Annotated in this window: 190 protein-coding genes and 2 pseudogenes (2 of these 192 running past the window's edge); 96 read left to right on the top strand and 96 right to left on the bottom strand. The window is 51.7% G+C overall.

The window, feature by feature from the left end; translation table 11 throughout:
* The 3 genes from ABIC79_RS05095 to ABIC79_RS05085 all read right to left on the bottom strand — a co-directional run.
* On the bottom strand, positions 1-341 hold the start of the coding sequence (locus ABIC79_RS05095; RefSeq protein ID WP_354566602.1) for a glutathione S-transferase family protein. 625 nt of this gene lie to the left of the window's left edge; the window shows 341 of its 966 coding nt (coding positions 1-341); it begins with the start codon at positions 339-341; its stop codon lies beyond the left edge, outside the window.
* Between the two features lie 192 nt (positions 342-533).
* The gene (gene yejM / locus ABIC79_RS05090; protein ID WP_119261394.1) at positions 534-2,315 is read right to left on the bottom strand and encodes an LPS biosynthesis-modulating metalloenzyme YejM; all 1,782 of its coding nucleotides are present in this window, start codon (positions 2,313-2,315) and stop codon (positions 534-536) included.
* 24 nt (positions 2,316-2,339) lie between these two features.
* Complete coding sequence (locus ABIC79_RS05085; RefSeq protein ID WP_013574633.1) at positions 2,340-2,567, bottom strand: YejL family protein; 228 nt, start codon at positions 2,565-2,567, stop codon at positions 2,340-2,342.
* Between the two features lie 322 nt (positions 2,568-2,889).
* Here ABIC79_RS05085 and yejK point away from each other — a divergent pair, with 322 nt between their 5' ends.
* Positions 2,890-3,894: a nucleoid-associated protein YejK gene (gene yejK / locus ABIC79_RS05080; RefSeq protein WP_013574634.1), complete on the top strand. Its 1,005-nt coding sequence runs from the start codon at positions 2,890-2,892 to the stop codon at positions 3,892-3,894.
* 227 nt (positions 3,895-4,121) lie between these two features.
* Here yejK and rplY read toward each other — a convergent pair whose 3' ends face one another.
* Both rplY and radD read right to left on the bottom strand, forming a co-directional pair.
* A complete protein-coding gene (rplY, locus tag ABIC79_RS05075; RefSeq protein WP_013574635.1) occupies positions 4,122-4,412 on the bottom strand; it encodes a 50S ribosomal protein L25 in 291 nt (96 codons plus the stop codon).
* Positions 4,413-4,572: 160 nt separating this feature from the next.
* Positions 4,573-6,336, bottom strand: coding sequence for a DNA repair helicase RadD (gene radD, locus ABIC79_RS05070; RefSeq protein WP_354566601.1), 1,764 nt, complete (start codon positions 6,334-6,336; stop codon positions 4,573-4,575).
* A 332-nt stretch (positions 6,337-6,668) separates the two neighbouring features.
* On the opposite strand from radD, the gene rsuA reads away from it, so the two are divergent.
* Positions 6,669-7,376, top strand: coding sequence for a 16S rRNA pseudouridine(516) synthase RsuA (gene rsuA / locus ABIC79_RS05065; protein ID WP_013574637.1), 708 nt, complete (start codon positions 6,669-6,671; stop codon positions 7,374-7,376).
* Positions 7,377-7,403: 27 nt separating this feature from the next.
* Positions 7,404-8,609: a Bcr/CflA family multidrug efflux MFS transporter gene (locus ABIC79_RS05060; RefSeq protein WP_013574638.1), complete on the top strand. Its 1,206-nt coding sequence runs from the start codon at positions 7,404-7,406 to the stop codon at positions 8,607-8,609.
* Between the two features lie 45 nt (positions 8,610-8,654).
* Here ABIC79_RS05060 and ABIC79_RS05055 read toward each other — a convergent pair whose 3' ends face one another.
* Positions 8,655-10,007, bottom strand: a complete 1,353-nt coding sequence (locus ABIC79_RS05055) for an MFS transporter (protein WP_112151191.1) — start codon at positions 10,005-10,007, stop codon at positions 8,655-8,657.
* Positions 10,008-10,182: 175 nt separating this feature from the next.
* Positions 10,183-11,166 (bottom strand): LacI family DNA-binding transcriptional regulator, encoded by a 984-nt coding sequence (locus ABIC79_RS05050; RefSeq protein ID WP_013574640.1) that lies wholly within the window; start codon positions 11,164-11,166, stop codon positions 10,183-10,185.
* Positions 11,167-11,371: 205 nt separating this feature from the next.
* On the opposite strand from ABIC79_RS05050, the gene idnO reads away from it, so the two are divergent.
* Both idnO and ABIC79_RS05040 read left to right on the top strand, forming a co-directional pair.
* Positions 11,372-12,136 carry a gluconate 5-dehydrogenase gene (gene idnO, locus ABIC79_RS05045; RefSeq protein WP_112151190.1) on the top strand — a complete coding sequence of 255 codons (765 nt, stop codon included), beginning with the start codon at positions 11,372-11,374 and terminating at the stop codon, positions 12,134-12,136.
* 8 nt (positions 12,137-12,144) lie between these two features.
* Positions 12,145-12,888: an SDR family oxidoreductase gene (locus ABIC79_RS05040; RefSeq protein WP_037036157.1), complete on the top strand. Its 744-nt coding sequence runs from the start codon at positions 12,145-12,147 to the stop codon at positions 12,886-12,888.
* A gap of 61 nt (positions 12,889-12,949) precedes the next feature.
* On the opposite strand, the gene ABIC79_RS05035 is transcribed toward ABIC79_RS05040, so the two are convergent.
* The 3 genes from ABIC79_RS05035 to ABIC79_RS05025 are packed head-to-tail and all read right to left on the bottom strand — an operon-like array spanning position 12,950 to position 16,622.
* Complete coding sequence (locus ABIC79_RS05035; protein ID WP_112151189.1) at positions 12,950-14,353, bottom strand: cytochrome c; 1,404 nt, start codon at positions 14,351-14,353, stop codon at positions 12,950-12,952.
* A complete protein-coding gene (locus ABIC79_RS05030; RefSeq protein WP_112151188.1) occupies positions 14,350-16,005 on the bottom strand; it encodes a GMC family oxidoreductase in 1,656 nt (551 codons plus the stop codon). Before ABIC79_RS05030 ends, ABIC79_RS05035 begins: the two co-directional genes overlap by 4 nt.
* Positions 16,005-16,622, bottom strand: coding sequence for a sorbitol dehydrogenase family protein (locus tag ABIC79_RS05025; protein WP_037036152.1), 618 nt, complete (start codon positions 16,620-16,622; stop codon positions 16,005-16,007). Before ABIC79_RS05025 ends, ABIC79_RS05030 begins: the two co-directional genes overlap by 1 nt.
* Positions 16,623-17,297: 675 nt before the next feature.
* On the opposite strand from ABIC79_RS05025, the gene ABIC79_RS05020 reads away from it, so the two are divergent.
* On the top strand, positions 17,298-17,642 hold the full coding sequence (locus ABIC79_RS05020; protein WP_015689537.1) for a YejG family protein: 345 nt from the start codon (positions 17,298-17,300) through the stop codon (positions 17,640-17,642).
* Between the two features lie 43 nt (positions 17,643-17,685).
* Here ABIC79_RS05020 and yejF read toward each other — a convergent pair whose 3' ends face one another.
* The 8 genes from yejF to ABIC79_RS04980 form a co-directional block, all read right to left on the bottom strand.
* Entirely contained in the window at positions 17,686-19,308 is a 1,623-nt protein-coding gene (yejF, locus tag ABIC79_RS05015) for a microcin C ABC transporter ATP-binding protein YejF (RefSeq protein WP_037036151.1), read from the bottom strand.
* A gap of 1 nt (position 19,309) precedes the next feature.
* Entirely contained in the window at positions 19,310-20,353 is a 1,044-nt protein-coding gene (locus ABIC79_RS05010; protein WP_112151187.1) for an ABC transporter permease, read from the bottom strand.
* Positions 20,353-21,447, bottom strand: coding sequence for a microcin C ABC transporter permease YejB (yejB, locus tag ABIC79_RS05005; protein WP_013574649.1), 1,095 nt, complete (start codon positions 21,445-21,447; stop codon positions 20,353-20,355). The genes ABIC79_RS05010 and yejB overlap by 1 nt, the downstream gene beginning before the upstream one ends.
* A gap of 10 nt (positions 21,448-21,457) precedes the next feature.
* Positions 21,458-23,263, bottom strand: coding sequence for an extracellular solute-binding protein (locus ABIC79_RS05000; RefSeq protein WP_013574650.1), 1,806 nt, complete (start codon positions 23,261-23,263; stop codon positions 21,458-21,460).
* 194 nt (positions 23,264-23,457) lie between these two features.
* Entirely contained in the window at positions 23,458-25,041 is a 1,584-nt protein-coding gene (gene pdeN / locus ABIC79_RS04995) for a cyclic di-3',5'-guanosine monophosphate phosphodiesterase PdeN (protein WP_223510120.1), read from the bottom strand.
* Between the two features lie 165 nt (positions 25,042-25,206).
* Positions 25,207-25,782, bottom strand: coding sequence for a bifunctional murein DD-endopeptidase/murein LD-carboxypeptidase (gene mepS, locus ABIC79_RS04990; protein WP_013574652.1), 576 nt, complete (start codon positions 25,780-25,782; stop codon positions 25,207-25,209).
* Between the two features lie 427 nt (positions 25,783-26,209).
* Positions 26,210-26,923, bottom strand: a complete 714-nt coding sequence (locus ABIC79_RS04985; RefSeq protein WP_013574653.1) for a phosphatase PAP2 family protein — start codon at positions 26,921-26,923, stop codon at positions 26,210-26,212.
* Positions 26,924-26,983: 60 nt separating this feature from the next.
* Complete coding sequence (locus ABIC79_RS04980; protein ID WP_121019538.1) at positions 26,984-27,958, bottom strand: CobW family GTP-binding protein; 975 nt, start codon at positions 27,956-27,958, stop codon at positions 26,984-26,986.
* Between the two features lie 214 nt (positions 27,959-28,172).
* Between ABIC79_RS04980 and ABIC79_RS04975 the strand changes: the two genes are divergently transcribed.
* Positions 28,173-28,484: a YmdA family protein gene (locus ABIC79_RS04975; protein WP_112151185.1), complete on the top strand. Its 312-nt coding sequence runs from the start codon at positions 28,173-28,175 to the stop codon at positions 28,482-28,484.
* Positions 28,485-28,732: 248 nt separating this feature from the next.
* Positions 28,733-29,464: an FCD domain-containing protein gene (locus ABIC79_RS04970; RefSeq protein WP_013574656.1), complete on the top strand. Its 732-nt coding sequence runs from the start codon at positions 28,733-28,735 to the stop codon at positions 29,462-29,464.
* Positions 29,465-29,524: 60 nt separating this feature from the next.
* Here ABIC79_RS04970 and ABIC79_RS04965 read toward each other — a convergent pair whose 3' ends face one another.
* Positions 29,525-30,994: a mannitol dehydrogenase family protein gene (locus ABIC79_RS04965; protein WP_112151184.1), complete on the bottom strand. Its 1,470-nt coding sequence runs from the start codon at positions 30,992-30,994 to the stop codon at positions 29,525-29,527.
* Between the two features lie 270 nt (positions 30,995-31,264).
* Positions 31,265-31,837: an elongation factor P-like protein YeiP gene (yeiP, locus tag ABIC79_RS04960; protein WP_013574659.1), complete on the bottom strand. Its 573-nt coding sequence runs from the start codon at positions 31,835-31,837 to the stop codon at positions 31,265-31,267.
* A gap of 244 nt (positions 31,838-32,081) precedes the next feature.
* Here yeiP and ABIC79_RS04955 point away from each other — a divergent pair, with 244 nt between their 5' ends.
* Entirely contained in the window at positions 32,082-32,336 is a 255-nt protein-coding gene (locus ABIC79_RS04955; protein WP_013574660.1) for a YkgJ family cysteine cluster protein, read from the top strand.
* On the opposite strand, the gene ABIC79_RS04950 is transcribed toward ABIC79_RS04955, so the two are convergent.
* Positions 32,333-33,547, bottom strand: a complete 1,215-nt coding sequence (locus ABIC79_RS04950; RefSeq protein ID WP_013574661.1) for a sugar efflux transporter — start codon at positions 33,545-33,547, stop codon at positions 32,333-32,335. The two genes, ABIC79_RS04955 and ABIC79_RS04950, sit on opposite strands and share 4 nt — an antisense overlap.
* 463 nt (positions 33,548-34,010) lie before the next feature.
* Between ABIC79_RS04950 and fruB the strand changes: the two genes are divergently transcribed.
* Genes fruB through fruA form a run of 3 tightly spaced genes read left to right on the top strand, consistent with a single transcriptional unit; the run spans position 34,011 to position 37,789 of the window.
* Complete coding sequence (gene fruB, locus ABIC79_RS04945; RefSeq protein WP_013574662.1) at positions 34,011-35,141, top strand: fused PTS fructose transporter subunit IIA/HPr protein; 1,131 nt, start codon at positions 34,011-34,013, stop codon at positions 35,139-35,141.
* The gene (gene fruK, locus ABIC79_RS04940; RefSeq protein ID WP_013574663.1) at positions 35,138-36,073 is read left to right on the top strand and encodes a 1-phosphofructokinase; all 936 of its coding nucleotides are present in this window, start codon (positions 35,138-35,140) and stop codon (positions 36,071-36,073) included. Before fruB ends, fruK begins: the two co-directional genes overlap by 4 nt.
* 15 nt (positions 36,074-36,088) lie before the next feature.
* Positions 36,089-37,789: a PTS fructose transporter subunit IIBC gene (gene fruA / locus ABIC79_RS04935; protein WP_013574664.1), complete on the top strand. Its 1,701-nt coding sequence runs from the start codon at positions 36,089-36,091 to the stop codon at positions 37,787-37,789.
* Between the two features lie 106 nt (positions 37,790-37,895).
* Here the strand turns inward: fruA and nfo are convergent, their stop codons facing one another.
* Together nfo and ABIC79_RS04925 are read right to left on the bottom strand one after the other, a co-directional pair.
* Positions 37,896-38,762, bottom strand: coding sequence for a deoxyribonuclease IV (gene nfo / locus ABIC79_RS04930; RefSeq protein WP_013574665.1), 867 nt, complete (start codon positions 38,760-38,762; stop codon positions 37,896-37,898).
* A gap of 90 nt (positions 38,763-38,852) precedes the next feature.
* A complete protein-coding gene (locus ABIC79_RS04925) occupies positions 38,853-39,959 on the bottom strand; it encodes a YeiH family protein (protein ID WP_013574666.1) in 1,107 nt (368 codons plus the stop codon).
* A 188-nt stretch (positions 39,960-40,147) separates the two neighbouring features.
* On the opposite strand from ABIC79_RS04925, the gene yieE reads away from it, so the two are divergent.
* The 4 genes from yieE to ABIC79_RS04905 all read left to right on the top strand — a co-directional run bounded on the left by yieE (position 40,148) and on the right by ABIC79_RS04905 (position 44,782).
* Positions 40,148-41,020: a DNA-binding transcriptional regulator YeiE gene (gene yieE / locus ABIC79_RS04920; protein ID WP_354566600.1), complete on the top strand. Its 873-nt coding sequence runs from the start codon at positions 40,148-40,150 to the stop codon at positions 41,018-41,020.
* 131 nt (positions 41,021-41,151) lie between these two features.
* The gene (locus tag ABIC79_RS04915) at positions 41,152-42,627 is read left to right on the top strand and encodes an amino acid permease (RefSeq protein ID WP_013574668.1); all 1,476 of its coding nucleotides are present in this window, start codon (positions 41,152-41,154) and stop codon (positions 42,625-42,627) included.
* 233 nt (positions 42,628-42,860) lie between these two features.
* Positions 42,861-43,943: a FecCD family ABC transporter permease gene (locus ABIC79_RS04910; protein ID WP_013574669.1), complete on the top strand. Its 1,083-nt coding sequence runs from the start codon at positions 42,861-42,863 to the stop codon at positions 43,941-43,943.
* Positions 43,943-44,782 carry an ABC transporter ATP-binding protein gene (locus ABIC79_RS04905; protein ID WP_013574670.1) on the top strand — a complete coding sequence of 280 codons (840 nt, stop codon included), beginning with the start codon at positions 43,943-43,945 and terminating at the stop codon, positions 44,780-44,782. Before ABIC79_RS04910 ends, ABIC79_RS04905 begins: the two co-directional genes overlap by 1 nt.
* A gap of 193 nt (positions 44,783-44,975) precedes the next feature.
* Here ABIC79_RS04905 and ABIC79_RS04900 read toward each other — a convergent pair whose 3' ends face one another.
* Positions 44,976-45,782 carry a 5'-nucleotidase, lipoprotein e(P4) family gene (locus tag ABIC79_RS04900; RefSeq protein ID WP_354566599.1) on the bottom strand — a complete coding sequence of 269 codons (807 nt, stop codon included), beginning with the start codon at positions 45,780-45,782 and terminating at the stop codon, positions 44,976-44,978.
* Positions 45,783-45,985: 203 nt separating this feature from the next.
* Positions 45,986-47,095: a porin OmpC gene (ompC, locus tag ABIC79_RS04895; RefSeq protein WP_013574672.1), complete on the bottom strand. Its 1,110-nt coding sequence runs from the start codon at positions 47,093-47,095 to the stop codon at positions 45,986-45,988.
* Between the two features lie 325 nt (positions 47,096-47,420).
* Between ompC (ABIC79_RS04895) and dinG the strand changes: the two genes are divergently transcribed.
* From dinG to ABIC79_RS04875, 4 genes are all read left to right on the top strand, one after another.
* Entirely contained in the window at positions 47,421-49,595 is a 2,175-nt protein-coding gene (dinG, locus tag ABIC79_RS04890) for an ATP-dependent DNA helicase DinG (RefSeq protein WP_126124702.1), read from the top strand.
* A 45-nt stretch (positions 49,596-49,640) separates the two neighbouring features.
* Positions 49,641-50,603, top strand: a complete 963-nt coding sequence (gene ybiB / locus ABIC79_RS04885; RefSeq protein WP_126124703.1) for a DNA-binding protein YbiB — start codon at positions 49,641-49,643, stop codon at positions 50,601-50,603.
* Between the two features lie 310 nt (positions 50,604-50,913).
* Positions 50,914-51,255, top strand: a complete 342-nt coding sequence (locus ABIC79_RS04880; protein WP_013574675.1) for a zinc ribbon domain-containing protein YjdM — start codon at positions 50,914-50,916, stop codon at positions 51,253-51,255.
* A gap of 112 nt (positions 51,256-51,367) precedes the next feature.
* Positions 51,368-53,230, top strand: a complete 1,863-nt coding sequence (locus ABIC79_RS04875; RefSeq protein ID WP_112197077.1) for a M3 family metallopeptidase — start codon at positions 51,368-51,370, stop codon at positions 53,228-53,230.
* Positions 53,231-53,314: 84 nt separating this feature from the next.
* Here ABIC79_RS04875 and ABIC79_RS04870 read toward each other — a convergent pair whose 3' ends face one another.
* Entirely contained in the window at positions 53,315-53,944 is a 630-nt protein-coding gene (locus ABIC79_RS04870) for a flavin reductase family protein (RefSeq protein ID WP_119261404.1), read from the bottom strand.
* Positions 53,945-54,150: 206 nt separating this feature from the next.
* Between ABIC79_RS04870 and rlmF the strand changes: the two genes are divergently transcribed.
* Positions 54,151-55,119 carry a 23S rRNA (adenine(1618)-N(6))-methyltransferase RlmF gene (gene rlmF, locus ABIC79_RS04865; protein ID WP_119261405.1) on the top strand — a complete coding sequence of 323 codons (969 nt, stop codon included), beginning with the start codon at positions 54,151-54,153 and terminating at the stop codon, positions 55,117-55,119.
* A gap of 342 nt (positions 55,120-55,461) precedes the next feature.
* Positions 55,462-56,772 (top strand): methyl-accepting chemotaxis protein, encoded by a 1,311-nt coding sequence (locus tag ABIC79_RS04860; protein ID WP_354566598.1) that lies wholly within the window; start codon positions 55,462-55,464, stop codon positions 56,770-56,772.
* A gap of 345 nt (positions 56,773-57,117) precedes the next feature.
* Here ABIC79_RS04860 and ABIC79_RS04855 read toward each other — a convergent pair whose 3' ends face one another.
* The 6 genes from ABIC79_RS04855 to ABIC79_RS04830 all read right to left on the bottom strand — a co-directional run bounded on the left by ABIC79_RS04855 (position 57,118) and on the right by ABIC79_RS04830 (position 61,751).
* Positions 57,118-57,447 (bottom strand): hypothetical protein, encoded by a 330-nt coding sequence (locus ABIC79_RS04855; protein WP_119261406.1) that lies wholly within the window; start codon positions 57,445-57,447, stop codon positions 57,118-57,120.
* Position 57,448: 1 nt separating this feature from the next.
* Positions 57,449-58,537, bottom strand: a complete 1,089-nt coding sequence (locus ABIC79_RS04850; protein ID WP_225444881.1) for a DUF8093 domain-containing protein — start codon at positions 58,535-58,537, stop codon at positions 57,449-57,451.
* Positions 58,538-58,852: 315 nt separating this feature from the next.
* A complete protein-coding gene (glnQ, locus tag ABIC79_RS04845; protein ID WP_013574681.1) occupies positions 58,853-59,575 on the bottom strand; it encodes a glutamine ABC transporter ATP-binding protein GlnQ in 723 nt (240 codons plus the stop codon).
* Entirely contained in the window at positions 59,572-60,231 is a 660-nt protein-coding gene (gene glnP / locus ABIC79_RS04840) for a glutamine ABC transporter permease GlnP (protein WP_354566597.1), read from the bottom strand. Before glnP ends, glnQ begins: the two co-directional genes overlap by 4 nt.
* Positions 60,232-60,339: 108 nt before the next feature.
* A complete protein-coding gene (gene glnH / locus ABIC79_RS04835) occupies positions 60,340-61,083 on the bottom strand; it encodes a glutamine ABC transporter substrate-binding protein GlnH (RefSeq protein WP_013574683.1) in 744 nt (247 codons plus the stop codon).
* A gap of 401 nt (positions 61,084-61,484) precedes the next feature.
* Positions 61,485-61,751 (bottom strand): DksA/TraR family C4-type zinc finger protein, encoded by a 267-nt coding sequence (locus tag ABIC79_RS04830; protein WP_112151178.1) that lies wholly within the window; start codon positions 61,749-61,751, stop codon positions 61,485-61,487.
* A gap of 497 nt (positions 61,752-62,248) precedes the next feature.
* On the opposite strand from ABIC79_RS04830, the gene ABIC79_RS04825 reads away from it, so the two are divergent.
* The 5 genes from ABIC79_RS04825 to ABIC79_RS04805 all read left to right on the top strand — a co-directional run bounded on the left by ABIC79_RS04825 (position 62,249) and on the right by ABIC79_RS04805 (position 69,481).
* Entirely contained in the window at positions 62,249-63,337 is a 1,089-nt protein-coding gene (locus ABIC79_RS04825; protein ID WP_373689694.1) for a capsule biosynthesis protein, read from the top strand.
* A gap of 54 nt (positions 63,338-63,391) precedes the next feature.
* Positions 63,392-65,068 (top strand): polysaccharide biosynthesis/export family protein, encoded by a 1,677-nt coding sequence (locus tag ABIC79_RS04820; RefSeq protein WP_013574686.1) that lies wholly within the window; start codon positions 63,392-63,394, stop codon positions 65,066-65,068.
* Positions 65,068-67,107: a capsule polysaccharide biogenesis protein gene (locus ABIC79_RS04815; RefSeq protein ID WP_354566596.1), complete on the top strand. Its 2,040-nt coding sequence runs from the start codon at positions 65,068-65,070 to the stop codon at positions 67,105-67,107. The genes ABIC79_RS04820 and ABIC79_RS04815 overlap by 1 nt, the downstream gene beginning before the upstream one ends.
* Before the next feature lie 47 nt (positions 67,108-67,154).
* Positions 67,155-68,426 (top strand): capsule polysaccharide biogenesis protein, encoded by a 1,272-nt coding sequence (locus ABIC79_RS04810; RefSeq protein WP_354566595.1) that lies wholly within the window; start codon positions 67,155-67,157, stop codon positions 68,424-68,426.
* 164 nt (positions 68,427-68,590) lie between these two features.
* Positions 68,591-69,481, top strand: coding sequence for a right-handed parallel beta-helix repeat-containing protein (locus tag ABIC79_RS04805; RefSeq protein WP_354566663.1), 891 nt, complete (start codon positions 68,591-68,593; stop codon positions 69,479-69,481).
* A gap of 29 nt (positions 69,482-69,510) precedes the next feature.
* Here ABIC79_RS04805 and ABIC79_RS04800 read toward each other — a convergent pair whose 3' ends face one another.
* From ABIC79_RS04800 to rhtA, 11 genes are all read right to left on the bottom strand, one after another.
* Positions 69,511-70,695 carry a DUF6270 domain-containing protein gene (locus tag ABIC79_RS04800; RefSeq protein ID WP_112197082.1) on the bottom strand — a complete coding sequence of 395 codons (1,185 nt, stop codon included), beginning with the start codon at positions 70,693-70,695 and terminating at the stop codon, positions 69,511-69,513.
* Positions 70,696-72,999, bottom strand: a complete 2,304-nt coding sequence (locus ABIC79_RS04795) for a bifunctional glycosyltransferase/CDP-glycerol:glycerophosphate glycerophosphotransferase (protein WP_112197083.1) — start codon at positions 72,997-72,999, stop codon at positions 70,696-70,698.
* 15 nt (positions 73,000-73,014) lie between these two features.
* Positions 73,015-73,884: a phage baseplate protein gene (locus ABIC79_RS04790; protein WP_112197084.1), complete on the bottom strand. Its 870-nt coding sequence runs from the start codon at positions 73,882-73,884 to the stop codon at positions 73,015-73,017.
* A 14-nt stretch (positions 73,885-73,898) separates the two neighbouring features.
* The gene (locus tag ABIC79_RS04785; RefSeq protein ID WP_112197085.1) at positions 73,899-75,005 is read right to left on the bottom strand and encodes a stealth family protein; all 1,107 of its coding nucleotides are present in this window, start codon (positions 75,003-75,005) and stop codon (positions 73,899-73,901) included.
* 107 nt (positions 75,006-75,112) lie between these two features.
* On the bottom strand, positions 75,113-75,778 hold the full coding sequence (locus ABIC79_RS04780) for an ABC transporter ATP-binding protein (protein ID WP_013574694.1): 666 nt from the start codon (positions 75,776-75,778) through the stop codon (positions 75,113-75,115).
* A complete protein-coding gene (locus ABIC79_RS04775) occupies positions 75,775-76,551 on the bottom strand; it encodes an ABC transporter permease (RefSeq protein ID WP_013574695.1) in 777 nt (258 codons plus the stop codon). Before ABIC79_RS04775 ends, ABIC79_RS04780 begins: the two co-directional genes overlap by 4 nt.
* Before the next feature lie 622 nt (positions 76,552-77,173).
* Positions 77,174-77,677: a DNA starvation/stationary phase protection protein Dps gene (dps, locus tag ABIC79_RS04770; protein WP_015689551.1), complete on the bottom strand. Its 504-nt coding sequence runs from the start codon at positions 77,675-77,677 to the stop codon at positions 77,174-77,176.
* A gap of 414 nt (positions 77,678-78,091) precedes the next feature.
* Positions 78,092-78,769 carry an anti-sigma factor gene (locus tag ABIC79_RS04765; protein WP_013574697.1) on the bottom strand — a complete coding sequence of 226 codons (678 nt, stop codon included), beginning with the start codon at positions 78,767-78,769 and terminating at the stop codon, positions 78,092-78,094.
* Complete coding sequence (locus ABIC79_RS04760; protein WP_013574698.1) at positions 78,766-79,347, bottom strand: sigma-70 family RNA polymerase sigma factor; 582 nt, start codon at positions 79,345-79,347, stop codon at positions 78,766-78,768. The genes ABIC79_RS04765 and ABIC79_RS04760 overlap by 4 nt, the downstream gene beginning before the upstream one ends.
* Before the next feature lie 65 nt (positions 79,348-79,412).
* Positions 79,413-79,976 carry a fasciclin domain-containing protein gene (locus ABIC79_RS04755; protein WP_013574699.1) on the bottom strand — a complete coding sequence of 188 codons (564 nt, stop codon included), beginning with the start codon at positions 79,974-79,976 and terminating at the stop codon, positions 79,413-79,415.
* 175 nt (positions 79,977-80,151) lie between these two features.
* On the bottom strand, positions 80,152-81,138 hold the full coding sequence (gene rhtA / locus ABIC79_RS04750) for a threonine/homoserine exporter RhtA (RefSeq protein WP_013574701.1): 987 nt from the start codon (positions 81,136-81,138) through the stop codon (positions 80,152-80,154).
* Positions 81,139-81,537: 399 nt separating this feature from the next.
* Here rhtA and ompX point away from each other — a divergent pair, with 399 nt between their 5' ends.
* Positions 81,538-82,071 (top strand): outer membrane protein OmpX, encoded by a 534-nt coding sequence (gene ompX, locus ABIC79_RS04745; protein WP_013574702.1) that lies wholly within the window; start codon positions 81,538-81,540, stop codon positions 82,069-82,071.
* 81 nt (positions 82,072-82,152) lie between these two features.
* Here the strand turns inward: ompX and ABIC79_RS04740 are convergent, their stop codons facing one another.
* From ABIC79_RS04740 to ABIC79_RS04730, 3 genes are read right to left on the bottom strand one after another with little or no spacing between them, the layout of a single operon-like run.
* Positions 82,153-82,917: a molybdopterin-dependent oxidoreductase gene (locus ABIC79_RS04740; protein WP_013574703.1), complete on the bottom strand. Its 765-nt coding sequence runs from the start codon at positions 82,915-82,917 to the stop codon at positions 82,153-82,155.
* Positions 82,910-83,551, bottom strand: coding sequence for a cytochrome b/b6 domain-containing protein (locus ABIC79_RS04735; RefSeq protein WP_119261412.1), 642 nt, complete (start codon positions 83,549-83,551; stop codon positions 82,910-82,912). The genes ABIC79_RS04740 and ABIC79_RS04735 overlap by 8 nt, the downstream gene beginning before the upstream one ends.
* A gap of 26 nt (positions 83,552-83,577) precedes the next feature.
* Positions 83,578-84,201 carry a hypothetical protein gene (locus ABIC79_RS04730; RefSeq protein WP_013574705.1) on the bottom strand — a complete coding sequence of 208 codons (624 nt, stop codon included), beginning with the start codon at positions 84,199-84,201 and terminating at the stop codon, positions 83,578-83,580.
* Positions 84,202-84,414: 213 nt separating this feature from the next.
* On the opposite strand from ABIC79_RS04730, the gene ABIC79_RS04725 reads away from it, so the two are divergent.
* The 5 genes from ABIC79_RS04725 (at position 84,415) to ABIC79_RS04705 (ending at position 90,598) form a co-directional block, all read left to right on the top strand.
* On the top strand, positions 84,415-85,089 hold the full coding sequence (locus tag ABIC79_RS04725) for a heavy metal response regulator transcription factor (protein WP_013574706.1): 675 nt from the start codon (positions 84,415-84,417) through the stop codon (positions 85,087-85,089).
* Positions 85,082-86,518, top strand: a complete 1,437-nt coding sequence (locus ABIC79_RS04720; protein WP_354566594.1) for a heavy metal sensor histidine kinase — start codon at positions 85,082-85,084, stop codon at positions 86,516-86,518. The genes ABIC79_RS04725 and ABIC79_RS04720 overlap by 8 nt, the downstream gene beginning before the upstream one ends.
* Positions 86,519-86,750: 232 nt before the next feature.
* Positions 86,751-88,427 (top strand): kdo(2)-lipid A phosphoethanolamine 7''-transferase, encoded by a 1,677-nt coding sequence (gene eptB, locus ABIC79_RS04715; protein WP_112198492.1) that lies wholly within the window; start codon positions 86,751-86,753, stop codon positions 88,425-88,427.
* A 141-nt stretch (positions 88,428-88,568) separates the two neighbouring features.
* On the top strand, positions 88,569-89,681 hold the full coding sequence (locus ABIC79_RS04710) for an endonuclease/exonuclease/phosphatase family protein (RefSeq protein WP_241917243.1): 1,113 nt from the start codon (positions 88,569-88,571) through the stop codon (positions 89,679-89,681).
* A 2-nt stretch (positions 89,682-89,683) separates the two neighbouring features.
* The gene (locus ABIC79_RS04705) at positions 89,684-90,598 is read left to right on the top strand and encodes a LysR substrate-binding domain-containing protein (protein ID WP_354566593.1); all 915 of its coding nucleotides are present in this window, start codon (positions 89,684-89,686) and stop codon (positions 90,596-90,598) included.
* 6 nt (positions 90,599-90,604) lie between these two features.
* On the opposite strand, the gene leuD is transcribed toward ABIC79_RS04705, so the two are convergent.
* Both leuD and leuC read right to left on the bottom strand, forming a co-directional pair.
* A complete protein-coding gene (leuD, locus tag ABIC79_RS04700; RefSeq protein WP_112151167.1) occupies positions 90,605-91,213 on the bottom strand; it encodes a 3-isopropylmalate dehydratase small subunit in 609 nt (202 codons plus the stop codon).
* Positions 91,214-91,222: 9 nt separating this feature from the next.
* Positions 91,223-92,629 carry a 3-isopropylmalate dehydratase large subunit gene (leuC, locus tag ABIC79_RS04695; RefSeq protein WP_354566592.1) on the bottom strand — a complete coding sequence of 469 codons (1,407 nt, stop codon included), beginning with the start codon at positions 92,627-92,629 and terminating at the stop codon, positions 91,223-91,225.
* A 170-nt stretch (positions 92,630-92,799) separates the two neighbouring features.
* Between leuC and ABIC79_RS04690 the strand changes: the two genes are divergently transcribed.
* A complete protein-coding gene (locus ABIC79_RS04690; RefSeq protein WP_112151165.1) occupies positions 92,800-93,675 on the top strand; it encodes an alpha/beta fold hydrolase in 876 nt (291 codons plus the stop codon).
* 54 nt (positions 93,676-93,729) lie between these two features.
* Here ABIC79_RS04690 and ABIC79_RS04685 read toward each other — a convergent pair whose 3' ends face one another.
* Entirely contained in the window at positions 93,730-95,784 is a 2,055-nt protein-coding gene (locus tag ABIC79_RS04685; RefSeq protein WP_013574714.1) for a choline transporter, read from the bottom strand.
* Positions 95,785-96,020: 236 nt separating this feature from the next.
* Between ABIC79_RS04685 and betI the strand changes: the two genes are divergently transcribed.
* The 4 genes from betI to ABIC79_RS04665 all read left to right on the top strand — a co-directional run bounded on the left by betI (position 96,021) and on the right by ABIC79_RS04665 (position 100,392).
* Complete coding sequence (gene betI, locus ABIC79_RS04680; RefSeq protein ID WP_013574715.1) at positions 96,021-96,620, top strand: transcriptional regulator BetI; 600 nt, start codon at positions 96,021-96,023, stop codon at positions 96,618-96,620.
* 44 nt (positions 96,621-96,664) lie between these two features.
* The gene (gene betB / locus ABIC79_RS04675; protein WP_013574716.1) at positions 96,665-98,134 is read left to right on the top strand and encodes a betaine-aldehyde dehydrogenase; all 1,470 of its coding nucleotides are present in this window, start codon (positions 96,665-96,667) and stop codon (positions 98,132-98,134) included.
* Positions 98,135-98,157: 23 nt separating this feature from the next.
* Entirely contained in the window at positions 98,158-99,843 is a 1,686-nt protein-coding gene (gene betA / locus ABIC79_RS04670) for a choline dehydrogenase (protein WP_354566591.1), read from the top strand.
* Positions 99,844-99,933: 90 nt separating this feature from the next.
* Entirely contained in the window at positions 99,934-100,392 is a 459-nt protein-coding gene (locus tag ABIC79_RS04665) for a GNAT family N-acetyltransferase (RefSeq protein ID WP_013574718.1), read from the top strand.
* 187 nt (positions 100,393-100,579) lie between these two features.
* On the opposite strand, the gene ABIC79_RS04660 is transcribed toward ABIC79_RS04665, so the two are convergent.
* Positions 100,580-101,512, bottom strand: coding sequence for a LysR family transcriptional regulator (locus tag ABIC79_RS04660; RefSeq protein WP_119261419.1), 933 nt, complete (start codon positions 101,510-101,512; stop codon positions 100,580-100,582).
* Between the two features lie 102 nt (positions 101,513-101,614).
* Between ABIC79_RS04660 and ABIC79_RS04655 the strand changes: the two genes are divergently transcribed.
* Together ABIC79_RS04655 and ABIC79_RS04650 are read left to right on the top strand one after the other, a co-directional pair.
* On the top strand, positions 101,615-102,049 hold the full coding sequence (locus tag ABIC79_RS04655; protein ID WP_013574720.1) for a DMT family transporter: 435 nt from the start codon (positions 101,615-101,617) through the stop codon (positions 102,047-102,049).
* Positions 102,050-102,053: 4 nt separating this feature from the next.
* Complete coding sequence (locus tag ABIC79_RS04650; protein ID WP_354566590.1) at positions 102,054-102,494, top strand: DMT family transporter; 441 nt, start codon at positions 102,054-102,056, stop codon at positions 102,492-102,494.
* A gap of 27 nt (positions 102,495-102,521) precedes the next feature.
* Here the strand turns inward: ABIC79_RS04650 and ABIC79_RS04645 are convergent, their stop codons facing one another.
* Together ABIC79_RS04645 and ABIC79_RS04640 are read right to left on the bottom strand one after the other, a co-directional pair.
* Positions 102,522-102,980 (bottom strand): RES family NAD+ phosphorylase, encoded by a 459-nt coding sequence (locus tag ABIC79_RS04645; protein WP_013574722.1) that lies wholly within the window; start codon positions 102,978-102,980, stop codon positions 102,522-102,524.
* The gene (locus ABIC79_RS04640) at positions 102,977-103,339 is read right to left on the bottom strand and encodes an Xre family toxin-antitoxin system antitoxin (RefSeq protein ID WP_231576083.1); all 363 of its coding nucleotides are present in this window, start codon (positions 103,337-103,339) and stop codon (positions 102,977-102,979) included. The genes ABIC79_RS04645 and ABIC79_RS04640 overlap by 4 nt, the downstream gene beginning before the upstream one ends.
* On the opposite strand from ABIC79_RS04640, the gene ABIC79_RS04635 reads away from it, so the two are divergent.
* From ABIC79_RS04635 to ABIC79_RS04625, 3 genes are all read left to right on the top strand, one after another.
* Positions 103,326-103,481 carry a hypothetical protein gene (locus ABIC79_RS04635; protein ID WP_238321212.1) on the top strand — a complete coding sequence of 52 codons (156 nt, stop codon included), beginning with the start codon at positions 103,326-103,328 and terminating at the stop codon, positions 103,479-103,481. The two genes, ABIC79_RS04640 and ABIC79_RS04635, sit on opposite strands and share 14 nt — an antisense overlap.
* Positions 103,482-103,788: 307 nt before the next feature.
* A complete protein-coding gene (locus tag ABIC79_RS04630) occupies positions 103,789-104,676 on the top strand; it encodes a nucleoside-specific channel-forming protein Tsx (RefSeq protein WP_013574724.1) in 888 nt (295 codons plus the stop codon).
* Positions 104,677-104,862: 186 nt separating this feature from the next.
* Entirely contained in the window at positions 104,863-106,458 is a 1,596-nt protein-coding gene (locus ABIC79_RS04625) for an ABC-F family ATPase (RefSeq protein WP_013574725.1), read from the top strand.
* A 193-nt stretch (positions 106,459-106,651) separates the two neighbouring features.
* Here ABIC79_RS04625 and moeB read toward each other — a convergent pair whose 3' ends face one another.
* Together moeB and moeA are read right to left on the bottom strand one after the other, a co-directional pair.
* Positions 106,652-107,413: a molybdopterin-synthase adenylyltransferase MoeB gene (moeB, locus tag ABIC79_RS04620; protein ID WP_112151162.1), complete on the bottom strand. Its 762-nt coding sequence runs from the start codon at positions 107,411-107,413 to the stop codon at positions 106,652-106,654.
* A 2-nt stretch (positions 107,414-107,415) separates the two neighbouring features.
* Complete coding sequence (moeA, locus tag ABIC79_RS04615) at positions 107,416-108,657, bottom strand: molybdopterin molybdotransferase MoeA (RefSeq protein WP_112151161.1); 1,242 nt, start codon at positions 108,655-108,657, stop codon at positions 107,416-107,418.
* 245 nt (positions 108,658-108,902) lie between these two features.
* Here moeA and ABIC79_RS04610 point away from each other — a divergent pair, with 245 nt between their 5' ends.
* The gene (locus tag ABIC79_RS04610; protein WP_013574728.1) at positions 108,903-109,136 is read left to right on the top strand and encodes a DeoR family transcriptional regulator; all 234 of its coding nucleotides are present in this window, start codon (positions 108,903-108,905) and stop codon (positions 109,134-109,136) included.
* Positions 109,137-109,210: 74 nt separating this feature from the next.
* Here ABIC79_RS04610 and ABIC79_RS04605 read toward each other — a convergent pair whose 3' ends face one another.
* Complete coding sequence (locus ABIC79_RS04605) at positions 109,211-112,030, bottom strand: autotransporter family protein (RefSeq protein ID WP_240966955.1); 2,820 nt, start codon at positions 112,028-112,030, stop codon at positions 109,211-109,213.
* A gap of 402 nt (positions 112,031-112,432) precedes the next feature.
* Entirely contained in the window at positions 112,433-113,632 is a 1,200-nt protein-coding gene (gene tsgA, locus ABIC79_RS04600; protein ID WP_013574731.1) for an MFS transporter TsgA, read from the bottom strand.
* A gap of 277 nt (positions 113,633-113,909) precedes the next feature.
* On the opposite strand from tsgA, the gene ABIC79_RS04595 reads away from it, so the two are divergent.
* The 5 genes from ABIC79_RS04595 to gsiD all read left to right on the top strand — a co-directional run bounded on the left by ABIC79_RS04595 (position 113,910) and on the right by gsiD (position 120,366).
* Positions 113,910-114,914: an isoaspartyl peptidase/L-asparaginase family protein gene (locus tag ABIC79_RS04595; RefSeq protein ID WP_354566589.1), complete on the top strand. Its 1,005-nt coding sequence runs from the start codon at positions 113,910-113,912 to the stop codon at positions 114,912-114,914.
* Entirely contained in the window at positions 114,911-116,779 is a 1,869-nt protein-coding gene (locus tag ABIC79_RS04590; RefSeq protein WP_013574733.1) for a dipeptide ABC transporter ATP-binding protein, read from the top strand. Before ABIC79_RS04595 ends, ABIC79_RS04590 begins: the two co-directional genes overlap by 4 nt.
* Positions 116,780-116,851: 72 nt before the next feature.
* Complete coding sequence (gene gsiB, locus ABIC79_RS04585; protein ID WP_112198003.1) at positions 116,852-118,408, top strand: glutathione ABC transporter substrate-binding protein GsiB; 1,557 nt, start codon at positions 116,852-116,854, stop codon at positions 118,406-118,408.
* 108 nt (positions 118,409-118,516) lie between these two features.
* Positions 118,517-119,437: a glutathione ABC transporter permease GsiC gene (gsiC, locus tag ABIC79_RS04580; RefSeq protein ID WP_015689564.1), complete on the top strand. Its 921-nt coding sequence runs from the start codon at positions 118,517-118,519 to the stop codon at positions 119,435-119,437.
* Between the two features lie 8 nt (positions 119,438-119,445).
* Positions 119,446-120,366, top strand: coding sequence for a glutathione ABC transporter permease GsiD (gene gsiD / locus ABIC79_RS04575; protein ID WP_013574736.1), 921 nt, complete (start codon positions 119,446-119,448; stop codon positions 120,364-120,366).
* 63 nt (positions 120,367-120,429) lie between these two features.
* Here gsiD and fghA read toward each other — a convergent pair whose 3' ends face one another.
* From fghA to ptrR, 3 genes are read right to left on the bottom strand one after another with little or no spacing between them, the layout of a single operon-like run.
* The gene (gene fghA, locus ABIC79_RS04570) at positions 120,430-121,287 is read right to left on the bottom strand and encodes an S-formylglutathione hydrolase (protein WP_013574737.1); all 858 of its coding nucleotides are present in this window, start codon (positions 121,285-121,287) and stop codon (positions 120,430-120,432) included.
* An 11-nt stretch (positions 121,288-121,298) separates the two neighbouring features.
* The gene (locus ABIC79_RS04565; RefSeq protein WP_013574738.1) at positions 121,299-122,423 is read right to left on the bottom strand and encodes an S-(hydroxymethyl)glutathione dehydrogenase/class III alcohol dehydrogenase; all 1,125 of its coding nucleotides are present in this window, start codon (positions 122,421-122,423) and stop codon (positions 121,299-121,301) included.
* Positions 122,424-122,466: 43 nt separating this feature from the next.
* The gene (ptrR, locus tag ABIC79_RS04560; RefSeq protein ID WP_013574739.1) at positions 122,467-123,396 is read right to left on the bottom strand and encodes a putrescine utilization regulator PtrR; all 930 of its coding nucleotides are present in this window, start codon (positions 123,394-123,396) and stop codon (positions 122,467-122,469) included.
* A gap of 198 nt (positions 123,397-123,594) precedes the next feature.
* Between ptrR and ABIC79_RS04555 the strand changes: the two genes are divergently transcribed.
* The 7 genes from ABIC79_RS04555 (at position 123,595) to mglC (ending at position 132,182) form a co-directional block, all read left to right on the top strand.
* Positions 123,595-124,722 (top strand): YbfB/YjiJ family MFS transporter, encoded by a 1,128-nt coding sequence (locus tag ABIC79_RS04555; RefSeq protein WP_112198005.1) that lies wholly within the window; start codon positions 123,595-123,597, stop codon positions 124,720-124,722.
* 125 nt (positions 124,723-124,847) lie between these two features.
* Positions 124,848-125,513, top strand: coding sequence for a GTP cyclohydrolase I FolE (folE, locus tag ABIC79_RS04550; protein WP_013574741.1), 666 nt, complete (start codon positions 124,848-124,850; stop codon positions 125,511-125,513).
* Between the two features lie 175 nt (positions 125,514-125,688).
* Positions 125,689-126,843: a DUF418 domain-containing protein YeiB gene (gene yeiB / locus ABIC79_RS04545; protein WP_015689565.1), complete on the top strand. Its 1,155-nt coding sequence runs from the start codon at positions 125,689-125,691 to the stop codon at positions 126,841-126,843.
* A 270-nt stretch (positions 126,844-127,113) separates the two neighbouring features.
* Positions 127,114-128,145 carry an HTH-type transcriptional regulator GalS gene (gene galS, locus ABIC79_RS04540; RefSeq protein WP_119261423.1) on the top strand — a complete coding sequence of 344 codons (1,032 nt, stop codon included), beginning with the start codon at positions 127,114-127,116 and terminating at the stop codon, positions 128,143-128,145.
* A 250-nt stretch (positions 128,146-128,395) separates the two neighbouring features.
* On the top strand, positions 128,396-129,394 hold the full coding sequence (gene mglB, locus ABIC79_RS04535) for a galactose/glucose ABC transporter substrate-binding protein MglB (RefSeq protein WP_013574745.1): 999 nt from the start codon (positions 128,396-128,398) through the stop codon (positions 129,392-129,394).
* A 226-nt stretch (positions 129,395-129,620) separates the two neighbouring features.
* Entirely contained in the window at positions 129,621-131,153 is a 1,533-nt protein-coding gene (gene mglA, locus ABIC79_RS04530) for a galactose/methyl galactoside ABC transporter ATP-binding protein MglA (protein WP_013574746.1), read from the top strand.
* 18 nt (positions 131,154-131,171) lie between these two features.
* Positions 131,172-132,182, top strand: coding sequence for a galactose/methyl galactoside ABC transporter permease MglC (mglC, locus tag ABIC79_RS04525; protein WP_013574747.1), 1,011 nt, complete (start codon positions 131,172-131,174; stop codon positions 132,180-132,182).
* Positions 132,183-132,321: 139 nt separating this feature from the next.
* On the opposite strand, the gene sanA is transcribed toward mglC, so the two are convergent.
* From sanA to ABIC79_RS04480, 9 genes are all read right to left on the bottom strand, one after another.
* The gene (gene sanA, locus ABIC79_RS04520) at positions 132,322-133,245 is read right to left on the bottom strand and encodes an outer membrane permeability protein SanA (RefSeq protein WP_013574748.1); all 924 of its coding nucleotides are present in this window, start codon (positions 133,243-133,245) and stop codon (positions 132,322-132,324) included.
* Between the two features lie 226 nt (positions 133,246-133,471).
* A complete protein-coding gene (locus tag ABIC79_RS04515; protein WP_013574749.1) occupies positions 133,472-135,169 on the bottom strand; it encodes an NAD-dependent malic enzyme in 1,698 nt (565 codons plus the stop codon).
* Between the two features lie 158 nt (positions 135,170-135,327).
* Positions 135,328-136,212 (bottom strand): cytidine deaminase, encoded by an 885-nt coding sequence (cdd, locus tag ABIC79_RS04510; protein ID WP_015689569.1) that lies wholly within the window; start codon positions 136,210-136,212, stop codon positions 135,328-135,330.
* Between the two features lie 173 nt (positions 136,213-136,385).
* Positions 136,386-137,120, bottom strand: a complete 735-nt coding sequence (locus ABIC79_RS04505) for an arginine ABC transporter substrate-binding protein (protein WP_013574751.1) — start codon at positions 137,118-137,120, stop codon at positions 136,386-136,388.
* Between the two features lie 227 nt (positions 137,121-137,347).
* A complete protein-coding gene (gene artM, locus ABIC79_RS04500) occupies positions 137,348-138,016 on the bottom strand; it encodes an arginine ABC transporter permease ArtM (RefSeq protein WP_013574752.1) in 669 nt (222 codons plus the stop codon).
* The gene (artQ, locus tag ABIC79_RS04495; RefSeq protein ID WP_013574753.1) at positions 138,016-138,732 is read right to left on the bottom strand and encodes an arginine ABC transporter permease ArtQ; all 717 of its coding nucleotides are present in this window, start codon (positions 138,730-138,732) and stop codon (positions 138,016-138,018) included. The genes artM and artQ overlap by 1 nt, the downstream gene beginning before the upstream one ends.
* A gap of 12 nt (positions 138,733-138,744) precedes the next feature.
* Positions 138,745-139,476 carry an arginine ABC transporter substrate-binding protein gene (gene artJ, locus ABIC79_RS04490; protein ID WP_013574754.1) on the bottom strand — a complete coding sequence of 244 codons (732 nt, stop codon included), beginning with the start codon at positions 139,474-139,476 and terminating at the stop codon, positions 138,745-138,747.
* 47 nt (positions 139,477-139,523) lie between these two features.
* Positions 139,524-140,252 carry an arginine ABC transporter ATP-binding protein ArtP gene (gene artP / locus ABIC79_RS04485; RefSeq protein WP_015689572.1) on the bottom strand — a complete coding sequence of 243 codons (729 nt, stop codon included), beginning with the start codon at positions 140,250-140,252 and terminating at the stop codon, positions 139,524-139,526.
* Between the two features lie 210 nt (positions 140,253-140,462).
* Positions 140,463-141,044, bottom strand: coding sequence for a lipoprotein (locus ABIC79_RS04480; RefSeq protein ID WP_013574756.1), 582 nt, complete (start codon positions 141,042-141,044; stop codon positions 140,463-140,465).
* Between the two features lie 187 nt (positions 141,045-141,231).
* Between ABIC79_RS04480 and ABIC79_RS04475 the strand changes: the two genes are divergently transcribed.
* Together ABIC79_RS04475 and ABIC79_RS04470 are read left to right on the top strand one after the other, a co-directional pair.
* On the top strand, positions 141,232-141,558 hold the full coding sequence (locus ABIC79_RS04475) for a heavy metal-binding domain-containing protein (protein ID WP_013574757.1): 327 nt from the start codon (positions 141,232-141,234) through the stop codon (positions 141,556-141,558).
* Positions 141,555-142,403, top strand: a complete 849-nt coding sequence (locus ABIC79_RS04470; protein WP_015689573.1) for an N-acetylmuramoyl-L-alanine amidase — start codon at positions 141,555-141,557, stop codon at positions 142,401-142,403. Before ABIC79_RS04475 ends, ABIC79_RS04470 begins: the two co-directional genes overlap by 4 nt.
* Before the next feature lie 22 nt (positions 142,404-142,425).
* Here the strand turns inward: ABIC79_RS04470 and ABIC79_RS04465 are convergent, their stop codons facing one another.
* The 7 genes from ABIC79_RS04465 to ABIC79_RS04435 all read right to left on the bottom strand — a co-directional run bounded on the left by ABIC79_RS04465 (position 142,426) and on the right by ABIC79_RS04435 (position 152,000).
* Positions 142,426-143,460 (bottom strand): NAD-dependent epimerase/dehydratase family protein, encoded by a 1,035-nt coding sequence (locus tag ABIC79_RS04465; protein WP_013574759.1) that lies wholly within the window; start codon positions 143,458-143,460, stop codon positions 142,426-142,428.
* Positions 143,461-143,616: 156 nt separating this feature from the next.
* On the bottom strand, positions 143,617-145,071 hold the full coding sequence (locus ABIC79_RS04460; protein ID WP_112151154.1) for a DUF2867 domain-containing protein: 1,455 nt from the start codon (positions 145,069-145,071) through the stop codon (positions 143,617-143,619).
* Between the two features lie 82 nt (positions 145,072-145,153).
* On the bottom strand, positions 145,154-146,167 hold the full coding sequence (gene ltaE, locus ABIC79_RS04455) for a low-specificity L-threonine aldolase (RefSeq protein ID WP_013574761.1): 1,014 nt from the start codon (positions 146,165-146,167) through the stop codon (positions 145,154-145,156).
* Positions 146,168-146,244: 77 nt separating this feature from the next.
* Positions 146,245-147,966, bottom strand: a complete 1,722-nt coding sequence (poxB, locus tag ABIC79_RS04450) for a ubiquinone-dependent pyruvate dehydrogenase (protein WP_112198008.1) — start codon at positions 147,964-147,966, stop codon at positions 146,245-146,247.
* Positions 147,967-148,261: 295 nt separating this feature from the next.
* On the bottom strand, positions 148,262-149,275 hold the full coding sequence (gene hcr / locus ABIC79_RS04445) for an NADH oxidoreductase (RefSeq protein WP_223510372.1): 1,014 nt from the start codon (positions 149,273-149,275) through the stop codon (positions 148,262-148,264).
* 6 nt (positions 149,276-149,281) lie between these two features.
* On the bottom strand, positions 149,282-150,934 hold the full coding sequence (gene hcp / locus ABIC79_RS04440; protein ID WP_013574764.1) for a hydroxylamine reductase: 1,653 nt from the start codon (positions 150,932-150,934) through the stop codon (positions 149,282-149,284).
* Positions 150,935-151,100: 166 nt separating this feature from the next.
* The gene (locus ABIC79_RS04435; protein WP_013574765.1) at positions 151,101-152,000 is read right to left on the bottom strand and encodes a LysO family transporter; all 900 of its coding nucleotides are present in this window, start codon (positions 151,998-152,000) and stop codon (positions 151,101-151,103) included.
* A 189-nt stretch (positions 152,001-152,189) separates the two neighbouring features.
* Between ABIC79_RS04435 and ABIC79_RS04430 the strand changes: the two genes are divergently transcribed.
* A complete protein-coding gene (locus ABIC79_RS04430; RefSeq protein WP_037036070.1) occupies positions 152,190-153,923 on the top strand; it encodes an ATP-dependent endonuclease in 1,734 nt (577 codons plus the stop codon).
* Here ABIC79_RS04430 and ABIC79_RS04425 read toward each other — a convergent pair.
* Positions 153,920-154,909, bottom strand: coding sequence for a VirK/YbjX family protein (locus ABIC79_RS04425; RefSeq protein WP_354566588.1), 990 nt, complete (start codon positions 154,907-154,909; stop codon positions 153,920-153,922). The genes ABIC79_RS04430 and ABIC79_RS04425 overlap by 4 nt on opposite strands.
* Before the next feature lie 292 nt (positions 154,910-155,201).
* The gene (gene cspD, locus ABIC79_RS04420; RefSeq protein ID WP_013574768.1) at positions 155,202-155,423 is read right to left on the bottom strand and encodes a cold shock-like protein CspD; all 222 of its coding nucleotides are present in this window, start codon (positions 155,421-155,423) and stop codon (positions 155,202-155,204) included.
* A 393-nt stretch (positions 155,424-155,816) separates the two neighbouring features.
* Here cspD and clpS point away from each other — a divergent pair, with 393 nt between their 5' ends.
* Positions 155,817-156,137 carry an ATP-dependent Clp protease adapter ClpS gene (gene clpS, locus ABIC79_RS04415; RefSeq protein ID WP_013574769.1) on the top strand — a complete coding sequence of 107 codons (321 nt, stop codon included), beginning with the start codon at positions 155,817-155,819 and terminating at the stop codon, positions 156,135-156,137.
* A gap of 27 nt (positions 156,138-156,164) precedes the next feature.
* On the top strand, positions 156,165-158,447 hold the full coding sequence (clpA, locus tag ABIC79_RS04410; protein WP_112151150.1) for an ATP-dependent Clp protease ATP-binding subunit ClpA: 2,283 nt from the start codon (positions 156,165-156,167) through the stop codon (positions 158,445-158,447).
* A 221-nt stretch (positions 158,448-158,668) separates the two neighbouring features.
* Here the strand turns inward: clpA and infA are convergent, their stop codons facing one another.
* The 5 genes from infA to trxB all read right to left on the bottom strand — a co-directional run bounded on the left by infA (position 158,669) and on the right by trxB (position 164,374).
* Positions 158,669-158,887 (bottom strand): translation initiation factor IF-1, encoded by a 219-nt coding sequence (infA, locus tag ABIC79_RS04405; protein WP_002211347.1) that lies wholly within the window; start codon positions 158,885-158,887, stop codon positions 158,669-158,671.
* Between the two features lie 93 nt (positions 158,888-158,980).
* Complete coding sequence (gene aat, locus ABIC79_RS04400; protein ID WP_015689576.1) at positions 158,981-159,715, bottom strand: leucyl/phenylalanyl-tRNA--protein transferase; 735 nt, start codon at positions 159,713-159,715, stop codon at positions 158,981-158,983.
* Between the two features lie 51 nt (positions 159,716-159,766).
* Positions 159,767-161,488 (bottom strand): heme ABC transporter ATP-binding protein/permease CydC, encoded by a 1,722-nt coding sequence (gene cydC / locus ABIC79_RS04395; RefSeq protein ID WP_354566662.1) that lies wholly within the window; start codon positions 161,486-161,488, stop codon positions 159,767-159,769.
* Positions 161,489-161,490: 2 nt separating this feature from the next.
* Positions 161,491-163,257, bottom strand: coding sequence for a heme ABC transporter permease/ATP-binding protein CydD (gene cydD, locus ABIC79_RS04390; RefSeq protein WP_013574773.1), 1,767 nt, complete (start codon positions 163,255-163,257; stop codon positions 161,491-161,493).
* Between the two features lie 148 nt (positions 163,258-163,405).
* Positions 163,406-164,374 (bottom strand): thioredoxin-disulfide reductase, encoded by a 969-nt coding sequence (trxB, locus tag ABIC79_RS04385; RefSeq protein ID WP_015689578.1) that lies wholly within the window; start codon positions 164,372-164,374, stop codon positions 163,406-163,408.
* A 732-nt stretch (positions 164,375-165,106) separates the two neighbouring features.
* Between trxB and lrp the strand changes: the two genes are divergently transcribed.
* The 12 genes from lrp to ABIC79_RS04325 all read left to right on the top strand — a co-directional run bounded on the left by lrp (position 165,107) and on the right by ABIC79_RS04325 (position 181,928).
* Positions 165,107-165,601, top strand: coding sequence for a leucine-responsive transcriptional regulator Lrp (gene lrp / locus ABIC79_RS04380; protein ID WP_354566587.1), 495 nt, complete (start codon positions 165,107-165,109; stop codon positions 165,599-165,601).
* A gap of 120 nt (positions 165,602-165,721) precedes the next feature.
* Positions 165,722-169,168, top strand: a complete 3,447-nt coding sequence (locus ABIC79_RS04375) for a DNA translocase FtsK 4TM domain-containing protein (RefSeq protein WP_354566586.1) — start codon at positions 165,722-165,724, stop codon at positions 169,166-169,168.
* 194 nt (positions 169,169-169,362) lie between these two features.
* The gene (gene lolA / locus ABIC79_RS04370) at positions 169,363-169,974 is read left to right on the top strand and encodes an outer membrane lipoprotein periplasmic chaperone LolA (protein WP_013574777.1); all 612 of its coding nucleotides are present in this window, start codon (positions 169,363-169,365) and stop codon (positions 169,972-169,974) included.
* A 7-nt stretch (positions 169,975-169,981) separates the two neighbouring features.
* Positions 169,982-171,325: a replication-associated recombination protein A gene (locus ABIC79_RS04365; protein ID WP_166860060.1), complete on the top strand. Its 1,344-nt coding sequence runs from the start codon at positions 169,982-169,984 to the stop codon at positions 171,323-171,325.
* Between the two features lie 106 nt (positions 171,326-171,431).
* The gene (serS, locus tag ABIC79_RS04360; protein ID WP_013574779.1) at positions 171,432-172,724 is read left to right on the top strand and encodes a serine--tRNA ligase; all 1,293 of its coding nucleotides are present in this window, start codon (positions 171,432-171,434) and stop codon (positions 172,722-172,724) included.
* A gap of 199 nt (positions 172,725-172,923) precedes the next feature.
* Complete coding sequence (ynfE, locus tag ABIC79_RS04355) at positions 172,924-175,380, top strand: selenate/tellurate reductase subunit YnfE (RefSeq protein WP_166860062.1); 2,457 nt, start codon at positions 172,924-172,926, stop codon at positions 175,378-175,380.
* An 83-nt stretch (positions 175,381-175,463) separates the two neighbouring features.
* Positions 175,464-177,911, top strand: a complete 2,448-nt coding sequence (gene dmsA, locus ABIC79_RS04350) for a dimethylsulfoxide reductase subunit A (RefSeq protein WP_354566585.1) — start codon at positions 175,464-175,466, stop codon at positions 177,909-177,911.
* 11 nt (positions 177,912-177,922) lie between these two features.
* Complete coding sequence (locus tag ABIC79_RS04345) at positions 177,923-178,540, top strand: DMSO/selenate family reductase complex B subunit (protein WP_013574782.1); 618 nt, start codon at positions 177,923-177,925, stop codon at positions 178,538-178,540.
* 1 nt (position 178,541) lies between these two features.
* Positions 178,542-179,399, top strand: a complete 858-nt coding sequence (locus ABIC79_RS04340) for a dimethyl sulfoxide reductase anchor subunit family protein (RefSeq protein WP_013574783.1) — start codon at positions 178,542-178,544, stop codon at positions 179,397-179,399.
* 69 nt (positions 179,400-179,468) lie between these two features.
* On the top strand, positions 179,469-180,077 hold the full coding sequence (gene dmsD, locus ABIC79_RS04335; protein ID WP_037036059.1) for a Tat proofreading chaperone DmsD: 609 nt from the start codon (positions 179,469-179,471) through the stop codon (positions 180,075-180,077).
* Complete coding sequence (gene napF, locus ABIC79_RS04330; RefSeq protein WP_013574785.1) at positions 180,077-180,649, top strand: ferredoxin-type protein NapF; 573 nt, start codon at positions 180,077-180,079, stop codon at positions 180,647-180,649. Before dmsD ends, napF begins: the two co-directional genes overlap by 1 nt.
* Positions 180,650-180,782: 133 nt before the next feature.
* The gene (locus ABIC79_RS04325) at positions 180,783-181,928 is read left to right on the top strand and encodes an MFS transporter (protein ID WP_119261428.1); all 1,146 of its coding nucleotides are present in this window, start codon (positions 180,783-180,785) and stop codon (positions 181,926-181,928) included.
* A 106-nt stretch (positions 181,929-182,034) separates the two neighbouring features.
* On the opposite strand, the gene pflA is transcribed toward ABIC79_RS04325, so the two are convergent.
* The 4 genes from pflA to ycaO all read right to left on the bottom strand — a co-directional run bounded on the left by pflA (position 182,035) and on the right by ycaO (position 188,523).
* Positions 182,035-182,775 carry a pyruvate formate lyase 1-activating protein gene (pflA, locus tag ABIC79_RS04320; RefSeq protein ID WP_015689580.1) on the bottom strand — a complete coding sequence of 247 codons (741 nt, stop codon included), beginning with the start codon at positions 182,773-182,775 and terminating at the stop codon, positions 182,035-182,037.
* A gap of 270 nt (positions 182,776-183,045) precedes the next feature.
* On the bottom strand, positions 183,046-185,328 hold the full coding sequence (pflB, locus tag ABIC79_RS04315) for a formate C-acetyltransferase (RefSeq protein ID WP_134706086.1): 2,283 nt from the start codon (positions 185,326-185,328) through the stop codon (positions 183,046-183,048).
* A gap of 75 nt (positions 185,329-185,403) precedes the next feature.
* Positions 185,404-186,261, bottom strand: coding sequence for a formate transporter FocA (gene focA, locus ABIC79_RS04310; RefSeq protein WP_013574829.1), 858 nt, complete (start codon positions 186,259-186,261; stop codon positions 185,404-185,406).
* Between the two features lie 498 nt (positions 186,262-186,759).
* Complete coding sequence (gene ycaO, locus ABIC79_RS04305; protein WP_112197640.1) at positions 186,760-188,523, bottom strand: 30S ribosomal protein S12 methylthiotransferase accessory factor YcaO; 1,764 nt, start codon at positions 188,521-188,523, stop codon at positions 186,760-186,762.
* Positions 188,524-188,848: 325 nt separating this feature from the next.
* Between ycaO and serC the strand changes: the two genes are divergently transcribed.
* The 14 genes and pseudogenes from serC to ABIC79_RS04235 all read left to right on the top strand — a co-directional run bounded on the left by serC (position 188,849) and on the right by ABIC79_RS04235 (position 204,447).
* A complete protein-coding gene (gene serC, locus ABIC79_RS04300) occupies positions 188,849-189,934 on the top strand; it encodes a 3-phosphoserine/phosphohydroxythreonine transaminase (protein ID WP_037036024.1) in 1,086 nt (361 codons plus the stop codon).
* Positions 189,935-190,038: 104 nt separating this feature from the next.
* Positions 190,039-191,322, top strand: coding sequence for a 3-phosphoshikimate 1-carboxyvinyltransferase (gene aroA / locus ABIC79_RS04295; RefSeq protein ID WP_037036023.1), 1,284 nt, complete (start codon positions 190,039-190,041; stop codon positions 191,320-191,322).
* Positions 191,323-191,518: 196 nt separating this feature from the next.
* The gene (cmk, locus tag ABIC79_RS04290) at positions 191,519-192,217 is read left to right on the top strand and encodes a (d)CMP kinase (RefSeq protein WP_013574833.1); all 699 of its coding nucleotides are present in this window, start codon (positions 191,519-191,521) and stop codon (positions 192,215-192,217) included.
* A gap of 156 nt (positions 192,218-192,373) precedes the next feature.
* Positions 192,374-194,047, top strand: coding sequence for a 30S ribosomal protein S1 (rpsA, locus tag ABIC79_RS04285; protein ID WP_015689619.1), 1,674 nt, complete (start codon positions 192,374-192,376; stop codon positions 194,045-194,047).
* Positions 194,048-194,104: 57 nt separating this feature from the next.
* Positions 194,105-194,392: pseudogene (gene ihfB / locus ABIC79_RS04280) on the top strand (integration host factor subunit beta); the annotation flags it as partial.
* Positions 194,393-194,667: 275 nt separating this feature from the next.
* Positions 194,668-196,914: pseudogene (locus ABIC79_RS04275) on the top strand (DNA internalization-related competence protein ComEC/Rec2).
* 38 nt (positions 196,915-196,952) lie between these two features.
* Entirely contained in the window at positions 196,953-198,701 is a 1,749-nt protein-coding gene (msbA, locus tag ABIC79_RS04270; RefSeq protein ID WP_037036021.1) for a lipid A ABC transporter ATP-binding protein/permease MsbA, read from the top strand.
* Positions 198,698-199,687 (top strand): tetraacyldisaccharide 4'-kinase, encoded by a 990-nt coding sequence (gene lpxK, locus ABIC79_RS04265; RefSeq protein ID WP_112151113.1) that lies wholly within the window; start codon positions 198,698-198,700, stop codon positions 199,685-199,687. Before msbA ends, lpxK begins: the two co-directional genes overlap by 4 nt.
* A gap of 349 nt (positions 199,688-200,036) precedes the next feature.
* A complete protein-coding gene (gene cspE, locus ABIC79_RS04260) occupies positions 200,037-200,246 on the top strand; it encodes a transcription antiterminator/RNA stability regulator CspE (protein WP_013574839.1) in 210 nt (69 codons plus the stop codon).
* Between the two features lie 261 nt (positions 200,247-200,507).
* Positions 200,508-200,720 carry a cold-shock protein gene (locus tag ABIC79_RS04255; protein WP_013574840.1) on the top strand — a complete coding sequence of 71 codons (213 nt, stop codon included), beginning with the start codon at positions 200,508-200,510 and terminating at the stop codon, positions 200,718-200,720.
* Between the two features lie 95 nt (positions 200,721-200,815).
* Positions 200,816-202,039, top strand: a complete 1,224-nt coding sequence (locus ABIC79_RS04250; protein WP_112197631.1) for a winged helix-turn-helix domain-containing protein — start codon at positions 200,816-200,818, stop codon at positions 202,037-202,039.
* Positions 202,040-202,420: 381 nt separating this feature from the next.
* A complete protein-coding gene (locus ABIC79_RS04245) occupies positions 202,421-202,603 on the top strand; it encodes a Trm112 family protein (RefSeq protein ID WP_013574842.1) in 183 nt (60 codons plus the stop codon).
* Entirely contained in the window at positions 202,600-203,358 is a 759-nt protein-coding gene (kdsB, locus tag ABIC79_RS04240; protein ID WP_013574843.1) for a 3-deoxy-manno-octulosonate cytidylyltransferase, read from the top strand. Before ABIC79_RS04245 ends, kdsB begins: the two co-directional genes overlap by 4 nt.
* A gap of 195 nt (positions 203,359-203,553) precedes the next feature.
* Positions 203,554-204,447: a YcbJ family phosphotransferase gene (locus ABIC79_RS04235; RefSeq protein WP_037036018.1), complete on the top strand. Its 894-nt coding sequence runs from the start codon at positions 203,554-203,556 to the stop codon at positions 204,445-204,447.
* A gap of 1 nt (position 204,448) precedes the next feature.
* Here ABIC79_RS04235 and elyC read toward each other — a convergent pair whose 3' ends face one another.
* A complete protein-coding gene (gene elyC / locus ABIC79_RS04230; protein ID WP_013574845.1) occupies positions 204,449-205,228 on the bottom strand; it encodes an envelope biogenesis factor ElyC in 780 nt (259 codons plus the stop codon).
* Between the two features lie 155 nt (positions 205,229-205,383).
* Between elyC and cmoM the strand changes: the two genes are divergently transcribed.
* From cmoM to ABIC79_RS04195, 7 genes are all read left to right on the top strand, one after another.
* Complete coding sequence (gene cmoM, locus ABIC79_RS04225; RefSeq protein WP_013574846.1) at positions 205,384-206,169, top strand: tRNA uridine 5-oxyacetic acid(34) methyltransferase CmoM; 786 nt, start codon at positions 205,384-205,386, stop codon at positions 206,167-206,169.
* On the top strand, positions 206,166-207,488 hold the full coding sequence (gene mukF, locus ABIC79_RS04220) for a chromosome partition protein MukF (RefSeq protein ID WP_013574847.1): 1,323 nt from the start codon (positions 206,166-206,168) through the stop codon (positions 207,486-207,488). The genes cmoM and mukF overlap by 4 nt, the downstream gene beginning before the upstream one ends.
* The gene (gene mukE, locus ABIC79_RS04215) at positions 207,469-208,200 is read left to right on the top strand and encodes a chromosome partition protein MukE (protein ID WP_013574848.1); all 732 of its coding nucleotides are present in this window, start codon (positions 207,469-207,471) and stop codon (positions 208,198-208,200) included. Before mukF ends, mukE begins: the two co-directional genes overlap by 20 nt.
* Positions 208,197-212,645 carry a chromosome partition protein MukB gene (gene mukB / locus ABIC79_RS04210; protein ID WP_354566584.1) on the top strand — a complete coding sequence of 1,483 codons (4,449 nt, stop codon included), beginning with the start codon at positions 208,197-208,199 and terminating at the stop codon, positions 212,643-212,645. Before mukE ends, mukB begins: the two co-directional genes overlap by 4 nt.
* A gap of 361 nt (positions 212,646-213,006) precedes the next feature.
* The gene (gene ldtD, locus ABIC79_RS04205) at positions 213,007-214,857 is read left to right on the top strand and encodes a L,D-transpeptidase (RefSeq protein WP_121019479.1); all 1,851 of its coding nucleotides are present in this window, start codon (positions 213,007-213,009) and stop codon (positions 214,855-214,857) included.
* Positions 214,858-215,036: 179 nt separating this feature from the next.
* Positions 215,037-215,588, top strand: a complete 552-nt coding sequence (gene mepK, locus ABIC79_RS04200; protein WP_013574851.1) for a peptidoglycan L,D-endopeptidase MepK — start codon at positions 215,037-215,039, stop codon at positions 215,586-215,588.
* A 51-nt stretch (positions 215,589-215,639) separates the two neighbouring features.
* Positions 215,640-216,287: an MBL fold metallo-hydrolase gene (locus ABIC79_RS04195; RefSeq protein WP_121019478.1), complete on the top strand. Its 648-nt coding sequence runs from the start codon at positions 215,640-215,642 to the stop codon at positions 216,285-216,287.
* Positions 216,288-216,372: 85 nt separating this feature from the next.
* On the opposite strand, the gene ABIC79_RS04190 is transcribed toward ABIC79_RS04195, so the two are convergent.
* The 4 genes from ABIC79_RS04190 to pncB form a co-directional block, all read right to left on the bottom strand.
* Complete coding sequence (locus ABIC79_RS04190; RefSeq protein WP_013574853.1) at positions 216,373-217,563, bottom strand: amino acid aminotransferase; 1,191 nt, start codon at positions 217,561-217,563, stop codon at positions 216,373-216,375.
* Positions 217,564-217,804: 241 nt separating this feature from the next.
* Positions 217,805-218,917: a porin OmpC gene (gene ompC, locus ABIC79_RS04185; RefSeq protein ID WP_013574854.1), complete on the bottom strand. Its 1,113-nt coding sequence runs from the start codon at positions 218,915-218,917 to the stop codon at positions 217,805-217,807.
* Between the two features lie 299 nt (positions 218,918-219,216).
* Positions 219,217-220,617 (bottom strand): asparagine--tRNA ligase, encoded by a 1,401-nt coding sequence (gene asnS / locus ABIC79_RS04180; protein WP_013574855.1) that lies wholly within the window; start codon positions 220,615-220,617, stop codon positions 219,217-219,219.
* 259 nt (positions 220,618-220,876) lie between these two features.
* Positions 220,877-222,082 (bottom strand): nicotinate phosphoribosyltransferase, encoded by a 1,206-nt coding sequence (gene pncB / locus ABIC79_RS04175; RefSeq protein ID WP_013574856.1) that lies wholly within the window; start codon positions 222,080-222,082, stop codon positions 220,877-220,879.
* A 694-nt stretch (positions 222,083-222,776) separates the two neighbouring features.
* On the opposite strand from pncB, the gene pepN reads away from it, so the two are divergent.
* Positions 222,777-225,392 carry an aminopeptidase N gene (pepN, locus tag ABIC79_RS04170; protein ID WP_166860068.1) on the top strand — a complete coding sequence of 872 codons (2,616 nt, stop codon included), beginning with the start codon at positions 222,777-222,779 and terminating at the stop codon, positions 225,390-225,392.
* A gap of 75 nt (positions 225,393-225,467) precedes the next feature.
* Here pepN and ssuB read toward each other — a convergent pair whose 3' ends face one another.
* From ssuB to ssuE, 5 genes are read right to left on the bottom strand one after another with little or no spacing between them, the layout of a single operon-like run.
* The gene (ssuB, locus tag ABIC79_RS04165) at positions 225,468-226,250 is read right to left on the bottom strand and encodes an aliphatic sulfonates ABC transporter ATP-binding protein (RefSeq protein ID WP_013574858.1); all 783 of its coding nucleotides are present in this window, start codon (positions 226,248-226,250) and stop codon (positions 225,468-225,470) included.
* Positions 226,247-227,038 carry an aliphatic sulfonate ABC transporter permease SsuC gene (gene ssuC, locus ABIC79_RS04160; protein WP_013574859.1) on the bottom strand — a complete coding sequence of 264 codons (792 nt, stop codon included), beginning with the start codon at positions 227,036-227,038 and terminating at the stop codon, positions 226,247-226,249. Before ssuC ends, ssuB begins: the two co-directional genes overlap by 4 nt.
* An 11-nt stretch (positions 227,039-227,049) precedes the next feature.
* Positions 227,050-228,204 carry an FMNH2-dependent alkanesulfonate monooxygenase gene (gene ssuD, locus ABIC79_RS04155; protein WP_013574860.1) on the bottom strand — a complete coding sequence of 385 codons (1,155 nt, stop codon included), beginning with the start codon at positions 228,202-228,204 and terminating at the stop codon, positions 227,050-227,052.
* 59 nt (positions 228,205-228,263) lie between these two features.
* Complete coding sequence (locus ABIC79_RS04150) at positions 228,264-229,238, bottom strand: sulfonate ABC transporter substrate-binding protein (protein ID WP_112151109.1); 975 nt, start codon at positions 229,236-229,238, stop codon at positions 228,264-228,266.
* A gap of 18 nt (positions 229,239-229,256) precedes the next feature.
* Positions 229,257-229,838, bottom strand: coding sequence for an NADPH-dependent FMN reductase (ssuE, locus tag ABIC79_RS04145; RefSeq protein ID WP_013574862.1), 582 nt, complete (start codon positions 229,836-229,838; stop codon positions 229,257-229,259).
* A 315-nt stretch (positions 229,839-230,153) separates the two neighbouring features.
* Here ssuE and pyrD point away from each other — a divergent pair, with 315 nt between their 5' ends.
* Positions 230,154-230,686, top strand: partial view of a quinone-dependent dihydroorotate dehydrogenase gene (gene pyrD, locus ABIC79_RS04140; protein WP_013574863.1) — the 5' portion only. It continues 478 nt past the right edge of the window; 533 of the gene's 1,011 nt are visible here — the first part of the coding sequence; it begins with the start codon at positions 230,154-230,156; its stop codon lies beyond the right edge, outside the window.

Here is a 230,686-nt window from a genome sequence, read left to right as displayed (position 1 = left end):
GTATAGTGTGCATCGCTGGCGGTATAGAGCTGATGGATGTAACGCACCTGCTCAATCTTTTCGCCTGCATCCTGCGGCGTGTCGAACGTCCAGCCATTTTCACCAATCACTGGCTGAGCAACGGATACCTGAATGAATTTTTCCAGCCCTTTCAGATGGCGGAAAATTAACGTGCGCGAGGCCCACGGACACAAATAAGAGACGAAAAGCTGATACCGTCCGGCTTCCGGCTCAAGATGTGTCTGGCGAAAGGCAGTTTCCTCACGATGAAATGCCCCGTTTTTTATTTCTTCTTTCGCGACGTCGCCGCTTACCCATTTTCCGTTGACCAGTCCCGCCACGATGGTTGCACTCCGCTCATTTTTTAGAAAGTTATCAGAATATAGGGTCCACCGTAACGGTTTCAAGCTGCGCTATAAACGACATTATTTTCAAGAAGAAGGTCAAATAATTTGATAGGGGAAAATGGGCGTGGCCCAATAAAAAAGCCAACCGGTCAGGGTTGGCTTTCATTTTTGCGCTAACGGCGAATGTCAGTTTGCCAGGAAGCGTTTTTCATCTGTCAGCACCTGAAGCAGCAAGCCAAGCTCGGGTTTCTGATCTTTAATCCGCTTGCCGTTAATGTCAAAAGCGCGGTAATCCCCGTTATTTTCCAGTTCCAGCGTCTGGTCCGGGGTGGTGATCACCAGCGTACCGTCGTCGCTGGTCGTGACCCAGTTATGACGACGCTTCGCAGCGAACAAATCTTCGCCCTGCGAGTAATCCGCCGGGGCCGTAGTGACGTGCAACAGGCGCTGCATCAGCGTGGTCATCACATCGGCATGATCCGTCAGCTTATCGATATTCTGCGCCGGTGTGCCCGGCCAGTGAATGATCAGCGGAACCTGCAACTGGCGGCGGTTCATCGAGTTACCTGACCCCCAGGTGCCATTCTCGTTGAATTCAATACCGTGTGAGGCGGTAATGACCACCACGGTTTTATCCAGCTCTCCGCGGTCTTTTAACGATTGCAGGATGGCCTTGATTTGATCATCCACGCCCAGTGCACCGTTCTGATAGCGACGAATAAAGGTGTTACCGGTTGGCACACTGGCCCCGTCCTGACGCAATGCACTGCTGATGCCGTTCAGGTTCACGTAGGAGAACCACGGTCCGTTGCCAAGGCCATTCAGCCATTGTTGCCATTGATAAACGGTTTGCTGGTCAGTCTGTTTGACTGGCGGCGGCAAGGTGAAATCGGTCAGTAATGCCTGGCGATACAGCGGGCTGTTAAAACCGTCTGAGGCAAATAAACCAAATTCGTAACCTTGTTGCTCCAGCGATGTCACCAGCGCAGAAGGTTTACGCGCCGCCAGAATCCCCTGCATATAGCTTGGCGAAATCCCGTAGAACAGGCCGAACTGCCCGGTGTCATTACGGTTTCCGGAACTGAAATGCTGATCAAAACGAATGTTATGTTTGGCAAAATCACTCAGTGCTGGCATGTCTTTATCCAGCGTGGCGGTATGGACACCGTCGAGTACCACCATCAGCAAATTATACTTCGACCCGGTTTTCGCGAAGCTGAGGGTATTCAGCGGATATTCCACTGCCAGCGCTTCAGGGTTGCCTTGTTCGATCAGCCGTTTCTGGTATTCACCGGCATTCAGCAAGCCGTGTTTTTCAAGGAATTTGCGTGCCGTCATCGGATACGACAGCGGAAGATTCGCGCGCTGCATAGTGATCGGGCGATAGAAGTTGGCATCCGCCCAGATATACATCAGATGCGAAGCAAAGAAACTGGCAATGAACAGCACGACAATCGGTTTGGCGAAATTACGGCGGTTCAGGCTGCGCAGCTTTTGCCACGCCCAGGTACCAAACAGCATTTCGAGCAGGAATATCACCGGCACAGCAATAAACATCAGCTGCCAGTCGCGGGCCATCTCGCCCTGAACGGGATTGACCACCAGTTCCCACACAACCGGATTAATATGCAGGTGGAAACGGGTAAAGACTTCGGTATCGACCAGGAGCAGGGTCAGCCCGGCAGTAGCCAGAATAGCGGATAAGAACCGCAGCAGGCGTTGTGACATCACCACGAAGGTGAGCGGGAAGATGATCAGTAAATATGCCGAGAAACCGATAAAACTGAAATGCCCAAGCCAGCTGACCAGCGCGTAAATACGCCCCTGCAATGAAGAAGGCCAGTCAGAAACAAACAGGTAGCGGCTGCCGATCCCAAGAATGAGCAGGATATTAAACAGGGCGAACCAGTGGCCCCAGCTGATCATCTGGGATACTTTTTCGCGATAGCGCTGACGATTTGTCACCATGAGAGGGTTTGGGCAAGTTGTGAATTAATGGGCTTTATCTTCTCTTATCGACGCTTGCAACGCTTTCGCAAAGGACTGCGACAAGGCTTTGCGCTGTGCAGGAGCGACGCTGGTATTAATAAGGTTTGTCACCATATTGCCCAGAACCATCAGAGCCAGGTCTGTCGGGGCGCGGTGTTTTTCCAGAACTGTCGCCAGCTCGGAAAGGAGCTGTTCAACGTGTTCGTCACTGTAACGGGATGATTGTGCCATAGAGTATTGTGCTTCTTGATCCGACAAAGTCCAATATCTTAGCGTATCACGCCTCTGTTTTCCGCATTTTTATAACCCCTTCACACTTCGGGTTGCAGATGCGTTGACTGCACTCAGTCACCCGAATCACTTACCGGCGTAAGCTCATCGGGATTTCTTCGTTTGCCGCCTTCCTGCAACACGAATTATTTTGGGTTTTTTCTCGCATCAAACTCTTATTTCTAAGGCATGAGCGGTTGCGGCTTTGACGCTTCGGTGTTTGAATACGCCCCGCAGACAAACCCTTCTTACACGGCTGCAATTCTTACAGGAGAAAATCCCCATGAGTCTGGATCTCGAGCAGATCGCTCTGCACCAGTTGAACAAACGTGATGAGCAAACGCTGGATGTTGTGCTGCGTGATACGCTTCTGACGCCCAATGCTGCCGTTGATGAAATGATGGCAGAACTGCACCGCGTCTACAGTGCAAAAAGCAAAGCGTACGGTCTGTTCAATGAAGACAGCGAGCTGGCAGTCGCATTACGCAGTTGCCGCAAAGGGGACGACGATTTCCTGTCATTCAGCCGCGCTGCCACTGGCCGTCTGCGTGACGAACTGGCGAAATACCCGTTTGCCGAAGGCGGCGTGGTGCTTTTCTGTCATTACCGCTTCCTGGCAGTCGAATATTTACTGGTTGCCGTGCTGAACAGCCGCAGCAGTATGCGCGTCAATGAACAGCTGGATGTCAGCAGCATTCATTATCTCGACATCAATCATGCGGATATTGTGGCGCGTATTGATCTGACGGAATGGGAAACCAATCCGGAATCGACCCGTTACCTCACCTTCCTGAAAGGCCGGGTAGGGCGCAAAGTCTCTGACTTCTTTATGGATTTCCTCGGCGCATCCGAAGGTCTGGATACCAAGGCGCAGAACCGTGGCCTGCTGCAGGCGGTTGATGATTTCTGTACCGAAGCGCAGCTCGATAAAAACGAGCGTCAGAATTACCGTCAGCAGGTTTATACCTACTGCAACGAGCAACTGCAGGCGGGCGAGGAGATCGCGCTGGATGATCTGTCCGAAGAACTGCCGCCGTGGAATGACAAGAAATTTAAAGAATTTACCCAGGAGCAGGGCTATCAGCTGGAAGAAACCTTCCCGGCCGACCGCAGCACCTTGCGTCAGCTGACCAAATTCGCTGGCAGCGGCGGCGGTCTGAGCATCAATTTTGATGCCATGCTGATGGGCGAACGCATTTTCTGGGATCCGGCGACCGATACGCTGACCATTAAAGGCACACCGCCGAATCTGCGGGATCAATTGCAGCGCAAAGCGGGCAATAAATAATCGCACCCTCCCCTGCGAAGGGGAGGGTTGGGGTGGGGTATTAAAGCAAAATCAAGATGTTGAAGTGTGCTTTAGAAAAGGGTATTAGCCCTTAAAACCCCCACCCAACCTCCCCCTTCGCAGGGGGAGGAGCAAATCAGAATAGCGCCCAATAAAAAACGCCGCATAAGCGGCGTTTTTTATTTGTTCTCGCACGGCGTCCCGATGCGCAACAACTCAGTCAGCGATTAAACGCGAACGAAGTCGATGTGAGCCAGTTTTGGCTTGAACGGGTGACGCTGTACAGCCTGAACTTTAACTTTGGTTTCTTTACCGTCGATAACCAGAGTAATTGCTTCAGAGTAGAACTCCGCTTTAACTTCCAGATTCTTGACAGAATCGTGGTCCAGTTTGATAGAAACCGGAGCAGCTGAGCCACCGTAAACGATAGCTGGGAATTTGTTTGCTGTACGCAGGCGGCGGCTCGCACCTTTGCCCTGCTCGTCCTGTGGACGTACTTCTACATTGATAGTGATCATTGTATGTTTCTCGATTAGAACTACTTCTAAAATGTGCCCCGCCACCTGCGACCGAGTGACGAGTTGAGTACTGCGGCTTTCACACAAGGCGAAAGCGGGCGGTATGATACCGGAGTCGGCGCGCAGCAACAATGAATAATTACCGATTTGGTCATCCCTGTTACCCGCGCAGTTCGTTAGCGCGCCGGTAGCGGCCTTCATAATCAAACATTTTTTCCCGCACCTGCCAGAACTGGCCTTTCATGCGCGCCACCACAAAATCCGGATGACGCAATAAAATCTGCTGCGCGACGATATCCGCGGCGGTATTCCATTCCAGCGGTACGCCCGGCGCGCGCTGGTGCGGACGCAGGAAGTTATGCAGAAACGCCATGCGCTGGGCAGGCGTCGTCAGGCGAAAGCGCTCGGAAACGTCAGCACCGTCTTCATCGTAATAAGTAATCTTCAGCCATTCGCCTTTGTCGTCGCGCCCGTTTTGCAGATTCATACCACCACAGCGCAGCACCAGCGCATCTTTCAGGCGCAGCGCGGCTTTCAGCATATCATCGGGATCGACCAGAATTTCCTGACACTGATGACAACGCCGTGCGGCGATATCGTTCTCGGCGCCACAGTGCGGACAGCTTTTAAAGCGAAAGCGGAAATCACATTGCTCGCGGTTGCCTTCATCGTCTTCCAGCACGCCCTGACAGCGACGGCCAAAATGCTCGATGACTGTGCCGTCTTCGGTGGTTTTTCCCCAGAAAATATTGGCGAAACCGCAGGCCGGGCAGAACACCTGCACCGGTTTGTTATCGCCCGCCGGTTTATGGCTGCCGACTTCCGGCGTAAACAGGTCATGCGGGTTTCCGGCGTAATCGAGGATCAGGCAATTCGTTTTGCCCGGTGCGAGCCGCAGCCCGCGTCCGACAATTTGCTGATACAGACTGACGGATTCGGTCGGGCGCAGGATGGCGATAAGATCCACATGCGGTGCGTCAAAGCCGGTGGTCAGCACCGATACATTCACCAGATAGCGTAACTGCTGCGCTTTAAACGCGGTAATCAGCCTGTCCCGTTCCACCGCGTGTGTTTGTGCGCTGATCAGCGCCGCTTCGCCTTTCGGCAGCAGACCGAAAATTTCACCGGCATGTTCCACCGTCGAGGCAAAAATCATCACCCCTTTGCGGTCCTGTGCGAACTCAATAATCTGGCTGATGATGTGCGGCGTGATGCGCTTTTGCTGGCGCAATTCGTCATTCAGATCGGCTTCACTGAACAGACCATTACTGCTGGCCTGCAGGCGGCTGAAATCGTAACTGACTACCGGCATATCGAGCCGTTCCGGCGGTACCAGAAAGCCGTTTTTAATCATGTAACGCAATGGCAGTTCATAGATGCAGTCGCGGAACAGGCTGTTGGCATCGCCGCGCACAATGCCCTGATGGTGATACTGATAAATCCAGCCCTTGCCCAAACGGTAGGGCGTGGCGGTCAGGCCGAGCAGCCGCAGGCGCGGGTTTTGTGCTTTGAGGTGGCCGATGATTTGCTGATACTGACTGTTGTCATCGTCGGAGATACGGTGACATTCATCGACAATCAGCAGGGAAAACTCACCGCTGAACTCCGACAGGTTAGGCGCGACGGACTGCACGCTGCCAAATACCACTTTGCCGCTGCTTTGCTTGAGATTCAGACCGGCTGCGAAGATATCGGCTTCCAGCCCGTAAGAAAGGTATTTGCTGTGGTTTTGCGCCACCAGTTCTTTGACGTGGGCGAGCACCAGCACACGCCCGCGGGCAACGCGCGCCAGTTCGGCAATCACCAGACTTTTTCCCGCGCCGGTCGGCAGCACAATCACAGCCGGTTCGTCGTGCTGGCGAAAATGACGCAGCGTGGCATCCACGGCATCTTGCTGGTAAGGGCGGAGGGTAAAAACAGTCACGCGATGATCACCTGTTCGTTATTGAGTTAACTTACCTGTTTATAAAAACAGTAATGCAGTATGCCAAGAAATCCGGCTGATGGCGATGAGCAAAGAAATCGCCCGCTGTGAATGTTTAGCCTGCTTATTTTCCTTCTTCCTTGCAGGATGCACGGCTATACTAATGCGCTCAATGCGGCAGTATTTCTGCCCCCCCGAAGTAATAATAACTCTTTGCAATTATTACGAACCGAACAACCCTGAACCCTGTCAGTTGCTGTATTGCGACGGCGGGGTCTTGTGTTTTATCAGTAACGCGATCACTCAGATCGCCATGAAGGCAAGTCGATCCAATGCGTCTGGACAAGTTTCTCTCTCAGCAATTAGGCGTAAGCCGCGCGCTGGTTTTGCGCGAACTGCGTAACAAACGTGTCACCGTAGACGGTGAAATCGTCAAAACCGGCTCAATGAAAATCAGCCCTGAACAACGCGTCGAGTTTGATGGCAATGTGCTGGATCAAATCACCGGCCCGCGTTATTTCATGCTCAACAAACCGCAGGGATACGTGTGTTCTACCGATGATCCGGATCACCCGACCGTGCTGTATTTCCTCGAAGAACCCGTTGCCTACAAACTGCATGCCGCGGGGCGTCTGGATATCGACACCACCGGTCTGGTGCTGATGACCGACGACGGTCAGTGGTCACACCGCATCACCTCGCCGCGCCACCACTGCGAAAAAACCTATCTGGTGACGCTCGAACATCCGCTGGCTGATGACACCGCCGCGCAGTTTGAGGCCGGTGTGCAGTTGCATAACGAAGATTCCCTGACCAAACCAGCACAGCTCGAAAAAATCGAAGACTGTCTGGTGCGTCTCACCCTCAGCGAAGGCCGTTACCATCAGGTAAAACGCATGTTTGCCGCCGTCGGTAACCGTGTGGTTGCGTTGCACCGTGAACGTATCGGCGAGATTGTGATGGATGAAGATTTAGAACCGGGTCAGTACCGTCCGTTAACTGAGCAGGAAGTGGCCAGCGTTGGCGTTCCTTCGCGATAGTTTTTTCGATAACTGGAGCAGCTGAAAGTGCAAGAAAAACCGGTCTCCCACGTCGGACTGATTTTCATCCTGGGATTGATATCGATGCTGATGCCTCTGGCCATCGATATGTATCTGCCAAGTATGCCCGTGATCGCACAGGAATATGGCGTTCCGGCGGGCAGCGTGCAAATGACGCTCAGCGCTTACGTGCTGGGTTTTGCAATAGGGCAGCTGTTTTACGGACCGATGGCGGACAGCCTCGGGCGTAAGCCGGTTATCTTCTGGGGCGTGATGATCTTTGCCGTCGCGGCCGGTGCCTGTGCGCTGGCGCAGTCGGTCGAGCAACTGGTCTGGATGCGTTTCCTGCACGGTCTGGCAGCCGCTGCCGCAAGTGTGGTCATCAATGCGCTGATGCGCGATATGTTCACCAAAGATGAATTCTCGCGAATGATGTCTTTCGTGGTGCTGGTGATGACGGTTGCGCCGCTGCTGGCACCGATGCTCGGTGGTTTGCTGATGGCCATATTCAGCTGGCACGCGATTTTCTGGGCAATGGCCATCGCCGCGCTGATTGCCGCGACGCTGGTGGGCGTCTATATCAAAGAGACACTGCCCAAGGAACGACGGCAGAAATTTCATCTGCGTACCAGCGTCGGTAACTTTGCGTCCCTGTTCCGTCACAAACGTGTGCTCAGTTATATGCTGGCGAGTGGTTTCTCATTTGCCGGGATGTTCTCTTTCCTCAGCGCCGGTCCGTTTGTTTACATCGAACTTAATGGCGTTTCGCCGCAGAACTTCGGCTTTTACTTTGCGCTGAACATCGTCGCACTGGTCATTCTGACACTCATCAACAGCCGTAATGTGCGCCGTACGGGCGCGGTGAAAATGTTCCGCTTCGGGTTGTTTGTGCAACTGACGATGGGGATGTGGCTGGTGATTGTGTGTACCTTCGGATTGCCATTCTGGGCGATGGTGATCGGTGTGGCGGGGTATGTCGGTGTGATTGCGATGGTGACGTCTAACGCCATGGCCGTCATTATGGATGACTTCCCGCACATGGCCGGTACAGCCGCTTCACTGGCGGGGACGATTCGTTTCGGAACCGGTGCGGCGATTGGTTCTGTGCTGTCACTGTTTACGGCGAAAAGCGCCTGGCCGATGGTCGGTTCAATGGCGTTTTGCATACTGGCGGCGACGCTTTTGTATCTCTACGCCAGCCGTCCGGTGAAAGTGTCTGCGGAAACGGCATAACTCAGACTGCTCTTTCCCCTCGTAAGAGGGGAAAGAGCTTAAGCATTAAATCACCTCTGCTTTCACTCCCTGAACCCGGCGCGCCGCTTTGGCACGGGCATATTCGTCGGCCATGGCTTTGGCCTTCGCCCCCGGTACCAGCGCCATATCGCACTCTTTTGGCAGCAACGTGGTGACTGCCGCGGCAATCAGTAATGAGGCCACCAGGGCATAAATCGCGGTGCTCTGGCCGTAGAGACTGACCAGCACGCCGACCAGATACGGACCGCAGAAACCGCCCAGATTCCCCAGACCGTTGATCACACCCCGTGCGCTGCCTGCCACTTCCGGCGTGGTGACTTTACCCGGAATGGTCCAGAAGGCGCTGGTGGCGGCTTGCAGGAAGAAACCGGCACCGACCAGGAAACCGTAGGCCGCCATGATGTTATGGCCAAATGCGACAGAGGCCGCCAGACAAGCTGCGAAACCACACAGCGGCAGGGCGATAAACATACGACGCTTACCGGTTTTATCCGACAGCACCGACATCGCCAGGATCCCCAGCATGGTGCCGACGTAAGGGATAATCGCCAGCATACCCACCGAACTCATGTCACCGCCGGTCAGGTTTTTCAGGATGGTCGGCAGCCACAAGGTATAGCCGTAAATCCCGGTCTGATAGAAGAAGTTAATGATGATCAGTTTGACGATAGACTTGTTACGGAACACCTCTTTCAGCGGCGCATTGTTTACCGGCGCCAGGGCTTTCAGGGCTTCGCGTTCGCGGTTCAGTTCCGTCACCAGATAGTCGCGTTCACGCTCTGACAGCCATTTCGCTTCTTCCGGACGGTCGCTGATGGTGAACCACCAGAAAAGCATCACCACGAAAGATAATGCCCCTTCGATGATGAACAACCAGCGCCAGTCGAGCGTATCAAGAATCAAACCGGACAACGGCGCGGTGATCATCCCGCCGAGCGGCGCGAACATCAGCACGTAAGCATTGGCGCGGCCACGTTCTTTATCAGGGAACCAGTTGCTGACCATCGTCAGCACCACCGGCAGCATCCCGCCTTCTGCCACACCCAGCGCAAAGCGCAGGAACAACAGCTGATACTGATTGGTGATAAAGCCGGTCAGGATGGAGATCACCGCCCAGGCAATCAATGAGCAGGCAATGAATTTCCGTCCGCTGCCGTGTACCGCCAGGCTGCCGCCCGGCACCTGCAGGAATAAATAGCCGATAAAGAAGATACCGGCGGCCAGACCGGCCATTGAAGCGGTAATCCCTAACTCCGCGTCCATCCCGCCGGGCATGGCGAAACTAATATTGACCCTGTCCATGAAGGAAATAATGCAAGCGATAAGGATTGGCGTTATTACTCGAAGCCAGCGAGCCTTAGGAATCTTATTATCCATATTCTTTCCTCTGTGTGCCTGTAACCGGTGATGGCTTAATAAAAGCATTTTGAGGAAAGTATTTCGTGACAGGAGTCACGTTGAATTATGTTAAGAAAAGGTGTTACCACTTACGTGATCCTGCACCGGAGTTGGCGTGCAGGACGAAGGGGGAGAAATGGACGGGAAAGGAGGATTAAATGGTGCCGCCGAGGGAAATACGGTAATGCAAATCCACCCTTTCGATCGTCGGCAGGTTCCTGATTTTTTTGAGCAATATCTCTGCCACCACTTTCCCCATCTCAAAGCGCGGGGTGATCACGCTGGCTAATAATGGTGTAGTGGCGAGGCCGATATCCAGTCCGTGGAAACCGGAAATTGCCATATCCTGCGGGACGCGGATCCCTTGTTTGATACATTCTTGTAACACGCCGACGGCAATATCGTCATTGGTACACAAAATAGCGTTGGTCTGCGGATATAACTGACGCGCCATGGCCAGCATGCCCGCACCGATAGATACCGACGACACTTTATTAGGCGTGATATGCACCGGCGTCAGCCCGCGTTCATCCATTGCGCGGCTGTAACCCTGATAACGCTTCTGGTCGCGGGCATCTGACATCGAACCGAAATACACCACATGTTCTTTGCCGCTGGCGAGCAACGTATTCGCCATATCGTAACCGGCCTGCTGGTTATCAAAACCGACGGCAATCCGCCCGTGCGGATCGTCGAGATCCATCACCTGCGCAACAGGAATTTCTGCGGCATTCAGATACTTATCGGCTTTCAGGGTATGCACGGAATCCGTGAGGATCAGTCCGGCAAGCTGATAACCGAGCAGATTAATGATGTGTTCTTCCTCGCGCTCTTTGCTGTAATCGTAATTGACGACCAGCGTCTGAAAGCCCTGCGCGGAAGTGACCGACTCAATGCCCGCCAGTAAGTCGGAGAAAATCTGGTTGTTAAATGACGGCACTAAAATGCCGATACGCGGCGCTTTGGCCGGTCCGCGGGCTTCTTCCAGCGGATATCCCACTTCTTCCATCACCTTCGTGATGCGTTCGCGGGTTTCAGGAGACACCTTTTCCGGCGTGCGCAGAAAACGGCTCACCGTCATCTTCGTGACATCCGCCAGTTGGGCGATGTCCTGTAGTGTCACGCGCTGGTTTCTCATGCGGAGTTTTCCTGATTGGGCCTGCAAATATACCTTGTTATTGAAACAGAAAGCGCCGGAGATTGTTATCAAAATGATGATGATCACACCCGGAGTAACAGGGTTTTTTAACATTCCGTCAGGTGATCTGCATCACAGTTTAGCGCGGGGTAAACCGGTGTAGTGAAGCTAACTTTTTAAATCAGCGTTCAATAAGGCCAACGTCATGACAAATCTCTTCTCACTGGACAATAAAAAGATTCTGATTACCGGCTCGACGCGCGGTCTGGGTTTCCTGCTGGCGAAAGGGCTGGCGCAGCATGGCGCGGAAATTATCGTTAACGGTACACAACAGGAATCCACGCAAAAAGCGGCCGAAGCCCTGCGTGCTGAAGGCTTTATCGCCCATGCCGTCTCATTTGATGTCACCAGCAGTCAGGCGGTGAATCAGGCGATTGATCATATCGAAAGCACCATCGGGCCGATTGATGTGCTGGTGAATAACGCCGGTATTCAGCGCCGCCATAAATTCACCGAGTTTCCGGAAAAAGACTGGGACGACGTGATTGCCGTAAACCAGAAATCTGTGTTCCTGGTATCGCAGGCGGTGGCGCGTTACATGATCCAACGCGAGCGCGGCAAAATCATTAATATCGGTTCGATGCAAAGCGAGCTGGGTCGCGACACCATCACGCCATACGCCGCTTCAAAGGGCGCGGTAAAAATGCTGACCCGTGGCATGTGCGTTGAACTGGCACGCTACAATATTCAGGTGAACGGCATCGCGCCGGGCTATTTCAAAACTGACATGACCCAGGCGCTGGTCGATAACAAAGAGTTCTCCGAATGGCTGTGTAAACGCACGCCGGCTGCACGCTGGGGCAATCCTGAAGAGCTGGTGGGCGGCGCGGTTTATCTGTCCTCTAGGGCCTCAGATTTCGTGAATGGTCATTTACTCTTTATTGATGGCGGCATGCTGGCTGCAGTATAGGAGGCCCAATGAACAAAATCGCATTAATCACTGGCGGGGGCAGCGGTATCGGCCTGAGCGCCGCGAAAGCGCTGGAAGCGATCGGATTTAAAGTGATTCTGGCCGGGCGTAATAAGGCAAAACTCGACCAGGCGGTCGCGTTGTTTACACCGGGGCAGGCGGTGGCACGTCAGCTGGATGTGACCAGCCCGCAATCGGTGGCCGCGCTGTTTCAGGATATTCAGGAAACCTGCGGGAGGCTGGATTTGCTGTTCAATAACGCCGGTAATAACGTGAAGGATGTGCCGATCGAACAACTGCCGGTGGAAGACTGGCTGTCGGTGATCAATACCAATCTCACCGGCGCTTTTTTGTGTACGCAGGCGGCGGTAAAACTGATGAAACAACAAACGCCGCAAGGCGGACGTATCATCAACAACGGTTCGATTTCGGCGCAGTCGCCGCGCCCGAATTCTGCGCCGTACACCGCCAGCAAGCACGCGATTACCGGACTGACCAAATCCACCGCGCTCGATGGTCGCGCGTTCAACATTGCCTGCGGGCAAATCGATGTCGGCAATGCGGCGACGGATATGGGCAATAAAGCGCTGGCAGGCAGAATGCAGGCGGACGGACATATCGCTGAGGAACCGGTGATCCCGGTGGAGCGCGTCGGTGAGGCGGTGGCGTTTATGGCCGGTTTACCGCTCGACACTAACGTGCTGACCATGACCGTAATGGCCAGCGCCATGCCGCTGGTCGGGCGCGGTTAGCTTTCAGATCCGCATATAAAAAACGGCCCAAACAGGGCCGTTTTGCATTTCAGTGTACGGATTACGCTGCTTTGGTTTTGCGTTTCCGGCCAAGCCAGAAAATCAGCACCAGCAGAACAATCACGCCAGCCACCATTGCAGGAGCCATAAACGGTTGCAGTTTCGCCAGTAATGTCACCGGACCGCCTGCGCGTAACACCGCGACATCATGTGCGCTGACCTGAATGGTCGCATTGCCGTAGTTTTTCAGCACGTAGTTGGAGATGTCAGCAATCTGCTGATCATCTAACTGACCGACATACGAGCCCACGCCAAATTTCGGCATCAGTACGTGATGGTCGCCGACCTGTCGATCCACGCCGTAAAGAATGGCGGAAATCAGGTTAGACGCATTACCCATGCCGGTGGCGGTATTGTTGAACAGCGACGGATATGCCTGATTTTCGCTGCCAGAACCGTCCGGCTGGTGGCAACTGGCGCAATAACCGCTGAACAGTGCCGCACCGTTGTCGATGGTTTTGTTCGCATTAAACGGGTGCGCGCCGCGTAAACCTTCTTCCACGTTCACCGGTTTACCGAAGGTGTCCGCCGCCTGCGTATCACGCGGGTCACGCACCGGCGTGCTGTTTTTCAGGTAGAAAGCAATCGCGTTCAGGTCACTGTCAGACATGTATTGCAGACTGTTTTGAACCGCTTCCGCCATACCGCCCGCTGCCTGGTTTTTCCCGGCGGTGCGGCCCGTTTTCAGGTATTCCACCAGCTGAGGTTGCGACCAGTTACCAATACCACTGACCGGATCCGAGCTGATATTCGGGGCATACCACGGGCCGACCATGCCGCCTGCCAGCGGTTTATCGGTCACAGAACCCATCATCAGGTTACGTGGCGTATGACAGGTATCACAGTGACCGGCACCGTTGACCAGATACGCACCGCGGTTCCATTGTTCACTTTTCGACGGATCCGGCTTAAACGGCGTGCTGTCGAGATACATCATGTTCCAGCCCGCCATCGCAATACGCATGTTGAACGGGAACGGCAGGGCAGTTTCAACATTCGGTTGTTCGACCGGCTTCACACCCTCTTTGAAATAGACATACAGCGCATGCATGTCGGCATCGCTCATATGACTATAGGAAGTGTAAGGCATGGCCGGATACAGATTGGCACCGTCAGGGCGAACGCCTTCCCGCACCGCGCGGGTGAACTGTGCTTCGGTGTAATTACCGATACCGAACTGTTTCGACGGTGTGATGTTGGTGGTGTAAATCGTGCCCATCGGTGAATGGATTTCATAGCCACCGGCAAACGTTTTACCGCCTTCCGGGGCAGTATGGCAGGCCTGACAGTCAGCGGCTGTCGCCACTTCTTGCCCCTGACGGATCAGTTCAGCCTGATTGTCCGCAGCGAAGGCGAATCCGCTTAGCGATGCGCTCAGCAGGCAGGCGGTGAGAAGTTTCTTCATGCGGCACCTGCCAGTTTTTTCGCCATATCATCGGCGGCTTTCAGGCCGAGTGCGGCCATAGTCAGCGTACTGTTCACCACGCTGGAGGACGGGATCGCGCCGCCGCCCGGCAACCACAGGTTAGCGTGGTCGTGTGCGCGGCATTCGCCGTTGACTACAGAATCTTTCGGATCACTGCCCATGATGGTGCCGCCCATGATGTGGTTGTTGGCGTTCAGGCTGGTGGTGATATTGAATTCTTCTGCCATGAACAGGGAACCGATGTGCTCAAGCTGCTTGTGAGCCGCTTCCGCGCCTTTGCGCACGTAATCCCCGACATCGTAGTGAATATCCGGGCACGGCAAACCGTGTGGATCTTTACGGGTGGTGCTGAGTGTCAGGCGGTTATTTGGATCCGGCAGCGGTTCCAGGCTGATGGACAAATCCACGCCAAAGATGGAACGGCGGCGGATTTCCTCATCCAGCTCTTTGCCCACCAGCCCCATCTGCAACGCTTTAGAGGTCGCAGGGATCACGCGGCTGATGTTGTTGAGGATCATTTTGTTGGCAGAATAGTCTTTGCGGAAATCGCCATCGCGCGGGCCGACCAGACAACTGCTCTGCGCCGGACCACGGCCGATCCACAGCGGCTCTTTGGCGATAAACGTGCAGTGGAAACCGGAGTGATCCATCATGTTACGACCAACATGATCAGACGAATTGGCGATACCGTTTGGATTTTTTTCGTTCGCGGCCATCAGCAACAGGCGTGGCGTCTCGATGCCGTTACAGGCCAGCGCGAACACTTTACCGGTCGCTTTATGCGATTTCTTCTGATTATCCAGCCAGTGAACGGCGGTCACATTGTTGTTTTCATCCGTGTCAATTTTGTAGACCACCGCTTCAGCCAGTACCACGGCACCTTTGTTCTCAGCGCGTTCGACGTGCGCAATTCCGTTATACATCGCACCAATCGGGCAGATTGGCTGGCAGTTGTTGTTGCCACAACAGGTCGGGCGGCCATTCCACGGACGCGTACTGCGACCCTGCGGAATTGGCACGGAACGGTAACCGTGCGGGTTAACGATTTCAGCAAAACGGGTGTCGCCGTAACCGTAAGGCACCTGTTCCATCGGATAGGGTTTGCTGCGCTCAGAAGGCGACTGCAACTCAGGGTCATTGGGACCGGCTACGCCGATTTCTTCTTCAGCACGGCAGTAATAAGGTTCGAGTTCATCATAGGAAATTGGCCAGTCGCGGCCCACGCCGTACAACGTTTTCATTTTGAAATCGTTGGGAACGTGACGCCAGCAGGATGCTGCCCAGTGCCAGGTGGTGCCGCCGACGGTGCGCAGATAACCTTGTTTGAAGCTGCTGGCGCTCGGCCCGGTCAGATGGACGTAGTTATTTTCCGGGAAGTACAGCGGTGCGGGGGCTTTTTCAGACTGCGGGTAAAGCCCCTGGAAGTCAGAGCCAGCGCGGTTTTCGAAAGGCATGTTGCGCCAGTTTTCAACGGCCTGCGCGCGCTCAATGCGCAAACCTGCTTCCAGCACCAGAACGGAATATCCCTGGCTGACCAGCTGATCGGCAATCATGCCGCCCACGATACCGGAACCGACAACAATCACATCAGCAGACGCATCGCCGTCTGCCGTAAATTCTGGTTTTTTCATCAGGCTTTGCTCACAACATGTGTTTCAGAAGGATTAGTAAAACGATCAGCATTCATGGATTCAGGCATCGCAGCGGCGGGAGGTGCGGCGGTGAAGTACAGCGGACCGTTTCCGCAGTAAGTGGGCACAATCAGGCCGTCACTGACCGGGCGATACATCAGCGCATCTTTGTATGCAATTAAAATGGAATCGGTTCCATGTCCAACCGTGCCAGTATACCAGGCGGTGACGATGCGGGTCACCAGTTCACCCAAACCGTTTTGCTTTGCCACTTCCTGCAAATCCTTCGCTGCCTGACCGGGTTTCACCAGCGCGTGTAGTTTGCTGACCTGCGCAGGGAAGTCGGGTTGTGAGCGATAGAATGCGTTGAAAATCTGTGCGGAAGAGCCTTCGCTGATATTTTTATGTTCAGTGATAGCCTGCGATACCAGGTAGAACTGGCCGAAGATAACCGGATCCTGCGTGGCGGTTTCTTTCTCCGCCTGGCTCAGGAACGGGAAACCGAGCAGGGTAGTTGCCACCATCGCAGACGTCAGGCCTTTGAGGAGTTCACGACGACTGAAACCGGTTCCATTTTCGGGTGTGTTGCTTCCAATGATTGAAGGATCGTTTTCCATCTCTTTCTCTCTGGGAATGGGTTTTTGCCAAAAGGCAGGGAGTTCGCTGTCTGATTCTTATTATAATTTGCGTAATACGAGATTTATCAGCGGGTTAGTTTTGCCGATGTCTGTCCCGATAGGGTATACCACTTATAACGATGCGGATGATAAGCCAGAGAAGAGGGATTTGTGCAAACAAATTGTGCGGATTTATTAACATTAGATCCAGATTTTAACGTATGATGCGCGACGATAAAAAATGTAACCAACAGGTTCATTTCAAAATGAAATTAACCGATACCGCATCATTCTTAACTCCTCTGACTTAACTATCCTGTTGATATTAATCATTTTAGTGCGGAATTAGTCATGTTTACGTAGTTTGATTTGTATATTAAATGTAAAAAATAAGGATCAAAAGGTAGCGGCAATTGATTAAAGTGGTTGTTAATAAAGGCGTAAAAGGTTACAAATAAGCCAAAATGAGATCTGCCTCTCAATATGGTCGGGAGCAGACATAAAGTTAGCAACAGTCTGTCAATTTGTATCCTATTGCGTTAATTCAATGTTAATAATTTGAACGAGGAGTAGGCAAAGAGCAGCCTGTCGGCTATAACTTAAGCAGTGTGGTTGTAGCTATTTTGTAAAAACAGCGTGTAAATAATTTGCATGTATCATTGTCTGGGGAACGACGTGAATAATATCCAACTTTCGGTAGTACATCGTTTGCCGCAAAGTTATCGCTGGTTGTCAGGTTTTGCGGGTATCAAAGTTGAACCGATTCCGCTGCCTGGTAATGATGAAGATAACAATCTGATCGGCCTGAAACTGCTCAGCCATGAGGGCGAATTCGCCTGGCAGGTGATGCATCAGCTCACTGATGCATTAGAAGATATTCAGGTAAAAGCGGCGATTGTTGAAATCGACGGCGAGCCGTGTTTATTCGTTCATCGTGAAGATGAAAGTGCCACGCTCTGCTGCCTGAAAAATATCGGCGCAGCGATCGCGGAATCTGTAACCGCACTTTATCCTTTCTGACACGCCGCAATCCCGAGGCATTCCGGCGTGTTTTGCCTGCGTCTCAGCGCTGGTGGGTGTCGAAAGCCTCTGACGCGGCCAGTAATTCGCGGGTATAAGCCTGCTGCGGTGCAGTAAAAATCTGCTCACACTCTCCCTGTTCGACCACTTCTCCGTTTCGCAACACCATCAGCTGATGGCACAAAGCCCGCACCACGTGTAAATCATGACTGATAAACAGATATGTCAGGCCGTGACGTTGCTGTAACTCACTTAAAATGGTCAGAATCTGCGCCTGAACCGATTTATCCAGCGACGACGTAGGTTCATCCAGGATCAGCATTTCCGGTTGTAAAATTAACGCACGGGCGATCGCGATACGCTGGCGCTGGCCGCCAGAAAACTCCGTCGGGTAGCGGTGGCGGGATTGCGGATCCAACCCCACTTCCTGCATTGCGCGGATCACTGCTTTATCGCGCGCCTGTTCACTGACGTTGCGATGCACCAGCAGACCTTCAGCGATGATTTGCCCGACGGTAAAGCGCGGATTTAACGCAGAGAAAGGATCCTGAAACACCACCTGAATCCGGCTGCGGAACGGCAGCATTTTCTTGCGCGAGAAAGCATGCAGTGGCTGGCCGTCAAACCAGATTTCCCCTTGCGATTTGAGCAAACGCAGCAATGCCAGCCCGGTGGTGCTTTTGCCTGAACCGGACTCGCCCACCACACCGAGACTTTCTCCCCGGCGAAGCTGGAAACTGACCTGGTTCACCGCGTGTTTGATGCCGACCGTGCGACGCAGCAGGCCGCGTTTGACGGGAAAACCGACATCCAGATTTTTCACATCCAGCAGAACAGGCGGTTTACCGGTCAGCGGCTGCGGGCGACCCTGTGGTTCGGCTTGTAACAGCTGGCGGGTATAAGGGTGCTGAGGCTGACTGAAAAGTGCGGTACGTGATTGCTGCTCCACGACGCGCCCGTGTTGCATGACTGCTACGGTGTCTGCCAGACGGCGCACTATGCGCAGGTTATGGGTGATAAACAGCATCGCCATCCCCATTTCCTGCTTGAGCTCGTCGAGCAGCGATAAAATCTGCGCCTGCACGGAGACGTCCAGCGCGGTGGTTGGTTCATCGGCAATCAGCAGCTTTGGCCTGGTTAGCACCGCCATGGCAATCATCACGCGCTGGCGTTCACCGCCGGAAAGCTGGTGCGGAAAATCCCGCAGGCGCGAGGCTGCCTGACGAATACCCACGCGATCCAGACAGCGCAGAATTTCAGTGCGTGCTGCATCACCGTGAAGATTACGGTGCAGCGTCAGCACTTCAGTCAGCTGTTTTTCGATGGTATGCAGCGGATTTAGCGACACCATCGGTTCCTGAAATATCATCGAAATCTGGTTGCCACGGATCTGGCGCAATGTGCTGGCATCTGCGTTCAGTAAGGATTGGCCAGCAAACAGAATGTCGCCTTGCGGATAGACCACGGAAGAGGGCAGCAGACGCAACACTGACAGCGCAGTGACGCTTTTGCCGGAGCCGGATTCACCCACCAGCGCCAGGGTTTCACCGGCACGGATATCGAGCGATACATTGCTGACCACTTCACGTTGCTGTTTTCCCTGACGGAATGCGACGCTGAGATTTTTGATTTGCAGTAACGGGGCGGATAACGCAGCGTCTGTCATTTCAGAGCACCTCATTATGGTGTGCGGACGGATTGAAGGCATCGCGAACGGCTTCACCAATGAAAATCAATAATGACAGCAGCGCGGCCAGCACCACGAAAGCGCTGATCCCCAGCCACGGCGCCTGCAAATTATTCTTCCCTTCCATCAGCAGTGTACCCAGCGATGGCGAGCCCAGCGGCAGGCCGAAACCGAGAAAATCCAGTGACGTCAGTGTGGTGATCGAGCCGCATAGGATAAACGGCAGATAGGTCAGCGTGGCGACCATCGCATTAGGCAGCATATGACGCCACATGATAGCGCGGTCGCTGACGCCCATCGCCTGCGCGGCGCGGATATAATCAAAGTTACGGGTACGCAGGAATTCGGCGCGCACCACGCTGACCAGCATCATCCAGCCGGAAAGTACGGTGATCAACAGCAGCCACCAGAAGTTGGGTTGCACCACGCTGGCCAGAATAATAATCAGGAACAGCGTGGGAATGCTCGACCACACTTCGATAAAGCGCTGCCCGAGCAAATCGATTAATCCGCCGTAATAGCCCTGCGTGGCACCGACAATCATGCCAATCACCGAGGTCATCGCCGTCAGCAGAACGCCGAAGAACAGCGAAATCCGCAACCCGTAAAGGATTTGCGCCAGCACATCATGCCCGTTACTGTCGGTGCCCAGCCAGTTTTGAGAAGAAGGCGGTGAAGGGAAGGGCTGCGCGGTAGAAAAGTTAATGGAGTTATAACTGCTGCGGATCGGTGCCCAAATCGCCCAGCCGTGGTCTTCAATCTGGCGCACAACAAACGGATCCTGATAATCGGTTGGCGTTTCCAGCTCACCACCAAACGTCGTTTCGCTGTAATTGACCAGAAACGGCACATAGAGATGTCCCTGATAACGTGCCAGCAGCGGTTTGTCGTTGGCGAGGACGTTGGATAACAGCACCAGGATCAGCATCACCATGAAAATCCACAGCGACCAGTAACCACGGCGGTTCTGGCAAAAACGCGCCCAGCGCGCCTGACTGACGGAGTTCAGTTTAAAAAGGCTCATTACTGGCGGCCCTCAAAATCGATACGCGGGTCAACCAGCGTGTAAGTGATGTCGCTGACGATATTGAGCAGCAATCCAATCAGCGTGAAAACATACAGCGTGCCGAAAATCACCGGGAAATCGCGCTGTACGATGGCGTCGTAGCCCAGCAATCCCAACCCCTGTAAGGAGAACATCACTTCAATCAGCAACGAGCCGGTGAAAAACATGCTGATAAAAGTGGCAGGGAAACCGGCGATCACCAGCAGCATCGCGTTGCGAAATACATGCCGGTACAAAATCTGTTTTTCGTTCAGCCCTTTGGCGCGCGCGGTCACCACATATTGCTTGCCTACTTCATCCATAAACGAGTTTTTAGTCAGCATGGTCAACGTGGCAAATCCGCCAATCACCGTCGCCAGCACCGGCAATGTGATGTGCCAGAGATAATCGGTCACTTTGCCGTACCACGGCAGGGTATCGAAATTCGGCGACGTCAGGCCGCGCAGCGGGAACCAGTCGAGATAACTGCCGCCGGTGAATAGCACAATCAATAAGATGGCAAACAGGAAAGAGGGAACGGCATAACCGACAATAATGACGGAGCTGCTCCAGGTATCGAATTTCGTGCCGTTACGCACCGCTTTGCGGATCCCGAGCGGGATCGACACCAGGTAGATAATCAGCGTGCTCCACAGGCCGATGGTAACGGAAACCGGGAGCGCGCTTTTCACCAGTCCCATAACGGATGAGCCGCGGAACAGACTGTCGCCAAAATTAAAGCGAACATAGTTGGATAACATCTCGAAATAACGCACATGCAGCGGTTTATCGAAGCCGAAGCGGTGGGTGATTTCGGCAATGACTTCCGGATCCAGGCCCCGTGCGCCGCGATACTGACCTTCACCAAACTGCGCTAAACCCGGCGACGCTTTGCCATTTCCGCTGCCCGCGCTGGCACCCGGTAAACCGCCTGACTGCCCCATTTCAATAGCGGCAATCGCCTGATCAACCGGACCGCCGGGAGCAATCTGCACAATAAAAAAGTTAATGGTGATGATCGCCCACAACGTGGGGATCACCAGAAGCAGTCGTCTTAAAAGATAGGCGGCCACAGTATGCTCCTCAGCGGCGTTGCGCAGGTAAACGGGCTGCGCGGTTAACGTCGTACCACCATGTGTCGAGTTCCATTCCGTTGGATGGGGTGACGGCTGGCATCGAGAATTTATCCCAGTAAGCGTAGCGCTCGTGATGGGTATACCACATTGGGATCATCAGCATATTCCACGTCAGCACACGGTCGAGCGCATGGCCCAGCGACAACAGGGCATCAGGTTTGCCCTGATTGGCGGCGATTTCGTCGGTCAGCTTGTCAATGGCCGGATCGCTGACACCTGATTTGTTATAGGTGGAATCGAGATATTTACTGTTCCAGTAAATCTGCAAATCGCTGCTCGGATACGACGTGGCGGGATAAACCGTCGGCAGCATATCGTAATCACGCTGGCGCATACGGCGCACGAACTGCGAATTATCCACTTCACGGATCGACATCTTAATGCCCAGTCGCTGTAAATTATGCTGGAACGGCAAGACGTACTGTGAATTCCCGCCGCCAGGTAACAGCAGCTCGAAGGTAAACGGCTTACCGGTTTTGCCATTCACCAGCACCTGATTTTTCACTTCCCAGCCCGCTTCTTTCAGTAATGCGGTGGCTTTCAGCAGATTTGCGCGGTCATTACCGGTGCCGTCAGAGCCGGGTGGCTGATACAGCGCGCTAAAGACTTCAGGCGGCACTTGGCCTTTCAGCGGCCCCAGCCACGCCAGTTCTGCGGAGTTCGGATAATCTTTTGCCGCGTAGTCGGTATTCTGGAAGTAACTGTTCACCCGCTGATACGCCCCGAAATACAGCGCCTTGTTCATCCAGTCAAAATCAAAAGCCAAAGTGATGGCTTCGCGCACCTTGCGGTCGGCGAATTGCGGGCGATGGATATTGAATGCCAGCCAGCGGGTATCCTGCGCTGCCTGATTTTCCACATCAGCTTTAACGATAAAGTTTTTGCTGAAATTACCGCCCTGATATTGCGTCGCCCAATTTTTCGGCGAGGTTTCCATGCGGAAATCAAACGCGCCGGACTTAAACGCCTCCAGCGCCACATTGTCGTCGAGGTAATAGTCGTAGCGGATGGTGTCAAAATTATAGCGGCCCCGGTTGACGGGCAAATTGGCCGCCCAGTAATCCGGCACGCGGGAATAGGTGATGTACTGACCGAGTTTGTAATCGCTGATGCGGTAAGGCCCGCTGCCCGGCGGCGGTGTACTCAGCGGTTCATTGAATTTATGCTTTTCCCAGAATGTCTGCGGCAAAATCGGCAAACCGAGCAGGCCGAGCATCATGTCTTTATCCGCTTTCGGCAACACCATGCGTACTGTCAGGCGCGAAATGGCTTTTACTTCCACACCTTTATACACCACGCGAAATTGCGGTACGCCTTCGGTCATGAATTTTCGGAAGCTGAAGGCCACATCACTGGCGGTAATCGGGGTATTGTCGTTGAAACGGGCGCGCGGATTGATATCCACTTCGACCCAACGGTACTGGCTGTCATAACGGGCAGAATCGGCGATCAGCGGATAATAACTGCCAGTCTCATCGCTGGAGGTGGTAAACAGGCTGTCGTAAAGCGAGCCGCTGCGCGCAGCCGGATTACCGCGAGACGCGAAGCGGTTGAAGTTGTCGTAAGTACCAATGGCCGCCAGTGTGATCTGACCGCCTTTCGGGGCGGCAGGATTGACGTAGTCAAAACTGGTGAAGTTTGAGACATACTTGGGCTCGCCTAATATGGCGAACGCGTAACTGTCCTGTATGACTTCAGCTTGTGCGCTGAGACTCAGCAGGCACAGCACACCGGCAAAAACGCGAGAAAACATCCTGAATCTGCACTCCTGTGATGACGACAGCATAATGCGGCATTACCGCGGGCTATTTCGATATTAATCAATTGAAAGCAAAGATTTTGTCACGCACGACTCTTCGGTTTCGTCCCTGATTTTGGCCTTTTTATCACAACCGGATGCAGACGCCTAAAAGAAAAATGGAACAAAAGATGCGGGACTGATGCAGGTCAAATCTGCCAGGTGGCTTCTTTCTCATTGAAATCACGTATAAAGTCCAGCAGCTCAGGAACACCGAGCGATTTGCTGTACAGATATCCCTGTAAATAGGTCACGCCGTGATTGCGCAGATACTCCGCCTGCATCTGGGTTTCGACGCCTTCGGCTACGGTTTTGATCTTCAGTTCTTCCGTGAGTTTAAGGACGGTATCCAGCACCGGGGCGATCAGGGTGTTCTGATCAATCGACATGACAAAGCCGCGGTCAATTTTCAGATAATCCAGCGTGAACTTCTCAAGATAGATCAGCGCGCTATGGCCGGTGCCAAAATCGTCAATGGCTATTTCAATCTTATGGCGGCGCAGCCAGTTAAATTCCCGTAATGCACCTTGTGTATCAATCATTCCACGTTCTGTAATTTCGAATACCACCTGGAAAGCATTCTCAGGTAACGCTTCAATAAAATTCATCACATCGTCATGAAAGCTGATTTTGTTCATGTGGTGAGGAGAAATGTTGATACTGAGTTTGCCCGGACCGGGAAAAGCGTGCTGCAAGGTATGGGCGTCCGCTGCCACCAGAGCCATCATATGTTGAGTCAGGTCGACGATAAGCCCCTGATTTTCAGCATAGCTGATAAAAACATCGGGCGGAATGGGCCCCTCAATGGGGTGCTGCCAGCGCAGCAGGGCTTCAACGCCAGTCACCTTCAGGCTCTTTGAGTCGATAACCGGCTGATATTCAACAAAGAATTCTTTATTTTTCAGCCCGCGCAGAACCTCACGCTCAACGTTATGGCGGTTCAGCAGGCTGTGGTAAATCAGCGCGCAAACCAGCAGGCTAAGCAGCAGGCCGCCTGAGAACGTAAAGAGTATGTTATCGCGGGTCAGGGAAGGAGAGTAGAGACGAATGCTGAAAGGATAATTATCTATTTTGACTTGAGTAAAATGGCTGCGGGGCAAATCACTGATCTTGATCAGACCGGCCTGAGAAGAAATCAGTGCGCTCTTTCCCACCAGCAGTGCAAAACCCCGGTAGCCGGAACCTGGCTGCGCAAAAAGCATATACGGCGACAACGTCAGTTCCAGCGTTGCTATCACGCCATCGTCCGTTGCACCGGGGTTACGCTGCCATATAAGGATCACCGCGCGGTTCGGGACGGCAGGGGTGCCCATCTGCAGTCCGATACTCATGTTGTTATCAAATTCGAGGTCATGCAGGGTACTGTTTACAGGAATGTGCTGATTACCGGAAGCCGAGGAACAAAAAACGATGCCATTACGCACCAGCTGAAAATCACGAACACCCATGCTGAATGCGACGTCACGGCTTAATTCCCCGGCAATGGAATGGCAGGGTTCTGTCGTGAGCAGTCCGATTCTGTGCATCGTGTCGGTTAACTGGCGCAGATAATCAGCAGTAAATTGTGCCGTTCGTTGCGCGATTTCATTTTGTTCGCGGAGATTGTTGGTTTTAATAACGGTGAGGGTAACTGCGATAAATAAAATGAAAAACAGGGCTGAAAAAAGCAGGCTTCTCTTTAAATACAGATGTTTGGGCAATACGGTGTGTGTTAACGCCGTTTTTAAACCCATATGTTTTGCCCTTTTCGCGCAGAGGAAATAAAAGAATAACGTCGTCAAAAAATCAACAGACACTTCATACACTTTATTACAGGCATAAAAAAACGCCATCCAAAGATGACGTTTTTTTATTCGCTTGGCATAGGACAACAAGAACTAAATCATAAGGTAACGGGATCAGCCGTTAGCTAAAACTCGTCTTGCTTCACGATAACGTGCATTCCAGTAGGACTCTTTCAGATTTGAAATCATCACACCGTTGCTGGTGGATGCATGTACAAACTGATCGTTACCTAAATAAATGCCGACGTGACGGCCTGTTGAACCCGCACGGAACAGAACCAGATCACCCGGACGCAGTTTCGTGCGCTGGATTTTCTTGCCTTTCTCTTCCTGTTCATAGGTTGAACGAGGTAAATCCATACCAAATTGTTCGCGGAATGTTACCTGAACGAACGCTGAGCAATCGATACCACGCTTGCTGTCACCGCCCAACCGATAACGAACGCCTTTCCAGCCAGCGTACTGATCCATAATTTTGGATTTAACGTTGACGTTGCGAACCATTGCTTCGAATTCATCCTGAGAGGCTTGCAGTAGAAGGCCATCATTGCCATTTACTGCACGCATATCAGTTTGCGCGTTTTCTGTGTTCGAAGAATGTGTACCACTACATGCAGAAAGAATAATTGCTGCACCAATCGCGGGAATTATCCGCGTGATATATCTCAGAAACGGTTGAGACTTGACCATTATTGTTGTTATCCCTTGCTGTCCTTAACGATGAAATCGTTATTAAAATTGCCAAACGAAGCGAGATTACCTGCCATATATCTGTGGGACAAATACCAGGGGGAGGAAATGTGCGTCGCAGCACGTTTTTTTCCTGAACCGGGGTGTTTTTAACACAATTCTATACAGGCGAATTGGAGATTACCGTAATGAACAGGTGATTGCGAGAGGTATTATGAGATTTTTTATAAGAAATTGTGATGTAAGGTGATGTAAGTAAACATGTTAAAAATGCTGGGTGATCTTTACGCGAATTTGGGTTAAAACCGCATCAATAGCGCGTTCAGGGGACATAATACAGCGCAGAGGCGTTGAGAAACATCCTTTAAAAAGGCCCGGCAAATCATAAAGATCTGCCGGGCCATAAATATTATGTATGCATCCAAAATTATGCGTGTGTCTTAGGATTTTTTTTACCGGGTAATTTTTGATCAAGCCAGTTAATCAGCGTATCGCTGGCTGGTGTCATCAGCCACCAGCTGGCACCGACCAGCACGACGGACATTGAGCCGACCGCGATATCAGTAAACCAGTGTGCACCAATCATCACGCGTGGGAGTGAGAAGATGAGGGTGATGATCAAGGCGACAGCGAATGCTGACTTACTCAGGTAGCGCAGCATAAAGCATGAAAAAATAATCAGCATCATGCCATGGTCGCCGGGGAAGCTGTCGCTGGAAGCATCTTTGGTGGGAATGCCGGTCAGTTCGCTCACGCGGTTTACGCCCGGGAAGCTGAGTGACGGGCTTTTATGGCTGACAGGCAATAAATGTCCGAGCTGGTTGAGCACAACGGCAGTCAGCAGCATCACGACACCAATAATGATGTACCGGCGACGCCCGTCGCTATCCTGCTTCAGGAAATAGCTCAGATACAGGATTCCCATCGCCAGCAATGAAATCAGATCAAAGGCACGATTATTGGTCACGGCGACCAGGTGCAGGAACCACGCATCAGTGGCCAGATGTTGATTAAAAAAGAAGAAAATCGATTTATCAATCGGGAACCAGAAACCATGGTTTGCTGGCAAATAGAAAGATAAAAATAAGGCAACACCCAATACATTGAGTATCAGGATTGCGGGAATATTGCGGCGCCACATAAAGGAAGACCTATTCTTAGCAAAGTAAGGAATAACTTAGTTAGCGTTAACTTAATCTGATCAACTTAAACGAATCTTCAACAAGGAGGATTGTATTGCATTCCACTGCACTTCATTTTGCGTAATAAGCTCAATTCTGCTGTCTAACGGCGCCACCGCTTTTGTTTCAATGTGTAAGTCATTGCCCTGACGGTTAATCAGTAATGTGCCTTCTTTAATGCGTATAACCCCTTTGACGCGATCAACCTGCACCGCGCGCGCCCAGTCGAGAATGCCTGCGGTCTCAAACTGCGTTTCGCCATCAAATATCCACCCGCAACTGGTATAACCGTCTGCCTGATTCAGTGCGCGACGCCAGCGCTGTTTTCCCGGCAGGCTCAGTGCAGCCAGTCCTTGTTTAGCGGCGTGAGCGTGATGATGTTTACCTTGCGGTAACTCAACCAGATTCTGGCGCGGAAAATCAAGTAATGTCAGGTCGATCTCACCTTGCGAAGCCGTCACCAGAAGTCTCTCGTGACCATTCTGCTGATACCATTCGTCCAGCTTCTGCGTGTCCTGCGCCTGCGTCACATCAGACTTATTTGCCACGATAATGTCTGCTGCGGCTAACTGATCGCGAAAGTTTTCATTATCAGTCACCCGCTGATCGCTTAACTGACGCGGATCCAGCAGGCAAAGCGTGGCATTGAGTGTCAGCCAGTTGCTGTAAACGTCAGACGTCAGTAAAGAAAGAATCTGTTTCGGATGCCCCAGCCCGGTGGGTTCTATCAGCAAGCGGTCAGGTTTAGTCTGCTGCAATAACATATTCAGACCGACCTGCATTGGCAATCCGTTCACACAGCACATGCAACCACCGGGGATTTCCTTCAAAACCGCACCACTGCCAGCCAGTAATGCACCATCAATGCCGACTTCGCCGAATTCATTCACCAGCACGGCCCACTTTTCACCTTCAGGCTTCTGAGCCAGAAGGTGGCGCAGCGTGGTGGTTTTTCCGCTTCCCAGAAAGCCGGTGATCAGGTTGGTTTTGGTCATGGTTGCACATCCTTTTTGAAAAATTCCCCGCCAATGTGCAGCGACTCCTTAAGAAAATCCAGCGTTGCGCCGATGTAAGACATGGATTGCTTATTTTTGCCGGCAGGCAAGCAAGATTTATTTTGCCTCCAGACGTGTAAATTCAATTAGATGTATTAATGTTAAATTGTGGTTACGGGAACTTTAAAATTAATAGTTATGATGAGGTGTCACCATGAACAGAATTACCTGTGTACTGTTTTTGGGAGTCATGGCCTCAGGGACGATTCAGTTTGCCAGTGCCGCTGCAACAGGCGGAATTATTCATATTACCGGGTCAATTGTTGACGGAGGATGTCACGTCAGTGCCGCACGTAATGCGGTGATCAGCGACTGTGAACGTGGCGGAAAACAGGTGAGGCAAGTTCATACGCTGAATGCGCAAAATCCTTCTTCTTTCGCCTTGCCTTTGTCTCTCGGGCAGGTCACCACGCGGCATATTAATAATGATCCTCGCCTTGCGGTGATGACGGTGAGTTATAACTAAGTAGCTGTAAATAGTTAGTATCGTTAATATGTTTCGCTCCGGTCATTGAGCGCGGTAATGCAATGTATCGTTATGTGGCCGGACAACTTTATGAACTGGCTGGCCCAATCTTGATCGGGCCGTCAGTTTTCTATTCCTGTCCTTTCCCTTTCTGCTGACATGTTATAATTTTCTCTCTTATTTCAGGCATCAGAACGATTAATCAGATGTCAGACCAATTGAGCTTGTGTCAGTGAAAGGGGCAAAACATGCGACTTTATCAGGAGATAGGCGGTCATTTACGTCGCGATATCCATGCCGGAAAATATGCCCCTGGCGATCGCCTCCCTCCGGAGCGTGACATTGCGGAATCTTATTCCGTCAGCCGAAGTGTAGTGCGTGAAGCGCTGATCATGCTGGAGCTGGAAAAAGTGGTCGAAGTGCGTAAAGGTTCCGGCGTCTATGTATTGCATCAACCGGAAGATAGCCAGCCGGAAAGCGCTGACAGCGGATATGGCCCGTTCGAGTTATTACAGGCGCGGCAATTGCTGGAAAGCGAAGTCGCGGCTTTTGCGGCGATGCAGGCCACTAAGACGGATATTCTGCAAATGCGCGATGCCATTGATGCACAGCGAGAATGCATTGCACGTGGCGTCTCCGATGATGCTGAAGATCAGCGGTTTCATGCCTTGCTGGCGCAGGCTTCCCAGAACAGTGTGCTGGTTAAACTGGTGGATGATCTGTGGCTGATCCGCCAGCGCAGCTCCATGTGGCAGGGGATCCATCAGCATGTCGGCGATAAAAACTACAGTCAGATTTGGTTGCAGGACCATCAGACAATCTTGCAGGCAGTACTTCGCAGGGATCCGAAAGCCGCGAAGCAGGCGATGTGGCAGCATCTGGAAAATGTCAAAGATATGCTGTTACAGGTTTCGGATGCTGATGATCCGTCTTTTGACGGATTCCTTTTTTCCTCAGTCCCCTCAGAACTGAACGACTGATACCGCCGTACAAATAAGAACGGCTGCCGCAGCAGCCGTTCTTAGCTTCAGTTGCCGGGCTTAACCTACGTATTTTGCCACGGTTTTCTTCGCGCCAATTCTTTGCAGATCGGCATACGCGCTCAGTATGGCCGCTACGACTTTCTCTTCATGAGGCAATTGCTCACCGAATACGCCCGTCAGGGCCAGCAGGGCTTTCACCCGCTGTTCGCCATCTTCGGTTGATGCCACAATTTTAGCGACGGTTTCAGCCATCGGATCTTTAATCTCAATGGACTGCCCGGCATCATCAGTACCACCGACATAACGCATCCAGCCTGCCACGCCCAGCGCCAGTAATTCATAGGAACCACCATTTTTAACATGCCAGCGGATGGAATCGAGCATACGTTGTGGCAGTTTCTGGGTGCCGTCCATCGCGATTTGCCAGGTTCGGTGTTTCAGCGCCGGGTTGCTGTAACGTGCAATCAGGCTGTCAGCATACGCACCGAGATCGACACCCTCGACGCTCAGCGTCGGAGCTTGTTCATGCAGCATCAGATGATGGGCAGCGGCCTTATAGTTGGCATCTTCCATGCAATCGTTGATGTGCTGATAACCGGCCAGATAGCCGAGATAGGCGAGGAAAGAGTGGCTGCCGTTCAGCATGCGCAGCTTCATCTGTTCGAAAGGCAAAACGTCGGCAACCATCTGTGCGCCAGCTTTTTCCCAGTCCGGACGGCCCGCCACGAAATGGTCTTCCACGACCCACTGAATGAAGGGTTCACAGGCGATACCGCAAGGATCGGTCACACCTCCGAGGGCTTCGGTGATTTCTTCCAGCGTATTTTCCGTCGCGGCAGGAACAATACGGTCAACCATGGTGCTTGGGAAAGAGACGTTTCCGGCGATCCATTCAGCCAGTTCTGCGGAACGTGCTTTCGCCATGCCCAGTACGGCGTTTTTTACCACCAGACCGTTTTCAGGAATGTTATCGCAGCATAAAACGGTGAAGCCTGGTAAGCCGCGCTCATGACGTAAACGCAGGGCTTCGACTAAAACGCCCGGAGCGGTACCCGGCGCCTGACCGCCCGCCAGATCCTGCTGAATTTTTGGATTTTGCAGATCCAGTTCGCCGGTGCCCGGCTCAATGCAATAACCTTTTTCAGTGATGGTCAGGGAAACAATCGCGATCTGTGGCTCAGTGAGTTTTTCAAGTACTGCTTCCAGCCCGTCAATCCCGCCGTGCACAGATTCATGTGCAGAGCCGATGATAATCGCCTGATTGCCGTCCGCGCCTTTTTCCAGCACGGTAAACAGATGATTTTGCTGACGCAAACTCTGGATCAGCGTTTCATTGCCGAACAGGCTAATTTCGCAAATGCCCCAGTCGCCCCCCTGGAGGTTCAGCACGCGGTTGGTCAGTAGCGCCTGGTGAGCGCGATGGAAGGCACCAAATCCGAGATGAACAATACGGCTTTTTAACACATCGCGATCATAAGCAGGCAATGACACTGCTGCAGGCAGGGACGCTGTGGCAATAGTTTTCATGCAATACTCCAGGCAAGTCAGAAATAAATAATTGGTCAGGCCAAATTGGGGCTATTTACCCGTCAGTTGAATTTTATGCTGGATAAAGCGACGATTTAAGCCGAAATCAGGGCTTAGAGTGTAAAGTCATATGATAGAAAGGGGAATTGGTAAGTCCAGATAGCCACTCATTTTGTGATGCAGATCCACAGTCTGAAGGATTAATCGCAAAATGCAGACAATAAAAAAGGAACGCCGCAGCGTTCCTTTCAGCAGAGAGCGGGGCGCTGATTAATCCGCGCGCCCCATATAACGACGTTCTGCGATATGAATACGGATTTTGTCGCCAGAACTCAGATATTCAGGAACCTGAATGTTCAGACCGGTGCTCATGACCGCAGGTTTGGTGCGGGAACTGGCGGAAGCGCCTTTGATGCCCGGTGCCGTTTCCACGATTTCCAGATCCACCGTCTGCGGCATTTCAAGCGCCAGCAGCTGGCTGTCCAGCGTCAGAACCTGCATGCCCTGCAAACCTTCTTCAGGGATGAACTGCAGTTCGTCTTCAATCTGCGCCTTATTAAAGGTGTAGGGCGTGAAGTCTTCGTCATCCATAAAGATGTATTCGTCACCATCAACGTAAGAGAAGTTCACTTTACGACGGGTCAGGGTAACGGTATCCAGGATATCGTCGCCTTTGAAGCGCTCTTCCACTTTGCCACCAGTACGAACGTCAGCAAAACGCATTTTGTACAAGGTGCTGGCACCACGGGCGCTCGGGCTCTGAACATCAATATCTTTTACCAGCAGCAATTTGCCGTCGTAGTTCACAACGAAGCCGCGTTTAATTTCGTTAGCACGTGCCATATAAATAACCTGTCAGGAGAGAGATAAATAATTTGCGACACGTTACCCGCGCCGCTGATTTCAGGCAAGCAGATAGCGTAAAAAGAGTCGCGAAAATCCGCTTTATGACGCATATTTTGCGCTTCGCCTGCCGGTATGAAAAATGTTCGGGTTATCGTGTTAAAGAGTCGTAAATATTTCGCTGGTGGCGCATTACGCTGCCTGCTATTGTCGCGGCTCAAAATGAGGCCTGAGGAGGCTGTTGATGGACTGTCGTACTGATTGCGGAGCCTGTTGCATAGCGCCTTCAATTTCCAGCCCGATCCCGGGAATGCCAGACGGTAAGCCTGCCAATACGCGCTGTGTTCAGCTGGCTGATAACTTTCTGTGTAAGATTTTCACCTCACCACTGCGTCCGAAAGTTTGCGCCAGCCTGCAGGCCAGCCGCGAAATGTGCTTTACACATCGCGACCAGGCGCTGACTTATCTGATTCAGCTTGAGGCAGATACCGCGCCTTAAACCACCGCTGCGGGCACGTCTTCCGCCGGTTTATCGACGTTTTTCACATTCCAGATACATAACACCGAACCAATCACCATCGCCAGTGCGGCATAAAATACCGCATGGTATGTCCAGAACTGGGCGATCACCCCGGCCAGCGAACCGGCCAGGATCCAGCCCGCCCGCGTTGAATTGGTAAATAACGTGGTGGCCGCGCCTGCCTGACCCGGCATCAGATCCTGGAAATACAGCATGCCGATCCCGGCCAGAATGCCGATGAAAATTGCGTTCAGCAACTGTAAAGCAATCAGCATTGCCGCACCGGTAGTAAACAGAATGCCGCCGTAGAAAATCACCCCCGCCAGCACAGCGAAACGCATCAGGAAGCGTTTCCCCAACTGTTTAGCCAGATATCCGGCGATCAGCATGGTCGGAATTTCCAGACAGGCTGCACTGCCCATCAGTACCCCTGCCAGTTTTTCCGGCAGACCCAGTTCACGCACCACATACAGCGGCATATTGATCAGATAAATGCTGTTTGCTGCCCACATCAGTGAACAGGCGATGAACAGCATCAGCGTATCACGGCGGTTACGGCGTGGTGCTTCCAGCGTGGCGGTGGTCTTGATGTGCGCCTTGGGCATCGAAGGCAGGAACATCCACACCATTACGCCGCACAGCAAGAAAGCCAGCGTGGCAGCGCAGTACATAAAGGTAAAACCAAAGCCCATCGACAGGGCAAAGGCCAGCGGCGGTCCGACGACCCATGCCAGCGAAACCTGTGCGCGCAAAATGGAGCTGAACATCACGGCTTCGCGACCAGTTTTTTCGGAATGCTCCCGTGCTAACGCGAACATCTGCGGGTTAGCTGTGGAACCAAAGCTCGACAGCAAAACGCCGATGAACAGCAGGATAAAGTAATTACGGTTAAAGGCGAAAAGCACACAAGCCAGCGCACCCAGAATGCAGCAATACAAAATCAGCGTTTTGCGGTCACCGCGTTGATCAGACCAGGTCGCCAGCAACTGGCTGACGAAGATGCCAATCACGGCACTGCCGGTAAAGAAGATACCCACCATAAACGGGCTGACGTGAACCTGAGAAGTGAGGAACAGGCTGAGCGTCGGGGTCTGTAACGCGCCTGCAATGCCGGTAAGGAAGGCGATGATCAGAAAAGCAGTTGACGTCATGTCGGGTAAACGGCGGGCTGACGTTGTAGAAATTCGCATTAGCTAAGTGAACCAGAAGTAGAGGAGGGGACGAAATTTGCGCGAATGTTACGACAGTTTAAAAAAAACAAAAACAGGTTTTGATCATCAAAAATGTAAACCACAGTGAATTTGCCATACTGAATAATAAAACCGCACTTTGTGTCAAAAATGACCGGGTGAGGCGTCGCTTCTTCACCGCAATATTGTCCGCAGAGAAGGGGACAGCTTGCGTCAGCATTTTTCGTCAGCCTGACTTCAGCATTTGCGTTAAGTTATCCGTTTCGGAAAGCTCTCAGAAAGGAAACTGTGCGTAACATCAAAAAATCGTTACGCAAAATCAGGGAAAGCTTGATTTAAATACAGGCCGGATTGAGACTTCTTGAAACGTTTCAGCGTTGTCGGTTTTTCTTCTGAAATCTGATGACGCTCCTTTTTTCTCAGTAAAGCTGAAACGATTCAATTTCAGCAGGAGAGGAGAATTATGTTCCAACTGTCACAGCAAGATATTCATCTCGGTGCGGCTGCCAGCGATAAGCAGGACGCTATTCGCCAGGTTGCAGCAGCACTGACTCAGGCCGGTCGCGTCAGCGCAGGTTATGTAGACGGCATGCTGGCGCGTGAGTTGCAAACCTCTACTTACCTTGGCAACGGCATCGCAATCCCGCATGGCACCACAGATACCCGTGATCTGGTGCTTGATACCGGTGTGCAGGTTTTCCAGTTTCCGCAAGGGATTACCTGGGGCGAAGGCCAGACGGCATATGTCGTGATCGGCATCGCAGCTCGTTCTGATGAACACCTCGGTTTGCTGCGTCAGCTGACGCACGTCTTAAGTGACGACAGCGTGGCTGATCGCCTGGCAAAAACAGATTCCGCTGAAGAATTACGCACCCTGCTGATGGGCGAAAAAAATACGGCTGAATTCCTGTTTGATAGCCAGTTGATCGCAGTCGATGTGGCCGCAGAAAACCTGATCACGTTACAGGCGCTGAACGCTGGCCGCCTGAAAGAGATTGGCGCTGTCGATACCGCTTTTGTCAGTGATGTGATCAGCCGTAAACCGCTGAACCTCGGGCAGGGCATCTGGCTGAGCGACAGTACCGAAGGCAACCTGAAAAGTGCTGCAACGGTAAGCCGTGCACAGCAGGCATTTGATCTGGATGGCGAAAAAGTCTCCATGCTGCTGACGATTTCCGTTGCTGACGATCAGCCGCTCGATGTGCTGAACTACCTCAGTGATTTGCTGATTGCCAACAAAGCTGAACGCTTGCTGACGGCAGATTCCGTCGGTGTGCTGGCATTGCTGACCAGCGAAGTCGAAGAACAAGCCAACGTGCTGACCGCTGAATACGTTATCCGTAACGAACACGGCTTGCACGCCCGTCCGGGTACCGCACTGGTGAACGTTATTAAACAGTTCAGCAGCGAAATCACGGTAACGAATCTTGATGGCAGCGGTAAACCTGCCAACGGCCGCAGCCTGATGAAAGTCGTGGCGCTGGGCGTGAAAAAAGGTCACCACCTGCGTTTTACCGCGAGTGGTGAGGATGCAGAGCTGGCATTAAAAACCATCGGTGAAGCGATTGCTGAAGGTCTTGGGGAGGGCGCATGAGCCGTCGGGTCGCCACTATTACCTTAAACCCGGCCTATGATCTGGTCGGATACTGCCCCGAAATCGAACGGGGTGAAGTCAACCTGGTACAAACCACCGGCCTGCACGCGGCAGGTAAAGGGATTAACGTTGCCAAAGTGCTGAAAGATCTCGGCATCGATGTCACCGTTGGCGGTTTCCTCGGTAAAGAAAATCAGGATGGCTTCCAGCTGTTATTCAGCGATCTGGGTATTGCGAACCGCTTCCAGGTGGTTAATGGCCGCACCCGTATCAATGTCAAACTGACTGAAAAAGATGGTGAAGTCAGTGATTTCAATTTCTCCGGCTTCAACGTCACGCCTGCTGACTGGGAACGTTTCGTAACGGATTCCCTGTCATGGCTGGGCCAGTTCGACATGGTTGCCGTCAGCGGCAGTCTGCCAGCGGGTGTTGATCCTGACGCTTTCACCGACTGGATGAAACGTCTGCGCGCACAGTGCCCGTGCATCATCTTCGACAGCAGCCGTGAAGCGCTGGTTGCCGGTCTGAAAGCCGCGCCCTGGCTGGTGAAACCTAACCGCCGTGAACTGGAAATCTGGGCTGGCCGTAAATTGCCGGAACTGAGCGACGTGGTAGAAGCCGCGCATGCCTTACGTGATCAGGGGATCGCCCATGTGGTGATTTCTCTGGGTGCTGAAGGTGCATTGTGGGTTAACGCCTCCGGTGCGTGGATCGCCAAACCGCCAGCCTGTGAAGTCGTCAGCACCGTGGGTGCAGGTGATTCCATGGTCGGTGGTCTGATCTACGGTTTGCTGATGCGTGAATCCAGTGAACATACGCTACGACTGGCCACTGCTGTTGCTGCCCTGGCTGTCAGCCAGAGTAATGTCGGTGTCACCGATCGTCCGCAACTCGCGGCGATGATGGCCCGTGTTGATCTGAAACCCTTTTAATCCGCAGGAGTCAGAATGAAAATGCTGCTGATGATAGACAGTTCGCTGGGACAGGCTCGCAGCCAACTGGCAAAAAATTTGCTCGCTGCTGCTGCGGCGAAAGCAGGCCACTCGTTGACCGAACAGGCCGCTGACGCTGATGTAGTGATTGTGGCCGGTGAAACCGTGCCAAACGAACCTGCGCTGGCTGGCAAAAATATTTATACCGGTAATGTGGCTGATGCAGTCCGTGATCCGGAGGCTTTCCTGCAACGCGCTGTGGCTGAAGCTAAACCTTATGTCGCACCTGTTGCGGCAGCCGTTGCCGCTCCGGCAGCCAGCGGCCCGAAACGTATCGTCGCCATCACTGCCTGCCCGACCGGTGTTGCACACACCTTTATGGCTGCAGAAGCGATTGAAACTGAAGCCAAAAAACGTGGCTGGTGGGTAAAAGTTGAAACCCGCGGTTCTGTAGGTGCAGGCAATGCTATTACACCGGAAGAAGTTGCAGCGGCCGATCTGGTGATTGTCGCGGCTGACATCGAAGTGGATCTGGCGAAGTTTGCCGGTAAGCCGATGTACCGCACGTCTACCGGTCTGGCACTGAAAAAGACCAAACAGGAACTGGACAAAGCGCTGGTTGAAGCTGAGGTGTTTGAGCCGAAATCTCAGGGCGCAGCGACGGGCACCAGGAAGAAAGAAGCGGGCGGCGCAGGCCCATACCGTCACCTGCTGACCGGCGTGTCTTACATGCTGCCAATGGTGGTTGCGGGTGGTCTGTGTATCGCACTGTCATTTGTCTTCGGTATCAAAGCCTTTGAAGTGAAAGGCACGCTGGCGGCGGCATTGATGCAAATCGGTGGCGCTTCTGCCTTCGCGCTGATGGTGCCGGTTCTGGCCGGTTTCATTGCCTTCTCTATCGCTGACCGTCCGGGCCTGACGCCGGGTCTTATCGGCGGCATGCTGGCTGTCAGCACCGGTGCTGGCTTCCTCGGCGGTATCATCGCAGGTTTCCTGGCGGGTTATGTGGCGAAAGCCATCAGCGGCAAGCTGAAATTACCGCAAAGTATGGAAGCGCTGAAACCTATCCTGATTATTCCGCTGGTGGCGAGTCTGATTACCGGTCTGGTGATGATTTACGTGGTCGGTACGCCGGTTGCTAAAATCATGGCGGGTCTGACTGCCTGGCTGCAATCTTTGGGTACAGCCAATGCGGTACTGCTGGGCGCAATTCTCGGTGCGATGATGTGTACCGACATGGGTGGCCCGGTGAACAAAGCTGCTTACGCGTTCGGTGTGGCACTGCTGAGTTCTTCCGTCTACGCACCAATGGCCGCCATCATGGCTGCCGGTATGGTGCCACCTCTGGCGATGGGGCTGGCGACATTGCTGGCGCGTCATAAGTTCGAGCAAAGCGAACGTGAAGGCGGTAAAGCGGCGCTGGTATTGGGCTTGTGCTTTATCTCTGAAGGTGCGATTCCGTTTGCAGCCCGTGACCCGATGCGTGTTCTGCCATGCTGTATCGCAGGTGGTGCACTGACCGGTGCGCTGTCGATGGCATTCCACGCACAACTGATGGCACCACATGGCGGTCTGTTCGTACTGCTGATCCCAGGTGCAATCACGCCGGTTCTCGGTTATCTGGTGGCGATTATCGCCGGTACGGTTCTGGCGGGTGGCGCATACGCGATTCTGAAACGTTCAGATGCTGCGGTAGCCGCGAAAGCTGCTGCATAACAGTAAATCGTTAAAAAACAAAAAGGCGCGACATGTGAATGTCGCGCCTTTTTTATTGCGCCTTCCCTTCGCAGGGGAGGGCGCCGACCGGAATTTACGGTAAAAACTACGCCGCGGCTTCGTCATTCTCGGCAGTCTGCTGCGCTTTCAGCCAGGCGATTTCATCTTTCCAGATATCCGGATTGACAGTTTCGAGGATCATCGGGATGCCGTCGAAACGTGCATCTTTCATGATCCAGCTGAATACGGTATTGCCGATATTGCCTTCGCCAAGGCTGTGGTGGCGGTCAACGCGGCTGTTGAACTCGCTTTTCGCGTCGTTGAGGTGCATACCACGCAGGTATTGAAAACCAACCACCTCTTCAAAGTGCTTAAAGGTTTTCTCGCATTCTTCTGCCGTGCGCAGGTCATAACCTGCAGCAAAGGCATGGCAGGTATCGATACAGACGCCAACGCGGCTTTTGTCTTCCACGCCTTCAATAATTTTGGCCAGATGCTCGAAGCGGAAGCCAAGATTGCTGCCCTGACCGGCGGTGTTTTCGATAACCGCAGTCACGCCTTTGGTTTTATCCAGCGCAATGTTCAGGGATTCAGAAATCAGCGCCAGGCATTTATCTTCTTCGATTTGCATCAGGTGGCTGCCCGGATGGAAATTCAGCAGCGACAGGCCCAGCTGTTCACAACGTTGCAGCTCATCTAGAAACGCCTCGCGGGATTTCTCCAGCGCCTCAGTCACCGGGTGCCCGAGGTTAATCAGGTAGCTGTCGTGCGGCAAAATCTGATTGCTTTGGTAACCGTATTTTTCACAGGCCACTTTGAATTTTTCGATGACGTCTTCCGGCAACGGTGCGGCTTTCCACTGACGCTGATTCTTGGTGAAAAGCGCAAAAGCCGTGGCTTCCAGCTCGTGTGCCCTCAGAACCGCCTGATCGACACCCCCGGCCGCACTCACGTGTGCTCCCACAAACTTCATTTTTGCTCCTCAGTTATTCATCGCGTTTATGGACAAATGATAGCGCCTCCGGGCAGGAGGCGCAGCACTGAAGTGTTAAAAGCAGCAATATCAGCCAAAAAGATGCTGAACCACTTGGTTGATACCGGCACCGCCGACAATCAGCCAGATAAACAGCAACGCCGCCAGCAGCATCGGTTTAAGCCCCGCCTGACGCAGTGCGCTCATGTGGGTGGTCAGCCCGAGCGCCGCCATCGCCATCGCCAGCAGCACGGTATCGAGCGTAATCAGCGCCGGGATCCAGTTGTGTGGCAAAATATTCAGCGAGTTGAATGCTGCCACCAGAATAAACAGCAGGGCAAACCATGGGATAGTTATATTGCGCATGCCCGCATTCTGGCCACCTTGTTGTACCTCTTTACGTGACTTCCAGCCAGAGAGCAGCAGCAGGAATGGTGCCAGCATCATGACGCGGATCATCTTGGCGATCACTGCCGCGTTTTCCGCATCCGGGCTGACACCCTGACCGGCCGCCACGACCTGCGCCACTTCGTGCACCGTTGAACCGGTGTAAATGCCGAACTGAGCAGCGGTAAAACTCAGCCAGTGATACTGCGCATTCAGATGCCATAACCACGGATACAGAAAGATGGCGGCTGTCCCGAAGATAACGACAGTGGCGACTGCAACCGTCACTTTCTCTGCTTTGGCATTCAGCACCGGTTCCGTCGCCATCACCGCCGCTGCGCCACAGATGCTGCTGCCTGCGCCAATCAGCATCGCGGTATCGCGATCCAGTTTAAACACCCGCTGTCCAAGCCAGCAGGCGAGGGCGAAAGTGGAACACAACATCAGCGCGTCGATCACAATACCGGTCGCGCCGACATCGGCGATTTGTGCGAAGGTCAGCCGCAAGCCGTAAAGGATAATCCCCAGACGCAACAGACGTTGTTTCGCCAGCGTCACGCCGTCTTCGCACCAGGGTTTTGCCGCCGGATATACCGTATTGCCGACCACCATGCCGATGACAATCGCCAGCGTCAGCGCGCTCAGGCCGAGATGACTCAGTGCAGGAATATCGCTCAGCCAGAGCGCGAGTGCAGTGATCACACCGGTCAGCGCCAGCCCGGGTAACACGCGGCCAAAGCCCGACAAATGGGGTAAAGGGTGTTTATCCGCCGTCTTTTTATTTTCATTTTTAAGCGCAAGTGTACTCATTGTCCGTTCCTCGTTCAGGAGTGATGAAACAAGGCTACGCCGCGCTTATATAAAAATGAAATAGATTATTACTTTATAACCTAGCTGTAAAACTGGTATAAAACCTTCATTCAAAAGAGGCCTGCAAGGCAAGGGTCTATACTTAAAGCACAGCGTGCTGTCAGGCGCGTGAGAATAGCGGGACATTTATGCACATAACATTGCGACAACTTGAAGTTTTCGCCGAGGTGCTGAAAAGCGGTTCGACCACGCAGGCGTCGGTTGTGCTTTCATTATCACAATCGGCGGTCAGTGCGGCGCTGGCCGATATCGAAGGGCAGCTTGGCGTGCAGTTATTTGACCGTGTCGGGAAGCGGCTGGTAATTAATGAGCATGGGCGTTTACTGTATCCGAAAGCGCTGGCGTTGCTCGAACAGGCGGGCGAAATCGAGCGACTGTTCAATCACGATAACGGTTCGCTGCGCATCGGCGCGAGCAGCACCATCGGCAACTATATGCTGCCGGCGATGATCGCGGATTACCGCCTGGATTTCCCCAATACGCCGCTGGAGCTGAATGTCGGTAATACCAATGATGTTATTAACGCGGTGGCGGATTTTCGTGTCGATCTCGGTCTGATCGAAGGCCCGTGTCAGATGCCGGAACTGATCACTCAGCCCTGGCTGGATGATGAACTGGTGGTGTTTGTCGCGCCGGAAAATCCGCTGGCAGGGCGGGTCGTTTCGCTGGAATCGCTGGCGCGTGAACCCTGGATCCTGCGCGAGCGCGGTTCCGGTACCCGTGAGGTGTTAGATCATCTGCTGTTGCCTCAGTTGCCGGATTTTAACCTGGTGATGGAACTGGGGAATTCCGAGGCCATTAAGCACACTGTAAGGCATGGCATCGGGATCAGTTGCCTCTCGCGGCGGGTGATTTCTGAGCAGCTGAGCAGCGGTTCGCTGGTGGAAATCCGGCTGCCCGTCGCGCCGCTGGTGCGTAAGCTTTACCTGATTCATCACCGGCAAAAACATATCTCCGGCGCATTATCACGTTTTCTAACCTATTGTCGCGAAGCCCAATAACGGTCTTTCACTAATGATCTGCGGCCAGTTATGAAGGTGTCTTATAACAGGTCGTTCCTGCTATTCAGAGCGGCAGGTTTTGCTACAATCCGCGCTTAAATTTGCACATGACGAGCGGATATAGGGAAAAAATGGCTCAACAACCTACAAAAAATACGCAGGTGGCTCCCACACTGCGTCGCGAGCTGAAGGCACGTCACTTAACGATGATCGCCATAGGCGGTTCAATTGGTACGGGGTTATTCGTTGCATCAGGTGCGACAGTTTCCCAGGCAGGCCCGGGTGGGGCACTGCTTTCCTACGCATTAATCGGCATCATGGTTTACTTCCTGATGACCAGCCTCGGTGAGCTGGCGGCGTTCATGCCGGTTTCCGGTTCATTCTCCACTTACGGCTCCCGTTATGTTGAAGAAGGCTTCGGTTTCGCACTGGGCTGGAACTACTGGTACAACTGGGCAGTCACCATCGCGGTTGACCTGGTGGCCTCACAACTGGTGATGAATTACTGGTTCCCGGACACACCGGGCTGGATCTGGAGCGCCTTGTTCCTTGGTCTGATTTTCCTGCTCAACTACATTTCCGTGCGCGGTTTTGGCGAGGCGGAATACTGGTTCTCGCTGATCAAAGTGGTTACCGTCATCATCTTTATCGCCGTTGGCGTCCTGATGATCACCGGCATTATGCGCGGTGCTGAAACGGCGGGCTGGCATAACTGGGCCATCGGGGATGCGCCGTTTGCAGGCGGATTTGCCTCGATGATAGGCGTGGCGATGATTGTCGGTTTCTCCTTCCAGGGCACTGAACTGATCGGGGTGGCGGCGGGCGAATCTGAGAATCCGGGCAAGAATATTCCGCGCGCGGTGCGTCAGGTTTTCTGGCGTATTCTGCTGTTCTATATTCTGGCGATTCTGGTGATCAGCCTGATCATTCCTTATACCGATCCGAACCTGCTGCGTAATGAAGTCGGCGATATCTCGGTAAGTCCGTTCACGCTGGTATTCCGTAATGCGGGTCTGTTATCAGCGGCGGCGGTAATGAATGCTGTGATCCTGACGGCGGTACTGTCAGCCGGTAACTCCGGAATGTACGCCTCAACCCGCATGCTGTTTACCCTGGCGAGCGAAGGCAAAGCGCCGCGCATATTCGCTAAGCTGTCGAAAGGGGGTGTGCCGCGTAACGCGCTGTATGCCACCACTATCGTGGCGGCGTTGTGTTTCCTGAGCTCAATGTTTGGTAATCAGACCGTTTACCTGTGGCTGCTGAACACGTCGGGCATGACCGGTTTCATCGCCTGGCTGGGGATTGCGGTCAGCCATTACCGCTTCCGTCGCGGTTATGTCTTACAGGGCCGTGATCTGAAGAGACTGCCTTATCTGTCAGGTTTCTTCCCGTTCGGCCCGGTTTTCGCCTTTGTGTTGTGTCTGATCATTACGCTGGGCCAGAACTATCAGGCATTCCTGAAAGACACCATTGACTGGGGTGGCGTAGCGGCGACTTACATTGGCTTGCCACTGTTCCTGATCATCTGGTTCGGCTACAAGCTGAGCAAAGGCACTAAAGTGGTGAAATACAGCGAAATGGAATTCCCGGATCACGTCGATAAGTAACAGACCCCGATTTCCATGGCATTGAAAAGCGGAGCTCAGGCTCCGCTTTTTCATGCCTGCGATTCAAGCCAGGAGACCCATTACGTCATGCTTTGTTACGCCCTTGTTTACTTTGAATGTCTGATAGGTTTTGCAAAACACATTGATAATTATTATCATTTATTTCCTTCCTACGGGAACCCCAGAACATGTTCTCCCGCCGTAAGTTTTAACTTAATGAGATTGAAGCGAAAATGAGTGCAACTACCGAACCCACCCTGAGGGTGAACGTCAACGCCGAAGACAGCGTTATGGGGCGATACCAGAATATCGTGCGCCGCCGTCTGTTAGTTATGCTGATCCTGGTACTGGCGATTGTCGTTTCACTGGTGATTGATTTCATTATGGGGCCTTCGGGGTTATCGCTCGGCACATTGTGGAAAACGCTGTTTGACGCCGCAGCGGCGGATCCGGGCACGCGGGTGATTGTCTGGGATATTCGTCTGCCTTACGCGCTGATGGCGGTGGCGGTTGGTATGTCACTGGGCCTTGCCGGTGCTGAAATGCAGACCATCCTCAATAACCCGCTGGCCAGTCCGTTTACGCTGGGCGTGTCTTCTGCTGCGGCGTTTGGTGCGGCGCTGGCGATTGTGCTTGGCATTGGGATTCCCGGCGTGCCGGATCAATGGTTTATCTCCGCCAACGCCTTCATTTTTGCCTTATTTGCCGCACTGATGCTCGACGGTATCACCCGCTGGACGCGCGTTGCCAGCTCCGGTGTGGTGCTGTTTGGTATCGCGCTGGTCTTTACCTTCAACGCACTGGTTTCGCTGATGCAGTTTATCGCCACCGAAGACACCTTACAGGGGCTGGTTTTCTGGACGATGGGCAGCCTGGCGAGGGCGTCGTGGGTTAAACTCGGCGTGATGGTGCTGGCATTCCTGATTTTATTGCCGTGGTCGATGATGAGCGCGTGGAAACTCACCGCGCTGCGTCTGGGTGAAGATCGTGCCGTCAGTTTTGGTATCGACGTGCGTCGCCTGCGCCTCGGTACGTTACTGCGCATCAGTATTCTTTCCGCACTGGCGGTGGCTTTCGTCGGGCCCATCGGTTTTATCGGGCTGGTGGCGCCGCATATCGCCCGCCTGATGTTTGGTGAAGATCACCGTTTTTATCTGCCCGCCAGTGCGCTGATTGGCGCGCTGGTGTTGTCGATGGCGTCGGTAGCCTCTAAAAATCTGGTGCCGGGCGTCATTATTCCTGTCGGTATCGTGACGTCTCTGGTTGGCGTGCCGTTCTTCCTGAGTATTATTCTGCGCCACCGGGGGAACATCTGATGTCTGCGATGTTAGAAACGCGTCCTGAAGATTTACTGAATGCTGCTACGCAGGGCCTGCAAATCCGCGATTTCAACGCCGGATATCCGAAGCGCCGCGTGATCCGCAATCTGAATGTACCGATGTTGCCACGCGGGAAAATTACCGTTCTGCTCGGGCCAAATGGCAGCGGTAAGTCGACGTTGCTGCGTTCTCTCGCCGGGCTTAACCGTGCGGAAGGGCAGCTGATGCTCGACGGACACGATTTAATGCCGATGCCGTTTGCACGACGTGCAGAGCAGGTGGTGTATCTGCCGCAAACTCTGCCTGCGGGCGTACATCTGCATGTGCTGGAATCCATTATCGTGGCGCAGCGCGCGTCCGGCGGCGGTAAAGGCAAGAATGCGGAAGGTACCGATACAGTGATGGCGCTTTTGCGTCAGTTGGGTATCGAACATCTGGCGCTGAGTTATCTCGATCAGCTTTCCGGTGGTCAGAAGCAACTGGTTGGCCTGGCGCAATCGCTGATCCGTCAGCCGTCATTACTCCTGCTGGACGAACCGCTCAGCGCACTCGATCTCAACTACCAGTTCCATGTCATGGATCTGGTGCGCAAGGAAACGCAGAAACGCAATATCGTGACAGTGGTTGTGGTGCATGACATCAATATCGCCCTGCGTCATGGCGACCGCGTGCTGATGCTTAAAGACGGCAATCTGATTGCCGATGGCGAGCCGGAAGACGTGATCACTGCCGACAGTCTGGCGCGGGTCTACGGTGTACGCGGCAGAATTGAGCGCTGCTCGCAGGGGACACCGCAGATATTGATCGATGGGTTAGTGGGGAATCCGGAGATTTAACGCGATGTCCTGACAAAAGGCAGACATTACTCAGGCGTTCACCGTTCCGCTCCCTCCCCTGCGAAGGGGAGGGCTGGGGTGGGGTATTAAAGCAAAAACGTTGGGTGAAGTTTCCGCTCAGGCAATTGATTTACAGTCTAAAACCCCCTCCCAACCTCCCCCTTCGCAGGGGGAGGAGCAAACCGCAACGGGCTTATTTCCCGCTCCACGTCTTCAAATTCTGCTCCCGCGCTGACAGTTTCTGCTCAGGCGTCAGCTTGTTGTAATCCTTCGCCAGACCACTTTCCCAGTCACCGTACAGCGGATTTGGCAGCACGATATATTGTGTACCGAAGTGCTGATGGTTCTGATTCACAAACGCCCGACGCTGCTCGTTGCCCTGATGGTAGGTGGCAGAACCAAAGTCATTCAGGTTGTCGCCGATGTAAATCACCACGTGATAACCCGCGGCTTTGATGGAATCAAAACGTGCCTGCTTGTTGGAGGTATCAGAACTCAGCAGCATGGTTTTTTCATTGGCGCCGGTAAAGCCCAGACGGTTCATATTATCCAGTGTCGCGGCGTATTCGCTGGTTTTGCGATTGGACACGTAGAACATCGTGCCGCCGTGAGTGTTGACATAATTAGCGAATTCAACCGCACCGGGAACGGCTGTTGCCTGGCGGGCTGCTGTCCACTGAGACCAGGTCTTGCTGTCGAATGGCTTGTTCGCTTTGACCTGCCACGCACTGTATGCGCTGTTATCGAGCATGGTTTCATCGAGGTCAACGACAACGGCTTTCTTCTGACCAGCCAGAGGCTGCGCCTGATCGAAAGCCATTTTGGCCGTGTTAAATGCCTGATAAGCCAGCGCCTGATATTCACCGGATTGCTGGAACCAGTTCAGTGCCATGACGGACTGATCGTTCAGCTTCTGCTGGGCATCGGTTTTTTGCTGCGCACAGCCACTGAGGGCCAGCATGATTAAAGCACTGGTGGTGCAAAGCGAAATTTTATTCATTGGTTGTCCCTATGCTTGTTACGAAGGATTCGCATTCATGAAAATCGTTAAAACTTTAGCAGATTCAGCGGGGTGTGAAAGAATAAATGATGAGTTACGCGAGATGTGCCGGAAAATGACAGAAATGAAAAAGGCCGGAGGGTGAGTCCGGCCAAAAAAATCAAAGACAGAGAAATAACAATGAGGGGGTAAAACGCTTAAATTTAGAACTGATAAACCAGGCCAACGGCAGTGATATCGTCGTTGTTCAGAGCCAGTTTATTGTCGTCAGACAGTTGGTTGATTTTATAATCAACATACGCAGACATATTTTTGTTGAAATAATAGGTCGCGGCTACGTCAACGTATTTAACCAGGTCGGCATCACCGATATTCTCAATATCTTTTGCTTTAGTCTGGACATAACCCAGTGAAGGGCGCAGGCCATTTTCAAACTGATATTGTGCAACGGCTTCGAAGGTTTGTGTTTTATTCGCAAAACCGCTGCCAGCCGGTGCGCCTGCAATTCCGCCAGGGACGGTGATTGCCACCATATTACGGGTTTCAGCATACATTGCGGCTAAATAAACGCCATTTGCGTCATATTTCATGCCGCCAGTCCATGCGTCTGCTTTATCACCTTTGCCGTAAGTGGAATTACTCTGAGCAGTTGTGCGGTCAGAAGAAGCATAGGCACCACCCAGGCTCACGCCGCTGTCACCCAGTGCGTAAGTGGTGGAAAGTGCATAACCGTCGCCGTTAGCTGTGCTGCTGCCGCGACCGTCGTTTTCATTTTTGCCCTGGTACTGAACGGCAACGTTCAGACCGTCAACCAGGCCGAAGAAGCCACGGTTACGGTAGGTGGCTACGCCGTTGGTACGGCCAGTCATGAAGCGGTCAGCCTTGGTATAACCGTCGCCGCCGAATTCAGGGAACATATCGGTCCAGGCTTCAACGTCGTACAGCGCACCGTAGTTACGGCCATAGTCGACGGAACCGTATTGACCGAATTTCAGGCCAGCGAAGGCCAGACGGGTTTTGGTGCCGGTGGTGCTTGGCGTTTTGCTGTCAGATTCAGCATGGTTAGCCATGACGTTGTATTCCCACTGGCCGTAGCCGGTGATCAGGTCATTAATTTGTGTCTGGCCTTTAAAACCGAAACGAATATAACTCTGGTCGCCGTCATTGCTGGCAGCGTCAGAGAAGTAATGCAGACCTTTCACTTTACCGTACAGGTCCAGTTTATTGCCGTCTTTATTATAAACTTCCGCTGCGTGTGCGCCTGATGCAATCAATAAACCAGGAATTAAAAGTGCCAGAATATTACGTTTCATGAATTTTTACCCTGCATTTTCTATTAAAAGCTTTTTGGGAAAGCTTTATATGAAGTCTTATGGAAAGACGCTAATCACCATTTTTTGCTGTGCATTCCGTGTGGACTCGGATTTTTCTCAGCGAGAGTTTTTTACCGTATTTTTGTGATCAATTTATGACAGTCAGAAATGAACTTTTTCTTTTTTTACACATCCTCCGTTTTTTCTGCACAATTTTCGTTCACCCGTAAGGAGGAGGAATTGAGATTTCGGGCTGCGCCGGAAGCGGGTCTGTGTGACAATAGCCCCCGACATTCCTGTCTCACTTCCAACAAAAAAGAGATGCATGGCGCTTTCCCCCGCAGTAAAAAATCAGATAAGCCAGTGGTACAAAGCCCTGCAACAGCAAATCCCGGACTTCATTTCCCGCGCTCCGCAACGTCAGATGATTGCAGAGGTGGCGAAAGCGTTCTCGGGGGATTCTGCACGGCATCTGGCCATTGAGGCGCCAACTGGCGTCGGGAAAACGCTGTCCTATCTGATCCCCGGCATTGCCGTCAGCCGCGAGGAAGAAAAACCGCTGATTGTCAGCACCGCCAACGTGGCGTTGCAGGATCAGATTTTTAGTAAAGATCTCCCGCTGCTGAAAAAAATTATTCCGGATCTGAAATTCACCGGCGCATTCGGGCGTGGCCGTTATGTCTGCCCGCGTAATCTGGCGGCGATGAGTAACGAGAATGCGCAGGGCGACCTCGGGTTGTTCCTCGGCGATGAACTGGCGCCTTCCAGCGGCGAAGAACAGAAACTCTGTAAAACGCTGGAAACCGCGTTGTCCCGCTACGAGTGGGACGGATTGCGCGATCATTACCAGAAAACCATCGACGATCCGCTGTGGATAAAAATCAGCACCGACAAAGCCAACTGCCTCAGCCGTAACTGCCACTATTTCCGCGAATGCCCGTATTTTGTGGCGCGCAAAGAGATTGAAAGTGCCGATGTGGTGGTGACTAACCACGCGCTGGTGATGGCTGCGCTGGAATCGGAATCGGTGCTGCCGCCGGCGAAAGATCTGCTGCTGGTGCTTGATGAAGGCCATCATTTGCCGGAAGTGGCGCGTGATGCGCTGGAAGTCGAAGCCGAAATCACTGCGGTGTGGAATAACCTGCAACTGGACAACTTTGTGCGGCAGATTGAGCAATGTCTGGCGCTGTTCACCCCGAAAAATCCGCCGCCGCTGACCCATGCTGAACGCCTGCATAACCACTGTGCCGAAATGCGCGAACTGCTGCTGCTGATCGAGCAAGCGGTCAGCCAGCATCTGCCGCCTGCAGAACCGGAAGCCGAATACCGTTTCGAGCTGGGCGTCTTACCCCCTGAACTGACCGAACAGTGCAGCCGCCTGTTTAAACTCACCGATGGCCTGCGCAGCCTGGCAGAATACATGGTGAATGACCTCAGCGAGAAAACCGGCAAGCACGATATTATCCGTTTACACCGCGCGATTCTGCATATGAGCCGCATGCAGGGGTATCTCGAAACCATGAGCAAACTGTGGCGGCTGGCGGCGCTGGACAAGGCCTCGAATGCCCCGATTGGCAAATGGGTGACGCGTTCGTATTTCGATAACCAGACACATCTGGTGTTTCATTGCGCGGGGATCCGCGTCAGCGAACAGCTGGAAAAAATGCTGTGGCGCAAAGTGCCGCATGTGGTGATCACTTCCGCGACATTGCGCTCGCTGAACAGTTTTTCCCGGCTTCAGGAAATGAGCGGGCTGACGGAAAAAGCCGGTGACCGGTTTGTCAGCCTGGATTCGCCGTTTAATCACGTCGAGCAGGGCAAGCTGGTCATTCCGCAAATGACCCTCGAACCGGTGATGGCCAATGAGGCCGCGCATATTCAGGAAATGGCAGATTTCTTCCGCGCTGAACTGGCGAAAGGGGGGCATACCGGTCAACTGGTATTGTTTGCCAGCAACCGTGCGTTACAGCAGTTTGTGGCGCTGTTACCGGATTTACGCCTGATGTTACTGGTGCAGGGCGATCAGCCGCGCTACCGGCTGGTCGAGGAGCACCGTAAACGCGTCGCTGCGGGCACCACCAGCGTGTTGATTGGCCTGCAATCGTTCGCCGAAGGGCTGGACCTGAAAGGGGAACTGCTGACGCAGGTACATATCCATAAGATCGCTTTCCCCCCTATCGACAGTCCGGTTATTCTGACGGAAGGTGAATGGCTGAAAACGCTGAAACGCTATCCGTTTGAAGTGCAGAGTTTGCCCAGCGCGTCATTCAATCTGATCCAGCAGGTCGGGCGACTGATCCGCAGCCATGAATGTACGGGCGAAATCGTGATTTACGATAAGCGCCTGCTGACAAAAAGTTACGGTGCACGCCTGCTGGCGGCATTGCCGGTATTCCCGATTGAACAGCGCGAAATGCCAGCGCCCGGTTCAGTGAAGCGTCCCGATATTCTCAAGACCGCGAAGAAAGACCCGGTTCGTCGCCGTGCGCGCAGACGATAACTTCTTTCCACTGACACATGATTGCACAGACAAGGTAAGGCTACGATGGATTACACCAAACTCATCAAAGAAGTGGGACGGGGCAAAAATCACGCCCGCGATTTGAACCGTGAGCAGTCGCATGTGTTGTATCGCCACATGCTGGCGGGCGAGGTGCCGGATCTGCAACTCGGTGCGCTGCTGATTGCGTTTCGTATCAAAGGCGAAGCGGAAGAAGAAATGCTCGGTTTTTATCAGGCGATGGACGAGTGCGTGATGCGCCTTCAGGCACCGGCTGATCGTCCGCTGCCGGTCGTGATCCCAACCTATAACGGTGCACGTAAACAGGCGAATCTGACGCCGCTGCTGGCTATCCTGCTCAGCCGTCTCGGCTTGCCGGTGCTGGTGCATGGTGTGGATGAAGATCCTACCCGCATCACCAGTGCTGAGATTTTTCGCGCGCTCGGCATCCGCGCAGCACAAAGCCAGCAGGACGCACAACAGCTTTCAGATGCGGCTGACGCACCGGTATTTGTGCCAATCTCCGTACTTTGCCCGCCAGTCGAAAAACAGCTCGCGTTGCGCTGGCAGATGGGGGTGCGAAACAGCAGCCATACCCTGGCGAAACTTATCACGCCGTTTACCGGTCAGGATTCCCTGCGTTTATCGAGTGTTTCGCACCCTGAATACGTGCAGCGTGTTTCCTCGTTCTTCCGCCAGATTGATGGCCGTGCGCTCCTGACGCAAGGCACTGAAGGGGAAGTGTACGCGAACCCTTCACGCTTTCCGCAGACGCACTTTATCGCCGGTGGCGAACAGCGCGTACTGGCCGAAAAAGAAGAGATTTTCGGTGCGGACGTGCCGGCAAGCAAAGATGTCGCCACTACCGTTGCCTACATTCAGGAATGCCTGAAGGGCGAACGCGCTATTCCGCAGGCGATCATCACGCAACTGGCGTGTTGTCTGGTGGCCGCAGAGGTTTGTGCCGATATGGTTGAGGCCAGAATGATTGTGGATCAGATTTTTTAACCGAACTCGATCCGCTCCCTCCCTGCGAAGGGGAGGGTTGGGGTGGGGTATTAAGGTCAAAATCAGGCGTTTACGTGTGCATAAGCATGGGTTTCGCCTTTAATACCCCCTCCCGGCCTCCCTCTTCGCAGGAGGAGGAGTTAAAAAACTGCCTGTATTCCTCTATAAATCCTGCGTTTAAGTCCGGCTCAGCTCCCCAAAAACTCCGTTACCCTGTTCAAAAGTGTGGTTAACCGCTAAAATAGAGAAACTACGAAATTTATTTCATGATTTTATTCGTTTTTTTATAAAATTTTATGGGGATTTAAATATGGAAACTTTACCAGCTTGCCCGACGTGTCAATCCGAATTCACCTGGCAGGACGGCGAAATGCTTAACTGCCCTGAATGCGGTCATGTCTGGTCGATGAACAGTGATGCTGCGGCAGATGATGATGTACTGAAAGTGGTGGATGCCAACGGCAATCTGCTGGCGGATGGCGATTCTGTCACCGTGATCAAAGACCTGAAAGTGAAAGGCAGTTCTTCGATGCTGAAAATCGGCACCAAAGTGAAAGGCATTCGTTTAGTCGAAGGCGATCACAACATCGATTGCAAAATTGATGGTTTCGGCCAGATGAAACTCAAATCTGAGTTTGTTAAGAAAAACTGATCTCCGCACCTTCCTGCCTGACGTTCAAAAGCGGTTTTGCCATATCGACATAACCGCTTTGCGAACATACACTCAATGCATAATCTCGTTAACTTTCAGCAGAGAAGAATGCATGAAACAGGCTCAGGACTACTTTAACGCCCTCAATCGCGATTACCTCAAAGTTCATCAGGACAAAGAAAATTTGTTCTGGCAACACTATATGGGCACCGGTGATGACACTGTTTCTGCGGCTTTCTCCGCTGCTGAAACGGCGTACAAACGTTTTATCGCCCAACCTTCCCGCCCGCAGGAATTACGTGATGCGATTGCCCGCGTCGAAAAAGAATCCGCCAGCGAGGCGCGTGATGCCTTACTGCACGGTCTGCGTGGCTGGCTGAATTTCTTTGACTGTAACGTGATTGAAGACCCTAAAGCACAGGCGCTGCTGGATGAAATTATTCAGGCGGAATCGGCGCTGTTCGGCAAACGTAAGCAGTACCGCATGACGCACATCAACAGCAAAGGCGAGCGCGTTAATGCCTCCCTTGGCGAGCTGCTGACCAATCAGGCGAATAACGAAAATGAAGTCTACCGCCGGAGTTCGCAAAATGCATTGCGCGAACTGGAGGACTGGCTGCTGCATAACGGATTGCCTGAGCTGATCGGCTTGCGTAACCGTTTTGCGCGTCAGCTCGGTTACCGCAACTACTTCGATTATAAAGTGAATAAAACCGAGCGCATGTCGCCGGAACAGTTATTCGCCATCCTCGATCGTTTCGAAGAGCAAACCCGCGAAAGCAACACCCGCAGCCTCAATGAACTGGTCGCGCGTGAAGGCGACGCCGCACTATTGCCATGGAATATCCGCTTCGCCAGCGCCGGTGACGTCACCCGTCAGCTCGATCCTTACTTCCCGTTCGCTGATTCCCTGCGTCGCTGGATAGACAGCTTCAAGCGCCTGAATATCGGTTTTAATGGTGCAGAAATGCAGCTGGATTTGCTGGTACGCGAAGGCAAGTTTGAAAATGGTTTTATGCACGGGCCGGTGCCGCCGTTCTATGACAACGGCAAATGGGTGCCAGCGGTGATTAACTTCACCAGCCTGGCGAAACCTGATCAGATTGGCAGTGGCGCGAATGGCCTGAATACGCTGTTCCATGAAGGCGGCCATGCGGCGCACTTCGCCAATATCCGCCAGAATGCGCCATGCTTCTCGCAGGAATTCCCGCCGACGTCCATGGCCTATGCGGAAACGCAATCCATGTTTTGCGACAGCCTGCTGGAAGATGCTGACTGGCTGAAACGTTATGCGAAAAATACCGCAGGTGAACCGGTGCCGGATGAACTGATCCGCGCCAGTATTGAAGCCCGTCAGCCGATGCGTTCCTTCAATGAACGTCACATTCTGCTGGTGCCGTATTTCGAGTGGCAGCTTTATCAGTGGCCGGATGAGAAACGCACGCCGGAAGCGATGACCGCGCTGGCGCGTGATGTCGAAACCCATATTCTGGGCGTCACCGGCAGTCCGCGTCCGACGCTCGCTATCCCGCATCTGCTTTCCATGGAATCCGCCTGTTCGTATCAGGGCTATCTGCTGGCGATGATGGCCGTGGAACAGACCCGCGCTTTCTTCCTGAAACGCGATGGTTATCTGACCGACAATCCGGCCATCGGCCCGGATCTGGCGAAGCATTACTGGACGCCGGGTAACAGCGTCAGTCACGACGATACCTTGCGCAGCCTGACCGGCGAGGGGTTCAATCCGGATTATCTGGCGCAGGCCTGTAATCAGACCGTGGATGCGGCGTGGCAGGAAGCGCAGCAGACCATTGAAAAGGCATCAAAACGTGAGCAACCTGAAGCGGATTTCGATCTGAATGTGCATATCCGCGTGGTGGATGGTGCGTTGATCCTCGCTGACAGTGCCGACGGTGATGACGCGATGTGTCAGGATTTTGCGGATTTCGTTGAACAGAACTACGGTAGAAAATAGTTACAGCAAAAAATAAAGATCATGCGTAAAAAAGCCACCGGCAGGGTCAACGTGCGGTGGCTTTTTTTTGTCTTACGCCTCAGGTCAACGGGCGTCGGGGCGTATCAGGTCAAAGCGTAAATCTTCTGAAATACCGTAGTAGGCGGAAGGGCCACCGGCGCGTAATACCGGTTCGGCAAGCGCAGTCTGATAAATGCCGTCAATCAGCAGATGTGGCGCGATATGCACGGCAACCACTTCGCCCAGCACCAGCCAGGTATCGATATCGCTACCGGCGGCCGTTTTAAGCTGAATACACTGCGTCAGTTTGCACTCAAAGTTCACCGGGCTTTCCAGCACGCGATCCGCGGCAACCAGTGTTCCCGGTTGCGGCGTCAGACCGGCGAAATCAAACTCATCCGCGCCATGTTCCAGCGAGGCCGAACTTTCATTCATTTTCACCGCCAGCGGTCGGGTGGTCAGATTCCAGACGAATTCACCGGTTTCGACAATATTCGCCACGCTGTCTTTCCAGCCACTGCTGGCAAAACCAATGATCGGCGGACGGTAATTGAAACAGTTGAAGAAGCTGTACGGCGCCAGGTTGCGTTGTCCGGCGGCATTGCGTGATGAAATCCAGCCAATCGGACGCGGGCCGACAATGGCGTTTAACGGATCATGGGGCAGGCCGTGGCCTTTAGCGGGCTCGTAGTAGTAACGTTCATCAGTGTTCATGATTTTCCTCAGCAAATAATTCATAAAGACTATGATTTGTACATTACCCGAATTAATCAGACGTTGACCGTTTTTATGTGCCCGCCCGAGTCAGCATGCATCCGGCAGGCGGCGGCGCTTTGTGGTATCTTGTGCGCCATTCATAAATATCCAACGCCCCATCGCATATTTCATGCGTCGCGCACACCTTTCGGAGAGTCACTCAGGTGGAAAAAAAGAAAGTCTTCCCTCAGGAAAAAAGCGGTCTTCACCCGCGAAATCGTCATCGCAGCCGCTATGATTTCCCGGCCCTGATTGCCAGCAGCCCGGAACTTGCACCGTTCGTCGTCGAAAATAAATGGGGCGATTTGTCGGTTGATTTCGCCAACGCTCAGGCGGTAAAAGCCCTGAACCGTGCTTTGCTGCGCGATTGCTATCAGATTGAAAACTGGGATATTCCGGCTGATTACCTGTGCCCGCCAATTCCCGGGCGTGCAGATTATATTCACCATCTGGCAGATCTTCTGGCGGGCAGCAACAACGGCAATATCCCGCAAGGCAAAGACATTTCCGTGCTGGATATCGGTGTGGGCGCGAACTGTATTTACCCGATTATTGGTTTACGTGAATACGGCTGGCGCTTCACCGCCAGTGAGATTGATCCGATATCAATGGCGGCGGCTAAAAAAATCGTCGCCACCAATCCGCAACTGACCAATCAGGTGCGTTTCCGTTTACAGGCGAAACCGCAGCGTATTCTCGACACCATTATCCGCCATGATGAGCGATACGACGCGGTGCTGTGTAATCCGCCGTTCCACGCTTCAGCGGCAGATGCGGCATCCGGCAGCCAGCGTAAACGTCAAAACCTGGGTCTGGACAGACGTGCGGGCACCGCAGAGCTTAACTTCGGTGGTCAGCACAACGAATTGTGGTGTGAAGGTGGTGAAGAAGCCTTTGTGGTCCGTATGGCAGAAGAGAGCGCCGGTAAAGCGCAGAACTGTTTCTGGTACACCGTGCTGATTTCCAAAAAAACGACGCTGCCGTTACTGTATGACGCACTTCGTGAAGAGGAAGCGACGGATGTCCGCACTGTCGAAATGGTGCATGGCAACAAGATCAGCCGTTTTGTCGCCTGGACTTTCCTGACGCCTTCGCAGCAAAAAAGTTGGGCAATCAAACGCTGGTCAGTCTGATCACGTTGTGAATTCCTGTATTCCAGCGTGTTTATCTGACGGTGAATATGCTGGAAAAAATACTCCTGCCAGCCCCTTTCTTTTTTGGTGAATTAAATTAAGCTTAATTGACTATAATAAAGTTTGTTAATTATCAGAGTAATGATTTTGCTGGTGAGCTTATTTTTCACTGCGCTATTTAAATTTTCACGCACCTGCCTAAACCCACCCAGGGGTCAGACTAATCTTTCGCATGATGATGAGTAACTTTACTCATCATTTGTGGGAATTAGCACGTGTATTTTTATAAATTAACTGTGATTACACATTAATTCACGTTATCAGCCACAGGGTGTCTGTCCTATGCAATTATTTTCTCATCAGTTTAGTACGATATGGCGTGATAAATTCGCTGCGATCCAGCAGGCGGTTCCGATGATCGCTTTCGCGCCGGAAGGCGTGGTGCTTGAGGTTAACGACCTGTTTCTCAGCAGCATGGGGTACAGCAGAAACGAGGTGATTGGTCAGCCTCACCGGATTTTCTGCACCCCGGAGTTTGTTGCCAGCGATGCGTATCGTCTTCACTGGGAAGGTTTGCGGCAGGGAAAGTCGGTCAGCGGAAATATTAAACGTGTACACAAAAACGGGAATATAATCTGGCTTGAGGCAAATTATGTTCCGGTGAAAAATAAACAAGGCAAAGTGACCGAAATAATTAAAATTGCCAGTGATGTATCTGAAAGAATTAATGAATCCCACGAGCATCAGGGAATTTTACAAGCACTTGACCGTTCAATGGCGCTGATTACCTTTACACCTGAAGGTCATGTGATTTCTGCGAACAATAACTTCCTGAAAGTCATGGGTTATTCTTTGCAGCAAATTAAGGGCCATTCCCACACGATGTTTTGTGTCCCGCAATACTGTGATTCCCACGAGTACCGCAATCACTGGCAGCGTCTGAGAAACGGTGAATTTATCCTTGGCCGTTTTGAGCGCATCACTGGCCACAGTCAGTCTGTCTGGCTGGAGGCGAGCTATAACCCGGTGATCGATGATGACGGCAAAGTGATAAAAATCGTCAAAATCGCGCATGACATTACGGATCAGATGGATCAGCAGCGTCAGCAGGAAAGCATGATGACGCACGTGCATGAACTGTCGCTGACTACTGACAAAACCGCGGCAGAGGGCGTGACCATCGTCCGGCAGGCAGTGGAAGATATGCAGGAAGTCGAAGCGCTGGCGCGGCGGACTTCCGACATCATCGGGCAGCTCGGTCAGACATCTGAACGTATTGGCGAAATGGTTGATACCATCCGCCGTATTTCGTCTCAAACCAACCTGTTAGCCATCAACGCCACCATCGAAGCCGCGCATGCGGGCGAGCAGGGCAGGGGATTTGCAGTGGTGGCGGGTGAGGTTCGCTCACTGGCCGATCAGTCCCGCAAGGCTGCCGTCGAAATTGACCAGCTTACGCAAAGCATCCGTGATGGTGTGATGGCCGCGATTGATGGTATGGGGAATTGCGTCAACCGCGCAGGCGGTGGCGTGGTGCTGAGCCGCAATGCCGGTGATGTGATCAATCAGGTTAACCTCGGTATGCAGGATCTGGTGCGGATGATGGCGGAGTTTTCGGTCGTGGCGAGGGAAAAGGAACAGACCAGGCATTAGTTGCAGGAGGCCGCTGCAACGGGGAGGCTTTCAACCCCTTTGATCGAGAATATTTCGGTTTCTCAATAACGGTTATCACGCGGCCTCTCGCGCCGAAACTGCCCAAAGGAGGGAAGTGCTTTCCCTCCTTTGGATTCCTCCCCGCCTTTACAACAAGTGCTTCGCTCGCAGGCTATGTTTCAGGTACCACCGTGACAGGCTGGAAATCTTGCCGCTGCGCGGTGCCTTCGTTTCGGGATTGCAGCCTATGGTCTGCAACCTCTCACTCAGCAAGCTTTCTGAACCGCCCTCACGATCATAAACATGAGATCTGCTCCTCCCTGCGAAGGGGGAGGAGCATTAAGGTCAAAAGTAGAAGAATACGCCGGTATTGTACTCAATCGCTTTATTTATTTGAGACACCAATACTTCAGCACTGGTACAATCTGATGGAGAAACTTGCCCCAGAATACTCTTAGCCAATCTTAAATCACGAATGCCGACAATTTTCTCATCTTCGAATTCGTCTATGTTAATTTCGATGAACTGGTTCAATCGACTGATAACACCTGTATCGATAAGAGACTGAAATTGTTCATCAGTTATCGTAACTTCGATCAAATCATCCTCAAGAGATACATCAAGATCAAGACGTTGCATGGCATCTTGGCTGGTTGGTACAGAGATACATTTCATGTTATTTACGTCCTGGAATGTTAAAATGAGTGACTTCATTATATTCACTCTGAGTCCTTCCTATCTGCTTACCCCCTTCGAGTATTTTGTTATTTGGAACAATACCGTCAAGATCTAAATAGGTTCTTTTGCCTGGCAGGGAGGGGTTATTGATGCGGAAATAGTCGCCGCTTAAGTCTTCAACGACTTGTACACCAGTCTCAGGGTGAGCGTAAATTCGTTTTCCTGAGTTCGTCGTTGTAACCAAAGGATGATTTCCGGCAAATTTTTTCAATGCTGCATCCAGATCCGCAGTCCGCCAATTTCCCGAAAATTTCTTAGCGCGGACAGCCCCTGCTGCTGATGTGCTCTGTCTTGGAGCTAGTTTTTCTAACTGAGAAATTTCACTGACAGCCCCTAACCCACTGAGCCCGAGCCCGGCAACCACTGACGTGATTGCAATAGCAGAACCCACAGTTGTCTCATTTAATACCTGATCATAACCGGCCTGAACATCACCGCCGAGTTGCTGCGCTGTTTTGGCATAACCTTCAATGTTTCCATTGTAAATACCCCCGGCGGCCAACAAACGGCCTGCCGCTTTGCTGTTGATCTCCCTTGCCACCTGAGCATATTGTTTTGGTTCTGCGCTGGAACTGCCATAAGGGATCCGCTGAGTCGGTGAAGCCTTCACGCCGTTTCGTCTGGCAACGGCGTTGTTATAACCGTCAATAATTTCGCGAAGATACCATTCGTCATACCCGTTCGGGTTTTCACATACCAGATCGCCATTTCCATCTACATAGAAAGGATTATTAAATGAACACCAATCCTCCCAATGATCAATGCCAATCAGCCAGCCTATTCGAAGAGAGTCTTTGACGGTATCGTAAACCTCATCGGCATATCCACTTTGCGCACGTCGCCACGTTTGCGGGCATGAAGACAAACGCTCAGGTAACTCGAAATACCCAAAACGGTTGTAATGACTTTGATCAAGGTCATAATGCTTTTTTACCTGATCCATTGCTCTGTCTGGTGATAAAACGAGGGGGTAATCTTCGGGGGTTAGCTGCCATTCAATATCACTATGTCTATAGAGAGTAAACATGTTCCACCTGCTAATCCTTGCGGGTTGAGTTGATCAAGTTTTAATCATACCTCTTTTCCTGAATTAACCTAAATCTCCCTCATATAAGCCAAATTTAAAAGGTTTACTCATGCATTTAACCCTTAATAGGCTATTTAATATTGTCTGGCGGGGAAGAATTACGTGAACGTCGTCATCCACTACATGACCACGAAATGAGCAGGATAGGGAAGTGAAGTTTTGGGTAATAAAGTGTGGTGACTCCCTCCCCTGCGACTGCCTCTTGATGGAGAGATCTGATAAAGAGGCAGTTCGCAGGGGGAGGAGCAAGTAGCATCAGGAAACGTGTTGCAGGAACTCGCGCAGACGTTCGCTCGGCGGGTTGTTCACCAGATCAGCCGGTTTACCGTCTTCAGCAATACGGCCTTTGTCGATAAAGATTAAGCGTGAAGCCACTTTCTCGGCAAAGCCGACTTCGTGGGTCACGATAACCATTGTCATGCCTTCTTCTGCCAGCTGCTTCATGACGGTCAGCACTTCGTGACGCAGTTCAGGATCCAGCGCCGAGGTTGGCTCATCAAACAGCATCAGTTTTGGCTTAACCGCCAGTGCACGGGCAATCGCCACGCGCTGCTGCTGGCCACCGGAAAGCTCTGACGGATAGTGGTTGGCGCGTTCAGACAGACCCACTTTTGCCAGCAGTTCTTTCGCCAGTTTATTGGCTTCATCTTTCGACGCACCACGAACGCGGATCGGGCCGAAAGCCACGTTTTCCAGCGCTGTCATGTGCGGGAACAGGTAGAACTGCTGGAACACCATACCGGCTTCCTGGCGGATCAGACGTTCATCGACTTTCGGGTCGTTCACTTTCAGGCCATCAACAATCAGCTCACCGGACGTGATTTCTTCCAGCTTGTTGATGCAGCGCAGCAGTGTGGATTTACCGGAGCCGGATGGCCCGATGATAACCACGACTTCACCCTGAGAAATGTTCAGATCGATGTCGTGGAGCACCTGGGTTTTACCAAAGTGTTTTGAGACGTTCTTGAATTCAATCATATAATTTTCAGTTTGCGTTCTAAGCGGCGCAGAACAAAGCTCAGAGCCAGCGTGATGATCAGATAGATAACAGCAACCGCACTCCAGATTTCCATGGCGCGGAAGTTGCCGGCGATGATTTCCTGGCCCTGACGGGTCAGCTCGGCGACACCGATAACGATAAACAGCGAGGTATCTTTGATACTCACAATCCACTGGTTACCCAACGGTGGCAGCATGCGGCGCAATGCCAGCGGCATGATGATGTAACGCAGCGTTGCACGGCGCGACAGACCCAGCGCCAGACCCGCTTCACGGAAACCGTTGTGAATCGACAACACCGCGCCGCGCGTAATTTCAGCAATATAAGCACCGGAGTTGATGATGATCGTCACCACCGCCGCGCTGAACGGGTCGATCCGCAGATCGGGCACCATCATCGGCAGGGCGAAATAAATGAACATTACCTGTACGACGATAGGCGTACCGCGAATGAGCTCGATAAAGACCAGTGCGACGTTGCTGCTAAACCAGCCACCAAACGCGCGGGCAAAACCCGCAATCACACCAATAATCAGACCGCCAACCAGACCGAGGACCGAAATCCACAATGTCATTTTGGCGCCTTCGAGCAGGATAGGCAGAGCGGGCCAAATTACGTTCCAGTCAAACTGCATGGATTATCTCCTGGTAAAACCACAAACTGCGCCTGTGCAGATTTGCATCTGACAGGCGCTTCTTATCAAGTGCTCTTTCTGAAAAGGAACGACTTAAATGAAAAGGACTTATTTAGGTTCGGTATCAAACCATTTTTTGTAGATTGCTGCGTAAGTACCATTCTCTTTGATGGTTTTCAGCGCGGCGTTGGCTTTCTCACGCAGGTCACTGCCTTGCGGGAATGCGATACCGTATTGCTGGCCAGCCAGTGAATCGCCGACCGCTTTGAACTGACCTTTACCGGCCGTTTTGATGAAGTACAGAATGTTTGGCGTGTCGTGCATGACCGCATCAGCACGGCCCGTGCCCAGTTCCATGTAAGCGCTGTCGATGTTCGGGAACTGACGCAGATCTTTGGTCTGCACGTTGGCTTTCATGTAATCAACGGAGCTGGTACCGCTTTTCACTGCAACGGTTTTACCTTTCAGATCAGCAACGCTTTTGATGGCGTCGTTATTGCTCTTAACCATCACCATCAGGCCGCTGTTGTAATAGCCGTCAGAGAAGTCGATGGCTTTTTTACGTTCAGGCGTGATGGTGATACCCGCCAGCGCCAGATCGATGTTGTGTGTTTGCAGGGCAGGAATGATGCCGCCGAAGTCCATTGGTTTCAGTTCATAGGAGACTTTCATCTCTTTAGCGACCGCGTCCCACAGGTCAATGTCGAAGCCGACGTACTTATCGCCTTGTTTGAATTCAAACGGTACAAACGCAGTGTCGGTAGCTACGATCAGTTTTTTATCTGCTGCGTGGGAGCTAACGGCAAAGGCCAGAGTTAACGCGGCCAGGGAAACTTTTAAGAGTGACTTCATCAGTGAATTTCCTTTGTACATATTATGGGAACGACTTTATATTACGGCGCTTTGATGCAATATTCATGCCAAATGACAGGTATATTAAAATTCAATGGCTTATCGCTTTGCTGAACCGATCAGGCAGTGATTAAAAATCAGATTGCACCAGTTTGACGCATTACTGCACGTCGCCATGTTCTCTCATGGTGCACAGCTTCATCATTAACCATATGATGTATTTTAAACAATCATTAATTAACAAACGCGCTGCTCAAATGATAACTTGCTCTAACTTTATTGGTACATGAGCAAAACCTGTGCTCAGTTTTGAAGCAAATGTAAAGAGAAAAACGGGGGTAATAACGGGGGGAATGACTTGCGTTGAACCATAATGGTGCGTCAAGGTATAAGGTAAAGTTCTAGCGCAACTGGCTGTCTTTACTGCCACGACGATTGTAGCCCGCGTGATCTTGCTGCTTTTTATCCAGGGCGGCCTGACAGGTGACGCAATACTGTACGCCCTGAAGGGCTTTCCGGCGCGCCTCCGGAATGGGTTCGCCACACTCCTTACAATAATGCGCACTTTCGCCATGCCCGAGAGACTGACGTGCGCGATCAACGGCATCATTGATCGTTGAATCAATCTGATCCTGCACTGCGCCATCTTGCGCCCATCCGCTTGCCATAGTGACCTCTTTTCCTAAGAGTTATCCGATAGAGTTTGTGTTATTTCGAGCTCTATGTTAAAAAAACCCATGAATTGAATGAATGTATTTCAGACATAAATAGATTGTGTGAATTTGTTGCTTTTCGCATATTCGTGACCTCATGATCTGCCCGCGGAGCCTTGTTCCTGGCAGGTCTTAGCGACTTCTCATTCAGTTCCCCTCGCTGCCTCGCAGCTACGACCGGCCAGACCAGGAAATGGATTTCGTCAGACACATGTGCTTGCTTGGCTAACCATGATAAGTGCCCACTCTTAAGTGTAGTCCTAAACACGATGAAGATTTCGCACCGTGATCCATTGGCTGGGGATATCAACGCAGTTTCACGGTACTTTTAATAAAGCACGATAATAAAAACGTGCAGTTTGTCATGATGATAATAAATGTTTATTGAAAAAATGAAGTCAGCATGGCCCGGGGAACATATCGCCCGGGTTCGTCGGTCTCCGTATTTTAGTATGGCAACGCTGAACCGCAATTTGGGTAAAATTGTCATTGGCCTGCCGATGGCGTTACTGATCATCTATCTGGTGATTTTCAGTCGTCCGCGTTATCTCAGTGAATCCACCGTTGCGATCAAAAGTTCTAACGACATCAGCGGCACCAGCCTGAATGTCGGCTTACTGTTGGGGGCAGGAAACCCGGGCACAGCCCAGGATGCGATGTATTTAAAAGAATACATCAACTCACCTGACATGCTGACCGCGCTGGATAAGCAACTCGATTTCCATTCCGTGTTCGGCAGGAGCGGCTTAGATTTCCTCTATCATTTGCCCAAAGATGCCAGCCGCGAGCAGTTTTTAAATTATTATCGCGATCGTATTGCCGTCACGTATGACGATAAATCTGGCCTGCTGACTATCGGCACACAGGGCTTCACCCCGCAGTTCGCTGAGCAGTTTAACAAAGCCGTTCTCAAAGAATCTGAACGCTTCATCAATGAAATTTCTCATAAGATCGCCCGCGATCAGCAGGCATTTGCTGAAAACGAAATGCTTGAGGCCCGTGCACGTCTCAATGCGAGTAAAGCGCAGTTGCTGGCGTATCAGAACCACAACAATATTCTCGACCCTGAAGCGCAGGCGATTGCCGCCACCACGCTGGTGAACACGCTCGTCGGGCAAAAAATTCAGATGGAAGCGGAGTTACGCAATCTGCTGACTTACCTGCGTGACGATGCGCCACAGGTGATCAGTGCGCAAAATGCGATTACGTCTCTGGGCAAACAGATTGATCAGGAAAAAAGTAAAATTACTGCGCCTGATGGCCGTCAGCTCAATACCATGGCCGTGGATTTCGAAGAGATTAAGTCGAAAGTGCAGTTTGATACTGAACTCTACAAACTCACCCTGACATCCATTGAAAAGACGCGTGTTGAAGCTGCCCGCAAACTGAAAGTGCTGTCGGTGATCAGTTCGCCTCAGTTACCGCAAGAAACCACCTTCCCGAATGTCCCTTATATGATCGCCAGCTGGTTGCTGGTGTGCTGTCTGCTGTTCGGAACGATTAAATTACTGCTGGCCGTTATCGATGACCATAAAGACTGATGTGGTCTGTATCGCTTTCCCTTTTTGCCTGAAGAATCGCCTACAGAGTTTGTTATGAAATTATTGAAGTCCGTTGTTATCTTGCTGGCCTTCCAGCTGACCCAGGCCAATGCCGTGGGGATCAATGCCGATCCGAATATGACCGGCGCGGCACCGTTGCCGACATTTTTAACCGGCCAGACGCAACAGACGAGTCCGGATACCGGCTTTGATGATTCCCCACCGCCTCCGGTTCCGGCAGTGATGAGCCGCATGTTCGGTGCGCAGTTATTTACCGGCGGTGCGGCTGCCGATAACGCGGCCAGTATCGGTTTCAACCCGAATTACATTGTCGGCCTCGGCGATCAGGTACAAATCCGTTTGTGGGGCGCGTTCAATTTTGACGGCGCGCTGACCGTTGACCCGAAAGGTAATATCTTCCTGCCAAACGTCGGCCCGCTGAAAGTCGCAGGCGTCTCGAACAGCCAGCTGAACAGCGTGATCACCACCAAGGTAAAACAGGTTTATCAGGCCAACGTCAACGTGTATGCCTCCCTGCTTCAGGCACAGCCGGTCAAAGTGTTTGTCACCGGCTATGTGACCAATCCCGGTTTATACGGCGGTGTGGCGTCTGACTCCCTGCTTTCCTATCTGAGTAAAGCCGGCGGCGTCGATACTGAACGCGGCAGTTATGTCGACATTGTGGTGAAACACAATGACCGCGTGCGTTCGCGCATTAACCTGTATGACTTCCTGCTCAACGGCGATTTGCGTCTGTCGCAATTCTCTGACGGCGATACCATCGTGGTCGGGCCGCGTCAGCACACGTTCAGCGTGGAAGGCGATGTCTTTAACAGCTACGACTTTGAATTCCGCGACAGCACCATTCCGGTCAGCGAAGCCCTGAGCTGGGCACGCCCGAAACCGGGCGCGACGCACATGACCATTATCCGCCAGCAGGGCAGCATGAAACGCAGCGAGTATTACCCGCTGGGGTCCGCACCGGGGCGCTCATTGCAGGATGGCGACAAACTGATTGTCAGTTCCGACCGTTATGCAGGCACCATTCAGGTTCGCATCGAAGGCGCGCATTCCGGTGAACACGCCGTGGTGCTGCCGTATGGCGCCACCATGAGCCAGCTGTTGCCAAAAATCCGCACCAACAGCATGTCGCAGATTAACGCCATCCAGCTTTACCGTCGTTCTGTCGCGCTTCGCCAGAAAGAGATGCTGGATCTGACCTTGCAGAAACTCGAAGAAGCATCACTTTCCGCACAGTCCTCGACACAGGAAGAAGGGCGTTTGCGTGCGCAGGAAGCCCAGTTAGTCAGCCGTTTCGTGGCGAAGGCGCGTCAGGTGGTGCCGAAAGGCGAAGTGGTCCTGAGCGAAAATAATCTGAATGAAGTGATCCTGGAAGACGGCGATGTCATCAACATTCCGGAGAAAACCTCACTCGTGATGATCCACGGCGAAGTGCTGTTCCCGAATGCGGTGAGCTGGCAGAAAGGTCTGAGCCCGGATGATTACATTGAGAAAGTCGGTGGCTACACGCAAAAAGCCGGGAACTCGAAAGTCATCCTGATTAAACAAAACGGCGAAGCGATTAACGCGGAAGACGTGAAGACGTTGCAGCCGGGGGATGAACTGATGGTTCTGCCGAAATACGAATCGAAAAATATCGAAATCACCCGTGGCATCTCGACGATCCTGTATCAGCTGGCCGTCGCCGCGAAAGTGGTGCTGACCATTTAATGATTGGGATCTTTTCAGCGGGCATACAACGTATCCCGCATCTGGAAGCGTTTCTCGGCGAACCCTGTCGCAAGCTTTCGCTGCTGCGACCGGTGCCGGATGGCATCACCCGCATCGCGGTGTGGGGTTACCGGCCAACCGGCGGGAAAGCCGTCGCGCGGGCAGAACAGTCAGGCTTGCCGGTGCTGCGGCTGGAAGACGGGTTTATCCGCTCCCTGGGGCTGGGTGTGTCGGGATGTCCGCCGCTCTCAATGGTTTTAGAGACGCAGGGAATGTATTACGACGCCTCGAAACCCAGCACGCTTGAAATACTGATCCGCCAGCGTGAAGAGAATCAGCCGCTGCAGGATACGGCGCGGCAGGCCATGCAGATCATCGTGGAAGGTGATCTGTCGAAATACAACCAGGCACCGGCCTGCACAAAGGCAAAACCCGAGTGTGGCGCGGTGCTGGTGGTCGATCAGACTTTCGGTGATATGGCGGTGGTTTATGGCAATGCAGGCGCGGAGCAGTTCGAACAGATGTTGCAGGCCGCCATGGCAGAAAATCCGACGTCTGAGATTTGGGTAAAGATCCACCCGGATGTTTTGCTGGGCAAAAAAGCCGGCTATTTCACGCAGATTACCGAACTGGCGCAGCAGGATCCACGCATCAAACTGCTGGCTGAAAACGTCAGCCCGCAATCTCTGTTGCGCGTTGTCAGCCGGGTTTACGTGGTGACGTCTAACTACGGATTTGAAGCGCTGATCGCCGGAAAACCGGTCAGCGTGTTTGGTCAGCCGTGGTACGCAGGCTGGGGACTGACGGATGACCGTCATCCTCAGTTCGCATCGCTCCGGGCACGCCGGGGTACCGCCAGCGTGGAAGAGTTGTTCAGCGCGGCCTGTTTGCGTTACAGCCGGTACATCAATCCGGCGAATGGCAAAAGCGGCACATTGTTTGATGTGCTCAGCTGGCTGCTGATGCAGCGAAAGCATCAGCAACAGCGGGCGGGGCGCCTCTGGTCGCCGGGACTGACCCTCTGGAAGCGCAGCATTCTCGGGCCTTTCCTGCGAACTAAAAGCAACAAAGTGAATTTCAGTAAACGCTATGCCGGTGAAGTGGCCTGTGTCGTGTGGGGCATCAAAGGCGAGGCCCGCTGGGGTGCTCAGGCGCAGCAGCGTCAGATCCCGCAATGGCGAATGGAAGATGGTTTCCTGCGTTCGGCCGGGCTGGGGTCTGATCTGCATCCGCCGCTGTCGCTGGTGCTGGATAAAACCGGTATCTATTACGATGCGACGCGCCCGAGCGATCTGGAACTGTTGCTGAGTCACAGCAATCTGGCGCCATGCCAGCAGCAGCGGGCTGCCACGTTACGGCAGAGACTGGTTGCCAGCAAAGTCAGTAAATACAACCTGGGTGCGGCGTTTACCTTGCCCGCTGAAGCGACGAATAAAACGGTGATTCTGGTGCCGGGGCAGGTTGAGGACGATGCCTCTATCCTGACCGGCACGATATCCCTGCGTACCAACAGCGCGCTTTTACGCACTGTCCGGGAACGTAACCCCGGCGCTTACATTATTTATAAGCCTCATCCGGATGTTCTGGTGGGGAACCGGCAGGGGCACATTCCCGCCGAAGATGTCAGCCGCTGGGCGGACAGTCAGGCGCTGGATGCAGACATTATTCAATGTATTCAGGCTGCCGACGAACTGCACACGCTGACGTCGCTGTCAGGTTTTGAAGCGTTGTTACACGGTAAAAAAGTGGTGTGTTACGGCATGCCATTTTATGCCGGATGGGGACTGACGCAGGATGAGCATGCCTGTTCACGCCGGCTGCGCAGCCTCACCTTAGACGATGTGGTTTACCAGGCGCTGATTGCCTACCCGTCGTATATCAACCCGCAAAGTCGGGAGCCCATTTTGGCAGAGCAGGCGGTTGAACTTCTTGCTGCGACGCCCCGGGCACAAATGCAATTCACCAGAGTTAAAGCGGGCAGGATAGTCCGGTATTACAGAAAACTGCTCATGCTGGTCCGGGTGACGTTGACGACCTGAACCGGCTTCTTACTACAAGCTTATTGCATTAATGGAAACGGACTGAAATGGACAGTAAGGCGCTTACGACATTACTTTCTGGGAAAAAATATTTGCTGTTGCAGGGGCCGATGGGGCCTTTCTTCAGCGATTTAGCTCAGTGGCTGGAGTCTCTGGGGCGTGAGGCGGTGAATGTCGTCTTTAACGGCGGTGACAGGGTGTATTCGCGAAAGCGTGAATACCGCTTGTACCAGCAAACGCCAAAAGAGTTTCCGACCTGGCTGAAAGCCACCTGGCAGGATTACGACTTCGATACCATCGTGTGTTTCGGGGATTGTCGTCCGCTGCATCAGGCGGCAAAACGCTGGGCACAGGCTAAAGGCATACGCTTCCTCGCGTTTGAGGAGGGGTATCTGCGCCCGCATTACATCACGCTGGAGCAGAATGGCGTGAATGCCTATTCCGGCCTGCCACGCGATGCGGAGTTCTACCGCAGCCTGCCTGAAATGACCATGCCGGAAGTTGAACAGCTGAAACCTTCAGGCTGGCAGCGCGTGCGTCATGCGGCCGTGTATTACCTGGCGGGCTGGCGCTACCGGCACGACTTCCCAAAATATCGCCATCACAAATCCTTCTCGCCGTGGTATGAGGCGCGCTGCTGGACCCGTGCTGCCTGGCGTAAAAAGCTGTACGCCTTCCGCCAGCGCAACATTTTGCAGCAACTGCAGACGGATCTGGATCAGCGATATTATCTGGCCATTTTGCAGGTGTATAACGACAGTCAGATCCGCAATCACAGCCCGTATCAGGATGTGCGTGATTACATCAATGAAGTGATGCACTCGTTTGCCAAAAAAGCCCCTTCCGCTGAGTATCTGGTGATCAAACATCACCCGATGGACAGAGGGCACCGCTTATACGGGCCGCTGATCCGCCAGCTTGGTAAAAAATACGGCATTAATCATCGCGTAATCTACGTGCATGACCTGCCGATGCCTGAGTTGCTGACGCATTCCAAAGCGGTTGTTACCATTAACAGCACCGCGGGTCTCTCTGCGCTTATTCATAACAAGCCGCTGAAAGTGATGGGCAACGCGCTGTATGACATTAAAGGCATTACGTATCAGGGACATCTGAACCAGTTCTGGCAGTCAGGGTTTAAACCCGATGCGAAGCTGTTTAAGCAGTTCCGGCTATACTTGCTGAAGAATACGCAGATTAACGCCGTATTTTATGGTGGCAATAAAGTGGATATCGCCACAGCGACTGATAACCCATATCACCCGGTATTTATCAGTCAGAAACTGATTATGAATTACACCAAACATCAGCCTTCATAACGATTAACCTTCAAAAACAGGCAGAGGAATATGCACAGATGCAAAAACGTTTATCAGTTCCACCCTGTGCATATTTCTCATTAGCTGTTCTTCTGCCTTTATTTCTTTCTGCCTGTGCCGGTGCAGTTCCCTCGATGCACTCTCATGAGTGCGAATTGCCTGAGGTGCGCGGCAACACCACGCTGTCCCCTCACTGCGTTTATAAAGAAGCGGTCATCATCACCAGCAGCAACACCACGTTAGATTGCCGGGGAGCGGTGCTGGAGGGGGACAATGAACGCCCTTTTGGCATACTGATCAACAGCAAGGGTAAGCCATTATCCGATGTCACCGTCCGTAACTGCAAAGTGCGACACTTCACCCGCAGCGGCATCCGTATCACTTCAGACATCGCAGCCAATAAACTCAGCCCGAACCACGAAGAGAACTACCGCCGGACACCGACACGGATAACTCTTGAGAATGTTGAAGTGACCGGCAGCGGACGCGTAGGAATTTACTTTGACGATTACGTGACTCATTCAACGTTAAGCCACTCGATTGTCCGCGACTCGTATATGTCCGGTATCTACCTGGAGCATTCCTCGCGTAATAATAAAGTCGTGGATAACCAGATCATCGACAACGGCCATGAGCGTTTCGGCAAGGGGAAGCGTGAAGGATTAGCCGTCGATTCGTCTGCTTACAACCTGATTGAAGGCAACCGTTTTGAATCCAACGGGGCAGGGGGTGTGTTTCTGTATAAGAACTGCGGCGAGCATTTCAGCACAGGAAAATCTGTGATCCGCTGGCAGCACAGCGACTACAACGTTATTCGCAACAATACCTTTGTGAATGAACCCGTAGGCATCTGGCTGGCATCCCGGCAGAACCGGGACTTATCAGGATTTGATTGCGGGGATAAACCGAGGGACAGTTCCGGTAAATACTTTAACGATTATGCGGATAATAATGTGGTGGAGGGGAATAAGTTTGAGAAGATAAAAAATAATATTCAGAATGAAGGGGACGATAATATCATCAAATCACACATGCATACTTCATTAAATTTTTAAGGCATTTGTTATAATGATGAGTAGTAAAATCATTCTCGCATGGCTAATAATTTTAATTGCTTTGCTCTTGAGAGGTAAAAAGTATTGTTATAGTGATAAGGATGCGCGCCCCATAAGTGATTTGAATCACAGAAAGAAATGTAATAGGGTGAGTCTAATTGAGTAACACCGCTATGATTGATTTTAATATGATCGTAAATATATTCTACGAAACTATTATATTCATCAATTGTGTATTTGACTTTGTCAAATTTTATGAATTTCTCCCCGTCAAAATAATGTGAGCACATAAATACCTTATTAATGATTATGTTCTTTGAGGGGATTATTTCTGAGGCTAGTGATATCAAATTTGAAATGGCATTAATAGATATCTCAAGTTTTTCTTTAGAGTTAAAATTTAAAGTTGTCTCTGCTTTTAATTCATTTTTAGCTTCAGTGCTTCGAAAGCTCCATGAGTTTGTAATTACACTGTCATTGTAAATTAATAAATCAAATCTTTCATCCATCAAGTCAATAATAAATAAAGACTCTTTTTGAAGGGATTTTATTGTTTGCTCTAATGTAGTTTTATCGAGATCATGTTTGACGCACTGAGTTAGAAATTCACTTTTTATATTAATCTTCTTTTCGTTGTAGTCTATTTTTTGAGCCAATAAAGATGCAATGCTATTATTTGATATGTATGAATTTATCTTGAAGGTGTTCTTCTTGTAAGTGTCTTTATATACTCGTAGTATATCTCTTGAATCACAACTTCCCAAAATAGTTGTATCAATTTGTAGTTCTAAAGAGTTACTTGCCAATATTTTGGTGACTGAGTTTAGCGATGTGTTTACTCGCATAACATTATTTATTTTAGTAGGTAAAAAATTATTGCCTAGCAATTCTACATGATCGATGCTTTCTATTATATCAATGTTTACATGCTCTGGAATTAGATTGATGAATTCTAAAGTTTTTTCTTTTTGTTTGCAATTTAACTTACTCCCAATATTACCAATAAAAGAAATATATACATTTGTTATATTTGTTATATTTGTTAAAAATGTTGCAAAGCTAAAATAAAAAGAATCATCAACCGCTAAGGAGAGAACTTTATCTTCAGTTAAAAAATCGATCAAAGAACCAAGCTCGATGTAATTGACTTCTTCCTTGCTAATAAACATATCTTCAGGAGGTGCATCGTAACCAAAGTAATAATTTTCTGACATTTAATTTTCCTCAATTAAATCTAGGATTCTTTTACTATTTAAATTATCTTTGTATTTAAAGAATATTTTTGATTTATCATGGTCTGCCTTTTCCATTAGGCAATTGTTCTTGATCATTTTTTCCAGATTAAAATACAAGTCATTTATATCTTTAGATATTGTCCCAGGCATATCCGTTAATGGATTGATTAATGGTCCGCCGCGGGCGGCAAAAAATTTTTCTTGATCAAACCAATAATATAAGACGGGCTTGTTCTGGTAAAGCATATCGAAAGAAGCCGATGAGTAGTCAGTTATCATCATGTCAGAATTTATTATAAGTGATTGAACATCAACGTCGTTCATACTATGTATTTTATAACCGGATAAATGGGTGGTAGTACGCAAATATTTATGCAATTTGTGATGTAAACAAGCTTCTAGCGTGTATCCATAATTTTGTAAAAGTTTATTGATTAGAGGGTTGGATAATAGTTCTATCAATTTTTTATAATAAGAGGATTGCTGAAATTGCTCTGTAGACATTCGACTTAAGTTATCTCTCCAGGTAAACATAATAAATATTTTTTTCGTTGGGGAATTTTTTTTCTTTGGTAGAAAATCAAATCTTGAAAGTCCAGTAACTGCAACTTGATTTTTTTCAAACCCAAAGTTTTTACAAACTAGATTACGTTCATGCTCTGAACTAACAATGAATTTATGTGGTAATTCTAGACGCTTTTCCATTGAGTTTTGATCATAGTAACCAGTTGCTCTGTTTAAAGCAAAAATTCCATGCTGAAGAAAATATCGTGGTTTGGTAATGTGCTGAGAAGCAACATCTTTCCATCGGAAAAATATGTCTCTCATACTATCGCTGAAGATGTATTTTTTTGCTGCGTGGAATATTATAAAATGTTTTAAAGAGCCATAATAAACAACATTAGAGTTATTGATTATATTTATAGCTGTAGGTGCATCTTTCTTTATGACATAAAAATATTCGAATTTTAATAGTTTGTTTTTACGAGGAAATGAATTTTGAGCGTATTTAAATAAATGGTAGCTGGAGTCATTTGCTGTATTACCTAGACGCTCACCAATCAAGCAAATATTTCTTTTTCTATAGAATGTTCTGGCAACAAGTGATGCAGTTTTATATTGAATGTTCCAAGATAATTTTTTGTGTGATTTGATTATTTTCTTTACTTTGAAGGAGATTCTTGATCTAAGGCTATTCTTCGATTTTAATAGTAAATAGTCTTCAATAATGAGATTGTCTTTAACGATTGCAGCATGTTTAAGACAACTTTTTTGATACTTCTTATTTAAAATTCTGTGGGCTTCAGAGTAATAACCATGATAAATCAGAATCATGGGTAAGCGTCGGGAGGGTGTAAAAACTTTTAAAATATCGTATCCAATAGATTTTTTGAGGAACGTATTCAACTCTTGATATATTTTTTTGCATGCTAAGAAATTATTGTCAGCTGAAAATTTTGTTAATCTATAAAGTATTCCACGCAAGATAAATAATTTAGCCAGCCATGTTTGTCTTGGTGGTAGTTTGAACTGATTTGTTAGTGCATAAACTTTAATTAAATCCTCAAACACTTTTTCATTAACGATTTGTGTACATGACGGATTATCCTCATCATCTCTTCCACGATATAAATAGGTTACTGCTGGTGTGGAAGAAATATGGTTTGCCTTATACATTGCACTAATAACGAAAATCCAATCCTCTGCCAGTTTAATCCCCACTGGGAATTTTATATCGTTTCTAGTTAATAAATTCTTACTATATAATTTCCCCCAAGGTGGAGGAGTATTCATTAGTATAGACTTATGAAAGAATTTTACTTTTCGTAACGATGCTGATGCCACTTCAGAGTGAGCCTCGATATACCAAGATCGTCGGCTATTAAATGCTTTACTATGAGAAACAATAACCTCTGACTTAGTTTCTTCTGCAATTGCTATGAGTGATGAAATTGCATCTTGTGGAAGAAGGTCATCGGAGTCCAGGAACATAATATATTTACCTTTCGCAATACCTAGGGCATTGTTTCTTGCAACTGATTGACCTGAATTTTGTTGCTCTAATAATATAATATTAGAGTGGTCAGCCATGTACTTTAGTAAAATATTTTTTGAATTATCAGGCGAACCATCATTAACACAAATTATTTCAATATAATATTTTGTGTGTTTTTTACTTAACTTTTGAATAATAACTGAATCTATACATTCAGCAAGATATTTTTCAGTTTTGTAAACCGGTATGATGACAGAAACTAATGCTTGTTTTTCTCGAATATCCATGAGAATGCCTTGAATTTATTGTGTTGAAATATTAGCAATACAGTTTTTATAGTGATCATTTTTGTCTATTAATGCTAGGCCGATTAATAAGCTTAACTTTCCTGTTGATTTTATAATATTTATCCCTTCCGCTTCGTATCTATATTCCCCTCCCTTTATAACCTTACTTATATCTATTTCTGTGACTGTTTTTTTCCTAAAACCTTTTCCATTCCAGTTATATAATTTAATGGTATTATTTGGAGATCCCGTTAACGCGTATATTGAACCGGCATCTAATGCAAGTCCCTGCATTACTTCATTTTGTGGGAAGTTAATTTTAGTTGGCATTAAGTGAATAATGTTTTCTTCAACATCTAAATCACCCATATATATGACTTTTTTACGACTTTCACTCGAGGCCCAAACAATTACTTTGAGAGGGCTGTTTCTATCCATGGCAATTATTTGATTTCCATATATTTTTTGAGAGTAAGTGTATTTTTTTATGATTTTGTTTTTATGTAATAATATTACAGATGGGGACTTGTAAGAGTTGGTCGTTGTAATTACCGAGTTTTTAACGAATAGCCCATCAAGGTGTCCGATTGAATCTGTATTGGAAAATATCATTTGAGATATTAATTTTTTACTGTTGTCATACTCTTCTAGTAGTTGGCTGTCGTGTTCTTTATTGTCAAAACTTAACCAAATAGTATTTTCATTGTCGTCAAAAAAGAACGATTGCATTATTTTTTTTGTGCTGGATGGAAAGCAAGTAAATTTTTCTGCGAAAAGTTTTTTTGAGTTAATTATGTTATTGTTATTTTTTGAAACTATATCAGCAAGGTTTTGAGCATGCACAATACTGGAATATATTAATATAAAAAAAATAATAATCTTCATTTTTTATTCCGATGTTATTTTTTTCTAGAAGAGGAATTGAATTGATCTTCAAGTGCTTCTTTAAGATGCTCTTTATAATTATCTAAATTTGCCGTTTCGGAGTTAAAGTCATTTGCACAAAATGAATGAGGTTGTTCGCCAGTTATTTTTTTTATCTTCAGAGATTTATAATAGCTGCGGGCAGCTTTAGAGCGAATGTTGAAATAATGGCATACGTCTCTTTCTAAAGTTGCTTTGCCTTTGATATACGCTAACCATGGCACAAAAAAAGTTGCCATATTGATATCATTATTGGTTCGAAACTTGTTTGACAGAAAAAGTGTTATCTCAGTTTCATATTCTTTCCATGCCAGCTCAAAAAAACTTTTTTGCAACGGTACATATGTATGCACTAACGGAGTGTCAATATTTATATTGAAATCTTCATCGAATATTTTCGCCGACTTTGTAGATGCAGATAACGTCGGCGTCTCAGTGCCTTTTAAGGACATATTTTTTAGGCTTTTTCGAGAGATAAATAATGAAGAAAGGCCATTGCTTTTGAAAAAATGTCCCGGCGGCAGTGGTCTTGCGACGAAGACATCATCATTAAAATAGATGAAATGCTCAGCAAGATTAGGCACTTTGTGTAAGTGCGCCTCAATGACATGTGAGTTAAAGGTTGGGAGATATTTATCATCAATGATTTCTTTATGATCAATAATTTTTATTTTCTTGTTTGATTCACATCGCAAAGGATTTTGATTATCTGTGATAATAAAAATATTTCTTACCCAAGGCAAATAAAGCTCAATGCTTTTAATTGAATAACGCAGTTCATCATGATTGTTAAAACGCGCATTATCAGTGGAGAAATTACCTAACTTTTCAATATCAACTTCAGACTTATAGTTTTTATACTTCTCTTTCCACTTAATGTCTGAATCATCAACCCATGTAAATACCACATCGATAGGGAAATTAATAGGCAACAGGTTTTCAATAGCAAGGTTATGCTTGATTAATACGTTTTCTTCTAATTCAGGACACTGAATCTCATTCCTAACTATCGGGTATCTCTTGTTAAAATAATCCCTAAAGAAAACTCCAGGACTTTTGATAAATTTTTTTAGTTTTTTCATGTGATAAAAAACCTACAGTGAAAAACGATGACACTTCTCTTTAAGTAAGATACTGAACAACTTCGCTCACATGGGGACTATGACATTGCAATGAGAAGCACTATTATTCATATCCCTTCATCATTTTTATAAGTGGTAATAGCTTCATCAACCGATTCGAAGTACTTCACTTTATTATCCCTTCCAATAAACAAAGCCACATCGCAAAACTCTTTCAGTGATCCGAGGCTATGTGAAACCATCAGAAAGCTGGCTTCCTCATGTCGCGCTTTGAATAAGTCTGCGCATTTTTGTTTAAATCTGGCATCGCCGACTGCGGTGACTTCATCGACAAGATAGTAATCAAATTTAAATGCCATGCTCAGGCCAAAACCCAGACGGGATTTCATACCGGAAGAATAGGTTTTAATCGGCATATCAAAGTATTTGCCCAGTTCGGCAAACTCTTCGACAAAGGCGACTTTTTCACGTAACTGATCTGGTGTGGAATAGAGGCGGGCGACGAATTTTACATTTTCACGTCCGGTCAGGCTTCCCTGAAATCCGCCGGCCAGGCCAACCGGCCAGGAAATGGTTTTCTCCGTGTGAATTTTGCCGGAATCCGGGCGGTCAATGCCGCCGATGACGCGTAATAATGTTGATTTACCCGCGCCGTTGCGGCCAATCAACGCCACGCTTTTACCTGAAGGCAGCTCAACATTGAGATCTTTAAAAACGTAATGGCGGCCTTTCGGTGTGCGGTAGGATTTTGTCAGGTTTTCGATTTTTATCATGATGTCAGCATCGCCTCTTCACGATTCCGGTAGAGGGCCAGGCCGATAAACAATACAACCAGAGTACAGGCAGCCAGATAATTCAGGCTGACGCCTTCACTGATATAACCCGGTACGACTGATTCGCGGCAAAGCTCAACCACGTGGACGATAGGGTTCCACAGCAGGTAAGGCCAGTATTCCTTCGGTATGTTATGCAAAGAAAACATAATGCAGGAAATGAAATAGAGAGGCTTAATCAAAATAGGCAGGAACTTTTCGGTCTCCGGGAATGACTTTCCGACCACCATAAATATTAAGCCCATACCGCAGGAGAACAGCACTAAAAGTACCCAGACCAGAATCAGAGTAATAAGCTTTGTGACTTCAAACTCTTCGCCCAGCAGGCCGACAATGGCCATAAGTAACACGTACACGACCGCGTATATCAGCGCTTCCAGCATTGCTCTGGCGATGATGGTATCCACAGGGCGAACCGGGCGGTAATTAAACAAACCCTGGTTGGCTTCAATCGCGCCAATAGAACGGTTGGTAATATTGCTAAATACAAAGAAAGGGATAATGCCGTTGATCAGGAAAACCGGAAACGAAATATCCGGCATAGTGCGGTGCATCACGTAGCCAAAAATGGCCAGCATAATCAACATATGTGCCATCGGCTCCAGCGCTGCCCACAGATACCCTAACCGGTACTTACCAAAACGGGTTTTGATTTCCCTTAAAAACAGCGCTTTCACCGCCGCTTTTTGTACTTCTAAGCCACTACGTGCCATCAGATTATTCCAGTTTTTTACATTTTCCACGCTACCGCCCCTGGCTTACAGCAGCCAATGCGCTCGGAATCGGGTCGGATTGTGGGAGGCGGCACATCTTTGATGCTGCCGCAGCAGGGGAGTCACTTTTCCGTAAGTTGCATTTAGGGGGATAATGCGTTGTCACATCCCTGTAAATTATCTTTAATTTTTATCAGGTTAGGTTGGCAGGTGTTTTTCACAAAAATGCAAAGGTTGCGAAAAAATATTTCAGCAAGTTTCAGGTGTGATCACGGTTATGTAAAATTGCTTTGAGCTATTAATTTGTATTAAATCATTCACACCGCCTATTGGTTTAAGAATTCTCTTAGGAGGAAAATAAACATTAAGTTTATCAGTGGGATAATGAAACCGGTTCCAGGGGGTGAAGTTGAGAATGTAGTTGAAAATGTAACTATTTATCAGCGGGATTATTAAATGTAGATGTAAAGTTACAGCGTAAGAGGGGTTTTAAGTGCAATTCGCCAGAAGAGGATACAGGTATTTGTTATCGAAAATGAAAAGGCCAGTGACTTTCGTCACCGGCCTTTTCTTGTTAATCGCTCATTTTACCGCCGTATGATCCCGCGGTCAGAGCACATTGTTACTCAATATTTGATTCGATGAACCACAGGAATTTATCCAGGTCGCGCGATGCAGCGGTGAAAATATCTGCGGTGTCTTCATCTTCCACTTCGCCGATAGCCTTACGGGTATCGTTCGCGACAACACCATAACGTTCCGCCAGGGCTTTCAGATGTTCCTGCACGGTATGGATGTTGGTCGGGTAACTTTTCAGCGGGGTTTTATCGTTAACAACCTGCACGGTACCCAGCGCCACACCACCTAACTGCACCACACGTTCTGCGATGGTGTCCTGATGGTCAATAATCGCGGTACGGAAACCATCAAGCATTTCGTGTACGGCAATAAAGTTTGCGCCACGCATGTTCCAGTGAGCTTGTTTGGTGATCAGCGACAGATCGATGTATTCAGTCACCAGACGGTTCAGCACCTTGATAGTATTGAGTTTGACGCTTTCATCTAAATCATTGCGTGTGTAGATAAGCTCAGAAGATTTCGTTTTGACCAGTTTAGCGGTACTCATACACATATCTCCTTGTTTCATTAAAATTAATTGCTACTAATGTATTTCGTAACTGCATTCAGTATAGCAATAAATTGAAAATTTGCAGGGCGTACATTCCTATCGTTCTGATAGCGTGTGTCTTATAAGCTCTGCTGTGATTTCACTTCCAGCTTATCATGCTGATTTATAAGGTGGATAGGATTCCTCCTGAACTTCCACTTCTATTAATCTGCTAAAATAAACTAAGACTGATAATTATTTTCATTACGTGGGGAAAGATATTTTTAAATGTAAGTGACAGTGTGCGGATATATTTTTACCGGGACTTTGTTCTGGTATGGAATATGACCAGTCGGCATAACAGTTTGCCGTATTTAATATTGAAATATAACGGCGGGATAATACCCGCCGTTAATCACTGTCTGCTGTCCTTTAAAGCGCCATCGCACCGCTATACAAAACGGCACCCGTCGGTTGCCCGGTCGGCGAACCGCCGTGAGGCTCGAGGCTTATTGCCAGCGTAAAACCTGCATCCGGCATTTTCGCTGCCAGCGCCAGTTGCGTCGGTTGTTGCGTATTCAGCAAGCCGAGGGAATGCGGCTTGCCTCCCGGCGGAATGGCCCACAGTTCAAGGCTGTGATCTGCGGCGATATTCTGCGCATTGATCGGCGTCAGCAACAGGCTGCGGGTGCTTCTGTCCGCGCTGACCACCCACTGTCCGCTTTGCGTACCGGCGCTGCTGGCCAGTATCGCCACCGGCATTGGCGCTTCTGGCTGAACCAGCAGGCGGGGGATCAGCAACAATGCGGCAAGCCCGGCGGCCAGCGCCCAGCCCATATAAGCCCGCACCGGTCGTGTCGCCGGAGCCGGAAGTCTGGCCGGTTGCAGCGCAAGGTTATGCTGAATGCGTTTCCACACCGATGCAGGTGGGATGACCGGGGTTATCTGATTATCCAGTTGCGTGAAAGCTTCCTGCCAGCGTGCCACTTCGGCCGCCAGTTCAGGGTCTTCCTGCATTTTTTGCTCAAACTGAATCCGGGCCGCGCCGCGCAAGGTGCCGAGCGCATATTCAGCCGCCAGGGCGGCATGATAATGGCTTCTGCTTTTCATAGTCCTACGCAGCTCTTTAAGTGATCCAGGGCGCGACGTATCCAGCTTTTGATCGTCCCCAGAGGTTGTTGAAGATGCGATGAGACCTCACCGTGCGACAGGCCCTGATAATAGGCAAGGATCAGGCTTTGTCTTTGTTCGGCGGGCAGATGTGCGAGGCAGGTGGCCAGAATTTTGGCGTCACTGTCCTGTTGCAGCCGTTGCAAGGGGTCATCATAGTCGCTGGCATCTCCGTCATGCATTGTCTCGTCCAGTTCATCTAACTGGTTATCGCTCCCGCGCATCCAGTCGATAGCGCGGTTGCGGACAATATGGGTAAGCCAGGTCATCGGGGAACTGAGCGCCGGATTATACGAGGCAGCCCGGTTCCACGCGGTGATATAGCTGTCGTGCAACACTTCTTCTGCCCAGGCATGTCGCCGCAACATGCGTAATGCGACGGCGAATAGCCGGGGGGACGTCAGACGATATAACTGCTCAAATGCCTGACGATCGCCAACGGCCATGGCGCTCATCAGTTCGCGCTGTACTTCCGGCGCATTCTCTGGTGTTGGCTTAACGAAAAAATTGTCATGCATTCGCGCGTCCTGACTTACTGAGGTGCTGTTTCATAAGAGAAATCATGCCCTCAGTATAGCCGGTATTATTTTGGCATCAGGACGGTATCAATGACGTCGATCACACCGTTCTTCTGCTGGACGTCATAAGTACTGATGTTGGCGATATTCCCCTTGCCATCTTTGAGCTGAATATTGTGAGGTCCGTTGTTCAGGATCCACAGTGGCTGGCCGTTAACGGTTTTCAGTTCCGCCGTGCCGTTGCCTTTTTTCAGCAGTTTTTCCAAATCTTTCATTTCATATTTACCGGCCACCACGTGATACGTGAGGATGCTGGTCAGGGTGGCTTTGTTTTCTGGTTTCACCAGATTATCCACGGTACCCGCCGGTAATTTGGCAAACGCGGCGTTGGTTGGCGCAAACACGGTGAACGGGCCTTTGCCCTGCAGCGTATCCACCAGTCCTGCTGCTTTTACCGCCGCCACCAGCGTGGTGTGGTCTTTCGAATTCAGGGCATTTTCTACGATATTTTTGGACGGATACATTTCAGCGCCACCGACCATGGTGGTGCTTTGAGACATCATTGCAGCCATTGACGCGGTGCTGAGCAGCAGAGAAGCACAGATTGCGGTACGGAGTAATGTTTTCATGATGGTGTCCTTCGTCAGTTAGGAGGTGAGGTCTTGCCTCACATCTATACATACGAATGACCCTCTGCTTTTGGATGCAGGAAAAATGAAATAAATGAAAATAATTTTCAACCTGCTGATAGAAAAGAAAAAGCCACATCGGGATGACGTGGCTTTTTTATGCGATGCGGTGCAATTACTTCCCGGAAGGGGTATTTCCGGCAATATCCACCGTCTCGATTTTGGTTTTGCGCTGCAGGGTAAGTGTTGAACCGGCGGAAGCCGCGATAATCGCCGCCAGCCCGATCCACTGCGTCGCGGTCAGGAATTCACCGAGGAAGATAATGCCGGAAAGCGCGGCCATCGCCGGTTCCATGCTCATCAGCGTACCGAAGGTTTTGGCTGGCAGTTTGGTCAGCGCCATCATTTCCAGTGAATAAGGAATGGCGGAAGTGAGCAGGGCGATCAGCAAGCCGAGCGGTAAAATATCCCAACTGAAAATAGAGGTGTGTGCCTGGATTGCGCCAATCGGGAAGAAGATTAACGCCGCAATCAGTGACCCCATCGCGGCGGTGCCCGGTCCGTAACTGCTGCCAGCACGTTGTCCGGCGAGGATATAAACCGCCCAGCAGCCACCGGCGATCAGCGCAAAGCACGCACCTTTGAGGTCAACACCGCCGGCACTTTGTCCCAGGGGTAACAGGAAGAGTAACCCGATTACGGCCAGCACGACCCAGATGAAATCCACCGGACGGCGTGAGGAGAACATCGCGACCGCCAGCGGGCCGGTAAATTCCAGTGCAACGGCAATGCCCAGCGGCACGGTACGCAGGGCCAGATAAAACGAATAGTTCATGCAGCCCAGCGCCAGGCCATACATCATCAGTGCACGCAAATTACCGCCGCGCATTTTCAGGCGCCACGGACGAAAATAGAGCAGCAACAGAATAGAGCCGATACCAAGACGCAGAGCCGTGACACCCTGCGGGCCGACCACCGGGAAAAGCGTTTTTGCCAGCGACGCGCCGCCTTGTAATGACAACATGGCGATCAGTAGCAACAGAATCGCCACCAGCGGTGAGGTTTTTTTCGGTAACGCAGGGACGGGCGGGCTGTTGTTATGCGTCGCTGCCTGCAGAGCGATCTGCGGATCCTGCGGCTGATTTTGTCCTGACTGTGTCATCCATTGCGCCTTTTGAGGTGATCCCATGAATCCGGAAACTTCAGATTTATAGTTTTGAAAAGAAAGGTAAAGCGCTGTCAGTGTAGAGGGAAAAGTGGCGAGAAAAAATCCTCACGAAAAAGTTTTTTTCGGAACGTGTTTGTTAAAAAACTTCCTAAAATAGTTTGTTTTTTGAGCAAATTTTTAGGAATTATCTGCTAATCTCAAAAAGTTCAATAAGTTTACCTTATAGTTTGTGTGACTAAAATCCCAATAAAATTAAATGGATAGCGTGTGCTGGAAACTTCCTGTTACACCATATGATGCTTTGGACATCTTAATTGAGGCAGAGTTTCACACTAGTTTTTGTTATATTTTCAAACGTGAAGGTTACTTTGGTTTCTCTTTTTGAGGTGGTTTATGAAAAAAATTGCATGTCTTTCCGCATTAGCTTGCGTAGTTGCACTGGGCGTTTCTTCAAGCGCTTTCGCTGACACCAGCACCGTAACTGCTGGCTACGCTCAGGGTGACGCACAAGGCGTTGCTAACAAAGCAAACGGCTTCAACTTAAAATACCGCTGGGAACAAGATAGCAACCCACTGGGCGCTATCGGTTCTTTCACTTACATCGAAGATGACAGCTCTCCTGCATCTGGCGACTACCGTAAAGCACAATACTACGGTCTGACTGCGGGTCCTGCTTACCGTCTGGCTGACTGGGTTTCCATCTACGGTGTTGTGGGTGTTGGCTACGGCAAATTCCAGTACAACGAAGCGGCAGCATCTACTGCTAACCGTGAAAAAAATGACACCAGCGATTACGGTTTCTCTTACGGTGCTGGTCTGCAGTTCAACCCAATCCAGAACGTTGCTCTGGACGTGTCTTACGAACAGTCCCGCATCCGCAGTGTTGATGTTGGTACCTGGATCGCAGGCGTGGGTTACAGCTTCTAATTCTTCGCCGCAGCGTAACGCTTTGCCGTTACCCTCCCGCGAAAACAAAAACCGCTCAGCTGAGCGGTTTTTTTATGCCTGTCAGATCCCGCTGAACCAGTTATAACCCTGATCTTCCCAGTAGCCGCCGGGATATTCATTGGTGACGAAAATCGCGCCAATATGTTTGGCGTTTTTAAAGCCGAGTTTGGTTGGCATCCGCAGGCGTAACGGGTAACCAAAATCGGGGGGTAAGGGTTTGCCGCCAAAATCCAGAGCCAGAATGGTTTGCGGATGCAGTGCCGTCGCCATATCAATACTGGAATAATAGCGGTCGTCACATTTGAATCCGACATATTTGGCTGTCAGATCCGCGCCGACGTGTTGCAGAAACGTTTTCAGCGGTACGCCTTTCCACTGGCCGATGGCGCTCCAGCCCTCAATGCATATCAGCCGGGTGATCTGGCTTTCCTGCGGCAGGCGCTGCAATTGTTCCAGTGTCCACGGCGCTTTCTTTTGCACCAAACCGGAGACTTCCAGCCGGTAATTGGGGATGTCGATTTCCGGCACGTTGTATTCGGGGTAATACGCGTTGAAACGAAACGGTGTGGTGATTTGATCGGCGCGATAGGTTTGCGCCAGTTTCTGGCCGCTGAACAGCCAGCTTTGTACCCGGTCGTTCCAGCGGGACATCGCCCACAGCACTTTATCGACCTGATCGCCGTCCTGCAGATTACAGCCGGTAAGCATCGAAACCGCGCCCAGCGTAAGGCCGGAGCGCAATAACATACGGCGTTGAATATTAACCAGTTGCTTGCGCTGATCGGGTTCAAGAATAATTTTTGGCCGCTGTGTTTTATCACTCATCGGCTCGGTCCTCCGTGCTAATTTTTTTGCCGCCGGTCAGCATCGCCACGAAGGTTTTCGGCACCAGCAGAACCATCAGTACGTGAATAATGACGAACAGCAGTACGCCGCTCATCGCAAAGAAATGCACATAACGGGCGATATCAAAACCGCCAAACAACCAGACCAGACCGCTGAACTGCGCGGGTTTCCAGATCGACAAACCCGACAGCACCAGCAGCGCGCCCAGCAACAGAACACCGCTGTACATCAGTTTTTGCACCGCGTTGTACTGACCCAGCTTGTGCGGGAGTTTGAATGTCAGTGCGCGAACGGTATCGCGCCAGACCGTACGGGGCGAAAAGGGGAAAAAGTCGCGTCTGAAATGACCGCTGAAAATGCCCCACAGCAGATAGAACAGGGCATTGGCCGCCAGCAGCCACATTACCGCCAGATGCCAGGCAATATTGCCACCCAGCCAGCCGCCGAGGGTGGTGTTCTGCGGGAAAGTGAAAGCGAAAAGCGGGTCGGCGTTATAAATCCCCCAGCCGCTCATCACCATGCCGATCATTGCCAGCAGATTGATCCAATGACAAATGCGAACCGGCCAGGAATGAATCCGGCGCTTCCGGGGCGATGAGAGCTGAGGTTTCACGCTTAATCTCCTGTTGTTCGGCCGGATTACATCGGCGGCGCGATGCCGTCTTTACCGGCAGCAATACCACGGGCAACCAGTGCACCTTTGTCATCTTTTATGGCAAACAATACGATTTTAGTGCCCGGTTTCAGCAGGCTGCGGTCGCCCGGCGCCAGCAGTACAACCGGTACGTCGTCAGGCACAATGACCGTTTTCTCGGCATCGTGATATTTCACGGTCAGGGTGCGGCCATTGCTGTTCACCAGCTTGCCGACGGTGCCGTTGGTCATGGTATTGATTTTGCCATCGGCGGATTCAAACGGATTGAAGCCTTCACCGCTGCCGCGCAGGCTGGGGGCGAATACGTGCACTTCCAGTGCTTTCAGCGTGCCATTAGCCTGCGGAACGGCGGCCGTCCCGATGAAGCTGTCCGCTTTGATATCGCTGATCTGCCCTTTGGTGACGGCATTGATCTTGGTCTGGTCGGTCAGCTTAACGTCGAGTTTTTCGCCCTGACGTGTGGTGATTTGTACCGATGAGTCATTAACTGAGTCAATGGTTCCGCGTGTAGGTTTAATCACATTATCGGCGGCAAATGCCGATGTCATCCCGCTGCACATCAGCAGGGAACCCAGTAACAGACCAGCGAGACGTGTTGGTGCATTCATGATTAATTCTCCATTTTCCAGCGTTTTTTCATTCTGTTAGATGAATCACTGAACCTGCCAGTGATGAATAACTTTCTTAAGAGTGGACGATAAACCGGTATTGGCTGATGACAAATTGATGACAAAATTGTCATCAAAGGTGTCTGACGAAACTGATAAACTTTCGGGTGAATCATTCTCTAGGTGAATGGTCATGCGGCGCTGAGGGCCTGAATGCGAATACTGGTGATTGAAGACGATGTCAGTACAGGCGATTACCTGAAAAAAGGGCTGACAGAAGCAGGTTACAGCGTAGATCTGGCGCGCAACGGTGCCGACGGCCTGTTTCTGGCGCTGGAAGAGGGGTACGACGCGGTGATCCTCGACGTCATGCTGCCGGGGCTGAACGGCTGGCAGGTGATGGAAGTCCTGCGCAAAAAGAGCGACGTGCCGGTGCTGTTTCTCACCGCCCGCGATGAAGTACAGGATCGCATTCACGGGCTGGAGCTGGGGGCTGACGACTATCTCATCAAACCGTTCTCCTTCACCGAACTGGTGTTGCGTATCCGCACCTTGCTGCGCCGCCCGGCCGCCCGTGAGCCGGATGCGTATTCGGTGGCGGATCTGAATCTTGATGTGCTGCGCCGCCGCGTGACCCGTCAGGATCAGACCATCGCACTGACCAATAAGGAATTCATGTTGCTGCAGTTGCTGATGCGCCGTGAGGGTGAGGTTCTGTCGCGAACCATGATCGCCTCGCAGGTCTGGGATATGAATTTCGACAGCGATACCAATGTAGTGGATGTCGCCATTAAGCGTCTGCGTGCCAAGGTTGACCGCAGCTTTGAGGTGAAACTGATCCATACCGTGCGTGGCATTGGTTACGTGTGCGAAGTGCGACATGAGTGATCGTCAATTGACTCACCTCCCGACACGCGCCATGTCGCTGACGCTTCGCGCCACCTTACTTTTCGCGCTGATCGCCTCGATGGTGGTCAGTGCCGTCGGTTTCTATCTCTATTACTCGATGGATAAAGAACTGGTACGCCGCGCGGATTACCAGGTCAGCGGGCGTGTGCAGTATTTCCGTCATCTGCTTGCCAACGAATTCCCGCTGTCGCAACTCAGCCGTAATCCCGGCCTGTTTGAAAATATGCTTGGCAATGAGCGCGATATCCTGACGTTTCGTCTGTCCGGTGAGAAGCTATTGATCAACGTCAATCCGTCGCGGCTGGCATTGCCGCCGGTAGCGGCGGTGCCTGATGGCCAGCCGCTGACGCTGAATACGGTGCATCATCTCACCGCACCCGATGGTACGCCGGTACGCTTTGCCCGTGCGGCGGTACAGATTCAGGACGGGCGGACAGTTGAAATCACCGGCGCGCATTTCATGACCGAGGAGTCGCGTCTGTTGCAGACTTTCCGCTGGGAAATTATTGGCGCGGTGTTATTCGCTTATTTGCTGATTGCCGCACTGGGTTATCTGGTGATCCGCCGCGGATTGCGGCCGCTGCGCAATATGGCGCATGAAGCGGCGCAGATCCATCCGGCCAGTCTGTCTACGCGCCTGTCTTCGGAAAATGCGCCGCAGGAATTGCAGCAATTAATTTATTCTTTCAATGACATGCTGGACCGGCTCGCCGAGGGGTATCAGCGGCTGACGCAATTTTCCGCCGATCTGGCGCATGAAATCCGCACCCCGGTGGGGGCACTGATGGGGCATTGTCAGGTGGCGTTATATCAGCCCCGGACGGTGGAAGAATACGAAACGCTGCTGGCGAACAATATAGAAGAGCTGGAACGCATTTCACGTATGGTGGAAAACATTCTGTTCCTGGCGCGCGCTTCCGATGCGCGCTCGGTTCTGACCATCACCAGTATTGATGTTTCATCTGAAATTACCCGTATCCAGGAATATTTCGAAGGGCTGGCCGAAGAGCGTGAAATGACGCTTCACGGGCAAGGTGAGGGAACCTTGCATGCGGATGCGATCCTTTTCCAACGTGCGCTGAGTAATCTGGTCGCTAATGCGGTGCGTTATGGCCGCGAGGGAAGTGCCATCGTGCTGCGCGCCGAACCCCATGCAAAAGGCATGAATATCCGGGTGATCAGTCAGGGTGAGCCTGTTCCGCCGGAAAAACTCGGAAAACTTTTCGACCGCTTCTATCGCGCGGATGCTTCACGTAGCGAAGGTGGCAGTTCCAGCGGCCTTGGATTGTCGATTGTTCAGGCCATTATGGCCCTGCATCAGGGAAGTGTCAGCGTAACCAGTTCCGCGCAGGGAGAAACGTGTTTTACCCTTTATTTTCCCGCATCCGACCGCAAGCTTTCTCAATAGTTTCTCAATGAAAGGGAAAAATTGCGTAAAAAAAGCCGGAATATTTCTTTTTCATGTAATTGAAATAAAAAGGATTCGTTAATTTTGTTACATTATCACATTGGAAGTCACCATTCAGTTTGAACGAAAATGCTCAGCCCGGAGTCTATATGTCCTAAGGAGTGGGTTCCAACCTCCGGTATGAGCGGTTAGTACAACGCAGCCAGACTCACAAAAGAGCCAGTTATTGCCAATGCATAAAATTCGTACACTTTCGCAACAGAGCATTTCTTTGTTCGTTGCACTTTACCTGGGGCTTCTGCTAAACCTTCCGATTTTCATCCGTCGTTATCAGCAACTGCATTATGACAATGCCTTGTCGATTGCTGTCGAAATGGTTGCCTGTTTTGCCCTGGTCTATTTCCTTTGTATGTTGCTGTCGTATACCGGAAAAACCGTTTTCCGTGTCCTGATGACCGCTATCGTGATTTCCTCTGCCGCCGCCAGTTACTACATGATTCTGTTTAACGTTGATATCGGTTACGGAATTTTAGCGGCAGCGCTGGCGTCTGATTCCATTGATTTGTCGAAAGAATCTATCGGAACACATTTCATCGCCTGGACCGTGCTGGTGAGTTTGTTGCCGGTACTGTTGCTGTGGCTGAGCAAAATGCCGGGTGCGGCTCTCAAACAAACGACGTTTAAAAAACTGGCGGTCAGAACCCTGCTGCTCGCGGCCTCCGGCCTGCTTTGTTACATGCCGCTGCAACTGATGGGCAAAGTGCAGGATCGCCACGACATCGTAAACAACCGCATGATGGCGAGTTATGGCGGTGTGGTTGCCGGCACGTATTCGCCGTCAAACTGGCTTTCGGCGCTGGGTTTGTATACTTACAGCAGTTACAGCCAGGCGGAAGACACCAAAAATCTGTACGATCCGGCTAAACATTTCACGTATACCGCACCGGCAGATGCCAAAGATATGTACGTGGTGTTTGTGATCGGCGAGAGCGCCCGCCGCGACCATATGGGGCTGTACGGCTACGACCGTGACAACACGCCAAATCTCGACAAAGAGAAAAATTTGGTCGCCCTGCAGGGCTATTCCTGTGATACCGCCACCAAGCTTTCCTTGCGCTGTATGTTTGTCCGCGAAGGCGGGGCATCCGAAGAGCCACAGCGCACGCTGAAAGAAATGAACGTCTTTTCCGTGCTGAAAAGTAATGGCTGGAGTTCAGAGTTATATTCCATGCAGAGTGAAGCCTGGTTCTATAACAAAACCCGTGCGGATGATTATTCACTGCGTGAAAACATCGCGTCTGAAAAGCGCAACGCCGGTAAGCCGGTGGATGACATGCTGCTCATCGATGAAATGAAAGACTCGATGAATAACCATCCTAAAGGTAAGCATCTGATTATCCTGCATACCAAGGGTTCTCATTATCTGTATTCAGACCGTTATCCGCGTTCTTTCGCTAAATATAAGCCGGAATGTATGGGCATCGATGATTCCTGTTCCACCGGGGAAATGATTAACGCTTACGATAATTCACTGCTGTATACCGATTACTTCCTGTCGCAGGTCTTTGACCAGTTACGCGATAAGAATGCGATCGTGTTCTACGCCTCCGATCACGGTGAGTCGATTTCGAAAAGCATGCATTTCCACGGTACACCGCGTGATCATGCGCCAGCCGAGCAACGTACGGTGCCGATCATGGTCTGGGCGTCGGACAAATTCCTGTCGAACGATCAGAACAAGGCCAGTTTCCAACAACTGCAAAAAATGGCTGCCGAGAAGAAACCGGCGTTCCATGAAAAACTGTATGACACCATTCTGGGCTGTATCGGTTATACCTCGCCAAATGGCGGGATTGTCGAGCAGCACAACTGGTGCCATGTGCCTGATCAGGCCGCCGCCACAAAATAATCTTTGCTGAATCTGCCGCCTTTTTCTGATGATGGGAGAAGGCGGCGACATATCCCTCTTTTTCAGTCACAATCGGTTAACAACAAAATACCCGTCATATTGAGGGTATTATTTTTGCTTTTTTATCAGGGCCGATAACCGATGCAAGCATTACGAATAACCATTTGCGTACTGACGGTCATTATGACCCTGCTGACGCTTCTTCCTGTGTCGCGCAATCAGCGCTGGTGGGTGCGTATCTGGGATTTCCCGCGTTTACAGATGGCCTCGCTGTGCCTGTTTTTTCTGCTGACTGAACTGGCGATCATGCCGTTCGGTGATGCGATCACCACCACGGTGATCATCCTGACCGTTGCCTGCATGGCGTATCAGAGTTGGTGGATTTTGCCTTATACCCGCCTGTATCCGGTACAGGTGAAGAAAACGGTGCCCAACGGTCATTCGCGCATCAAAATCATGAACAGCAATGTGCTGACCACTAACCGTGAGCCGGAAAAATTACTCGCGCAGGTCAGGCATTATCAACCGGATATTCTGGTGCTGCTGGAAACCGATCAGTGGTGGGAAGATCAGATGGCAGAACTGGATGCCGATTATCCGCACAGCCTGCGCTGTCCGCTGGAAAATCTGTACGGTATGCATGTGTATTCGCGCCTGCCGATGCAGGCGGCGAAGATTCAGTATCTGGTGGCTGATGATATTCCTTCTATGCATTTTCGCGCTGAACTGCCGTCCGGCGAGCAGGTGATTTTGCACTGTCTGCACCCGATGCCGCCCAGCCCGACAGAAGCGGATGAATCCACCAGTCGTGACGGGGAACTGGTTGCTGTCGGACACACGGCAGCGAAAGCGCGTTACCCGACCATTGTCACCGGCGACCTGAATGACGTGGCCTGGTCGCGCACCACGCGGCTGTTCATGAAAATCAGCGGCCTGCTGGATCCGCGCCGCGGTCGTGGCATGTACAACACCTTCCATGCCAGTTATCCGTTCCTGCGCTGGCCGCTGGATCACGTTTTCCACAGCAAAGATTTCACCCTGATTGATCTGAAACGTCTTGATTTTATGGGTTCAGATCACTTCCCGATCCTGGTGGAACTGGCGCTGACGCCTTCTCAGGGTATCGATCAGGAATCATTGGAAATCGACAATGAAGACATTGAGGAAGCGGAAGAAAAACTGTCCGGTGCCGGGGTGAAAAGCAGTGATGTGCACAAGGCTGACAAGCTTAACCAGCCGGTTTACGGACGTTAATCATGAGCAGTGAACGTGAGCGTTTGCCGCTGGCTGAAGACTTACAGGTCTTCCTGGCGGTAGTGAATAAGCAAAGTTTTGCCGCTGCCGCTATCGAACTGGGGCAGTCACCGGCGTATGTCAGCAAGCGTATTCAGATCCTCGAAGAGTCGCTCAACTGTCGTTTGCTGCACAGGTCAACAAAGGGGGTGCGGCTGACAGAAGACGGCGAGCGCACGCAGCGATGGGCGTTACAAATTCTCGATACCTTTGATCAGTTCATCGGTGACCTGTCAGATTCGCGCAGTGAAGCGCGTGGCAACGTGCATATTTGCAGCTCGTTTGGTTTCGGACGTTGCCATGTGGCTCCGGCGATAGCGGAACTGGCGGCACGTTATCCGCAACTCAATCTGCGCCTTGATCTTTTCGACCGCGTGGTGGATTTGGTCGCGGAAGGTATTGATCTGGAAATTCTGGTCGGCGATGACGTACCTGAGCAGTACATCGGCAAAAAACTGGCGCAGCACCAGCGGATCCTCTGCGCATCAAAGGAATATCTGGCTGCTCACGGCACGCCTGACTCACCGCAAGCGCTGGCGCAGCATCAGTGTCTGGTGATCAAAGAGCGCGACAATCCTTTTGGCATCTGGTCGCTTACGGGAGAAGGCAAGGAACACCGCCTCAGGGTGAAAGGGGCGCTCTCGTCGAACAGTGGCGAAGTGGTATTACAGTGGGCGCTGAAACACCATGGCATCATTTTGCGTTCACAGTGGGATGTTCAGCCTTATCTTTCCCGTGGTGAACTGGTGCGGGTGCTGCCGCAATATTCCCAACCCGCCAGCGTCTGGGCAGTTTATCCCACGCGGCTGGCGGATTCGGCAAAATTGCGGGTCTGTGTTGAGTTTCTGCAACAGCGATTCAGCCAGTTACCGGGCTGACGCTTATTACGCCAGCCACGGATTACGCTGCAAATGCGCCTGCTGAAACTGACTGATTTCATCGCGAAATTGCAGTGTTGTACCGATGGCATCCAGCCCGTTAAGTAGCGCAATTTTACTCAGTTCATCGATAGCAAAATCAATCCGTTCGCCATTTTGCAGGATAATTTTTTGCGCGGATAAATCGACAGTCATTTCATTTTTATCACCATGGATCACCGCCTGCGCCATTTGCACCCACTGCGCGGGATCCAGTTGCACTGTAAGCACGCCGTTGCGCTGACAGTTATCGAAGAAAATTCCCGCGAACGTGGTGCCGATCAGCGCCCGGATACCGAGCTGTTTCAGCCCCCATACCGCATGTTCACGGCTGGAACCGCAGCCAAAATTCGGGCCGACCAGCAGGAATTTCGTCCCCTGCCATTCGGGCTGATTGAGGATAAACGCCGGATCGGGCGAGCCGTCCGCCAGAAAACGCAGATCGAAAAACACCCCGCGATCTAACCCGTTGCGGTCGATGCCTTTGAGAAACTGTTTTGGCATGATCACATCGGTGTCCACATTCGCCGCAGGCAACGGCGCGGCAATACCGGTCAGTGTAGTAAATGCTTCCATGATGACTCCTTACAGGTTACGGACATCGGTCAGATGGCCGCAGATAGCCGCTGCCGCAACCATCGCCGGGCTCATCAGATGGGTGCGTGCGCCCGCACCCTGACGGCCTTCAAAATTACGGTTGGTGCTGGATGCACAGCGGTCGCCGGGCGACAGCACGTCGTCGTTCATTGCCAGACACATTGAGCAACCCGATTGTCGCCATTCGAAACCGGCCTGGATAAATATCTCCGCCAGACCTTCCTGCTCAGCCTGTGCCCGAACCTGACTGGAGCCTGGAACAATTATCGCCCGCACTGTGGCGGCGACGCTTTTACCGCGCACGACGTCTGCCGCTGCCCGTAAATCTTCAATACGCGCGTTGGTGCACGAGCCGATAAACGCGTGGCTGACAGGAATGCTGTTAAGCGACTGACCGGCACGCAATCCCATATAGCGGAGTGCACGTTGCAGATCCTGGCGGCGTGAGGCATCCGGTTCGGCTTGCGGATCAGGCACCTGACCGTTTATCGCCAGTGCCTGATCGGGGCTGGTCCCCCAGCTGACCATCGGCGCGATCTCTTCCGCACACAGTGTCACTTCACGATCAAAAACGGCATCCGGATCACTGCGTAATTCGCGCCAGACCTCCACGGCATCCCGCCACTGCTGGCCTTTTGGCGCGCGTGGTTTGTCTTGCAGATAGGCAAACACTTTATCGTCGGGTGCCATGAACGCGCCACGCGCACCGGCTTCCACGGCCATATTACAAATGGTCATACGACCTTCAACGCTCAGCATGTCGATACCCGGTCCGCAGAATTCGATGGCATAACCGGTCGCGCCCGCCGCCCCGATTTTTGCCACCAGCGCCATCACCAGGTCTTTGGCCGTGATACCTGCCGCCAGTGTGCCAGTGACGGTAACCCGCATGGTTTTCAGGCGCTTATACACCAGTGTTTGCGTCGCCAGAAGATGTTCAATTTCCGAGGTGCCGATACCAAAACCAAACGCCCCTAATGCGCCGTATGTGGTGGTGTGGCTGTCTCCGGCGGCAATGACCATACCGGGCAGGATAAAGCCCTGTTCCGGTGCAACAACATGTTCGATCCCCTGACGTTTATCGAGAATATCGAACAACTCAATGCCAAATTCGGCGCAGTTCTCAGCCAGATATGACACCTGACGCGCGCCACCGGCATCCGGCATCTGACGGGTGCGTAGCGGTGCCGTCGGGTTGACGTGATCGACCACCGCCAGTGAGGTTTCCGGCCGCCATACGCGACGGCTGGCTTCACGCAAACCGCTAAACGCCTGCGGGCTGGTGTACTCGTTAATCACCTGCCGGTCGATGTAAAGCAACACGTGGCCCTTGTCATCCAGCGTACGAACGCTGTGGCTGTCGATATGTTTTTCATACAGCGTTTTTGGCTTCATTTCATTGCCCTGATAAACGTAACGGATAATGCCAGCGTCGCAACTTCACGCTTATCGGGCAACGGCCTGAGTGTGATGAGTCAAAACACAGATCGTGAATCAGCGATCTTCACTTGTGGCCTTGTTGCCAACCGGCGAGCGACTAAGATGGGTAAAAAAGGAGAAAACCCATGTTTGAACATTTTACCCAAGGCCGGATGGTGGTCAGCGGAACGGAGATTGCTTACCGGATTGCCGGGCAGGGCGAGCCGCTGTTATTGCTGCACGGACACCCGCAGACGCAGGCGATCTGGCATAAAGTCGCACCCTACCTCACTTCTCAGTTCACCGTGGTGCTTGCCGATTTACGCGGTTACGGTGACAGCGGTAAACCCGAGCCGGACGCGGATCACCTGCGGTACAGCAAGCGCGAAATGGCGCAGGATCAGCTCGAACTGATGGCCGCGCTCGGTTTCAGCCAGTTCAGTGTGATCGCGCATGACCGGGGTGCCCGCGTGGCACACCGGCTGGCGCTTGATCACCCGCAGGCAGTGAAACGGATGGTGCTGATGGATATTGCGCCGACGCTTTCCATGTATCAGCAAACCAGTGAAGCTTTTGCGCGCGCTTACTGGCACTGGTTTTTCCTCATCCGCCCGGCACCGCTACCGGAAACACTGATCAAGGCTGATCCTGATCTTTACCTGCGCAGCGTAATGGGCAGCCGCAGCGCCGGTATGCAACCTTTCACCGACGAAGCTTACGCAGATTATTTGCGTTGTCTGCAACTTGATGGAACGGCGCGCGGGATTTGCGAGGATTACCGGGCTTCCGCTGCTGTTGACCTGCAACACGATCAGACTGACGTGAATGCATCTCGCAAAGTGCGGTGTCCGCTGTTGATCCTGTGGGGCGAAAAGGGCATTGTCGGCACCTGTTTTACGCCGCTGGAGGAATGGGCAAAGGTGGCGGAAGACGTTCAGGGCGAGGCGTTGCCGTGCGGGCATTATCTTGCTGAAGAACAACCGGAATTATTGCTGGAGAAAGTGCTGCCGTTTCTTCGCTGAGAGGGGGAAGCCTATAAAAAAACCCGCATGGCGCGGGTTTTTTGTGGGCACCTGTCAGACTGGCTGTTCGGGGAAGGTGAGGGTGTTGCCCGGCGCTTCACGGTTGATATGCAGGAAGTTCAGATGACGTTCGTACTGATCCAGAATGTCATTGATCACCTGATGTTTGGTGAAGTCCATCAGGTCATTACCCTGAGTCCCTTCAAGAAGGAAGGTTTCCAGACGGTAATAATGCGATTTACCGGCGCGTGCGCGATAGGTAAAGGCAGGAACCGCATAACGTACCGGCCAGATCTGATAGACAAAGTTTTGCTCTTCGCCCAACGCGACCTGCAATTCCAGCGGCCCGATTTTCTCGTCTTCCTGTGGCGCGTGCTCGTTAAAGGTCACTTTTGCCCCGCGTAGTTCCAGTTCCTGGGCCACTTCCTGCATCGCAGGGCGGCAAACAGTGTCCATCATTTTCTGGGTGTGGCGTGTGCCCGGATAATTCATGACCCGCGACAGACGCTGTTTCCAGTTCAGCGCCGCGTCGCTGGTGGCAGGCAGCGGAGCCAGAGTCTGCTGGGTGCTGGCGCGGCGGTAATCTTCCAGACGCAGTGATTTATACAATCCGGCCATGATGAAGAAAATCACAAAGCTGAACGGCAGACCCATAATTACCGTGGTGTTTTGCAGTGCAGAAACGCCGTCGGTCATCAGCATACCCAGTGTCAGTACGCCGATGGTGACCGACCAGAAAATCCGCAGCCAGTTTGGCGCATCGTTATTGATGTCTGCCAGTTTTGAGGTGAAGTTACCCAACACCAGCGAGCCGGAATCCGCCGAGGTGACATAAAACAGCAGGCCGGTAATCGTCGCGACGGACGCGCTCAGCGTAAAGCCGGGATACTGTGCCAGCAGGCTGTAAACGCCGCGTTCAGGGTGTGAGATCACCTCGTTGGCGAAATCCAGATTGCCATGCAGGATCTGGTACAGCGCACTGTTACCGAAAATTGACAGCCACAGCAGGGTGAAGACGAACGGAATAATCAGGGTGCCGAACACGAACTGACGGATGGTACGACCGCGTGAGATACGCGCCAGGAACAGGCCGACAAACGGCGACCACGCTACCCACCACGCCCAGAAGAACAGGGTCCAGCTGTTCATCCATTCGGTCGGGCGGTCAAAGGCAAAGGTATTAAGCGTCATGCCCATAAAGCGATTGATGTAATCGCCAATATTGAGCACCAGCGCATTGAGCAGGAATTCGGTATTGCCGAAGAACAGCAGGAACAGAATCAGCCCCAGCGCCAGCAGCACGTTGAGTTCCGACAGAATACGGATACCTTTGTTAACGCCGGAGGTCACCGACACCGTCGCCATAATCACAGAAAGCAGGATCAGCGCGGCCTGAACGGTCAGGTTTTCCGGAATATGGAACAGCACTTTCAGGCCGTAGTTAAGCTGCACCACACCAATGCCGAGCGTGGTGGCGATACCAAAAATAGTCCCGACCACGGCAGCGATATCCACGCTATGACCGATCGGGCCGTTAATGCGCTTACCAAAAATCGGGTACAGCGCCGAACGGATGGTCAGCGGCAGGTTATAGCGGTAGCTGAAATAGCCCAGTGCAATGCCCATCAGCGCGTACATCGCCCAGCCGGTCAGGCCGTAGTGGAACAGCGTCCAGGTCATGGCCTGCCGCGCGGCTTCCAGCGTTTGCCCGTTGCCTTCCGGTGGCAACATGTATTGTGTCACCGGTTCGGCGACCGAGAAGAACATCAGGTCGATGCCGATCCCGGCAGCAAACAGCATTGCAGCCCAGCTCATCATGCTGAATTCGGGTTTGGATTGTTCAGGGCCCAGTTTGATCGAACCAAAACGTGAACAGGCTATGAACACTACAAACACGATGTACAGCGTAGCCGCCAGCATGTAATACCAGCCGAAGGTGGCGGACACCCAGTTAAGGGTCAGGCTGATCCATTTTCCTGATAAATCGGTGAAGAAAATGGTCATTAATGTGAAGGCTAAAATCAGCCCGGCGGAGGTGAAGAACACAACCTTGTTCAGCTGGTCGCGAGGTTTTTCGCTTTTTCTCTCTGTCGTATCGGCAATCGCCATCTTTTCCCCTGTTATGTCAATTAATCGCTATTTTTCAATAAATTGGATTCATTTAAATCCCAAAATTCATACAAATTACTAACGTATTGGTAATAAAATATATGCATTTTTAATTGAACGTTCAATCAAAAAAAAGTTAAATAGGGGGAGTGAGAGCGTTTTAACAAGGCTGAGCGGGAGCGTAAAAAGAGTTTTTTAAGCGCATTGCAACCCGCTCATTTTCAGGAGCCGGAACCATGCCCAAAGTAGGAATGCAGCCCATCAGACGGCAGCAATTAATTGAGGCAACGCTGGCTGCGGTGAACGAAGTCGGTATGCACGATGCTTCGATTTCGCAAATTGCCCGACGCGCTGGCGTCTCCAACGGCATCATCAGTCACTACTTTCGTGACAAGAACGGGCTGCTGGAAGCCACTATGCGTTATTTGCTCAGTCATCTGGGAGAAGGTGTGCAGTTGCGCTTATCACAGATGACGGATACCGCACCGACGGCGCGGCTGCATGCGATTGCAGAAGCCAATTTTGACGACAGTCAGACTAACAGCGCGGCGATGAAAACCTGGCTGGCCTTCTGGGCGAGCAGCATGCATCACCCGCAGTTGTACCGGCTGCAACAGGTTAACAGCCGCCGGCTCTATTCCAATTTATGTTCTGAATTCAGACGTTTTCTGCCTAAAAACGAGGCGCGTCTCGCAGCGCAAAGCACGGCGGCATTGATTGATGGCCTGTGGCTGCGCGGCGCACTCAGCGGTAAAGCGTTTAACCGCGACGAGGCGATGCAGATAACACATCGCCATATTGAATCGCAGTTCGCACCGCGCGTTGTCGGGCAGTAAACGGCGCAGAAAATTTTCAGACCGCACAGACCGAGGAGAGATGTATGTCCCGCTACGGCAAGCAAAAACTTTATATCAACGGGCGTTTTCAGGACAGCACCGGTGATGAAACCTTCGACGCCGTTAATCCGGCCAACGGCGAAGTGATTGCCACGGTGCAATCCGCCACACATGCAGATGTCGATCTGGCGGTGAAATCCGCGCAGAAAGGCCAGAAAGTCTGGGCCGCGATGACCGCCATGAGCCGCGCCCGTATTCTGCGCCGCGCGGTGGATATTCTGCGTGAGCGCAACGACGAACTGGCCGCCATTGAAACGGCAGACACCGGTAAACCGCTGTCTGAAACGCTGGCCGTGGATATCGTCACCGGCGCGGATGTGCTGGAGTACTACGCCGGGTTAATCCCGGCGATTGAAGGCCAGCAAATTCCGCTGCGTGATTCTTCTTTCGTTTATACCCGCCGCGAGCCGCTGGGTGTGGTCGCCGGTATCGGCGCGTGGAACTATCCGATTCAGATTGCCTTGTGGAAATCTGCTCCTGCGCTGGCGGCCGGTAATGCGATGGTGTTCAAACCGAGTGAAAACACGTCGCTGACTGCCCTGAAACTGGCAGAAATCTACACCCAAGCCGGTGTGCCGGACGGCGTTTTCAGCGTGGTGACGGGCGCGGCCAGCGTCGGTCAGGCGTTAACCGATCATCCGGATATCGCCAAAGTCTCCTTCACTGGCGGTATCAAAACCGGCAAGAAAGTCATGGCCAGCGCCTCGGCCTCCACGCTGAAAGAAGTCACCATGGAACTGGGCGGTAAATCGCCATTGATTATTTTTGATGATGCCGATCTTGATAAAGCCGCCGACATCGCGATGATGGCGAATTTCTACAGCGCCGGACAGGTGTGCACCAACGGCACCCGGGTGTTTATCCCCAAAGCATTGCATAAAGCGTTCGAAGCCAAAGTGCTGGAACGGGTGAAACGCATTCGCTCAGGCGATCCGACAGATGAAAATGTCAACTTCGGCCCGCTGGTCAGCTTCGCGCACATGGAATCCGTGCTGCGTTACATCGAAAGCGGCAAACGTGAAGGCGCGACCTTGCTGACCGGTGGCGAACGTATGACTTCCGGTGAATTCGCCAAAGGCGCTTACGTCGCCCCGACGGTATTTACCGACTGCCGTGATGACATGCTGATCGTCCGTGAAGAAATCTTCGGACCGGTGATGAGCATTCTGACTTATGAAAGCGAAGAAGAAGTGATCCGCCGCGCCAATGATACTGAATATGGTCTGGCCGCCGGACTGGTGACGCAGGATCTCAACCGCGCCCACCGCGTGATCCACAAACTCGAAGCCGGGATTTGCTGGATCAACACCTGGGGCGAATCTGCCGCAGAAATGCCGGTCGGCGGTTACAAACATTCCGGTGTCGGGCGCGAAAACGGCATCACCACACTTGAGCATTACACCCAAATCAAATCCGTGCAGGTCGAACTGGGCGAATTCAGCTCAGTATTTTGATCCGCTGCAACAGAGGAGATTCAATGGATTACGATTACATCATTATCGGAGCCGGTTCTGCCGGCAACGTACTCGCCACCCGTCTGACTGAAGACAGCAGTGTCAGTGTGTTACTGCTCGAAGCCGGTGGCCCGGATTATCGTCTGGATTTTCGCACGCAGATGCCTGCGGCGCTGGCATTTCCGTTACAGGGTCGTCGTTACAACTGGGCGTACGAAACCGACCCGGAGCCGCATATGAATAACCGCCGCATGGAGTGCGGGCGCGGTAAAGGGCTGGGAGGCTCGTCGCTGATTAACGGCATGTGTTACATCCGCGGTAACGCGATGGATTTCGATAACTGGGCGAAAGCACCGGGTCTGGAAGACTGGAGTTATCTGGACTGCCTGCCTTATTTCCGTAAAGCAGAAACCCGCGACATCGGCCCGAATGACTTCCACGGCGGCGAAGGGCCGGTGAGCGTGGCGACGCCTAAAAACGGCAATAATCCGCTGTTCGGCGCGATGATTGAAGCCGGTGTGCAGGCGGGGTATTCGCGCACGGATGACCTGAATGGGTTCAAACAGGAAGGTTTTGGCCCGATGGAAAGAACCGTGACGCCGAAGGGGCGTCGTGCGAGCACTGCCCGCGGGTATCTGGATCAGGCCAAACCGCGCGCCAATCTGACCATTGTGACGCATGCCCTGACCGACAGGATCCTGTTCGATGGCAAGCGCGCGGTGGGTGTCAGCTATTTCCACGGTGATGAATACAACGCCAAAACGGCGAAGGCGAAACGCGAAGTGTTGCTGTGCAGCGGCGCGATTGCCTCTCCGCAAATTCTGCAACGTTCCGGTGTCGGTGCGGCTGAACTGCTGAACCGTCTGGATATCCCGCTGGTGCATGACTTGCCGGGCGTCGGGGAGAACCTGCAGGATCATCTGGAAATGTACCTGCAATACAGTTGTACGCAGCCGGTCTCGTTGTATCCGGCATTGCAGATGCACAACCAGCCAGCGATTGGTGCCGAGTGGCTGCTTAAAGGCACCGGCGTGGGTGCCAGCAATCAGTTTGAAGCGGGCGGTTTTATCCGCAGCCGTGAAGAATTTGCCTGGCCGAATATTCAGTATCACTTCCTGCCGGTGGCGATTAATTACAACGGCAGTAATGCGGTAAAAGAGCACGGTTTCCAGGCGCATGTCGGTTCAATGCGTTCACCCAGCCGTGGCCGCGTTCAGGTGAAATCGAAAGATCCGCGCCAGCATCCGAGCATTCTGTTTAATTACATGGCGACGGAGCAGGACTGGCAGGAGTTCCGTGACGCCATCCGCATCACGCGTGAAATCATGAATCAGCCAGCGCTGGATCCTTACCGTGGTCGTGAAATCAGCCCGGGTGAAAACGTACAGACTGACGAAGAGCTGGATGCGTTTATCCGTGAACATGCGGAAACGGCTTTCCATCCGTCATGCACCTGTAAAATGGGCACGGATGAGATGGCGGTGGTAGACGGAGAAGGGCGGGTTCACGGTATGGAAGGGCTGCGCGTGGTTGATGCCTCCATCATGCCGCAGATCATTACCGGTAACCTGAATGCGACAACTATTATGATCGCCGAAAAAATTGCCGATAAAATCCGTGGCCGCCAGCCATTACCGCGCAGTACGGCGGCGTATTACACCGCGGGCGACGCACCGGTTCGCACGCAGCCGCTGAAGAAATCTGCCTGATAAATTGGCTGTAAAATCTGTGTTAAAAAGAGATATTCTCAGGAATATCTCTTTTTTTTGGCTTTCAGAAAACAGGCAGGGCATTCACTCATGACGGAATCATCATCGCTTCACTGGCAGGATTATCATCACAGTGAACTGAACGCGGCGCAGCTTTACGCCATTCTTGCACTGCGAAGTGAAGTATTTGTGGTGGAACAAACCTGTGTTTATCAGGATATCGACGGACAGGATCTGACCGGCGAAAACCGTCATATCGTCGCCTGGCTGGATGGCAAGATTGCTGCCTACGCGCGTATTCTGCGTTTTGAAGATGACGTGGCAATCGGACGGGTGATTGTCGCGCCCTCTGCACGCGGCCTGAAACTGGGTTATCAGCTGATGGAACAGGCACTGGCTGCCTGCCAGAAACACTGGCCGGGTGCGCGCGTCGCGATTTCCGCACAGGCGCATTTGCAGGGATTCTACGGCAGGCTGGGGTTTGTGGCGTATACCGAAATTTATGACGAAGATGGGATCCCGCATGTGGGGATGGAGTTGAATTCCTGATATTGGGCGAAGCGCAAGCTTCAGCATTGTTTTTGTCATTAATACCCCACCCCCAACCCTCCCCTTCGCAGGGGAGGGAGCCGATCGAGCCCTTTGCATGGGATATCGCCGATCGGGTTTTACTCCTCCCCCTGCGAAGGGGGAGGCGGGGAGGGGGTATTAATGGCAACTCAGAAGACGGATATGTTTACCTTTCCCAGTACGGCGGACTGCCAAATTTCTCCAGCAGAAAATCAATCACAGCCCTGACTTTGATCGACGGGCGGCGGCTGTTCGGATACAGCGCGCTGATGGTCTGCGGCTCCGGTGACGTCGATACCTGATAATTTTCCAGTACGCTGACCAGCCGACCGTCGCGCAGGGCATCGCCAATCAGCCAGGTGGGGAACACCACCAGCCCCATGCCGTCGATCCCGGCCTGCGTCAGGGTTTCCGCATTATTGCTGGTCAGTAATCCCCGCAGGGTCATCGAATGCCATTCCTGTTCCGGCTGACGAAAGTACCAGCGTTGCGGACCGGCAAATCCTTTGAACACCAGGCAACTGTGACTGGCTAAATCCTCCGGTGTTTCCGGCTTTCCTGCGCGGGCCAGATAAGCAGGGCTGGCGGCAAGGCGAAAATTCTGGTGGCCGAGCGTGCGCGCCTGCAGGGTGGAGTCCGCCATCACGCCAATACGGATGAGCAAGTCAACGCTGTCCTGCAACGGGTCGATAAAATCGTCGGTCTGCATCAGCTCGATATTCAGGCGCGGATAACGTGTACTCAGCTCATGCAACCACGGCGCAAGATGGCGCTGACCAAAAACTACCGGCGCATTGATGCGCACCAGTCCGCCGGGTTCGCTGTCCTGCTCCTGCAAATCCAGCGTGGCGAGATCCAGCTGTGTCAGCACCTGTCGCGCATGACCGGCGAGCAGTTTGCCGGATTCTGTCGGGCTGACGGCGCGTGTGTTGCGATACAGCAGTTGCGTCTGTAATGCCTGTTCAAGCTGGGAAATCACCCGCGATACGGTTGACGGCGACATCGCCTCACGCCGCGCCACCTCAGAGAAACTGCCCTGATCCAGTACCGCGACATACAGCCGTAATGCCTGAATATTGATCTGATTAAAACCTTTCATCTGTGCGTATCCCGCAAAGGTATTTTCCTGATTGTGCTGTTTTTCGCATAGTTCTGTCACGTTATAGTCGCCGCTTCGAAAAAAACAGAAAGCAGGGCAATGATGAATCTGATGTTAATTCCGCTGGTCGTTCTGGCGGGGATGGGGCTTTCACTGGAGGCCGGGCTGATTGGTCCGCTGGGAACGGAGGTTGGCCATCTGTGGGCCACGCTGAGTATTTTTGGTGTGGGTGCGGTGCTCACCGGCCTGCTGGTGCTGTTTTTCAGCCCGCGTAATGCGCCGTCATTCAATGAACAACCGGGCTGGACATTGCTGGGTGGCGTGCTCGGCCCGGTCTATGTCGTGGTGCTGACGCTCGCGACGCCGGTCATTGGTATCGGCATGACCATGATTGCGATTTTGTCAGGGCAGGTGGCGAAAAGCGTGCTGATCGACCATTACGGCTGGTTTGGTACACCGCACAAGAAAGTCGGCGGCGAACGCCTGCTGGCGCTGCTGTTTATCGTTGCTGCACTTGTTTTGATTGCCTGGGACTGAACTGATGATGATAATACTGGCCATTGTAGCCGGTGCCGCGCTGAGTATGCAGGCGGCGGTGAACGGGCAGTTAGGCGGGAAAGTGGGCGTACTGAAAAGCGCATTCCTGACGTTCAGCGTCGGGGCTGCCATTACCGCAGTGCTGGTGCTGTTTTTGCAAACACCACAGCCGCAAACCTTGCTCACCGTACCGAAGTGGCAACTCGCGGGCGCATTATTTGGCGTGCCTTACATCATTGTGATGGTGACAGCGGTACCCCGTGTCGGAACGGCGGTGGCAACGGTCGCGGTAATCCTCGGACAACTGGCAATGGGTATGCTGATTGATAATTTCGGCTGGCTGGATAATCCGCAGATCGCGCTGTCATGGCACCGGATTGCGGCTATTCCCTGCCTGATCATCGCACTGGCACTCATTTATCGCAGCAACCGGAAAGCAGAGTGATTTCCTGACAGAGAGCAGACCCGCGCTTTATTGCAGGCGCGGGTCAAACATCATGGGCTCGCGTTCTACTGAACTCAGTAAATCGGCAAAAGCCGGGTGTAGCGGATTAAGTAATACGTTGTATTCCGACGGCACAATCACTGACGGCACTTTCAGCCCGACATATTCACCTTCTGCAAGCCAGACGTCACCCTGACGTTGAGTGCTGTCAGGCACTGATGCGCTTCGCCAGTCGGCGGCAAGCTCTGAAACTTCCAGCGTATCCAGCAGTTCCTCTGGCACCTCAATACTCAGCAAGGTATAGGAACGCATCAACATGCTGTTTTGCAAATGCACCAGAATTTCCAGGATAGCCAGTGAGATGCTGGTGGTGACATAGACGACCGGCCTGCCTGGCGGATTCCAGCGACCGCCATAAAGTTGCGCGCCGGCTCCCGACCAGGCTGTCGCCAGATGACGGGTCTGCACGATACGAAACAGCTTCAACTGAAAACACCGTGCTGGAGACGACCAATCAGGCGGCTGACTTCCACAGCACCCGCTTCAGAAGACAGCAGTTCCAGCGGACGTGAACCATCCAGTGCCGGAGCAGGGCGGGTGAACCATTCGAGCGCCGAGACACGATCCCCTTCGAACAAATCAGTTGCGGCATCCACGATGCGAACCAGTCGCGCCACACGTTCACTCTCTTCACTTTTTAGCAATCCGTTCCCGGCTTTACGCCGGGCATAGTTGCGTTCGTTAATGCCCATGATTTCCAGTAACACCATTTTTGGCCATCCCAGCTCAGTATTAAGACGGCTGATACTATCAACAGGAAATCCCTTTTGTATGGCATTTATCAAACTGATTCCGCTGCTTGCGGGAAGGCCCGCAGATTGCCAAAGCGGCGTTGCAGAATCTTGCACAGAGCTGGAAGACAGCCCGGTAATTTTTGAATTCATGATGTGTGCCTCCGCACCGTTATTTGTCATGATTATAGCATGACAAATAACGAATGGTCATTTTATCAACGATAACTTTTTGCATCAGTCCGTACTGAATAAAAGCGCACGGAAAGATAAATGTGATGAATGTCACATTGGAGATGTATCGGAATGAAACAGAAATTGACAAACCTTGACCAAATCTATTTATTAGCTAAGAAAAGTCGACTCTTGTAGGAAGTAACTGGTAATTGCAGGTTTTTTGCACTATGTGCAGCAATCGGTTGCGGATCACAGTTTTAGGGTTTGTTTTATGCAACGTCTGAAAGTGGCAAGGCGTTGTTCCACCCCCCGCTTCTGGTAAAAATATGAAAAATAAAATTATTGCAGCAGGCGCTTTGATGGCTTTGTCCTACAGCGCGACCGTGCTCGCTGATGATAGCAAGGGCGAATTTGTTTCTGACTGGTGGCACCAAAGTGTCAACGTTGTAGGTAGCGCCGATACCCGTTTCGGGCCTACGCTGCGTAACGATGTTTACCTTGAATATGAAGCGTTTGCGCACAAAGACTGGTTTGATTTCTACGGTTATATCGATATTCCTAAAACCTTCGGCGCCGGTAATGGTAATGACACCGGTATCTGGGATAAAAACGGTTCTCCGTTGTTTATGGAAATCGAACCGCGTTTCTCTATTGATAAGCTGACCGGTACTGATCTGAGCTTCGGTCCGTTCAAAGAATGGTACTTCGCGAACAACTATATCTACGACATGGGTCCGGATAGCGATAACCGTCAAAATACCTGGTACATGGGGCTGGGCACCGACATCGACACCGGTTTGCCGATGAGCCTGTCTCTGAACGTGTATGCGAAATACCAGTGGGAAAACTACGGCGCAGCGAATGAAAACAGCTGGGACGGTTACCGTTTCAAAGTGAAATATTTCGTTCCTCTGACGCAACTGTGGGGTGGCAACCTGAGCTATATCGGGTTCACCAACTTCGACTGGGGCTCCTCACTGGGTGATGACGATTTCCGTGATCTGAACGGCAACAAAGCGCGTTCTAACAACTCTATCGCCTCCAGCCATATCCTGTCGCTGAACTACACACACTGGCATTACTCGTTCGTGGCGCGTTACTTCCACAACGGCGGCCAGTGGGCTGACGGCGCTGAGCTGAACTTCGGTAACGGTAACTTCGATGTGAAGTCCACCGGCTGGGGTTACTACGGCGTGATTGGCTACAACTTCTGATTTCAGCGGTTGTACGACAAACCCGGCTCCGGCCGGGTTTTTTGTTTTTGTTGCTTTCTGAAAAGTCGCACATCAGGCATTTTTTTTAGCTGTTGAGTGAAAAATGACCACAACTACAGGCGATCCTGACGCGCTGTTGTGGCATAATGCGCGCCAAATCACATTTCCCAATTAAGAGCGAGCGTTGTGCTAAGTACTTACAACATCACCATGCAATTCGGCAGCAAGCCGTTATTTGAAAATATTAACGTGAAATTTGGCGGCGGTAACCGTTACGGCCTGATTGGCGCGAACGGTTGTGGCAAGTCCACTTTCATGAAGATCCTCGGTGGCGACTTAGTGCCTTCTGGCGGTAACGTTGTGCTGGACCCGAACGAGCGTCTGGGTAAATTGCGCCAGGATCAGTTCGCCTTCGAACAGTTCAGTGTGCTGGACACCGTTATCATGGGCCACACCGAATTGTGGGAAGTGAAGGAAGAGCGCGACCGTATTTACGCGATGGCGGAAATGAGCGAAGAAGACGGCTACAAAGTGGCTGATCTGGAAGTCGCTTACGGCGAAATGGACGGCTACAGCGCAGAATCCCGTGCGGGTGAATTGCTGCTGGGCGTGGGGATCCCTGTCGAGCAACATTATGGCCCGATGAGCGAAATCGCCCCGGGCTTTAAACTGCGTGTTTTGCTGGCGCAGGCGCTGTTCTCCGATCCGGAAATCCTGCTGCTCGACGAACCGACGAACAACCTGGACATCGATACTATTCGCTGGCTGGAGCAGGTGCTGAACGAACGTAACAGCACCATGATCATCATTTCCCATGACCGTCACTTCCTGAACATGGTGTGTACGCACATGGCGGATCTCGACTATGGCGAACTGCGTGTTTATCCGGGCAACTACGATGAATACATGACGGCGGCGACGCAGGCTCGTGAACTTCTCAGCGCCAATAACGCCAAGAAGAAAGCACAGATTGCTGAACTGCAATCGTTCGTCAGCCGCTTCAGCGCGAACGCCTCCAAATCTAAACAGGCGACTTCCCGTGCCCGTCAGATTGATAAAATTCAGCTTGATGAAATCAAAGCATCCAGCCGTCAGAACCCTTACATGCGCTTCGAGCAGGACAAGAAATTGTTCCGTAATGCGCTGGAAGTGGAAAAAATCACCAAAGGTTTCGACAACGGTCCGCTGTTTAAAAATCTCGGCCTGATGCTTGAAGTGGGCGAGAAAGTCGCGATTCTGGGTGCCAACGGTATCGGTAAATCAACGCTGCTGAAAACGCTGGTCGGTGAGCATGAACCGGAAAGCGGTTCAGTAAAATGGTCTGAAAACGCCAAGATCGGTTATTACGCGCAGGATCACGAATATGAATTCGATGACACCCTGAACGTGTTTGACTGGATGAGCCAGTGGAAATCCGAGAAAGACGACGAGCAGGCCGTACGCGGTGTGTTAGGCCGTCTGCTGTTCGGTCAGGACGATATCAAGAAGAAAGTGAAAGTACTTTCCGGTGGTGAAAAAGGTCGTATGTTATTCGGGAAACTGATGATGCAACGTCCGAACATCCTGATTATGGATGAACCAACCAACCACCTTGATATGGAATCCATCGAGTCACTGAACATGGCGCTGGAAATGTATGAAGGTACGCTGATCTTCGTTTCCCACGACCGTGAGTTTGTCAGCTCGCTGGCAACCCGTATTCTGGAAATGACGCCGACCCGCGTGATTGATTTCTCGGGTAATTACGAAGATTATCTGCGTAGCCAGGGCATCAATAGTTAATTCGCTGCATCCTTCACGTTGTCTCGGCGTTGGCTGCCTTTACTCACCCCGGTCACTTACCGATGTAAGCTCCCGGGGATTCGTGCAGTTGCCGCCTTGATACAACGCGAATGATTTTGCGAATTGTTTTGGGTGTCATAAAAAATAGAAAACCGCCGATAAAGGCGGTTTTTTTGTGTCTGAATTTACTGATTCAACAATCCCCACACACTTCACAATGCGGGTCTTTCATCAGTTTCATTTCGCGGAACTGCAACGTCATGGCGTCGAACATCAGCAGTTTTCCGCGCGGGGTTTCACCAAATTTTGTCAGCAGTTTGATGGTTTCCATCGCCTGCAAACTGCCGATGGTGCCGACTAAAGGTGCCATCACACCGGCTTCCACACAGGTCAGGGCGTTTTCACCGAATAACCGGCTCAGGCAGCGGTAGCAGGGTTCCTGCGGCTGATAAGTGAACACGCTGAGCTGGCCTTCCATGCGGATGGCGGCCCCGGAAACCAGCGGTTTTTTCTGCGCGTAACATTCACCGTTCAGCTGATTGCGCGTGGTGACGTTGTCGGTGCAATCGACCACCACGTCGCAGGCGGCGATCAGGTCACGCAGCATGTCGTCGCTGGCCTGTGTATTAATCTGATGAATGACGATGTGCGGATTGATTGCCGCCAGCGCCATTGCGGCGGATTCCACTTTCGACATGCCGATCCGGGCGTCAGTATGCAGCGTCTGGCGTTGCAGGTTTGACAGCGAGACCGTGTCGAAATCCAGTAGCGTTAACGTACCGGTGCCAGCCGCCGCCAGATATTGCGCAGCGGCACAGCCTAAACCGCCCAGTCCGACAATCAGCGCATGACTGGCTTTCAGTTGTTCCTGGCCGTCAAAATCAAACCCTTTCAGAACGATCTGGCGGTTATAACGCAGGGTTTCAGCGTCCGTCAGTTCCGGCAGTTGAGGCATGTTCAGCTCCGCAGCAGGGCGTTAAACGGTTCGATTTCAACGATTTCGCCTGCGGCCACGTTACCGCGCCCGCGTTCAAGCACGATAAAACAGTTGGCCTGGCTGAATGAGCTGAATACGTGCGAACCCTGATGGCCGGTGGTGCGCACTTCCAGTTGTCCTTCGGCGCTGGTGCTGAAAATACCGCGCTGGAAATCGAGACGTCCGGGGGATTTTTTCAAGGGTGTCACCGCTTTTGCCTTCAGGCGTGGCGGGAACTGCCAGGCCGTATGGCCGGACAACTGTGCAATAAATGGCTGAACCAGCTGATAAAACGTCAGTGCTGCCGACACCGGATTCCCCGGCAAACCGCAGAACCAGCTGCTTTCCAGTTTACCGAAAGCAAAAGGTTTGCCCGGTTTCATGGCAAGCTTCCAGAAACCAATTTCACCCAGTTCATCCAGAATCTGTTTAGTGTAATCGGCTTCACCGACCGATACGCCGCCGCTGGAAATCACCAGATCGGCAAACGCATTGGCTTCTTCGAAGGCTTTACGCAGCGCCAGGGGATTATCGCGAATAATGCCTAAATCCAGGACGGTACAGCCCAGTTGTTCCAGCATCAGGCGCACAGCGAAACGGTTGGTATCGTAAATCTGCCCCTCCTGCAAAGGCGTTCCCACCGGTTGCAGTTCATCGCCGGTGGAGAATACGGCGACTTTCAGCGGTTTCCACACCTTGACGTGGGTGACGCCCAGTGAGGCCAGCAGCGGTAATTCTGCCGCACCGAGCCGTACACCGGCAGGCAGCACGCTGTCGCCCTGTTTAATGTCGTCTCCGGTCAGGCGGATATTCTGGCCTTTTTGCGCTGTTGCAGTGAAACGTACTCCTGCATCTGAAACTTCAGCCTGTTCCTGCATGATTACTGCATCGGCACCGGCGGGAACTGGCGCACCGGTCATGATGCGGATACAGGTTCCGGCAGGCCATTCGCCATGAAAAGGCGCACCGGCAAAGGCTTTGCCCGCGACCGGGAACACCGCGCCGTCGTGCAAGTCTGTGCAACGTACGGCATAGCCATCCATCGCGGAGTTATCAAAAGGTGGCACAAAAACCGGTGAAAGCACCGGTGCGGCGGTTATGCGGCCCGCGGCGCCAGCAAGTGGCAGGGATTCGGCCTCCTGACTTGTTTTAGGCGGTACACAGTCGCGCATTTTATCCAGCGCTTCGTCAAGTGAGATCAGACCGGCAGTATTGAATTCCATAAAAAATCCTTAGTCATTCGTCCCGGCGTAGCAGGTATTTTCAGCGGTGCCGGGCAGGGAAATGGAGCATGCGCATAGTATGACAGAGAAACGCAGCGAACCAAAAAGCGCCGAAGGCGTAAAAATTCTGCGCGGATTCCTGAAAAATTGAGATCGATCCCAAAATTAACAATGTAACGCAGGTATTATAGTTACCGTTATTTGTGACCTTCGTCACATAACTGTCATATAAACAGGAATAACCGGTGCTTAAAAAAAATCGCCATCAGGCCATCCTTCAGTTGGTTGAACAACATGAAGTGCTACAGGTAAGCGAACTGGCACAATCGCTGGATGTAAGTCTCGAAACGATCAGACGCGATCTGAGTGAAATGCAGGACAAAGGATTGATTTTGCGCCGCCACGGACGTGCGCGTCGTCTGGCCGCTCAGCCTGAAACATCCTGGCTAAACAGTTTGCAGCGTTGCCCGCAGCTTTAAACGCAGCAACGAAATAAGAAAAGGGAAGGCTTTGATGCCTTCCCTTTTTTATGCGTGTGATTCAGAGACCTGAATTAAAAACGCCCCTGGATCCCAATATGGCCGACGTAGCCTTCCATATCGCCGTCAAACCCTTTGACGTATTTCACATCAGCATACACCGAGGTATTCGGTGCGAGTTGCGCCGTCATGCCCGCGCCGGTCTGCCAGTATTGATCGGAAAAATCCGTTGTACTGACATCGATTCCGCCGACATTGATATCCGGTGAATCCGAGAAATTACTCAGTACGTCGGCGGTCAGGTAAGGTTTGAATTTTTCACTGGCTTTATCTTCTGCCTGGTCGCGTAACAAACGCAACCCGGCACGCGCTGTGCCCTGATTGACAGAAACGCCAGAGATATCAGAAATTTCATCGCTGAAATCTTCTGAATTCAGATACTGATAAATGATCTGCCCCTGAGGTTCGATTTTCCAGTTGGTGCTGACGGCATAGGGTTGACCTGCTTCAGCAGAAAGCAATACGCCGTAGCTGTCCTGTTTCGTATCATGCAGGCTCTCATACTGGTTACGATACCAGGTGAACTGGCCGACAAGGTCAACGTAAGCGCCATCTTGTGCATATCGGGTGTAATAGCTGCCAACGCTGTAGGCATCACTGCGCACTGAGCCAGCATCCGCACTTTTCCCCGCCAACGTGCGCACCTGATCCTGCGTGTCGGTACTCTGGTTGCCCAATGTCGCCATGATGCCAGCGTGGACGCGTGTGCCGTTTTTCAGTTCATCCTGATATAAGTCGGTTCCGAATTGCGCGAACCAGTAATCACTGTCGTACCCAAAACGTCCCGCATCGAAGGAAGTGTGTTCTCCGCCGGTTCTCGCCCATGCGCGATTGTTGTAGCCTTTGCCATAGGTTTCTGTATCGCCCATACGCTCGTGCAGCGTGCCAGCAATACGCATGCCATAATACAAGTTCAGATAAGGTGCTGCGATATAACTGGGGATTTCGCCACGGTAAGTGTCTGGTGTAGCCGGGGCAGGCGCAGGAACATCCGGTGTCGGATTATCTGGCGTTGGGACATCAGGAACCGGCGCGTCAGGTGTTGGGATTTCAGCGCGCAGATACCAGTCATTCATATCGCCGGTGGCATCCTTGCTCCCTTCAAAAAGATAATAGTCGTAAGCGCCGATACTGACGCTGTTTTCCAGACTGAACAGGCCATTATGACGGCTGGCATCATCAATCTGAGCGACACGTATTCCGTCGTTAATTGTCTGTGCTGCCTTACCCGACGCAGAGATATGTAATCCGAACTGCCCGGACGCGTTGCCCGTAACATGAATGAGATCGCCAGTGCTGTTTCCCTGCGCATCCTGCTCCAGCGACGTATTCATAAAGAACGTACCCTTGCCTGACAGATTGTGCGTTTCCAGCGTTTTATAATCACCTTGTCCGGAAAACTGAACGCTGGCGTTATTCATGTTGAGTGAGTCGATGCGCGAGGAATCGGTCATCAGCCACTGACTGTCCTGAGCATCAATATTAATCGTACCGGCAGAAGCAGAAGAAAATTCCGTGCCATTCATCGCGCTGCCTTGCCAGGTTGAGTTAAGCAAATTGAGCGTCAGCTGGCTGGCGATCGGGTCTTCATCTGCGCTTAGCGCAATAAGGTTACCGTTAATGATGCTGCCGTTGCTGGCGTTGACCGAAAGGTCGGCAATCTGGTTGCTGTTGCTTCCGGCAACGACAAAGGCATCGGCGGCATTCAGGGAACTGTTATCCAGTGTGACGGCCCATTCGCCTTCGGTGGCGTGTACGCCCTGGGTTTTACCCGCAAGCCGGGAGTTTTTGACGTCCAGTGTGCCACCGTAGGCATAATCAGGTGTGGCGTAGGAAGTGATCAGGTCAACCAGCGGTTGGTCCGACAGTGCATTTTCCATCACGACCTGGTTAAGGTTAACGTTGCCCTGATGACTGATTTCTATGCCGCTGGTGGTATTGCCGCTGCTGATATTGCCATTGAATACCGAGATAACAGAGTTGTCGTTTGAGCTTATCGCCGTGCCTGCGGAATGGATGTCAGTGTTCACTAAGGTGACGTAGCTGTTTTGATTACTTTCGATCGCCGTACTGCCTGCATATTCTGTATTAGCAGAACCTCCATTCATTAATACACCGGCATTACGGGTGGAATAAATCGCCCGCGAGTCCTCGCCCGTCGTGGTAATTATCGCGTCATTAGAAAACAGAATAAATCCGTTATCTTCTGCATATAAGGCATTGGTATGCTTACCGTGGGTGGTCACTGTGCTACCACTTCCCGTGATAAGAACGTCGTTCCTCTTGTGCAGACTGGAATTGATGTTGTTTAAAATAATGCCTTCTGAATAATCACCCGCAGTAGTGATATTGACTTTATTGATTGTGCCCTTTGCCCCATTCTGGATAACCAGACCATCAGAGCCGTTCTGCATTGAATTAATATACAGAGTGCCGGCAATCGTCGCGGTGGCATTATTATTCACCGTGAATCCGGGGGTGCTGTTATTATAGGTATTTATGGTAACATCATTTTTAGAAAGGAAAGAGGTTCCTATTCCTTCCATCATAATGCCTTTACTTTGGCCGTAAGTGTTGATAATAAGCGGTCCGAGTAAATCAACGCTTCCGCCACGGTTAATGAGCATCGCATCAGTTAAAGAGCCCTGAGTGGTGATCGTCACCGGTGCCGCAACTGACTGTGTCAGTGCGCCACCATCATGAATATAAAAGGCAGGAATACTGGAAGTGATGCCTTCCGACCAGGTGGTTGCATTTACGCCATCCAGATACCCTTCGGTGGAAAGGTCAAAGGGGACCATTCCGCTGATATCTAACACGGGTAAATTTGTCACATTGCCAAATTCATCTTTATCACTAATATCTGTTGCAAGCGCGTAATTAGCCAGAGAGATAGATATCGCCAGAGGGGTCAGCTTTATTAATCTAAGTGCTACAGTTTTCCATTTTTCCGGATTATTTCCCATTTTATATTTCGTCCCGTCAGAATTTTTTAAAGAGTCTGGCGGACATTTTACGCATATTTATTTTTTAAGTTATTAATTGTATATTAAGGTATGCTTAATTTAAGATGTTTATGAATGTGTAATATGTGGGCGTTAACGTAATGAATAATGGGGATTAAATAATAGGGGGTGATAATATTGTTTCGAGGTGTGTATATATTATCGAACGGATGGAGACAAAAAATCCGACCGCAAAAATGAGGTCGGATTTTTATTACTCAAACAACGTTTTCAGTGTGCACTGACTTCGTGGTTAATTCTCTCTGCTTTGCTCTTCAGGCCGGCAAGTACCACCATCAGCACCAGCAACGCATAGGAAATGGTCGCGATATTCAGCGCCCAGAACAAACCGTATTCGTTGTAGATGAAAGACGAGAAGGACGCGAAAATCAGCGTGCCGACGGAACTGGTGGTCAGCAGCGCAGAGGTCAGCGTTGGCGGGGAGTTTTTCACCTGCAGGCTGCCGTAGCTCATCAGACCGGAGAACATTCCTGAGTTACAGAAACCGAACAGACCCACCGCGACGAGCACCAGCGTCGGCGAATTGCTGGTGGTCAGCACCGCCAGGCTTGCCATGCCGACAATCACGGAAATCAGCAGGAAAGTACGCAGTTTCACGAAACGCACGGTGAACTGGTTCAGGAACAGGCCAATCGCTTTCACCATCCAGTAGGTGGTGATGTAAATCGCGGCACGGTCCGTTTCCATATTGAAGTGCTCATGCAGCCAGCTTGGCATCCACAGCGTGAAGACCAGCTCGGTAAAGACAAAAGCAAACAGCGCAATACACAGGAAGAATACCGCGATGCCCCATGGCTCTTTCACCACGTTGTGCGTCGATTCGTTTTTAACCGGTTGCGGAACATTCGGGAATTTCTGACCCGCGCACAGTAAAATCATCAGCAGGCTCAGGACACCCATGATGCCGTACATCGCCAGCCAGCTTGCGCCATGTTTGAACAGGAAACCCAGCACCAGCGACAGCGTCATACCGGAAAGCGCGAAGAAGAAGTCGGTAAAGATCAGGTTCGCGGAACGTTTTTTCGGATCGTCATTAATACGTACGACCAGATAGCTGCCGATAGACATCATCAGGCCCGCCGTGGCGCCGATCAGGAACACACCCACGCCGAACAGTGTAATAGACGGCATGATAAACAGCGCGATACACACCAGCACGGAAATGAAAGAGCCGGTCATCAGTTGTTTGCCCAGATCAAACTTACGCATCAGAATGCCGCTGATCATAATGGGCAGGAACAGGCCAATGTTCATTAAGGAAAACATTTGACCGATAAAGCCCGGATCTTTGTTAAATGCCGTAGCCACCGGCCCGATAACAATGCCCAGAGTGGAAACCAGTCCACCGGTAAAGAAATAGCTGAGCCATGAGATCACATTAATCCGACGGCGGTTATAAACAGTTTCCATAAACTGATTTCCTAAAAAGAGAAAATAAAAAAGCGGCGGAAAGCTTATCCAGAGATGCTTTTATCCGTAGTTAAGACGTTTATTATTGCTGTTCTTTGGTCATTTGTCCCGCAGGTATATTCAATTGCAGCATTTGTTTTTCCTAAACAATCTAAGCAATTAGCGACTTTTTGATGGTGCGACATTTCCGCTTTACATACTGTTGCGGGCTAAATATAGTCAAAAACAGCTCAACATTTTCCTATACATAAATACAACATCGAAAGGTGCAGCGCTAATGAGTTTTTCTACTGATAATTCAGCGGCTTCCGTTTCGGACAAGAAGCGGCCGGTTATTGCGATCCACGGTGGTGCAGGGGCGATTACCCGCGCGGCAATGAGCGCTGAAAAAGAACGACTTTATTTAGCCGAACTGGAGAGAATAGTCACTTGCGGACAGGCTATTCTGGCCTCCGGCGGCAGTGCACTGGATGCGGTCACCGAGGCGGTGCGTCTGCTCGAAGAGTGTCCGTTATTTAATGCGGGAAAAGGGGCTGTTTTTACCCATCAGGGCACGCATGAGTTAGACGCCTGCATTATGGATGGCCGGACGCTCGATGCCGGAGCCATCAGTGGCGTGAATCATATCCGTAATCCGATCCTGACCGCCCGCAAAATTTTGGAAGTCAGTCCGCATGTGATGTTCACCGGGGCGGGGGCGGAAGCCTTTGCCTGCGAGCACGGCCAGGAAATGGTCGGGGCGGACTATTTTTTCACCCAGGAACGTTACGATCAGTTGCAGCGGGCCATCGCCTCTGATCAGGGTGTCATGCTCGATCACGACGGCGCTTCGCTTAACGACGCTGACCCGCTGGATCCTGAACATAAATTCGGTACCGTCGGTGCGGTGGCGATGGATGCGCTGGGCAATCTGGCGGCAGCCACATCCACTGGCGGTATGACCAACAAACAGGCCGGACGCGTCGGCGATTCGCCGATTATTGGCGCAGGTTGTTACGCCAGCAATAATACGGTGGCGATTTCCAGCACCGGTACCGGCGAAGTGTTTATGCGTACGGTGGCGGCCTATGATGTGGCCGCGCTTATCGAATACGCCGGCCTTTCACTGGAAGAGGCCACACATAAAGTTGTGCAGGAAAAACTGCTGCCCCTGGGGGGAAGCGGCGGGATGATTGCGGTGGATAAATTTGGCAATGTGGTGCTGCCTTTCAACAGCGAAGGCATGTACCGTGGATTCGCCCGTGTGGGCGATGCGCCCGTCGTCAGCATTTACCGTTCATGAACAGCCCGATGAACGGTCCTCTTATTCTGCCGCCCGAACACGTGCTTGCCGTCAGCCAGCTTAGCGTGCAGTTTGCCCACGAAAGGCAGGTCATTCAGGCGGTCAGTCATCTCAGTTTTCAGGTAAAACGCGGTGAAACGCTGGCGATTGTTGGCGAATCGGGTTCCGGAAAATCAGTGACCTCACTGGCGCTGATGCGGCTGGTGGAACAGGGCGGCGGGAAGATTTCACAAGGTGAAATGCAGTTGCGCCGCCGTAACGGTGAGATAGTCGATCTGATGAACGCCACGCAGCCCGCCATGCGTAACCTGCGCGGCGCGGATATGGCGATGATTTTTCAGGAGCCGATGACGTCGCTCAATCCGGTCTTCCCGGTGGGGGAGCAAATCGCCGAATCGATCCGCTTGCACCAAAATAAAGATCACCGGGCAGCCCGTGCGGAAGCATTACGGATGCTGGATCTGGTGCGGATTCCCGAAGCCAGAAATATTCTCGACAGTTACCCGCATCAGCTTTCCGGCGGTATGCGCCAGCGGGTGATGATTGCGATGGCACTCTCCTGTAAACCTGCGTTGCTAATTGCCGACGAACCGACCACGGCGCTGGATGTCACCATTCAGGCGCAAATTCTGCAACTGATCCGGGTGCTGCAAAAAGAGATGCAGATGGGGGTGATTTTTATCACGCATGACATGGGGGTGGTGGCCGAAATTGCTGATCGTGTGCTGGTGATGCATCAGGGCAACAGTGTGGAAACGGGGGAAGTGAACGCGATATTCCGTTCTCCGCAGGCGCCTTATACCCAGACGTTGCTGGCGGCGGTGCCAAAACTCGGTTCGATGGCGGGTAAACCGCTGCCCGCACGCTTCCCGGCACCCACACAACAGGAAAGCGATCCGGAACTGATTCAAAACACCCTGACGCCAGGCGTGCCCCCGATATTACAGGTGCGTGATCTGGTTACGCGGTTCGACCTGCGCAGCGGCATTTTCAATCGCGTGACCCGCCGGGTTCATGCCGTGGAAAAAGTCAGTTTTGATTTGCATCCCGGTGAAACGCTGGCGCTGGTGGGGGAGTCAGGCTGTGGTAAATCCACCACCGGCCGTTCGCTGCTAAAACTGGTGAAGAGTCAGGGGGGCACCATCACCTTTAACGGCCAGACGCTGACTGATATCGGCGGCAGTGAACTGCAACATCTGCGCCGTGATATCCAGTTTATTTTTCAGGATCCCTACGCCTCGCTCGATCCGCGCCTGACGGTAGGATATTCCATTATGGAACCGCTGCTGGTTCACAATCTGGCAAAAGGCGCAGAAGCCGAAGCCCGTGTGGCGTGGTTGCTGGAAAAAGTCGGACTGCTGCCGGAACACGCGCAGCGCTATCCTCATGAGTTTTCCGGCGGCCAGCGGCAGCGAATTTGCATTGCGCGTGCGCTGGCCCTTAATCCAAAAGTGGTGATTGCCGATGAATCGGTTTCGGCGCTGGATGTGTCTATCCGCGCGCAAATCATCAATCTGCTGATGGATTTGCAGAAAGAGTTTGGTCTGGCATTTTTGTTTATTTCTCACGATATGGCCGTTGTTGAACGCATCAGCCACCGCGTGGCGGTGATGTATCTCGGGCAGATAGTGGAAATCGGCTCGCGCCGTGCGGTATTTGAAACACCCCAACATGCGTATACCCGCAAACTGATGGCGGCTGTACCGGTCGCCGATCCGGCGCACAAGCGAAAAGACCAGGCGCTGCTGGTGGATGAAATCCCCAGCCCGATCCGCGGGCTGCACGATGACCCGGTGGTGATGCCATTGGTGAAGGTGGGCGAAGGCCATTTCGTCGCCAGACATACGATTGCGGGTATTTACTGATTTTTGTGGCGGCTTATTTTGAGTCGTCAATTCTTAGTAAGACAAACGGGTAAGACAGGAAAAGGAACTGACATGAATCAGCAGAAATCTAAAGGTAAGAACGTTGTCCGTCAGGCCGTGCTCGCTGCCGCTGTTTTCGGTTCGCTGGCGTCGGCTTCTGCATGGGCGGCAAAAGACGTGGTTATCGCCGTAGGTTCTAACTTCACCTCGCTTGATCCGTATGACGCTAACGACACCTTATCGCAGGCGGTCGCCAAATCTTTCTATCAGGGGCTGTTTGGCTTTGATAAAGATATGAAACTGGAAAACGTTCTGGCGGACAGCTATACCGTCAGTAAAGACGGTCTGGTTTACACCATCAAACTGCATCCGGGCATCAAATTCCAGGACGGTACTGACTTCAATGCGGCGGCGGTGAAGGTCAACTTTGATCGTGCCAGTAACCCGGACAGTCACCTCAAGCGTTATAACCTGTTTAAAAATATCGCCAGCACTGAAGCCGTTGATGACACCACGGTGAAAATCACGCTGAAAGCGCCGTTCTCCGCCTTTATCAACATTCTGGCGCACCCGTCTGCGGTGATTATTTCCCCGGCGGCGCTGACCAAATACGGCAAAGACATCGGTTTCCATCCGGTCGGTACCGGCCCGTATACGCTTGAACAATGGAACCAGACTGACTTTGTGAAAGTGAAGAAGTTCGACGGTTACTGGAAAAAAGGTGAGCCGAAACTCGATACCATTACCTGGCGTCCGGTGGCTGATAACAACACCCGGGCAGCCATGCTGCAAACCGGCGAAGCGGATCTGGCGTTCCCGGTGCCTTACGAACAGGCAGCCTTATTGGAGAAAAATGCCAAACTGGATCTGGTGACGGCGCCGTCGATTCTGCATCGCTACATCAGTTTCAATGTCACGCAAAAACCGTTCGATAATGTGAAAGTGCGTGAGGCGATTAACTACGCGATTAACAAGCAGGCGCTGATCAAAGTGGCGTTTGCCGGTTATGCTGTGCCGTCTGAAGGGCCATTGCCGCAGGGCATCGAATACGCCGCGAAATTTAAACCGTGGCCGTATGATCCGGCAAAAGCCAAAGCATTGCTGAAAGAAGCCGGTTACCCGGATGGTTTCACCACTACGCTGTGGTCCTCACACAACAACAGTACCGCGCAAAAAGTGTTGCAGTTCACCCAGCAACAACTGGCACAGGTCGGTATCAAAGTGACGGTCACCGCCATGGACGCCGCACAGCGTGCTGCGCAGGTTGAGAATGTGGGGCAGAAAGAGGCGGGCATCCGCATGTTCTACACCGGCTGGTCGGCGTCTACCGGTGAAGCAGACTGGGCGTTGTCTCCGCTGTTCTCCACACAGGCCGCGCCACCGAAGCAGTTCAATACCGCGTTCTACAGCAATGCGCAGGTGGATAAAGATTTGACCGATGCGCTGAAAACGACTGACAAAGCTGAGAAAGCTAAACTGTACGCTGATGCCCAGAAGCAAATCTGGAGCGATGCGCCGTGGGCGTTCCTGGTCACTGAACGTCTGGTTTCAGCCAAAAACAAACGTCTGACCGGCTTCTATGTGATGCCCGATACGGCGTTCAGTTTTGATGATGCAGATGTGAAATAACAGGCGGTGAGGCTTTCAGGGCGCGTGGCGCACAGCGTGCGTGCCCTGAACTCGTGTGTTCCGGGTCCGGAACATGGATGTCTACCGTGAAATCACAGACAGCGAATCATGCTTAATTATTTTTTAAAACGATTACTCGGACTGATCCCGACACTGCTGATTGTGGCCGTGCTGGTGTTTTTATTTGTGCATCTGCTGCCGGGCGATCCGGCGCGGCTGATGGCCGGGCAGGATGCCGATGCCAGCGTAGTGGCGCTGGTGCGTCAGGATTTGGGGCTGGATAAACCGCTTTATCAGCAATTCTTCACTTTCTTTGGCAATGCGCTGACCGGTGATTTCGGCCACTCAATGGTCTCAAAACGCCCGGTCATTGATGAAATCAGTTCGCGCTTTATGCCGACCTTTTGGCTGACGCTGACCAGCATGGTGTGGTCGGTGATTTTCGGGCTGGTGATTGGCGTGGTATCCGCCGTGTGGCGTAACCGCTGGCCGGACAGACTGGGCATGGCGCTCGCCGTTTCCGGTATTTCCTTCCCGGCCTTCGCGCTGGGCATGCTGCTGATGCAAATCTTTTCTGTTGAACTGGGCTGGTTGCCGACGGTGGGCGCTGACAGCTGGCAGCACTATATTCTCCCTTCTGTCACACTCGGTGCAGCGGTGGCGGCGATCATGGCCCGCTTTACCCGCGCCTCTTTTGTCGAAGTGATGCAGGAAGATTATATGCGTACTGCGCGTGCCAAAGGCGTGCACGAAGCGGTGGTCGTGGTCAAACATGGCCTGCGTAACGCGATGATCCCCGTCGTGACTATGATGGGACTGCAATTTGGCTTCCTGCTCGGCGGTTCGATTGTCGTGGAGAAAGTGTTCAACTGGCCGGGGTTAGGGCGGTTGCTGGTCGATTCGGTTGAGATGCGCGATTATCCGGTGATTCAGGCAGAAGTGCTGTTGTTCTCGCTGGAATTTATCCTCATCAATCTGCTGGTGGACATGCTGTACGCCGTCATCAACCCTTCCATCCGATACAAGTGAGTAAGCGCATGAAAAACTGGCGGCGAAATGCCGTACTCGCGGGTTTACCGGTAATCACGCCGGGAACTGTGCAACCACAGGCGGGAAGGACACCGTGGAAAGCGTTCTGGCGTCGTTTTCGACGGCAGCACATTGCGATGATTGCGGGAGTTTTTATCCTGCTGCTGATTGCTGCGGCCATTCTTGCGCCGTGGCTGGTGCCCTTTGACCCGGAAAATTATTTTGATTACGACCGTCTGAACGAAGGCCCGTCGCTGATCCACTGGCTGGGTGTGGATTCGCTGGGGCGTGATATTTTCAGCCGTATTCTGATGGGTGCGCGGATTTCACTGACGGCTGGTGTCCTTTCTGTGGTGCTCGGCGCGGCAATCGGCACGGTATTCGGCTTGCTGGCGGGATATTACGAAGGCTGGTGGGATCGCATCACCATGCGCGTCTGTGACGTCCTGTTTGCTTTCCCCGGTATTTTGCTGGCGATTGCCGTCGTGGCGGTGATGGGCAATGGCATGTCGAACGTGATTATTGCCGTGGCGATTTTCAGCATTCCTGCCTTTGCGCGACTGGTGCGCGGCAACACGCTGGTACTCAAACAGCAAACCTATATTGAATCGGCGCGCAGCATTGGCGCCTCTGACGCCACGATTTTATTCCGCCACATCCTGCCGGGCACGTTGTCATCGATAGTGGTGTATTTCACCATGCGTATCGGTACCTCGATCATCACCGCCGCCAGTCTGTCGTTCCTGGGCATGGGCGCACAGCCGCCAACGCCGGAGTGGGGAGCGATGCTCAACGAAGCCCGCGCCGACATGGTGATGGCACCGCACGTCGCCATATTCCCGAGCCTGGCAATCTTTCTGACCGTACTGGCGTTTAATTTGCTGGGGGATGGATTACGGGATGCGTTGGATCCGAAATTGAAGAATTGAGATTTTTGCTTCTCCCCCTTCGCAGGGGAGAAGCAGATGGCTTCTATTTTTAGGAACCTGCACTCATGAAGGGGAGTGCAAAAACTCCGCATGGAATTTCAGGTGATCTTCCACAAATGACGCAATCGTAAAGTAACTGTGATCGTACCCCGGCTGAACCCGCAGTTGTAACGGCCAGCCGCGTTGTCGGGCGATCTCCGCCAGTTTTGCCGGTTGTAGCTGATCCGCCAGGAACTGATCGCTATCGCCCTGATCGACTAAAATCGGGAACGGTTTTTGATCCGCTGGCAATGAACTCAGCAGGTGGCAACTGTCGTATTGTAGCCACTGACTTTCGTCATCCCCCAGATACGCGCTGAACGCTTTACGTCCCCACGGCACCTGAGCCGGATTCACGATGGGCGCAAACGCTGACACCGAACAGAAACGCTGCGGATTACGCAGCGCCAGCATCAGCGCACCGTGGCCGCCCATTGAGTGGCCGAAAATCGACTGACGTTCGCTGACCTTGAAATGGTCGCTGATCAGCGCAGGCAGTTCATCAAGCAGGTAATCGTACATCCGGTAATGCGCTGCCCATGGCGCCTGCGTGGCATTCAGGTAAAAACCGGCGCCCTGACCGAGATCGTAACCGTCGTCGTTGGCGACACCTTCACCGCGCGGGCTGGTATCCGGCATCACCAGAATCACACCGAGTTCTGCCGCGACGCGCTGCGCCCCGGCTTTGATCGTGAAGTTTTCATCATTACAGGTCAGGCCCGACAGCCAGTACAGCACCGGCGGCGGCGCGTCGTGTTGCGCCGGAGGCAGATAAATGCTGAACGTCATGCTGCAATTCAGGCTCTCAGAGGTATGGCGGTAGCGCTGCTGCCAGCCGCCAAACATCCGGTGTTCTTCGAGTAGTTCAATCGAGCTGCTCATTGACACATTCCTTACTTATTAAAATGAATAACCGTACGGATAGATTTCCCTTCGTGCATCAGGTCAAAGGCTTGGTTGATTTCTTCCAGCGGCAGGGTGTGGGTAATGAAATCGTTCAGGGCGAATTCGCCGTCCAGATAACGTTGCACAAGGCCCGGCAACTGGCTGCGACCTTTCACACCGCCGAAAGCAGAACCACGCCATACGCGGCCTGTCACCAACTGGAAGGGGCGGGTGGAGATTTCTTCGCCTGCACCGGCCACGCCGATGATGACAGATTCGCCCCAGCCTTTGTGGCAGCATTCCAGTGCGGAACGCATCACATTGACGTTACCGATACATTCGAAGGAGAAGTCCACGCCGCCGTCGGTCATTTCGACGATAACGTCCTGAATCGGCTTGTCGAAATCTTTCGGGTTGATCAGATCAGTTGCGCCGAGTTTACGCGCCAGATCGAATTTGCTGGTGTTCAGATCGATACCGATGATGCGGCCTGCGCCAGCCATCACCGCGCCGATAATCGCAGAAAGACCAATCCCGCCGAGACCGAAGATCGCCACGGTGTCGCCTTTTTTCACTTTAGCGGTGTTGATGACCGCGCCCATCCCGGTGGTCACGCCACAACCGAGCAGACACACTTCTTCCAGCGGCGCTTCTTTATTGATTTTCGCCAGGGAGATTTCAGGCACCACAGTGTATTCGGAGAAGGTCGAAGTGCCCATGTAATGGAAAATCGGCTTGCCGTCTTTAAAGAAACGGGTGGTGCCGTCCGGCATCAGGCCTTTGCCTTGTGTGGTGCGGATCGCCTGACACAGGTTGGTCTTGCCGGATTTACAGAACTTACACTCGCCACATTCCGGTGTGTACAGCGGGATCACGTGGTCGCCCACGGCCACGCTGGTGACACCTTCGCCGACGGCTTCGACGACACCGCCGCCTTCATGGCCGAGGATCGCCGGGAAAACGCCTTCCGGATCTTTGCCGGACAGCGTGTAAGCATCAGTATGACAAACACCGGTGGCGACAATACGCACCAGCACTTCGCCTTTTTGCGGCGGCATCAAATCCACTTCTTCGATGGACAGAGGTTGATTCGGGCCCCAGGCGACGGCCGCACGTGTTTTGATCATTTGCATTTTTTAGCTCCAGTCAGGTGTTTTTACTTATTCGGATTTTAAGTTAATAAGTCGGATGCAACGCCGGATCGTGTTCTGCGGCGAGCGGATGTTTCAGTAACGGGATCACCCCGTCATTCTGTTCGATGATCAGTTCTTTCAGCGCCCGGACATTCGGACTGAACGCATCCCGGCGCCAGATAAGCCAGGTGGCGGTATCGGCGAATTCATCCGGCATTTCGTGAATTTCTACCCGCTCGTGGCCGGGCAACTGTTCCAGCACAGAACGCGGGATCATGGCGATACCCGCACCGCTGGCGACACAGGCCATCATGGAATGATAGGACTGAATCTCCAGGGTGTTAGCGACCGGCACATTCATGTGTTTGATCCAGCCCTGTAAACGCTGGCGGTAGGAACAACTGGGGCGGAATGCAAAAACGGTGTGGCCGCTGCGACCCGCAGGCACTTCCAGCGGCGACTCGCCCGGCGGGGTAATCACCACCATGCGCTCGCGAAAAGAAATACAGCCATTGATATCGTCAAAATCGATCGGGCCATCAACCAGGGCTGCGGCGAGACGTCCGGCACGCACGCTGTCGATGATTTCTCCGGAAGTCGCCGTCACCAGCGACAGCGCCACTTGCGGAAACTTCTGATGATAAGCGGCGAGCAAAGAAGGCAGGCGTGTTGCCGCCGTGCTTTCCATCGACCCCAGCGCGAAATTCCCGGCCGGTTCACCGGCATGCATGATGCTCATCGCTTCGTCGCTCAGCGCCAGAATGCGCTCGGCGTAGTTGAGGAAGTTATGGCCCATGGCGGACAGGCGGATGCGTTGCTTCTCGCGGATAAACAGATCGGTGCCCAGTTCGAGTTCGAGCTGGCGCAGGCGGGTGGTCAGGTTCGACGGGACACGATGCAGTTGCTCTGCCGCACGCGCCAGCGAACCGGTTTCCGCTACGCAGCAAAACATCCGTAACTGAGTGAGATCCATGATGGGTTCCTGTGTTCTCTAATCGTAAACAAGTTGGTTTGTATTATTCAGTTTCCGTGATTGTACTCATAAGGCATCATAGCGACAACTTCCAATTAACTTTCTTTTAAGAAATCTGCTGTTTTCGGCGACAGGTTTGAGTATGTTTACTCACTGTTTCTAATATGTTGCATTGCGGTTTCTTTTGACGGAGCAGTTATGGCTTTTCGTATTGCGCTAAGTGGTTTTCTGGCTTTTGTCGTCGCGATGGGTATCGGGCGTTTTGCCTTTACGCCGCAGGTTCCTTTAATGATAGCTGAACATCAGTTCAGCCTGACCGGCGCGGGGCTGGTCGCCGCGTTCAACTATCTCGGTTATCTGTGTGGCGCGTTTGATGGCATGCGTGCCAGCAAACATCTTGAACGCCGTTTGTGGCTGGGCGTGTGGGGCGGCGTGATCCTGACATTGCTGTCGGCGGTAATTTCCGGCGAAGTGCTGCACAGTATTGTGCGCTTCCTGATCGGCTGGACCAGCGGCTGGGCGATGGTCATGGTATCAGCGTGGTGTAACGAACGGCTGGCGCATTATGGCCGTCCGGCAATGAGTGCCGCGGTGTTTGCCGGGCCGGGCGCGGGGATTTTCCTCAGCGGCATGCTAGCGGTGGGTATTCACAGTTTGCAGCTCACCTCTGCGCAGGCCTGGTGTGTTTACGGCGTGCTGGCGCTGATTTTCGTGGCAATTATCACGCCGAATCTGCCGCGCAAAGGCGACCTGCACCGTTCGCACATGGCGACTGAGCCGCTGATAATGACGCCTGCGCTGAAACGTCTGGTGTGGAGTTACAGTCTGGCGGGCTTTGGCTATATCCTGCCCGCGACGTTTTTATCTCAGATGGCGAGTGCACGTTTTCCTGACAGTCTGTTCGCGCAGTTTGTCTGGCCGGTGTTTGGCGGCGCTGCGGTTATCGGCATCATCATCGGTATTCTTACCCGCCATTGTCTGACTACGCATACCCGCCTGGCGCTGACACTATGGATTCAGGGGCTGGGGATTTTGTGCGCGGAAGTGGTGCCGGGCGTCAGTGGTCTGGTGCTTGGCGCGCTACTGACCGGCGGTGGTTTCCTCAGCGTGGTGCAATTGGCCTTACAATACAGCCGCGAGCTTGCACCCAATCACAGCCGTTATATGGCCGGGTTGCTGACGACCGGTTACGCTGTTGGCCAGTTATTCGGACCGGTTCTGTCGGCGATTTCTACCGCGCTGACCCATCGTCTGGAGCCTGCGCTGTATGTCGCGCTGGCCGGTTTTATTATTGCCGGGGCGCTGGTCTTCCGGCATAAACGATAAGTTGCAGCTATTTCATCCATCATGAAGCACATTCACTGGATTCTGAACCGGCTCTCTACTACAGTAAGCCACCTCATTTTAGCGTGATCTGCGTCAAAGTGATTACATCTGCCGGAGAAGAAAGAATGCCAATCCTGAGTAAAGAAGCCATTTTGGTTCACGAGGCCCTGTTAGCCCGTGGTCTGGAAACCCCTCTGCGTGAAGCTTTGCCGATCGACAATGAAACGCGCAAGCAGCGGATCCAGGAACATATGACCGGCATCATGCAGCTTCTCAATCTGGATCTTTCCGATGACAGTCTGGCGGAAACGCCGCACCGCATCGCCAAGATGTATGTGGATGAAATCTTCTCCGGACTTGATTACGCCAACTTCCCGAAAATCACCGTCATCGAAAATAAGATGAAAGTGGATGAAATGGTCACCGTGCGCGATATCACCCTGACCAGCACCTGCGAACACCATTTCGTGACCATCGACGGCAAAGCGACCGTGGCGTATATCCCGAAAGACACCGTAATCGGCCTGTCGAAAATCAACCGCATTGTGCAGTTCTTCTCACAGCGCCCGCAGGTTCAGGAGCGTCTGACCCAGCAGATACTGGTTGCCCTGCAAACCCTGCTCGGCACCACCAATGTCGCGGTTTCCATTGATGCGGTGCATTACTGCGTGAAAGCGCGTGGTGTGCGTGACGCGACCAGCGCAACGACGACGACTTCGCTCGGTGGTCTTTTCAAATCCAGCCAGAATACGCGACAAGAATTTTTAAGAACCGTCCGCCATCCGTCGTAACTAAAGCCGCAGCGGTGTTCGCTGCGTTCGGAGACCCGAATCACTGACATCAGTCAGCTCATCGGGTTCTTCTCGCTGGCTGCCATGCTGCAACTTCATTTACTTGGATGGTAGCCACCCTGATTTTCTTCCCTTATTCTTAAATATCTCAATAATCTTCAAAAGGAATGTCAGGGTGCGCTCACGTATTGCCACGCTCGACTTTGCCCGTGGTCTCGCCATTTTTGGCATTCTTCTGCTCAATATCAGCGCCTTCGGTTTACCGAAAGCCGCTTACCTGAATCCGGCATTTGCCGGAACGCCTTCAGCTTCTGATACCTGGACCTGGGCGGTGCTCGACGCGCTGGCGCAAGGCAAATTCCTGATGATGTTCGCCATGCTGTTTGGCGGCGGTCTGTTTTTATTGCTGCCGCGCGGCAAACACTGGATCCAGGCCCGGCTGTCGATTTTATTACTGTGCGGTTTTCTTCATGCCACCCTGATGTGGGACGGTGATATTTTGCTGTCATACGGGCTGATTGGTCTGGTGTGCTGGAGGATGGTGCGGGAAGGGCGCAGCAGTCAGTCGCTGATTTCAACGGGCATCATTTTGTATCTGATCGGTGTGGCGGTGCTGGCGATGCTGGGGTTTATTACCTCGCCAAAGCCCGGTAGTTTCTGGCTTCCGGGACCGGCGGAAATTCAGTATGAACAATACTGGCGGCTGAAAGGGGGTTGGGAAGCTATCCGCAACCGGCTCGATTTACTGTCATCCAGTTTGCTGGCGATTGGCGCGCAATACGGCTGGGAACTGGCGGGCGCCATGCTGATTGGCTCCGGCCTGATGCGCAGCGGATGGCTCAAAGGTGCGTTTCGCGTCTCGCATTACCGCAAGGTCGCCGCCGTACTGTTACCGCTTTCATTGCTGATTCAGATCCCGGCGATTTATCTGCAATACCGTACCGGCTGGGACTACCGCTGGAGCGGTTTTCTGTTGCAGGTGCCGCGTGAAATTGGCTCGCTGATGCAGGCGGTGAGCTATCTGGCGCTGTGCTACGGCTTCTGGCCGCTGATTTCCCGCTGGCGCATAACGCACTGGATTTCGCAGACTGGCCGCATGGCACTGACCAATTACCTGTTACAGACGCTCATCTGCATCACCTTCTTCAATGTTTTCGGCTTCTATCAGCACTTTGACCGCCTGCAGCTGGTCGCACTGGTGCCGCTGGTCTGGGTGTGCAATGTGCTGGTGACATTGCTGTGGCTGCGTCATTTCCGCCAGGGGCCGGTGGAGTGGCTCTGGCGTCAACTGACGGCGAAAGCAGCGGGTGAAGAACTAAAAGCTGCCTGAACCTGACGTTGATATATCATCCTAAATGATGGATTTGGGATGAAGGTTGCATATTTGTATGTAAACGTTTTCTTTCCTGTGACGAGATTCACGCAGGCGTTTTCGCAAAATGTTTAGGATAGCGGTCGTGCCTCTCCGATGACCACTACACTAAAAAAGGAAACGCCATGCGCACTTCACCTCGCTTCTCTTTGTCTGGTTTCTTTACCTCCTGGGTCAAAAATTTCCGTATTCCTCCGTACCATTCCCTGACTGATCACGGAGCGACGCATGGTCACAATTCGTGATGTCGCCCGGCTGGCGGGGGTTTCTGTCGCCACCGTGTCACGTGTTCTGAACAATCCGTCTATTGCCAGCAAAGAAGCGCGCGAGCAGGTGTTACAGGCCGTCGCCACGCTGGGATACCGGCCCAATGCCAATGCGCAGGCACTGGCGACGCAAAGCAGCGATACCATCGGCGTGGTGGTGATGGATGTTTCAGACCCGTTCTTTGGCGCGCTGGTGAAAGCCGTTGATACCGTCGCGCAGCAGCATCAGAAATACGTCCTGATAGGCAACAGCTATCATATTGCTGAAAAAGAAAGGTACGCCATTGAAGTTCTGATTCGTCAGCGCTGTAACGCACTCATTGTGCATTCCAAGGCGCTGGGGGATGACGAGCTTTCGCGATTTATGGATCAGGTGTCGGGCATGGTGCTGATTAACCGTGTCATTCCGGGCTACGAGCACCGCTGTGTCTGGCTTAACAACGTCAGTGGCGCGGAAATGGCAACCCGCCTGTTGCTGTCCCAGGGGCACCAGCGCATTGGTTACATCGGTTCAAGTCATGGTATCGAAGACGATTTGCAGCGCTACCAGGGCTATTCGCAGGCAATGACGCAGGCACATCAGAGCGGAGATGCGCCACCTGCTGCATGGCGGGCGCAAAGTTCGCCGGATCTGCAGGGCGGGGAAGCGGCGATGGTGGAACTGCTCGGGCGTAATCTGCACCTCAGCGCGGTGTTCGCCTACAACGATTCGATGGCTGCGGGGGCGATGGCCGTGTTGAAAGAAAACGGAATTAACATTCCCGATGACTTTTCGCTGATCGGTTTTGATGACATTCCGATTGCCCGCTATACCAGCCCGAAAATGACCACTGTGCGTTATCCGATCGTTTCCATGGCGACGCTTGCCACTGAACTGGCTTTAAAAGGTGCGGCAGAACAGTTAGCTGCGGGCATTTCGCATTGCTTCATGCCTACGCTGGTCAGACGCCACTCGGTAGCTCCCTGGCAAAATGTGGCACCCGTCACTTATTGATCAAATAACGCGATGTAACCGTTTTCAATCTGTGAGAACTTTCACAGTTTATTAACATCGGGCGCATTATGATTCATTCGTTTTCAATATGATTCAATTTGGGTCCGGTTTACCGGACTTGTTTCACAGCGAGTCAGGACGTTATAAGTCAAGGATGGCAGGCACCCACAATCGTGACGTGGAGCTGTACTGCTCCCGCAGGGATTTCCGGTGCCAAATTCTGTAACACCCTACATAACCGGAGATACAAATGAATAAGAAGGTCTTCACCCTGGCGACTCTGGCTGCAAGCATGATGTTTGGTTTTGCCGCACATGCTGCTGATACTAAAATCGGTGTCACCATCTACAAATATGACGACAACTTCATGTCCGAAGTTCGTAAAGCCATTGAGAAAGATGCGAAAGCCACTCCAGATGTGCAACTGCTGATGAATGACTCGCAAAACAGCCAGTCTACCCAGAACGACCAGGTTGACGTTATGCTGGCGAAGGGTGTTAAAGCGTTGGCCATTAACCTGGTTGACCCGGCTGCTGCCCCGGTCATCATTGAAAAAGCCCGCGGTGCTGGCATTCCTGTCGTTTTCTATAACAAAGAACCTTCGCGTAAAGATTTAGACAGCTACGACAAAGCCTATTATGTCGGGACTGATTCTAAAGAATCCGGCGTGATCCAGGGTGAGCTGATTGCTAAACACTGGAAAGCTAACCCGGCCTGGGATCTGAACAAAGACGGCGTGATTCAATACGTGCTGATCAAAGGCGAGCCGGGCCATCCGGATGCTGAAGCGCGTACTAAGTACGTCATCAGCACCCTGAATGGCAAAGAAGGCCTGAAAACTCAACAACTGCAGCTTGATACCGCCATGTGGGATACCGCACAGGCGAAAGACAAGATGGATGCGTGGTTATCCGGTCCTAACGCTAACAAAATCGAAGTGGTTATCGCCAACAACGATGCGATGGCAATGGGTGCTGTAGAAGCGCTGAAATCTCATAACAAAACCAGCATTCCGGTATTTGGTGTGGATGCCCTGTCAGAAGCGCTGGCACTGGTGAAATCTGGCGCAATGGCCGGTACCGTGTTGAACGATGCAAACAACCAGGCGAAAGCCACGTTTGATCTGGCGAGAAATCTGGCTGACGGTAAACCAGCGGCCGAAGGGACTAACTGGAAAATCGAAAACAAAGTCGTGCGTATTCCTTACGTCGCTGTGGATAAAGACAACCTGTCTTCCTTCGTGAAATAAGAATGCAACGGTAGCAGTAAAGACAGACAGCAATAAAAAACAAAGCTAAGCAGTGGCAAAAATAATTGCGGTTAAGCCGTAAATAAAGACTAAGTATGATTAGACGTTAATGCTTATCTGACAGGACGTCATGTCGCTCTGCGTGTGGTGCGTATACCGGCCATACGCAGGGCTGACATCAGGTATTAATACACCCGTTTATTTTTATCTTTAGCCAGGTATAACTATGGCCGATAATACGTTATCTGACACAACATCAAAACCGGACGAATTCCTTCTGGAAATGAGTGGTATCAATAAATCATTTCCTGGCGTCAGGGCGTTAGATAATGTGAATTTAAAAGTGCGTCCTCATTCTATTCACGCCCTGATGGGTGAAAATGGCGCCGGTAAATCCACATTATTAAAATGCCTTTTCGGGATATACAGCAAAGATTCCGGTACCATTCTTTTTCAGGGACAGGAAGTTAATTTTAAAAGTTCGAAAGAAGCGCTGGAACAAGGCGTGTCGATGGTCCATCAGGAATTAAACCTGGTGTTGCAACGTACGGTCATGGACAACATGTGGCTGGGACGTTATCCGACCAAAGGACTATTTGTCGATCAGGACAAAATGTACAAAGACACCAAGGCGATTTTCGACGAACTGGACATTGATATCGACCCGCGCGACAAGGTCGGTAAGTTGTCCGTTTCGCAGATGCAGATGATCGAAATCGCTAAGGCGTTTTCCTACAATGCAAAAATCGTCATTATGGACGAACCGACGTCCTCGCTGACGGAAAAGGAAGTGAACCATCTGTTCACCATCATCCGTAAGCTGAAAGATCGTGGCTGCGGCATTGTGTATATCTCGCATAAGATGGAAGAAATCTTCCAGCTGTGCGATGAGATAACCATTCTGCGCGACGGTCAGTGGATTATTACTCAGCCGCTGGAAGGCCTGGACATGGATAAAATCATTTCCATGATGGTCGGCCGCTCACTGAGCCAGCGTTTCCCTGACCGCCAGAACGTACCGGGTGAAGTTATCCTCGAAGTCCGTAATCTGACCTCGCTGCGCCAGCCTTCCATTCGTGATATTTCCTTTGATTTACACAAAGGGGAAATCCTCGGAATTGCCGGTTTAGTCGGTGCAAAACGTACAGATATCGTCGAGACGTTATTTGGTATCCGCGAGAAAGTCGCCGGAACCATTAAATTACACGGCAAAAAAATTAATAATCACAGTGCCAATGAAGCCATTAACCATGGTTTTGCACTGGTGACGGAAGAACGTCGTTCCACCGGTATTTATGCATATCTGGACATCGGCTTTAACTCGCTGATTTCTAATATTCGTCAATATAAAAATAGAGCCGGTTTACTCGACACTGCCCGGATGAAAAGCGATACCCAATGGGTTATCGATTCCATGCGGGTGAAAACGCCGGGACATAAAACCAGCATTGGTTCATTGTCGGGCGGTAATCAGCAAAAAGTTATTATCGGGCGCTGGTTATTAACCAACCCTGAGATATTAATGCTGGACGAACCGACGCGCGGCATTGATGTTGGCGCTAAGTTTGAAATTTACCAGTTAATCACCGAGTTGGCGAAAAAAGAGAAGGGGATCATTATTATCTCCTCTGAAATGCCGGAGTTGCTGGGTATTACTGACAGAATATTGGTTATGAGTAATGGACAGGTTGCGGGTATTGTTGAAACTAAAAATACCTCGCAGAACGAAATATTACGCCTGGCTTCCTTGCATCTCTAATTTTTAAGGGTTCTTATTATGAAAGCATTAAATAAGAAAAGTGTGCTCACTTATTTAAAAGAGGGCGGGATTTATGTGGTCCTGCTGGTCTTACTGGCCATTATTATCATCCAGGATCCGAGCTTCCTCAGTCTCGTCAACTTAAGTAACATTCTGACTCAGTCATCCGTGCGCGTTATTATCGCACTGGGCGTGGCAGGGCTTATCGTCACCCAGGGTACTGACCTGTCAGCCGGGCGTCAGGTCGGGTTAGCAGCGGTTGTTGCGGCCACCATGTTGCAGGCGATGGACAACGTCAACAAAGTATTCCCGAATCTGGAAGTGGTGCCCATTCCGCTGGTTATTCTGACCGTGTGTATTGTTGGTGCATTAATTGGTTTGCTGAACGGTATTATTATCGCTTACCTGAACGTAACGCCGTTTATTACCACGCTGGGCACGATGATTATCGTCTACGGGATTAACTCCCTGTATTACGATTATGTTGGTTCTTCACCGGTCGCAGGCTTTGACCCGGGCTTCTCCCAGTTTGCACAAGGCTTTATCCATTTAGGTGGTCTGAAGCTTTCCTACATTACGTTCTACGCGCTGATTGCGATCGCCTTTGTCTGGGTGTTGTGGAACAAAACCCGCTTCGGTAAAAACATCTTTGCTATCGGTGGTAACCCTGAAGCCGCGAAAGTTTCCGGCGTTAACGTCCCGTTAAACCTGATTATGATTTATGCATTGTCTGGTGTGTTCTACGCGTTCGGCGGTTTGCTCGAAGCGGGGCGTATCGGCAGTGCGACCAACAACCTCGGCTTTATGTATGAACTCGATGCCATCGCAGCCTGTGTGGTCGGCGGCGTGTCATTCGCCGGTGGTGTGGGTTCTGTGGCAGGGGTGGTGACAGGGGTGCTGATTTTCACCGTCATCAACTACGGCCTGACCTACATCGGCGTGAACCCTTACTGGCAGTACATTATCAAGGGCAGCATCATCATCTTTGCGGTGGCGCTGGACTCTTTGAAATACGCCAAGAAGAAATAAGTGATCGGGCAGTAAAAACAAAAGGCCGCATACGCGGCCTTTTTGCTGTCGTAAATTCGGAACCGGACTGCTCCCTCCCCTTTCGCAGGGTGAGGCGCTAAAGGCCAAACCCTTTCGAAGGGGAGGCGCAGTCCGGTTCTTACTGCTGGAAAGGATTTCTGCCCACCGGTTTCGGTGGTTCAGGTTGCGGTGCCGGTGCGGCATCCTCGGTTTCATCCTGAGCGGCGTCATTGGCTTCCTGCTCCGCTTTGACTCTGGCCGCTTCGTCTGCGGCCGCTTTTTCCGCAGCAGCTTTATCCGCTGCTGCCTTATCTGCCGCGGCTTTGGCGATAGCGGCTTTCTTCTCGGCTTCAAGTTGCTGTTGTAATGCCAGCAGTTGTTCCGGTGTTACCGCCGGGTAGCCCTGGGCATCGTCCGGAATGGTGTGTACCGCAGGAATAGGGATTAGCGGGCCAAGGAAGCGGGGTTCGCGTTTAAGCAGATACAAATCCGTCAGCGCGCCGAGGCGGGCGAAGATCTCGCGGCTGCGCACGCTGAGCATATTTTTTGGCGATGGTACGGCGAAACATTGTGCCTGAATGCCCATGTGCAGCGCGATAAACAGCGCGCGTTCGCAGTGGAAACGCTGGGTGATAATGATGAAATCGTTAGTGTCGAAGACTTTACGGGTACGCACGATGGAGTCGAGCGTACGGAATCCGGCGTAGTCGAGCACGATATCGCTGGCGGGAATACCGGCGGCAATCAGATCGCGGCGCATGGTGCTCGGCTCGTTATAACTTTGCTGTGCATTGTCACCGCTCAGCAGCAGATATTTTACCTTGCCGCTGTTGTAGGCATTAATCGCGCCCTGAATCCGGTACAGGTAATACTGATTAATGACGCCGGTGCGGTAATACTTCGCCGTTCCGAGCACCACGCCGACCTGACGGTGCGGCAGGGTTTGTACTTCGTCATAAATGTAGGGCTGGGTACGTAAGCTTATCCACTGATCAAGCCCAATAGCGACAGCCAGCATCAGAATAATGATGCCGAAAACGCCAGCTATAAGTCGCTTAATCATAGGTATCCCTGTTATGACCGGATGGAAATCGGATCCAAGGCTACTTTACCTGTTCGGGGTTCGCAATACGTTGGACTCTGCATCCACAGGCTTCGCAGCTTTTTTCAGCACTTTTCAGTGAATTACTTCTTAATCTGCGCGACGTGCTGCAATTTGGACGAAAAAAAAGACCAATGCTTAAGGCATTGGTCTGGATCATAGCCGGACTTCTTTTACTACCGTCGGATCAGAAAGACGTGCGCTTATAACTTCGGTACTGCGGTGCCCAGAAGTTGTGCTCAATGGCTTTCGACAGAGAATCTTCTGACGTTACCATCGCCACGCCCTGCAACTGCGCGGCCTTACCGACGGCCATCGCGATGCATTTAGACACGCCCTGAATATCGTCAACGTCCGGCAGCAGCGAGCCTGTGCCTTCTGTGGCCAGCGGCGAACACTCTGCCAGTGTTCTGCTGGCGGCCATCAGCATCCCGTCGGTAACGCGGGTGGCGCCCGAGGCAATCACACCCAGCCCGATCCCCGGGAAGATGAAGGAGTTGTTGCACTGTGCGATAGGGTAGAGCTTGCCTTTGTGGCTCACCGGTGCAAACGGGCTGCCGGTGGCGACCAGCGCGGCGCCGTCTGTCCAGTTCAGGATATCGGCAGGTGTGGCTTCCACGCGGGACGTCGGATTGCTCAGGGGCATCACCACCGGACGTGCACAGTGTTTGTGCATTTCGCGGATGATTTCTTCGGTGAACAGCCCCGGCTGGCCGGAAACGCCGATCAGCACGGTTGGCCTGGCGTTACGCACCACATCCAGCAGGGAAACGCTGTCGCTTTCCATGCCCCAGCTGGCCAGTGCGCTGCTTTTCTGCACCAGTTTGCTCTGGAAATCCAGCAGGTTAGGCAGTTTATCGGTGAGCAAACCAAAGCGGTCGACCATAAAGACTTTGGCGCGGGCTTCTTCTTCACTCAGACCTTCAGATTTCATCTGCGCAACGATTTGTTCTGCGATACCACAACCGGCAGAACCGGCACCGAGGAAGGCGACTGTCTGATCGCTCAGTTTGCCCCCGGCGGCTTTACTGGCGGCAATCAGGCTACCCAGCGCCACGGACGCTGTGCCCTGAATATCGTCGTTAAAGCAGCACAGTTCATCACGGTAGCGTTCGAGGATCGGCATGGCATTCTTCTGCGCGAAATCTTCAAACTGCAGCAGCACGTTTGGCCAGCGGATTTTTACGGCCTGAATGAACTGATCAACAAACGCTTCATATTCTTCACCCGTAATGCGCGGATGACGCCAGCCCATGTACAGCGGGTCGTTGAGTAACTGCGGATTGTTGGTGCCGGCGTCCAGAACCACCGGCAAGGTATACGCCGGGCTGATGCCACCACAGGCGGTATACAGGGAAAGCTTACCGATCGGAATGCCCATGCCGCCGATGCCCTGGTCGCCCAGGCCGAGAATGCGTTCGCCGTCAGTCACCACCACCACTTTTACGTGTTGTTTGGTGGCGTTCTGCAACATGTCATCGATGTGGGCGCGGTTGGGATAAGAGATGAACAGGCCACGGGCGCGGCGGTAGATATCTGAAAAGTGTTCGCAGGCCTCGCCGACTGTCGGGGTATAAATCACCGGCATCATTTCGCTGAGATGGTTGTCCAGCAGACGGTAGAACAGCGTCTCATTGGTGTCCTGAATGTTTCTCAAATAGATGTGTTTATCGATGTCGGTTTTGAAATTCTGAAACTGGCGGTAGGCACGGTCAGCCTGTTCTTCGATGGTTTCCACCGCTTCCGGCAGTAAACCGTGAAGGTTAAAGTTGCTGCGCTCTTCTTCAGTAAAAGCGCTGCCTTTATTCAGTAACGGAAACTCTAACAGGATCGGGCCAGCGTGGGGAATGTACAGGGGGCGTTTACTTTCGTATTCAAGTTCCATCGTTTTACTCTTCCGGTTTTCAGAATGTTGTTTTTTATATTTCGGAGCGGTGAGGGTAACAGAGAGGAAATAAGGATTTCAAATGACAAATGTAATGACAATGTTATGTAACTAAAGACTCCGGAAACAGAGTCTTTAGTGTTAACCGGCTCACACTATCAGCAGGTCAGCGTGGTGATATCTTTGCAGCCCAGTGCTTTTAACGTGGCACGCGTGGCATCGTTTTGCGTGATCAACGCATCTTTTTGCTCGACCAGTACTGCACGGCGAACTTTCAGGCAATCTTCACCTGACATATTCAGCAGGATTAACGCGGCCTGCAAAGGAGGCAGGCTCGGATTGAATGCGGCGTTTTCGGCGTAACGGCCACCGAACTGTTTGCCGTTATGGGTTTCCAGCGCCACACCACTGTGCGACTTACTGTAAGGCGCATGACTTTGATTGCAGGCATCCAGTGCCATGAGTGCCAGGGAGTCGGTGCTTTCCAGTGTGTAACCGTGATTCACTTGGTCCATCAGCAGGGTGGTGATGTCCAGATCCTTCGGGCCGAAGGAGTGCGGCAGATAATCGCCAAGTGTTGCTACATCACGATCGGGCAGATGGATATCCAGCGCTGTGCCGCTGGTCAGCTCATTCATAAACTGACGACAATGCCCGCAAGGGGTGTAATTCACGGTGATGGAGGCCAGACGGGTTTCACCACGCAGCCAGGCGTGCGTGACTGCGGATTGCTCAGCGTGAACCGTTTGTTGCATCGGCGCACCGGCGAATTCCATGTTGGCACCGAAATACAAATTGCCTGAAATTCCGCGTGCAACCGCACCGACATTGAAATGAGAGATAGGCGTAACGGAACAGGCTGCGGCCAGAGGCAGCAGGGCAAATGCCAGCGCGTCATCGTCCAGTCCGGTCGCCTGTTTTATCTGCGCAACATCAGCCGCAGTGAGCATTGCCGGGAAGTCATCATGACGCAAAAACGGCTCAAGCGCGGAGGATAAATTTTCAGGGAGTGCCGCAAAGGCGGTGTGAAAACGTGCGTGCATAAACATTCGATCTCGCAGTGATTACGGTTGAACAGTGTAAAAGTCATTCCATGAATGTAGTGTGATGAATGTCACTTTTTCGATGTAATAAGTTCTGCTTCGTTGCATATTTGGGAGATGTTACGCAGAACAGCCGCCTTTTCAGACGGCTGTTAAAAAAGGATGACGGGGAATCAGTGAGCCGGGAACCACTTGTCATTGATCTTTTTAAATTCGCCGTTAGCTTTGATCCCTTCCAGCGCTGTGTTCAGCTTCGCCAGCAGTTCCTTATTATCAGGACGCACCGCCATGCCGACGCCGGTACCAAAGTATTGCGGATCTTTAATCAGCTCGCCGACTTCACCCAGATTCGGGTTGGATTTCAGCCAGCCGTTCAGCACGGCGGTGTCGCCTAACAGCCCGTCCAGACGACCACTTTTCAGATCCAGAATCGCATTCTGATAGCTGTCGTAACCGACGGTAGTGATTTCAGGATGCTTTTCCATCAGGTATTTCTGGTGCGTGGTGCCATTTTCCAGGCCAACACGCTTACCTTTCAGGTCCGCAATAGAAGCAAACTTGCCTTTCGGCCCGATAATCATCGCCGTGTTAGCGTAGTAAGGCTGGGTGAACGTCACCTGTTTACTGCGCTCTTCCGTGATATCCATACCGGAAATAATCACATCGAAACGACGGAATTTCAGTGCCGGGATCAGACCATCAAACGGCTGATTGGTGAAGGTACAGGTTTCCTGCATTTGCTTACACAGCGCGTTCGCCAGGTCGATATCAAAACCAATAATCTGGTTGTCAGCGCCGATAGATTCAAACGGCGGATACGTGGCGGAAGTACCGAAACGAATGGTGTCCGCAGCGGTGGCAGTGAAAACCGTGGCAGACAAGAGGGCGGCGAGGATCAGCTTTTTCATGCAATACATTCCTGTTCAAAAAATGACATTCCCTTCATGGTACAGTTTACTGATTTTATTAATCTAATCGGGTAACTGGCAGGAAGTGAAACCTGAGAATAAAGTGCCACTAAATGAATTTATATGCAATAAATTTGATTAAAAAATTATAAATTGAAACAAGGGGATGTTTTTTCCGGCACAAAAAAAGGGACGATTTCTCGTCCCTTCAGATTCTTCTCTGGCTATCAGTTACGGCGTTCAAATGCCAGTGCACGACGCTCAATCAGGCGCATCATCAGGGTCAGCAACCCGTTCACGCACAGATAAACCACACCGGCCGCACCGAATACCATCACGTCATACGTACGACCGTACATCAGCTGGCTGTGACCCATCACATCCATCAGAGTAATGGTGTAGGCCAGCGAGGTACTTTTAAACACCAGCACCACTTCGTTGGAATACGATGACAGCGCGCGTTTAAAGGCGTACGGCAACAGAATGCGCAAGGTTTGCGGCTTCGACATGCCAAGTGCTTCGCACGACTGCCACTGGCCGGACGGAATAGCGCGTACCGCACCGGTAAACAACTGTGTGGTATATGCCGCGCTGTTCAGCGCCAATGCAAACATCGCGCAAAGCCACGGCTGCGACAGGACTTCCCATAACCACGGAATTTCGCGGATCGACGGAAACTGGCCCGGTCCGTAGTAAATCAGGAAGATTTGCACCAGCAACGGTGTGCCGGTAAACAGCGTGATGTAACCTTTAACGATCTGGCTGGCAACCGGCACTTTCAGCGTCAGAATGACGGTGAAAATCATCGCCAGCAACAGTGCAACAATCAGTGCCGCCACGGTCAGCGTCAGGCTGGTGTGCAATCCTTTCAGGACTTCAGGTAAATATTCCCACATCAGGATGCACTCCGTTCAAAGCGTGTGGTACGCAATTCGATACGTTTAATCACGAACTGGCTGAACAGGGTAACAAGCAGATAGATACACGCCGCAATCACATACCAGGTAAATGGCTCCTGCGTACGGGTCGCAATGCTTTTGGTTTGCAGCATCAGGTCGTTCACGCTGATAAGGGATACCAGTGCGGTATCTTTCAGCAGCACCAGCCACTGATTACTCAGTCCCGGCAACGCATGACGCCACATCTGCGGCATGATCAGGCGGAAGAAAATCGCCGACTTTTTCATGCCCAACACCTGACCGGACTCCCATTGCCCTTGCGGCACGGCTTTCAGTGCGCCGCGCAATGTCTGCGATGCATAAGCCGAATACAGCAGGGAAAGGGCGATCACACCACACACAAACGGGCTGACTTCGAAGTTCTCAATCGGCAACTTGATCGGTATGGCGAACAGGCCAAGGTTGATGCTGAAGCCATCGGCCAGCACCATCAGCAGTTGTGAGGAACCAAAATAGATGAACAGTACCACCAGGATTTCCGGCAGACCGCGCAGCACGGTAACCCACGCGGTGCCCAGCCAGCTAAGCGGCTTCCACGGCGCGGATTCCCAGACTGCGAAAATCATCGCCAGCACCAGGCCGAGGATCAGCGCACAAACGGCAAGGCCGACGGTCATCCCGGCGGCGCTTGCTAAAGGTTGGAATTCAGTCATTGATAGGCAAACTTATTGCTGGAACCATTTTGAATACAGTGTTTTGTAAGTGCCGTCTGCTTTCACTTTTGCCAGAGCATCATTCAGTTTAGTCAGCAATTCGGTATTGTTCTGACGAACCGCAACACCCAGGCCGGTACCGAAGTAAGTCGGGTCAGTGATTTTGTCACCCACAGCGGCCAGATTTTTGTTCTGTTTCAGCCATTCATTCACCACGGCGGTGTCACCGAATACGGCATCCAGACGACCGTTTTTCAGGTCCAGTACGGCATTCTGATAGCTGTCGTAAGGTACGGCGGTGATTTCAGGGTGCTTATCCATCAGGTATTTCTGATGAGTCGTGCCGTTTTGCATACCGACACGTTTGCCTTTGAGCGCAGCAACGTCAGTGAACTGACCAGAATGGGCGATGAAAATAGCAGAGTTATCGTAGTACGGGTTGGTGAATGCCACTTGTTTCTGACGTTCAGGCGTGATGTCCATACCGGAAATCACCGCGTCAAAACGGCGGAATTTCAGGCTCGGGATCAGGCTGTCGAACGCCTGATTGGTGAACGTACAGGTTGCCTGCATCTCTTTACACATGGCGTTCGCCAGATCGACGTCAAAGCCCTGGATCTGATTGCTGGAGTCTACAAACTCAAACGGAGGATAAGACGCTTCCATCGCGAAACGGATGGTATCAGCAGCGCTGGCAGACAAACTGACGGTAGCCAGAACCGCGGCAATTACTAATTTTTTCATCGCAAACTCCGTAGAAACATCAATCAATGTATTGATAGAAATACAGTTTAGTGGGAAAGGTAGCTGGCAAACTCTTTGGTTTGCGGCTGTGCGAAAACGGAGGCATCGCCTTGCTCGACAATGCGGCCATTTTCCATGTACACCACGCGGCTGGCGGTCTTACGCGCAACTTCAACTTCGTGGGTCACGATAACCTGAGTAATGCCGGTGCCTGCCAGTTCGCGAATAATGCTGACGATCTGGGCGGTGATTTCCGGGTCAAGCGCGGCGGTAGGTTCATCAAACAGCAGAACCTGAGGCTCCATCATCAGCGCACGGGCAATCGCCACACGCTGTTGCTGGCCACCGGAAAGATGCAACGGAAAACGATCGGCGTAATCGGTCAGACGCAGACGGGTCAGCAATTTCTGGGCACGCGCGAGCGCAACGTCTTTGGTCAGCCCCAGCACTCGCATAGGCGCTTCCAGTAAGTTGTCGAGCACCGTGCGGTGCGGCCACAGATTGTATTGCTGGAAAACCATGCCGACGTTCTGACGCAATTCGCGAACGGCTTTTTCATCCGGTTTGCGGGTGAAATCGAAGGTATTACCGGCGATCTGCAAAGTGCCTGAACGCGGCATTTCCAGCAGGTTCAGAACACGTAACAGGGAGCTTTTGCCTGCACCACTTGGGCCGAGTAAAACCAGAGTTTCACCGGCAGGGCAGTCGAGCTGAATGTCAAAAAGCGCCTGATGCACGCCGTAGAAGCAGTTGATGCTATTAAGTTGAATACTCATGCGCAAATAGTGAATAGCCATTGATGCCGCAGATGGTAACTTCCGCAGCATAGTTATGCAACGATCGCGGCTTAAAAATTATGTGTTACCGCAGGAATGCCAAAGTGTAGCACATCATATTGTTAAACCGCTGTGACGGGGATGTTGGTCAATGACGATATTCATCACTGACCCACATTATGCAACCGCTATTTTAGAGAAAGGAATGGCTTACTGGTGTTCTAAAACCTGGCGCAGTGTGCCACTTGAAGCGAAATCGAGGTTTGCCATATAACGCACATCATCAACCGTCCAGCATTGGCCTTCACGCACCATCAGCACTTCATCTTTCCAGCTTGTCGATGCGCCTTTGTCTTTCTCATGTGTGAAGGTGACACGCAGGGGAATGTTACGGGCGTCGGTGTTCGGTATGGTGGAGGCGCTGTCTACGGAGGCAGACGTCGGTCCATCAAACAGGCTGGAGAAAATGTCACCATCGCCTGAACCAGCACCCGTTTTCTCGTTCGGTGAGGCGGCGATATCGACTTTCGGATGTGACTGCGCTTTCAGCAGCGCATCATACAATGCGGTGCTCAGATAAGGTCGGTATGCGGCCAGTTGGCTGGAATTGGGTAATCCGCTGCCGCCTTGTTTAATGCGAAAATCATAGAATTGCTGAGCAACGCTGTCAGGGCCGCCATCGACACAGGGTGCGGTGCGGCTGCCAATGTCCTTATATGCAGGTTCTACCGTGGTGCAGGCACTTAACATCAGTACCAGCGGGATGGCGGCGACAAGGGTTTTCTTTTTCATTGTATTCCTTACTGAAAGATTGAACATTTTCACCATGACGTTCTTTACCATACAGTATAAAACCGATTTGGCTTAATGCATGACGAAGAGAAATCAGTCAAAGGTAATACCTTGATCTCTCACGCAGGGTTTATGCTATTAATGGCATTATTGCCAGGATTTGGACGACAACTGATAAGGAATACGCATGCAAATTTCAACCACTCCGACCCTCGAAGGTTTCACCATCGCTGAATATTGCGGCGTAGTGACGGGCGAAGCGATTTTAGGGGCAAATATTTTTCGTGATTTCTTTGCTGGTGTGCGCGATATCGTCGGTGGGCGTTCCGGCGCTTATGAAAAAGAGCTGCGCAAGGCGCGTGAAATTGCTTTCCGTGAACTGGAAGAACAGGCGAAAGAGCGCGGTGCGAACGCGGTTGTCGGTATTGATATCGATTATGAAACCGTGGGCAAAGACAGCAGCATGCTGATGGTCAGTGTGTCCGGCACCGCAGTGATTGTGCATCGCAAATGATCTGTCAGCGTGTGAAACGGGGTCTGTTCACTGTCGCATTACTCATGCTGGCCGGTTGTCAGCACGCCAGCCAGCAGGGCGCGGATGCGCCATTCCGGCTGGAAACGGCGCGACAGGCGCAGGGCGCAGATCAGCGGATCCGTTTTCTGGTGATCCATTACACCGCTGAAGATTTCAACAACGCATTAAATACGCTTACAGATGAGCACGTCAGCGCACATTATCTGATCCCGGCGCAACCGCCACTTGAAGCGGGTAAACCGGTGGCGTGGCAACTGGTGCCTGAAAATATGCGCGCCTGGCATGCCGGTGCCAGCAGCTGGCGCGGGCGTACCAATCTTAACGATACGTCGGTGGGCATCGAACTGGAGAACAAAGGCTACAGCAACTATTTGCTCGGCAAAAAATTCTATCCGTTCCCGCCTGCGCAAATAGATTTACTGGCTAATCTGAGCCAGGAGATTGTCGCGCGTTATCAGATAGAACCGCGCAATGTGGTGGCGCACAGCGATATCGCGCCGCAGCGCAAAGATGACCCCGGTCCGCTGTTCCCCTGGCAGGAAATGGCAGAACGTGGGATTGGCGCGTGGCCGGATGCGGCGCGGGTGAATCAGTATCTGGCGGGACGTAATCCGCAACAGCCTGTCGATCAGGCGCAGTTGCTGGTGTTGCTGAAAGCGTACGGATATTCAGTGGAAGATAATATGACGCCGCGTCAGCAGCGTCGGGTGATTGCGGCATTCCAGATGCATTTCCGCCAGAGTGATTATCGCGGCCATGCGGATGCTGAAACCGAAGCGATCGTCCGGGCGCTGTTACAGCAGTTTCCGGATAAGAACGACTGAAACCAGCGACTGACTTTTACGGTCAGTCGCGTTTCGGGCCGATGCCGTGCAGCCCCTGAAGTTTACCGTGATCGCGCAACCAGTCGGCGGTGCGGATAATCCCCTGATCGAGTGAAATTACCGGCACATAACCGAGTTCTTTCTGCGCACGCTGTGTGTCGAGCGTGAGATCGAAATTGAGTTTTGCCACGCTGTAATGCGTCAGCACCGGTTCTTTCTGCGAGCTTTTGCTGATGCGCTCCATGCCCCGCGCCATCATATCCAGCAGCGGATACGGCACCGAACGGATGCGATATTTGATATCCAGATTTTCCATCAGTTGTTTCACCAGCGTACACAGCGGACGCGGTTGCTGATTCGTAATATTGAACGCGCGACCTGATTCTGTTGCCTGCGACTGCGTCGCCAGCCACATTGCATGCACGGCATTCTCAACGTAGGTCATGTCCACCAGCGCTTCTCCGCCGCGTGGCAGCATCAGTGTTCCGCCATATTTCAGCATTTGCAGCAAACGCGGCATCATGACGTTGTCGTGCGGGCCGAAAATGCCCTGCGGTCGCAAAATGGTGAAATGCGTTTGTGGATTCGACAATGCCAGCGTGTGGATCACCTGTTCACCGGCGGCTTTGCTGCGTGCAAAGGAGTTGGCGAAACGGTGCGGGCGAAAGTCTTCCTGAATATCACGGTGATGGTGAAAATCGAAGTAGATCGCCGGTGACGAAATATGCACGAAGTTTTCCACACCATATGCCGCGGACCATTCGCCCAGACGCCGTGTGGCGCGCACATTCGCCAGCTCGAATTCCTGTTCACTGCCCCACGGCGACATCAGCCCTGAGCAGTGCCAGACGGTATCGATATCTGCCAGCAGGGCTTTGGCCTGAGCAGACACCAGCGTGGTGAGATCGGCGTGAATAAATTCTGCGCCCATTTTCTGCAAAAGCGATCCCATGGCGGCATTCCGTCCCGTCGCCCTGACTTTGATGCCTTTATTTCGCAGAAACTCAACGGCATTTCTTCCAAGACCGCCGCTCGCACCGGTAACCAAAACCTTCATATACAGGCCAATGCCTTCATAAATAGAGAAAAATTGTTGTCAGCGTCGGGGTTCTGACACCCCTCAGCAATAAGGGTGCCATTCTTTCGTGAAATTGTGCGGGTTGCAATGGGAAAGGGGGAAAGCTGTGTCTGAAAGCAGATTAAATGACCCTCTTTAGCGTCCGCAACGGTCTTTCTGCCGGGCAAGGCTGGCGATGCGTTTTGCCATGCCACGAAAAATAAACTGATGAGCGGGCATCATACTGAACCAGTAAAGCAGGCCGCTGAACCCTGCCGGATGCCACCAGGCGCGTACATCCAGGCTGCGGCTTTCACCGTGGTCGGTAATCGTGAACGTTAAACGACCCAGCCCCGGCGCTTTCATGCCGAATAACAGCGCCAGTTCGCGCTGAGGTTTCAGGCCGATCACTTTCCAGCCATCAATTTTATCGCCAGGTTTCAGGAAATCACGATCCGGACGGCCGTATTTCACGCCGCCGCCGAGTAAATCGTCGATCCGTGCCCGCGTTTTCCACAAACCGTTGGCATAGAAATACCCTTCAGCGCCCCCAAGCTGCTGAATGACTTTCCATAATGCGGCTTTTGACGCCGACGTTTCCAACGTGAAACCCGCCTGTTTCGGATAATAACCGTAGCCTGGACGCCAGCGCGCGCGGGCGTCAGGATCGTATCCCCAGTCCGGTGAATCCATGATCTGTTGCTGTTCTTTTTCCAGCGTACTGCGGATCGCCTCATCAATGGGGATCAGTGTCTGCGGGATCAGCTTTTGCAGTTTCTCACTGTCGGCCGGTAAATCGTGGTTCAGCCCCTGGATCAGCGCTTTTGCCAGTGACGTCGGCACGGAGGTGATCAGGCTGAGAAAATATACCGAAACAAAAGATGTTGGCAGGGGAACGGGAAGCAGCCAGCGGCGTTTACCGCTCATCGCGATAAAGCGTTTAAACAGCGTCTGATAGCTGATGTATTCCGGCCCCGCCGCCTCCAGAATCTGATTTTCTGTGGCAGGCAGTGTCACCAGCCCCTGTAAATAATTAAGCAGATTTTCCAGTGCAATGGGCGATGACTTTGAGCGCACCCAGCGCGGCGGCGTCAGCACCGGCAGGTTGTACACCATGTCACGCATCACTTCGAACGCGGCAGAACCGGCACCAATCACGATGCCGGTGCGCATTTCCGTCACCGGAATGGTACTCATGCGCAGCAAATCGCCGGTGAGTTTTCTCGCCTGCAAATGCGCTGAATGATTGCCTTCCGGCTGCATTGAGCCGAGATAAACAATGTGCTTAATGGAGGAATCTTTCAGTGCCAGCAGAGTGTGCTGCGCCGCCTGCCGTTCTTTTTCCAGTAAATCATCATCTTCTGCCATGGCGTGAACCAGATACACCAGCACGTCAGCGCCTTCAAAGGCGGCAGCCAACGTTTTACTCTGATAGACATCCGCGAAGCAGCAGCGGACGTTTGGCCATTTTTGCTGTTGCAGCCATTCGATACGGCGTGCGGCGGCCGTGACCTTGAAACCTTGCTGGCTCAGATGCGCCGTCAGATGTTGTCCGATATACCCGCTGGCACCGAGAACGACGATCCGGCCAGTGTGTGTCGTGATTGGCATTTCCATTTGCTCGGTCAGTGTAAGGGAGATAAAGCAGAAAGTACGGCGATACCCGCGCAGGCTATCGCCGTCAACCGGATTGTCAGGCGTGCTGATGCAGGAATTCCTGCCACAGCGCCACGACTTTTTGCAGATCTTCACGACTGATATTGATATGCGTCAGCACGCGTGTGACCGGCCCCGCACTGATGATCACACCGCGCTCCTGCATCCACGGCCCCATTTTGGCCGCCAGTTCCGCGCTTTGTTTAATGTACAGCACATTGGTTTGGGCACCGGGTTCAGCGATTTCTACGCCGATTTTGCGCAGTTCCTGTGCCAGCCACTGTGCATTGTCGTGGTCATCTTGCAGACGTGAAACGTTATTTTCCAGCGCGTAAATTGCTGCTGCGGCCAGAATACCGGACTGGCGCATACCGCCACCGGTCATTTTGCGCCAGCGGTTAGCACGCTGGATGTACTCTTTGCTGCCGACCAGAAGGGAACCAATCGGTGCGCCCAGACCTTTCGACAGGCAGATGGTCAGCGTGTCGCAATACTGAGTGATCTCACGTAATTCCACGTTCAGTGCCACTGCCGCATTCATGATACGCGCGCCATCAATGTGCAGTGCCAGCCCTTTTTCACGGGTGAAGGCGAACGCCTTTTGCAGATAATCCAGCGGAAGCACTTTGCCACTGTGGGTGTTTTCCAGGCTCAGCAGACGGGTCCGGGCAAAATGGATATCATCGGGCTTGATGGCTGCCGCGATCTTATCCAGCGGGATAGAACCGTCAGCATCCATGTCCAGCGGCTGAGGCTGGATACTGCCGAGCACCGCGGCTCCACCTGCTTCATACATATAATTGTGAGCTTTCTGACCAACAATATATTCTTCGCCACGCTGGCAGTGCGTCAGCAACGCCACCAGATTGGCCTGCGTACCGGTTGGTAAAAACAGCGCCGCGTCTTTGCCACACAACTTTGCCGCCATGTCCTGTAAAGCATTTACCGTTGGGTCATCGCCGTAGACATCATCGCCGACTTCAGCGCGGGCCATGGCCTGACGCATAGCTTCACTGGGGCGGGTTACGGTATCACTGCGTAAGTCGATCAACGTGGCTTCCTTCTGGGTGAATGCCCCTTAAGGGGGCAGGTATGATTATTTAATCATGCACTATAGCCCTGTCGGGGTTATCGCAGCCAGTTGGTTTTTGCCAGTTCGACCACTTCGTCGCCCCGGCCGCTGATCACCGCGCGCAGCATGTACAGGCTGAAGCCTTTTGCCTGTTCGAATTTTATCTGCGGTGGCATCGCCAGTTCTTCAGTGGCGGTGATCACATCGATCAACACCGGCCCCTCGTAGGCGAACGCATCCTGCAAGGCGGTGTCGATATCGGAGGATTTTTCAACCCGAATGCCTTTGATGCCTGCAGCTTCAGCGATAGCGGCGAAATCCGGGTTTTTCAGCTCGGTGCCATCTGTCAGATAACCGCCGGATTTCATTTCCATTGCGACAAAGCCCAGTACGCTGTTATTGAAAATAATGATTTTCACCGGCAGCTTTTGCTGCGCCAGCGTCAGGAAATCCCCCATCAGCATGGCAAATCCGCCGTCGCCGCACAGCGCCACAACCTGACGTGAGCGGTCAATGGCCTGCGCACCAATCGCCTGCGGCATGGCGTTGGCCATCGAGCCGTGGTTGAACGAGCCGAGCAAACGGCGCTGGCCGTTCATTTGCAGATAACGACACGCCCAGACGGTCGGCGTGCCGACGTCGCAGGTGAAAATCGCATCGGCAGCGGCAAAGCGGCTAATCTGCTGCGCCAGATATTGCGGGTGGATCGGTTGCTTGTCGTTCGGCGTCGCCAGCCCGTCGAGATCTTTGCGCGCTTCCTCGTAATGCTTCAGCGCCTTGTCGAGGAACTTGCGTTCATTTTTTACCTGCAACTGCGGCAGAAGGGCGGTCAGGGTGGATTTGATGTCGCCGACCAGCGCCATATCCACATGGCAATGTGCACCGATGCTGCCCGGATTGATATCAATCTGAATGATTTTGGCATCGGTCGGATAAAACGCGCGATACGGGAATTGCGTGCCGAGCAGGATCAGCGTGTCGGCATTGAGCATGGCATGATAACCGGAAGAGAAGCCGATCAGCCCGGTCATACCGACGCTGTACGGGTTATCCCATTCGATATGTTCTTTGCCGCGAAGTGCATGCACCACCGGCGCTTTCAGGGTTTCAGCCAGTCTGATCACTTCATCGTGCGCACCCGCGCAGCCGCTGCCACACATCATCGTAATGTTGGTCGCGCCGTTCAGCAGTTCCGCCAGCTTTTCCAGTTCTGTAGGCTGTGGCGTGACTTTTGGCAGCACAGGCGGATACCAGCTGACTTTAGCATCTTCCGGCGCAGGCTTGAGCGCCACATCGCCCGGCAGCACAATCACCGACACGCCACGGTTGAGAATGGCTTTGCGCATGGCGATCGCCAGCACCTGCGGCAGTTGCTCGGGATTGCTGATCAGTTCGCAGTAATGGCTGCATTCGCGGAATAATTCGGTCGGGTGGGTTTCCTGAAAGTAACCGCTGCCGATTTCACTCGACGGGATATGCGCGGCAATCGCGACAACCGGCACGTGATTGCGATGGCAATCGAACAGGCCGTTGATCAGATGCAGGTTGCCCGGGCCACAAGAACCTGCGCACACCGCCAGTTCGCCGGTGATTTGTGCTTCGGCTCCGGCGGCGAATGCGGCCACTTCCTCATGGCGCGTACCCAGCCATTCGATGGTGCCCATGCGGTTCAGGCTGTCGCTTAACCCGTTCAGGGAGTCGCCGGTGACGCCCCAGATCCTTTTTACGCCTGCTGCCTCGAGAGTTTTCGCCAGGTATGCTGCTACGCTTTGTTTCATAGTCCCTCCGGTGCGCCCGTCATCCTTCGAGCTGCCTCTGCGTTGGCTGCTTTCGCGAACCCGGTCACATACTTATGTATGCTCCCGGCGATTCACTCAGTTGCCGCCTTGATCCAACTCGAATGATTTAGGGCTAATTTTCAAATAAGTGGATTAAGCATAGTCCACTGATTACATCCTTGAATGTTCAGCCTTAAACCATACAAAAATATGCGGAGGAGGGAGGTGAAGAATTGTAAATCTGCCCGCGCAGACTGTAAAAAGTCATGAGCGGGCAGTGAGTTACTGCGGGGGATCAGGCGAGGGTGACATCGCCCTGGAGCTGACAGCTACAGGCCAGTACATAACCCTGAGCGACCTCTTCGTCGGTCAGCGTCATGCGGCTGGTGGTCTGGTAATCACCGGAAAGTATCCGGGTTTTACAACTGCCGCAGACGCCTGCACGGCAGGCTGCGGTGACCGGCAAACTGTGCTGTTCCATGGCTGCCAGCAATGTCGTTCCCACCGGTACGCGGTAATTCTGTAACGGTGTCAGGCGGGTCAGCGTCAGTTGCTGGTCGGCAGACACTTCAGTTTGCTGTGCCTGAAACTGCTCTTTGACGATATTCTCTGCCACTGCGCCCAGTTGTTTCACCCATTCTCCGGCCAGTTGCATATAAGGCGCAGGGCCGCAAATCATTACCCGACGTTCACGGATATCCGGCACCTGACTTTGCAGTAGATCCTGGCTCAGGCGACCGGCGATTTGGCCGGGTTTTGCATCCTGTTCCACAAGAAGAGTCAGATTAAGCTGCGGATACGCTGCGGCCAGTTGCTGCCATTCTTCGGCAAAAATGATGTCCTGCGGGCTGCGCACGCTGTAAAACACCTGCACGCTTTGCGCCGGATGATGCGCCAGAATATCGCGCGTGATCGACATAACCGGCGTCACGCCACAGCCAGCCGCCAGCAGCAACAAAGGCTGTGGCGTATCGCAGGTGAATTCCCCCTGCGCATCGCTCAGCCAGAGATAATCACCGGCTTTAACCTGCTGCGTCAGCCATGGCGAACCTACGCCGTCCCCGATGCGGCGCACCGTCAGCTGAATAAAGCGACTATTGCCCGGTGTGGAAGACAGTGTATAGGCACGCTGTACGTCACCACGCTGGCCAATATTCACCAGAGCAAACTGGCCGGGACGGTACGAATACACATCGTGATTAATCAGCGACAGTGTGCGGACATCCGGCGTTTCCTGTGTGACGGAATACACCTGCATGCGGTTCTGGCACAACGCGGTCGGCTGATCGGGAAATAAAGGAAATTTCATGTCAGCTTACTCCGGCAGCATGGTTTTCAGATCCTGCTCAACCGAGGTGATTGCGCGCAGGCCAAATTTTTCATTCAGGATCGCCAGCAGGTTATCGGTGAGGAAGGCCGGTGCCGTCGGGCCGGTGGCGATATTTTTTACGCCGAGCGACAGCAGGGTCAGCAGGATCACGATCGCTTTCTGTTCAAACCACGACAGCACCAGACTCAGCGGTAAATCATTCACACCACAGCCTAATTTCTCGGCCAGATTCACGGCCAGAATAATGGCGGAATAGGCATCGTTACACTGGCCGACGTCCAGCAGACGAGGCAGGCCTTCAAGCGTACCGAAATCCAGTTTGTTGAAGCGGTATTTGCCGCAGGCCAGCGTCATGATCAGGCAGTCCTGCGGTACGCTAAGCGCCAGATCGGTGAAGTAGCTGCGTTCTCCGCGACTGCCGTCACACCCGCCGATCAGGAAGATGTGGCGCAGTTTTTTTGCGGCAACCAGATCGATGACGGTGTCTGCTGCGCTGAGTAAGGTCTGGCGGCCGAATCCGACGGTAATTTCCTGTTCAATCTCGCTGTAACGGAAGCCCGGAAGCTGCAATGCCTGCGCAATGACCGGCGCAAAATCTTCGCCTTCCAGATGCTGCACGCCCGGCCAGCCGACAATGCTGCGGGTCCAGATGCGGTCACCATAATTGCCGACATTCGGGTCAATAATACAGTTCGAGGTCATGACGACAGGGCCGGGGAATTTGGCGAACTCCACCTGCTGATTTTGCCAGCCGCTGCCATAGTTACCGGCCAGATGCGGGAATTTTTTCAGTTCGGGATAACCGTGCGCCGGCAGCATTTCGCCGTGGGTGTAAATATTGATACCGGTGCCGACAGTTTGCTCGAGCAGCATCTGTAAATCTTTCAGGTCATGACCGGAAATCAGAATCGCTTTACCTGCCAGCGGACGGACATTGACCGCCGTCGGTTGCGGATGACCATAAGCGTCGGTTTCACCTTTGTCCAGAATGGCCATCACGCCAAAGTTCATTTTGCCGATTGCCATCGCGTTCGCGAGCAGCTCGCCCATGTCGGACGGTTGCGTGCCCAGCCACGCCATCAGGCGATGATATTCGGCGTAAATGGCGCTATCAGACTGGCCCAGAACATGCGCGTGCTCCATATACGCCGCTGCACCTTTCAGGCCATACAGGCACAGCATACGCAGGCCGTGAATGTCATCACCGATCTGCGCTTTGTCACCGTTGAGCGCAAATTGCTGTGCCTGCTGTTGCAGCTCGCTGAGATTATCGCTCACCAGTTCCAGTGCGGCCAGCGGATGGTTAATGGTGATTTCCGCATCCATCAGACGGCAGCGGGTAGCCAGCGATTCGCGATAAAGAACGGCTTCACGGGCATAGCCGACGATACGCTCAGAATCGAAGTTTACGTTGGTCAGCGTGGAGAAAAAGGCGCGGGGCGCGAAGCTGTCGATCTCTTCATCAATGATGCCATAGCCGCGTGCGGTCAGTGCCCAGGCAGATAAACCTTCTAACACCGCAACCAGTAAGTCTTGTAAATCAGAAGTTTCGGCTGTTTTGCCACACATACCTTGCGCATACGCGCAACCATTGCCCGCCGGGGTACGGACTGTTTGTTCACATTGCACACAAAACATAATGAGGTCCTTTTAAAGTTGCATTTGAAATGCTTGTTTTGATGCAAGCCTAGAGCTGGCTGAGACAGAAATGAAGGGATTTTTAAGACAAAGTGACGCGGAGTTGATTTACCGCAAGTTTTGCCGGGCGGTTCCCGCTGCGGGATGGCAGCGGGACGGGCAGGGATCAGGCAGAAAAAAAGGCCATTAAGACCGGGGCAATCAGGCTGAGGATAAAGCCGTGCACCACGGCCGGAGGCACCATATCCAGTCCGCCGCTGCGCTGTAACACCGGCAGGGTAAAGTCCATGGATGTCGCGCCGCACAGGCCGAGTGCCGTCGAACGGCTGCTGCGCACCAGTGTCGGAATCAGCATGATGGCGCAGAGTTCGCGGGCAAGATCGTTAAAGAAGGCCGCGCTGCCAATCACCGGTCCGAAAGAATCTGTCAGAACGATGCCTGAAAGCGAATACCAGCCATAACCGGAGGCGATGGCCAGCCCGGTTTTCAGCGGTAAACCCAGCAGCAGTGCGGCAAGTGCACCGCCAATCAGGGCGCTGAGGGCCACCACGATTGCTACCATCATGCCGCGACGGTTCAGGATAATCTGGCGCAGGGTCATGCTGCTGTTGCGCAGTTGCAGACCGACCAGCGCCAGCAGGAATAACAACGCGATTTCGCTGGCCTGCGACGCGAAGGTAAGCCAGTGCCATTGTGTCAGACCCAGCGCAAAACCCCCGACCACCACGCCGCACAGTTTCAGTGATTCCAGTGCCATGTGAATGCGGGACGGCAATTTTTCCTGTTTATACTGCGTTTTCCAGGGCTTGCGGCGTTCCAGCAACCACAGCGCGGCGTAGTTCATCACGAAGATGCACAGGAAACAGACGGCGGCATATTTGAAAATCAGCAGCAAATTGGTGCTGAGATTGTCCAGGAAAGCCAGACTGATGCCCATAATGAACAGGATGACGTACACCATCCAGCTCAGTAACTGGTTAACAAGATGCAACAGGGCACGGTTTTTGAGCGGAATAAGGTAGCCGGCAATCAGCGGCAAAAGAATAATTAACAGCCCGGAGTACATGATGCAAAAGTCCCTGAAAAGTAAGATCCCATGAGTGGCGCGCAGCACATAAAATGCCGCCCGCCACGCTAACGAAAAGTTATCTGACTGTAAAGCAGCTTCGGCACGCAGAGATATCTCTGCGTGCTTGACCTGAACCGATTTTTAACGCCATGCTCAGGAAAGTTTTGAGCACACAGGAGGCGTCTGATGTATCTGGAACGTGTTGATATTGTCGGTTTTCGCGGGATTAACCGCCTGTCTTTGACGCTGACGCAGCCCGCGCAACGTGGCGCATCGATTACCGGTTCTGCCCATCAGGGGCAGGCCGAATCCTTTCTGACCAACACCGTGTTAATCGGCGAGAACGCCTGGGGGAAATCCAGCCTGCTCGATGCGTTAACTCTGCTGCTTTCCCCCGAATCTAAATTGTACTGCTTTAAAGAGGAGGATTTCTATTTCCCGGCAGGCGAAGAGGAGGCCAAATCACAGTACCTGCACGTGGTGTTTACATTTTGCGAGAACCAGGCCGGTCATCATATGTCGCCGCGCTTTAATCCGCTCTCACCGCTTTGGGTGAAATGTGCCGATAAACTGAACCGTATCTATTATCGTCTTGAAGGAGAGCTGGACGACGATGGCAGCGTGATGACGCTGCGCAGTTTTCTGTCGTCTAACGGTCAGCCTTTAAATCTGACGACGATTGATCCGCTTGCGCAGGCGTTGATCCGCCTGAACCCGGTATTACGCTTACGCGATGCGCGCTTTATTCGCCGTCTGCGCAGCGAAACACTGGCGCCGCGGCTGGCAGTCAATAATGAAGAGCTGGCAAAACAGCTTGATGAACTGACGCGCGAATTGGTTCACAGCCCGCAGACGCTGAAAAACAGTGAACTGCGCAGTGGCCTGTCGGCGATGCGACAGTTGCTGGAACACTATTTTGCCGAGCAGGGGACGTCCAGCAGCGCACCCTGGCAGCAAAAGCGTCATGGCCGGGCGGAGAGCCGCCGCGCATGGCGTTCGCTGGATAACATCAATCGCATGATTGCCGAACCCAACAGCCGCAGTATGCGGGTGATGCTGCTTGGCATGTTCTCGACATTGTTACAGGCGAAAGGCTCGGTGGTGCTGCATCCGGATGCCCGGCCACTGTTACTCATTGAAGACCCCGAAACCCGTTTGCATCCGATCATGCTATCGGTGGCCTGGGGATTACTGGATCAGTTGCCGTTGCAGCGTATCACCACCACCAACTCCGGCGATTTGTTGTCGCTGGTGCCCGTTGAGCAAATATGCAGACTGGTGCGTGAGTCCGGCCGCGTCGCGGCTTACGCCATCGGTCCTGAAGGGCTGAGTATGGAAGACAGCCGCCGCATCGCTTTCCATATCCGTTTTAACCGTCCCTCGTCTTTATTCGCCCGCTGCTGGCTGCTGGTGGAAGGCGAGACCGAAGTCTGGTTGCTGAACCAGCTGGCGCGTCAGTGTGGTTATCATTTTGAATCGGAAGGGATAAAGGTTATTGAGTTTGCACAATGTGGCCTGAAGCCTCTGCTGCGTTTTGCGCGGCAAATGGGCATCGAATGGCATGCGCTGGTCGACGGTGACGAAGCCGGTCGCAAATATGCTGCGACAGTGATTGCGAACGTGGAAAACCACAACGATACGCTGCGATATCGCCTGACGGCGTTGCCGTCGCAGGATATCGAACACTTCCTGTATCGCGAGGGTTTCGAAGACGTTTACCGCAAGAATGCGGCGATACCGGACAATGTGCCGATGTCGCCGAGAAGAATTATCGATAAAGCCATTCACCGCAGTTCGAAGCCAGATCTGGCGATTGATGTGGCACTTGCGGCCTCGTTGCGGGGAACCTCGTCTATTCCTGCGCTGCTGCGGCAAATGTTTTCCCGCGTGGCATGGCTGGCACGCGGCAGGGCGGATTAAGCGGCGTGGCTGTTTTCGGTTATCACGGGGTTGCCATGTCCGCTGGAAAAAGTGCGACGGATCTGCGTTTCCAGATCGTCTAACAGCTGGTAACGGCGACGGTATTCCGAGCGTCGTTTACTGGCGATTTCTTCCAGCGGGCGATGGGCAATCTGTGAAGGTAAATGGAAATAACCGTCATCGCCCGGTTTAGCATCCAGCGTTTCCCAAAAACTGTCGTAATCGGCAAACACCATGCCTTTGCGTTTTTTGTAGCGCGGGTTTTCATAAATATGGGTGTGATTTCCCACCGCCACGATTTGCTGCATGCCGGTGACGTCTGCGAGTGTGGTCAGCGCTTCAATCACCAGACGTTTAGGGAATAAACCGTGGCAGGCTTTGGTCGCTGTTTGTATTTCCAGATGATCCACGTGCGCGCGTGGCCCCTGTAACGCGCCGATAAACAGCGTCGGACGCCCCTGATATTCAATAAACGAAAACGTCACGATCGCAATCGGTTCACCCTGCGGAGTATTAAATGTCAGGGTGGCTTCGCCTTCTTTATCGAGACGGCTGATGGCATTAAAGGCGACAAAAAAATGTTGCCCCTCTTTGCCTGTCAGCGTGGCGATCGCCATCGGCTTTTTATTCAGATAACCGTGATTAATCGCGTCGGGCAGGCAATGACCAATCATATCGTAGTGATCACTGATGCGTTTCATCGCCTGTTGCGGCGTGATATTTGCCGACTGATACGCCCGGTGCAGCTTACAAGGCAGGCTGGGCATGGCGGTCAGGATTTCGTCGCGCTGCGGATGCTGTGCCAGATAATCAAGCATCCCAAACGTTCTGCGCGGGTGCGCCAGCGTGCGGAAGAGGAATTTGAGGCGATAGCGTGGTAATTCCCATGATGGCCCCGGCGTTATCTGACGGGTGAGCAATGCCTTCATTAACTGAAGGCCGGTAAGTGGCGCCTTTTCTACAGAAGGGTAGCTGAAAGTAGTCATGGAAATACCTGTTGTCGTGAGCCAGAGTTTTGTGGTGGCTATTTCATCAGGCCAAGAATAAACAGGTATACAACGGTGGGAATTATGGAGAAATTGCATGTAATTTGTTGAGATGATGTTTAGATTTACATCCTCATATGATGTGTCTTAGCAATTTGTGTCTAAAAAATGTACTTTTTTTCACGCTCAGGACTTGAAGCCGGAAGCATTCTCCCCCATAAATAAAAATGCCAGTCAGTAAGTGACCGGCATTTGCAGTTGAAGCGTTATCTGATGCGTGATGCTGAACCGGTCAGGCGACCACTTCACTTTCCACTGGAATAATGAGACTGGCATGATTCCCCTTTGGGCCTTCATGAACGTCGAAATTGACCTGCTGGCCGGCTTTCAGAGTCCGGTAACCCTCCATCTGGATTGTGGAGTAGTGAGCGAAGATGTCTTCACCGCCATTTTGCGGGCAAATGAAGCCAAAGCCTTTAGCATTATTGAACCATTTAACAGTACCCGTCTGCATGCTTCTACATCCCTCTCATGACTAGTCTGGTAGTAAATAGATAAAGCCAGTTGAGTGAGCCCGAAGGCCGGAACACGGCGGATAAGCGTCTGTTCAGGCCGGTTTAAACTCCGTTCAGCTCACGAATTTACACTCTAGTGGAATAGAGTTAGACGTCAAGGAAACGGCATTTGTCGCGGGGGAGCAGATAACCAAAGTTTGAAGCAGGTAACGCTATTGACATATTTTGTTAAGTTTTGCCCGGCGTTGTCTGACGTACGTAGACATTTTGTGCAGCGGCAAGGTGAGGCCAGAGATGGTAAAATACGGTAATAACAGCGCGAGGCTCTGCAGAAAGTCTTCCCGTTTGTGTATTTGGCTTCCAATACGATCTTCACAGGTGATGAACTGGCAATGGGTAATAATCAAGACTGGCTAAATTTTGAACATTTGGCGGCGGATAAGCAAAAGGATGAGGTAAAACCGCCATCTATGTATAAAGTTATATTAAACAACGACGATTACACTCCAATGGAATTTGTGATTGACGTTCTGCAAAAGTTCTTTTCTTATGATATTGAACGTGCAACGCAACTGATGCTCCAGGTGCACTACAGAGGTAAAGCGATATGCGGCGTTTATACTGCCGAAGTCGCGGAAACCAAGGTCGCACACGTAAATGAGTACGCCAAGGAGAATGAGCATCCGTTGCTGTGTACGCTGGAAAAAGCCTGATTAAGGCAATCTATTTGGGAGGTGCCTATGCTCAATCAAGAACTTGAACTCAGTCTCAACATGGCTTTCGCAAGAGCCCGTGAGCACCGGCATGAGTTTATGACCGTGGAGCACCTGTTGCTGGCGTTGCTCAGCAACCCTGCTGCCCGTGAAGCGCTCGAAGCTTGTACAGTTGATTTAGTGGCCCTGCGCCAGGAACTGGAAGCCTTCATCGAGCAAACCACACCCACCTTACCTGCCAGTGAAGAGGAACGTGACACCCAGCCTACGCTGAGTTTCCAGCGCGTTCTGCAACGTGCGGTATTCCACGTGCAATCTTCTGGCCGCAGTGAAGTGTCCGGCGCCAACGTTCTGGTCGCGATTTTCAGCGAACAGGAATCTCAGGCTGCCTACTTACTGCGTAAACATGATGTCAGCCGCCTTGATGTGGTGAACTTTATCTCGCACGGCACCCGTAAAGATGAATCGGGTAGCCAGGCGCAAAACAATGCGGAAAACCCAGTTAACGAAGAACAGTCGGCGGGGGAAGATCGTATGGAGAACTTCACCACTAATCTTAACCAGTTAGCGCGCGTAGGTGGTATCGATCCGCTGATTGGCCGTGACAAAGAACTGGAGCGCGCCATTCAGGTGCTCTGCCGTCGCCGTAAAAACAACCCGCTGTTGGTGGGCGAATCCGGCGTAGGTAAAACGGCCATTGCCGAAGGGCTGGCATGGCGAATCGAGCAGGGCGATGTGCCGGAAGTGATGGCAGAATGCACCCTGTATTCTCTGGATATTGGTTCGTTGCTGGCGGGTACCAAATACCGCGGTGATTTCGAGAAACGTTTCAAATCTCTGCTGAAACAGCTGGAGCAGGATAAAAACAGCATTCTGTTTATTGATGAAATCCACACGATTATCGGTGCCGGTGCGGCGTCAGGTGGTCAGGTGGACGCGGCAAACCTTATCAAACCGTTGCTGTCGAGCGGCAAAATCCGCGTGATCGGTTCGACTACCTATCAGGAATTCAGCAATATCTTTGAGAAAGATCGCGCTCTGGCACGGCGTTTCCAGAAAATTGATATTACTGAGCCAAGCGTTGAAGAAACCGTCCAGATTATTAACGGCCTGAAAACCAAATACGAAGCGCATCACGATGTGCGCTACACCGCAAAAGCGGTGCGTGCGGCGGTCGAGCTGTCGGTCAAATACATTAATGACCGTCATCTGCCGGACAAAGCCATCGACGTGATTGACGAAGCGGGCGCACGTAGCCGGTTAATGCCGGTCAGCAAACGCAAGAAAACCGTGAATGTCAGCGATATCGAAAGTGTCGTAGCGCGTATTGCCCGCATTCCGGAAAAAACTGTGTCTGCGACAGACCGTGATGTCCTGAAAAGTCTGGGCGACCGCCTGAAAATGCTGGTCTTCGGACAAGATCCGGCTATTGAAGCACTGACCGAAGCGATCAAGATGAGCCGCGCCGGTCTGGGTCAGGATCACAAGCCTGTCGGTTCGTTCCTGTTCGCCGGTCCAACCGGGGTGGGGAAAACCGAAGTGACGGTTCAGTTGGCGAAAGCGATGGATATCGAACTGCTGCGTTTTGATATGTCGGAATACATGGAACGTCATACGGTCAGCCGTCTGATCGGTGCGCCTCCGGGATATGTCGGTTTTGATCAGGGCGGTTTGCTGACGGATGCGGTGATTAAACATCCGCACGCCGTCGTGCTGCTTGATGAAATAGAGAAGGCGCATCCGGATGTCTTCAACCTGCTGCTGCAGGTGATGGACAACGGTACGCTGACCGATAACAACGGTCGCAAAGCAGATTTCCGTAACGTGATTTTGGTGATGACCACTAACGCCGGTGTGCGTGAAACGGAACGTAAATCGATTGGTCTGGTGCATCAGGATAACAGCCCGGATGCGATGGAAGAGATCAAACGGACCTTTACGCCGGAATTCCGTAACCGTCTGGACAACGTTATCTGGTTCAACCATTTGTCTACGGAAGTTATCCAGCAGGTTGTCGACAAGTTTATCGTCGAACTGCAGGCGCAACTGGATGCGAAAGGCGTTTCTCTGGAAGTCAGCGACGAGGCTCGCGACTGGCTGACAGTGAAAGGCTATGACCGTGCGATGGGTGCGCGTCCGATGACCCGTACCGTTCAGGAAAACCTGAAAAAACCACTCGCTAACGAGCTGCTGTTTGGTTCACTGGTGGATGGCGGTTCCGTCTCTGTGGCACTGGATAAGGCGGCTGACAAGCTCACTTATCACTTTATGAGTGCGCAGAAGAAAAAACCGGAAGGTGCGGTGCATTAATTTTTCATAAAGCATGAAAAAACAAAAGGCGATGTGAAAACATCGCCTTTTTTCTTTCTGAAATTCTTTATTTAATTGCAGTAATTAGTGAGGGATTTCAGAAAGGATAATGGAACAAAACGCCGGATTGCGGATACCACAAAACGCCCTTGCAACAGCAGGAAGGGCGAAAAGGGTATCCTCAGGTATCGCCGGAAAATCAGCGATGAGTGAGCCGCTTATTAACGGCTACGGAAGACAATGCGGCCTTTGCTCAGGTCGTACGGGGTCAGCTCTACAGTGACTTTGTCGCCCGTCAGGATGCGGATGTAGTTCTTACGCATTTTACCGGAGATGTGAGCGGTAACTACGTGTCCGTTTTCTAATTCTACACGGAACATAGTGTTTGGCAGCGTATCAAGTACGGTGCCTTGCATTTCAATGTTGTCTTCTTTGGCCATCGAATCCTCTAGGTCTAACTACCATAGTTTTTAACCGGCAAGATAATGCCGAAAAACCCACATTATGTAAAGAAGTATGGTCCATGACCGCACCTATTCCCTATCCTTCGGGAACACCGGCAGGTCTTCATCATGTGGGGATAAGTCTTGTGGCAACCAGCAATCCGGTGCTAACGCGCGTTGCGAAAGTGCGGATAACTGCTGCAAAAATTGGCGGCGGGGGATCTCTCTCGCACCCAGCGACGCAGTGTGAGGGTTGAGCACCTGACAGTCAATCAGTTCTCCTCCATTGCGGGAAAAATGTTGGCAAAAAAGCATAAGCGCGCACTTAGAGGCATTCTCCCGCCGGCTGAACATCGACTCACCGCAAAATAATCCGCCGACAGAAACGCCGTACAAACCGCCAACCAGTTCTTCACCTTCCCAGACTTCAACCGAGTGCGCGCGTCCGGCTTCATGCAATTCCTGATAACCACGCTGCACCAGCGGCCCGATCCAGGTGCCATCTTCACGCTGCATGGCGCACGCATGGATCACCTGCTCAAATTGCTGGTTGAGGGTGAAACGAAACGGCATCTTGCGCATAAAACGTTTCAGACTGCGGCTGGCGTGGCGTTCTCCCGGGACCAAAATTGCGCGGGGGTCAGGTGACCACCAGAGGATCATTTCCCCCGGCTCGAACCAGGGGAAAATGCCATGCTGGTACGCGGAAAGCAGGCGGGGAGCGGTAAGATCGCCCCCGATAGCCAGCAGGCCATTCGGCTCCTGCAATGCGGTTTCAGGTTCCGGGAAATTCAATGAATTGGCCTCAAGCTTAACTAACCGCATAGATCTCCTTATCCGGCGGACACGTCCGCCGTAAAACCACAAACAACCCCGTCAGGCGCGGGCAAGGAACCTTGCATAACGACTTTGTGCCGCGGTTAACGTCTGGTGATCGCCTTGTTCCACAATCTGCCCCTCTTCCATAACACATATCCTGTCGAGGGCTTCCAGACCGTGCAAACGGTGCGTCACTAAGAGTAGCGTCTTATTCTGACAATGCTTGTGCAGCAGTGCCAAAATGTGTTGTTCCGTTTCTGCATCCAGCCCTTCCGTGGGTTCATCCAGCAACCACAGTGGCGCGTCATGTAACAAAGCTCGCGCCAGCCCGATACGACGCTGTTCGCCGCCGGAAAGCTGACGTCCGCCTTCACCGAGCCAGGCATTCAGGCCTTCGTTTTCCAGCAGGACATGTAAATCAACTTGTTTCAGAGCATCGGCGATTTGTTCGTCGGTGCTCTGCGGCGATGCCATGCGCAGGTTTTCGCGCAGCGTGGTGTTAAAGACGTGCGCACGCTGGCTGACGACGGTGATCATTTTGCGCAGTGTCGCTTCATCATAATCAGCAACCGGATGACCGTTGATTTCCAACGCACCGTTGCTGATATCCCAGGCGCGAGTCAGCAGTTGCAGCAGGGTGGATTTGCCACAACCGGTCTGACCAAGCAGGGCGATGTGCTCACCGGCACGGACATCCAGATTGATATTTTTCAGCACCGGCAACGGTTGCCCCGGATAGGTGAAATTCACATTTTTCAGCGACAGACTAACCCGTTCACCGGCCAGCGGGCCCTGAGACGGGAAGGTCACATCTGCGGGCTGGTCGATGATCTGGCTGACGCGCTGAGCTGAGGCGATAACCTGCCCGAGATGCTGGAATGCGGCGGCTACAGGTCCCAGCGCTTCGAATGCCGCCAGCGGGGTGAAGACAAACAGTGCGATCAGTGCGCCCGGTTGCGGGAACTGGTTGATACCACCGGCAGCCAGCCATAGCATCAGTGTGACGGTCAGACCGGCCGCCGCGATCACCATTGCCTGAGACAGGCCCGTGAGTTTTGCCTGCTGCTGCTGGCGCAACATCCAACGCTGTTCGATATCATTGAGTTGCTGGCGGAACCGCGACTGAGCGCCGAAAACCACCAGTTCAGACTGCCCCTGTAACCACGATGTCAGTTGCATCCGGTAGTTACTGCGCAGCGCCGTCAGTTCACGTCCGGCAGGTTTTCCCGCGCGGTAGAAAATCACCGGCAGGAGCAGCATCAGCACCAGCATAATCGCGCCCAGCGTCAGCGCCAGTTTCACGTCGAGGAAGCTCAGGCCGAAGGTCACCAGAATGATCACCACCAGCGCACTCACCAGCGGAGAAATGACCCGCAGATATAAGTGATCGAGCGTATCGACATCGGCGACCAGGCGGTTAAGCAGGTCAGCCTGACGGAAATGTGCAATTCCCCCCGGTGACAGCGGCAGAATTTTTGTGAATGTAAACACCCGCAAATGCGCCAGCACACGGAAGGTCGCGTCGTGGCTGACCAGACGTTCAGCATAGCGGCCTGCGGTACGAAATATCGCAGCACCGCGCACACCGGCTGCGGGCAGCATATAGTTGAAGCTGTATAAACCGGCGACACCGGCCACTGCCGAGGCTGCCAGGAACCAGCCAGAGAGCGTCAGCAGACCGATGCTCGCCAGTAAGGTGACGATGGCCAGAATAACACCCAGTGACAGACGGAACCCGTGGCGGCGGTACAGAGCAAGATAAGGCAGAAGGGTTTTCATCATTAAAGCTCCTTATTCCGCCGGGAAAGCAGACTGGCGAATAAACCGTTCTGAGTCACCAGTTGCGCGAAGGTGCCACGCTCAGCGATCAGGCCTTTCTCCATCACCCAGATTTCGTCATAGTCACGGGTATCTTCCAGTTGATGCGTTACAAGCAGTGAAGTCTGTGCTTTAGAGGCTTCGCTCAGCGCGCTCATCACACGTTTTTCGCTGTGCGCATCCAGGCTGGCGGTCGGCTCATCGAGCAGTAACAAACTGCATGGTGAGAGCAGGGCGCGGGCAACGGCGACGCGTTGCGCCTGTCCGATAGATAACCGCGCAGCACTGTCACCCAGTTCAGTTTCCAGCCCCAGCGGTAACAAGGGTAGAAATTCATTCACATACGCACGTTCAATGGCGGACTGAAGCTGTTCGTCACTGACCTCCGGCTGATTAAGCAGAATGTTGGCGCGCAGGGTAAGTTCGGGCAGATACGGGTTCTGGCCCACCCAGCTCAGCTGTTTACGCCATTCGTCACTACGCAATGATTTCAGTTCAATACCGCTGGCAGTAAGGGAACCCTGGTAAGGCAGGAAGCCCAGCAGGGCGTTGAGCAGGGAGCTTTTCCCCGCGCCGCTCAGGCCGACAATCGCGATACGTTGTCCGGTCTGAATGCTAAACGTTAACGGACCGGCCAGCGTTTTGCCTTGCGGTGACTGAATAATGACGTCGCGGGCTGCCAGTGCCACTGTCTGCCCGGCTGGCCAGGGTTGCTCGCCGTCACCCATATCGGCACTTTCTGCGCTCAGAAACGTGACTAAACTTTCTGCTGCGCCGATGGCTTGCGCTTTGGCGTGGTAAAACGCGCCCAGATCACGCAGAGGCTGGAAAAACTCAGGGGCAAGTATCAGTACCAGAAAGCCGGCGAACAAGGTCACAGGCGTGCCGTAACTGCCAAAATTGAGTTCACCGAGATAGGAGAAGCCGAAGTAAACCGCGACAACCGCGATAGAAATAGAGGCGAAGAATTCGAGTACAGCGGAAGATAAAAAGGCCAGACGCAGAACGTCCATCGTGCGGGCGCGGAAGTTTTCAGTTGAACGCTTAATCTGGTCGATTTCCGCTGTGCCGCGATGGAAAAGGCGAAGCGTATCAAGACCGCGCAGGCTGTCGAGAAAATTCCCACTCAGACGCGCCAGCGCGACAAAGTTACGACGGTTCGCATCAGCGGCCCCCATACCGACCAGTGCCATAAACAGCGGGATCAGCGGCGCTGTCACCAGCAAAATAAGCCCGGCGGCCCAGTTAATCGGGAAAATACTGACCAGAATGAGGAGGGGAATAATACCTGCGAGAGCGATCTGCGGCAGATAACGGGAATAGTAATCCTGCATATCTTCGATTTGTTCAAGAATAATGCTGGCCCAACTGCCAGCCGGTTTTCCCTGGATCCAGGCAGGTCCCAGCTTCTCGAGACGATCCAGCACCAGCTTGCGCATTTCCTGACGGATAACACGTCCGCAAATAAAGCCCACCTGTTCACGCAGCCAGGTGACCACAGCGCGCAGAACAAACGTCAGCGCCATTAACAGGAAACTTTGCAGCAGGGCATCACGCGGTGTGTGGTCAATGATCAGGCTGTGCAGTAATCCGGCCATCAGCCAGGCTTGCGCGAGGATCAGCAAACCGGAAAGTAAACCCAGCATCATAGACAGACGGATCCAGCCTTTGGCGCGTGAGCTTTGTTGTTTTAACCAGCGGATAAGTTCTTGTTGTCGTGTTTTATTCATCAGGCATCAGTCTGTGCAGCAATCCGGATGGGAGGGCGCTCATGTTACATGCTTGGCTCAACACTGAAAACAATAAGGCGGCAATTAAGCCGCCTTATTCGTTACTCTTTGTATGGACTCTTGGTCCGATAACTAGCCGCAGGCGTAATTATAAATCCGGGGCTTGAGATAAACCGTCCAGATAGCGTTCTGCATCCAGTGCGGCCATACAACCGGTTCCGGCAGAAGTGATCGCCTGACGGTAGATATGATCCATAACATCGCCCGCTGCGAAGACGCCCGGAATACTGGTCTGGGTGGCGTTGCCATGAGAGCCGGACTGCACTTTGATGTAGCCATCTTTCAGTTCCAGCTGGCCTTCAAAAATGCCGGTATTCGGGCTGTGGCCGATAGCAATGAACACGCCCGCCACATCCACTTGCGATTTCTCATCAGTGCGCACGTCGAGCAGGCTCGCGCCTGTCACACCCATCTGATCGCCGACCACTTCATTCAGGGTCTTATGGGTATGCAGAACGATATTGCCGCTGGCCACTTTGTCATTCAGACGATCCACCAGAATTTTTTCTGCACGGAAGTTGTCACGACGGTGAATCAGATGCACTTCAGAGGCAATATTGGCCAGATAAAGAGCTTCTTCAACAGCGGTGTTGCCACCGCCGACAACCGCGACTTTCTGGTTGCGATAGAAGAAGCCATCACAGGTTGCGCAGGCTGACACGCCGCGACCTTTAAAAGCTTCTTCAGAAGGCAGACCGATATAACGTGCTGAAGCGCCGGTTGCGATGATCAGCGCGTCACAGGTGTATTCACCGCTGTCACCGGTCAGGCGGAACGGACGGTTCTGCAAATCGACTTTGTTGATGTGGTCGAAAATGATCTCAGTATTAAATTTGGTGGCATGCTCATGCATACGTTCCATTAAGCCCGGACCGGTCAGACCCTCCGGATCGCCTGGCCAGTTTTCCACTTCGGTAGTGGTGGTCAGCTGACCGCCTTTTTCCACACCGGTAATTAATACCGGATTGAGGTTTGCACGCGCAGCATAAACCGCTGCGGTATAACCCGCCGGACCGGAACCCAAGATCAATAACTTACTGTGTTTAACCGTACTCATGCGTAATTCATCTCCGCGATGGCGACAAGCGATAAACCGATTGTAGGGAAAACGGCGCAGTAAAAAAAGTAAACTCAGATGTTGTTAACGATTTGTCTGATAGTTTTTACTGCGTAACCCGCGTAAAAAGGATTTCGCCAATATTGATGAGGCAGATAACTGTTTGATGGATAGGATGAAAAACCAGCATTCCGGCGACCGATCGTTGTGAACGTTGTTCATCAGAACGCGTTAATTTAGCCACAATTCAGGATTGTTTGTAGGGATTTGGCCGAAATAATGGGTGAGATGCGTTGTTATTGTTCATAGATAAAAGACAGCTAAAAAGGGGGCGTCCGCTTTTCAATCTGGCACGTTCTTCTGATTTTGCTTCTTTTACTTTGACAATCCGCTGTGCATTTGCGAAAACATCAGGGGAAGAAGAAATTAACTGCCTGTCTGTGACTTGAATTTATGCAATTGGCTGCTACGGACCCGTCCTGGTATTGCTTTTTGGTTTTTATGTCGCAGCAGGGTTTAGTGAATCAGGTTGGTGGTTTTCAATCTATTAATTTCACAAGGTTATTTCTTTTGAGTATCCGTTTTATGGCCGTGTTCCTTTTGACAGGGGATCAACGCGGCTTTTGGATGCGTAAACCTTAATCATCGGGTCTTCGCTTGGGACAACCCTTAGACATTGAAGTTGGCTGGGGTATGGCAGGTGCAGGGAAGGACAGCAGAGAGACAATAATAATGGTAGACAACAAAAAACGTCCGGGAAAAGATCTCGACCGTATTGACCGTAACATCCTCAACGAATTGCAAAAGGATGGCCGGATTTCAAACGTCGAGCTTTCCAAACGTGTGGGATTATCTCCAACTCCATGTCTGGAGCGCGTTCGTCGTCTTGAACGTCAGGGCTTCATCAATGGTTATACTGCATTGCTCAACCCGCATTATCTGGACGCATCGTTGCTGGTATTTGTTGAGATTACCCTCAATCGCAGCGCCCCGGATGTGTTTGAACAGTTCAATGCGGCAGTACAAAAACTCGAAGATATTCAGGAGTGTCATCTGGTTTCAGGGGACTTCGACTACCTGTTGAAAACCCGCGTACCTGATATGTCTGCTTACCGTAAGCTGTTAGGTGAGACTTTACTTCGTCTGCCAGGTGTTAACGACACCCGCACCTACGTGGTGATGGAAGAAGTGAAACAGACAAATCGCCTGGTCATTAAGACCCGGTAATTGTTCTGGTGCAAAACCTTGTCATTTTAGCTACACTCCTGTGTATCTATACAGCTATGGCGCCGGGGAGTCTCGGCGCTGTTGCTTTTTCTCAGTTCACAGGAACCTGGAGAGCCTTTCTTGAGCCAGGAATATACAGAAGATAAAGAAGTTACCCTGAAAAAACTGAGCAATGGCCGCCGTCTTCTGGAGGCTTTGCTGGTTGTGGTAGCGATTTTTGCTGCTTATTTAATGGCGGCATTGGTGAGTTTTAACCCCTCTGATCCAAGCTGGTCTCAGACAGCCTGGCATGGGCCAATTCATAACTGGGGCGGTGGTGTAGGTGCATGGATGGCCGACACGCTGTTCTTCATCTTTGGCGTATTTGGTTACGCTATTCCACCTATTATTCTGTGTCTCTGCTGGGCGGCTTTCCGTCAGCGGGATAAACAGGATTTCGTCGATTATTTTGCCCTTTCGCTGCGCCTTATTGGCACGCTGGCGCTCATTGTCACGTCTTGTGGTCTTGCAGCCGTCAACGTTGATGACCTGTATTACTTCGCTTCCGGCGGTGTAATCGGCAGTTTGCTCAGTACCGCGATGACACCTTACTTTAATAATGTGGGGGCGACTCTGGTGCTGTTATGCGTCTGGGCTGCTGGCCTGACCTTATTTACCGGCTGGTCCTGGTTGACGATCGCCGAAAAGATCGGTGGTGCCGTGCTGGGTGTAACAAATATCGTGACCAACCGGTCCCGTCGTGACGATGATTATGATTACGACGAGGAGGACGATCCGCTACTGGAAGACGATGACGCAAAACCGGCTGCTAAAGTCGCGCCGGCCGTCGCTGCTGCAGCGGCTCCTGCAACTGCCGAAGCTTCCGAAGCTGATGAAGATGACGTGCTGTTCTCTGCGCCTTCGGTGAATGAACCTGTAGCGCAGGCATCTTCTGAGGCTACCGCACCTGCTGCGAGCGCGGCTGTTGCTGAACCGGTACAGGCAGCGGATCCTTATGCTGCTGAGCCGCCGGTTGCTAATATTTCACCGCAGCCAGCACCGGCAACGGCCATTCCGCCGTTATACAATTTCGAGATCCCGGAAGAAACATCAGTTCCGCGCCATCCGCAGCCCGTTCAGCAATCGCCTTCACCAGCACCAGTTGAGCGCAGAGAGGAAGATGGTCCAAGTCTGGGCAACTGGCAAACTGCCGTGGAGCATTCCCGTTCTCCGTTTGATTTCAGTTCAGCAGTGCCTGATGCCGCTCAGGCGGCCAGCGTGGCGGCCACCGCAGCACTGGCGACCGGCCTTGCACAGGCAGGGCAGTCCACGGCATCTTCCGCTGGTAACACCTTTATGCCGGCCTTCAGTGCTGTGAGCGATGAAAATCCACAGGTGAAAAAAGGCTTTGGCCCTGAGTTGCCGCGTCCTAATCCGGTGCGTATACCTACACGCCGTGAGCTGGCCTCGTATGGCATCAAGCTGCCTTCTCAGCGTATGGCAGAACAGCAGGAACAGGCACAGTCTGCGACGCATAGCGATCCACAGATCCAGGCAGACGTAGAAGCGCTACAGGAAGCAGCATTGCAGCAGGCGTTTGCCGCTCAGCAACAAGAGCGCTATGGCGATGCGGTCACTGAAAATGAACCTGATGAAGAAACTGCCTTGCAGGAAGCCGAATTGCGCAATGCGTTTGCTGCGCGTGAGCAGGCCCGCTATCAGCAGGATGTCGAACCGCTAAGCGGCGTGGTACAGCATCATCATTCACAAAATCAGCAGACTGAATTACCGGCTGTTGCTGATGATTTTGCCGCTGCGGCCATGAAACTCAGCCAGCATGATGCATTCAGCTTCTCACCAATGGCTGACCTGGTGGACGATACGCCTTCTGAACCGCTGTTTACATTGCCGGCACAAGCGGAAGAAGAACCGCAGCCTGCAACGTTTGCACAACAACCTTATCAGCGCGCTACGTCTTCTGAGCCCGTACAGCATGCGCAGGAATATGAGGCTCCACGACAGTCTTCGCCATCGGCGCAGCCTGATATGGATAGCCTGATCCATCCGTTCCTTATGCGTAATGAACAGCCGCTGGTGAAACCGACCACACCGCTGCCATCACTGGATTTGCTGACCTCACCGCCGGCTGAAGCTGAGCCTGTGGATGAGTTCGCGCTGGAACAGATGGGAAATCTGATCGAAGCGCGTCTGAATGATTACCGCATTAAAGCCGATGTCGTGGGGAAATTGCCGGGGCCGGTGATTACCCGTTTCGAACTGGATCTGGCGCCGGGCGTGAAAGCTGCACGTATTTCTAACCTTTCGCGTGACCTTGCCCGTTCATTGTCTGCGGTTGCGGTGCGTGTTGTGGAAGTGATCCCGGGCAAACCGTATGTCGGCCTGGAATTACCAAACAAGAAGCGCCAGACGGTATATCTGCGCGAAGTGCTGGACTGTGCGAAATTTAAAGAAAGTACGTCGCCGCTGACAATTGTGCTGGGTAAAGATATTTCAGGTGAGCCGGTTATCGCCGATCTGGCGAAAATGCCTCACTTGCTGGTGGCCGGTACGACCGGTTCCGGTAAGTCCGTCGGCGTTAACGCCATGATTCTGAGTATGCTGTACAAGTCTAAACCTGAAGATGTGCGCTTCATTATGATCGACCCGAAAATGCTCGAATTGTCGGTGTATGAAGGTATTCCACATCTGCTGACCGAAGTCGTTACTGACATGAAAGATGCAGCCAATGCGCTGCGCTGGTGTGTCGGTGAAATGGAACGTCGCTATAAACTGATGTCGGCGCTGGGTGTGCGTAACCTTGCCGGTTACAATGAACGTGTTCTGGAAGCGGAGGCGATGGGACGTCCCATTCCTGATCCGTTCTGGAAGCCGGGCGATGGCATGGCTGCTGAGCCGCCGTATCTGCAGAAAGAACCGTTTATCGTGGTGCTGGTCGATGAGTTTGCTGACCTGATGATGACCGTCGGTAAAAAAGTTGAAGAGCTGATTGCGCGCCTGGCCCAGAAAGCCCGTGCGGCAGGTATTCACCTGGTTCTGGCGACTCAGCGTCCTTCTGTCGATGTTATTACCGGTCTGATTAAAGCCAACATTCCGACCCGAATTGCCTTTACAGTTTCGAGTAAAATTGACTCCCGCACCATTCTGGATCAGGGCGGCGCAGAATCACTGCTGGGGATGGGGGACATGCTGTATATGGCACCAAACTCCTCGATTCCGGTGCGTGTTCACGGTGCTTTTGTCCGTGATCAGGAAGTGCATGCGGTGGTTCAGGACTGGAAAGCGCGCGGTCGTCCAAAATACATCGAAAGCATTGTTTCCGGTGGTGAAGATGGTGAGGGTGGCGGTTTAGGGCTGGACGGTGATGAAGAGCTCGATGCGCTGTTTGATCAGGCGGTTGCGTTCGTAGTCGATAAACGCCGTGCGTCGATTTCGGGTGTTCAGCGTCAGTTCCGTATCGGTTACAACCGTGCGGCGCGCATTGTTGAGCAAATGGAAGCGCAGGGCATTGTCAGTACTCCGGGTCATAACGGTAACCGCGAAGTGTTGGCACCACCGTCACACGAGTAAACCCAGCCGGTTTGCCTGCATTTGTTAAGAAGGGTCGCGAATGCGACCCTTGTGCAAAGATGCGTAAAACTATTGTTTTTCAGATGAATGAGCTACCGCCGGGGCGCTGCCTCGGATAGAGTTCGCACCATACGTCTTTTGCCTGTGTAAAAGGCATCGTCTGAAGTTTATGGATTTCTGAGGTAAGTATAAGAATGAAAAAATTGTTAATGGTAGGGTGTTTACTGACCGCATTTACCTCTGCTTCCGTTTTAGCGGATGCCAGCAGTGATCTCAAATCTCGTCTGGGTAAGCTCAATACTTTCCATGCCAGCTTCACGCAGACGGTAACCAGCGATGATGGTGCAGCCGTTCAGCAGGGCGAAGGTCAGTTGTGGGTGAAACGTCCAAACCTGTTTAACTGGCATATGACTACGCCGGATGAGAGCATTTTAGTTTCCGACGGTAAAACCCTATGGTTCTATAACCCGTTCGTTGAACAAGTCACGGCAACCTGGCTTAAAAATGCCACCGGCAACACGCCGTTCATGCTGATCACGCGTAATGATAGCAGTGACTGGGCAAAATATAACGTGAAACAGAAAGGCGATGACTTTGAATTAACGCCGAAAGCTGCGACCGGTAATCTGAAACAATTTGCGATCAATGTGACCCCTTCAGGCACTATCAAAAGCTTCACTGCCGTTGAACAGGACGGGCAGAAAAGTGCTTATACCCTGAAAGGTGAGCAAAATGCGTCTGTTGATGATGCCAAGTTTAAATTTACTCCGCCGCAGGGTGTGACGGTGGACGACCAGCGTCAGTGAGGTTAGTTTGAGTAATCTGTCACTCGATTTTTCCCAAAATGAATTCCAGCCACTGGCCGCCAGAATGCGGCCAGTCACTCTTGCAGAATATATTGGACAGCAGCATCTGTTAGCGCCGGGCAAACCTCTGCCGCGGGCCATTGAAACAGGGCAATTGCATTCGATGATTTTGTGGGGGCCGCCGGGTACCGGGAAAACGACGCTGGCAGAACTGATTGGCCGGTATGCAAACGCCGATGTTGAGCGTATATCTGCGGTCACATCCGGTGTTAAAGATATTCGGGAAGCGATTGAGCGAGCCCGGCAGAATCGCGATGCCGGGCGTCGTACCATTTTGTTCGTTGATGAAGTCCATCGATTTAACAAAAGTCAGCAGGACGCTTTCCTGCCGCACATTGAAGATGGCACCATTACATTTATTGGTGCGACCACCGAAAACCCTTCTTTCGAACTCAATTCCGCATTGCTGTCTCGCGCTCGTGTGTATTTACTTAAATCACTGACGGCTGAAGATATCGAGAAAGTGATTGATCAGGCGCTGAGCAATTCTGAGCGCGGTTACGCCAATGAGAAAATCCGTGTTCCGCCGGAAACCCGCCGGATGCTTTCGGAGCTGGTGAATGGCGACGCGCGCCGGGCGCTGAACAGTATTGAAATGATGGCCGATATGGCGGAAATCGACGCCAATGGTTACAGGACACTCACGCCGGAATTACTCACTGAGATTGCCGGTGAACGCAGTGCGCGCTTCGACAATAAAGGCGATCGTTTTTACGATTTAATCTCTGCATTGCATAAATCAGTGCGGGGTTCTTCGCCTGATGCGGCGCTTTACTGGTATGCCCGAATCATCACCGCCGGTGGTGATCCGTTGTATGTCGCCCGACGTTTGTTGGCGATTGCTTCAGAAGATGTCGGGAATGCCGATCCACGGGGCATGCAGGTGGCGCTCGCTGCCTGGGATTGTTTTACCCGTGTTGGCCCGGCTGAAGGTGAGCGTGCGATTGCCCAGGCGATTGTGTATCTGGCCTGTGCACCGAAAAGTAATGCTGTATACACCGCATTCAAATCTGCCATGCGTGATGCACGCGAAATGGCAGATTTTGATGTGCCGGAACATTTGCGTAATGCGCCTACCAAACTGATGAAAGAAATGGGGCTTGGTGCTGAGTATCGTTATGCGCATGACGAACCGAATGCATATGCGGCGGGAGAGGATTATTTCCCGCCTGAAATGGCCCGTACGCAGTATTATTACCCGACATCACGCGGGCTTGAAGGCAAGATCGGCGAAAAGTTGGCATGGCTTGCCGAACAAGATCAAAATAGCCCGACAAAACGCTACCGCTAATTTTATCGTTGCGGTAAGGTTACCGTGATAACTCTTTGACACGCTGCCATTTCAGACAGCGTGCATCATCAAATTAACATTCAATAACGACACGTACAGGATTAGCATGCTGGATCCCAATCTGCTGCGTAATGAGCTAGACGCAGTTGCAGAAAAACTCGCTCGCAGAGGTTTTAAACTCGATGTGGAAACGCTGCGTTCTCAGGAAGAACGCCGCAAAGTCTTGCAGGTAGAAACGGAAACTCTACAGGCTGAACGTAACTCCCGATCGAAATCTATCGGTCAGGCAAAAGCCCGTGGCGAAGACATCGAACCCCTGCGTCTGGAAGTGAATACGCTGGGTGAGAAGCTGGATGCAGCGAAAGCTGAACTGGATGCATTGCAAAATGACATCCGCGATATCGCTTCTGCTATTCCAAACATGCCTGATGACTCCGTGCCTGCCGGTAAAGATGAGAACGATAACCAGGAAGTGAGCCGCTGGGGCACGCCGCGTCAGTACGATTTCACCGTGCGCGATCACGTATCGCTGGGCGAAATGGCTGGCGGCCTGGATTTTGCCGCTGCCGTTAAACTGACGGGTGCGCGTTTTGTCGTGATGAAAGGGCAAATCGCCCGTATGCATCGCGCGCTGTCGCAGTTCATGCTCGATCTGCACACAGAGCAACACGGTTATCTGGAAACCTATGTTCCCTATCTGGTCAATCAGGAAACGTTGTACGGTACCGGTCAGTTGCCTAAGTTTGGCGAAGACCTGTTCCATACCAAACCCCTGGATGAAGAGGCGGGCAGCAGTAACTATGCGCTGATCCCGACGGCGGAAGTGCCGCTGACCAACCTGACCCGTGATGAAATTCTTGAAGAAGAATCTCTGCCACTGAAGATGACAGCGCATACGCCATGTTTCCGTTCAGAAGCCGGTTCGTATGGTCGTGATACCCGTGGTCTGATCCGCATGCACCAGTTTGACAAAGTTGAGATGGTGCAAATCGTTCGTCCTGAAGATTCAATGGATGCACTGGAAGAACTGACCGGCCATGCAGAAAAGGTGCTTCAGCTGCTGAATTTGCCATACCGCAAAGTTTTGTTGTGTACCGGCGATATGGGCTTTGGCTCTTGCAAAACCTACGATCTGGAAGTTTGGTTGCCAGCGCAGGATACATACCGTGAAATCTCCTCATGCTCCAACATGGGTGATTTCCAGGCCCGTCGTATGCAGGCGCGTTGCCGCAACAAAACCGATAAAAAACCACGTCTGGTTCATACCCTGAATGGTTCTGGTTTGGCTGTAGGCCGTACACTGGTCGCCGTGCTGGAAAACTACCAACAAGCTGATGGCCGTATCGAAGTGCCGGAAGTATTACGTCCGTACATGGGCGGTTTAGAATATATCGGTTAATCCCGTTATATCTGCACTAACATAGCGAAAAGCGCCTTAGGGCGCTTTTTTTTATGCATGAAATCATGCGTTACGTTACGAATTCCGTATTTCTTTCTCTTCAACCCCGCCTTTTTTGATAGCAGACAAGGTTTCGTACCCCCTAATAAGTAGTATCCATGCTGTTTGAGTGGGTATTGCCTCATTACCGGAGCGAAAAATGTCGGAAATCAAACCAGAAATCACCACGCTAAAAAGTGGTATCAGCCGCCGGACACTGATCAAAACATCAACGCTGGCAGGGCTGGCCGTGGCTGCGGATGGCGTATCCCTTCCTTTTAGCCGTAAAGCACTGGCCCAGGGAGTGGGTGAGGCGAAGCATTTAGTCTCCGAAGATAAAGTGGTGTGGGGCGCCTGTTCAGTCAACTGCGGTAGCCGTTGTGCGTTACGTTTGCATGTACGTGATGATGAGGTGTACTGGGTCGAAACAGACAATACCGGGCAGGATATTTACGGTGATCATCAGGTGCGCGCCTGCCTGCGCGGGCGTTCTATCCGCCGCCGCATGAATCATCCGGAGCGCCTGAATTATCCGATGAAGCGCGTCGGCAAGCGCGGTGAAGGTAAGTTTAAACGCATTAGCTGGGAAGAGGCGTTCGATGAAATTGCCAATAACCTGAAGCGTATTGTCGCGAAATACGGCAATGAAGCGGTATATATCAATTACACGTCCGGCATTGTAGGCGGCAACATCACCCGTTCTTCCCCTTACGCTTCGCTGGTTGCCCGCCTGATGAACTGCTATGGCGGTTTTCTCAGTCATTACGGCACTTACAGTACCGCGCAAATCGCCTGCGCCATGCCATACACGTATGGCAGTAACGAGGGCAACAGTACGTCAGATATTGAAAACAGCAAGCTGGTCGTCCTGTTCGGTAACAATCCGGCTGAAACGCGCATGAGTGGTGGCGGCATCACCTATTACCTCGAACAGGCACGCCAGCGTTCCAATGCCCGTATGATCGTGATCGACCCGCGTTATACGGATACTGCTGCAGGTCGGGAAGACGAGTGGATCCCTATCCGCCCGGGGACGGATGCCGCACTGGTGGCTGGCCTTGCGCATGTGCTGATCACTGAGAACATGGTCGACCAACCTTTCCTTGATTCGTATTGTGTGGGCTACGACGAAAAAACCCTGCCTGCGGATGCACCGGCCAACAGTCATTACAAAGCCTATATTCTCGGCCAGGGCGAAGATGCGACGGCAAAGACACCTGAATGGGCGTCCCGCATTACCGGTATTCCGGCCAATCGTATTGTCAAACTGGCCCGCGAAATCGGTCAGGCAAAACCCACCTATATTTCTCAGGGCTGGGGCCCACAGCGTCAGGCCAACGGTGAACTGACGTCCAGAGCCATCGCTATGTTGCCGATTTTAACCGGCAATGTTGGCATTAATGGCGGCAATAGTGGCGCACGTGAATCCACCTATACCATCACCATTGAACGCATGCCCGTGCTGGAAAATCCGGTCAACACACAGATTTCCTGTTTTAGCTGGACTGATGCTATTGCCCGTGGCCCGCAGATGACTGCCACGAAAGATGGCGTGCGCGGCAAAGACAAACTGGATGTGCCGATCAAATTCATCTGGAACTATGCCGGTAATACCATCACCAACCAGCATTCCGACATCAATAAAACCCACGATATTCTGCAGGATGACACGCAGTGCGAGATGATCGTCGTGCTGGAAAACTTCATGACCTCCTCGGCGAAGTACGCCGACATCCTGCTGCCTGACCTTATGACCGTCGAGCAGGAAGATATTATTCCAAATGACTACGCCGGAAATATGGGGTATCTGATTTTCATCCAGCCCGCAACGTCCGCTAAGTTCGAACGTAAAGGCATCTACGAGATGATGAGCGAAGTCGCGCGTCGTCTTGGCCCGGATGTTTATAACAAGTTCACCGAAGGCCGTACCCAGCGGGAGTGGTTGCAATATCTGTATGCCAAAATGCTGGCGAAAGACCCGGCATTGCCTGCTTATGAAGAACTACGGCTAATGGGGATATATAAGCGTAAGGATCCTGCCGGGCATTTTGTGGCTTATAAAAAATTCCGTCAGGATCCCCAGGCCAATCCGCTGAAAACACCTTCCGGTAAAATCGAAATTTACTCCTCTGCTCTGGCGAAAATTGCCGGCGAATGGGAGCTGCAAAAAGATGAAACCATTAGTCCGCTGCCGGTATATGCCTCAACCTTTGAAGGCTGGGACGATCCGAAACGTAGCCAGTTTCCGTTGCAGATGTTCGGCTTCCACTACAAAGCCCGCACCCATTCCACATACGGCAATATCGATGTTTTGCAGGCGTCCTGCCGGCAGGAAGTCTGGATTAACCCGATCGATGCCAAAACCCGTGGCATTGAAAACGGTGACAAAGTGAAAGTCTTTAATGACCGCGGTGAAGTGCGTGTAGCGGCAAAAGTCACCCCGCGCATCATACCCGGCGTTGTGGCTATGGGGCAGGGCGCATGGCATCAGGCCAATATGAGTGGTGACCGTATTGACCATGGTGCCTGTATGAACACGCTGACAACCCAACGCCCCTCACCGTTAGCGAAGGGTAATCCTCAGCATACAAATTTGATTCAAATAGAAAAAGTCTAAAGAAGCCACGAGCCACGAGCCAGGGCCCGATGACAGGGTTGTTAAATTTTCGTCCTTCAGATAAGGGCGTTACGGAGTAAGCAATGTCAGATTCAAACAGTAATAAAACCGATTCAGGCGGTGGGATCAGCCGCCGTGACCTGGTTAAGGGAACCACACTCGCCGGTATAGCAGCCGCAGTTGGCGGCATATCGTTGCCGTTCAAATCAATACGTGCGGAAAAGCTACAGGCTCCTGCCAAAGCTACAGATGAGAAAATCGTCTGGAGTGCCTGTACTGTTAACTGCGGCAGCCGCTGTCCGTTGCGAATGCACGTCGTTGATAACGAGATCCGCTATGTCGAGACCGACAATACCGGTAATGACAATTATGAAGGACTGCATCAGGTTCGTGCCTGTCTGCGCGGGCGCTCAATGCGTCGTCGTGTTTATAACCCGGACCGTCTGAAGTATCCGATGAAACGCGTGGGCAAACGTGGTGAAGGGAAATTCAAGCCTATCAGCTGGGACGAAGCCTTTGACACCCTGGCGGGCAGCCTTAAAGACATTATTCATCGCTATGGCAATGAAGCGATTTATCTGAATTACGGCACAGGTACGCTGGGTGGCACGATGACGCGTTCATGGCCGCCAGGCAAGACACTGATCGCTCGTCTGATGAACTGCTGCGGTGGTTATCTGAATCATTATGGCGACTACAGTTCAGCGCAAATTGCAGCGGGTCTTAATTATACCTATGGCGGCTGGGCGGACGGCAACAGCCCGTCTGATATCGAAAACAGCAAACTGGTGGTGCTGTTCGGCAATAACCCGGGTGAAACCCGTATGAGCGGTGGCGGGGTGACATATTACCTCGAACAGGCTCGCCAGCGTTCGAACGCCCGTATGATCATTGTGGATCCGCGCTATACCGATACCGGTGCCGGACGCGAAGACGAATGGGTGCCGATCCGTCCGGGTACTGATGGCGCGCTGGCAGCGGCGCTGGCGCACGTCATGATCACTGAAAATCTGGTTGATCAGCCATTCCTCGATAAGTATTGCGTCGGGTATGACGAAAAGACCTTACCGGCGGGTGTGCCTGAGAATGCGCATTACAAGGCTTATATTCTCGGCAAAGGGCCAGACGGTGTAGCGAAAACGCCTGAATGGGCGGCAAAAATCACGGGCATCTCCGTGGATAAAATCGTCAAGCTGGGACGTGAAATCGGACAGGCAAAACCAGCATTTATCACGCAGGGTTGGGGCCCGCAGCGTCACGCTAACGGAGAAATTGCAACCCGTGCAATTGCGATGCTGGCGATCCTTACTGGCAACGTGGGCGTTAACGGTGGCAATTCCGGTGCCCGCGAAGGTTCCTACGAGATCCCGTTTGTACGTATGCCGACGCTGGAAAATCCGGTTCAGACCAGTATTTCTATGTTCCTGTGGACGGATGCGATTGTGCGTGGCCCGCAGATGACCGCCATGAAAGATGGCGTGCGCGGCAAGGATAAACTTGATGTGCCCATTAAGTTTATCTGGAACTACGCTGGTAACTGTTTGATCAATCAGCATTCAGATATTAACCGCACCCATGACATTCTGCAGGATGACAAACAGTGTGAAATGATTGTGGTGATTGATAACCACATGACCTCGTCAGCAAAATACGCAGATATTATCCTGCCAGACTGCACGGCCTCTGAGCAGATGGATTTCTGTCTCGATGCCTCGTGCGGCAACATGGATTATGTGATTTTTGCCGATCAGGCGATTACGCCACGTTTCCAGTGCAAGAACATCTATGAAATGACCAGCGAGCTTTCCCGCCGCATGGGGGTAGAGCAGCAGTTCACCGAAGGCCGTACGCAGGAAGAATGGTTGCGTCATCTGTATCAGCAGTCACGTGAAGCGCTGCCAGAACTGCCAGATTTCGAGACCTTCCGCAAACAGGGCATATTCAAAAAACGTGACCCCGACCAGCATCATGTGGCTTACAAAGCATTCCGTGAAAATCCTGCGGCCAATCCGCTGAGTACGCCGTCCGGTAAAATCGAAATTTACTCTGCTGAACTGGCCAAGATTGCGGCTGAATGGGAACTCTCTAAAGAGGACGTTATTGATCCATTACCGGTGTATGCCGCCGGTTTCGAAAACTATGACGACCCGCTGGCCAGTAAATATCCGTTACAGCTGACAGGTTTCCACTACAAAGCGCGTACCCACTCCACTTACGGCAATGTTGATGTACTGAAAGCAGCCTGTCGCCAGGAAATGTGGATCAATCCGATGGATGCCGCACAGCGTGGTATCACCAACGGCGACATGATCCGCATCTTTAACGATCGCGGGGAAGTGCATATAGCCGCCAAAGTGACACCGCGCATGATGCCGGGCGTTGTCGCACTTGGCGAAGGTGCCTGGTATTCCCCTGACAGTAAAAAAATAGATCGTGCGGGCAGCATTAATGTACTGACTTCTCAAAGACCTTCACCGCTGGCGAAAGGTAACCCCTCTCATACCAACCTTGTGCAAGTGGCTAAGGTTTAACGGAGTAAATCATGACAACTCAATATGGCTTTTATATTGACTCAAGCCGCTGCACAGGGTGCAAAACCTGTGAACTGGCATGCAAGGACTTCAAAAATTTAACCCCGGACGTGAGTTTCCGCCGTATCTATGAATATGCTGGCGGCGACTGGCAAAAAGACGGAGATGGCTGGCATCAGAATGTCTTCGCCTATTATTTGTCAATTTCCTGTAACCATTGTGCGGATCCCGCCTGCACCAAGGTCTGTCCGAGTGGCGCGATGCATAAGCGTGAAGACGGTTTTGTGGTCGTAAACGAAGATATCTGTATTGGCTGTCGTTATTGCCATATGGCGTGTCCGTATGGCGCGCCGCAATACAATGAAGCCAAAGGTCACATGACCAAATGTGACGGATGCTACGAACGCATTGCTGAAGGTAAAAAACCGATTTGTGTTGAATCCTGCCCGCTGCGTGCGTTGGATATGGCGCCAATCGAAGAACTGCGTGCGAAATACGGTGAACTGGCTGAAGTGGCACCGTTGCCTGCTTCACATTTCACTCACCCAAATATCGTCATTAAACCCAATGCGAATTGCCGTCCTGTAGGCGATACCACGGGTTATCTGGCTAACCCGAAGGAGGTTTGAGATGGGAAACGGATGGCATGAATGGCCTTTGATGGTCTTTACGGTTCTGGGGCAATGTGTCGTTGGCGCATTTATTGTGCTTGCCATTGCGTTGCTGACTCAGCGCAGTAGGGAAGAATACCGCCAGATCCATCTCTCGATGTTCTTTTTGTGGGTGTTGATGGCGATCGCTTTCATCGCCTCGGTTCTGCATCTGGGGTCACCGCTGCGGGCATTCAATTCGCTTAACCGGCTGGGCGCGTCGCCGCTGAGCAACGAAATTGGCAGCGGCTCGCTCTTCTTTGCGCTGGGCGGGATTTACTGGCTGCTGGCGATGATCAACAAGATGCCACGCGTGCTCGCTAAAATCTGGTTAATCGTGACCATGCTGGCAGGTGTTGGATTCGTCTTCGCGATGTGTCGTGTGTATGCAATCAATACTGTGCCAACCTGGGACAATGCGTATACCGCGTTTCATTTTGGCCTGACGGTACTGATTGGCGGACCGGTTCTGGGCTACCTGCTGCTGCGTGGTGCTAATATTAATGGTTGTGCGCTACGTCTGCTGCCGGTCATCAGCTTTGTGTCACTGGTCGTGAGTATGGCTGTTGTTGTTATGCAAAGCGCCAGTCTGGCAGGCATCAGCAGTTCCGTTCAGGCTGCGTCAGCGCTTATCCCACAATACGGTGTGTTGTCGGTGTGGCGGCTGGTGCTGGTTGTTCTTGGACTGGGCTGCTGGTTCTGTCCGCTTATACTGCGTAAACGACCTGCACTGGCCTCAATGATACTGGCCTTTGTGCTGGTGTTTGCCGGAGAACTGATTGGTCGGGCGATTTTCTACGGTCTGCATATGACAGTGGGAATGGCAGTGGGCGGCTAATTTCAGGTAGTCAGGTTTATCAGGAGGCACGTCGCCAGTAAGGATGTGCCTCTGCAAAATGAGTTAATTATGTCAGCAGAATCAATTAGTTTAACCGGTAAAGTATTAGGCGCGATGCTGTTTTATCCGCCGAGCTCTCCTGAAGTTAGCGTCTTAATTACGTTACTTGAAAGCAGCGTCTGGACGGAGTCATGGCCATGTGCGAGTGACGAGGCTAAAACTCAGGCGGGAGAAACATTCAGCCAGATTACGGCCGCGTCTGAAAGTCTGGATGACGCGTATCAGCGTCTTTTTATCGGCCCTTATTCGTTACCCGCGCCACCTTGGGGCTCGGTGTATCTGGACAAAGAATCAGTGCTGTTTGGCGATTCAACGCTGGCATTGCGCCAGTGGATGCGTGAAAACGGTATTGAACCCCATCTGGAGCAGGCAGAGCCGGAAGATCACATCGGTTTGCTGCTGATGATGTCTGCATGGTTAGCCGAGAATTCACCTTCTTTGCTGGATGAATTTCTGACAGAGCATTTATTCCCGTGGGCCGGACGCTATTTCGAATTACTCCGTCAGAAAGCAGAACACCCGTTTTATCTCGGAGTGGCCGTACTGGCAGAATCCACACTACAGGGCTGGAAACAACAACGTAGTCTGGAAGCGCCCGTCGTGGATCTGTATTTCTGATGAGCGATTCCCGCGACGCCAGATACTATCGTGCCTGGATGAGCAGCAGAACGGTCAGCCGCCGTGGGTTATTCCGCGGCTTGCTGTCACCGGGCAAACAGGCAATTGAACAGGCGGCACAGCCTTCTGCGAACTTGCTGGCGCGCGTGATTGCCCGTCCGCCTCAGGCCATTGCCGAACCGATGTTTCAGCAACAATGTGATGGATGCGGACGTTGCGCACAGGCGTGCCCGGTCGGCATTATAAGCATCCAGGGAGGAAAGGCTTCGCTGGCTATCGATTATGCTGAATGTGACTTTTGCGGTGCCTGTACTCAGGCTTGCGAAAGAGAGGCGCTGGATCAGTGTGTGCCAATGGATACTGGTTTGCGTCCGGTTATTTTGTCCCAGTGTCTGGGACGGCTGGATGACTTGTGCCGAATGTGCGAAATTGCCTGTCCGCGCACGGCAATATTTTTTAATCAACAGAATCAACCTTCTGTTGATGACGCAAAATGTAATGGCTGCGGGAAATGCAAACTTGTTTGTTATCATGGTGATATTAACCTGTCTTTAAAGTGTCATTCATCTTAATCATTAAGCTTGATTAGTGTTTTCAATCATTCTTCTCCACTTTGTGCTCAGGTCAATTTTTGCCAGATTGACTTTTAAACCGCCGGTGGCATGATGCGCGCAATTTCTTCCTCTTTGTGGTCATCACCGCCCTATGTCCGCCTATTCCCGTCCTGTTTCTCTGCTCCTGTGCGGACTTCTGTTGTTGACGATTTCTATCGCCGTTTTAAACACATTGGTCCCTTTGTGGCTCAGTCATGAGCAACTTCCAACCTGGCAGGTCGGACTCGTCAGTTCGTCTTATTTTACCGGTAATCTGCTGGGTACTTTGCTTGCGGGCGGACTGATTAAACGTGTTGGTTTTAACCGCAGTTACTACCTTTCCTGCATCCTGTTTGCTGTCGCGACCGCAGGTCTGGCACTTTCAATAAGTTTCTGGAGTTGGGTGACGGCGCGATTCGTTGCAGGCATCGGCTGCGCATTGATCTGGGTGGTGGTGGAAAGTGCGTTGCTACGCAGCGGAACCGTCAGAAACCGCGGCCAGTTACTGGCAGCGTATATGATCATGTATTACATCGGCACGGTGGTTGGGCAGCTTTTGGTAGGTACGGTGCCGACGGCAATTTTAAGTGTACTGCCGTGGGTGACAGCGCTGATTGTCATTGCAATGCTGCCATTGTTATTAACGCATATTGAGAACCAGGAAAGCGGGCAGCCGCGTCATGCGGTAATGCCGATGTTCAGACGCCGTAATGCACGGCTGGGGATTAACGGCTGTATTATTTCCGGCATCGTTCTGGGATCTTTATACGGCCTGATGCCTTTGTTCCTGACGCATCAGGGAATGAGCGATGCAGATGTAGGTTACTGGATGGCATTGCTGGTCAGCGCCGGGATTATCGGGCAATGGCCGGTAGGGCGTTTGGCTGACCGTTATGGCCGTCTGATGGTTCTGCGCATTCAGATCTTCGCCGTTATCCTTGGCAGCATTGCGATGCTCAGTGGCTATGCGATGGCTCCGACGCTGTTTATTCTGGGCTGTGCTGGTTTCACGCTGTATCCGGTCGCTATGTCCTGGGCTTGCGAAAAAGTCAACGCAGAGGAGTTGGTGGCGATGAACCAGGCATTACTGATGAGTTACACCATCGGTAGCCTCGCCGGGCCGACAATGACCGCGATGCTAATGCAGAGTTATTCCGACCGTCTGTTGTTCGTGATGATTGCGGTGGTTTCGCTGGTGTATCTGGTGATGCTGATGCGCAAAGCGGATCATACGCATAATCCTGTAGCGACTGCTTAATCCTTTTTCATAATTAAAGCCGCAACCCCAATGATTTTGGGTATGTTCTGAGCCATAAAGCAAAAAAGACGCCATTTGGCGTCTTTTTTATGAGCATATCAGACTGTTAATAAATAACTTTATGCCCGTAACTGGCAAGAATATTTTTCACTCTTTCCATGATCTCTTTGGTGGGTGGATTTACGCCATCCAGACCGTATTTCTCACCCATTGCCGTCCATTTGTGTTTGCCCAACTCATGGTATGGCAGCAGTTCGATCTTCTCGATGTTGGTCATATCTTTGGTGAACTCACCCAGCTTATGCGCGGAGTCATCATCATCAGACCAGCCCGGCACCACGACATAACGGATCCAGGTGCGCTGATTACGTTTTGCCAGATAGCGGGCAAAGTCCAGAGTGCGGTGGTTGGACACGCCCACCAGATTCTGGTGAATGTCATCATTCATCTGCTTGAGATCAAGCATGACCAGATCAGAGACATCCAATAATTCGTCGATCACCGGATCATAACGGCGGACAAAACCGTTGGTGTCCAGGCAAGTGTTGATCCCTTCTTTCTGGCAGGCGCGGAACCAGTCACGCACAAACTCTGCCTGAAGAATGGCTTCGCCACCAGAGGCTGTTACACCACCGCCGGAAGCATTCATGAAGTGACGATACGTCACGACTTCTTTCATTAAATCATCAACATTGATCTCTTTTCCGCCATGTGTATCCCAGGTATCGCGGTTGTGGCAATACATGCAACGCATCAGGCAACCCTGGAAGAAAACAATGAAACGGATACCTGGGCCGTCAACGGTGCCACAGGATTCATATGAGTGGATGCGACCTTGAACTGACATTGCGGGTTGTTCTCCATAGTGACCAATAAATAGCAGTCTACATGTGCGGATGCTGGCCTGGCAGAGATAAACTGGAAACCACAGGTTTATGATACCAGACAATCAATAAGGTTGATTGTCAGCAATGGCGGTACTGCTTTGCCAGAAGTCCACAACGTATAGCGCTCTGGCAAAACAGACTGTCGTACAGACAGTGCGGGCAGGGAGGGATGAAACAAAGGCTCCACGTTGTGGAGCCTTTTTATCAGACCAGATTACAAGGTTGAATTATTACAGGGACTTAGTGAAAGTACGGGTAATAACGTCTTGTTGCTGTTCTTTAGTCAGTGAGTTGAAACGCACTGCGTAGCCAGAAACACGAATGGTCAGCTGAGGATAGTTTTCAGGATGTTCCATCGCATCTAACAGCATTTCACGGTTCATGACGTTCACGTTCAGGTGTTGACCACCTTCGATGGACGCTTCGTGGTGGAAGTAACCATCCATCAGACCCGCAAGGTTGGCTTTACGCACATCATCGTCTTTACCCAGCGCATTTGGCACGATAGAGAAGGTATAAGAAATACCATCTTTCGCGTAAGCAAACGGCAGTTTAGCAACGGAGGTCAGAGAGGCAACCGCACCTTTCTGGTCACGACCGTGCATTGGGTTAGCACCCGGCCCAAACGGAGCACCAGCACGACGACCATCTGGAGTGTTACCTGTTTTCTTACCATAAACCACGTTAGAGGTGATGGTCAGAACAGACTGAGTTGCTACAGCGCCACGGTAGGTACGCAGTTTCTGAATTTTCTTCATGAAACGTTCTACCAGGTCACAAGCGATGTCATCTACGCGAGAATCGTTGTTACCGAACTGTGGATACTCACCTTCAATTTTGAAGTCTACAGCCAGGCCGTCTTCGTCACGGATGGTGCTAACTTTTGCATATTTGATAGCAGACAGGGAGTCAGCAGCAACAGACAATCCTGCGATACCACATGCCATGGTGCGATAAACATCGCGGTCATGCAGAGCCATCAGCGATGCTTCGTAGCTGTATTTGTCATGCATGTAGTGAATGATGTTCAGCGCAGTCACGTACTGTTTAGCCAACCAGTCCATGAAGTGATCCATGCGTTCCATGACTTTATCAAAGGTCAGCACTTCATCCATCATTGGTGCTTCTTTAGGACCAACCTGGATTTTCATTTTTTCATCAACGCCGCCGTTGATTGCGTACAACATGGTTTTCGCCAGGTTTGCACGAGCGCCGAAGAACTGCATTTGTTTACCCACAACCATTGGGCTCACACAACAAGCGATAGCATAGTCATCGTTGTTGAAATCAGGACGCATCAGATCATCGTTCTCATACTGTACAGATGAGGTATCGATAGACACTTTCGCTGCGTACTTTTTGAAGTTCATTGGCAGCTTTTCTGACCACAGAATGGTCATATTTGGCTCTGGTGAAGGTCCCATGGTGTACAGGGTATTCAGGAAGCGGAAGCTGTTTTTGGTAACCAGAGTACGACCATCAACACCCATACCTGCCAGGGATTCTGTCGCCCAGATTGGGTCACCGGAGAACAATTCATCATATTCAGGGGTCCGCAGGAAACGCACCATACGCAGTTTCATAACCAGGTGGTCAATCAGTTCCTGAGCTTGTTCTTCGTTCAGTTTGCCTGCTTTGATATCACGTTCGATGTACACGTCAAGGAAAGTAGAGACGCGGCCAAAGGACATCGCAGCACCGTTCTGAGATTTAACGGCAGCCAGGTAACCGAAGTAAGTCCACTGAACAGCTTCTTGTGCAGTTGTTGCAGGACCAGAGATATCGCAGCCATATTTAGCAGCCATTTCTTTAATCTGACCCAGAGCACGGTGTTGTTCTGAGATTTCTTCACGCAACTGGATGGTCATTTCCAGGTTTACGCCATTTTCCAGGTCGTCTTGCAGAGACTGGAATTGTGCGTATTTGTCGGCCATCAGGAAGTCGATACCATACAGCGCGACGCGACGGTAGTCACCGATGATACGGCCACGACCATAGGCATCTGGCAGACCGGTCAGCACACCAGATTTGCGGCAGTTCAGGATGTCTTTAGTGTAAACATCGAAAACACCCTGGTTGTGGGTTTTGCGGTAATCAGTGAAGACTTTTTTCAGTGCCGGATCCAGTTCACGACCGTAAACTTTACATGAACCTTCCACCATTTTGATGCCGCCGAAAGGGATCAGGGCACGTTTCAATGGCGCGTCAGTTTGCAGACCAACGATGGTTTCCAATGATTTGTTGATGTAGCCGGCATCGTGAGAGGTGATGGTAGAGGCAACGTCGGTATCGAAATCTACTGGAGCCTTAGTACGGTTCTCCAGTTTGATACCATCCATTACTTTATCCCACAGGGTGGTTGTCGCTTGGGTAGCGCCAGCCAGGAAGGACTCATCACCTTCATACGGTGTGTAGTTCTTCTGAATGAAGTCACGGACGTTTACGCCATTCTGCCATTCACCAGCACTAAAACCCTGCCATGCGTTGGTCAATTTTTCATTGAGCTTGGACATTTTGCACCTACCTTCTAATTTGGATTTCTTTAAAAATCACGTGTAAAACTGTCGTAACAAGACTGCCACATTGTTTCAGTGGTGTTTCTCATCGCGAAGATATATGACCCAGTACGTTAACCCTACCAGCAAACCACCCCCAATGATGTTACCGATGGTCACAGGGATGAGATTGTCTATGATAAAGTTAGGGATATTCAGCTCTGCGAATTGTGCCGGTGTTGCCCCGACAGCCTGCCAGAATTCTGGTGTCGCAAAATTTTTCACTACGATGCCTAAAGGGATCATGAACATGTTAGCAATGCTGTGTTCAAAGCCGCTGGCGACAAACATGCCGACCGGTAAAATCATAGCGAACATTTTATCCATCAGACTGCGGCCGGAGTAACTCATCCATACCGCCAGGCAAACCATCAGGTTTGCGAGGATCCCCAGACATACGGCTTCGATAAATGTATGATGCATTTTATGATCAGCAGTTTGCAGAACGTTCAGTCCCCACAAACCGTTATCAACCATGTATTCACCGGAGAACCAAATCAGAGCCACAAAGAATAAGCAGCCGACCAGGTTACCAATATAGACATTGACCCAGTTGCACGCCAATTGCCCCCAGGTGATTCGACCGCTGGCTTTCGCAATGACGATAAGTACAGTGGACGTGAACAGGTCCGCACCACATACGACAACCAGCATAAGACCCAGAGAGAAGCAGATGCCCCCAACCAGTTTTGCAAGGCCATAAGGGACGGTACCGGTGCCTGTAGTGGCGGTGATATAAAAAGCAAAAGCAATAGAAATAAAGACGCCAGCAGTAATGGCTAAAAAGAATGTTTTTAACGGCTGTTTGGTGGCTTTATAAACGCCAGCATCTTCAGCAATTTTCGCTGTCGCGGCGGGTAAAATGAGATCGAAGGGGTTGTCAGCTTTCACATTAACTCTCTTATTCAGGGCTATGCACTGCGCAACGAGATACTAGCAAAGCAGTATAACGTAAAAATTGACGTGGATCATATGAGGGGGTTTTTGGTGGTTTTTAATGGACTGCCAAAGGGGTGGTTTTATGGGTAATTAATTGAAAATAAACGAATAAAAAGATTTTAATTTTTGCAAATAAAGTTGAGAAAGCAAGCGTTTTTTTTCAGATTTCAGTTAATACAAAGGATTCAGTGTTAATAAATATCGTTATTTTGATTTTATAAATTTCACTTTCAATTAACTTATAAAATAATTGCTATATTTTTCTCGCAAAAATGACAAGCGGGTATTATTTCGCGCGGAATTACACGTCATTTTGATGGTCGAGTCAAACTTTTGCGGACAAATACAGCAGCAGAAGCTTAGGATTTATAGTGAACTGATAGCGAATTTATAAACAAAAAAACCGACAGGAAATCCCGTCGGTTTTAATCGCTTCAAAGTGTCAGTGAATCAGGCTTTCGACCAGTGACGACGTTTGGCGACTTGCAGCTTTTCGTATGCACCAAGCAGCGCCTGATGGGCTGGCAAGGCCTTCAGCTCAGGGTCGACTGCAAACAGACTGTGGAAACGGACTTCTCCACTGATGGCCGCCGAAGCATCCTCAACTGCTTTCTGACCATACATTTTCACGAAAGCGTTGTAGTACTGGGCTGGCTCGCGATCTTCTTCCAGAGACAACTGGAGCAGGGTTTGCAGGCAGCGGTAATAGTTGTTGCGCTCATCGCTGTACACCGAGGAATTGAACTCATGCGCCCATTCAGCCCAGGTCAGCGCCTGATCCAAATCACCACCGGCAAGAGCCAGCATAGATTTCAGCTCACCGACACGCAGCGTGTACCAGCCGTTGTCTTTGCCGCTGGCGATCCCCAGCAGTTCGCGAACGCGGGTAAAGTCATCCAGACCTTCATCGTCGAGTTGAGTGATCATCTCAAGATAGGTTTCTTTTGGCAGATCGCTGCCCGGCAACGCCAGCAGTTGATCACGCAAATGCGCGCCCATGCTGTTATTCGCCAGCAATAAATCTTCGGCAGGATAAATGTCAGACATGCCCGGAACGATAATGCGGCAGGCGTATACATCCAGATGTTCGTAATCGGCGATATACACTTCAGCATCTTCTTTATCAAAGATAGCCATCAGTGTCGCAAATTCTTCTTCAGTGGTACCGCTGAAACTCCAGTCTGCAAACGGATAGTCTGCGTCTTGTTTGAACATATCCCATGAAATCAGACCGCTTGAGTCGATGAAATGGGTTTCAAGGTTAGCGTGTTCAGCCACTTCTTCGTCGTCAAAAGTAGGCGCCGTGAAGACATCCAGGTCTTTCAGACTGCGGCCTTGCAACAGTTCCGTCACGGTACGTTCCAGTGCGACGCCAAAATCAGGGTGTGCACCAAAGGACGCGAAACAGGTCCCGTTCGCCGGGTTGAACAGAACCACGCAAATGACCGGATAATTGCCGCCCAGCGAGGCGTCATAAGAAAGAATAGGGAAACCTTCTTCTTCCAGTTTGGCAATGGCTTCAACCACTCCAGGATAGCGTGCCAGAACCTCAACAGGGATTTCAGGCAGGCTGATGGATTCTGCAATGATGCGGTTTTTGACATAACGCTCGAAGACTTCTGACAGCCCCTGAACCCGCGCTTCATTGGCGGTGTTACCCGCGGACATCCCGTTGGAAACGTACAGGTTGCCGATGATGTTCATCGGAATATAGACGGTTTGCAGATCGGACTGACGGGTAAATGGCAGAGCGCAGATACCACGATCAGGATTGCCTGATTGCAGGTCGATCAGATCACGGGCAACCAGTTCTTTATCGGCATCATAAAATGCGTGCAGGCGCTCATCCAGGATCCCGGCGGGCAGACTGTCGTCTTCCGGAAGCGGGAACCACTTCTCATTCGGATAATGAACGAAATCGCCATTAGCGATTTCTTTGCCCAGATAGAAATCAGCGAAGAAATAGTTAGTCGACAGGCGCTCAAAATATTCACCCAAAGCAGAAGCCAGTGCGGCTTTTTTGCTGGCGCCTTTACCGTTGGTGAAGCACAGCGGGCAGTCGCGATCGCGAATGTGCACTGACCAGACGTGGGGAACCGGATTCAGCCACGAAGCTTCTTCGATATTAAAGCCGAGATCGGTGAGTTTTTGTTGGAAGCGGGAAATGGAGTCTTCCAGCGCCGCGTCTTTACCAGGAATAAAAGTTTGGGTCATTGAGTTCACTTTTGAGCGTGCTAAAAACGTGCAATGATACGGGGTTTTGCACATTAGCTCCATGTATTCGTGTTAAGAATGTAATCGCTGTGTGAAGTCAAAGGCTTGAGTTTGAACACGCTGTTATACCGTGTGAAATTTGACGGTGCTTACACATATTATTCCGAAAAATCAGGGTTAAAAGGAGGAATGAACCTTGTGATCAACATCTCATCGCTGTTTATCAGGTCGTCATCAATAACCGTTGCAGACTGCTTGTCTCGGATGATAAAACCGTTAAATTAGTGACTACTATGTGACTGTCTCAGAGAAGTGGTGAGGGGAAATGACTCAGGTTTATAATTTTAGTGCAGGTCCGGCAATGATCCCGGCTGAAGTATTGCGTCGTGCGGAACAGGAACTTTGTAACTGGCACGGACTGGGTACATCGGTGATGGAAATCAGTCACCGTAGTAAGGAATTTATCCAGGTTGCTGAAGAATCCGAAAAGGATATCCGTGACCTGCTCAATATTCCCTCGAACTATAAAGTGCTGTTCTGCCATGGCGGCGCCCGTGCGCAATTTGCTGCTGTGCCAATGAACCTTTTGGGTGAAAAATCCTCCGCTGATTATATTGATGGTGGCTATTGGGCACACAGCGCAGTTAAAGAAGCCCAAAAATATTGCACGCCAAACGTGATTGATGTCACCACTACGATTGATGGTAAGCGTGGCATTCTGCCGATGAGCGAATGGAAACTGAGTGCAGATTCTGCCTACGTTCATTATTGCCCGAATGAAACTATCGATGGTATCGCTATTGATGAAATGCCTGATTTTGGCGACAAAATCGTGGTAGCAGATTATTCATCCTGCATTCTTTCCCGCCCGATTGACGTCAGCCGTTTTGGGGTGATTTATGCTGGCGCGCAGAAAAATATCGGTCCTGCGGGTCTGACCCTGGTTATCGTTCGTGATGATCTGCTGGGCAAAGCGCGCACTGAATTGCCTTCTATCCTCGATTATACCGTGCTGGCTGAGAACGACTCTATGTTCAATACCCCGCCGACCTTTGCATGGTATCTGTCAGGTATGGTATTCAAGTGGCTGAAAGAGCAGGGCGGTCTGCGCGAAATGGAAAAGCGCAATCGTGCAAAAGCCGAACTTTTGTATGGCGCAATCGATCGCACCGGCTTCTATCGTAACCCTGTGGTGGCGGCTAACCGTTCGTGGATGAACGTTCCTTTCCAGATGGCAGATGCCTCGCTGGATAAACTGTTCCTTGATCAGGCACAGGAAGCCGGTCTGCATGCACTAAAAGGCCACCGCGTGGCTGGCGGTATGCGCGCATCTATTTATAATGCAATGCCGATTGAAGGCGTAAAAGCCCTGACCGACTTTATGGCGGAGTTCGAAAAACGTCACGGTTAAGTGTGCTGGCTTTCAGGCTCGCAGAATGCTTCATTGAGAAGCCTTAAAAATGACCCCGGCTCAATGTCCGGGGTCATTTTATGAAAAGAAGAATTGGAGAAAGAGTGGAATCCCTGACATTACAACCCGTTGCGCTGGTTAACGGCAGCATCAATTTACCTGGCTCAAAAAGTGTTTCTAACCGCGCACTTTTACTGGCTGCTTTTGCACAGGGTACTACCCGCCTGACTAACCTGCTCGACAGCGATGATGTGCGTCATATGTTGACAGCACTCACTCAACTGGGTGTCACGCATCGTTTATCTGCATCCCGCACCGAGTGTGAAATCGATGGTCTGGGCACGGCTTTTTCCAATGCTAAAGGTCTGGAACTGTTTCTTGGGAATGCAGGAACCGCAATGCGTCCGCTGGCGGCAGCATTATGCCTGGGCGAACAGGATGTTGTACTGACCGGAGAGCCGCGCATGAAAGAGCGCCCGATCGGGCATCTGGTTGATGCGCTTCGTCAGGGCGGTGCGCAGATTGATTATCTGGAGCAGGAAAACTATCCGCCTTTGCGCCTGCAGGGTGGATTTAGTGGCGGTGACGTCAGTGTTGATGGCAGTGTTTCCAGCCAGTTTCTGACAGCGTTATTGATGACAGCTCCGCTGGCAGATAACGATACAACCATTCAGATTAAAGGTGATCTGGTTTCCAAACCTTATATCGATATCACGCTGAACCTGATGAAAACCTTTGGTATTGAAGTGGAAAACCACGAGTACCAGAGATTTAGCATCCAAGGACGTCAGCATTATGTGTCTCCGGGGGCATATCTGGTCGAAGGTGATGCCTCTTCAGCGTCCTACTTCCTGGCCGCTGCGGCGATCAAGGGCGGTACGGTTCGTGTGACCGGAATCGGCAAAAACAGCATGCAGGGCGATATTCGTTTTGCAGACGTGCTGGAAAAAATGGGTGCTACTATTCACTGGGCTGATGATTATATCGAATGTACCCGCGGTGAACTGAACGGCATTGACATGGACATGAACCATATTCCTGATGCAGCAATGACCATTGCTACCGCTGCCTTGTTTGCTGAAGGCCCGACAACGTTGCGTAATATTTACAACTGGCGTGTTAAAGAGACCGATCGCCTGACGGCGATGGCGACTGAGCTGCGTAAAGTCGGTGCAACAGTGGAAGAGGGCGAAGATTACATTCGTATTGATCCGCCTCAATCGCTGAAATTTGCCGAAATTGGCACCTATAATGATCACCGCATGGCGATGTGTTTCTCGCTGGTGGCGTTATCCGATACGCCGGTGACCATTCTTGATCCGAAGTGTACCGCAAAAACGTTCCCGGACTATTTTGACCGTCTGGCGGCAATCAGCACACTGGCATAGTTTTTCACTTGGTTGCCCGTGTATGAACGGACATCCCTGATGTCCGTTTTTTTGTTTTCAGGCTCAGAACCGTCCGCTTTTTAGCCAACTGAAAAATGTGGGGTAACAGTTGCAGTGAAGGCAGCGTATAATGCCGCTCCTGAATTAGTCCTGTGAGGCTAATGAAGCGGGCATACCCCACCGAAAGGAGACAAAAATGACGGCTTTAGCCCCGGTAATCACCGTTGATGGGCCAAGTGGTGCAGGTAAAGGTACGTTGTGTAAAGCGTTGGCCGAAGCCTTTAACTGGCATCTGTTGGATTCCGGCGCGATTTACCGCGTTTTGGCGCTGGCGGCTTTGCATCACCAGGTTGATATTGTCTCAGAAGAGGCGCTAGTTCCGCTTGCCGCACATCTCGACGTTCGTTTTGTGGCTCAGGATGGGCAGTTGCACGTTATTTTAGAAGGTGAGGATGTTACCCATGAAATCCGCACCGAAACGGTAGGCAATACTGCGTCTCAGGCGGCGGCATTTCCCCGCGTTCGTGAAGCATTATTGCGCCGGCAGCGCGCATTCCGTGATGCACCGGGCCTGATTGCGGATGGTCGTGACATGGGGACGGTGGTTTTCCCTGATGCACCGGTGAAGATATTTCTGGATGCCAGTTCGGAAGAACGTGCAAACAGAAGAATGCTACAGTTGCAGGAAAAAGGCTTTAGTGTTAACTTTGAACGGCTTTTAGCCGAGATCAAAGAGCGCGATGACCGTGATCGTAACAGGCCCGTCGCGCCTCTAGTGGCTGCTTCCGATGCGTTGTTGCTGGATTCAACCAGCATGTCCATCGACGAAGTCATCGAAAAAGCACTGGCTTATGCCACAGAAATTCTAGGATTGCCGCAAAAACAAACCCGGTAATCGAGCCTCACTCTGGTGCTGAAGAATATTCAGTGCCAGTTTTGGCTATAGTTTTTTTTAACCTCGCCGCAAGGATCTGTAGCGGGGCATTTGAAACAACCCCATCCAGCAGGAAGCCAGATGGACGTTAAACTTAAGAACCTAAAGATTATCAACATGACTGAATCTTTTGCTCAACTCTTTGAAGAATCCTTAAAAACAATCGAAACCCGTCCTGGTTCCATCGTTCGTGGTGTTGTTGTGTCTATCGACAAAGATATCGTACTGGTTGACGCCGGTCTGAAATCTGAGTCTGCAATCCCGGCAGAACAATTCAAAAACGCACAGGGCGAACTGGAAATCCAGGTTGGCGACGAAGTTGATGTTGCGCTGGACGCTGTTGAAGACGGCTTCGGTGAAACTCTGCTGTCCCGTGAAAAAGCTAAACGTCATGAAGCTTGGATCACGCTGGAAAAAGCTTACGAAGAATCTGCAACTGTTACCGGTGTTATCAACGGTAAAGTTAAAGGCGGTTTCACTGTTGAGCTGAACGGTATTCGTGCGTTCCTGCCAGGCTCACTGGTAGACGTTCGTCCTGTTCGCGACACGCTGCATCTCGAAGGCAAAGATCTTGAGTTCAAAGTCATCAAACTGGACCAGAAACGCAACAACGTTGTTGTTTCCCGTCGTGCAGTAATTGAGTCTGAGAACAGCGCAGAGCGCGATCAACTGCTGGAAAACCTGCAGGAAGGCATGGAAGTTAAAGGTATCGTTAAGAACCTCACTGACTACGGTGCATTCGTTGATCTGGGCGGCGTTGACGGCCTGCTGCACATCACTGACATGGCTTGGAAACGTGTTAAACACCCAAGCGAAATCGTTAATGTTGGCGATGAAATCACTGTTAAAGTTCTTAAATTTGACCGTGAGCGTACCCGTGTATCACTGGGTCTGAAACAACTGGGCGAAGATCCTTGGGTCGCTATCGCTAAACGTTACCCAGAAGGTACTAAACTGACTGGTCGCGTTACCAACCTGACTGATTACGGCTGCTTCGTAGAAATCGAAGAAGGCGTTGAAGGTCTGGTTCACGTTTCTGAAATGGATTGGACTAATAAAAACATCCACCCATCTAAAGTTGTTAACGTGGGCGATGTTGTTGAAGTTATGGTTCTGGATATCGACGAAGAACGTCGTCGTATCTCCCTGGGCCTGAAACAATGCAAAAACAACCCATGGCAGCAATTCGCAGAAACCCACAACAAGAACGACCGCGTTGAAGGTAAAATCAAGTCAATCACTGACTTCGGTATCTTCATTGGTCTGGACGGCGGCATCGACGGCCTGGTTCACCTGTCTGACATCTCCTGGAACGTTGCAGGCGAAGAAGCAGTACGTGAATACAAAAAAGGCGACGAAATCGCAGCTGTGGTTCTGCAAGTTGATGCAGAACGTGAACGTATCTCCCTGGGCGTGAAGCAACTGGCTGAAGATCCATTCAATAACTACCTGTCTGTTAACAAGAAAGGTACTATTGTTACTGGTAAAGTTACAGCAGTTGACGCCAAAGGTGCTACAGTTGAATTAGCTGGCGGCGTAGAAGGTTACCTGCGCGCTTCAGAAGCTTCTCGCGACCGTATTGAAGACGCAACTCTGGTTCTGAGCGTTGGTGATGAAGTAGAAGCTAAATTCACCGGTGTTGATCGTAAGAACCGCGTAGTAAGCCTGTCCGTCCGTGCTAAGGACGAAGCTGACGAGAAAGATGCAATCGCTGTTGTTAACAACAAACCAGACGAAAGCAACTTCTCTAGTGCTATGGCTGAAGCGTTCAAAGCGGCAAAAGGCGAGTAATGACGGGGGGCGGCTCAGTCGCCCCGAAACGGTAGTTTAGCTGCAAAGCTTGGAGGTACTATGACCAAGTCTGAACTTATTGAAAGACTTGCTGGCCAGCACTCTCATATCCCGGCGAAAGCTGTTGAGGATGCAGTGAAAGAGATGCTTGAGCATATGGCTGCAACCTTGGCTGATGGTGAACGCATCGAAATCCGTGGGTTTGGCAGTTTTTCTCTTCACTACCGTGCTCCGCGTGTTGGGCGCAACCCTAAAACTGGCGATAAAGTCGAGCTGGACGGCAAGTACGTTCCTCACTTTAAGCCAGGGAAAGAGTTGCGTGATCGCGCGAATATTTACGGCTGAGGCTTTCGCCTGAACGTAAATGTCTGCCTATAGCGAACGTAAAGCGGCACCTCTCGGGGTGCCGTTTTTTTTTGCTTTATGACGAATAAGTTCCCCCCCCTCTTTCAGTTGCGATCATAAAATTTTTGCGTAACGTCACGCAGCGTTTTGCTTTCCTGGTTGCTCCTTCTTTGCATGAAAATCATACTCCGGCACGAAAACATGTCTGATGAACGTGAAGGGAGTAAAACATCAAAATTTCACTGGACGAGGCTGCTTTAGCGGTTATTGCAGGGATGTTGCCACTGCTTATTTTTTCCCAACTTCCTTCGGCTATTCATCTGGTCACGCTGTGTCTTTGCGCCTCATGCTGCTTCAGATTTCATCACAAAATATTCAGCCTGATAGCGATCGGCCTGCTGAGTTTCAGTTGGGCCTCGTTTCAGGGCGGTATTCAGCTCGATCAGATTTCAGCGCTTCAGGGCACAAAGCGTCATGTTATCGCCGTGGTAGAGAGTATTAATCTCGGGAGCACCAGTACATCTTCTGTACTCTTCAAAATAGAAAAAGCAGAAGGAAAAATAATTTTCCCGCCGGTCATGTTCCGCACTAAATGGGACAAGACAGAGGGAGAACTGTTAGCGGGCCAGCGCTGGGATATGATCGTCAGTATGCGGCCCGTCCACAGCTTGCTGAATGAAGGCGGATTTGATGCCCAGCGTTGGGCGTTGGCTCAGCATGCACCTCTGACAGCAACTGTCCGTAACAGGCAGCTATTAGATGCCAGAAGTTCGCTTCGTCAGCAATTTATTCAGCGGTTGCAGCAGAAGATGCCACCGATGGAAAATACGCCCGTACTGATTGCACTGGCTTTTGGCGAAAAAGGATTAATACAGGCTGCAGACAAGCTAATGTTACAACAGACTGGCATCGCGCATCTGGTGGCGATATCAGGCCTACATATCGGAATTGCGGCGTTATTTGGATGGTGGCTGGCGCGTGGATTGCAGTATCTGCTGCCGGTAAAACTGATTGACTACCGCTTTCCGTTATTCGTGAGCGGCGTTTTTCTGCTGTTCTATACCTGGCTTTCCGGAGGCAATGCACCTGCGCTGCGTGCAACGTTTGCGGTGTTGATGTGGATCCTGCTGCGTCTGTTCCGTGTCCGCTGTCATCCGTGCCAGATATGGCTTTGGGTGGTGGCTATGCTTCTGCTGGTCGACCCTATGAATTTATTGTCCGACAGCTTCTGGTTGTCATGCTTCGCGGTGGGGGCTCTGGTTTTCTGGTTCCAGTAGGTGCCTCTTCCTGCAATGTTTCAGCAGGCATGGTATTGGGCATTGTTTCGCTGGGGGCATCTGCAGGTGGGAATGACACTTCTTCTGTTGCCCTTACAGGTCTGGATTTTCCACGGCGTAAACGTCTTCTCGTTTCCGGCCAATATGTGGGCAGTTCCGGTTGTTTCATTGATCACAGTCCCGCTGGTATTACTGGCCTTGTTGACGAACGTCGCGCCCTGCGCATTGATGGATAACGCACAAGCTCTGCTTTGGCAACTGGCGGATGCCACATTGAGATTGGCTTTGTGGGGGGTAAAAGCATTACCGGGCGGTTGGATCCCATTGGGTGAGTCATTTCTGGCCGTGAGCCTGATGGGATGGCTGGTGCTTCTGTGCTGGCGGATTTGCCCGTTGAGATATTGTCTTTCACTGTTGCTGTCTCTTTTTGCGATCTCTTCTGTCTGGCTGAACAGAAATCCATCGGAGCGCTGGCGGGTTGATATGCTTGATATCGGACATGGCTTGTCTGTTCTTATCAGCAAAAACGGCCGGGGCATTCTTTATGATACCGGCAACCGTTGGGAAGGGGGCTCAGCCGCTGAACAAAATATTATCCCTTATTTAAATTGGAAGAATATTCAGCTGGAACAGATAATTATCAGTCATAATGACATGGATCACCGGGGCGGTTTGGCCCCGTTACAAAACCGTTATCCTGCCGCCAGCGTTCGTGAAAGTGCTTTGTCGGATCAGCATCATCTGAAATGCATAGCAGGCGAGCAATGGCGCTGGCAGGGGCTGGATTTTAACGTTTTGTGGCCGGATAAAATGTCAGAGGATGCAGGGAATAACGACAGCTGCGTTATCCGCATTGATGACGGTTCATTCAGTTTGCTCCTGACCGGAGATATTGAAACTGAAACAGAAAAAGCGTTAGTCAGGAAGTGGCGGAGCGAACTGCAAGCCACTGTACTTCAGGTTCCTCATCATGGCAGCAATACGTCATCGACACCTCCATTTTTGCGGGCAGTTAAGCCGGTTATCGCACTGGCGTCCGCATCCCGTTTTAATAAATGGCATCTGCCGGCACATAAAGTTGTTAGCAGATACAACAAAGCGCACTATGACTGGCATTCAACGTCTGAATCGGGTCAACTCAGCCTCTTCGTTTTTGATGATTATTGGACAATTAAAGGCTTACGTGAGCAATTAATCCCCCGTTGGTATCACCGCCAGTTTGGAGTATCTACAGATAATGAGTAGAATAGACCGCTATTTCTTTCGATGCTGGTTGATATTGCATGATGAACGATAAAGATCTCTCCACATGGCAGACATTTCGTCGCCTTTGGCCGATGATCACACCTTTTAAAGCCGGGCTGATCGCTGCGGCTATTGCGCTGGTCGCAAACGCCGCCAGTGATACTTTCATGCTGTCTTTGCTGAAGCCTCTGTTAGATGACGGTTTTGGTAAAGCTGACCGCTCGATCCTACTCTGGATGCCATTGGTCGTTATCGGTCTGATGGTTGTGCGTGGGGTCAGTGGCTACATTTCGAGTTACTGCATTTCATGGGTTTCGGGCAAAGTGGTGATGCATATGCGTCGTCGTCTGTTTGGTCACATGATGAGAATGCCCGTAGCATTCTTTGACCAGCAATCTACCGGTACTTTACTTTCCCGTATCACCTATGATTCCGAGCAGGTGGCGTCTTCATCATCCAGTGCGCTCGTGACCGTCGTACGTGAAGGTGCGTCAATCATTGGTCTGTTTGTCATGATGTTCTATTACAGCTGGCAGCTTTCTGTAATCCTGTTGGTGATTGCGCCGATTGTTTCTGTTGTTATCCGTGTGGTGTCTAAGCGCTTCCGTAATATCAGTAAAACAATGCAAAACACCATGGGACAGGTGACGACCAGCGCGGAACAGATGCTCAAAGGTCATAAAGAAGTGTTGATCTTCGGTGGCCAGAAAGTTGAAACCGCGCGTTTTGATAAAGTGAGTAACCGTATGCGCCAGCAGGGTATGCGTATGGTTTCCGCTTCTTCAATTTCAGACCCGATTATTCAGTTGATCGCCTCTCTGGCATTGGCATTCGTGTTGTATGCGGCAAGCTTCCCGTCCGTGATGGAAACGCTCAGCGCGGGTACTATCACCGTTGTGTTCTCTTCTATGATTGCCCTGATGCGTCCGCTGAAGTCCCTGACTAACGTGAACTCCCAGTTCCAGCGCGGTATGGCCGCTTGTCAGACGCTGTTCTCAATCCTGGATATGGAACAGGAAAAAGACGAAGGGAAACTGGAAGTCAAACGCGTTAACGGAAATGTCGAATTCAAAAACGTGACCTTCACTTATCCGGGGCGCGATATTCCTGCTTTGCGTGATATTTCCTTTAACCTGCCGGAAGGTAAAACCGTTGCACTGGTTGGCCGCTCAGGTTCCGGTAAATCGACTATCGCGAATTTGCTGACCCGTTTCTATGATATTCAGGAAGGTAAAATCCTGATGGATGGTCATGATCTGCGGGAATATACCCTGTCGTCATTACGTGATCAGGTGGCACTCGTTTCTCAGAACGTCCACCTGTTCAATGATACCATTGCCAATAACATCGCTTACGCCCGTACGGATATGTACTCCCGCGAAGAAATCGAAAAAGCGGCGACGATGGCTTACGCGATGGACTTTATCAGCAAAATGGATCAAGGGCTGGATACGGTCATTGGTGAAAATGGCGTTCTGCTCTCTGGTGGCCAGCGTCAGCGTATCGCAATTGCGCGTGCCTTGCTGCGTGACTCGCCGGTTCTGATCCTTGATGAAGCGACATCTGCCCTTGATACTGAATCTGAGCGTGCTATTCAGGCTGCACTCGACGAACTACAGAAAAACCGCACATCCCTGGTGATCGCACACCGTTTATCCACTATTGAAAAGGCCGATGAGATTCTGGTCATTGAAGATGGTTGCGTGGTGGAACGTGGTTCACATACGAGCCTGCTCGAAGAGCGTGGTGTTTACTCACAGCTGTACCGGATGCAGTTTGGCCAATGATTGAGCGCATCTGGTCAGGGAAATCACCGCTATATCTGTTACTCCTGCCTCTTTCATGGTTGTACGGGTTAGTTTCAACTTTGATCCGTTACAGCTATAAAACGGGGCTTAAAAAAAGCTGGCGGGCTTCGGTGCCTGTCGTGGTGGTCGGAAATCTGACTGCCGGAGGTAATGGTAAAACGCCGGTGGTGATCTGGCTGGTTGAAACACTCCAGCAGCATGGTTTTCGTGTTGGAGTCGTTTCGCGCGGTTATGGTGGCAGGGCTGAGCACTATCCCTTATTGCTGACGGAGGCGACGCCCACCACGCAGGCAGGTGATGAGCCTGTGCTGATATTTCAGAGAACCGGGGCACCGGTTGCGGTGTCTCCGGTTCGCTCTGATGCGGTAAAAGCATTACTTGGTGCAAATGAGTTAGACGTTATCATTACGGATGACGGATTACAGCATTATGCACTTCAGCGTGATATCGAAATTGTTGTGATCGACGGAGTCCGCCGTTTTGGTAATGGTCACTGGTTACCTGCAGGACCTATGCGTGAAAGAGAATCTCGTTTGCGGTCAGTGGATGCGGTTATTACCAATGGCGGCACAGCCCGTCCTGGTGAGTTAGCGATGTTCTTGCAACCTGGCAAAGCGATAAATTTGGTCACAGGTGAACAGTGTGATGCTTCTGCATTGAAAAATGTGGTTGCGATTGCCGGCATCGGGCATCCACCGCGTTTCTTTTCCACGTTGAAACAGCTAGGGATAAATGTACAAAAGGAAGTCGCTTTTTCGGATCATCAGGCTTACACCTCCGGACAACTGTCAGCTGTGAAGGCACCAGGACAGATCCTTCTGATGACTGAAAAGGATGCAGTAAAATGTCGTTCTTTTGCTCAGCCAGACTGGTGGTATTTACCGGTTGACGCCAAAATCGAGGGTGATCAGGCTGAGAAACTGCTCCAAAGAATAGCTGAGCTTATTTTGCAAAAGATGCATTGATACAGCAAAAACAGCCCGTTTTCGTGCGTCTGATAAAAATTTACGTAAATCTAAAGTTTCAATCCCCCTGATTTTAAAGACTAATATTCACCGTTAATGTTTAACGTCAGAATAATTGCGCAACGTGACTTGCTATTGCGCTGCACTTATGAGTAAATGCGTGCAGCCTGTGTTGCAGCGCTATTTATGTATGAGTGTAGAGTAAAGCAGTTCCTCCCAGACGTTATCTCTTTCCCGATGATTCCGCTTCCAAGACGAACCTTCTAAGTCCTCCCCATAAGTAATTGTCTGAACTATTGGCTAGCATTGCCGAATGGCAGGATTTTATATTTTGTAAAAGGTTTTAAATATGTCGAAGAAAAATGGTCAGGTTAAGTGGTTCAATGAAAGCAAAGGTTTTGGTTTTATTGAACAGGCTGATGGCGGTAAGGATGTATTCGTACATTTCTCTGCAATCGCAACCGATGGTTTCAAAACTCTGGCCGAAGGCCAGCGTGTAGAATACACCATTCAGGATAGCCCGCGCGGTCCTGCTGCTGCTAACGTTATTGCACTCTGATAAGAGACAAACGTGATGATATGAAACAACGTTAATCGCTCATCATATCAGCAGAGTAAAACCCGCCGGATGGCGGGTTTTACATACCTGAAAAGGTAAATACGGCGTTTATAAGACGTCGTGAAAGTTGTAAAAGTAGTCGTTAAAACTAATTCGCTCATTAGAGGTTTTTTATAAAAAAATAACTTAGCAATGGGCAAACGCATCCGAACAATAATAAAAAAGTGTGTTCATGGATGCCCAAAAGAAAGGATAGAAATTATGATGTTAAAAATGGGTTTAGTTAAATGGTATAATCAGGCTAAAGGCTACGGTTTTATTTGCCCGCTTGATGGTTCTTCTGAAATTTATGTTCAGCGTACTTCCATCGCCAATACAGGGAATAAATCTCTGAGTGCCGGTCAGAAGGTGGAGTTCACCACTTACCGCAGCGTAACACATGGCCCTTCCGCGGCTGATGTTATTGCTTTCTGAGTCCGGTTTTGTTGTTCACCGTTGAGTTGAATTTTACGCTCCGGTAAAAATATGCTATCGGTATCCACAGTTAAATTGCTGCCACGGATACCGATATGTCTCACCCGGTTATATCTCTTGCTTCAGCCCGCACCCTGCATCTATCTGCGCAAAATCTTCTTAAACCAGTGACCCGAAAGCCTGTTGCTGCGGATGTCGTTCAGGCGATCCGTGATATGGGATTGCTGCAAATTGACACGATAAGCGTGGTTGCGCGCAGTCCTTATCTGGTGTTGTTCAGCCGCTTAGGTAATTACGACCCTCAATGGCTGGAACAAGCCCTCCCGGCAGGAAAAATATTCGAGTATTGGGCACATGAGGCCTGTTTTATTCCCAGTGAAGATTACGGACTCCTGCGCCACCGGATGCTCAATCCTCAGGGGATGGGGTGGAAATTTTCTCAGACCTGGTTTGATGAACATCAGACGGATATTGAGGCACTGCTGGGACACATTGCTGAAAATGGCCCTGTGCGTTCGGCCGATTTCAGTACAGATAAAAAGTCTGCCAGCGGCTGGTGGGACTGGAAGCCTCATAAAAAGCACCTGGAAACATTGTTTACTTCCGGGAAACTGATGGTGTCTGAACGGCGTAATTTCCACCGGGTTTACGACCTTGCTGAACGGGTGATGCCTGGCTGGGACGATGCGAGCCAGACTCTTGAACAGTCTGCAGCGGAATATCAGATGCTGCGGCGCTCGGCGCAATATCTTGGCATCTTTAGACCGGAATGGCTGGCGGACTATTATCGCCTCAGGCGGGTGAATACCAAGGCTGTGATTGCACAATTACTGATGGATGAGGAAATTACACCGGTCGAAGTGGCCGGGCTTGAAGATATTTACTATGTCCACCGGAAACAGTTTCCCCTTCTGCAACAAGCCACTGAATCACGGATCGGTTCAACGGTCACCACGCTGCTTTCACCTTTTGATCCCGTGGTATGGGATCGTAAACGCGCCTCAATGTTGTTTAATTTTGAATACCGGATCGAATGCTATACGCCGGAAGCAAAACGCCAGTACGGCTATTTCACGCTACCCATACTGCAGCGGGGTGAACTGATTGGTCGGGTGGATGCAAAAATGCATCGCAAAGAAAAACTACTGGAAGTGAAAAGCCTCCATCTCGAGCCCGATGTGACGATGTCTTCACGACGTGCAAAAGATATACACGGAGCAATCAGCCGGTTTGCACAGTGGCAGGGAGCTGAAAAAGTCAAAACCTTGAAAGTACCTGAAACGTTAACGGTGTTTTGGGAAAGAGACTGGCAGATTTAATGTCACAAAATGAAACGGCTGCATCAGGCAGCCGTTATTTCACGATGATTGCAGGTGGCATCCAGCTTAGTGGCTGAAGTTAGCGAACATTGCGATGATTTTGTTAATGGTTTTCATTTTTAGTGCTCATATTGAAGGTGTTTAGTGTGACGTGCATCACAAAAAAATTGTACTCCCACGAAATCGGCAGCGCAATGCTCCTCAGGAGATATTTTTTATTTACAGAAATGTAACTTCTTTGAAGTCGTATCGGAGGATGAGTGAGGATTAACGCGGGGTGCGGCGTTATGTTATTCTCCTGAACCGCTATGTTGTGTTTCCAATGCTTTTTTACGTTACACCTTGCTGAAAATGCGGTGTATTCGCCTCCGGGAGGAATTTATGGACCACCGTTTGCTTGAAATCGTTGCGTGCCCTGTATGTAACGGGAAGCTTTACTTTAATAAAGAGTCGCAGGAATTAGTGTGTAAGGCAGACAGCCTGGCTTATCCCGTGCGTGAAGGGATCCCTGTTTTATTAGAAAACGAGGCCCGCCCGCTTTCTGTTGATGAGACACACCCATGAGTTTTGTTGCTATTATCCCGGCCCGCTTCGGATCAAGCCGTTTGCCGGGGAAGCCGTTGGCCGATATCAACGGTAAACCTATGGTTGTGCATGTGATGGAACGTGCACGGGAGTCGGGTGCTAAACGTGTAATTGTTGCGACAGACCATCCTGACGTTGTGGCGGCGGTTGAAGCTGCGGGTGGTGAAGTTTGTCTTACCCGACCTGATCATCAGTCAGGCACTGAGCGTCTGGCAGAAGTCATCGATTTATGTCAGTTTTCCGATGATGAAATTATCGTTAATGTTCAGGGCGACGAGCCGCTGATCCCGCCTGTTATCATCCGTCAGGTGGCTGATAATCTGGCAAACAGTGAAGCAGGAATGGCAACACTGGCAGTGCCAATTGAAACAGCGGAAGAAGCGTTTAACCCGAATGCGGTCAAAGTGGTTCGGGATGCCAAAGGTTACGCCATGTATTTTTCCCGCGCTACAATTCCGTGGGAACGTGAACGTTTTGCCGTGTCGAAAGAAACGGTTGGTGATGTCTTCCTTCGTCACATCGGTATTTATGCATACCGTGCTGGTTTCATTCGCCAGTATGTGAAGTGGGAACCGACTAAACTTGAGCACATCGAATTACTCGAACAACTCCGGGTGCTGTGGTACGGTGAAAAAATCCACGTTGATGTAGCGAAGGCCATTCCTTCTGTGGGTGTCGATACCGCTGAGGATCTGGAACGTGTGCGCGTGATTTTGGGGCATAAAAATTCCTGACCACACAGAGTATAAAAAGTCATAAAAGCGGAATGTTCCGGCATTCCGTTTTGTCATCACTGTTCTCTTTTCGTTTTGCGCACTGCCTTCCTGTTTCTGCCCCGACTATCCGGTTTTTGTTTGATCTGAAACGGGGTAATCCTTTCCTGAAACTTTCATCATAAACGTTAATTTATTCGTCACTGCGAACACGTTATGGAACAGCTAAAAGCCGAATTGAGTATTGTGCTGGGCGAGCGTTTATCCCGCCTCGAATGTGTCAGTGAGCAGCCTTATGCCCATCTTTTTTCCCTTTATGATGAACAGGGTTACGCGATGCCATTGATGGCGAAGAGTTTTACTTGTCAGGGAATTGCCGGGCAGGAGGCTTATAAATTATCAATGCTGGCGCGGGAGGGCGTGGTGAGGGTGCCGACGGTTTATGGCATGGTCACCACGCATCAGAAACCATATCAGGAAATATTGCTGATTGAACGTCTGCGCGGCGTATCGGCGGAAGCGCCAACACGCACCCCTGATCGCTGGCAAATCTTGCAGGAGCAAATTGTCGAGGCGATGCTGGCGTGGCACCGGATTGACAGCCACGGTTGCGTCGGTTCTGTTGACAGCACGCAGGAAAATCGCTGGGAAAACTGGTACCCGCAGCGGGTGGAGGTGTTGTGGGCAACGTTATCGAATTTACAGGCATCCGAACTCACACCTGAAGATCGCACGCTGCTTTTCCGTTCCCGTGCCTGCATTCCTAAGCTATTTGAAGAGTTCGACGATACACCGGTACTGGTACACGGCAATCTCTCGTTGCGCAGCATGCTCAAAGATCCTCGCAGCGATCAACTGCTGGCAATGATTAATCCCGGCACCGTGTTATGGGCGCCGAGGGAGTTTGATCTTTTCAGGTTGTGGGAAAAAGGCATGAGCGAGCAATTGCTGTTCAGTTATCTGCAAAAAGCACCTGTTTCAGAAACATTCCTCGCACGGCGCTGGTTGTATCTGGTGTGGGAATCAGTCGCGCATCTGATTCATACCGGTAAGCTTGATCGCCGGCAATTCGATTATGCACGGCAACAATTGTTGCCGTGGCTTAACTGAGTTACTTCGCTGCGGGTGCCGGCAGCGTCATCCATTGCCATGCGCGCCCCAGCGTTTCATACCATGCCCGCTCGCTGTGAGACAAGAACAGTGCCTGAGGCAACGCTTTTTCCCACGGATTGAGCGGGGAATCTATCGCAAGCTGATTCGCTGGTGCCGGAATAGGGTTCAGTCCCAGTTGCCGGAAGAAAATGATTGCCCGCGGCAGATGGTTTGCCGACGTCACCAGCACAAACGGCTGCTCTCCCAGCATTTCTTTAACCTGCAAGGCTTCCTGATGTGTATCCCGTGGCCTGTCGAGCAGAATAATATCGCTCTCCGGCACCCCTAAACTCTCCGCAACTTTCCCGGCGACCGCAGCACTGCTCATCGGGTTGGTCATGGCCCGCGCACCGGTGAAGATCATTTTTGAACCGGGATTTGCCCGGTAAATGCGGATCCCTTCGGCCACGCGAGGAAGGCTGTTATTGATGAGATTAGAACTCGGTGCCCACGCCGGGTTATAGGTATAACCGCCGCCCAGTACGACAACATATTTTACCGGCACATTGCCACTGGCCTGGTAAGTGGGGTAAACCGATTCAATAGGACGCAGCAGGTTATCCGCAACAGGTTGCAAGCTGAGCAGCAACAGAAGCAGCCAACTCAGTGAAAAAAACACTTTTCCGGTTTTTTGCCAGCGGGTCATCCACAGCAACACCAGTGCAATCGCCATGAAGAGCAGAATAAATGGCAGAGGTAATAGCAGGCCCCCCAGCGTCTTTTTTAGGATAAATAACATCAGAAACCGATCCTTTTGGGTGAAAAAACGACATCCGGGCGTGAATCCGCGTCAGGATGATTTATTCTATGCCAGCCTGTGCCAAAATAGCACTTCACCCGGTATCACCGCACAGCCATCATTAACAAATTGTTTTTAGAAACAGGGTTCATTTCATGCAGGATCGTAATTTCGACGATATGGCCGAGAAGTTTTCGCGCAATATCTACGGCACAACAAAGGGACGTATCCGTCAGGCTGTGCTGGGTCAGGATCTGCATGATTTACTACAGACTTTGCCTCAGCGGCCACTGCGCATCCTTGATGCGGGCGGCGGTGAAGGACAAATGGCCTGTGAACTGGCAGCTTTAGGACATAAGGTCTTGTTGTGTGATCTCTCCGGTGAGATGATCCGCCGCGCCGAGGCGGCTGCGCTGGAAAAAGGTGTGAGCGACAACATGCAATTTGTACAATGTCCGGCTCAGCATATCGCCGAACATTTGGAACAGCCGGTTGATCTGATATTGTTCCATGCGGTCATCGAATGGCTGGCCGAACCTCAACAGGCTCTGGCCGCACTGGTCGATTGTCTGACCCCCGGTGGCGCAATATCACTGATGTTTTACAATATCCACGGTCTGGTCATGCGGCACATGATCCTTGGCAATTTTGCTCATGTTGAAGCGGGTGTGCCAAAAATCAAAAAAAGCTCCCTGCTACCCGATCACCCGCTGGAACCCGCACAGGTTTACCAGTGGCTGGAAGAACTTGGGATGCAGATCAGCGGCAAGACCGGTGTTAGAGTGTTCCACGATTATTTGCGAAACAGACAACAACATAAACAGGATTTTGATGAGCTTCTGGCGCTGGAACAGCGTTATTGTCGTCAGGAACCTTTTGTTAGTTTGGGACGTTACATCCACGTGATGGCGCACAAACCCATTCTGAAGGACGAATTATGAGTGAATTTTCCCAGACTGTACCCGAACTGGTCGCCTGGGCACGCAAAAATGATTTCTCAATTTCGCTGCCAACGGAGCGGCTGGCTTTTCTTCTGGCAATCGCCACATTAAACAGCGAGCGCCTTGATGGAGAAATGAGTGAGGGTGAACTGGTGGACGCGTTTCGTCATGTCAGCAAGGGATTTGAGCAGACAAATGAAACCATCACCGTACGTGCCAATAACGCCATCAATGACATGGTGCGTCAGCGTTTGCTCAACCGTTTTGTCAGTGAACTGGCCGACGGTAATGCCATTTATCGCCTGACGCCTTTGGCGATCGGCATTTCAGATTATTACATCCGCCAGCGTGAGTTCTCAACGTTGCGGTTGTCTATGCAGTTGTCGATCGTTGCGCAGGAACTCAAGCGTGCAGCCGATGCAGCCGAAGAGGGCGGTGATGATTTTCACTGGCATCGCAATGTTTACGCGCCACTTAAATACTCTGTAGCTGAAATTTTTGACAGCATCGACATGACCCAGCGGATCATGGACGAGCAGCAGCAGGGCGTGAAAGACGACATTGCCGCGTTGCTCAATAAAGACTGGCGTGCGGCAATTTCCAGTTGTGAAATCCTCCTGTCAGAAACTTCCGGCACGCTGCGTGAATTGCAGGATACGCTCGAGGCGGCCGGTAACCTGTTGCAGGCGCATCTTATGCGTATTCAGGATGCCACGATGGTCGAACTCGATTTGAGCTTTGTCGACAAACTGGTTTTCGACCTGCAGAACAAACTCGACCGTATTACCAGTTGGGGCCAGCAGGCTATTGACCTGTGGATTGGCTATGACCGGCATGTGCATAAATTTATCCGTACCGCCATCGACATGGATAAAAATCGGGTGTTCGCCCAGCGTCTGCGCCAGTCGGTTCAGAACTATTTTGATCAGCCATGGACGCTGACCTTCGCCAATGCTGACCGTCTGCTGGATATGCGCGATGAAGAATTGGCCTTGCGCAGCGAGGAAGTGACCGGCGAACTTCCGCCAGATCTTGAGTTTGAAGAATTTAACGAAATCCGCGAACAACTTGCGGCATTGATTGAACAGGCATTACAGGTTTATCAGCAACAAAAAACGCCGCTCAATCTGGGCATGGTAATGCGCGAATATCTTAAACAGTATCCGCGTGCCCGACATTTTGATGTCGCGCGAATTGTGGTCGACCAGGCTGTGCGCCTTGGTGTGGCTGAAGCAGATTTTTCAGGATTGCATGCCGAATGGCAGGCAATCAATGATTACGGAGCCAAGGTGCAGGCCCATGTCATCGACAAATATTGAACACATAATGCCAGCTAAGCTGGCGCAGGCACTGGCGAACTCAGTGTTTCCTGCTCTCGACAGCCAGCTGCGTTCTGGCCGTCATATCGGTATTGATGAGCTGGATAACCACGCTTTCCTGATGGACTATCAGGAAGAAATGGAACTCTTTTACAGCCGCTACAACGTGGAGTTAATCCGGGCACCTGAAGGTTTCTTCTATCTGCGTCCGCGCTCCACTACGCTTATCCCGCGTTCAGTCTTATCTGAACTGGACATGATGGTGGGTAAAATCCTTTGCTATCTGTATCTCAGCCCGGAACGTCTGGCGCATGAGGGGATTTTTACCCAGCAGGAACTGTATGACGAATTACTGAGCCTGGCGGATGAAAGCAAATTACTTAAATACGTCAACCAACGTTCAACCGGCTCAGATTTGGATCGCCAGAAATTGCAGGACAAAGTCCGCACGTCCCTGAACCGACTACGCCGGCTGGGCATGGTGTATTTCATGGGGGTTGATAGCAGCAAATTCCGTATCACTGAAGCGGTATTCCGGTTTGGTGCGGATGTCCGCAGCGGCGATGACGCGCGCGAAGCACAACTGCGGATGATCCGCGACGGTGAAGCAATGCCGGTCGACAGCGCGCTGTCACTGAATGACGAAAGTGAGGACGGCGAATCGCTGGCAGTGCAGCAAGGGCATGAGAGCGCAGAGGATGAACAGGAATGATTGAACGCGGTAAATTTCGCTCACTGACGCTGGTTAACTGGAACGGGTTCTTTGCCCGTACTTTTGACCTCGACTCACTGGTCACCACGCTTTCCGGCGGTAACGGGGCCGGTAAATCCACCACGATGGCGGCTTTCGTCACGGCGCTGATCCCCGATCTGACGTTGCTGCATTTCCGTAACACCACCGAAGCGGGCGCAACTTCCGGTTCGCGTGATAAAGGCCTGCACGGTAAATTGCGCGCGGGTGTCTGTTACTCTGTTCTGGATGTGGTGAACTCCCGTCACCAGCGTATTGTCGTGGGGGTTCGTCTGCAGCAGGTCGCTGGTCGTGACCGTAAAGTCGACATCAAACCTTTCACGATTCAGGGCTTGCCGGTTGCGGTCAATCCGACGGAAATGCTGACTGAAACGGTCGGCGAGCGTCAGGCTCGTGTGCTGTCTTTGCAGGAACTGAAAGATCGCGTGGAAGCGATGGAAGGCGTGCAGTTCAAGCAGTTCAACTCGATTACCGATTACCATGCCCTGATGTTTGATCTGGGTGTTATTCCACGTCGTTTGCGATCGGCATCCGACCGTAGCAAGTTCTATCGTCTGATTGAAGCCTCGCTTTATGGCGGTATTTCCAGTGCCATCACCCGTTCCCTGCGCGACTATTTGTTGCCGGAAAACAGTGGTGTGCGGAAAGCCTTCCAGGATATGGAAGCGGCGCTGCGTGAAAACCGTATGACGCTGGAAGCTATCCGCGTTACTCAGTCTGACCGCGACCTGTTTAAACACCTGATTTCTGAAGCGACGTCTTACGTGGCTGCAGACTATATGCGTCACGCCAATGAACGCCGTATTCATCTCGATGGTGCGCTGGTACTGCGTAATGATTTGTTCACCAGCCGCAAACAGTTGTCCGGCGAGCAATACCGTCATGTCGAAATGGCACGTGAACTGGCTGAGCAAAGTGGTGCGCAAAGCGATTTAGAAACCGATTATCAGGCTGCCAGCGATCATCTGAGTCTGGTTCAGACGGCAATGCGTCAACAGGAAAAAATCGAGCGTTATGAAAGTGATCTCGAAGAGCTGACGTATCGTCTCGAAGAACAGAACGAAGTGGTGGCTGAAGCCAGCGAGCTGCACGCTGAACATGAAGCGCGCGCTGAAGCCGCTGAACTGGAAGTGGATGAGCTGAAAAGCCAGCTGGCCGATTACCAGCAGGCGCTGGATGTTCAGCAGACCCGTGCGATTCAGTATCAGCAGGCGTTGCAGGCCATTGAGCGTGCGCGCGATTTGTGCCAGATCCCCGATCTGAGCATTCAGAACAGTGAAGCATGGCTGGAAACTTTCCAGAGTAAAGAGCAGGAAGCGACTGAAATCCTGCTGATGCTGGAACAGAAGATGAGCGTCGCTTCTGCCGCCCATAATCAGTTTGAAACGGCTTATCAGCTGGTGGTAAAAATCGCCGGTGAAGTGAGCCGCAGTGACGCCTGGCAAACGGCGCGTGAATTACTGCGCGACTGGTCTTCACAACAGCATCAGGCCGAACGTGTCGAACCGCTGCGCATGCGCTTGTCCGAACTTGAAGGCCGCCTGCGTGAACAGCAGGATGCCGAACGTCAGTTGCAGGAATTCTGCAAGCGTACGGGTCAGGATGTGCATCCCGAAGATCTGGACGAAATGCAGCGTGAGCTGGAAGTACAGATCGAAGAATTACAGGGTGTTGTGTCGCAGGCAGGTGAGCGTCGCATGGAAATGCGTCAGGAACTTGAACGTGTTCAGTCTCGCATTCGCGAACTGACCGCCCGTGCACCCGTCTGGCTGGCCGCGCAGGAAGCACTTAGCCAGTTAAGCGAGCAAAGTAAGGAACCGCTGGAAAGCAGCCAGCAGGTGACCGAATACATGCAGCAGTTGCTGGAAACGGAACGCGAAACGACGGTTGAGCGTGACGAAGTGGCTGCCCGCAAGCGTCGTATTGAAGGGCAGATAACCCGCCTCAGCCAGCCAAGTGGTGCGGAAGATTCCCGCATGATCGCGCTTGCAGAACGCTTCGGTGGCGTGTTGTTGTCGGAAATTTATGATGACGTCACCATCGACGATGCGCCTTACTTCTCTGCATTGTATGGTCCGTCCCGCCACGCGATTGTGGTGCCTGATTTATCCCTGATCCGCGATCAGCTGGATGGGTTGGATGATTGCCCGGAAGACCTCTATCTTATCGAAGGGGATCCACAGTCATTTGATGACAATGTCTTTGAAGTAGAAGAAATGCAGGGCGCGGTACTGGTCAAAACGGGTGATCGCCAGTGGCGTTATTCTCACTTCCCACAGGTGCCATTGTTTGGCCGTGCGGCGCGTGAGAACCGTCTGGAAACCTTGCATAAAGAACGCGAAAACCTGTCAGAGCGTTACGCGACATTGTCGTTTGACGTGCAGAAAATTCAGCGTGCACATCAGGCATTTAGTCGTTTCATCGGCAGTCATTTAGCCGTGGCGTTTGACGCCGACCCGGAAGCTGAAATTCGCACTTTGAGCGGGCGTCGTGGCGAACTGGAACGCGCTATCAATGCGCATGAAGGCCAGAATCAGCAACAGCGTCAGCAATACGAGCAGGCGAAAGACGCTATCGGCATGCTTAATAAATTGCAGCCACGTGTCGGCTTGCTGTGTGACGAAACGCTGATTGATCGCGTTGAAGAAATCCGCGAAGAAATGGAAGAGGCACAGGATTCCGCCCGTTTCATTCAGCAACACGGTGTTTCACTGAGCAAGCTGGAACCGCTGGTATCGGTGCTGCAAAGCGACCCGGAACAGCATGAGCAACTGAAAGAAGATTACGCACAGGCGCAGCATGCACAGCGTCTGGCGAAGCAACAGGCATTCGCTCTGACGGAAGTGGTTCAGCGCCGTGCTCACTTCAGCTATACCGACTCCGCCGGCATGCTGAATGAAAACAGTGATCTGAATGACAAACTGCGTCAGCGTCTGGAACATGCGGAAGCGGAACGTACGCGTGCCCGTGAACAAATGCGTCAGCATCAGACACAACTGACGCAGTACAGTCAGGTTCTGGCCTCGCTGAAAAGTTCGTTCGATGCCAAACGCGATATGCTCAAAGAACTTAGCCAGGAATTGCAGGATATCGGTGTTCAGGCTGATGCAAATGCTGAAGCACGTGCTAAAACCCGCCGTGACGAACTGCACACCGCGCTCAGCACCAACCGGGCACGCTGTAATCAGCTCGAAAAACAAATCACCTTCTGCGAAGCAGAAATGGATAACCTGCAGAAGAAATTGCGCAAACTTGAGCGTGATTATCATCAGAGCCGCGAACAGGTAGTGACCTCGAAAGCGGGCTGGTGTGCGGTGATGCGTCTGGTGAAAGACAATGGCGTTGAACGTCGTTTGCACCGTCGTGAGCTGGCGTATATGGATGGCGACGAACTGCGTTCCATGTCGGATAAATCCCTTGGCGCGCTGCGTCTGGCGGTCTCTGATAACGAACATCTGCGCGATGTACTGCGTCTGTCCGAAGATCCAAAACGCCCTGAACGTAAAATCCAGTTCTACATTGCTGTATACCAGCATCTGCGCGAACGTATCCGTCAGGATATTATTCGTACCGATGATCCGGTTGAAGCGATTGAACAGATGGAAATCGAACTGGGCCGTCTGACCGAAGAACTGACAGCCCGTGAGCAGCAACTGGCTATCAGTTCGAAAAGTGTGGCGAATATCATCCGTAAAACCATTCAGCGCGAACAGAACCGTATCCGCCAGCTGAACCAGGGCCTGCAGGCTGTGGCCTTTGGTCAGGTGAAAAGTGTACGTTTGAACGTGAATGTACGCGAAGCGCACGCGGGACTGCTGGATGTGCTGTCTGAACAGCAGGAACAGCATCAGGATCTCTTCAGCAGTAACCGTCTGACCTTCTCGGAAGCGCTGGCGAAACTCTATCAGCGTCTGAACCCGCAAATCGATATGGGTCAGCGCACACCGCAAACTATTGGTGAAGAACTGCTGGATTACCGCAACTATCTCGAAATGGAAGTGGAAGTGAACCGTGGTTCTGACGGCTGGTTACGCGCAGAAAGCGGGGCGCTGTCAACGGGTGAAGCGATCGGTACCGGTATGTCGATTCTGGTGATGGTGGTTCAGAGCTGGGAAGACGAATCGAGCCGTATGCGCGGGAAGGATATTTCGCCTTGTCGTCTGCTGTTCCTTGATGAAGCCGCACGTCTGGATGCTAAATCTATCGCCACGCTGTTCGAGCTTTGCGACCGTCTGGAAATGCAGCTGATTATTGCGGCACCGGAAAACATCAGCCCTGAAAAAGGCACGACCTATAAACTGGTACGTAAAGTGTTCGGCAATAATGAACATGTACACGTGGTCGGTTTGCGTGGATTCTCACCTGAACTTCCGGCACTGGCCAATACGGAAGCTGACGTTTCCTGAGTGTTTTCAGATAAATAAGATGTCTGATTTTTAAAAGCCCCGGCCTGAGCGCCGGGGCTTTTTATTGAAATTGCATCCATTTCACTTATATTTCTTTAAAAAGTTGTGGTGAACTAAATAGTTTGTAAGCCAACGCTAAGGTGCTGCGCAATTTATAGACGAATGCCTGAAAACAGCACATAAACACGTAAGGGAAGACTTTATTTAAACTGACAGCTGGCTTAGAGTCTTTACGTTACACGCGGGCTCTATTTCATTGAGTTCCTACGCAAAAAAAGAATTCTCTTTATATACTTATTCCAAGAGCTGTTGGCTCAATTTTGGGGATGAGATTGAGCACCTTATCGGGAGGCAAGGGAAGATGTTAATGAATCAAAGGTCTCTCAGGTTTTTAGTCGCCAGCTGTCTGCTGGCGAGCGGTCTCTCGCCGTGGTTTGCTGCATGGGCTACCGTGCCCGCGCTGCCATTAGGAAAAACCACGCTATCAAGCGTACAGAGCATGAGCCAGTTGCAGGCAGAGTTATTGCCAAGGGGCATCAGGCCGTTGTATCTGTCATCTCTGTCATCGCTTTATGCTGCAAATCATATGCAGCCCATGTGGAACGATCGCGAAACAGTTCAGTTATTCCAGCAGCAACTCGCCGAGCTGGCCATATCGGGGATCCAGCCTCAGTTCACGCAATGGGTGAAATGGCTGACGGATCCGCAAGTTACCGGCATGGCCCGTGATGTGGTGTTGTCAGATGCAATGCTGGGCTATTTGCAGTTTACGAGCAGCGTGGAAGCCAATGGAGATAAGTGGTTATACAGCGCCACACCGTACAAAATGACGACGCCGTCGCTGACTGTGATTAATCAGTGGCAGCTGGCTGTGCGTCAGGGCAATACGTCACACTATTTGTCGACTCTCGCACCACAGCACCCTTATTACACCAAAATGCATGATGCATTGAAAACCATGTTGACGGACAATCGACCATGGCCCGTGATGACAGGATCAGCCAGTTTGCGTCCGGACCAGATCAGTGACGATGTCCCGGCCTTGCGGGAGATCCTGACCCGAACCGGTATGATGGTTGCCTCGCCTGAAGAGAATAAGGTGGCTAAACCGACAGATGAAACTATCGCCCCGAACACGCCGGGAAGCGCGGCAAATGACGATCTGTCTGTTGATGAAACCGCTGATAAGGCCCAGCAATCGACCCCGGCTGTCAGCCCTTCCGCAACATCAGTACAAGATGTCCTGCCAACGGTTCAGTCGACAGAAGTGCCAGCGACACCCGCGCCAGTGGCTGTCGCTGATAATCAGTACACACCGGATTTAGTGGAAGCTGTTAAGCGTTTTCAAAAATGGCAGGGGCTGGAAGCGGACGGTATTATTGGCGGACGTACCCGTCAGTGGCTGAATGCCTCTCCGCAATTGCGTGCTACCTTGCTGGCGCTGAATATTCAGCGTCTGCGCATTCTTCCAGGCAATGTGAACACCGGAATCATGGTGAACATTCCAAACTATCAGCTCACCTATTATCTCAATGGCAATGAAGTGTTGTCGTCACGGGTAATTGTCGGTCGTCCAAGCCGTAAAACGCCGTTAATGAGCAGTGCGTTGAATAATGTGGTGGTCAATCCACCGTGGAATGTGCCCACAACGTTAGTGCGTGAAGATATCGTGCCTAAAGCCATGAACAATCCCGGTTACTTCCAGCAACATGGCTATCAGGTATTGTCTGGCTGGAGTAACGATGCTGAAATCATCGATCCTTCAATGATCGACTGGGCAATGATATCACCCAACCATTTCCCCTATCGCATCCGTCAGGCGCCGGGCGTAAGCAACTCTCTGGGGCGGTATAAATTTAATATGCCGAGTTCTGATGCTATTTATCTGCATGACACGCCAAACCATAACTTGTTCAGCAAAGACATTCGTGCGCTGAGTTCTGGCTGTGTGAGGGTGAATAAGGCTTCTGAATTAGCCAATATGCTGTTACAGGATGCAGGCTGGAATGACACGCGAATATCTTCTGCATTGCAGGGCGGCAATACTACGTATGTGGCAATACGCCATCATATACCGGTAAAACTGTTTTATCTGACGGCGTGGGTCGCGGATGACGGTAAGCCGCAATTCAGAACAGATATTTACAATTATGATTCAACGGTGAGATCCGGTGCACAAATTCTGCCTCAGGCGGAAATTTTGCTTCAATAAATGCAGTAAAACTAATCTGATAAGGGTCAGAGTATTTGGCCATCGAACGAGCGTGAGCCACTGGCACGCTCGTTTTGCTTATATGGGTTCCCTTGACTCGCAGAAAATTGGCAGTTAAGGTTCAAAACGGCTCAGATCAGAGCTTATTTTTGACTCTCTTACCGGATAGTAAACTGTTCATGAATGAAATCGACAAACATCGCCGTAAATGGCTGGCATTAGGCAGTGCCGCTATGGGGATTGCATTACTTCCAGGTCGTGCATTCGCCACTCTTTCCACACCTCGCCCGCGTATTTTAGTCGTTAACAATATCAATACCGGCGAAACCCTCAAAACCGAGTTTTTTGATGGAAAGCGTTACAACAAGGATGAGTTGGCCCGGTTGAATCATCTGTTCAGGGACTATCGTGCGGAAAAAGTAAAATCTATCGATCCCGCGTTGTTCGATCACCTCTATCGTTTGCAGGTGATGCTTGGCGGAACGAATAAACCAGTCCAGCTGATTTCGGGTTACCGCTCACTGGCGACAAACAACAGCATGCGTGAACCCGGAAGCGGGGTAGCGAAGCACAGCTATCACACGCTTGGGCAGGCAATGGATTTCCACATTCAGGGCATCGAACTGAGCAATATCCGCAAAGCAGCATTAAAAATGCGGATGGGTGGTGTAGGATATTATCCACGAAGTAACTTTGTGCACATCGATACCGGTCCCGCGCGGACCTGGTGATGTGTGTAATTAATGGCCTGCCGGAATGTGCAGGCCATTTTGTGGAGCTCTATGAAAACCCATCTTATTATCGTCACGGCGTTCAGCCAAAACTGCTCACTGATTTGGTGTGCTAAAACCAATCAGGCCGCCATTGTTGATCCGGGCGGTGAAGCCGCCAGGATCATCCAGGAAGTTTCTGCCAAAGGTGTATTGGTTACGCAAATTTTGCTGACTCACGGACATCTTGATCACGTTGGTGCCGCAGCAGAACTGGCTGCGCACTATCAGGTACCGGTTATCGGACCACAAAAAGAAGATGAATTCCTGCTGGATGCGTTACCGACCCAAAGCCAGATGTTTGGCCTCGACCATTGTGACCCGCTGACGCCTGATACCTGGCTGGAAGAAGGGGATTCAGTGAGTGTTGGTGAAGAAATCTTATCCGTGTTGCATTGTCCAGGCCATACGCCGGGGCATATTGCCTTCATCAATGATAAAGCGCGAATTGCCGTTTCTGGTGATGTGATTTTCAAGGGTGGCGTAGGCCGCAGTGATTTCCCGCGTGGTGACCATCAGGCGCTGATTCATTCCATCAAAACGAAATTATTACCGCTCGGCGATGACATGGTCTTTATTCCCGGTCATGGCCCGATGTCAGACTTTGGTTATGAGCGTAAAACGAACCCGTTCCTGCAGGATGAAATGCCGGTCTGGTAATTACGTTTGCTGTTTATCAGCAAAAAACAAAAAGCCCGTCAGGATACCTGACGGGCTTTTTTAATTGAGCAACACTGCTTATCTTTTACAGTACGGCGACGATGGCTTCACACAGCGGTGCCATATTTTCGAGCGTGATGCCGGCAACGTTGATACGGCCGGAGTTCACCGCGTACACGCCGAATTCATCACGTAAACGCAATACCTGATCTTTGGTCAGGCCGCTGAAAGAGAACATCCCGTTCTGGTTAATAATAAAGCTGAAATCCTGTTGAGCGCCTTTTTCCTGCAAGGTGCTGACGAATAGCTGGCGCATACGATGGATACGCAGGCGCATATCGCTTAGTTCCTGCTCCCACAGCGTGCGCAAAGCTTCGTTACCCAGTATGGTGGCTACAACCGCAGCACCGTGTGACGGCGGGTTGGAGTAGTTTGCACGGATAACCGATTTCATTTGGCTGAAAGCGCGACCGGCAGTTTCTTCATCGGCTGCGACTAACGTACAAGCACCTACGCGTTCATTGTATAAGCCGAAGTTCTTCGAGTAAGAACTGGCGACCAGCAATTCCTTATGTTTTGCCACGAACAGGCGCAGACCCGCCGCATCTTCTTCCAGACCTTTTGCAAAGCCCTGATAGGCGAAGTCGAACAACGGTAACCAGCCGTTGCTCACCGACAATTCTGCCAGCTGTGCCCATTGTTCTTCCGTAGGATCGATACCGGTTGGATTGTGACAGCAGCCATGGAACAGCACCACGTCGCCTGCTTTCGCTTCGCTCAGGCTTTTCAGCATGCCATCGAAATCAAGGCTGTGATTTGCGGCGTCATAGTAATTGTATTCCACAACTTCCAGACCTGAAGCAGAGAACACACCTTTATGGTTCGGCCAGCTCGGATTACTGACCCACACGCGTCTGGCGCTGGTTTGTGTAGCGATGAAATCTGCTGCGATACGCAAAGCGCCGGTGCCGCCCGGAGTCTGTGCGGTGCGTGCCCGTTTATCAGCAATAACCGTGCTGTCTTTGCCAAACAGCAGTTCCTGTGTACAACGGGCAAAATCAGGCAACCCGTCGATACTCAGATAGGTTTTAGTGGTTTCATTTTCCAACAGGAACTGTTCGGCTTTTTTCACGCTGGCCAGAACCGGCGTTTTACCTGTTTCGTCTTTATAAACACCAATCCCCAGATTGATTTTATTAGAGCGGTCGTCAGCGCGGAAAAGATCGGTAAGACCCAGGATAGGGTCAGCAGGTGCTGCAGTGATTTTTTCAAACATGTCGGAAAATTCCATAGCCTGATATTACGAAAGAGGTCATCAGGGTAACGCCAGCGCCCCCTTTTGCCAACCGTTTGCGGCAAAAAGAAAACAGAGTTGTGAGAAGGCGTGGGAGATTAAAATATTTTATAGGCGAGGGTGGAAAAGCGGTATTTTCAAGACTCAGAAATGCAAAAGGCAGAGCCGAAGCTCTGCCTTGATATCCACTTTGCTGCGCCCGTAAGCGCATCGTTAAGTGATATTAGAACTGGTATTGCAGACCAACACCCACGATGTCGTCAGTGCTGCGACCCGCTGCTTTGGTGTAGCTGTTGTCGTCCAGCAGGTTGATTTTGTAGTCAACATAGGTAGACATGTTTTTGTTGAAGTAGTAGTAAGTACCAACTTCTACATATTTAACCAGGTCAGCATCGCCGCCAGCGTAGGTAGAACCGTTGTTGGTGAAACCGTTCAGGCTCTTACCTTTAGACTGCAGGTATGCGATAGATGGGCGCAGACCGAAATCGAACTGGTACTGAGCAACAACTTCGAAGTTCTGAGTTTTGTTAGCAATTGCATCCGGGTTACCGTAATCGGTGGTGTTACGTGATTCACCGTAGAAGGTTGCCAGGTACAGGTTGTTAGCGTCGTATTTAGCGCCGAATGCGTATGCGTCAGCTTTGTCGCCAGTGCCGTCTTGTTTCTGAGTAACAGTACGGTTAGAAGAGAAGTAAGCACCAGTAATGCTAACACCTGAGTTGCCGATAGCGTAAGCGGCAGAAGTACCCCAGCCGTCACCATTGGAATCAACTGCGCCACGACCATCACGACCTTCGTCGTTTTTGCCCTGGTACTGTACAGCGAAGCTCAGGCCATCAACCAGACCGAAGAAGTTGCTGTTACGGTAAGTTGCCACACCGTTAGCACGACCAACCATGAAGTTGTCGTTGTTCTGGTACATGGTGTCATCGCCATAGATTGGCAATTGGTCGGTGTAGGACATTACGTCGTAGATTACGCCGTAGTTACGACCGTAGTCGAAAGAACCTGCATCACCAAATTTCAGACCTGCGAAGCCCAGACGAGTTTTGTTGCCTTCATCGCCAGCACTTTCTGCATGGTTAGCCTGAACGTTGTATTCCCACTGGCCGTAACCGGTCAGTTGGTCAGTAATTTGAGTTTCGCCTTTGAAGCCGAAACGGACATAGGTCTGGTCGCCATCGTCGCCAGCATTGTCAGAGAAGGTGTGACGTGCGTCAACTTTACCGTACAGATCCAGTTTGTTGCCATCTTTGTTATAGATCTCAGCTGCATTAGCTGCACCAGCAACTAACAGAGCAGGGATTACCACTGCAAGAATATTGCGCTTCATCATTATTATTACCCTCATTGGTTTTATTTGGACACCTGCCACTGCCTAAATAATTCTTTACGGAACTATTCACGAAAGTTTGGTGTCTCCTGTGTCTGAACGCACTATTCCATCCGTGGTGAGCTTAATCCACAGCGAAAATGCTACTAAATTACTAAATATGTTTCAGTGGGAAAGAATGTATTTCAAAATGTGTATTTTACGGAACTTTGTGACAGGGATCTATCTTTGAAAATGACTAAGGCCAGCAAAGCTGGCCTTAGTTTTGTAACTATTATGTTAATTAAAAATAGTTTAATTAATTAGAAGGTTGCACTACGTGGTGTACGTGGGAACGGGATCACGTCACGAACGTTTTGAACACCGGTTACATAGGCGACTAAACGTTCAAAGCCAAGGCCGAAGCCTGAATGCGGGACTGTGCCGTAACGACGAAGATCGCGATACCACCAATAATCTTCTTTATTTAGCCCCATTTCAGCCATACGGGCGTCCAGTACGTCCAGACGTTCCTCACGCTGAGAGCCACCGATAATCTCACCAATGCCCGGTGCCAGAACATCCATTGCCGCGACGGTTTTACCATCGTCATTCATACGCATGTAGAAGGCTTTGATATCTTTCGGATAGTTTTTAACCACCACCGGCGCTTTGAAATGCTGTTCCGCGAGATAACGTTCATGCTCAGAAGAAAGGTCGACACCCCATGAAACCGGGTTTTCGAATTTCTGATCACAATTCATTAATATTTCTACTGCATCGGTGTAGTCTACCTGGGCGAAATCGGATGTTACAAATCGCTCAAGGCGTGCAACAGCATCTTTGTCTACACGGTCAGCAAAAAAGGCCATATCGTCTGCGCGTTCGTCTAAAACGGCTTTGAAAACATATTTAAGCATGTTTTCAGCCAGTGCTGCGATGTCATCCAGTGTCGCAAATGCGACTTCCGGTTCTACCATCCAGAATTCCGCAAGGTGACGGCTGGTGTTGGAATTCTCTGCACGGAAAGTCGGACCGAAGGTGTAAACCTTGGACAGCGCACAGGCATACGTTTCGCCGTTCAGCTGGCCGGAAACCGTCAGGAACGCTTCTTTGCCGAAGAAATCTTCGCTGAAGTCGATTTCGCCTTTGTCTGTACGCGGCAGATTTTGCAGATCCAGTGTCGATACGCGGAACATCTCACCCGCGCCTTCAGTATCGGAGGCAGTGATCAGCGGTGTGGACACCCAGAAATACCCGTTTTCATGATAGAAACGGTGAATGGCCTGAGAGAGGGTGTTGCGCACACGGGCGACAGCACCAATCAGATTGGTGCGCGGGCGAAGGTGAGCCACTTCACGCAGGTATTCGATGCTGTGGCGTTTTGCCGCCATCGGATAAGTATCAGGGTCATCCACCCAGCCAACAACGTTGACGGTCGTTGCCTGCAACTCAAAACTCTGGCCTTCGCCAGGTGAGGCGACAACAATACCGGTCACTTCTACTGAACAACCCGTCGTCAGACGCAATACGTCTTCCTGATAATTGGGCAGAGAATTATTGATGACGGCCTGTAAAGGATTAAAGCAGGAGCCGTCATAAACGGCGACGAATGAGATACCAGCTTTAGAATCTCTCCGGGTACGTACCCAACCGCGTACGGTGACTTCACTGTCAACCGCAGCACGGCCTTGCAGTACGTCGACTACAGGCACAACGCTCATAGATTTCTCTCTTTCTTTATATATGTTGACTAAGAAATATTGGACACCCTGTAAATAGGGATTTTGCTATGTTACTTAGGCTTTCTCAGGACACAAGCAGAAATCGTCGTCAGCGGACAAGAATTGTGGCGCGAATGAAGAGAGTTGTGGGGAAATATTGAGAGAGTGAATAAAAGCCGAGCAGAATTAGATCGCAACTATATAAAGGAAAGAAAATCTGAATAAAGCGCCGGATTGATTTCCGGCACTTTAGGGAGAGTCAGGACGCTTTTTTCACCAGCGGCAGATCGAAAGCTTTGCGCAGGGCTTTAACAAAAGCTTTGTCCTGGCAAATCGTTTTGCCTGGGCTGTCAGAGAGTTTTGCGACAGGTTTGCCATTGCACTGTACCAATTTAATGACAATATTCAGCGGCTTCACGCCCGGAATATTACATGTCAGACGCGTACCAATCCCGAATATCAGATTCACCCGTTGATGGAAATGGCGATACAGGTGTAACGCTTTGTCCAGATCCAGATTGTCGGAAAAGACCAGCGTTTTGGTCATCGGGTCGATATCCAGCGCATGATAATGCGTTATCGCCTTTTCACCCCATTCAAACGGATCCCCGGAATCATGACGCAGTCCCTGATAGGCATTGGCGAATTTGCTGCCGAAATCACGCAGGAAAGCATCCATCGTAATGCAGTCAGTGAGAGCGATCCCCAGTTGATCCGGGTATTCGTCCAGCCAGGCCTGCAACGCCGCGCGCTGGCTGTTAGCCAGAACCGGGCTGATTTGCTGATGTGCCTGGAACCATTCGTGGGCTTGCGTGCCGACCGGTGCCAGCTGCAATTTATGCGCTAAATCGTAGTTACTGGTGCCGACCAGATAAGGGAATTCATTTTTCAGTGTGCTGACGATGGCTTCCTGAACTTCACCGGAGAAGCGGCGACGGGTACCGAAATCCATCAGACGGAAGGCACCGAGATCGATATCTGCGGCCTGTTCTTTAAAACTGGCGAGATTTTTACGCAGGTGCTCCACTGCCATTTGCGCCGTCACTTGTGGAGAACGCTGGCGATGGACAACTTCACTGATGACCGCGAGCAGCGGCACTTCCCACATAATCACTTCACGCCACGGGCCCTCGATGCGCACATGCAAATGTCCGTTGCGATCGGAAACCATTACATGTTCAGGATTGTAGCGGAAGGTTTTTAGCCAGTTCAGGTAATCTTGCGTGAAGAACGGCAGCCCGGAAAGGTAGGTGAACTCGTCGTCCGTCAGCGCCAGTTGACTCATCATCTGGATTTGCTGGCGGACCTCGCTGGCGTATTCGCCCAGCAGTTCATCACCACGGCAACGGAACTCTGCCACGACGCTGATGTTGTGGTAGCGATGGTAGACTGCTTGCTGCATATGAAGCTTGTAGGCATCGGTATCTAACAGCGAAGTCAAAATCGGGGAGGCGTATGGAGTCATAGCGCGTTTACAGCATCCTCGTCAGAAACTGAGTGTTTGAACACAAACAACCGTTCCGTAAAAAAAACGTTCTGGATAAAACAGCAAAGTCTGTGAAGTATACCGTATTATCCCGTCAAAGAACCCTCATCACATCATAATTGTCGGGGAATGGTCGAGGTCTAAATGTGCTTAAATGTAGGAAATATGGGCAAGCTGGCGATTTTCCGGCGTAAAAAAAGCACGAATTGATTACATAAATTTAATCAATCTGACATTAAGGAAGAAAAAATTGGGGGCGATTAAACCCCGGTTTTCTTATGTTCATTTCGCTACGTTTGTTCACGATAGTAAACGAACTGATGTTTTCGAGAGTGATTCAGGTTTTTTTTGCCCCAAATACCGATCACCCGCATCACGACCAGTATGTGAATACCATGAAGCCATACGACAAGCTGTCCGTGACGGTTGTGTTTTTGCCGGATGCGCCAAACCCGCTGTTTTACAGAAATTTCTGTGTTTTGGTTGAAAGGTGCGCATACGCACTCACAAACTGGCAACAATCTGGGATTTCCTGATGCCTGTGGTAGAGTTTAAAGATAAAAAGTATGAAGGTCGTCCGGTGTGCTGTGCAGCGATTCGCTGACTTGCAAAACCTGCTTCATTAATCAATATCGCCATCACTACTAACCACCAACACGTCAAAAGGTTTTTTATGACTCAACTGCCACAAGCCAAGTTCCGCCACGATTATCGTGCGCCGGACTATACCATCACGGACATTGACCTTAATTTCGAGCTTGATGCACAGAAGACCCTTGTGACTGCGGTCAGTCAGATTAAACGACAGGGCGCAGAGGGCGCGCCGCTGGTGCTCAACGGCGAAGACCTGACCCTTATTAGCCTGAAGGTTAACGGCCAGGACTGGCCAAAATATCAGTTAAAAGAAGGCGCACTGGAAATTACCGGTGTGCCGGAAGCCTTTGAACTGGCGATTGTTAATGAAATTCATCCGGCAAAAAACACTGCGCTCGAAGGATTGTATCTTTCCGGTGAAGCGCTTTGTACGCAGTGTGAAGCCGAGGGTTTCCGCCATATTACGTATTATCTGGATCGTCCGGATGTGCTGGCGCGTTTCACGACCCGCATTGTGGCGGATAAAGCCCGCTATCCTTATTTGCTGTCAAACGGTAACCGTATTGATCAGGGTGAGCTGGAAGGCGGCAAACACTGGATCAAATGGCAGGACCCGTTCCCGAAACCTTGCTACCTGTTTGCGCTGGTCGCGGGTGATTTTGATGTGTTGCGCGATTCCTTCAAAACCCGTTCCGGCCGGGATGTAGCGCTCGAACTGTTTGTCGATCGTGGCAATCTGGATCGTGCAGGCTGGGCGATGGAATCCCTGAAGCAGTCCATGAAATGGGACGAAACCCGTTTTAATCTGGAATACGACCTCGACATCTTTATGATTGTCGCCGTTGATTTCTTCAACATGGGCGCGATGGAGAACAAAGGCCTGAATGTCTTTAACTCCAAATACGTGCTGGCGAAAGCCGAAACCGCAACCGATAAAGATTACCTCGGTATCGAAGCGGTGATCGGCCATGAATACTTCCATAACTGGACCGGCAACCGCGTGACCTGCCGCGACTGGTTCCAGCTGAGCCTGAAAGAAGGCCTGACCGTATTCCGCGATCAGGAATTCAGCTCTGATCTGGGCTCGCGTTCAGTTAACCGCATCGATAACGTACGTGTCATGCGTGGTGCGCAGTTCTCTGAAGATGCCAGCCCGATGGCGCACCCGATCCGTCCGGAAAAAGTCATTGAAATGAATAACTTCTACACCCTGACGGTGTACGAGAAAGGTTCAGAAGTTATTCGCATGCTGCACACTTTGCTGGGTGAAGAGAAATTCCAGGCTGGCATGCAGTTGTATTTCGAGCGTCATGATGGCAGCGCGGCAACCTGTGACGATTTTGTACAGGCGATGGAAGATGCCTCAAACGTCGATCTTTCCCTGTTCCGTCGCTGGTACAGCCAGTCTGGTACACCAGTGCTGACCGTGCGCGACGACTATGACGTGGAAAAACAGCAATACACCCTGACTGTCAGCCAGAAAACCCCGCCGACGCCTGATCAGACTGAAAAGCTGCCACTGCATATCCCGCTGGATATTGAACTGTATGACCCGCAGGGCAATGTGATTGCGCTGAAACAACAGGGTAAGACGGTCAGTAACGTGCTGAACGTGACTGAAGCTGAGCAGACGTTTGTGTTTGACGACGTGGAATATCCGCCGGTGCCTTCATTACTACGTGAATTCTCCGCACCGGTGAAACTCGATTACAAATGGGGCGATCATCAGCTGACTTTCCTGATGAAATACGCGCGTAATGATTTCGCCCGCTGGGATGCGGCGCAAAGCCTGCTGGCAATTTACATCAAACTGAACGTAGCGCGTCATCAGCAGAAACTGCCATTGTCCCTGCCGTTGCATGTGGCAGATGCGTTCCGGGCGGTATTGCTGGATGAGAACATTGATCCGGCGCTGGCGTCGCAGATTCTGACTCTGCCGTCTGAAAATGAAATTGCTGAACTGTTCGATATTATCGATCCTGAAGCGATCAGCGCTGTTCACGATGCGATCACCCGTTGTCTGGCAACCGAAATGGCGGATGAATTCCTGGCGGTTTACAACGCTAACCGTCTGCCTGCATACCGTGTCGTGCATGAAGATATCGGTAAACGTTCGCTGCGTAACACCTGCCTGCATTATCTGGCCTTTGCCGATGTGACGCTGGCAGATCAACTTGTCAGAGCGCAGTTTGAGCAGGCTGATAACATGACGGATTCTCTGGCGGCGATGTCTGCGGCGGTTTCCGCGCAACTGCCTTGCCGTGAATCCCTGATGGCGGCTTACGATGAGCGCTGGCATCACGACGGTCTGGTGATGGATAAATGGTTTATCCAGCAGGCGACCAGCCCGGCAGCCGATGTATTGCAGAAAGTCCGTTCACTGCTGAACCACCGTTCATTCAGCATGGGCAACCCGAACCGGGTCCGTTCATTAATCGGTGCTTTTGCGTCTGCAAATCCTTCTGCATTCCATGCCGCAGATGGCAGCGGTTATCAGTTCCTGACTGAAATGCTCACCGATCTTAACACCCGTAACCCGCAGGTAGCGGCACGTATGATCGAGCCGTTGATCCGCCTGAAACGCTATGACCAGAACCGTCAGGCGCTGATGCGTCAGGCGCTGCAACAGCTGAAAGGGCTGGAAAATCTGTCCGGTGATTTGTTCGAGAAAATTACCAAAGCGTTAGATGCGTAATCGCAATTAACCGCAAAGCAAAAGGGCGATGGAAACATCGCCCTTTTTTCGTTTTGTATTCGCTGAACAGAGAGATCAGTTTTGCGCGCGTTTTGCTTCCTGCGCCACCGTGTGTGGAGGCTGTGGCGTCAGCACGCGTTCCAGCACTTCGGCTTCCAGCTCCGCCAGTCGCGCAGAACCTTTACGACGCGGACGTGGCAAATCAACCGTTAAATCCATGCCAATCTGCCCCTGATCGATAAGGATCACACGGTCAGCGACGGTCACCGCTTCACTGACATCGTGCGTCACCAGCAGCACGGTGAAATCATGCTGCTGCCACAAACGCTCGATCAGGCTTTGCATCTCGATGCGCGTCAGGGCATCCAGTGCGCCCAGCGGTTCATCCAGTAACAGCAGGCGAGGGCGGTGGATTAATGCACGCGCCAGTGCCACGCGTTGTTTCTGTCCGCCGGATAATGCTGACGGCCAGTCGTCGGCACGATCTGCCAGCCCGACTTCTTCCAGTGCAGCTTGTGCGGCTTCACGCCACTGGCCTTTCAGGCCCAATCCCACGTTATCAATCACCTTTTTCCATGGCAGCAGTCGGTCATCCTGAAACATGAGACGCGTATCTTCGCGCACCTGACTCAGCGGTGCGCTGGCGCTGAGCAGTTCGCCCTGAGTGGTTTTTTCCAGCCCGGCCAGCAAACGCAGCAGGGTACTTTTGCCACAACCGCTGCGCCCGACGACGGCTACAAACTGGCCGGGCGGAATGCGCAGATTGATATCGTTCAGCACGGCGCGGTTACCGTATTTTTTGGTGATGCCGGACAGTGTCACCGGCGTGCCTTGCGGAATACGTGCGGGGGCGTTCATGCGGCATCTCCTTGTTTTTTCTGATATGCAGGGTGCCAGCGCAGCCAGACACTTTCCAGCAGGCGGGCAAGGACATCGGCCAGTTTGCCAAGAATGGCGTAAAGCACGATGGCGACAACCACGACGTCAGTTTGTAAAAACTCGCGGGCATTCATCGCCAGATAACCAATCCCGGAGTTGGCGGAAATGGTTTCGGCCACAATCAACGTCAGCCACATGAACCCCAGCGCAAATCGTACGCCGACCATAATTGATGGCAACGCGCCCGGTAATACCACCTGAATAAACAGCGGGAAACCGGAAAGCCCGTAACTGCGCGACATTTCAAGCAGACCGCGGTCGATATTGCGGATGCCGTGGTAAGTGTTGAGATAAATCGGGAACAACGTTCCCAGCGCCACCAGGAAGATCTTGGCGGATTCATCAATGCCGAACCACAGGATCACCAGCGGGATCAGCGCCAGATGCGGAATGTTTCGTAGCATTTGCAGAGAACTGTCGAGCAGACGTTCGCCCCAGCGGGAAAGCCCGGTAATAAAGCCGAGAAGCAAGCCGAGACTGCCGCCGATAGCGAAACCAATCAGAGCGCGGAAGGTACTGATTTTCAGGTTCTGCCACAGCTCGCCACTCTTCGCCAGTGTCCAGAAGGCTTCCACCACTGCGCTGGGAGCGGGCAGAATGCGGTTGGATAACCAGCCCGCTTCGACAGCCAGCTGCCAGCCACCGATCAGAACCACCGGCACTACCCAGGGAGCAGCGCGGTTCAGCCAGCGTTGTGTCGTTGTCATCGGTATTCTCCTCAGTGCTGACTGGCGGTGCGTTTGGTCGCAAAGTCATGAGCGACCAGCTCGCCACGCGGCAAAATGGCTTTCTTCACAGTATTGTCATCTTCCGGTTTCGCCAGTTCCAGATGCGGGAACAGCAGTTCGCTGACGCGGTACGCTTCTTCCAGATGCGGATAACCGGAGAAAATAAAGGTATCGATGCCCAGATCAGCATATTCCTGCATACGCGCGGCGACGGTCGGGCCATCGCCCACCAGCGCTGTCCCGGCTCCGGTGCGTACCAGACCAATGCCGGCCCAGAGATTCGGGCTGATTTCCAGCTTGTTGCGGTCGCCGCCGTGCAATGCCGCCATACGATGCTGGCCGACAGAGTCGGTTTTAGCGAAAGCCGCCTGCGCGCGTTGAATAGTTTCATCATCCACGTTGGCGATAAGTTTGTCGGCAGCACGCCAGGCTTCCTCGGTGGTTTCACGCACAATCACGTGCAGACGAATGCCGAAACGCACGGTGCGGCCTTGCGCGGCAGCTTTGGCACGCACCTGTTCAATTTTCTCTTTCACTAACGCCGGAGGTTCGCCCCAGGTCAGATAAAGTTCCACCTGCTCGGCGGCGAGATCCTGCGCTTCGTCGGAAGAACCACCGAAATACAGCGGCGGGCGGGGGTATTGAACCGGTGGATGCATCAGGCTCGCGCCTTTGACCTGAATGTGTTTGCCTTCGTAATCGACGGTTTCACCTTCCAGAACACGACGCCAGATACGCGTAAATTCCGCCGACGCTTCATAACGTTCTTTATGATTGAGGTGTAAACCTTCAGCCGCCAGTTCAGCCGGATCGCCACCGGTCACCAGATTAAACAGTGCACGACCGCCGGAAAGCCGGTCGAGTGTTGCCGCCTGACGGGCTGCCAGTGTCGGAGAAATAATGCCGGGACGCAGCGCCACCAGGAATTTCAGACGTTGTGTGACAGAAATCAGGGAAGCCGCTACCAGCCATGAGTCCTCGCATGAACGACCCGTTGGCAGTAGCACGCCGCCAAAACCTAAACGGTCAGCCGCTTGCGCGATCTGCTGAAGATAGCCGTGATCGACCACGCGGGCACCTTCTTCTGTGCCTAAATAGCGGCCGTCGCCGTGGGTAGGTAAAAACCAGAATACGTTCAGACTCATCGTTGTGTTCCTCTCAAAGTGTGCGATTCGTTACCGCTCAGCGGCGGCTAAATGGATGTTCAGTTAGCTTGTACGGCTGGTTTCCAGATGCGGTCTTTAATTTCAACCGGCTTTGGCAAAATATGGTTCTGATAGAACAAATCGGCGGTTTGCTGCTGGCGCTTTTCTGTTTCCGCACTGACCGGCGTGATAGGCATATCCGGCAGATGATCCAGATAAGAGGCGACCACTTTTTCCGGTAACCCCATCGACTGAGAAAGCAGTTTGATACTTTGTTCACGGTCAGTTTTGGTCAGCGCATTCGCCTGCGTTAACACTTCCAGAACCTGACTGATGAACTGAGGATTGGCCTCGGTGTATTTTTTCGGTGCCAGATAGAAGGAGCCCGTCTGGTGGAGCGTCGAGCCGTCGGTCAGAACGCGCACATCACCCTGAACTTGCGCGGCCGAATAATACGGATCCCAGATAGCCCAGGCATCCACATCATGTTGCTGGAATGCGGCCCGTGCATCGGCAGGGGTCAGATAGACCGGCTGGATATCGCTGAATTTCAGGCCCGCCTGTTGCAGGGCACGCAACAGCAGGTTGTGCGAACTGGAGCCTTTCTGGAAAGCGACTTTATGACCTTTGAGATCTGCGACGGTTTTGATCGGACTGTTGCTGTCGACCAGAATCACTTCTGCTTTCGGTTTCGGGGGTTCAGAGCCGATATACAACAAATCTGCCCCCGCTGCCTGCGCGAACAACGGCGGCAAATCACCGGTACCGCCCAGATCAATACTTCCGACGTTCAGCGCTTCAAGAATTTGCGGCCCGGCAGGGAATTCTACCCAGCTTATTTTTGTGTCCGGGAAACGTTTTTCCAGTAACTGGTGTGATTTCGCCAGCACCAGTCCGACAGATCCTTTCTGATAGGCAATACGTAATTGCGCCGGATCCTTTTCCTGAGCCGTTGCGGTGCCGCTCAGGAAAAGGCTGGTCAGCAGGCTGGCCACAACCGGGATACGGCGTAATAAAGAGAAAGAAGCAGGCATGATTAATTCCTTTTAAAGTCAGACACGCAGTGCTTGCGCAGAAAGGGATGCAACAGACGGAAGCTGCGGACGGCGGCGGCTCAGCGCCAGGTAGAAGTTTTCCAGAGATTCGATCAAACGCTCTTCCAGTGCGGGGGCCAGCTTCGCAGGGAACGTCTGATAATCGGTGATCAGGCTGTCATCTGCGAAAACGCCCTGCAAAACTTCCTGTGCTTTCAGCGAGGCGAGTACCGGTTTTAGGGCGTAATCGACGGCCAGCATATGGCCGATAGATCCGGCTGTAGCCAGTGGCAACACCACTTTATGGTCGAGCGCGCGTTCTGGCAGTAAATCGAGCAGGGTTTTCAGTGCGCCGGAAAAAGACGCCTTATACACTGGTGTGGCGACGATCAGGCCATCAGCACTCGCCAGTTCAGCATTCAGTTGCTTGAGTTGCGGGCTGCCAAAATTAGCGAAAAGCAGATCGTCTGCTGAAAAATCCTGAATATTGTAGGTAAAGACTTCAACGCCACGGCTCGCCAGCCACTGGTGGCTGAGTGCCAGCAGGGAAGAGGAGCGGGAGGGTTGTCGCGGACTGCCTGCCAGAGTCACTACACGCATTTGCTTATTCCTTATAACAATCTGTTATAGAACTATCATTTTTCTTAACGAAGTGAGGTAAACCTAGCAGGCAGAGGCGGCGCAGCGGAAATCTCAATTTTGGCTATGGAAAGTTTCAAATCAGATAAAGCACGTGTCGGGTGTGCTGTGGGGCGATGGGGGGAAAGGAAATAAAAGTGAATTAAAGGTAACAAAAAGGTAATCGTTTGCGCAGCGAAGCAATTATTTGGCCAATATGCCGGTTATCATTTCCAATTGTCCGGCGCTTAGTCAATAATACCGCCCCGTCTAGCCACCGGGAATCCAGGAGTCTCCATGTATTATCCTCTTGTCAGGAAAGCACTGTTTCAGCTCGATCCAGAGCGCGCCCACGAGTTAACCTTTCGTCAGTTGAGCCGCATTTCCGGCACCCCGTTTGAATTCTTGATCCGCCAGTCAGTGCCCACAAAACCGGTAAACTGCATGGGATTATCCTTTAAGAACCCTTTGGGACTGGCCGCAGGCCTGGATAAAGACGGCGAATGTATTGATGCGCTGGGCGCAATGGGCTTTGGATTTATTGAAGTCGGTACTGTGACCCCGCGTGCGCAGGCCGGTAATGATAAGCCGCGTTTATTCCGTATTGTGGAAGCTGAAGGCCTGATTAACCGCATGGGTTTCAATAACCATGGCGTGGATAATCTGGTGAATAATGTCAAAAAATCACATTTTGGCGGCATTCTGGGGATTAATATTGGCAAGAATAAAGATACGCCTGTTGAGCACGGCGCAGACGATTATCTGACCTGTATGGAAAAGGTATATCCGTACGCCGGTTATATCGCGGTGAATATTTCATCACCTAACAC

The organism is Rahnella sp. 2050 (assembly GCF_040544515.1).
Taxonomy (GTDB): domain Bacteria; phylum Pseudomonadota; class Gammaproteobacteria; order Enterobacterales; family Enterobacteriaceae; genus Rahnella; species Rahnella aceris.
The sequence above is the reverse complement of the archived record's forward strand: the minus strand, read 5'-3'. Positions and strand labels throughout refer to the sequence as shown.

Excerpts from the sequence above, each read along its gene's own strand:
- mepK (WP_013574851.1), top strand. The coding sequence starts at position 215,037 with ATGAATGAAATCGACAAACATCGCCGTAAATGGCTGGCATTAGGCAGT.
- ABIC79_RS04955 (WP_013574660.1), top strand. The coding sequence starts at position 32,082 with ATGGACTGTCGTACTGATTGCGGAGCCTGTTGCATAGCGCCTTCAATT.
- ABIC79_RS04900 (WP_354566599.1), bottom strand. The coding sequence starts at position 45,782 with ATGAATAAAATTTCGCTTTGCACCACCAGTGCTTTAATCATGCTGGCC.
- ABIC79_RS04855 (WP_119261406.1), bottom strand. The coding sequence starts at position 57,447 with ATGAAATGTATCTCTGTACCAACCAGCCAAGATGCCATGCAACGTCTT.
- ABIC79_RS04825 (WP_373689694.1), top strand. The coding sequence starts at position 62,249 with ATGGCAACGCTGAACCGCAATTTGGGTAAAATTGTCATTGGCCTGCCG.
- ABIC79_RS04480 (WP_013574756.1), bottom strand. The coding sequence starts at position 141,044 with ATGAAAAAGAAAACCCTTGTCGCCGCCATCCCGCTGGTACTGATGTTA.
- ABIC79_RS04190 (WP_013574853.1), bottom strand. The coding sequence starts at position 217,563 with ATGTTTGAAAAAATCACTGCAGCACCTGCTGACCCTATCCTGGGTCTT.
- serS (WP_013574779.1), top strand. The coding sequence starts at position 171,432 with ATGCTGGATCCCAATCTGCTGCGTAATGAGCTAGACGCAGTTGCAGAA.
- ABIC79_RS04820 (WP_013574686.1), top strand. The coding sequence starts at position 63,392 with ATGAAATTATTGAAGTCCGTTGTTATCTTGCTGGCCTTCCAGCTGACC.
- ABIC79_RS04430 (WP_037036070.1), top strand. The coding sequence starts at position 152,190 with ATGTATCTGGAACGTGTTGATATTGTCGGTTTTCGCGGGATTAACCGC.
- ABIC79_RS04515 (WP_013574749.1), bottom strand. The coding sequence starts at position 135,169 with ATGGAACTTGAATACGAAAGTAAACGCCCCCTGTACATTCCCCACGCT.
- ABIC79_RS04470 (WP_015689573.1), top strand. The coding sequence starts at position 141,555 with ATGATCTGTCAGCGTGTGAAACGGGGTCTGTTCACTGTCGCATTACTC.
- asnS (WP_013574855.1), bottom strand. The coding sequence starts at position 220,617 with ATGAGCGTTGTGCCTGTAGTCGACGTACTGCAAGGCCGTGCTGCGGTT.
- ABIC79_RS04790 (WP_112197084.1), bottom strand. The coding sequence starts at position 73,884 with ATGAAGATTATTATTTTTTTTATATTAATATATTCCAGTATTGTGCAT.
- ABIC79_RS04740 (WP_013574703.1), bottom strand. The coding sequence starts at position 82,917 with ATGAGTGATAAAACACAGCGGCCAAAAATTATTCTTGAACCCGATCAG.
- ABIC79_RS04925 (WP_013574666.1), bottom strand. The coding sequence starts at position 39,959 with ATGAGTACACTTGCGCTTAAAAATGAAAATAAAAAGACGGCGGATAAA.
- pdeN (WP_223510120.1), bottom strand. The coding sequence starts at position 25,041 with ATGGGTTTAAAAACGGCGTTAACACACACCGTATTGCCCAAACATCTG.
- lrp (WP_354566587.1), top strand. The coding sequence starts at position 165,107 with ATGGTAGACAACAAAAAACGTCCGGGAAAAGATCTCGACCGTATTGAC.
- nfo (WP_013574665.1), bottom strand. The coding sequence starts at position 38,762 with ATGAAGTTTGTGGGAGCACACGTGAGTGCGGCCGGGGGTGTCGATCAG.
- ynfE (WP_166860062.1), top strand. The coding sequence starts at position 172,924 with ATGTCGGAAATCAAACCAGAAATCACCACGCTAAAAAGTGGTATCAGC.
- gsiC (WP_015689564.1), top strand. The coding sequence starts at position 118,517 with ATGCTTAATTATTTTTTAAAACGATTACTCGGACTGATCCCGACACTG.
- ABIC79_RS04850 (WP_225444881.1), bottom strand. The coding sequence starts at position 58,537 with ATGTTTACTCTCTATAGACATAGTGATATTGAATGGCAGCTAACCCCC.
- ABIC79_RS04345 (WP_013574782.1), top strand. The coding sequence starts at position 177,923 with ATGACAACTCAATATGGCTTTTATATTGACTCAAGCCGCTGCACAGGG.
- lolA (WP_013574777.1), top strand. The coding sequence starts at position 169,363 with ATGAAAAAATTGTTAATGGTAGGGTGTTTACTGACCGCATTTACCTCT.
- ABIC79_RS04325 (WP_119261428.1), top strand. The coding sequence starts at position 180,783 with ATGTCCGCCTATTCCCGTCCTGTTTCTCTGCTCCTGTGCGGACTTCTG.
- yeiP (WP_013574659.1), bottom strand. The coding sequence starts at position 31,837 with ATGGCACGTGCTAACGAAATTAAACGCGGCTTCGTTGTGAACTACGAC.
- pncB (WP_013574856.1), bottom strand. The coding sequence starts at position 222,082 with ATGACTCCATACGCCTCCCCGATTTTGACTTCGCTGTTAGATACCGAT.
- napF (WP_013574785.1), top strand. The coding sequence starts at position 180,077 with ATGAGCGATTCCCGCGACGCCAGATACTATCGTGCCTGGATGAGCAGC.
- sanA (WP_013574748.1), bottom strand. The coding sequence starts at position 133,245 with ATGATTAAGCGACTTATAGCTGGCGTTTTCGGCATCATTATTCTGATG.
- ABIC79_RS04665 (WP_013574718.1), top strand. The coding sequence starts at position 99,934 with ATGACGGAATCATCATCGCTTCACTGGCAGGATTATCATCACAGTGAA.
- clpA (WP_112151150.1), top strand. The coding sequence starts at position 156,165 with ATGCTCAATCAAGAACTTGAACTCAGTCTCAACATGGCTTTCGCAAGA.
- ABIC79_RS04785 (WP_112197085.1), bottom strand. The coding sequence starts at position 75,005 with ATGAAAAAACTAAAAAAATTTATCAAAAGTCCTGGAGTTTTCTTTAGG.
- ABIC79_RS04660 (WP_119261419.1), bottom strand. The coding sequence starts at position 101,512 with ATGAAAGGTTTTAATCAGATCAATATTCAGGCATTACGGCTGTATGTC.
- ABIC79_RS04425 (WP_354566588.1), bottom strand. The coding sequence starts at position 154,909 with ATGACTACTTTCAGCTACCCTTCTGTAGAAAAGGCGCCACTTACCGGC.
- ABIC79_RS04655 (WP_013574720.1), top strand. The coding sequence starts at position 101,615 with ATGAATCTGATGTTAATTCCGCTGGTCGTTCTGGCGGGGATGGGGCTT.
- ABIC79_RS04565 (WP_013574738.1), bottom strand. The coding sequence starts at position 122,423 with ATGCAAATGATCAAAACACGTGCGGCCGTCGCCTGGGGCCCGAATCAA.
- yejM (WP_119261394.1), bottom strand. The coding sequence starts at position 2,315 with ATGGTGACAAATCGTCAGCGCTATCGCGAAAAAGTATCCCAGATGATC.
- yejK (WP_013574634.1), top strand. The coding sequence starts at position 2,890 with ATGAGTCTGGATCTCGAGCAGATCGCTCTGCACCAGTTGAACAAACGT.
- kdsB (WP_013574843.1), top strand. The coding sequence starts at position 202,600 with ATGAGTTTTGTTGCTATTATCCCGGCCCGCTTCGGATCAAGCCGTTTG.
- ABIC79_RS04795 (WP_112197083.1), bottom strand. The coding sequence starts at position 72,999 with ATGGATATTCGAGAAAAACAAGCATTAGTTTCTGTCATCATACCGGTT.
- pflB (WP_134706086.1), bottom strand. The coding sequence starts at position 185,328 with ATGTCCAAGCTCAATGAAAAATTGACCAACGCATGGCAGGGTTTTAGT.
- ABIC79_RS04875 (WP_112197077.1), top strand. The coding sequence starts at position 51,368 with ATGAAACAGGCTCAGGACTACTTTAACGCCCTCAATCGCGATTACCTC.
- ssuE (WP_013574862.1), bottom strand. The coding sequence starts at position 229,838 with ATGCGTGTAGTGACTCTGGCAGGCAGTCCGCGACAACCCTCCCGCTCC.
- cydC (WP_354566662.1), bottom strand. The coding sequence starts at position 161,488 with ATGAAAACCCTTCTGCCTTATCTTGCTCTGTACCGCCGCCACGGGTTC.
- trxB (WP_015689578.1), bottom strand. The coding sequence starts at position 164,374 with ATGAGTACGGTTAAACACAGTAAGTTATTGATCTTGGGTTCCGGTCCG.
- ybiB (WP_126124703.1), top strand. The coding sequence starts at position 49,641 with ATGGATTACACCAAACTCATCAAAGAAGTGGGACGGGGCAAAAATCAC.
- ABIC79_RS04800 (WP_112197082.1), bottom strand. The coding sequence starts at position 70,695 with ATGTCAGAAAATTATTACTTTGGTTACGATGCACCTCCTGAAGATATG.
- ABIC79_RS04685 (WP_013574714.1), bottom strand. The coding sequence starts at position 95,784 with ATGGCGATTGCCGATACGACAGAGAGAAAAAGCGAAAAACCTCGCGAC.
- folE (WP_013574741.1), top strand. The coding sequence starts at position 124,848 with ATGCCAATCCTGAGTAAAGAAGCCATTTTGGTTCACGAGGCCCTGTTA.
- ABIC79_RS04235 (WP_037036018.1), top strand. The coding sequence starts at position 203,554 with ATGGAACAGCTAAAAGCCGAATTGAGTATTGTGCTGGGCGAGCGTTTA.
- betI (WP_013574715.1), top strand. The coding sequence starts at position 96,021 with ATGCCCAAAGTAGGAATGCAGCCCATCAGACGGCAGCAATTAATTGAG.
- clpS (WP_013574769.1), top strand. The coding sequence starts at position 155,817 with ATGGGTAATAATCAAGACTGGCTAAATTTTGAACATTTGGCGGCGGAT.
- mukB (WP_354566584.1), top strand. The coding sequence starts at position 208,197 with ATGATTGAACGCGGTAAATTTCGCTCACTGACGCTGGTTAACTGGAAC.
- ompX (WP_013574702.1), top strand. The coding sequence starts at position 81,538 with ATGAAAAAAATTGCATGTCTTTCCGCATTAGCTTGCGTAGTTGCACTG.
- ssuD (WP_013574860.1), bottom strand. The coding sequence starts at position 228,204 with ATGAGTCTGAACGTATTCTGGTTTTTACCTACCCACGGCGACGGCCGC.
- mukE (WP_013574848.1), top strand. The coding sequence starts at position 207,469 with ATGTCATCGACAAATATTGAACACATAATGCCAGCTAAGCTGGCGCAG.
- ABIC79_RS04710 (WP_241917243.1), top strand. The coding sequence starts at position 88,569 with ATGCAAGCATTACGAATAACCATTTGCGTACTGACGGTCATTATGACC.
- mukF (WP_013574847.1), top strand. The coding sequence starts at position 206,166 with ATGAGTGAATTTTCCCAGACTGTACCCGAACTGGTCGCCTGGGCACGC.
- dmsD (WP_037036059.1), top strand. The coding sequence starts at position 179,469 with ATGTCAGCAGAATCAATTAGTTTAACCGGTAAAGTATTAGGCGCGATG.
- ycaO (WP_112197640.1), bottom strand. The coding sequence starts at position 188,523 with ATGACCCAAACTTTTATTCCTGGTAAAGACGCGGCGCTGGAAGACTCC.
- hcp (WP_013574764.1), bottom strand. The coding sequence starts at position 150,934 with ATGTTTTGTGTGCAATGTGAACAAACAGTCCGTACCCCGGCGGGCAAT.
- hcr (WP_223510372.1), bottom strand. The coding sequence starts at position 149,275 with ATGAAATTTCCTTTATTTCCCGATCAGCCGACCGCGTTGTGCCAGAAC.
- glnH (WP_013574683.1), bottom strand. The coding sequence starts at position 61,083 with ATGAAGTCACTCTTAAAAGTTTCCCTGGCCGCGTTAACTCTGGCCTTT.
- betA (WP_354566591.1), top strand. The coding sequence starts at position 98,158 with ATGGATTACGATTACATCATTATCGGAGCCGGTTCTGCCGGCAACGTA.
- pflA (WP_015689580.1), bottom strand. The coding sequence starts at position 182,775 with ATGTCAGTTCAAGGTCGCATCCACTCATATGAATCCTGTGGCACCGTT.
- leuC (WP_354566592.1), bottom strand. The coding sequence starts at position 92,629 with ATGAAGCCAAAAACGCTGTATGAAAAACATATCGACAGCCACAGCGTT.
- ompC (WP_013574672.1), bottom strand. The coding sequence starts at position 47,095 with ATGAAACGTAATATTCTGGCACTTTTAATTCCTGGTTTATTGATTGCA.
- serC (WP_037036024.1), top strand. The coding sequence starts at position 188,849 with ATGACTCAGGTTTATAATTTTAGTGCAGGTCCGGCAATGATCCCGGCT.
- ABIC79_RS04780 (WP_013574694.1), bottom strand. The coding sequence starts at position 75,778 with ATGATAAAAATCGAAAACCTGACAAAATCCTACCGCACACCGAAAGGC.
- ABIC79_RS04690 (WP_112151165.1), top strand. The coding sequence starts at position 92,800 with ATGTTTGAACATTTTACCCAAGGCCGGATGGTGGTCAGCGGAACGGAG.
- ABIC79_RS04705 (WP_354566593.1), top strand. The coding sequence starts at position 89,684 with ATGAGCAGTGAACGTGAGCGTTTGCCGCTGGCTGAAGACTTACAGGTC.
- ABIC79_RS04815 (WP_354566596.1), top strand. The coding sequence starts at position 65,068 with ATGATTGGGATCTTTTCAGCGGGCATACAACGTATCCCGCATCTGGAA.
- cspE (WP_013574839.1), top strand. The coding sequence starts at position 200,037 with ATGTCGAAGAAAAATGGTCAGGTTAAGTGGTTCAATGAAAGCAAAGGT.
- ABIC79_RS04870 (WP_119261404.1), bottom strand. The coding sequence starts at position 53,944 with ATGAACACTGATGAACGTTACTACTACGAGCCCGCTAAAGGCCACGGC.
- ABIC79_RS04250 (WP_112197631.1), top strand. The coding sequence starts at position 200,816 with ATGTCTCACCCGGTTATATCTCTTGCTTCAGCCCGCACCCTGCATCTA.
- pepN (WP_166860068.1), top strand. The coding sequence starts at position 222,777 with ATGACTCAACTGCCACAAGCCAAGTTCCGCCACGATTATCGTGCGCCG.
- ABIC79_RS04465 (WP_013574759.1), bottom strand. The coding sequence starts at position 143,460 with ATGAAGGTTTTGGTTACCGGTGCGAGCGGCGGTCTTGGAAGAAATGCC.
- ssuC (WP_013574859.1), bottom strand. The coding sequence starts at position 227,038 with ATGACAACGACACAACGCTGGCTGAACCGCGCTGCTCCCTGGGTAGTG.
- ABIC79_RS05030 (WP_112151188.1), bottom strand. The coding sequence starts at position 16,005 with ATGAAAAAACCAGAATTTACGGCAGACGGCGATGCGTCTGCTGATGTG.
- ABIC79_RS05085 (WP_013574633.1), bottom strand. The coding sequence starts at position 2,567 with ATGGCACAATCATCCCGTTACAGTGACGAACACGTTGAACAGCTCCTT.
- eptB (WP_112198492.1), top strand. The coding sequence starts at position 86,751 with ATGCATAAAATTCGTACACTTTCGCAACAGAGCATTTCTTTGTTCGTT.
- rplY (WP_013574635.1), bottom strand. The coding sequence starts at position 4,412 with ATGATCACTATCAATGTAGAAGTACGTCCACAGGACGAGCAGGGCAAA.
- ABIC79_RS05010 (WP_112151187.1), bottom strand. The coding sequence starts at position 20,353 with ATGAGCCTTTTTAAACTGAACTCCGTCAGTCAGGCGCGCTGGGCGCGT.
- ABIC79_RS04775 (WP_013574695.1), bottom strand. The coding sequence starts at position 76,551 with ATGGCACGTAGTGGCTTAGAAGTACAAAAAGCGGCGGTGAAAGCGCTG.
- mepS (WP_013574652.1), bottom strand. The coding sequence starts at position 25,782 with ATGGTCAAGTCTCAACCGTTTCTGAGATATATCACGCGGATAATTCCC.
- ABIC79_RS04905 (WP_013574670.1), top strand. The coding sequence starts at position 43,943 with ATGTCTGCGATGTTAGAAACGCGTCCTGAAGATTTACTGAATGCTGCT.
- ABIC79_RS04505 (WP_013574751.1), bottom strand. The coding sequence starts at position 137,120 with ATGAAAAAGCTGATCCTCGCCGCCCTCTTGTCTGCCACGGTTTTCACT.
- ABIC79_RS04630 (WP_013574724.1), top strand. The coding sequence starts at position 103,789 with ATGAAAAATAAAATTATTGCAGCAGGCGCTTTGATGGCTTTGTCCTAC.
- elyC (WP_013574845.1), bottom strand. The coding sequence starts at position 205,228 with ATGTTATTTATCCTAAAAAAGACGCTGGGGGGCCTGCTATTACCTCTG.
- dmsA (WP_354566585.1), top strand. The coding sequence starts at position 175,464 with ATGTCAGATTCAAACAGTAATAAAACCGATTCAGGCGGTGGGATCAGC.
- rhtA (WP_013574701.1), bottom strand. The coding sequence starts at position 81,138 with ATGACACAGTCAGGACAAAATCAGCCGCAGGATCCGCAGATCGCTCTG.
- ABIC79_RS05025 (WP_037036152.1), bottom strand. The coding sequence starts at position 16,622 with ATGGAAAACGATCCTTCAATCATTGGAAGCAACACACCCGAAAATGGA.
- tsgA (WP_013574731.1), bottom strand. The coding sequence starts at position 113,632 with ATGGAAACTGTTTATAACCGCCGTCGGATTAATGTGATCTCATGGCTC.
- ABIC79_RS04720 (WP_354566594.1), top strand. The coding sequence starts at position 85,082 with ATGAGTGATCGTCAATTGACTCACCTCCCGACACGCGCCATGTCGCTG.
- artM (WP_013574752.1), bottom strand. The coding sequence starts at position 138,016 with ATGTGGGAATATTTACCTGAAGTCCTGAAAGGATTGCACACCAGCCTG.
- betB (WP_013574716.1), top strand. The coding sequence starts at position 96,665 with ATGTCCCGCTACGGCAAGCAAAAACTTTATATCAACGGGCGTTTTCAG.
- ldtD (WP_121019479.1), top strand. The coding sequence starts at position 213,007 with ATGTTAATGAATCAAAGGTCTCTCAGGTTTTTAGTCGCCAGCTGTCTG.
- ABIC79_RS04555 (WP_112198005.1), top strand. The coding sequence starts at position 123,595 with ATGGCTTTTCGTATTGCGCTAAGTGGTTTTCTGGCTTTTGTCGTCGCG.
- ABIC79_RS04595 (WP_354566589.1), top strand. The coding sequence starts at position 113,910 with ATGAGTTTTTCTACTGATAATTCAGCGGCTTCCGTTTCGGACAAGAAG.
- ABIC79_RS05000 (WP_013574650.1), bottom strand. The coding sequence starts at position 23,263 with ATGTTTTCTCGCGTTTTTGCCGGTGTGCTGTGCCTGCTGAGTCTCAGC.
- cmoM (WP_013574846.1), top strand. The coding sequence starts at position 205,384 with ATGCAGGATCGTAATTTCGACGATATGGCCGAGAAGTTTTCGCGCAAT.
- ABIC79_RS04810 (WP_354566595.1), top strand. The coding sequence starts at position 67,155 with ATGGACAGTAAGGCGCTTACGACATTACTTTCTGGGAAAAAATATTTG.
- ABIC79_RS04915 (WP_013574668.1), top strand. The coding sequence starts at position 41,152 with ATGGCTCAACAACCTACAAAAAATACGCAGGTGGCTCCCACACTGCGT.
- mglB (WP_013574745.1), top strand. The coding sequence starts at position 128,396 with ATGAATAAGAAGGTCTTCACCCTGGCGACTCTGGCTGCAAGCATGATG.
- ABIC79_RS05050 (WP_013574640.1), bottom strand. The coding sequence starts at position 11,166 with ATGAGAAACCAGCGCGTGACACTACAGGACATCGCCCAACTGGCGGAT.
- glnP (WP_354566597.1), bottom strand. The coding sequence starts at position 60,231 with ATGCAGTTTGACTGGAACGTAATTTGGCCCGCTCTGCCTATCCTGCTC.
- ABIC79_RS04965 (WP_112151184.1), bottom strand. The coding sequence starts at position 30,994 with ATGAAAACTATTGCCACAGCGTCCCTGCCTGCAGCAGTGTCATTGCCT.
- artQ (WP_013574753.1), bottom strand. The coding sequence starts at position 138,732 with ATGACTGAATTCCAACCTTTAGCAAGCGCCGCCGGGATGACCGTCGGC.
- ptrR (WP_013574739.1), bottom strand. The coding sequence starts at position 123,396 with ATGGATCTCACTCAGTTACGGATGTTTTGCTGCGTAGCGGAAACCGGT.
- ssuB (WP_013574858.1), bottom strand. The coding sequence starts at position 226,250 with ATGAACGCCCCCGCACGTATTCCGCAAGGCACGCCGGTGACACTGTCC.
- idnO (WP_112151190.1), top strand. The coding sequence starts at position 11,372 with ATGACAAATCTCTTCTCACTGGACAATAAAAAGATTCTGATTACCGGC.
- ABIC79_RS04880 (WP_013574675.1), top strand. The coding sequence starts at position 50,914 with ATGGAAACTTTACCAGCTTGCCCGACGTGTCAATCCGAATTCACCTGG.
- moeB (WP_112151162.1), bottom strand. The coding sequence starts at position 107,413 with ATGCCTCAACTGCCGGAACTGACGGACGCTGAAACCCTGCGTTATAAC.
- ABIC79_RS04830 (WP_112151178.1), bottom strand. The coding sequence starts at position 61,751 with ATGGCAAGCGGATGGGCGCAAGATGGCGCAGTGCAGGATCAGATTGAT.
- mglA (WP_013574746.1), top strand. The coding sequence starts at position 129,621 with ATGGCCGATAATACGTTATCTGACACAACATCAAAACCGGACGAATTC.
- cmk (WP_013574833.1), top strand. The coding sequence starts at position 191,519 with ATGACGGCTTTAGCCCCGGTAATCACCGTTGATGGGCCAAGTGGTGCA.
- poxB (WP_112198008.1), bottom strand. The coding sequence starts at position 147,966 with ATGAAACAAAGCGTAGCAGCATACCTGGCGAAAACTCTCGAGGCAGCA.
- fghA (WP_013574737.1), bottom strand. The coding sequence starts at position 121,287 with ATGAGCAGCTCGATTGAACTACTCGAAGAACACCGGATGTTTGGCGGC.
- ABIC79_RS04725 (WP_013574706.1), top strand. The coding sequence starts at position 84,415 with ATGCGAATACTGGTGATTGAAGACGATGTCAGTACAGGCGATTACCTG.
- dps (WP_015689551.1), bottom strand. The coding sequence starts at position 77,677 with ATGAGTACCGCTAAACTGGTCAAAACGAAATCTTCTGAGCTTATCTAC.
- glnQ (WP_013574681.1), bottom strand. The coding sequence starts at position 59,575 with ATGATTGAATTCAAGAACGTCTCAAAACACTTTGGTAAAACCCAGGTG.
- ABIC79_RS04635 (WP_238321212.1), top strand. The coding sequence starts at position 103,326 with ATGGCATTTATCAAACTGATTCCGCTGCTTGCGGGAAGGCCCGCAGAT.
- artP (WP_015689572.1), bottom strand. The coding sequence starts at position 140,252 with ATGAGTATTCAACTTAATAGCATCAACTGCTTCTACGGCGTGCATCAG.
- ABIC79_RS04980 (WP_121019538.1), bottom strand. The coding sequence starts at position 27,958 with ATGACCAAAACCAACCTGATCACCGGCTTTCTGGGAAGCGGAAAAACC.
- msbA (WP_037036021.1), top strand. The coding sequence starts at position 196,953 with ATGATGAACGATAAAGATCTCTCCACATGGCAGACATTTCGTCGCCTT.
- ABIC79_RS04970 (WP_013574656.1), top strand. The coding sequence starts at position 28,733 with ATGCGACTTTATCAGGAGATAGGCGGTCATTTACGTCGCGATATCCAT.
- ABIC79_RS04860 (WP_354566598.1), top strand. The coding sequence starts at position 55,462 with ATGCAATTATTTTCTCATCAGTTTAGTACGATATGGCGTGATAAATTC.
- galS (WP_119261423.1), top strand. The coding sequence starts at position 127,114 with ATGGTCACAATTCGTGATGTCGCCCGGCTGGCGGGGGTTTCTGTCGCC.
- ABIC79_RS04475 (WP_013574757.1), top strand. The coding sequence starts at position 141,232 with ATGCAAATTTCAACCACTCCGACCCTCGAAGGTTTCACCATCGCTGAA.
- ABIC79_RS04150 (WP_112151109.1), bottom strand. The coding sequence starts at position 229,238 with ATGCCTGCTTCTTTCTCTTTATTACGCCGTATCCCGGTTGTGGCCAGC.
- gsiD (WP_013574736.1), top strand. The coding sequence starts at position 119,446 with ATGAAAAACTGGCGGCGAAATGCCGTACTCGCGGGTTTACCGGTAATC.
- infA (WP_002211347.1), bottom strand. The coding sequence starts at position 158,887 with ATGGCCAAAGAAGACAACATTGAAATGCAAGGCACCGTACTTGATACG.
- lpxK (WP_112151113.1), top strand. The coding sequence starts at position 198,698 with ATGATTGAGCGCATCTGGTCAGGGAAATCACCGCTATATCTGTTACTC.
- ompC (WP_013574854.1), bottom strand. The coding sequence starts at position 218,917 with ATGATGAAGCGCAATATTCTTGCAGTGGTAATCCCTGCTCTGTTAGTT.
- ABIC79_RS04460 (WP_112151154.1), bottom strand. The coding sequence starts at position 145,071 with ATGCCAATCACGACACACACTGGCCGGATCGTCGTTCTCGGTGCCAGC.
- ABIC79_RS04755 (WP_013574699.1), bottom strand. The coding sequence starts at position 79,976 with ATGAAAACATTACTCCGTACCGCAATCTGTGCTTCTCTGCTGCTCAGC.
- ABIC79_RS04255 (WP_013574840.1), top strand. The coding sequence starts at position 200,508 with ATGATGTTAAAAATGGGTTTAGTTAAATGGTATAATCAGGCTAAAGGC.
- yejF (WP_037036151.1), bottom strand. The coding sequence starts at position 19,308 with ATGACAGACGCTGCGTTATCCGCCCCGTTACTGCAAATCAAAAATCTC.
- aat (WP_015689576.1), bottom strand. The coding sequence starts at position 159,715 with ATGCGGTTAGTTAAGCTTGAGGCCAATTCATTGAATTTCCCGGAACCT.
- ABIC79_RS04985 (WP_013574653.1), bottom strand. The coding sequence starts at position 26,923 with ATGTGGCGCCGCAATATTCCCGCAATCCTGATACTCAATGTATTGGGT.
- artJ (WP_013574754.1), bottom strand. The coding sequence starts at position 139,476 with ATGAAAAAATTAGTAATTGCCGCGGTTCTGGCTACCGTCAGTTTGTCT.
- ABIC79_RS04340 (WP_013574783.1), top strand. The coding sequence starts at position 178,542 with ATGGGAAACGGATGGCATGAATGGCCTTTGATGGTCTTTACGGTTCTG.
- ABIC79_RS05035 (WP_112151189.1), bottom strand. The coding sequence starts at position 14,353 with ATGAAGAAACTTCTCACCGCCTGCCTGCTGAGCGCATCGCTAAGCGGA.
- leuD (WP_112151167.1), bottom strand. The coding sequence starts at position 91,213 with ATGGAAGCATTTACTACACTGACCGGTATTGCCGCGCCGTTGCCTGCG.
- yieE (WP_354566600.1), top strand. The coding sequence starts at position 40,148 with ATGCACATAACATTGCGACAACTTGAAGTTTTCGCCGAGGTGCTGAAA.
- ABIC79_RS04950 (WP_013574661.1), bottom strand. The coding sequence starts at position 33,547 with ATGCGAATTTCTACAACGTCAGCCCGCCGTTTACCCGACATGACGTCA.
- fruB (WP_013574662.1), top strand. The coding sequence starts at position 34,011 with ATGTTCCAACTGTCACAGCAAGATATTCATCTCGGTGCGGCTGCCAGC.
- ABIC79_RS04760 (WP_013574698.1), bottom strand. The coding sequence starts at position 79,347 with ATGCATGACAATTTTTTCGTTAAGCCAACACCAGAGAATGCGCCGGAA.
- fruA (WP_013574664.1), top strand. The coding sequence starts at position 36,089 with ATGAAAATGCTGCTGATGATAGACAGTTCGCTGGGACAGGCTCGCAGC.
- dinG (WP_126124702.1), top strand. The coding sequence starts at position 47,421 with ATGGCGCTTTCCCCCGCAGTAAAAAATCAGATAAGCCAGTGGTACAAA.
- gsiB (WP_112198003.1), top strand. The coding sequence starts at position 116,852 with ATGAATCAGCAGAAATCTAAAGGTAAGAACGTTGTCCGTCAGGCCGTG.
- fruK (WP_013574663.1), top strand. The coding sequence starts at position 35,138 with ATGAGCCGTCGGGTCGCCACTATTACCTTAAACCCGGCCTATGATCTG.
- ABIC79_RS05040 (WP_037036157.1), top strand. The coding sequence starts at position 12,145 with ATGAACAAAATCGCATTAATCACTGGCGGGGGCAGCGGTATCGGCCTG.
- ABIC79_RS04975 (WP_112151185.1), top strand. The coding sequence starts at position 28,173 with ATGAACAGAATTACCTGTGTACTGTTTTTGGGAGTCATGGCCTCAGGG.
- ABIC79_RS04245 (WP_013574842.1), top strand. The coding sequence starts at position 202,421 with ATGGACCACCGTTTGCTTGAAATCGTTGCGTGCCCTGTATGTAACGGG.
- ABIC79_RS04910 (WP_013574669.1), top strand. The coding sequence starts at position 42,861 with ATGAGTGCAACTACCGAACCCACCCTGAGGGTGAACGTCAACGCCGAA.
- cspD (WP_013574768.1), bottom strand. The coding sequence starts at position 155,423 with ATGCAGACGGGTACTGTTAAATGGTTCAATAATGCTAAAGGCTTTGGC.
- cydD (WP_013574773.1), bottom strand. The coding sequence starts at position 163,257 with ATGAATAAAACACGACAACAAGAACTTATCCGCTGGTTAAAACAACAA.
- rsuA (WP_013574637.1), top strand. The coding sequence starts at position 6,669 with ATGCGTCTGGACAAGTTTCTCTCTCAGCAATTAGGCGTAAGCCGCGCG.
- ABIC79_RS04650 (WP_354566590.1), top strand. The coding sequence starts at position 102,054 with ATGATGATAATACTGGCCATTGTAGCCGGTGCCGCGCTGAGTATGCAG.
- ABIC79_RS05055 (WP_112151191.1), bottom strand. The coding sequence starts at position 10,007 with ATGGATAATAAGATTCCTAAGGCTCGCTGGCTTCGAGTAATAACGCCA.
- ABIC79_RS04590 (WP_013574733.1), top strand. The coding sequence starts at position 114,911 with ATGAACAGCCCGATGAACGGTCCTCTTATTCTGCCGCCCGAACACGTG.
- mglC (WP_013574747.1), top strand. The coding sequence starts at position 131,172 with ATGAAAGCATTAAATAAGAAAAGTGTGCTCACTTATTTAAAAGAGGGC.
- ABIC79_RS04195 (WP_121019478.1), top strand. The coding sequence starts at position 215,640 with ATGAAAACCCATCTTATTATCGTCACGGCGTTCAGCCAAAACTGCTCA.
- ABIC79_RS04435 (WP_013574765.1), bottom strand. The coding sequence starts at position 152,000 with ATGTACTCCGGGCTGTTAATTATTCTTTTGCCGCTGATTGCCGGCTAC.
- ABIC79_RS04730 (WP_013574705.1), bottom strand. The coding sequence starts at position 84,201 with ATGAATGCACCAACACGTCTCGCTGGTCTGTTACTGGGTTCCCTGCTG.
- rpsA (WP_015689619.1), top strand. The coding sequence starts at position 192,374 with ATGACTGAATCTTTTGCTCAACTCTTTGAAGAATCCTTAAAAACAATC.
- moeA (WP_112151161.1), bottom strand. The coding sequence starts at position 108,657 with ATGGAATTCAATACTGCCGGTCTGATCTCACTTGACGAAGCGCTGGAT.
- cdd (WP_015689569.1), bottom strand. The coding sequence starts at position 136,212 with ATGCACGCACGTTTTCACACCGCCTTTGCGGCACTCCCTGAAAATTTA.
- ABIC79_RS04765 (WP_013574697.1), bottom strand. The coding sequence starts at position 78,769 with ATGAAAAGCAGAAGCCATTATCATGCCGCCCTGGCGGCTGAATATGCG.